Source organism: Leclercia sp. G3L, assembly GCF_021117075.1.
In the GTDB taxonomy this organism is placed as follows: Bacteria; Pseudomonadota; Gammaproteobacteria; order Enterobacterales; family Enterobacteriaceae; genus Enterobacter; species Enterobacter adecarboxylatus_C.
The window spans coordinates 3,900,705-4,125,870 of the sequence record NZ_CP088265.1; the positions used below are offsets into that span (position 1 = coordinate 3,900,705).

Annotated in this window: 231 protein-coding genes, 2 tRNA genes, 1 other RNA gene, 5 pseudogenes and 1 other annotated feature (2 of these 240 only partly in view); of the genes and pseudogenes, 110 read left to right on the forward strand and 129 right to left on the reverse strand. The window is 57.0% G+C overall.

Going from position 1 to position 225,166, the window contains the following annotated elements:
• Positions 1-551, reverse strand: partial view of a class I fumarate hydratase FumA gene (fumA, locus tag LRS40_RS20150; protein WP_156263658.1) — the start only. Its footprint begins 1,096 nt before the window's first position; 551 of the gene's 1,647 nt are visible here — the first part of the coding sequence; the start codon lies at positions 549-551; its stop codon lies beyond the left edge, outside the window.
• A 199-nt stretch (positions 552-750) separates the two neighbouring features.
• Here fumA and manA point away from each other — a divergent pair, with 199 nt between their 5' ends.
• The gene (gene manA, locus LRS40_RS20155; protein ID WP_231312493.1) at positions 751-1,926 is read left to right on the forward strand and encodes a mannose-6-phosphate isomerase; all 1,176 of its coding nucleotides are present in this window, start codon (positions 751-753) and stop codon (positions 1,924-1,926) included.
• A 98-nt stretch (positions 1,927-2,024) separates the two neighbouring features.
• Complete coding sequence (locus LRS40_RS20160; RefSeq protein WP_231312494.1) at positions 2,025-3,575, forward strand: YdgA family protein; 1,551 nt, start codon at positions 2,025-2,027, stop codon at positions 3,573-3,575.
• 39 nt (positions 3,576-3,614) lie between these two features.
• Here LRS40_RS20160 and LRS40_RS20165 read toward each other — a convergent pair whose 3' ends face one another.
• Both LRS40_RS20165 and LRS40_RS20170 read right to left on the reverse strand, forming a co-directional pair.
• A complete protein-coding gene (locus LRS40_RS20165) occupies positions 3,615-4,469 on the reverse strand; it encodes an alpha/beta fold hydrolase (RefSeq protein WP_231312495.1) in 855 nt (284 codons plus the stop codon).
• 15 nt (positions 4,470-4,484) lie between these two features.
• A complete protein-coding gene (locus tag LRS40_RS20170) occupies positions 4,485-5,465 on the reverse strand; it encodes an MBL fold metallo-hydrolase (protein ID WP_231312496.1) in 981 nt (326 codons plus the stop codon).
• Between the two features lie 108 nt (positions 5,466-5,573).
• Here LRS40_RS20170 and LRS40_RS20175 point away from each other — a divergent pair, with 108 nt between their 5' ends.
• On the forward strand, positions 5,574-6,470 hold the full coding sequence (locus tag LRS40_RS20175; protein ID WP_231312497.1) for a LysR family transcriptional regulator: 897 nt from the start codon (positions 5,574-5,576) through the stop codon (positions 6,468-6,470).
• A 2-nt stretch (positions 6,471-6,472) separates the two neighbouring features.
• Here the strand turns inward: LRS40_RS20175 and LRS40_RS20180 are convergent, their stop codons facing one another.
• A complete protein-coding gene (locus LRS40_RS20180; protein WP_231312498.1) occupies positions 6,473-7,501 on the reverse strand; it encodes a Mal regulon transcriptional regulator MalI in 1,029 nt (342 codons plus the stop codon).
• 178 nt (positions 7,502-7,679) lie between these two features.
• Here LRS40_RS20180 and malX point away from each other — a divergent pair, with 178 nt between their 5' ends.
• From malX to add, 3 genes are all read left to right on the forward strand, one after another.
• Positions 7,680-9,272, forward strand: a complete 1,593-nt coding sequence (gene malX, locus LRS40_RS20185; protein ID WP_142489261.1) for a maltose/glucose-specific PTS transporter subunit IIBC — start codon at positions 7,680-7,682, stop codon at positions 9,270-9,272.
• 49 nt (positions 9,273-9,321) lie between these two features.
• Complete coding sequence (locus tag LRS40_RS20190; RefSeq protein ID WP_231312499.1) at positions 9,322-10,494, forward strand: MalY/PatB family protein; 1,173 nt, start codon at positions 9,322-9,324, stop codon at positions 10,492-10,494.
• Between the two features lie 96 nt (positions 10,495-10,590).
• Positions 10,591-11,592, forward strand: coding sequence for an adenosine deaminase (add, locus tag LRS40_RS20195; protein ID WP_231312500.1), 1,002 nt, complete (start codon positions 10,591-10,593; stop codon positions 11,590-11,592).
• A gap of 32 nt (positions 11,593-11,624) precedes the next feature.
• Here add and LRS40_RS20200 read toward each other — a convergent pair whose 3' ends face one another.
• Positions 11,625-12,665 carry an oxidoreductase gene (locus LRS40_RS20200; protein ID WP_142489258.1) on the reverse strand — a complete coding sequence of 347 codons (1,041 nt, stop codon included), beginning with the start codon at positions 12,663-12,665 and terminating at the stop codon, positions 11,625-11,627.
• 245 nt (positions 12,666-12,910) lie between these two features.
• Between LRS40_RS20200 and blr the strand changes: the two genes are divergently transcribed.
• The 12 genes from blr to gstA all read left to right on the forward strand — a co-directional run bounded on the left by blr (position 12,911) and on the right by gstA (position 23,294).
• The gene (blr, locus tag LRS40_RS20205) at positions 12,911-13,069 is read left to right on the forward strand and encodes a division septum protein Blr (protein ID WP_185902423.1); all 159 of its coding nucleotides are present in this window, start codon (positions 12,911-12,913) and stop codon (positions 13,067-13,069) included.
• A gap of 200 nt (positions 13,070-13,269) precedes the next feature.
• Positions 13,270-13,485 carry a transcription modulator YdgT gene (ydgT, locus tag LRS40_RS20210; RefSeq protein ID WP_032617854.1) on the forward strand — a complete coding sequence of 72 codons (216 nt, stop codon included), beginning with the start codon at positions 13,270-13,272 and terminating at the stop codon, positions 13,483-13,485.
• Positions 13,486-13,569: 84 nt separating this feature from the next.
• The gene (locus LRS40_RS20215; RefSeq protein WP_142489256.1) at positions 13,570-14,010 is read left to right on the forward strand and encodes a DUF2569 domain-containing protein; all 441 of its coding nucleotides are present in this window, start codon (positions 13,570-13,572) and stop codon (positions 14,008-14,010) included.
• 75 nt (positions 14,011-14,085) lie between these two features.
• Positions 14,086-14,667, forward strand: coding sequence for an electron transport complex subunit RsxA (gene rsxA, locus LRS40_RS20220; RefSeq protein ID WP_142489255.1), 582 nt, complete (start codon positions 14,086-14,088; stop codon positions 14,665-14,667).
• Positions 14,667-15,245, forward strand: a complete 579-nt coding sequence (gene rsxB / locus LRS40_RS20225; RefSeq protein WP_142489254.1) for an electron transport complex subunit RsxB — start codon at positions 14,667-14,669, stop codon at positions 15,243-15,245. The genes rsxA and rsxB overlap by 1 nt, the downstream gene beginning before the upstream one ends.
• A complete protein-coding gene (gene rsxC, locus LRS40_RS20230) occupies positions 15,238-17,451 on the forward strand; it encodes an electron transport complex subunit RsxC (RefSeq protein WP_231312501.1) in 2,214 nt (737 codons plus the stop codon). The genes rsxB and rsxC overlap by 8 nt, the downstream gene beginning before the upstream one ends.
• Positions 17,452-18,504: an electron transport complex subunit RsxD gene (gene rsxD / locus LRS40_RS20235; RefSeq protein ID WP_231312502.1), complete on the forward strand. Its 1,053-nt coding sequence runs from the start codon at positions 17,452-17,454 to the stop codon at positions 18,502-18,504.
• 10 nt (positions 18,505-18,514) lie between these two features.
• Positions 18,515-19,135, forward strand: coding sequence for an electron transport complex subunit RsxG (rsxG, locus tag LRS40_RS20240; protein ID WP_156263645.1), 621 nt, complete (start codon positions 18,515-18,517; stop codon positions 19,133-19,135).
• Positions 19,136-19,137: 2 nt separating this feature from the next.
• Positions 19,138-19,824 carry an electron transport complex subunit E gene (locus tag LRS40_RS20245; protein ID WP_142489250.1) on the forward strand — a complete coding sequence of 229 codons (687 nt, stop codon included), beginning with the start codon at positions 19,138-19,140 and terminating at the stop codon, positions 19,822-19,824.
• On the forward strand, positions 19,821-20,456 hold the full coding sequence (gene nth / locus LRS40_RS20250) for an endonuclease III (RefSeq protein WP_142489249.1): 636 nt from the start codon (positions 19,821-19,823) through the stop codon (positions 20,454-20,456). The genes LRS40_RS20245 and nth overlap by 4 nt, the downstream gene beginning before the upstream one ends.
• A 615-nt stretch (positions 20,457-21,071) precedes the next feature.
• Complete coding sequence (gene dtpA, locus LRS40_RS20255; RefSeq protein ID WP_142489248.1) at positions 21,072-22,580, forward strand: dipeptide/tripeptide permease DtpA; 1,509 nt, start codon at positions 21,072-21,074, stop codon at positions 22,578-22,580.
• Between the two features lie 108 nt (positions 22,581-22,688).
• On the forward strand, positions 22,689-23,294 hold the full coding sequence (gstA, locus tag LRS40_RS20260; RefSeq protein WP_231312503.1) for a glutathione transferase GstA: 606 nt from the start codon (positions 22,689-22,691) through the stop codon (positions 23,292-23,294).
• 85 nt (positions 23,295-23,379) lie between these two features.
• Here gstA and pdxY read toward each other — a convergent pair whose 3' ends face one another.
• From pdxY to anmK, 5 genes are all read right to left on the reverse strand, one after another.
• Positions 23,380-24,240: a pyridoxal kinase PdxY gene (pdxY, locus tag LRS40_RS20265; RefSeq protein ID WP_142489246.1), complete on the reverse strand. Its 861-nt coding sequence runs from the start codon at positions 24,238-24,240 to the stop codon at positions 23,380-23,382.
• A 63-nt stretch (positions 24,241-24,303) separates the two neighbouring features.
• Positions 24,304-25,578 (reverse strand): tyrosine--tRNA ligase, encoded by a 1,275-nt coding sequence (gene tyrS / locus LRS40_RS20270; protein ID WP_142489245.1) that lies wholly within the window; start codon positions 25,576-25,578, stop codon positions 24,304-24,306.
• A 126-nt stretch (positions 25,579-25,704) separates the two neighbouring features.
• Entirely contained in the window at positions 25,705-26,361 is a 657-nt protein-coding gene (gene pdxH / locus LRS40_RS20275) for a pyridoxamine 5'-phosphate oxidase (protein ID WP_231312504.1), read from the reverse strand.
• 57 nt (positions 26,362-26,418) lie between these two features.
• On the reverse strand, positions 26,419-26,742 hold the full coding sequence (gene mliC, locus LRS40_RS20280) for a C-type lysozyme inhibitor (RefSeq protein WP_142489243.1): 324 nt from the start codon (positions 26,740-26,742) through the stop codon (positions 26,419-26,421).
• 96 nt (positions 26,743-26,838) lie between these two features.
• Positions 26,839-27,963 carry an anhydro-N-acetylmuramic acid kinase gene (gene anmK / locus LRS40_RS20285; protein WP_156263642.1) on the reverse strand — a complete coding sequence of 375 codons (1,125 nt, stop codon included), beginning with the start codon at positions 27,961-27,963 and terminating at the stop codon, positions 26,839-26,841.
• A gap of 285 nt (positions 27,964-28,248) precedes the next feature.
• Between anmK and slyB the strand changes: the two genes are divergently transcribed.
• The gene (gene slyB, locus LRS40_RS20290) at positions 28,249-28,716 is read left to right on the forward strand and encodes an outer membrane lipoprotein SlyB (RefSeq protein ID WP_156263641.1); all 468 of its coding nucleotides are present in this window, start codon (positions 28,249-28,251) and stop codon (positions 28,714-28,716) included.
• Between the two features lie 194 nt (positions 28,717-28,910).
• On the forward strand, positions 28,911-30,272 hold the full coding sequence (locus tag LRS40_RS20295) for a GGDEF domain-containing protein (protein WP_231312505.1): 1,362 nt from the start codon (positions 28,911-28,913) through the stop codon (positions 30,270-30,272).
• Between the two features lie 36 nt (positions 30,273-30,308).
• Here the strand turns inward: LRS40_RS20295 and slyA are convergent, their stop codons facing one another.
• Positions 30,309-30,749 (reverse strand): transcriptional regulator SlyA, encoded by a 441-nt coding sequence (slyA, locus tag LRS40_RS20300; protein WP_156263639.1) that lies wholly within the window; start codon positions 30,747-30,749, stop codon positions 30,309-30,311.
• 187 nt (positions 30,750-30,936) lie between these two features.
• On the opposite strand from slyA, the gene LRS40_RS20305 reads away from it, so the two are divergent.
• Genes LRS40_RS20305 through LRS40_RS20315 form a run of 3 tightly spaced genes read left to right on the forward strand, consistent with a single transcriptional unit; the run spans position 30,937 to position 34,054 of the window.
• Positions 30,937-31,173 (forward strand): DUF1656 domain-containing protein, encoded by a 237-nt coding sequence (locus LRS40_RS20305; RefSeq protein ID WP_231312506.1) that lies wholly within the window; start codon positions 30,937-30,939, stop codon positions 31,171-31,173.
• Between the two features lie 2 nt (positions 31,174-31,175).
• Entirely contained in the window at positions 31,176-32,039 is an 864-nt protein-coding gene (locus tag LRS40_RS20310; RefSeq protein ID WP_221888539.1) for an HlyD family secretion protein, read from the forward strand.
• Complete coding sequence (locus tag LRS40_RS20315) at positions 32,036-34,054, forward strand: FUSC family protein (protein WP_231312507.1); 2,019 nt, start codon at positions 32,036-32,038, stop codon at positions 34,052-34,054. Before LRS40_RS20310 ends, LRS40_RS20315 begins: the two co-directional genes overlap by 4 nt.
• On the opposite strand, the gene sodC is transcribed toward LRS40_RS20315, so the two are convergent.
• The 3 genes from sodC to LRS40_RS20330 all read right to left on the reverse strand — a co-directional run bounded on the left by sodC (position 34,033) and on the right by LRS40_RS20330 (position 35,817).
• A complete protein-coding gene (sodC, locus tag LRS40_RS20320; protein ID WP_231312508.1) occupies positions 34,033-34,551 on the reverse strand; it encodes a superoxide dismutase [Cu-Zn] SodC in 519 nt (172 codons plus the stop codon). The two genes, LRS40_RS20315 and sodC, sit on opposite strands and share 22 nt — an antisense overlap.
• An 81-nt stretch (positions 34,552-34,632) precedes the next feature.
• Positions 34,633-35,529 (reverse strand): aldo/keto reductase family oxidoreductase, encoded by an 897-nt coding sequence (locus LRS40_RS20325; RefSeq protein WP_142489234.1) that lies wholly within the window; start codon positions 35,527-35,529, stop codon positions 34,633-34,635.
• A 48-nt stretch (positions 35,530-35,577) separates the two neighbouring features.
• Positions 35,578-35,817, reverse strand: coding sequence for a DUF1289 domain-containing protein (locus LRS40_RS20330; RefSeq protein WP_142489233.1), 240 nt, complete (start codon positions 35,815-35,817; stop codon positions 35,578-35,580).
• Between the two features lie 146 nt (positions 35,818-35,963).
• Between LRS40_RS20330 and eptA the strand changes: the two genes are divergently transcribed.
• From eptA to rnt, 5 genes are all read left to right on the forward strand, one after another.
• Positions 35,964-37,592, forward strand: a complete 1,629-nt coding sequence (eptA, locus tag LRS40_RS20335; protein ID WP_231313925.1) for a phosphoethanolamine transferase EptA — start codon at positions 35,964-35,966, stop codon at positions 37,590-37,592.
• Positions 37,593-37,630: 38 nt separating this feature from the next.
• Positions 37,631-38,230 (forward strand): TetR/AcrR family transcriptional regulator, encoded by a 600-nt coding sequence (locus tag LRS40_RS20340; protein ID WP_231312509.1) that lies wholly within the window; start codon positions 37,631-37,633, stop codon positions 38,228-38,230.
• Between the two features lie 53 nt (positions 38,231-38,283).
• Positions 38,284-39,381: an alkene reductase gene (locus LRS40_RS20345; RefSeq protein ID WP_142489231.1), complete on the forward strand. Its 1,098-nt coding sequence runs from the start codon at positions 38,284-38,286 to the stop codon at positions 39,379-39,381.
• Positions 39,382-39,464: 83 nt separating this feature from the next.
• Positions 39,465-39,872 (forward strand): lactoylglutathione lyase, encoded by a 408-nt coding sequence (gloA, locus tag LRS40_RS20350; protein ID WP_142489230.1) that lies wholly within the window; start codon positions 39,465-39,467, stop codon positions 39,870-39,872.
• 96 nt (positions 39,873-39,968) lie between these two features.
• On the forward strand, positions 39,969-40,619 hold the full coding sequence (gene rnt, locus LRS40_RS20355; RefSeq protein ID WP_142489229.1) for a ribonuclease T: 651 nt from the start codon (positions 39,969-39,971) through the stop codon (positions 40,617-40,619).
• A gap of 46 nt (positions 40,620-40,665) precedes the next feature.
• Here rnt and grxD read toward each other — a convergent pair whose 3' ends face one another.
• On the reverse strand, positions 40,666-41,013 hold the full coding sequence (gene grxD, locus LRS40_RS20360; RefSeq protein WP_032617810.1) for a monothiol glutaredoxin 4: 348 nt from the start codon (positions 41,011-41,013) through the stop codon (positions 40,666-40,668).
• Between the two features lie 335 nt (positions 41,014-41,348).
• Between grxD and LRS40_RS20365 the strand changes: the two genes are divergently transcribed.
• Together LRS40_RS20365 and sodB are read left to right on the forward strand one after the other, a co-directional pair.
• Positions 41,349-42,152, forward strand: coding sequence for a C40 family peptidase (locus tag LRS40_RS20365; protein ID WP_142489228.1), 804 nt, complete (start codon positions 41,349-41,351; stop codon positions 42,150-42,152).
• A gap of 122 nt (positions 42,153-42,274) precedes the next feature.
• On the forward strand, positions 42,275-42,856 hold the full coding sequence (sodB, locus tag LRS40_RS20370; RefSeq protein ID WP_231312510.1) for a superoxide dismutase [Fe]: 582 nt from the start codon (positions 42,275-42,277) through the stop codon (positions 42,854-42,856).
• 35 nt (positions 42,857-42,891) lie between these two features.
• On the opposite strand, the gene LRS40_RS20375 is transcribed toward sodB, so the two are convergent.
• Positions 42,892-44,058, reverse strand: a complete 1,167-nt coding sequence (locus LRS40_RS20375) for an MFS transporter (protein ID WP_142489226.1) — start codon at positions 44,056-44,058, stop codon at positions 42,892-42,894.
• Positions 44,059-44,222: 164 nt separating this feature from the next.
• Positions 44,223-44,312 carry a YnhF family membrane protein gene (locus tag LRS40_RS20380; RefSeq protein ID WP_106993692.1) on the reverse strand — a complete coding sequence of 30 codons (90 nt, stop codon included), beginning with the start codon at positions 44,310-44,312 and terminating at the stop codon, positions 44,223-44,225.
• A gap of 295 nt (positions 44,313-44,607) precedes the next feature.
• On the opposite strand from LRS40_RS20380, the gene purR reads away from it, so the two are divergent.
• The gene (gene purR / locus LRS40_RS20385) at positions 44,608-45,633 is read left to right on the forward strand and encodes an HTH-type transcriptional repressor PurR (protein WP_142489225.1); all 1,026 of its coding nucleotides are present in this window, start codon (positions 44,608-44,610) and stop codon (positions 45,631-45,633) included.
• On the opposite strand, the gene punR is transcribed toward purR, so the two are convergent.
• Entirely contained in the window at positions 45,630-46,562 is a 933-nt protein-coding gene (punR, locus tag LRS40_RS20390) for a DNA-binding transcriptional activator PunR (protein WP_156263633.1), read from the reverse strand. The genes purR and punR overlap by 4 nt on opposite strands.
• Positions 46,563-46,677: 115 nt before the next feature.
• Here punR and punC point away from each other — a divergent pair, with 115 nt between their 5' ends.
• Positions 46,678-47,874 carry a purine nucleoside transporter PunC gene (gene punC, locus LRS40_RS20395; RefSeq protein ID WP_231312511.1) on the forward strand — a complete coding sequence of 399 codons (1,197 nt, stop codon included), beginning with the start codon at positions 46,678-46,680 and terminating at the stop codon, positions 47,872-47,874.
• 280 nt (positions 47,875-48,154) lie between these two features.
• Positions 48,155-49,303 carry a cyclopropane fatty acyl phospholipid synthase gene (cfa, locus tag LRS40_RS20400; protein ID WP_142489222.1) on the forward strand — a complete coding sequence of 383 codons (1,149 nt, stop codon included), beginning with the start codon at positions 48,155-48,157 and terminating at the stop codon, positions 49,301-49,303.
• Positions 49,304-49,337: 34 nt separating this feature from the next.
• Here cfa and LRS40_RS20405 read toward each other — a convergent pair whose 3' ends face one another.
• A complete protein-coding gene (locus tag LRS40_RS20405) occupies positions 49,338-49,982 on the reverse strand; it encodes a riboflavin synthase subunit alpha (protein WP_142489221.1) in 645 nt (214 codons plus the stop codon).
• 223 nt (positions 49,983-50,205) lie between these two features.
• On the opposite strand from LRS40_RS20405, the gene mdtK reads away from it, so the two are divergent.
• From mdtK to LRS40_RS20420, 3 genes are all read left to right on the forward strand, one after another.
• Positions 50,206-51,579 (forward strand): MdtK family multidrug efflux MATE transporter, encoded by a 1,374-nt coding sequence (gene mdtK, locus LRS40_RS20410; RefSeq protein ID WP_142489220.1) that lies wholly within the window; start codon positions 50,206-50,208, stop codon positions 51,577-51,579.
• A 151-nt stretch (positions 51,580-51,730) separates the two neighbouring features.
• Positions 51,731-51,807: transfer RNA gene (locus tag LRS40_RS20415), tRNA-Val, on the forward strand.
• 11 nt (positions 51,808-51,818) lie between these two features.
• Positions 51,819-51,895: transfer RNA gene (locus LRS40_RS20420), tRNA-Val, on the forward strand.
• Between the two features lie 65 nt (positions 51,896-51,960).
• Here the strand turns inward: LRS40_RS20420 and LRS40_RS20425 are convergent.
• The 4 genes and pseudogenes from LRS40_RS20425 to LRS40_RS20440 all read right to left on the reverse strand — a co-directional run bounded on the left by LRS40_RS20425 (position 51,961) and on the right by LRS40_RS20440 (position 56,676).
• Complete coding sequence (locus tag LRS40_RS20425) at positions 51,961-52,836, reverse strand: 4Fe-4S binding protein (protein ID WP_142489219.1); 876 nt, start codon at positions 52,834-52,836, stop codon at positions 51,961-51,963.
• Positions 52,836-53,669: a DmsC/YnfH family molybdoenzyme membrane anchor subunit gene (locus LRS40_RS20430; protein WP_156263630.1), complete on the reverse strand. Its 834-nt coding sequence runs from the start codon at positions 53,667-53,669 to the stop codon at positions 52,836-52,838. The genes LRS40_RS20425 and LRS40_RS20430 overlap by 1 nt, the downstream gene beginning before the upstream one ends.
• Positions 53,662-54,294 carry a DMSO/selenate family reductase complex B subunit gene (locus LRS40_RS20435; protein WP_142489217.1) on the reverse strand — a complete coding sequence of 211 codons (633 nt, stop codon included), beginning with the start codon at positions 54,292-54,294 and terminating at the stop codon, positions 53,662-53,664. The genes LRS40_RS20430 and LRS40_RS20435 overlap by 8 nt, the downstream gene beginning before the upstream one ends.
• Positions 54,278-56,676, reverse strand: a pseudogene (locus LRS40_RS20440) (DMSO/selenate family reductase complex A subunit). Before LRS40_RS20440 ends, LRS40_RS20435 begins: the two are co-directional and overlap by 17 nt.
• Before the next feature lie 297 nt (positions 56,677-56,973).
• Between LRS40_RS20440 and LRS40_RS20445 the strand changes: the two are divergent.
• Positions 56,974-58,584 (forward strand): FAD-NAD(P)-binding protein, encoded by a 1,611-nt coding sequence (locus LRS40_RS20445; protein WP_231312512.1) that lies wholly within the window; start codon positions 56,974-56,976, stop codon positions 58,582-58,584.
• On the opposite strand, the gene LRS40_RS20450 is transcribed toward LRS40_RS20445, so the two are convergent.
• From LRS40_RS20450 to LRS40_RS20470, 5 genes are all read right to left on the reverse strand, one after another.
• Positions 58,571-59,884 (reverse strand): amidase family protein, encoded by a 1,314-nt coding sequence (locus LRS40_RS20450; RefSeq protein WP_231312513.1) that lies wholly within the window; start codon positions 59,882-59,884, stop codon positions 58,571-58,573. The two genes, LRS40_RS20445 and LRS40_RS20450, sit on opposite strands and share 14 nt — an antisense overlap.
• 52 nt (positions 59,885-59,936) lie before the next feature.
• Positions 59,937-61,247: a histidinol dehydrogenase gene (hisD, locus tag LRS40_RS20455; RefSeq protein ID WP_231312514.1), complete on the reverse strand. Its 1,311-nt coding sequence runs from the start codon at positions 61,245-61,247 to the stop codon at positions 59,937-59,939.
• Entirely contained in the window at positions 61,247-62,386 is a 1,140-nt protein-coding gene (locus tag LRS40_RS20460) for an ester cyclase (protein ID WP_231312515.1), read from the reverse strand. Before LRS40_RS20460 ends, hisD (LRS40_RS20455) begins: the two co-directional genes overlap by 1 nt.
• 117 nt (positions 62,387-62,503) lie before the next feature.
• Positions 62,504-63,475 carry a nuclear transport factor 2 family protein gene (locus LRS40_RS20465; RefSeq protein ID WP_231312516.1) on the reverse strand — a complete coding sequence of 324 codons (972 nt, stop codon included), beginning with the start codon at positions 63,473-63,475 and terminating at the stop codon, positions 62,504-62,506.
• The gene (locus LRS40_RS20470) at positions 63,472-64,542 is read right to left on the reverse strand and encodes a LacI family DNA-binding transcriptional regulator (RefSeq protein WP_231312517.1); all 1,071 of its coding nucleotides are present in this window, start codon (positions 64,540-64,542) and stop codon (positions 63,472-63,474) included. Before LRS40_RS20470 ends, LRS40_RS20465 begins: the two co-directional genes overlap by 4 nt.
• A 351-nt stretch (positions 64,543-64,893) precedes the next feature.
• Here LRS40_RS20470 and LRS40_RS20475 point away from each other — a divergent pair, with 351 nt between their 5' ends.
• From LRS40_RS20475 to LRS40_RS20500, 6 genes are all read left to right on the forward strand, one after another.
• Positions 64,894-66,132, forward strand: a complete 1,239-nt coding sequence (locus LRS40_RS20475) for an MFS transporter (protein ID WP_231312518.1) — start codon at positions 64,894-64,896, stop codon at positions 66,130-66,132.
• A gap of 72 nt (positions 66,133-66,204) precedes the next feature.
• The gene (hisD, locus tag LRS40_RS20480) at positions 66,205-67,527 is read left to right on the forward strand and encodes a histidinol dehydrogenase (protein ID WP_231312519.1); all 1,323 of its coding nucleotides are present in this window, start codon (positions 66,205-66,207) and stop codon (positions 67,525-67,527) included.
• A 3-nt stretch (positions 67,528-67,530) separates the two neighbouring features.
• A complete protein-coding gene (locus tag LRS40_RS20485) occupies positions 67,531-68,295 on the forward strand; it encodes an SDR family NAD(P)-dependent oxidoreductase (RefSeq protein WP_231312520.1) in 765 nt (254 codons plus the stop codon).
• 11 nt (positions 68,296-68,306) lie between these two features.
• A complete protein-coding gene (locus LRS40_RS20490; RefSeq protein ID WP_231312521.1) occupies positions 68,307-69,029 on the forward strand; it encodes an alpha/beta fold hydrolase in 723 nt (240 codons plus the stop codon).
• Entirely contained in the window at positions 69,016-69,804 is a 789-nt protein-coding gene (locus LRS40_RS20495; RefSeq protein WP_231312522.1) for an HpcH/HpaI aldolase/citrate lyase family protein, read from the forward strand. Before LRS40_RS20490 ends, LRS40_RS20495 begins: the two co-directional genes overlap by 14 nt.
• Before the next feature lie 11 nt (positions 69,805-69,815).
• Entirely contained in the window at positions 69,816-70,982 is a 1,167-nt protein-coding gene (locus LRS40_RS20500; protein ID WP_231312523.1) for a cupin, read from the forward strand.
• 40 nt (positions 70,983-71,022) lie between these two features.
• Here the strand turns inward: LRS40_RS20500 and LRS40_RS20505 are convergent, their stop codons facing one another.
• Together LRS40_RS20505 and LRS40_RS20510 are read right to left on the reverse strand one after the other, a co-directional pair.
• Positions 71,023-71,658, reverse strand: coding sequence for a carbonic anhydrase (locus tag LRS40_RS20505; protein WP_231312524.1), 636 nt, complete (start codon positions 71,656-71,658; stop codon positions 71,023-71,025).
• 43 nt (positions 71,659-71,701) lie between these two features.
• Entirely contained in the window at positions 71,702-72,520 is an 819-nt protein-coding gene (locus tag LRS40_RS20510) for an MBL fold metallo-hydrolase (RefSeq protein ID WP_231312525.1), read from the reverse strand.
• A gap of 127 nt (positions 72,521-72,647) precedes the next feature.
• Between LRS40_RS20510 and LRS40_RS20515 the strand changes: the two genes are divergently transcribed.
• Positions 72,648-72,788 carry a hypothetical protein gene (locus tag LRS40_RS20515; protein ID WP_032617828.1) on the forward strand — a complete coding sequence of 47 codons (141 nt, stop codon included), beginning with the start codon at positions 72,648-72,650 and terminating at the stop codon, positions 72,786-72,788.
• 65 nt (positions 72,789-72,853) lie between these two features.
• On the opposite strand, the gene LRS40_RS20520 is transcribed toward LRS40_RS20515, so the two are convergent.
• The 4 genes from LRS40_RS20520 to LRS40_RS20535 all read right to left on the reverse strand — a co-directional run bounded on the left by LRS40_RS20520 (position 72,854) and on the right by LRS40_RS20535 (position 75,680).
• The gene (locus LRS40_RS20520) at positions 72,854-73,336 is read right to left on the reverse strand and encodes a heme-binding protein (RefSeq protein WP_231312526.1); all 483 of its coding nucleotides are present in this window, start codon (positions 73,334-73,336) and stop codon (positions 72,854-72,856) included.
• 77 nt (positions 73,337-73,413) lie between these two features.
• A complete protein-coding gene (locus LRS40_RS20525) occupies positions 73,414-74,037 on the reverse strand; it encodes a response regulator transcription factor (RefSeq protein WP_156263625.1) in 624 nt (207 codons plus the stop codon).
• Positions 74,030-75,358: a sensor histidine kinase gene (locus LRS40_RS20530; RefSeq protein WP_231312527.1), complete on the reverse strand. Its 1,329-nt coding sequence runs from the start codon at positions 75,356-75,358 to the stop codon at positions 74,030-74,032. The genes LRS40_RS20525 and LRS40_RS20530 overlap by 8 nt, the downstream gene beginning before the upstream one ends.
• 160 nt (positions 75,359-75,518) lie before the next feature.
• On the reverse strand, positions 75,519-75,680 hold the full coding sequence (locus LRS40_RS20535; protein WP_181247256.1) for a hypothetical protein: 162 nt from the start codon (positions 75,678-75,680) through the stop codon (positions 75,519-75,521).
• Between the two features lie 242 nt (positions 75,681-75,922).
• Here LRS40_RS20535 and LRS40_RS20540 point away from each other — a divergent pair, with 242 nt between their 5' ends.
• From LRS40_RS20540 to LRS40_RS20555, 4 genes are read left to right on the forward strand one after another with little or no spacing between them, the layout of a single operon-like run.
• Positions 75,923-76,741, forward strand: coding sequence for an ABC transporter substrate-binding protein (locus LRS40_RS20540; RefSeq protein WP_231312528.1), 819 nt, complete (start codon positions 75,923-75,925; stop codon positions 76,739-76,741).
• A 1-nt stretch (position 76,742) separates the two neighbouring features.
• Entirely contained in the window at positions 76,743-77,558 is an 816-nt protein-coding gene (locus tag LRS40_RS20545) for an amino acid ABC transporter ATP-binding protein (RefSeq protein ID WP_231312529.1), read from the forward strand.
• Positions 77,558-78,325, forward strand: coding sequence for an amino acid ABC transporter permease (locus LRS40_RS20550; RefSeq protein ID WP_231312530.1), 768 nt, complete (start codon positions 77,558-77,560; stop codon positions 78,323-78,325). The genes LRS40_RS20545 and LRS40_RS20550 overlap by 1 nt, the downstream gene beginning before the upstream one ends.
• Positions 78,319-79,005 (forward strand): ABC transporter permease subunit, encoded by a 687-nt coding sequence (locus LRS40_RS20555; RefSeq protein WP_231312532.1) that lies wholly within the window; start codon positions 78,319-78,321, stop codon positions 79,003-79,005. The genes LRS40_RS20550 and LRS40_RS20555 overlap by 7 nt, the downstream gene beginning before the upstream one ends.
• Here the strand turns inward: LRS40_RS20555 and fumD are convergent.
• Positions 78,986-79,195, reverse strand: a complete 210-nt coding sequence (gene fumD, locus LRS40_RS20560) for a fumarate hydratase FumD (protein WP_130588972.1) — start codon at positions 79,193-79,195, stop codon at positions 78,986-78,988. The genes LRS40_RS20555 and fumD overlap by 20 nt on opposite strands.
• Positions 79,196-79,349: 154 nt before the next feature.
• Here fumD and LRS40_RS20565 point away from each other — a divergent pair.
• A pseudogene (locus LRS40_RS20565) lies at positions 79,350-80,312 on the forward strand (RNA-guided endonuclease TnpB family protein); the annotation flags it as partial.
• Positions 80,313-80,348: 36 nt separating this feature from the next.
• On the opposite strand, the gene LRS40_RS20570 reads toward LRS40_RS20565, so the two are convergent.
• The 3 genes from LRS40_RS20570 to LRS40_RS20580 are packed head-to-tail and all read right to left on the reverse strand — an operon-like array spanning position 80,349 to position 82,873.
• On the reverse strand, positions 80,349-81,161 hold the full coding sequence (locus tag LRS40_RS20570; RefSeq protein ID WP_142489206.1) for a MetQ/NlpA family ABC transporter substrate-binding protein: 813 nt from the start codon (positions 81,159-81,161) through the stop codon (positions 80,349-80,351).
• A 28-nt stretch (positions 81,162-81,189) separates the two neighbouring features.
• Complete coding sequence (locus LRS40_RS20575) at positions 81,190-81,858, reverse strand: methionine ABC transporter permease (RefSeq protein ID WP_103179330.1); 669 nt, start codon at positions 81,856-81,858, stop codon at positions 81,190-81,192.
• Entirely contained in the window at positions 81,851-82,873 is a 1,023-nt protein-coding gene (locus tag LRS40_RS20580) for a methionine ABC transporter ATP-binding protein (protein ID WP_156263619.1), read from the reverse strand. The genes LRS40_RS20575 and LRS40_RS20580 overlap by 8 nt, the downstream gene beginning before the upstream one ends.
• Before the next feature lie 585 nt (positions 82,874-83,458).
• Here LRS40_RS20580 and pykF point away from each other — a divergent pair.
• Together pykF and lpp are read left to right on the forward strand one after the other, a co-directional pair.
• Positions 83,459-84,880 (forward strand): pyruvate kinase PykF, encoded by a 1,422-nt coding sequence (gene pykF, locus LRS40_RS20585; RefSeq protein ID WP_231312533.1) that lies wholly within the window; start codon positions 83,459-83,461, stop codon positions 84,878-84,880.
• A gap of 310 nt (positions 84,881-85,190) precedes the next feature.
• Positions 85,191-85,427: a murein lipoprotein Lpp gene (gene lpp, locus LRS40_RS20590; protein ID WP_001082307.1), complete on the forward strand. Its 237-nt coding sequence runs from the start codon at positions 85,191-85,193 to the stop codon at positions 85,425-85,427.
• A 62-nt stretch (positions 85,428-85,489) separates the two neighbouring features.
• On the opposite strand, the gene LRS40_RS20595 is transcribed toward lpp, so the two are convergent.
• From LRS40_RS20595 to LRS40_RS20635, 9 genes are all read right to left on the reverse strand, one after another.
• Complete coding sequence (locus LRS40_RS20595; protein WP_231312534.1) at positions 85,490-86,503, reverse strand: L,D-transpeptidase family protein; 1,014 nt, start codon at positions 86,501-86,503, stop codon at positions 85,490-85,492.
• 97 nt (positions 86,504-86,600) lie between these two features.
• Complete coding sequence (gene sufE / locus LRS40_RS20600) at positions 86,601-87,017, reverse strand: cysteine desulfuration protein SufE (RefSeq protein WP_142489201.1); 417 nt, start codon at positions 87,015-87,017, stop codon at positions 86,601-86,603.
• A 13-nt stretch (positions 87,018-87,030) separates the two neighbouring features.
• Positions 87,031-88,251, reverse strand: coding sequence for a cysteine desulfurase SufS (gene sufS, locus LRS40_RS20605; protein ID WP_156263617.1), 1,221 nt, complete (start codon positions 88,249-88,251; stop codon positions 87,031-87,033).
• The gene (sufD, locus tag LRS40_RS20610; RefSeq protein ID WP_231312535.1) at positions 88,248-89,519 is read right to left on the reverse strand and encodes a Fe-S cluster assembly protein SufD; all 1,272 of its coding nucleotides are present in this window, start codon (positions 89,517-89,519) and stop codon (positions 88,248-88,250) included. The genes sufS and sufD overlap by 4 nt, the downstream gene beginning before the upstream one ends.
• Positions 89,494-90,240 carry a Fe-S cluster assembly ATPase SufC gene (sufC, locus tag LRS40_RS20615; protein WP_142489198.1) on the reverse strand — a complete coding sequence of 249 codons (747 nt, stop codon included), beginning with the start codon at positions 90,238-90,240 and terminating at the stop codon, positions 89,494-89,496. Before sufC ends, sufD begins: the two co-directional genes overlap by 26 nt.
• Before the next feature lie 16 nt (positions 90,241-90,256).
• Positions 90,257-91,744, reverse strand: coding sequence for a Fe-S cluster assembly protein SufB (gene sufB, locus LRS40_RS20620; RefSeq protein WP_231312536.1), 1,488 nt, complete (start codon positions 91,742-91,744; stop codon positions 90,257-90,259).
• A gap of 8 nt (positions 91,745-91,752) precedes the next feature.
• Positions 91,753-92,121 carry a Fe-S cluster assembly scaffold SufA gene (sufA, locus tag LRS40_RS20625; RefSeq protein WP_106993654.1) on the reverse strand — a complete coding sequence of 123 codons (369 nt, stop codon included), beginning with the start codon at positions 92,119-92,121 and terminating at the stop codon, positions 91,753-91,755.
• A 726-nt stretch (positions 92,122-92,847) separates the two neighbouring features.
• Positions 92,848-93,258, reverse strand: a complete 411-nt coding sequence (gene menI / locus LRS40_RS20630; protein WP_231312538.1) for a 1,4-dihydroxy-2-naphthoyl-CoA hydrolase — start codon at positions 93,256-93,258, stop codon at positions 92,848-92,850.
• A complete protein-coding gene (locus LRS40_RS20635) occupies positions 93,255-96,311 on the reverse strand; it encodes an FAD-binding and (Fe-S)-binding domain-containing protein (protein WP_231312539.1) in 3,057 nt (1,018 codons plus the stop codon). The genes menI and LRS40_RS20635 overlap by 4 nt, the downstream gene beginning before the upstream one ends.
• Before the next feature lie 207 nt (positions 96,312-96,518).
• Here LRS40_RS20635 and ydiK point away from each other — a divergent pair, with 207 nt between their 5' ends.
• Complete coding sequence (gene ydiK, locus LRS40_RS20640) at positions 96,519-97,631, forward strand: AI-2E family transporter YdiK (RefSeq protein ID WP_142489195.1); 1,113 nt, start codon at positions 96,519-96,521, stop codon at positions 97,629-97,631.
• A 186-nt stretch (positions 97,632-97,817) separates the two neighbouring features.
• An RNA gene (gene rprA, locus LRS40_RS20645) (antisense sRNA RprA) lies at positions 97,818-97,928 on the forward strand.
• A gap of 110 nt (positions 97,929-98,038) precedes the next feature.
• On the opposite strand, the gene ppsA is transcribed toward rprA, so the two are convergent.
• A complete protein-coding gene (gene ppsA, locus LRS40_RS20650) occupies positions 98,039-100,417 on the reverse strand; it encodes a phosphoenolpyruvate synthase (protein WP_231312540.1) in 2,379 nt (792 codons plus the stop codon).
• A gap of 338 nt (positions 100,418-100,755) precedes the next feature.
• On the opposite strand from ppsA, the gene LRS40_RS20655 reads away from it, so the two are divergent.
• The 8 genes from LRS40_RS20655 (at position 100,756) to LRS40_RS20690 (ending at position 108,900) form a co-directional block, all read left to right on the forward strand.
• Positions 100,756-101,589 (forward strand): pyruvate, water dikinase regulatory protein, encoded by an 834-nt coding sequence (locus tag LRS40_RS20655; RefSeq protein WP_142489193.1) that lies wholly within the window; start codon positions 100,756-100,758, stop codon positions 101,587-101,589.
• A 154-nt stretch (positions 101,590-101,743) separates the two neighbouring features.
• Positions 101,744-102,790: a 3-deoxy-7-phosphoheptulonate synthase AroH gene (gene aroH, locus LRS40_RS20660; RefSeq protein ID WP_142489192.1), complete on the forward strand. Its 1,047-nt coding sequence runs from the start codon at positions 101,744-101,746 to the stop codon at positions 102,788-102,790.
• A gap of 159 nt (positions 102,791-102,949) precedes the next feature.
• Positions 102,950-103,186: a hemin uptake protein HemP gene (hemP, locus tag LRS40_RS20665; RefSeq protein WP_185902350.1), complete on the forward strand. Its 237-nt coding sequence runs from the start codon at positions 102,950-102,952 to the stop codon at positions 103,184-103,186.
• A gap of 69 nt (positions 103,187-103,255) precedes the next feature.
• Positions 103,256-105,241 carry a TonB-dependent hemoglobin/transferrin/lactoferrin family receptor gene (locus LRS40_RS20670; protein ID WP_231312542.1) on the forward strand — a complete coding sequence of 662 codons (1,986 nt, stop codon included), beginning with the start codon at positions 103,256-103,258 and terminating at the stop codon, positions 105,239-105,241.
• 48 nt (positions 105,242-105,289) lie between these two features.
• Complete coding sequence (gene chuS, locus LRS40_RS20675; RefSeq protein WP_231312543.1) at positions 105,290-106,318, forward strand: hemin-degrading factor; 1,029 nt, start codon at positions 105,290-105,292, stop codon at positions 106,316-106,318.
• Positions 106,315-107,136, forward strand: a complete 822-nt coding sequence (locus LRS40_RS20680) for a hemin ABC transporter substrate-binding protein (RefSeq protein ID WP_231312544.1) — start codon at positions 106,315-106,317, stop codon at positions 107,134-107,136. The genes chuS and LRS40_RS20680 overlap by 4 nt, the downstream gene beginning before the upstream one ends.
• Positions 107,136-108,128, forward strand: a complete 993-nt coding sequence (locus tag LRS40_RS20685) for an iron ABC transporter permease (protein ID WP_231312545.1) — start codon at positions 107,136-107,138, stop codon at positions 108,126-108,128. Before LRS40_RS20680 ends, LRS40_RS20685 begins: the two co-directional genes overlap by 1 nt.
• Positions 108,121-108,900: a heme ABC transporter ATP-binding protein gene (locus tag LRS40_RS20690; protein WP_142489187.1), complete on the forward strand. Its 780-nt coding sequence runs from the start codon at positions 108,121-108,123 to the stop codon at positions 108,898-108,900. The genes LRS40_RS20685 and LRS40_RS20690 overlap by 8 nt, the downstream gene beginning before the upstream one ends.
• On the opposite strand, the gene selO is transcribed toward LRS40_RS20690, so the two are convergent.
• The 15 genes from selO to thrS all read right to left on the reverse strand — a co-directional run bounded on the left by selO (position 108,897) and on the right by thrS (position 121,961).
• The gene (selO, locus tag LRS40_RS20695; RefSeq protein WP_231312546.1) at positions 108,897-110,339 is read right to left on the reverse strand and encodes a protein adenylyltransferase SelO; all 1,443 of its coding nucleotides are present in this window, start codon (positions 110,337-110,339) and stop codon (positions 108,897-108,899) included. The two genes, LRS40_RS20690 and selO, sit on opposite strands and share 4 nt — an antisense overlap.
• Before the next feature lie 61 nt (positions 110,340-110,400).
• Complete coding sequence (locus LRS40_RS20700) at positions 110,401-110,739, reverse strand: EAL domain-containing protein (RefSeq protein WP_231312548.1); 339 nt, start codon at positions 110,737-110,739, stop codon at positions 110,401-110,403.
• Between the two features lie 36 nt (positions 110,740-110,775).
• A protein-coding gene (locus LRS40_RS20705; RefSeq protein ID WP_103215986.1) for an IS1-like element IS1A family transposase occupies positions 110,776-111,473 on the reverse strand; the annotation gives its coding sequence in 2 pieces (ribosomal slippage) (positions 110,776-111,224 and positions 111,224-111,473; 699 coding nt in all).
• Positions 111,474-111,852: 379 nt separating this feature from the next.
• The gene (locus LRS40_RS20710; protein ID WP_142489184.1) at positions 111,853-112,317 is read right to left on the reverse strand and encodes an NlpC/P60 family protein; all 465 of its coding nucleotides are present in this window, start codon (positions 112,315-112,317) and stop codon (positions 111,853-111,855) included.
• 71 nt (positions 112,318-112,388) lie between these two features.
• A complete protein-coding gene (gene btuD, locus LRS40_RS20715; protein WP_231312549.1) occupies positions 112,389-113,144 on the reverse strand; it encodes a vitamin B12 ABC transporter ATP-binding protein BtuD in 756 nt (251 codons plus the stop codon).
• On the reverse strand, positions 113,144-113,695 hold the full coding sequence (locus LRS40_RS20720; protein WP_142489182.1) for a glutathione peroxidase: 552 nt from the start codon (positions 113,693-113,695) through the stop codon (positions 113,144-113,146). The genes btuD and LRS40_RS20720 overlap by 1 nt, the downstream gene beginning before the upstream one ends.
• Before the next feature lie 36 nt (positions 113,696-113,731).
• Positions 113,732-114,712: a vitamin B12 ABC transporter permease BtuC gene (gene btuC, locus LRS40_RS20725; RefSeq protein WP_231312550.1), complete on the reverse strand. Its 981-nt coding sequence runs from the start codon at positions 114,710-114,712 to the stop codon at positions 113,732-113,734.
• A 101-nt stretch (positions 114,713-114,813) separates the two neighbouring features.
• Complete coding sequence (ihfA, locus tag LRS40_RS20730; protein ID WP_006820203.1) at positions 114,814-115,113, reverse strand: integration host factor subunit alpha; 300 nt, start codon at positions 115,111-115,113, stop codon at positions 114,814-114,816.
• 4 nt (positions 115,114-115,117) lie between these two features.
• Positions 115,118-117,505 carry a phenylalanine--tRNA ligase subunit beta gene (gene pheT / locus LRS40_RS20735; protein WP_231312551.1) on the reverse strand — a complete coding sequence of 796 codons (2,388 nt, stop codon included), beginning with the start codon at positions 117,503-117,505 and terminating at the stop codon, positions 115,118-115,120.
• Between the two features lie 15 nt (positions 117,506-117,520).
• Positions 117,521-118,504, reverse strand: coding sequence for a phenylalanine--tRNA ligase subunit alpha (gene pheS / locus LRS40_RS20740; RefSeq protein WP_106993635.1), 984 nt, complete (start codon positions 118,502-118,504; stop codon positions 117,521-117,523).
• 40 nt (positions 118,505-118,544) lie between these two features.
• Positions 118,545-118,668 (reverse strand) — a sequence feature (Phe leader region).
• Positions 118,619-118,663 (reverse strand): pheST operon leader peptide PheM, encoded by a 45-nt coding sequence (gene pheM, locus LRS40_RS20745; RefSeq protein ID WP_001386830.1) that lies wholly within the window; start codon positions 118,661-118,663, stop codon positions 118,619-118,621. (Overlaps the previous feature by 45 nt.)
• Before the next feature lie 117 nt (positions 118,669-118,785).
• Complete coding sequence (gene rplT, locus LRS40_RS20750; RefSeq protein WP_032617738.1) at positions 118,786-119,142, reverse strand: 50S ribosomal protein L20; 357 nt, start codon at positions 119,140-119,142, stop codon at positions 118,786-118,788.
• 50 nt (positions 119,143-119,192) lie between these two features.
• Complete coding sequence (gene rpmI / locus LRS40_RS20755; RefSeq protein ID WP_003030583.1) at positions 119,193-119,390, reverse strand: 50S ribosomal protein L35; 198 nt, start codon at positions 119,388-119,390, stop codon at positions 119,193-119,195.
• A gap of 96 nt (positions 119,391-119,486) precedes the next feature.
• Positions 119,487-120,029, reverse strand: coding sequence for a translation initiation factor IF-3 (infC, locus tag LRS40_RS20760; RefSeq protein WP_023616141.1), 543 nt, complete (start codon positions 120,027-120,029; stop codon positions 119,487-119,489).
• 3 nt (positions 120,030-120,032) lie between these two features.
• Complete coding sequence (thrS, locus tag LRS40_RS20765) at positions 120,033-121,961, reverse strand: threonine--tRNA ligase (protein ID WP_142489179.1); 1,929 nt, start codon at positions 121,959-121,961, stop codon at positions 120,033-120,035.
• A gap of 327 nt (positions 121,962-122,288) precedes the next feature.
• Here thrS and yncL (LRS40_RS20770) point away from each other — a divergent pair, with 327 nt between their 5' ends.
• Positions 122,289-122,381 (forward strand): stress response membrane protein YncL, encoded by a 93-nt coding sequence (gene yncL / locus LRS40_RS20770; protein ID WP_072036629.1) that lies wholly within the window; start codon positions 122,289-122,291, stop codon positions 122,379-122,381.
• Positions 122,382-122,490: 109 nt separating this feature from the next.
• Positions 122,491-122,598, forward strand: a complete 108-nt coding sequence (gene yniD / locus LRS40_RS20775) for a small membrane protein YniD (RefSeq protein ID WP_231312552.1) — start codon at positions 122,491-122,493, stop codon at positions 122,596-122,598.
• Positions 122,599-122,783: 185 nt separating this feature from the next.
• Here the strand turns inward: yniD and LRS40_RS20780 are convergent, their stop codons facing one another.
• Complete coding sequence (locus LRS40_RS20780; RefSeq protein WP_156263583.1) at positions 122,784-123,017, reverse strand: hypothetical protein; 234 nt, start codon at positions 123,015-123,017, stop codon at positions 122,784-122,786.
• A 252-nt stretch (positions 123,018-123,269) separates the two neighbouring features.
• Between LRS40_RS20780 and LRS40_RS20785 the strand changes: the two genes are divergently transcribed.
• Positions 123,270-123,967 (forward strand): IS1 family transposase gene (locus LRS40_RS20785; RefSeq protein ID WP_223216367.1). Its coding sequence is split into 2 segments (ribosomal slippage): positions 123,270-123,519 and positions 123,519-123,967, totalling 699 coding nucleotides; the frame shifts between segments, so codons are not numbered across the junction.
• Between the two features lie 62 nt (positions 123,968-124,029).
• Here LRS40_RS20785 and LRS40_RS20790 read toward each other — a convergent pair.
• Positions 124,030-124,788, reverse strand: coding sequence for a YdiY family protein (locus LRS40_RS20790; RefSeq protein ID WP_231312553.1), 759 nt, complete (start codon positions 124,786-124,788; stop codon positions 124,030-124,032).
• 293 nt (positions 124,789-125,081) lie between these two features.
• Between LRS40_RS20790 and pfkB the strand changes: the two genes are divergently transcribed.
• The 3 genes from pfkB to LRS40_RS20805 all read left to right on the forward strand — a co-directional run bounded on the left by pfkB (position 125,082) and on the right by LRS40_RS20805 (position 127,359).
• Positions 125,082-126,014, forward strand: coding sequence for a 6-phosphofructokinase II (pfkB, locus tag LRS40_RS20795; RefSeq protein ID WP_142489177.1), 933 nt, complete (start codon positions 125,082-125,084; stop codon positions 126,012-126,014).
• A gap of 88 nt (positions 126,015-126,102) precedes the next feature.
• Positions 126,103-126,393, forward strand: coding sequence for a type V toxin-antitoxin system endoribonuclease antitoxin GhoS (ghoS, locus tag LRS40_RS20800; protein ID WP_156263581.1), 291 nt, complete (start codon positions 126,103-126,105; stop codon positions 126,391-126,393).
• A 105-nt stretch (positions 126,394-126,498) separates the two neighbouring features.
• On the forward strand, positions 126,499-127,359 hold the full coding sequence (locus tag LRS40_RS20805) for a fructosamine kinase family protein (RefSeq protein ID WP_231312554.1): 861 nt from the start codon (positions 126,499-126,501) through the stop codon (positions 127,357-127,359).
• A gap of 39 nt (positions 127,360-127,398) precedes the next feature.
• Here the strand turns inward: LRS40_RS20805 and LRS40_RS20810 are convergent, their stop codons facing one another.
• Positions 127,399-127,935, reverse strand: coding sequence for a YniB family protein (locus LRS40_RS20810; RefSeq protein ID WP_231312555.1), 537 nt, complete (start codon positions 127,933-127,935; stop codon positions 127,399-127,401).
• A 145-nt stretch (positions 127,936-128,080) separates the two neighbouring features.
• Here LRS40_RS20810 and hxpB point away from each other — a divergent pair, with 145 nt between their 5' ends.
• The 4 genes from hxpB to LRS40_RS20830 all read left to right on the forward strand — a co-directional run bounded on the left by hxpB (position 128,081) and on the right by LRS40_RS20830 (position 131,861).
• Positions 128,081-128,749 (forward strand): hexitol phosphatase HxpB, encoded by a 669-nt coding sequence (gene hxpB, locus LRS40_RS20815; protein ID WP_142489173.1) that lies wholly within the window; start codon positions 128,081-128,083, stop codon positions 128,747-128,749.
• Between the two features lie 146 nt (positions 128,750-128,895).
• Positions 128,896-129,657 carry a 2-dehydro-3-deoxy-D-gluconate 5-dehydrogenase KduD gene (gene kduD / locus LRS40_RS20820; RefSeq protein WP_142489172.1) on the forward strand — a complete coding sequence of 254 codons (762 nt, stop codon included), beginning with the start codon at positions 128,896-128,898 and terminating at the stop codon, positions 129,655-129,657.
• A gap of 92 nt (positions 129,658-129,749) precedes the next feature.
• A complete protein-coding gene (locus LRS40_RS20825) occupies positions 129,750-130,340 on the forward strand; it encodes a metal-dependent hydrolase (protein ID WP_032617729.1) in 591 nt (196 codons plus the stop codon).
• 129 nt (positions 130,341-130,469) lie between these two features.
• On the forward strand, positions 130,470-131,861 hold the full coding sequence (locus tag LRS40_RS20830; RefSeq protein WP_231312556.1) for an L-cystine transporter: 1,392 nt from the start codon (positions 130,470-130,472) through the stop codon (positions 131,859-131,861).
• Between the two features lie 59 nt (positions 131,862-131,920).
• Here the strand turns inward: LRS40_RS20830 and cedA are convergent, their stop codons facing one another.
• Entirely contained in the window at positions 131,921-132,175 is a 255-nt protein-coding gene (gene cedA, locus LRS40_RS20835; RefSeq protein ID WP_255474661.1) for a cell division activator CedA, read from the reverse strand.
• A 198-nt stretch (positions 132,176-132,373) separates the two neighbouring features.
• On the opposite strand from cedA, the gene katE reads away from it, so the two are divergent.
• Positions 132,374-134,632: a catalase HPII gene (gene katE, locus LRS40_RS20840; protein WP_231312558.1), complete on the forward strand. Its 2,259-nt coding sequence runs from the start codon at positions 132,374-132,376 to the stop codon at positions 134,630-134,632.
• A gap of 129 nt (positions 134,633-134,761) precedes the next feature.
• On the opposite strand, the gene chbG is transcribed toward katE, so the two are convergent.
• The 8 genes and pseudogenes from chbG to osmE form a co-directional block, all read right to left on the reverse strand.
• Positions 134,762-135,526, reverse strand: coding sequence for a chitin disaccharide deacetylase (chbG, locus tag LRS40_RS20845; protein ID WP_370649969.1), 765 nt, complete (start codon positions 135,524-135,526; stop codon positions 134,762-134,764).
• 5 nt (positions 135,527-135,531) lie between these two features.
• A complete protein-coding gene (locus LRS40_RS20850) occupies positions 135,532-136,887 on the reverse strand; it encodes a 6-phospho-beta-glucosidase (protein WP_142489168.1) in 1,356 nt (451 codons plus the stop codon).
• A 104-nt stretch (positions 136,888-136,991) separates the two neighbouring features.
• A complete protein-coding gene (gene chbR, locus LRS40_RS20855; RefSeq protein WP_156263574.1) occupies positions 136,992-137,810 on the reverse strand; it encodes a transcriptional regulator ChbR in 819 nt (272 codons plus the stop codon).
• Between the two features lie 28 nt (positions 137,811-137,838).
• Positions 137,839-138,192, reverse strand: coding sequence for a PTS N,N'-diacetylchitobiose transporter subunit IIA (chbA, locus tag LRS40_RS20860; RefSeq protein WP_142489167.1), 354 nt, complete (start codon positions 138,190-138,192; stop codon positions 137,839-137,841).
• Positions 138,193-138,238: 46 nt separating this feature from the next.
• Positions 138,239-139,210, reverse strand: a pseudogene (locus LRS40_RS20865) (PTS transporter subunit EIIC); the annotation flags it as partial.
• 15 nt (positions 139,211-139,225) lie between these two features.
• Positions 139,226-139,923, reverse strand: a protein-coding gene (locus LRS40_RS20870) for an IS1 family transposase (RefSeq protein WP_223216367.1) whose coding sequence is annotated in 2 segments (ribosomal slippage) — positions 139,226-139,674 and positions 139,674-139,923 — 699 coding nt in all. Because the reading frame shifts where the segments join, the coding sequence is not laid out codon by codon here.
• A gap of 102 nt (positions 139,924-140,025) precedes the next feature.
• A complete protein-coding gene (gene chbB / locus LRS40_RS20875; protein WP_142489165.1) occupies positions 140,026-140,343 on the reverse strand; it encodes a PTS N,N'-diacetylchitobiose transporter subunit IIB in 318 nt (105 codons plus the stop codon).
• Positions 140,344-140,616: 273 nt separating this feature from the next.
• Positions 140,617-140,958 carry an osmotically-inducible lipoprotein OsmE gene (gene osmE / locus LRS40_RS20880; protein ID WP_106993615.1) on the reverse strand — a complete coding sequence of 114 codons (342 nt, stop codon included), beginning with the start codon at positions 140,956-140,958 and terminating at the stop codon, positions 140,617-140,619.
• A 231-nt stretch (positions 140,959-141,189) separates the two neighbouring features.
• Here osmE and nadE point away from each other — a divergent pair, with 231 nt between their 5' ends.
• Both nadE and cho read left to right on the forward strand, forming a co-directional pair.
• A complete protein-coding gene (gene nadE / locus LRS40_RS20885; protein WP_142489164.1) occupies positions 141,190-142,017 on the forward strand; it encodes an ammonia-dependent NAD(+) synthetase in 828 nt (275 codons plus the stop codon).
• 85 nt (positions 142,018-142,102) lie between these two features.
• On the forward strand, positions 142,103-142,990 hold the full coding sequence (cho, locus tag LRS40_RS20890) for an excinuclease Cho (RefSeq protein ID WP_231312559.1): 888 nt from the start codon (positions 142,103-142,105) through the stop codon (positions 142,988-142,990).
• Here cho and ves read toward each other — a convergent pair.
• The 7 genes from ves to LRS40_RS20925 form a co-directional block, all read right to left on the reverse strand.
• The gene (gene ves / locus LRS40_RS20895) at positions 142,959-143,516 is read right to left on the reverse strand and encodes an environmental stress-induced protein Ves (protein WP_231312560.1); all 558 of its coding nucleotides are present in this window, start codon (positions 143,514-143,516) and stop codon (positions 142,959-142,961) included. The two genes, cho and ves, sit on opposite strands and share 32 nt — an antisense overlap.
• Positions 143,517-143,812: 296 nt before the next feature.
• Positions 143,813-144,301 carry an ATP-independent periplasmic protein-refolding chaperone Spy gene (spy, locus tag LRS40_RS20900; RefSeq protein WP_142489161.1) on the reverse strand — a complete coding sequence of 163 codons (489 nt, stop codon included), beginning with the start codon at positions 144,299-144,301 and terminating at the stop codon, positions 143,813-143,815.
• Between the two features lie 337 nt (positions 144,302-144,638).
• Positions 144,639-145,604 (reverse strand): succinylglutamate desuccinylase, encoded by a 966-nt coding sequence (gene astE, locus LRS40_RS20905; protein ID WP_231312562.1) that lies wholly within the window; start codon positions 145,602-145,604, stop codon positions 144,639-144,641.
• 10 nt (positions 145,605-145,614) lie between these two features.
• Positions 145,615-146,940 carry an N-succinylarginine dihydrolase gene (astB, locus tag LRS40_RS20910; protein WP_231312563.1) on the reverse strand — a complete coding sequence of 442 codons (1,326 nt, stop codon included), beginning with the start codon at positions 146,938-146,940 and terminating at the stop codon, positions 145,615-145,617.
• The gene (gene astD, locus LRS40_RS20915) at positions 146,927-148,414 is read right to left on the reverse strand and encodes a succinylglutamate-semialdehyde dehydrogenase (RefSeq protein ID WP_231312564.1); all 1,488 of its coding nucleotides are present in this window, start codon (positions 148,412-148,414) and stop codon (positions 146,927-146,929) included. The genes astB and astD overlap by 14 nt, the downstream gene beginning before the upstream one ends.
• Positions 148,411-149,445: an arginine N-succinyltransferase gene (gene astA / locus LRS40_RS20920; RefSeq protein WP_142489157.1), complete on the reverse strand. Its 1,035-nt coding sequence runs from the start codon at positions 149,443-149,445 to the stop codon at positions 148,411-148,413. Before astA ends, astD begins: the two co-directional genes overlap by 4 nt.
• The gene (locus LRS40_RS20925) at positions 149,442-150,662 is read right to left on the reverse strand and encodes an aspartate aminotransferase family protein (RefSeq protein WP_231312566.1); all 1,221 of its coding nucleotides are present in this window, start codon (positions 150,660-150,662) and stop codon (positions 149,442-149,444) included. Before LRS40_RS20925 ends, astA begins: the two co-directional genes overlap by 4 nt.
• A 145-nt stretch (positions 150,663-150,807) precedes the next feature.
• Here LRS40_RS20925 and LRS40_RS20930 point away from each other — a divergent pair, with 145 nt between their 5' ends.
• The 7 genes from LRS40_RS20930 (at position 150,808) to LRS40_RS20960 (ending at position 157,322) form a co-directional block, all read left to right on the forward strand.
• Complete coding sequence (locus LRS40_RS20930; protein WP_142489155.1) at positions 150,808-151,059, forward strand: hypothetical protein; 252 nt, start codon at positions 150,808-150,810, stop codon at positions 151,057-151,059.
• 47 nt (positions 151,060-151,106) lie between these two features.
• A complete protein-coding gene (gene xthA, locus LRS40_RS20935) occupies positions 151,107-151,916 on the forward strand; it encodes an exodeoxyribonuclease III (protein WP_142489154.1) in 810 nt (269 codons plus the stop codon).
• A complete protein-coding gene (locus tag LRS40_RS20940) occupies positions 151,917-152,603 on the forward strand; it encodes a TVP38/TMEM64 family protein (protein WP_231312567.1) in 687 nt (228 codons plus the stop codon).
• A gap of 11 nt (positions 152,604-152,614) precedes the next feature.
• Positions 152,615-153,787 carry an ABC transporter substrate-binding protein gene (locus LRS40_RS20945; RefSeq protein ID WP_370649926.1) on the forward strand — a complete coding sequence of 391 codons (1,173 nt, stop codon included), beginning with the start codon at positions 152,615-152,617 and terminating at the stop codon, positions 153,785-153,787.
• Positions 153,760-155,295, forward strand: a complete 1,536-nt coding sequence (locus LRS40_RS20950) for an ABC transporter permease subunit (protein WP_231312568.1) — start codon at positions 153,760-153,762, stop codon at positions 155,293-155,295. Before LRS40_RS20945 ends, LRS40_RS20950 begins: the two co-directional genes overlap by 28 nt.
• On the forward strand, positions 155,295-155,927 hold the full coding sequence (locus LRS40_RS20955) for an ATP-binding cassette domain-containing protein (protein WP_231312569.1): 633 nt from the start codon (positions 155,295-155,297) through the stop codon (positions 155,925-155,927). The genes LRS40_RS20950 and LRS40_RS20955 overlap by 1 nt, the downstream gene beginning before the upstream one ends.
• Before the next feature lie 87 nt (positions 155,928-156,014).
• Positions 156,015-157,322, forward strand: coding sequence for a sulfurtransferase (locus LRS40_RS20960; RefSeq protein ID WP_231312570.1), 1,308 nt, complete (start codon positions 156,015-156,017; stop codon positions 157,320-157,322).
• Here the strand turns inward: LRS40_RS20960 and LRS40_RS20965 are convergent.
• Together LRS40_RS20965 and LRS40_RS20970 are read right to left on the reverse strand one after the other, a co-directional pair.
• Entirely contained in the window at positions 157,314-157,946 is a 633-nt protein-coding gene (locus LRS40_RS20965; RefSeq protein ID WP_142489148.1) for a CDP-alcohol phosphatidyltransferase family protein, read from the reverse strand. The genes LRS40_RS20960 and LRS40_RS20965 overlap by 9 nt on opposite strands.
• On the reverse strand, positions 157,939-158,511 hold the full coding sequence (locus tag LRS40_RS20970; RefSeq protein WP_185902348.1) for a carboxymuconolactone decarboxylase family protein: 573 nt from the start codon (positions 158,509-158,511) through the stop codon (positions 157,939-157,941). The genes LRS40_RS20965 and LRS40_RS20970 overlap by 8 nt, the downstream gene beginning before the upstream one ends.
• Before the next feature lie 69 nt (positions 158,512-158,580).
• Here LRS40_RS20970 and LRS40_RS20975 point away from each other — a divergent pair, with 69 nt between their 5' ends.
• Positions 158,581-158,997 (forward strand): pyrimidine (deoxy)nucleoside triphosphate diphosphatase, encoded by a 417-nt coding sequence (locus LRS40_RS20975; RefSeq protein WP_231312571.1) that lies wholly within the window; start codon positions 158,581-158,583, stop codon positions 158,995-158,997.
• Here LRS40_RS20975 and LRS40_RS20980 read toward each other — a convergent pair.
• Entirely contained in the window at positions 158,957-159,232 is a 276-nt protein-coding gene (locus LRS40_RS20980) for a YnjH family protein (RefSeq protein ID WP_231312573.1), read from the reverse strand. The genes LRS40_RS20975 and LRS40_RS20980 overlap by 41 nt on opposite strands.
• Before the next feature lie 236 nt (positions 159,233-159,468).
• Here LRS40_RS20980 and gdhA point away from each other — a divergent pair, with 236 nt between their 5' ends.
• On the forward strand, positions 159,469-160,812 hold the full coding sequence (gdhA, locus tag LRS40_RS20985; protein ID WP_231312574.1) for an NADP-specific glutamate dehydrogenase: 1,344 nt from the start codon (positions 159,469-159,471) through the stop codon (positions 160,810-160,812).
• A 93-nt stretch (positions 160,813-160,905) separates the two neighbouring features.
• Here the strand turns inward: gdhA and LRS40_RS20990 are convergent, their stop codons facing one another.
• The 3 genes from LRS40_RS20990 to LRS40_RS21000 all read right to left on the reverse strand — a co-directional run bounded on the left by LRS40_RS20990 (position 160,906) and on the right by LRS40_RS21000 (position 164,527).
• Positions 160,906-162,810 carry a DNA topoisomerase III gene (locus LRS40_RS20990; protein ID WP_231312575.1) on the reverse strand — a complete coding sequence of 635 codons (1,905 nt, stop codon included), beginning with the start codon at positions 162,808-162,810 and terminating at the stop codon, positions 160,906-160,908.
• Between the two features lie 4 nt (positions 162,811-162,814).
• Complete coding sequence (selD, locus tag LRS40_RS20995) at positions 162,815-163,858, reverse strand: selenide, water dikinase SelD (protein WP_231312576.1); 1,044 nt, start codon at positions 163,856-163,858, stop codon at positions 162,815-162,817.
• Between the two features lie 117 nt (positions 163,859-163,975).
• Positions 163,976-164,527 (reverse strand): NAD(P)H nitroreductase, encoded by a 552-nt coding sequence (locus tag LRS40_RS21000; RefSeq protein ID WP_231312577.1) that lies wholly within the window; start codon positions 164,525-164,527, stop codon positions 163,976-163,978.
• A 164-nt stretch (positions 164,528-164,691) separates the two neighbouring features.
• Between LRS40_RS21000 and sppA the strand changes: the two genes are divergently transcribed.
• The 4 genes from sppA (at position 164,692) to LRS40_RS21020 (ending at position 169,793) form a co-directional block, all read left to right on the forward strand.
• A complete protein-coding gene (sppA, locus tag LRS40_RS21005) occupies positions 164,692-166,548 on the forward strand; it encodes a signal peptide peptidase SppA (protein WP_231312578.1) in 1,857 nt (618 codons plus the stop codon).
• A 59-nt stretch (positions 166,549-166,607) separates the two neighbouring features.
• Complete coding sequence (ansA, locus tag LRS40_RS21010) at positions 166,608-167,624, forward strand: asparaginase (protein ID WP_142489140.1); 1,017 nt, start codon at positions 166,608-166,610, stop codon at positions 167,622-167,624.
• Between the two features lie 9 nt (positions 167,625-167,633).
• The gene (gene pncA, locus LRS40_RS21015) at positions 167,634-168,275 is read left to right on the forward strand and encodes a bifunctional nicotinamidase/pyrazinamidase (RefSeq protein ID WP_142489139.1); all 642 of its coding nucleotides are present in this window, start codon (positions 167,634-167,636) and stop codon (positions 168,273-168,275) included.
• 267 nt (positions 168,276-168,542) lie between these two features.
• A complete protein-coding gene (locus LRS40_RS21020; RefSeq protein ID WP_156263554.1) occupies positions 168,543-169,793 on the forward strand; it encodes a glycoside hydrolase family 18 protein in 1,251 nt (416 codons plus the stop codon).
• A 43-nt stretch (positions 169,794-169,836) separates the two neighbouring features.
• Here the strand turns inward: LRS40_RS21020 and LRS40_RS21025 are convergent, their stop codons facing one another.
• Together LRS40_RS21025 and msrB are read right to left on the reverse strand one after the other, a co-directional pair.
• Complete coding sequence (locus LRS40_RS21025; protein WP_142489137.1) at positions 169,837-170,115, reverse strand: YeaC family protein; 279 nt, start codon at positions 170,113-170,115, stop codon at positions 169,837-169,839.
• A gap of 42 nt (positions 170,116-170,157) precedes the next feature.
• Complete coding sequence (gene msrB / locus LRS40_RS21030; RefSeq protein WP_231312579.1) at positions 170,158-170,571, reverse strand: peptide-methionine (R)-S-oxide reductase MsrB; 414 nt, start codon at positions 170,569-170,571, stop codon at positions 170,158-170,160.
• 341 nt (positions 170,572-170,912) lie between these two features.
• Here msrB and gapA point away from each other — a divergent pair, with 341 nt between their 5' ends.
• A complete protein-coding gene (gapA, locus tag LRS40_RS21035; RefSeq protein WP_032617687.1) occupies positions 170,913-171,908 on the forward strand; it encodes a glyceraldehyde-3-phosphate dehydrogenase in 996 nt (331 codons plus the stop codon).
• A 76-nt stretch (positions 171,909-171,984) separates the two neighbouring features.
• Positions 171,985-172,869, forward strand: a complete 885-nt coding sequence (locus LRS40_RS21040) for a D-hexose-6-phosphate mutarotase (protein ID WP_231312580.1) — start codon at positions 171,985-171,987, stop codon at positions 172,867-172,869.
• Between the two features lie 46 nt (positions 172,870-172,915).
• Here LRS40_RS21040 and LRS40_RS21045 read toward each other — a convergent pair whose 3' ends face one another.
• The 24 genes and pseudogenes from LRS40_RS21045 to LRS40_RS21160 form a co-directional block, all read right to left on the reverse strand.
• A complete protein-coding gene (locus tag LRS40_RS21045; protein ID WP_231312581.1) occupies positions 172,916-173,770 on the reverse strand; it encodes an aldo/keto reductase in 855 nt (284 codons plus the stop codon).
• 1,871 nt (positions 173,771-175,641) lie between these two features.
• Positions 175,642-176,013, reverse strand: a complete 372-nt coding sequence (locus tag LRS40_RS21050; protein WP_231312582.1) for a hypothetical protein — start codon at positions 176,011-176,013, stop codon at positions 175,642-175,644.
• Positions 176,014-176,041: 28 nt separating this feature from the next.
• Complete coding sequence (locus tag LRS40_RS21055) at positions 176,042-176,359, reverse strand: HGGxSTG domain-containing protein (RefSeq protein ID WP_231312583.1); 318 nt, start codon at positions 176,357-176,359, stop codon at positions 176,042-176,044.
• A gap of 84 nt (positions 176,360-176,443) precedes the next feature.
• Positions 176,444-179,122, reverse strand: a complete 2,679-nt coding sequence (locus LRS40_RS21060; protein ID WP_231312584.1) for a tape measure protein — start codon at positions 179,120-179,122, stop codon at positions 176,444-176,446.
• A 7-nt stretch (positions 179,123-179,129) separates the two neighbouring features.
• On the reverse strand, positions 179,130-179,465 hold the full coding sequence (locus LRS40_RS21065; protein WP_063160361.1) for a hypothetical protein: 336 nt from the start codon (positions 179,463-179,465) through the stop codon (positions 179,130-179,132).
• The gene (locus LRS40_RS21070) at positions 179,465-179,635 is read right to left on the reverse strand and encodes a hypothetical protein (RefSeq protein ID WP_032616703.1); all 171 of its coding nucleotides are present in this window, start codon (positions 179,633-179,635) and stop codon (positions 179,465-179,467) included. Before LRS40_RS21070 ends, LRS40_RS21065 begins: the two co-directional genes overlap by 1 nt.
• A gap of 131 nt (positions 179,636-179,766) precedes the next feature.
• Entirely contained in the window at positions 179,767-180,093 is a 327-nt protein-coding gene (locus tag LRS40_RS21075) for a superinfection immunity protein (RefSeq protein ID WP_231312585.1), read from the reverse strand.
• 111 nt (positions 180,094-180,204) lie between these two features.
• Positions 180,205-180,507, reverse strand: coding sequence for a PerC family transcriptional regulator (locus LRS40_RS21080; protein ID WP_032616702.1), 303 nt, complete (start codon positions 180,505-180,507; stop codon positions 180,205-180,207).
• A complete protein-coding gene (locus tag LRS40_RS21085) occupies positions 180,500-181,489 on the reverse strand; it encodes a helix-turn-helix domain-containing protein (RefSeq protein ID WP_231312586.1) in 990 nt (329 codons plus the stop codon). Before LRS40_RS21085 ends, LRS40_RS21080 begins: the two co-directional genes overlap by 8 nt.
• A complete protein-coding gene (locus LRS40_RS21090) occupies positions 181,473-181,949 on the reverse strand; it encodes a ProQ/FINO family protein (RefSeq protein WP_231312587.1) in 477 nt (158 codons plus the stop codon). The genes LRS40_RS21085 and LRS40_RS21090 overlap by 17 nt, the downstream gene beginning before the upstream one ends.
• Positions 181,950-181,960: 11 nt before the next feature.
• Positions 181,961-182,410, reverse strand: coding sequence for a single-stranded DNA-binding protein (locus LRS40_RS21095; protein ID WP_231312588.1), 450 nt, complete (start codon positions 182,408-182,410; stop codon positions 181,961-181,963).
• Positions 182,411-182,589: 179 nt separating this feature from the next.
• Positions 182,590-185,343 (reverse strand): TOPRIM and DUF927 domain-containing protein, encoded by a 2,754-nt coding sequence (locus LRS40_RS21100; RefSeq protein ID WP_231312589.1) that lies wholly within the window; start codon positions 185,341-185,343, stop codon positions 182,590-182,592.
• On the reverse strand, positions 185,336-185,680 hold the full coding sequence (locus tag LRS40_RS21105) for a hypothetical protein (RefSeq protein ID WP_063160233.1): 345 nt from the start codon (positions 185,678-185,680) through the stop codon (positions 185,336-185,338). Before LRS40_RS21105 ends, LRS40_RS21100 begins: the two co-directional genes overlap by 8 nt.
• 10 nt (positions 185,681-185,690) lie before the next feature.
• Complete coding sequence (locus tag LRS40_RS21110) at positions 185,691-186,212, reverse strand: hypothetical protein (RefSeq protein ID WP_063160242.1); 522 nt, start codon at positions 186,210-186,212, stop codon at positions 185,691-185,693.
• 89 nt (positions 186,213-186,301) lie between these two features.
• Complete coding sequence (locus LRS40_RS21115; RefSeq protein ID WP_063160234.1) at positions 186,302-186,523, reverse strand: hypothetical protein; 222 nt, start codon at positions 186,521-186,523, stop codon at positions 186,302-186,304.
• Complete coding sequence (locus LRS40_RS21120; protein WP_231312590.1) at positions 186,520-186,783, reverse strand: nicotinic acetylcholine receptor subunit beta; 264 nt, start codon at positions 186,781-186,783, stop codon at positions 186,520-186,522. Before LRS40_RS21120 ends, LRS40_RS21115 begins: the two co-directional genes overlap by 4 nt.
• A 183-nt stretch (positions 186,784-186,966) precedes the next feature.
• Complete coding sequence (locus LRS40_RS21125; protein WP_139153433.1) at positions 186,967-187,164, reverse strand: host cell division inhibitor Icd-like protein; 198 nt, start codon at positions 187,162-187,164, stop codon at positions 186,967-186,969.
• A gap of 38 nt (positions 187,165-187,202) precedes the next feature.
• Positions 187,203-187,532, reverse strand: a pseudogene (locus tag LRS40_RS21130) (ash family protein); the annotation flags it as partial.
• The gene (locus LRS40_RS21135; protein ID WP_231312591.1) at positions 187,525-188,241 is read right to left on the reverse strand and encodes a hypothetical protein; all 717 of its coding nucleotides are present in this window, start codon (positions 188,239-188,241) and stop codon (positions 187,525-187,527) included. The gene LRS40_RS21135 and the pseudogene LRS40_RS21130, both read right to left, overlap by 8 nt.
• Positions 188,242-188,252: 11 nt before the next feature.
• Positions 188,253-188,741, reverse strand: a complete 489-nt coding sequence (locus tag LRS40_RS21140; RefSeq protein WP_231312592.1) for a hypothetical protein — start codon at positions 188,739-188,741, stop codon at positions 188,253-188,255.
• Complete coding sequence (locus tag LRS40_RS21145; protein ID WP_231312593.1) at positions 188,741-188,959, reverse strand: AlpA family transcriptional regulator; 219 nt, start codon at positions 188,957-188,959, stop codon at positions 188,741-188,743. Before LRS40_RS21145 ends, LRS40_RS21140 begins: the two co-directional genes overlap by 1 nt.
• Positions 188,960-189,050: 91 nt before the next feature.
• Positions 189,051-189,989 (reverse strand): hypothetical protein, encoded by a 939-nt coding sequence (locus LRS40_RS21150; RefSeq protein WP_231312594.1) that lies wholly within the window; start codon positions 189,987-189,989, stop codon positions 189,051-189,053.
• Between the two features lie 10 nt (positions 189,990-189,999).
• Complete coding sequence (locus tag LRS40_RS21155) at positions 190,000-191,253, reverse strand: site-specific integrase (RefSeq protein WP_231312595.1); 1,254 nt, start codon at positions 191,251-191,253, stop codon at positions 190,000-190,002.
• A 219-nt stretch (positions 191,254-191,472) separates the two neighbouring features.
• Complete coding sequence (locus LRS40_RS21160) at positions 191,473-192,219, reverse strand: MipA/OmpV family protein (RefSeq protein ID WP_142489133.1); 747 nt, start codon at positions 192,217-192,219, stop codon at positions 191,473-191,475.
• A gap of 433 nt (positions 192,220-192,652) precedes the next feature.
• Between LRS40_RS21160 and yeaG the strand changes: the two genes are divergently transcribed.
• Both yeaG and LRS40_RS21170 read left to right on the forward strand, forming a co-directional pair.
• Positions 192,653-194,587, forward strand: a complete 1,935-nt coding sequence (gene yeaG / locus LRS40_RS21165) for a protein kinase YeaG (RefSeq protein WP_142489132.1) — start codon at positions 192,653-192,655, stop codon at positions 194,585-194,587.
• Between the two features lie 126 nt (positions 194,588-194,713).
• Positions 194,714-196,000, forward strand: a complete 1,287-nt coding sequence (locus LRS40_RS21170; RefSeq protein WP_142489131.1) for a YeaH/YhbH family protein — start codon at positions 194,714-194,716, stop codon at positions 195,998-196,000.
• A 144-nt stretch (positions 196,001-196,144) separates the two neighbouring features.
• Here LRS40_RS21170 and LRS40_RS21175 read toward each other — a convergent pair whose 3' ends face one another.
• Together LRS40_RS21175 and LRS40_RS21180 are read right to left on the reverse strand one after the other, a co-directional pair.
• Positions 196,145-196,714 carry a diguanylate cyclase domain-containing protein gene (locus LRS40_RS21175; protein WP_231312596.1) on the reverse strand — a complete coding sequence of 190 codons (570 nt, stop codon included), beginning with the start codon at positions 196,712-196,714 and terminating at the stop codon, positions 196,145-196,147.
• Between the two features lie 6 nt (positions 196,715-196,720).
• Positions 196,721-197,074: a CZB domain-containing protein gene (locus LRS40_RS21180; protein WP_231312597.1), complete on the reverse strand. Its 354-nt coding sequence runs from the start codon at positions 197,072-197,074 to the stop codon at positions 196,721-196,723.
• 277 nt (positions 197,075-197,351) lie between these two features.
• Here LRS40_RS21180 and LRS40_RS21185 point away from each other — a divergent pair, with 277 nt between their 5' ends.
• Complete coding sequence (locus LRS40_RS21185; protein ID WP_142489129.1) at positions 197,352-197,798, forward strand: DUF441 domain-containing protein; 447 nt, start codon at positions 197,352-197,354, stop codon at positions 197,796-197,798.
• On the opposite strand, the gene LRS40_RS21190 is transcribed toward LRS40_RS21185, so the two are convergent.
• On the reverse strand, positions 197,782-198,570 hold the full coding sequence (locus LRS40_RS21190; RefSeq protein ID WP_231312598.1) for a helix-turn-helix transcriptional regulator: 789 nt from the start codon (positions 198,568-198,570) through the stop codon (positions 197,782-197,784). The genes LRS40_RS21185 and LRS40_RS21190 overlap by 17 nt on opposite strands.
• A gap of 99 nt (positions 198,571-198,669) precedes the next feature.
• Between LRS40_RS21190 and LRS40_RS21195 the strand changes: the two genes are divergently transcribed.
• Positions 198,670-199,857 (forward strand): CynX/NimT family MFS transporter, encoded by a 1,188-nt coding sequence (locus LRS40_RS21195; protein ID WP_231312599.1) that lies wholly within the window; start codon positions 198,670-198,672, stop codon positions 199,855-199,857.
• 8 nt (positions 199,858-199,865) lie between these two features.
• Here LRS40_RS21195 and LRS40_RS21200 read toward each other — a convergent pair whose 3' ends face one another.
• Positions 199,866-200,576, reverse strand: coding sequence for a CTP synthase (locus LRS40_RS21200; RefSeq protein ID WP_231312600.1), 711 nt, complete (start codon positions 200,574-200,576; stop codon positions 199,866-199,868).
• 147 nt (positions 200,577-200,723) lie between these two features.
• Here LRS40_RS21200 and LRS40_RS21205 point away from each other — a divergent pair, with 147 nt between their 5' ends.
• Positions 200,724-201,068: a DUF488 domain-containing protein gene (locus LRS40_RS21205; RefSeq protein ID WP_231312601.1), complete on the forward strand. Its 345-nt coding sequence runs from the start codon at positions 200,724-200,726 to the stop codon at positions 201,066-201,068.
• A gap of 1 nt (position 201,069) precedes the next feature.
• On the opposite strand, the gene LRS40_RS21210 is transcribed toward LRS40_RS21205, so the two are convergent.
• On the reverse strand, positions 201,070-201,375 hold the full coding sequence (locus tag LRS40_RS21210; protein WP_142489124.1) for a hypothetical protein: 306 nt from the start codon (positions 201,373-201,375) through the stop codon (positions 201,070-201,072).
• Between the two features lie 353 nt (positions 201,376-201,728).
• Between LRS40_RS21210 and LRS40_RS21215 the strand changes: the two genes are divergently transcribed.
• Together LRS40_RS21215 and LRS40_RS21220 are read left to right on the forward strand one after the other, a co-directional pair.
• Complete coding sequence (locus LRS40_RS21215) at positions 201,729-202,757, forward strand: sensor domain-containing diguanylate cyclase (RefSeq protein ID WP_156263519.1); 1,029 nt, start codon at positions 201,729-201,731, stop codon at positions 202,755-202,757.
• Positions 202,758-202,801: 44 nt separating this feature from the next.
• On the forward strand, positions 202,802-202,900 hold the full coding sequence (locus tag LRS40_RS21220) for a YoaK family small membrane protein (RefSeq protein WP_032617670.1): 99 nt from the start codon (positions 202,802-202,804) through the stop codon (positions 202,898-202,900).
• A gap of 127 nt (positions 202,901-203,027) precedes the next feature.
• Here the strand turns inward: LRS40_RS21220 and LRS40_RS21225 are convergent, their stop codons facing one another.
• Positions 203,028-203,276 (reverse strand): GlsB/YeaQ/YmgE family stress response membrane protein, encoded by a 249-nt coding sequence (locus tag LRS40_RS21225; RefSeq protein WP_106993575.1) that lies wholly within the window; start codon positions 203,274-203,276, stop codon positions 203,028-203,030.
• 363 nt (positions 203,277-203,639) lie between these two features.
• On the opposite strand from LRS40_RS21225, the gene yncL (LRS40_RS21230) reads away from it, so the two are divergent.
• Complete coding sequence (yncL, locus tag LRS40_RS21230; protein ID WP_142489122.1) at positions 203,640-203,732, forward strand: stress response membrane protein YncL; 93 nt, start codon at positions 203,640-203,642, stop codon at positions 203,730-203,732.
• A gap of 35 nt (positions 203,733-203,767) precedes the next feature.
• Here the strand turns inward: yncL (LRS40_RS21230) and LRS40_RS21235 are convergent, their stop codons facing one another.
• Positions 203,768-204,031: a hypothetical protein gene (locus tag LRS40_RS21235; protein WP_142489121.1), complete on the reverse strand. Its 264-nt coding sequence runs from the start codon at positions 204,029-204,031 to the stop codon at positions 203,768-203,770.
• 151 nt (positions 204,032-204,182) lie between these two features.
• On the opposite strand from LRS40_RS21235, the gene LRS40_RS21240 reads away from it, so the two are divergent.
• A complete protein-coding gene (locus LRS40_RS21240; protein WP_255673273.1) occupies positions 204,183-206,162 on the forward strand; it encodes an acyltransferase family protein in 1,980 nt (659 codons plus the stop codon).
• A 45-nt stretch (positions 206,163-206,207) separates the two neighbouring features.
• Here the strand turns inward: LRS40_RS21240 and icd are convergent, their stop codons facing one another.
• Entirely contained in the window at positions 206,208-207,458 is a 1,251-nt protein-coding gene (icd, locus tag LRS40_RS21245; protein WP_142489119.1) for an NADP-dependent isocitrate dehydrogenase, read from the reverse strand.
• Between the two features lie 117 nt (positions 207,459-207,575).
• Here icd and rluE point away from each other — a divergent pair, with 117 nt between their 5' ends.
• The 8 genes from rluE (at position 207,576) to LRS40_RS21285 (ending at position 215,381) form a co-directional block, all read left to right on the forward strand.
• Entirely contained in the window at positions 207,576-208,247 is a 672-nt protein-coding gene (gene rluE / locus LRS40_RS21250) for a 23S rRNA pseudouridine(2457) synthase RluE (protein ID WP_231312603.1), read from the forward strand.
• Positions 208,240-208,713: an NUDIX domain-containing protein gene (locus LRS40_RS21255; protein WP_231312604.1), complete on the forward strand. Its 474-nt coding sequence runs from the start codon at positions 208,240-208,242 to the stop codon at positions 208,711-208,713. Before rluE ends, LRS40_RS21255 begins: the two co-directional genes overlap by 8 nt.
• 41 nt (positions 208,714-208,754) lie before the next feature.
• A complete protein-coding gene (mnmA, locus tag LRS40_RS21260) occupies positions 208,755-209,864 on the forward strand; it encodes a tRNA 2-thiouridine(34) synthase MnmA (protein WP_142489116.1) in 1,110 nt (369 codons plus the stop codon).
• Between the two features lie 27 nt (positions 209,865-209,891).
• Positions 209,892-210,521 carry a high frequency lysogenization protein HflD gene (hflD, locus tag LRS40_RS21265; protein WP_142489115.1) on the forward strand — a complete coding sequence of 210 codons (630 nt, stop codon included), beginning with the start codon at positions 209,892-209,894 and terminating at the stop codon, positions 210,519-210,521.
• 19 nt (positions 210,522-210,540) lie between these two features.
• Positions 210,541-211,911, forward strand: a complete 1,371-nt coding sequence (gene purB / locus LRS40_RS21270) for an adenylosuccinate lyase (RefSeq protein ID WP_231312605.1) — start codon at positions 210,541-210,543, stop codon at positions 211,909-211,911.
• Between the two features lie 123 nt (positions 211,912-212,034).
• Entirely contained in the window at positions 212,035-212,706 is a 672-nt protein-coding gene (gene phoP / locus LRS40_RS21275; RefSeq protein WP_032617646.1) for a two-component system response regulator PhoP, read from the forward strand.
• Positions 212,707-214,170, forward strand: a complete 1,464-nt coding sequence (gene phoQ / locus LRS40_RS21280; protein WP_231312606.1) for a two-component system sensor histidine kinase PhoQ — start codon at positions 212,707-212,709, stop codon at positions 214,168-214,170.
• 89 nt (positions 214,171-214,259) lie between these two features.
• Entirely contained in the window at positions 214,260-215,381 is a 1,122-nt protein-coding gene (locus LRS40_RS21285) for a cupin domain-containing protein (RefSeq protein ID WP_156263483.1), read from the forward strand.
• A gap of 93 nt (positions 215,382-215,474) precedes the next feature.
• Here the strand turns inward: LRS40_RS21285 and LRS40_RS21290 are convergent.
• Positions 215,475-215,964 (reverse strand): annotated as a pseudogene (locus tag LRS40_RS21290) (transposase).
• Between the two features lie 79 nt (positions 215,965-216,043).
• The gene (gene pepT / locus LRS40_RS21295) at positions 216,044-217,270 is read right to left on the reverse strand and encodes a peptidase T (protein WP_231312607.1); all 1,227 of its coding nucleotides are present in this window, start codon (positions 217,268-217,270) and stop codon (positions 216,044-216,046) included.
• Positions 217,271-217,519: 249 nt separating this feature from the next.
• On the opposite strand from pepT, the gene potA reads away from it, so the two are divergent.
• Genes potA through potD form a run of 4 tightly spaced genes read left to right on the forward strand, consistent with a single transcriptional unit; the run spans position 217,520 to position 221,316 of the window.
• The gene (gene potA / locus LRS40_RS21300) at positions 217,520-218,656 is read left to right on the forward strand and encodes a spermidine/putrescine ABC transporter ATP-binding protein PotA (RefSeq protein WP_142489109.1); all 1,137 of its coding nucleotides are present in this window, start codon (positions 217,520-217,522) and stop codon (positions 218,654-218,656) included.
• Positions 218,640-219,497 (forward strand): spermidine/putrescine ABC transporter permease PotB, encoded by an 858-nt coding sequence (gene potB / locus LRS40_RS21305; protein ID WP_231312608.1) that lies wholly within the window; start codon positions 218,640-218,642, stop codon positions 219,495-219,497. The genes potA and potB overlap by 17 nt, the downstream gene beginning before the upstream one ends.
• On the forward strand, positions 219,494-220,285 hold the full coding sequence (gene potC / locus LRS40_RS21310) for a spermidine/putrescine ABC transporter permease PotC (protein ID WP_231312609.1): 792 nt from the start codon (positions 219,494-219,496) through the stop codon (positions 220,283-220,285). The genes potB and potC overlap by 4 nt, the downstream gene beginning before the upstream one ends.
• The gene (gene potD / locus LRS40_RS21315) at positions 220,282-221,316 is read left to right on the forward strand and encodes a spermidine/putrescine ABC transporter substrate-binding protein PotD (protein WP_231312610.1); all 1,035 of its coding nucleotides are present in this window, start codon (positions 220,282-220,284) and stop codon (positions 221,314-221,316) included. Before potC ends, potD begins: the two co-directional genes overlap by 4 nt.
• Before the next feature lie 93 nt (positions 221,317-221,409).
• Here potD and cobB read toward each other — a convergent pair whose 3' ends face one another.
• The 5 genes in view from cobB to lolC are tightly spaced (at most 54 nt apart) and all read right to left on the reverse strand, a layout consistent with a single transcriptional unit that may run on beyond the window.
• Complete coding sequence (gene cobB, locus LRS40_RS21320) at positions 221,410-222,231, reverse strand: Sir2 family NAD+-dependent deacetylase (protein ID WP_231312611.1); 822 nt, start codon at positions 222,229-222,231, stop codon at positions 221,410-221,412.
• A gap of 15 nt (positions 222,232-222,246) precedes the next feature.
• Positions 222,247-223,158, reverse strand: a complete 912-nt coding sequence (gene nagK / locus LRS40_RS21325) for an N-acetylglucosamine kinase (RefSeq protein ID WP_142489104.1) — start codon at positions 223,156-223,158, stop codon at positions 222,247-222,249.
• A gap of 54 nt (positions 223,159-223,212) precedes the next feature.
• Positions 223,213-224,457, reverse strand: a complete 1,245-nt coding sequence (gene lolE / locus LRS40_RS21330; protein WP_156263475.1) for a lipoprotein-releasing ABC transporter permease subunit LolE — start codon at positions 224,455-224,457, stop codon at positions 223,213-223,215.
• Positions 224,457-225,158, reverse strand: coding sequence for a lipoprotein-releasing ABC transporter ATP-binding protein LolD (gene lolD, locus LRS40_RS21335; protein ID WP_142489102.1), 702 nt, complete (start codon positions 225,156-225,158; stop codon positions 224,457-224,459). The genes lolE and lolD overlap by 1 nt, the downstream gene beginning before the upstream one ends.
• On the reverse strand, positions 225,151-225,166 hold the 3' end of the coding sequence (gene lolC, locus LRS40_RS21340) for a lipoprotein-releasing ABC transporter permease subunit LolC (RefSeq protein WP_142489101.1). It continues 1,184 nt past the right edge of the window; the window shows 16 of its 1,200 coding nt (coding positions 1,185-1,200); the start codon falls outside the window, past its right edge — the gene reads right to left on this strand; the stop codon is at positions 225,151-225,153. Before lolC ends, lolD begins: the two co-directional genes overlap by 8 nt.

Genomic DNA, 225,166 nt, shown 5'->3' on the forward strand with positions numbered 1-225,166 from the left:
GCGATGCAGAGGAATTTGTATTCGTCGCCATCGACGCTGTAGAGGTCGATCTGCGCCGGCAGATTGGTACCGGTGTTCACCTCTTTGTACATATCCAGCGCGGCGTTTTGCGAGTAGCGCAGGTTATCTTCGATATAGGTGTTGTACACGCCGTGGGCCAGGGCCGCTTCGTCGCCACCGCCGGTCCAGACGCGCTGGCCTTTTTTGCCGGTGATGATGGCGGTGCCGGTGTCCTGACAGGTCGGCAGAATGCCTTTCGCCGCGATATCGGAGTTACGCAGGAACTGTAGCGCCACGTACTTGTCGTTTTCACTGGCCTGCGGGTCGCTGAGGATATCGGCTACCTGCTGCTGGTGCGCCGGGCGCAGCATGAAGGAGGCATCGTGGAAGGCGTGTTGCGCCAGTAAGGTCAGCGCCTGCGGGTCGACTTTGAGGATCTCCTGACCTTCAAACTCAGAGACAGAAACGTGATCGCGGGTTAACAGATAATATTCGGTCTGATCCTTGGCCAGCGGGAAAGGATCCTGATAATGGAAGGGTTTATTCGACATTGATCTCTCACTTACTGCTTGGGTCTGATTATGTAGAGCAGATGTTCCGCTGCTCGGCTTAAAAGCGAGTTAGCCTATCCTACACAATTTTTTAACAAAAACTGAGACTAGTACGACTTTTTCCGAGCGCAGGTTACTTCCGCCCGGTTTATTGCTTTAATACGGGCAGTTAATTCCACATTTGAAACAGGGCTTGATAATGCAAAAACTCATTAACTCAGTGCAGAACTACGCCTGGGGAAGTAAAACTGCGTTAACGGATCTCTACGGTATCGCCAACCCCGACAACCTGCCGATGGCAGAGCTGTGGATGGGTGCGCATCCGAAGAGCAGCTCAAAAATTACCGACGTTAACGGGGTACGTTCCCTGCGTGAGGTCATCGACGCGGATAAAGCCACGCTGCTGGGTGCAAAGGTTGCCGATCGTTTTGGCGAGCTGCCGTTCCTCTTTAAGGTGCTGTGCGCCGATCAGCCGCTCTCCATTCAGGTTCACCCGAACAAGCAGGCCTCTGAAGCGGGCTTTGCCAAAGAGAACGCGGCAGGTATTCCGCTGGATGCCGCCGAGCGTAACTATAAAGATCCCAACCACAAACCCGAGCTGGTGTTCGCCCTGACGCCGTTCCTGGCGATGAACGCCTTCCGCGAATTCTCTGAAATCGTCTCCCTGCTGCAGCCGGTGGCCGGGGCGCACAGCGCCATTGCCCACTTCCTCGAAAAACCGGATGCCGATCGCCTGAGCCACCTCTTCGCCAGCCTGCTCAATATGCAGGGCGACGAAAAATCCCGTGCCCTGGCGGTGCTAAAAGCGGCGCTCAACAGCCAGCAGGGTGAGCCGTGGCAGACCATTCGCGTGATTTCGGAATTTTACCCGGACGACAGCGGCCTGTTCTCCCCGCTGCTGCTGAACGTGGTGAAACTGGAGCCGGGTGAAGCGATGTTCCTGTTCGCTGAAACCCCGCACGCCTATCTCAAGGGCGTGGCGCTGGAGGTGATGGCCAACTCCGATAACGTGCTGCGTGCGGGCCTGACGCCGAAGTACATTGATATTCCTGAACTGGTGGCTAACGTTAAATTCGTCGCCAAACCGGCCGCTGAGCTGCTAACCCAGCCGGTGAAAAATGGCGCGGAGCTCGACTTCCCGATCCCGGTGGATGATTTTGCCTTCTCGCTGCACGACCTCAGCAGCGCCGACACGCAGATTGCCCAACAGAGCGCGGCGATCCTGTTCTGCGTAGAGGGCGAAGCGGTGCTGAGCAAGGGCCAGGAGCGTCTGGTGCTGAAGCCGGGCGAGTCGGCGTTTGTTGCCGCCAGCGACTCGCCGGTCAGCGTCAGCGGCGTTGGCCGCCTGGCCCGGGTTTTCAACAAGCTCCAGTGACCGGCTGAATTTTTTAACAATTATTGCTAAGCTATTGGTAATCTTATGACCTCACCGGGCGGTTTTCACCGCTCGGTTTCATTTTAGGGATAATCACGATGAAGAAATCGGTTATAGCTGCAGGCGTTATTGTTGCATTAGGGGTGGTCTGGACGGGTGCGGCCTGGTTTACCGGGAAACAGCTGGAGGGCCATCTGGCAGAGATGGTGGCGCAGGCGAATAGCGAGCTTAAGCGTACCGCACCGGAAGCCGAGCTGGAGCTGAGCTATCAGGATTACCAGCGTGGCCTGTTCAAAAGCCATCTGCAGCTGGTGCTTAAACCGGTGGCGGGCACGCAAAATCCATGGCTACAGCCAGGACAAAGCCTGGTGCTGAACGAAGTGGTTGACCACGGCCCCTTCCCGCTGGCCCAGCTGAAAACCTTCAACCTGATCCCATCCATGGCCTCGGTAAAATCGACGCTGGTGAACAACGAAGCCTCTAAGCCGCTGTTCGATCTGGCGAAGAATGCGTCTCCGTTTGAGGCCAATACCCGCATTAGCTATGCCGGTGATACCCGCACCGATCTCGCGCTGAAAGCGCTGAATTACGAGAATGGCGACGAGAAAGTGGCCTTCAGCGGCGGCAATTTCCAGCTCGATGCTGATCGCGACGGCAACAGCTTCTCGCTGAAAGGTGAAGCGGCAAGCGGTCTGGTGAATGCGGTGAACGAGTACGGCCAGAAAGTGCAGCTCACCTTCAATAACCTGAAAACCGATGGCAACAGCCGTCTGACCGACTTTGACGAGCGTATCGGCGATCAGAAAGTGACCCTTGATAAGCTGGCTATCGCCATCGAAGGCAAAGAGATGGCGGTTCTGGAAGGCACGGACCTGAGCGGTAAGGCCGAGCTGTCGAAAGACGGCAAGAGCGTCAACAGCCAGGTGGATTACAGCCTGAAGAGCCTGAAAATACAGAATCAGGATATGGGTACCGGCAAGCTGACGCTGAAAATCGGCAATATCGACGGCCAGGCCTGGCATCAGTTCAGCCAGCAGTATCGCGCTCAGAGCCAGGCCCTGCTGGCAGATAAAGCGCTGATGGAAAATCCGGCACTCTATCAACAGAAAGCGACAGAGGCTTTCTTCAGCAACCTGCCGATCCTGCTGAAAGGCGAACCGGTGGTGACCCTCGCGCCGCTGAGCTGGAAAAACAGCAAAGGCGAGACCAACTTCAACCTGTCGCTGTTCCTGAAGGATCCGGCCACCGCCACGGGTGAAGCACAGACCCTGGCTCAGGAAGTGGATCGCAGCGTGAAATCGCTGGAGAGCAAGCTGACCATCCCGATGGACATGGCGACCGAGTTCATGACCCAGATTGCGAAGCTGGAAGGCTATAACGAGGATGATGCCGGCAAGCTGGCCAGCCAGCAGGTGAAAGGCCTGGCGGCGATGGGTCAGATGTTCCGCATCACCACCGTGGAAGATAACGTCATCAGCACCAGCCTGCAGTACAGCAACGGTCAGGTGACGCTGAACGGGCAGAAAATGCCGCTGGAAGAGTTCGTCGGCATGTTTGGCGTTCCGGCGCTGAATCTCGCCGTACCGGACGAGCCTGCCGCGCCAGCGGTTCCGGCTCCTGCGCCGGTGCCTGCGGTTCCACAGCAGTAAACCGCAAAACCCCTCTTCGGAGGGGTTTTTTATTGCCGGTCATCCTTTCCAGCCGGCCAGAAAGTCCATCAGCAGGGCATTCACTTTCTCAGGCTGTTCCTCCTGCGGCAGATGGCCGCACTCTTCGATGGCATAAGCCCTGAGATCGTCCGCCATCTCCGCCCAGACGCTCTGCATATCGAAGAGTTTACCGACGGCGTGAAAATCATTGCCCCACAGCGACATCACCGGGCAGGCAATTTTAACCTCCGCGTCGGCCAGATCCTGCTCTACATCTTCGGCGTTGGCGCGATAGTCCGCCATCGCCCCGCGCACGGCACCAGGGGCCTGATAAGCCCGGACATAGGTATCAAACGCCTCACCGCTGATGGTCGAGGGATCGAAGGTCCAGTCCGAGAAGAAATGGCGTAGCCAGATATGCTCCCGACCGGCTATCAGGGCTTCAGGCAGATCGGGCACCAGATGAAACAGGAAGAACCAGTAGGCGCGGGCGATGGAGGCGTTGAGATCCCGCGCCACGATGCGCGTAGGTACGTTATCCATTACCACCAGGCGCTCCACCAGCTCAGGATAGTCTTTCGCAAAGCGGGTCGCGACGCGCGCCCCGCGGTCGTGCCCCACCAGCACCACTTTGTTCAGGCCCAGCGCGCGCATCAGCTCCCGGATATCCCGGGCCATGTTGCGTTTATCGTAGCCGGAGGCCGGTTTATCGGTCTCCCCGTAGCCGCGCAAATCCGGGGCAATCACCCGGTAGTGCTTTGACAGAACGGGAATTTGATACCGCCAGGCGTAGTTGGTTTCCGGGAAACCGTGCAGGAGGATCACCGGTGCGCCTTCCCCCGCTTCAATGACGAACTGACGAATACCATTAGCCGTTACGGTGTAACTTTTCATTATCATCTCCTCGTCTTACTTCAGCAGTGGCACATCGGCCGCACGTTGATAGGGACCGTAGATTGCCGGGTTCCAGCTGTAGCCCTGAGCGTCGGTCGTGATGTGCCCAATACCGGGGAAGGCCAGATGCGCTGCCGCCATCCACTCGCCGTCTTTAGCCAGGGCGTTAAATTCCTGCCCGCGGGATGCGGTGGCCTTTTTCGCATCCACGTCAAAGCGAATCGACACTTCCGGGTGCGGGAACTGCACGGCAGGCGCGTGGATCAAATCCCCAATAAAGTTGATAGCCTTCCCTTCCGAGGCAAAACGATAAACCGTGCTGCCAGGCGTATGGCCGACCGCATAGGCCGTCTGGACTTCAGGGATCGGCGAGGCTGGCGGAACGAAGGTTTTCAGGTGTCCGGTCGCTTTATAGGCCCCCAGGGCATGCCGGGCGATAGCAAAATACTCTTTCGCATTGGCCGGCGCGCTGGCCTCTTTCGCCGGATCCAGCCAGTAATCCGCTTCGCCCTGCGGCACCCAGACGGTGGCATTGGGGAACAGCGCTTTCCCGGAGGCATCGCTCAGGCCACAGACGTGGTCAAGGTGGAGGTGGGTCAGGAAGATAGTATCCACCTGCTCAGGGCGATAGCCAGAGGCCTCCATATTAGGAATCAGTTGCCCGGCGGTTTGCGGCACGCAGTGGCCCGCCCCGCTGTCAATCATCACCAGATGCTGACCGGTATTGACCAGAAAAGCGTTAAACGAGGTAGGCATGCGCTCGGCATCGATCTTTTGCTCCGCCAGCAGGCCGCGAATTTTGTCGGCTGAGAGCCCTTTCAACAGCGAAGGCGAGAGATCGTTATAGCCATCGAAAAGCGCCGTCACCTCATTTTGCCCCACCGCCAGGCGGTAATAACCCGGCACCTGCTGGCGGATCTGCGCGGGGGCGTCTGCCCAAACGGCATTCGCTAAAAACAGGCTGCTGAGCGCTAAAGCCATTGTCATCTTTTTCATCGTCACTCCAAATTTACTGTTTATCAGGATGTGGAGTGACTATGGCGCTATAACGATAATTAGTGTAGATGTGTAATTTGATACGCCAGCATAACGAGAAACGAGATAATGAGACTGGACGACGTGGAAGTGTTCGTTGAAGCGATAAAAGCGGGTAGCCTGGCGGGTGCTGCACGTCGGCTTTCGATGAGCGCCATGGCGGCGTCGCGCTGCCTTAATAATCTGGAAGCCGAGCTGGGGGTTCGGCTGGTGCACCGCACCACGCGCTCCCTGTCGCCGACCAGCGATGGCGAGGTCTTTTTGCCGCATGCTCAGGCGCTGCTGGAAGATAAAACCAATGCCCTTGCCGATCTGTTTCCTGAGGGAGCACATCTGTCCGGGCGGCTGCGCATTACCGCCTCGGCGGCCTTTGGTCGCAGGATCATCGCCCCGATGCTGCCCGACTTTATGCGCCAGCATCCGGCCCTGCAGGTCGATCTCCTCGCCACCGACGAGCAGGTTGATATTGTCGGGAAAGGCATCGACGTGGCGTTACGTATCGCTCCGCTGCGGGACAACCGGCTGGTTGCGCATCGCCTGTGTGATAATCCCCGCGACCTGTGCGCCAGTGCCGATTATCTGGCGGCGAACGGCTATCCGACCAGTCTCAGCGATCTGGCAGGCCACAGCTGCTTAACCACCTCTGACACCACCCACTGGTCATTTGAGCAGGACGGACAGCGGAGCAGACAAAAGGTATCGGGGCGATTTTCGGCGAATTCGATTGAGGCGATCTTTGAGGCCTGCCTGGGGGGAATGGGCATCGCCAACCTGTCCCGCTGGTACGTTGGGCCCGCCCTGGCGCAAGGCAGGCTTAAGCGGATAGTCCTGGAAGACGCCGAGCCGGAAGCCCTGGCCGTCTGGGCCGTTTACCCGACCTCGCGGCTGATCCCGGCAAAAGTGCGTAAGTTTGTCGAGGTACTTGAGGCGCGGCTGGCGCAAAATCCACTCACGCCACAACCCTGATGCTACTTCACCGTCACTAACCGGGCCGAAACGATCTGGTGCCCGGCCTGCACGTCGGATTTCTCAATCCGCTGCATAATGCGGTCTGCCAGGGTGTAGCCCATCTCCCGCGCCGGGGTAGTCGCCCAGACGATGGGCAGATCGTCCAGTGCGTTTTCTGACACATCCGCAAAGGCGCCGAGCGCCACCTGATGTCCAAAGAAGGTTTCAACCCCGCCTTCCCCGCTCTGGCGTCCGGCCCGGATCAAGCCAAACCAGGCGCCCATGGCAATCACGTCGTTGTAGCAGATCACGGCGCTAATGGTGGGGCTGGCGCGCAGTAACGTACTTATCGCCTCCGCCGCCTGCTTCTGGCTGGATCCACACTCCACCACCCATTCACTGTGGAACGGCAGGCCGTATTTGATCAGCGTCGAGCAGTAGCCGCCCACCCGTTCGGCGCGGGTCAGCGATGAGCTCTGGCCGCCGAGCCAGGCAATCCGCTGATGGCCGCGACGAATAAGATGTTCGGTCAGCATTTGTGCCGCCTGCATGTTGTCCGGGCGCAGGGTATCGGCTTCGTCCAGATAGCTGGCGCGGGAGGCAAACACCAGCGGCACGCCTTTCTCCGCCGCTCGTTCGCACAGTTCATTGCTTACCCCGGATGCGCCGGCAACGATCACCCCATCCACCCCCTGCGTCAGCAGCATGTCGAGCCGCTGGAGCAGCTGATCGGCTTCTCGGCCGCCGTGCAGTAAAAAGACCATTCGGCCCTGCGCCTCCAGCGCTTCCGTCAGCCCCGCCGTCAGTTCTGCATAGAACGGCGAGGTGAGGTCGCGAACGATCAGGCCAATGACCCCGCTCTGCCCTCCGCGCAGCGCCGAAGCCTGGCGGTTGCGAACAAATCCCAGCTGTTCAACCGCATCGTTGACACGCTGACCCGTCGCGGAGGAGATCCGCCCTTTCCCGCTCAGCACCAGTGAAACTGTGCTGACGGAAACGCCCGCCGCCAGGGCGACATCATTGATGGTGATCTTTTTCGCTACAGCCATGTGTTGACGTGACTCCCTGATAATGAGATCGGTAAAACGTTTTATCAATACCTTGTCTTTATACTCTCTGCCAAAGCCTGAGAATGTGATTCAGCGCGCACTAAACTTTGATAAAACGTTTTATCTTCTCGCAGCACTGAGGCAGGTAAACTTATTTTAACAATAAAGGAGTCGTTTTATGACGGCGAAAGCAGCACAAAAAATCTCGCTATGGGAATTTTTCCAGCAACTGGGTAAGACCTTTATGCTGCCCGTGGCTCTGCTCTCCTTCTGCGGGATCATGCTGGGCATCGGCAGCTCGCTCAGCAGTCACGATGTCGTTACCCTGATCCCGGTTCTGGGAAATCCTGTGCTGCAGGCGATCTTTATCTGGATGAGCAAGGTTGGCTCCTTTGCCTTTAGCTTCCTGCCGGTGATGTTCTGTATCGCCATCCCGCTGGGGCTGGCCCGCGAAAACAAAGGCGTAGCGGCGTTTGCCGGTTTCGTTGGCTACGCGGTGATGAACCTGGCGGTTAACTTCTGGCTGACCGCCAAAGGCATCCTGCCGACCACCGACGCGGCAATCCTGAAGGCTAACAACATTCAGAGCGTGATTGGTATTCAGTCTATTGATACCGGGATCCTCGGGGCCGTGATCGCGGGCGTGATCATCTGGATGCTTCATGAACGTTTTCACAATATCCGCCTGCCGGACGCGCTGGCCTTCTTCGGGGGTACCCGCTTTGTGCCCATCATCACCCTCGTGGTGATGGGGCTGTTTGGTCTGATCATTCCGCTGATATGGCCGGTCTTTGCCATGGGCATTACCGGTATTGGCCGGATCATTAACAGCGCCGGTGATTTTGGCCCAATGATCTTCGGTACCGGCGAACGTCTGCTGTTACCCTTTGGGCTTCAGCATATTCTTGTGGCCCTGATCCGCTTCACTGAAGCGGGCGGCACGATGGACGTGTGCGGCCACGACGTCAGCGGCGCGCTGACCATCTTCCAGGCGCAGCTGAGCTGCCCGACCACCCACGGCTTCTCGGAGAGCGCCACCCGCTTCCTCTCCCAGGGTAAAATGCCGGCCTTCCTCGGCGGTCTGCCGGGTGCCGCGCTGGCGATGTACCACTGCGCCCGTCCGGAAAACCGTCATAAGATTAAAGGTCTGCTGATCTCCGGCGTCATTGCCTGCGTGGTGGGCGGAACCACCGAACCGATCGAGTTCCTGTTCCTGTTCGTGGCGCCGGTGCTGTACCTCATTCACGCCGTGCTGACCGGTCTGGGCTTTACCACCATGGCGGTGCTGGGTGTGACCATCGGTAATACCGACGGCAACGTGATTGACTTCGTGGTGTTCGGGATCCTGCACGGCCTGTCGACCAAGTGGTATCTGGTGCCGGTGGTGGCGGCTATCTGGTTCGCGGTGTACTACGGGATCTTCCGCTTCGCCATCACCCGCTTTAACCTGAAAACACCGGGTCGCGATACCGACGCGGCCACCAGCGTTGAGCAGGCCGTTGCGGGTAAGATTGGGAAATCCGGCTATAACACCCCTGCCATTCTGGCGGCGCTGGGCGGTGCGGATAACATTACCTCGCTGGATAACTGCATTACCCGCCTGCGCCTGTCGGTGGCGGATATGTCGAAAGTGGATACCAACGCCCTGAAGGCCAACCGTGCTATCGGTGTGGTACAGTTAAATCAGCATAATTTGCAGGTGGTCATCGGCCCGCAGGTGCAGTCCGTGAAAGACGAGCTGGCAACCCTGATGCGAACAGTAGAAGCCTGATGCCTCAACCCCCTCGCCATGAGGGGGTTTTATTTAAAGGACCAACGTCATGTTTGATTTCTCTACCGTCGTGGATCGCCACGGCACCTGGTGTACCCAGTGGGACTATATTGCCGACCGCTTCGGCGCCGCCGATCTGCTGCCCTTTACCATATCGGATATGGATTTTGCCACCGCCCCCTGCATCATCGACGCCCTGCAAGCGCGCATCGGTCACGGGGTGTTTGGCTATAGCCGCTGGAAAAACGACGAGTTCCTGGCCGCCGTGGCCCATTGGTTCCGTCAGCGCTTTAACAGCGAAATTGATACCAGCGCCATCGTCTATGGGCCGTCGGTGATCTATATGGTGTCTGAGTTGATTCGCCAGTGGTCGAACCCGGGCGATGGCGTGGTGATCCACACTCCGGCCTACGACGCCTTTTACAATGCCATTGCGGGTAATAACCGTCAGGTGGTTGCCGTCGGTCTGCACAAAGCTGCACAGGGCTGGCAGTGCGATATGGCCGAGCTGGAGTCAGTGCTGGCCCGGCCGCAGAACAAAATCCTGCTGCTCTGTAGCCCGCACAACCCCACCGGCAAGGTCTGGACCCGTGACGAGCTGACCACCATGGCTGAACTCTGTGCGCGGCACGACGTGGCGGTGATTAGCGACGAGATTCATATGGATATGGTGTGGGGCAACCATCAACATACTCCCTGGTGCGAGGTGGCGCAGAGCAAATGGGCACTGCTGACCTCCGGCTCCAAAAGCTTCAACATTCCCGCCCTCACCGGGGCTTACGGCCTGCTTGGCGATGAGGCCAGCCGCACGTCGTATTTGCAGGCGCTGAAGGGGCGCGACGGGCTCTCTTCGCCGTCGGTGCTGGCGCTGGTGGCGCATATCGCCGCCTACCAGCAGGGCGAGCCCTGGCTGGATGCCCTGCGCGGCTATCTGGAGGCGAATTTGCAATACGTGGCCGACAGCCTGAATGCCGCTTTCCCGGCCCTGAACTGGCAGCCGCCGGAGGCGACCTATCTGGCCTGGATCGATCTTCGCCCGCTCAATATCGATGACAAAGCGCTGCAGAAGGTGCTGATTGAGCAGCAAAAAGTGGCGATCATGCCGGGATATACCTACGGCGTGGAGGGGAACGGCTTTATCCGCCTTAACGCCGGGTGCCCGCGCAGCAAGCTTGCACAGGGGGTTGAGCGCCTGATTGCCGGGATCCGCGCTTTACTTTAATTATGTTGCGCAACGGAATTATCCATTGCGCAAATAGCTTTTTGACGTGTTTTGTTTTTATAATAGCTCGCACTTCTACTAATAAAGAGTGCGACCATGATTGATACCACCCTCCCGTTAACTGACGTTCATCGCCACCTTGATGGCAACATCCGTGCCCAGACCATCCTTGACCTGGGTCGTCAGTATAATTTAACCCTGCCCGCACAGACCCTTGAGACACTGATCCCACACGTGCAGGTGACGGAAAACGAGCCGGATCTGGTCAGCTTCCTGAGCAAGCTCGACTGGGGGGTAAAAGTCCTGGCCTCGCTGGATGCCTGCCGTCGGGTCGCCTTCGAAAATATTGAGGATGCCGCACGCAACGGCCTGCACTACGTCGAACTCCGCTTCTCGCCGGGCTATATGGCGATGTCCCATCAGCTGCCGGTCGCGGGTGTGGTGGAAGCCGTCATTGCCGGCGTGCGCGAAGGCTGCAAGACCTTTAACGTGGAAGCGCGCCTGATTGGCATCATGAGCCGTACCTTCGGGGAGGACGCCTGCCTGCAGGAGCTCGAAGCTCTGCTGGCGCACCGGGACCATATCACCGCCGTGGATCTGGCGGGCGACGAGCTGGGCTTCCCGGGCAGTCTGTTCCTCTCCCACTTTAATCGCGCCCGGGATGCAGGCTGGCACATTACCGTCCATGCCGGTGAAGCGGCGGGTCCGGAGAGCATCTGGCAGGCCATCCGCGAGCTGGGTGCCGAACGTATCGGTCATGGAGTAAAAGCGGTCGAAGATCGTGCCCTGATGGACTTCCTGGCGGAACAGCGCATCGGGATCGAATCCTGTCTGACCTCCAACATTCAGACCAGCACAGTGGCGACCCTGGCGCAGCATCCCCTGAAAACTTTCCTTGAGCATGGGGTGATGGCCTCGCTGAACACCGACGATCCGGCGGTTCAGGGGGTGGATATTATTCACGAGTATACGGTTGCCGCTTCGCTGGCCGGGCTCAGCCGGGAGCAGATCCGTCAGGCGCAGATTAACGGCCTGGAGATGGCCTTCTTAACCCCTGCCGAGAAGCAGGCGTTACGCGACAAGGTCGCACGCGGATAAGAAAAAGCCCGGCGATGCCGGGCTTTATTTTTTTAAGCAAGACACAAAGTCGCGCGATGTTTCGCAGACTCAATCCCCAGCTCAATTAGCTCCATAATCTGGATCGCCTGACTTGCCGGGACCGGGTTTTCTCCGTCACCGTTCAGCGCATCGCGGATACCGGCATAATAGGCCGGATAGTTCCCCGGCAGCGTCAGCCAGGTCTCTTCCACCCGCTCTTCCCCTTCGACGCGAGTCAGCACGCCGTCACGCATATCGTAGCCCCAGTCCTCCTGCGGCAGGCGCTCGCCGTTTTTCAGACGATCTTCCTGCGGGTCGAGACCAAACTTCACGTAGCTGCCGCGGGTGCCGTGCACGATATAACGCGCAGATTCCGCTGCCGCCATCATGGTACCATGCAGTACCACGCGACGCTGCGGATAGCTCAGGACAGCGTGGAAGTAGTCCGTTGCCTGCGCGCCGGGGCGCAGCTGGGCCAGATCGACGTTCAGGCTCACCGGGAGACCGAACAGGTTAACGGCCTGATCGAGAAGATGCGGAGCCAGATCGTACCAGATGCCGCTGCCCGGGCCCGCCTGCTCACGCCAGCGGTTACGCACCTGCGGCCGGAAGCGGTCAAAATGGGATTCGAAAAAGGCTACTTCGCCGAGGGAACCGTCAGCGATCAGCGCCTTCACGGTCAGGAAATCGCTGTCCCAACGGCGGTTATGGAACACCGAGAGCAGTTTACCGAGGCTTTTCGCCAGCGCGTCCAGCTCCCGGGCCTGTGACAGTGTCACGGTAAAAGGTTTGTCCACCACCACATGCTTTCCGGCTTCCAGGGCCGCTTTCGCCAGTGGGAAATGCGTGTCGTTCGGGGTGGGGATAACGATCAAATCAATATTAGGGTCGTTAAACAGATGCTTCGGCTCGGAAACCACCGGGACCGTCGGCCAGTCTGCATGCACTTTCGTCGCATCGCTGCTGGAAATTGCCGCCAGCTCCATCCCCGGAGTGCCATCAATCAGCGGGGCATGAAACGTTTTACTCGCATAACCATAACCTATTAATCCAACACGGATTTTATCGCTCATGAAGTCGCCTCTCATCTTTTGACACGCCTATTTCACACCATCTCTTCATCGGTCACAATAGATTAATCCGGGGTATCGCGCCTTAAGGCGATACATGCAATCAGTAATTTCTGATTAACAATTATAACTCGCTGAATACAATCGCAAAACATCACTGCAAAGCGCTTGCCGAAGGGCATTCTGCGCTGTAAAATTCTTAATCTGTATTTATGGATAAAACAAAATAACGAATCATGACGACAATTATTAATCGAATTATCGAGTTAGCGGGGTGGATTGTGCTGGGCGTGTCGGTGATATTGCTGGGGATCGCCAGCCATATCGATAACTACCAGCCGCCGGAGCCGGTCAATAGCGTCAATCAAGCCAAGCCGCATGCACTGATCAAAAATAGTGACATATGATGTCAGTTGCATATTGCCAGCCGTCATGAACAGCGTTAACCTTCATCGCCAGGCGTCGGCCGACGCCTGATTTCACCAGTAAAGAAAATTCTTATTTTTGCCGATACGCTTCGGCAAATGTTTACGTCTTTCTTGTTCCGTTTATTCTTCGACCGAATTACTCCTTTGGTAGCACGCCTTTTATATGGAAAATTATTAATATGACCGTTCAGGACTATTTATTAAAGTTTCGCAAGATTAATTCCCTCGAAAGTCTGGAAAAGTTGTTTGATCATCTGAACTACAGCCTGAGCGATAACCAGGAGATTATCAGCATGTACCGCGCCGCGGATCATCGCCGCGCAGAGCTGGTCTCTGGCGGGCGTTTGTTCAACATTGGCGAAGTCCCTAAGTCGGTGTGGCGTTACGTGCTCTAAGAGGGTAGCCATTCCCCGGAAATGTTATATACTCTCGCCCCTGCTAATTTGCAGTTCGCGCTGTTACTGACTTCGGGAGAGAACATGACCACAAAGGCTGGAGAAAGAATTGGCGGCTGGTTACTGGCTCCGCTTGCCTGGCTGCTGCTGGCATTATTAAGCACGTCGCTGGCGTTGGTACTTTACTCCACGGCATTAATTACGCCGCACGCGTTAAAAGCGCTGGGCGCGCAAAATACCGTTAATATCGTCATGTGGTTTTTATCTTTCGCCTTTGCGATTGCCATGTGGTACTACACGCTCTGGCTGACCATTGCTTTTTTTAAGCGTCGTCGGAATGTGCCTAAACACTATATTATCTGGCTGCTTGTCTCCGTATTACTGGCCGTAAAAGCCTTCGCGTTTTCGCCCGTCTCCGATGCGCTGGCGGTGCGTCAGTTACTCTTCCCTCTGTTGATGACCGCGCTGTTTGTGCCCTACTTTAAGCGTTCGGCACGCGTGAAGAACACCTTTGTGAACCCGTAAAACCTTACAGTTAACCTGTTGTCGCCTGCCGCGGTTTATCCGATAATAGGCGGCTTTTTTATTTCAGGCTGAATAATGACCGATTACTTACTGCTCTTTGTCGGCACGGTGCTGGTAAACAACTTCGTCCTCGTGAAGTTCCTTGGCCTGTGCCCGTTTATGGGCGTATCCAAAAAGCTGGAAACAGCGATGGGGATGGGGCTAGCCACCACCTTCGTGATGACCCTTGCCTCGATCTGCGCCTGGTGGATTGACACCTGGATCCTGATCCCCCTCGGCCTGACCTATCTGCGTACGCTGGCCTTTATTCTGGTTATCGCGGTGGTGGTGCAGTTCACCGAAATGGTGGTGCGTAAAACCAGCCCGGCGTTATACCGTCTGCTCGGCATCTTCCTGCCGCTGATCACCACTAACTGTGCGGTGCTCGGCGTGGCGCTGCTCAACATTAACCTTGGGCACAATTTTCTACAGTCGGCGCTGTACGGCTTTTCGGCTGCGGTCGGCTTCTCGCTGGTGATGGTGCTGTTTGCGGCGATCCGCGAACGTCTGGTCGCCGCCGATATCCCGGCACCGTTTCGCGGTAACGCCATCGCGCTGGTTACCGCCGGTCTTATGTCTCTGGCCTTTATGGGCTTTAGTGGTCTGGTGAAGTTGTAATGAATGCAATCTGGATCGCCGTCGCAGCCATTAGCGTTCTGGGGCTGCTTTTTGGCATCATACTCGGTTACGCCTCGCGCCGCTTCGCGGTGGAGGACGATCCGATCGTTGAAAAAATTGATGAGCTGCTGCCGCAAAGCCAGTGCGGGCAGTGCGGCTTTCCTGGCTGTCGCCCCTACGCAGAGGCGGTGGGCAATGGCGGGGAGAAAATTAACCGCTGTGCGCCCGGTGGCGAAGCGGTGATGCTGAAGATCGCCGCGCTGCTGAACGTTGACCCGCAGCCGGTCGACGGCGACGAAAGCGCGCAGGAGCCGGTTCGCATGCTGGCGGTGATTGATGAACCCAACTGCATCGGCTGTACCAAATGTATTCAGGCCTGCCCGGTGGATGCCATCGTCGGCGCCACGCGCGCCATGCACACCGTGATTGAGGATCTGTGTACCGGCTGTAATCTCTGCGTCGCCCCCTGCCCGACCCAGTGCATTGAGTTACGCCCGGTAGCGACAACGACCGACAGCTGGAAATGGGATCTTCAAACCATTCCGGTGCGCAATATTCCTGTGGAACAACATGTTTAAGTTATTTTCTGCCTTCAGAAAAGAGAAGATTTGGGATTTCGACGGCGGTATTCATCCGCCGGAGATGAAAACCCAGTCCAGCGGTACGCCGCTGCGCCAGATCCCGCTGGCTAACCGTTTTGTTATCCCGCTCAAACAGCACATCGGTGCTGAGGGCGAGCTGTGCGTTAAGGTCGGTGACCGCGTGTTGCGCGGCCAGCCGCTGACCTTTGGACGCGGACGTATGCTCCCGGTTCATGCCCCAACCTCCGGCACCGTGGCGGCGATTGCCCCGCACACCGTGGCCCACCCTTCCGCCCTCTCCGAGCTGTGCGTGGTGATTGACGCCGATGGCGAAGATCGCTGGATCGAACGTGAGGGCTGGAGCGACTACCGCAGCCACAGCCGTGAAGATCTTATTTCCCGAATCCACCAGTCTGGCGTCGCCGGTCTGGGCGGCGCGGGCTTCCCGACCGGGAACAAATTGCAGGGCGGAGGCGATAAGATCCAGACGCTGATTATCAACGCCGCCGAATGTGAGCCGTACATCACCGCGGACGATCGCCTGATGCAGGACTGCGCCGCTCAGATCGTCGAGGGTATCCGCATCCTCGCCCATGTTCTGCAGCCGAAAGAGGTGCTGATCGGCATTGAAGACAACAAGCCGCAGGCCATCTCCATGCTGCGCGCGGTGCTGGCGGGCAGCCACGATATCAGCCTGCGGGTTATCCCGACCAAATACCCGTCCGGCGGCGCGAAGCAGCTGACCCAGATTTTAACCGGCAAGCAGGTTCCGCACGGCGGTCGCTCATCAGATATCGGCGTGCTGATGCAGAACGTCGGCACCGCCTATGCGGTAAAACGCGCCGTTGTTGACGGCGAGCCGCTGACCGAGCGCGTCGTCACCCTGACCGGTGAAGCCGTCAGCCGACCCGGCAACGTCTGGGCGCGACTGGGCACCCCGGTGCGTCATCTGCTGGACCAGGCCGGGTTCTGCCCGAGCGCGGAGCAGATGGTGATCATGGGCGGGCCGCTGATGGGCTTTACCCTGCCGTGGCTGGATGTTCCGGTGGTAAAAATCACCAACTGCCTGCTGGCGCCGTCCGTCAGCGAGATGGGCGAAGAGCAGGAAGAGAAAGGCTGCATTCGCTGCAGCGCCTGCGCCGACGCCTGTCCGGCCGATCTGCTGCCCCAGCAGCTCTACTGGTTCAGCAAAGGCCAGATCCACGACAAAGCCAAATCCCATAACCTGGCCGACTGCATTGAGTGCGGAGCCTGCGCCTGGGTCTGCCCGAGCAATATTCCGCTGGTGCAATACTTCCGCGTCGAGAAGGCCGAAATTTACGCCATCGCCCAGGAAGAGAAACGCGCCGCCGACGCGAAAGCGCGCTTTGAAGCCCGCCAGCAGCGTCTTGAGCGCGAAAAAGCCGCCCGCGAGGAGCGCCATAAAAAGGCTGCGGTACAACCAGCGACGAAAGATCAGGACGCCATTAATGCGGCCCTGGCGCGCGTGCGCGAGAAGAAAGCTACCGCCGCGCAGGATGTGGTGATCCCGGCAGGAGAACGCCCGGATAACAGCGAAGCCATTGCCGCGCGCGAAGCACGTAAAGCAGAGGCCCGCGCCCGTCAGGCGGAAAAAGCACAGACCAGCGCCGCACAACCAGAAGCCGATCCGCGTAAAGCCGCGGTCGAGGCCGCTATCGCCCGCGCCAAAGCGCGTAAAGGCGCACCGTCGGAAGAGACGCAGGCCGAGCCTGCCCCGGTCGATCCGCGTAAAGCGGCGGTCGAAGCCGCCATCGCACGCGCGAAAGCCCGTAAAGCCGCACCGCAGGAAGAGGCGCAGGCCGAGGCTGCCCCGGTCGATCCGCGTAAAGCCGCAGTCGAAGCCGCCATTGCCCGCGCGAAAGCCCGTAAAGCGGCGCAGCCGGACGATATTCAGATCGAGCAGACCCCAGTCGATCCGCGTAAAGCCGCGGTCGAAGCCGCCATTGCCCGGGCGAAAGCCCGCAAAGCGGCGCAGCCGGACACTACACCGGCAGAACCCGCTCCGGTCGATCCGCGTAAAGCGGCGGTCGAAGCCGCCATTGCCCGTGCGAAAGCACGCAAAGCGGCGCAACAGGAAGAAGAACCGGCAGCCAATGATGATCCACGCAAAGCGGCCGTTGCCGCCGCCATTGCGCGCGTTCAGGCGAAGAAAGCCGCACAGCAGGCAGTTAACGAGGATTAAATGGTTTTCAGAATCGCAAGCTCCCCTTATACCCACAACCAGCGCCAGACATCGCGCATTATGATGCTGGTCTGTCTGGCCGCCATGCCGGGCATCGTCGTTCAGGTCTGGTTTTTCGGCTGGGGTACGCTGCTGCAGATCGTTCTCGGCTGTGTGAGCGCCCTGGTGGCGGAAGCTCTGGTCCTCAAACTGCGTAAAATCGCGGTGAGCAAAATCCTGGCGGATAACTCCGCCCTGCTCACCGGCCTGCTGCTGGCCATCAGTATTCCCCCCTTCGCCCCCTGGTGGATGGTGGTGCTCGGCACCGTATTCGCGGTGATTATCGCCAAGCAGCTGTACGGCGGCCTCGGGCATAACCCGTTTAACCCGGCGATGATTGGCTACGTGGTGCTGCTGATCTCCTTCCCGGTGCAGATGACCAGCTGGCTGCCGCCGCATGAGATTGCCGCGACCGTGCCAGGCTTTATGGATGCCCTGCAGGTGATCTTCTCCGGCCATACCGCCAGCGGCGCGGACATGAACACCCTGCGAATGGGCGTAGACGGCATCAGCCAGGCCACCCCGCTCGATACCTTTAAAACTTCCCTGCACGCCGGTCACAGCGTGGAGCAGATCCTGCAGTACCCGATCTACAGCGGCGTGCTCGCCGGTGCGGGCTGGCAGTGGGTTAACCTGGCGTATCTGGCCGGGGGAGTGTTCCTGCTGTGGCAGAAAACGATCCGCTGGCATATCCCGGTGAGCTTCCTGGTCACTCTCGCGATCTGTTCCGGCCTGGGCTGGGCATTCTCCCCTGAGTCTCTGGCTTCCCCGCAGATCCATCTGCTGTCCGGCGCGACCATGCTGGGGGCGTTCTTTATTCTGACCGATCCGGTGACGGCCTCGACCACCAACCGGGGACGCCTGATTTTCGGCGCGCTGGCCGGTCTGCTGGTGTGGCTGATCCGCAGCTTTGGCGGCTATCCGGACGGCGTGGCCTTTGCGGTTCTGCTGGCCAACATTACCGTACCGTTAATTGACTACTACACGCGTCCGCGCGTGTACGGCCACCGCTAAGGGACTCGCCATGTTAAAAACGATGCAAAAACACGGCGTGACGCTGGCGGTCTTTGCCGCGGTGCTGACCGGCCTGACGGCACTGGTCAACGGCCTGACAAAATCCACCATCGACGAACAGGCGGCCCGTCAGCAAAAGGCGCTGTTCGACCAGGTGATCCCGGCGGAGCTTTACGATAACGATCTGCAGAAAAGTTGTTATCTTGCTGAGGCTGCGCCATTAGGCAAAGGTACCCACCGCATCTTTATCGCCCGTAAAGGGGATGCTCCGGTGGGCGTCGTGATGGAAGCTACCGCGCCAGACGGCTATTCCGGCGCTATCCAGCTGCTGGTCGGCACTGATTTCTCCGGCACCGTGCTGGGAACGCGCGTCACCGAGCATCACGAAACGCCAGGGCTCGGGGATAAAATCGAAACCCGCTTAAGCGACTGGATTTTGCACTTTGCCGGCAAAACCATCCACGGCAGTGACGATCCGGCGTTCGCGGTGAAGAAAGATGGCGGTGAATTCGATCAGTTTACCGGGGCGACCATCACCCCCCGCGCGGTGGTGAACGCCGTTAGACGTGCGGGTGTGTATGCCCAAACGCTGCCTGCGCAACTTAACAATCTGCCCGCCTGTGAGGAGTGATCATGAGCCAGGTTAAAGAGGTTATTGTCCAGGGTCTGTGGAAAAACAACTCCGCCCTGGTACAGCTGTTGGGGATGTGTCCGCTGCTGGCCGTCACCTCGACTGCCACCAACGCGCTCGGTCTGGGTCTTGCCACTACGCTGGTGCTGACCCTGACCAACCTGTCGATCTCTGCCCTGCGTCGCTGGACGCCGTCAGAAATTCGTATTCCGATCTACGTGATGATCATCGCCTCGGTGGTGAGCGTCGTGCAGATGCTGATTAACGCCTACGCCTTTGGCCTCTATCAGTCGCTGGGGATCTTTATCCCGCTGATCGTCACCAACTGTATCGTGGTAGGTCGCGCCGAAGCCTTTGCGGTGAAGAACGATCCGCTGATTTCGGCCCTCGATGGCTTTGCCATCGGCATGGGGGCAACCGGGGCGATGTTCGTGCTGGGCTCGATGCGTGAAATCCTCGGCAACGGTACCCTGTTCGACGGCGCAGACGCGCTGCTGGGCGGGTGGGCAAAGGCCCTGCGCATTGAGGTGTTCCACACCGATACGCCATTCCTGCTGGCGATGCTGCCACCGGGCGCGTTTATTGGCCTCGGCATGATGCTGGCGGTAAAATACCTGATCGATGAGAAACGTAAGCGCCGCGCTGCTGCCCGCAGCGTAGAGGAAGGGATCCCTGAGAAGGCCTCATGAACAAAGAGAAGCGTTTAACCATTTTGCAGCGCCTGCGGGATAACAACCCGCACCCGACCACCGAGCTGAATTTTACCTCGCCGTTTGAACTGCTGATTGCGGTCCTGCTCTCCGCGCAGGCCACCGACGTCAGCGTGAATAAAGCCACCGCGAAGCTCTATCCCGTTGCCAACACGCCGCAGGCGATGCTGGAGCTGGGCGTGGAGGGGGTCAAGTCGTACATCAAGACCATCGGCCTGTTTAACAGCAAAGCCGAGAACGTGATTAAGACCTGCCGCATGCTGCTTGAGCTGCACGGTGGCGAGGTCCCGGAAGATCGCGCCGCGCTGGAAGCCCTGCCCGGCGTCGGGCGTAAAACCGCTAACGTGGTGCTGAATACGGCGTTTGGCTGGCCGACTATCGCGGTCGATACACATATTTTCCGCGTGAGTAATCGGACAAACTTCGCCCCCGGCAAAAACGTGGAGCAGGTGGAAGAGAAGCTGCTGAAGGTGGTTCCGGCTGAGTTTAAGGTCGACTGCCATCACTGGCTGATCCTTCACGGGCGCTACACCTGCATCGCGCGTAAACCGCGCTGCGGCTCCTGTATTATTGAAGATCTCTGTGAATATAAAGAGAAAACCGACCTCTGAAACCGTCAACCGACGGTTTTTTTATAATGTAAACTGCTTACAGAAAGCATAACTCCCTGCTGATAGTACCTTTCATAGTTTTTCAACCTAAGCCAAACTTCGTCTTTCGCGCATTGTGCGGCTATATAACAATCAAACAGGTTAATTGTTTTTTCGTCAGCGAAATTTTCTATATAAATGTGATCAGGATCACTCTGTTCACATGGTGTTAATTTTATGTATAGCAAATCCCGATAAAGCCTTATTGCATCAAGAAACTGCCCCTGATAACCCGAAGATATGACCGGATATATTTCAGAACTTAGCCCATATCACTGCAAAATCCCTTTTACAGCAGAACATATCGCCACCTGCCCATTTTTTCCACTAACTGATAGTGGAAAAAACCAGTTTAGACGCAACGGTAAAATTTAACGCTAAATAACATTTAGGTTTCTGGCGCATTATAGCGCGAGAGTTATATGTAACAGGTTATTACAAACACCTTGCCAGATGGGTCAGGATAGTGAACATTACCCGCCGTTTCCCCTCCCACTATAACTATAAAGCGGACGGACTACGGTCATCACGCTATGAACACCCCCGTTAATATGGGATGTAAAAAAAGAGGTATATGTGTCTACTGCAAACAATAAACCAGCTGAAGAAAGCGTAAGTCTTAACGCTTTCAAACAACCGAAATCGTTCTATCTCATTTTCTCCATTGAGCTTTGGGAACGTTTTGGTTACTACGGCCTGCAAGGGATCATGGCGGTTTACCTGGTTAAACAACTGGGTATGTCCGAAGCTGATTCCATCACGCTGTTCTCTTCTTTCAGTGCTCTGGTGTACGGTCTGGTCGCGATTGGCGGCTGGCTGGGCGATAAAGTGCTGGGCACCAAACGTGTTATTCTGCTGGGCGCCATCGTTCTGGCGATCGGCTACGGTCTGGTTGCCTGGTCTGGTCATGATGCCGGTGTGGTGTACATGGGTATGGCGACTATCGCTGTCGGTAACGGCCTGTTCAAGGCGAACCCATCTTCCCTGCTCTCGACCTGCTATAACAAAGACGATCCGCGTCTTGATGGCGCATTCACCATGTACTACATGGCCATCAACATCGGTTCCTTCTTCTCTATGCTGGCAACCCCGTGGCTGGCAGCGAAATTCGGCTGGAGCGTGGCGTTTGCACTGAGCTTCGTCGGAATGCTGATCACCGTGGTGAACTTCCTGTTCTGCCGCAGCTGGGTTAAGGACTACGGTTCAAAACCTGACTTCGCGCCGGTACAGATGGGCAAACTGCTGGCGACCATCGTCGGCGTGGTGATTCTGGTTGCCGTTGCCACCTGGCTGCTGCACAACCAGGGTATCGCGCGTGCGGTTCTGGGCGTGGTTGCGCTGGGTATCGTCTGCATCTTCGCTAAAGAAGCCTTTGCCATGCAGGGCGCAGCACGTCGTAAGATGATTGTTGCCTTCATCCTGATGGTTGAAGCGATTGTCTTCTTCGTCCTGTACAGCCAGATGCCAACGTCCCTGAACTTCTTCGCTATCCGTAACGTTGAACACTCTATCCTCGGCATCGCGTTCGAACCTGAGCAGTTCCAGGCCCTGAACCCGTTCTGGATCATGGTGGGTAGCCCGATTCTGGCCGCTATCTACAACAAGATGGGTGACCGTCTGCCAATGCCGCACAAGTTCGCGGTAGGTATGGTGCTGTGCTCTGGCGCCTTCCTGGTGCTGCCGCTGGGTGCGAAATTCGCCAGCGACGCGGGTATCGTTTCCGTAAACTGGCTGATCCTGAGCTACGCCCTGCAGTCCATCGGTGAGCTGATGATCTCCGGTCTGGGTCTGGCGATGGTTGCGCAGCTGGTGCCGCAGCGCCTGATGGGCTTCATCATGGGTAGCTGGTTCCTGACGACTGCCGGTGCTGCAATCATCGCCGGTAAGATCGCAAACCTGATGGCCGTGCCATCTGACGTGACCGATCCGCTGCTGTCTCTGCACGTGTACGGTGACGTATTCCTGCAGATTGGTATCGCCACCGCGGTTATCGCCGTGCTGATGATGCTGACCGCACCAAAACTGAATCGAATGACTCAGGACGACGACATCAACGCCAAAGCGAGCAAAACCGCGACCGCGTAATGTCATCGGGAAACGACTGAATTGAAGCCGCTAACTGTGCGTTAGCGGCTTTTTTTTTATTCCGTGCCGCACTACCATAGGGTAAACCTACGTAAACAGGAGTGACCGATGAAACTGTTCTATAAACCAGGCGCCTGCTCTCTTGCCTCCCATATTACGCTGCGCGAGAGCGGTAAAGACTTCACCCTCAACGGTGTTGATCTGATGAAAAAGCTTCTGGAAAACGGCGATGATTTTTTCGCGGTGAATCCTAAAGGCCAGGTCCCGGCGCTGCTGCTGGAAGACGGCACCCTGCTGACTGAAGGGGTGGCCATCATGCAATACCTGGCGGATGGCGTTGCCGATCGCCAGCTGCTGGCCCCGACCGGCAGTATCGCCCGCTATAAGACCCTCGAATGGATGAACTACATTGCCACCGAGCTGCACAAAGGCTTCACCCCGCTGTTCCGCCCGGATACGCCGGAAGAGTACAAGCCGACCGTACGCGCGCTGCTGGAGAAAAAGCTCCAGTATGTGAACGAGTCGCTGAAAGATGAGCAGTGGATTTGCGGTCAGCGCTTTACCATTGCCGACGCGTATCTGTTTACCGTTCTGCGCTGGGCGCGGGCCGTGAAGCTGAATATGGAAGGGTTAAGCCATATTGACGCGTATATGCAGCGTATGGCGGAGCGTCCTGCCGTGGCGGCAGCGCTGGAAGCGGAAGGGTTGAAGTAAGTTTTTTGCCGGGTGGCGCTGGCGCTTACACGGCCTACAAAAACTGTAGGCCCGTGCAAGCGCAGCGCCGCCGGGCATTATGATGCTAGAGCTGGGTCGCGCTAAAGAGGTGCTCCGGCTTCGCAATCTGATCCTGAGCGGCCACCACCTGCAGTTCATACTCCTGCATATTCTTCGTGGCGATCATAATTTCATACACCGCCGCCGTGACGTGCTCAAGCGCATCACGCACCGTTGCCCCCTGCAGCAGTTTCACCAGCAGCAGGCCGCTGGTCACATCGCCTACGCCCACCGGCTGACGGCTGCCGAAATCCACCAGCGGACGGCTGATGTGCCAGGCTTCGTCTTTGGTCACCAGCAGCATCTCAAAGCGGTCCGGGCTAATGCCGGCGCGCGCCAGATGCTTCACCAGCACGATCTCCGGGCCCATGGCAATCAGCTCCCGGGATGCGGCAATAGCCTCTTCCACGCTGTTTACCGGATGTTCGCAGAGGATCTCCAGTTCGATAAGGTTCGGGGCGATAATATCGCTGGCCGGTAAGGCATGACGGACATGGAACTCCGCGACGCCAGGCGCCACGATGCAGCCCTTTTCCGGGTGACCCATCACCGGATCGCAGAAGTATTTTGCCGCCGGGTTGGCCGCCTTCACCTGACGGACAATCCCGAGAATATGCTCGCCCTGCTCGGCTGAACCCAGATAGCCGCTCAGCACGGCGTCACAGGTCTTGAGTTTGTCGATCTCCGCGATGCCCTGAACAATCTCTGTCAGATGGGCAGGCGGCATCACGCAACCGGTCCACTTGCCGTATTGCGTATGATTGGAAAACTGAACGGTATTTAATGGCCAGACGTTGGCCCCGAGACGACGCATCGGAAATTCAGCGGCGCTGTTGCCAGCATGCCCAAACACAACGTGGGACTGGATGGCGAGGATATTCTTCATTTTCTTACCACAACCCTGAAAAAATAAAGGGGCATGGTTTCCCATGCCCCTGTGCTTTTACGATTACTTCCAGCAGATCAGACAGTAATTCTTTTTGCCGCGACGCAGCAAGGTGTAGCGGCCAAACAGGCGATCGCTGTCCACGAAGGTATACTCCTCGTTGGACTGTTTTTCACCGTTAATGGTGATGGCGTTCGAGGCGATGGTTTTACGCGCCTGGCCACGGGACGGCTGCAGCTCAGAGTCCACCAGCGCCTGCATCAGGTCTGCCCCTTTCTCCATCTCAACCATCGGCACGCCATCCTGCGCCAGCTGTTCGAAGTCAGCTTCGCTCAGATCGCTCAGGGTACCGTTGAACAGGCTGGCGGTAATACGCTTCGCGGCCGCCAGGCCCTCTTCGCCGTGAACCAGTTTGGTGACCTGCTCCGCCAGCACGTACTGGGCGCGCGGGGCTTTGCCGCTGTTCTTGTCTTCTTCTTCCAGGGCGTTGATCTCTTCCAGATCCATAAAGGTGAAGAACTTCAGGAAGCGATAGACATCAGCATCCGCGGTGTTGATCCAGAACTGGTAGAACTTGTACGGGCTGGTTTTTTTCGGATCGAGCCATACCGCGCCACCTTCGGTTTTACCGAACTTGGTACCGTCGGCTTTGGTGATCAGCGGAACGGTCAGACCAAAGACCTGGTTCTGGTGCAGACGACGGGTCAGATCGATACCGGAGGTGATGTTACCCCACTGATCGGAGCCTCCAATCTGCAGCGCCACGCCGTGCAGGTTGTTCAGGCAGGCGAAGTCATAACCCTGCAGCAGGTTATAAGAGAACTCGGTGAACGAGATGCCCTGGTCGTCACGGTTCAGACGCTGCTTCACCGCTTCTTTGTTGATCATTTGATTAACGGAGAAGTGCTTGCCGATATCACGCAGGAAGGTCAGCACGTTCATGCCGCCAAACCAGTCATAGTTGTTAGCGGCGATCGCTGAGTTTTCACCACAGTCGAAATCGAGGAACGGGGCGACCTGTTTGCGGATCTTATCCACCCACTCCTGCACGGTGTCTGCCGTATTCAGTTTACGCTCAGCGGCTTTAAAGCTCGGGTCGCCAATCAGACCCGTTGCGCCGCCGACCAGCGCCACAGGCTTATGGCCTGCCAGCTGGAAGCGTTTCAGGCATAACAATGGAACCAGATGCCCCAAATGCAAGCTGTCGGCGGTAGGATCGAAGCCGCAATAGAGCGCGATCGGGCCTTGCGCCAGTCGCTCTGCTAACGCTTCCTCGTCCGTCACCTGGGCTACCAGCCCCCGCTCTTGCAATTGTTTAATCAAGTTACTGCTTGCCATCAAATTCTCCATGTATAAAACGACTGCACCTCTGCCGGTACACGACTTTTCGCCAGACGCGAAAGGTACATAGAATAAAGCGCTGACACCCGTTGTACCAGCGCTTAAGAGAACAAATTTCGGGGATTAAGGTGCGAGACGATCGATTTTCCAGGCGTCATTATCGCGCTGGTATAAAAAGCGGTCGTGCAGACGATGTTCACCGCCCTGCCAGAACTCCATCTGGTGGACACAGACGCGGAAACCGCCCCAGAAGCTCGGCAGGGGCACTTCGCCCTGCTGGAACTTCTGTTTCAGCTCAAGGAATTTACTTTCCAGTACGCCGCGGGCGGAGATGCGGCTCGACTGTTTAGAGACCCAGGCGCCAATCTGGCTGTCGCGCGGGCGGCTGTGAAAGTACTTCACCACTTCCAGGGTAGAGAGACGCTCGACGGTGCCGGTGACCATCACCTGACGCTCCAGCATATGCCAGGGGAAGAGCAGGCTGATGCGCGGGTTGTTTTCGAGGTGGTGTGCTTTGCGGCTGCCGAGGTTGGTGTAGAACACCAGCCCTTTCTCATCATAATGCTTGAGCAGCACAATGCGCTGGTAGGGTTGACCCAGTTCGTCGACCGTCGCCACCACCATCGCGGTGGGATCGGCCAGACGGGCATCACAGGCCTGTTTCAGCCAGTGCTCAAACAGCACCAGCGGCTCGGCGGGGAGATCCTGGCGACGCAGGCCGCCTTTGGTGTATTCGCGCCTGAGGTGCGCGATGTTCTGCAATTCGTCGTTATCTGACATGGCGTTAGCTGACATTGACAATGGGTGACGCTATTGTGCGCCGCCCCCTGCAAAATCTCAACGCTTCGGGTTTTCGATCTGACAATTGTTCAGCACGACGCGATCGCGCTTGTAGACCGTCGCGCTGTCGCCCTTCGACCAGAAGACATAGACCCCGTCGCTGTAACGGGTACCGGAGGCCGACATCCCCTGCTTCAGCGTCAGCAGCTTGTTGTCATAGACAAAACTGACTTCCTGGCGAGGATTATTAAGCTTCACGGTGAGCGGTTTCTCTTCGCACTGATAAGCCAGGGTGTCGGTTTGCATACGCTCAACAAACTGGTTGTAGACGCTACAGCTCGCCAGCAGGAAGGGGGTAAAAGCAAGAAGCAGTTTTTTCATGGGTGAGTTCCGAAGACTTTCCTGGTCCCGGAGGGCGCGAACGCCCTCCCGTTTTTTCGTGTCATTCTACCCATCGTGCCTTTAAGCGAAATTCGGTTAACTCTGATTTTGCCGCGGATTGGCTGGAAAAACAGCACCTAACACGCTGGCTTCACGCGCGCCGGTCACGGAAGGCAGATTTCCGGGCAGGCCCGCCACCGTTCGCCACGCCAGCCAGGCAAAGGCCAGCGCTTCCATATCATCGCCGCTGATCCCGGCGCGATCGGTGGTGGTCACTTCCGTACCCGGCAGCAGACCGGCCAGCCGCGCCATCAGCAGCGGGTTACGGCTACCGCCGCCGCACACCAGCAGACGATCGCAGCCGCCGCTCAACAACACCTGTTCCGACACGGAGACGGCGGTGAGCTCAGCCAGCGTGGCCTGCACGTCATGCGGCGCCAGGCCCGGGAAGTTCGCCAGCTGGCGTTCCAGCCAGCCGTAGTTGAAATACTCGCGGCCGGTGCTTTTCGGTGCCGGGGCGGCGAAATAGGGATCGCACAGCATGCTTTGTAGTAAAGGAATGATGACCTTGCCGCTGCAGGCCCACTGGGCGTCTTTATCGTAAGCTTTGCCCGCCTGACGCCAGATCCAGGCGTCCATCAGCATGTTCCCCGGCCCGGTGTCGAAACCGCGTACCGGCTGCCCGGGGATCAATAAGGAAAGGTTGGCGATGCCGCCAATGTTAAGCACCATGCGGCGCTCCGTCGGGTGGGCAAGCAGCGCGTGGTGAAAAGCCGGAACCAGCGGCGCGCCCTGCCCCCCGAGCGCCATATCCCGACGGCGGAAATCACCGACCACCGTTACCCCGGTTTTGGCCACAATCTGGTTGTTATCACCAATCTGCAGGGTATGAGGCGCATCGCCGCCCGGCTCATGCCAGACCGTCTGGCCGTGACAGCCAATCGCCACTACATCCTGAGGGCGGAGATCTTCCTGGTTCATCAGCGCCAGCACGGCATCGCCGAATAGACGTCCGAGCTGTGTATCCAGCTGCCCCAGCTGCGACAGCGTCAGCTGCTGGCCCTGACAGATATTCAGGATCGCTTGTTTGGTTTCCGGGGGGATGGGCCAGCTAAGGCTCGCCTGCTGTGCCACCATATTCTCATCGATTGCCGCGAGAACGACATCCACGCCATCCAGACTGGTTCCTGACATTACGCCAATATAGCGACCCGATTTCATCCGTTTTCCTTACTCCACAGGGTTGATGGCCCACTCCACCATAAACCCGTCATCAATGCCATGACGCGATAATACTTTTTAACAATAGCTGGACGTTACGGCCATTCCAGGAATTATCCTTACCGGATGCGGGGTGAAGTCAGAGCCTGTTTATATCTGGTTAAGCCAGAATCAAGTACTATTCTCTGAATGTTTAGGCGAAAATAGGATCTGTGGCACCTGATGCCATATAATTTAGCCATAACGGATGCTCATAGAGCATTTTTTGGTGAACAGGAGATTCAAATGATTTTACGTGTACTGGCCGTTTCGCTGGTTGGATTCACTCTGGCTGGCTGTGTTAATGATAGCTCCCTCTCCGGGGATGTTTACAGTGCGTCTGAGGCGAAACAGGTACAACAAGTCACCTACGGCACCATTGTGAACGCACGCCCGGTGCAGATTCAGGGTGGTGACGAGAACAACGTGATCGGTGCTCTTGGCGGTGCGGTACTGGGTGGCTTCCTCGGTAACACCGTAGGTGGCGGCTCGGGTCGTTCCCTGGCGACTGCGGCAGGTGCCGTAGCCGGTGGCGTTGCCGGTCAGGGTGTTCAGGGTTCGATGAACAAATCCCAGGGCGTTGAGTTAGAGATTCGCAAAGATGACGGCAGCACCATTATGGTGGTCCAGAAACAGGGCAACACTAAGTTTGCCGCTGGCCAACGTGTCGTGCTGGCAAGCAACGGCAGCCAGGTGACCGTCTCCCCGCGTTAATGACATTATGGGCGTGGTCTTACGATCACGTCCATTTACCCTACACAACACTCACGTGAATATATTAACAATATACATTCACCCAGCATATAGTTAATATCCGCTTATCTTGTTCCTGCGCAAAGTATTCCCCCGGCCTTCATGAGATTATTCGCAAACCCCTTTTATCTCTTTGTTAATTTAATACAATGCCTATGGTTGCGATGAGACGTTATATAAAGAATAATTATGTTCGGTTCTTTCTGGGATGCTTTATTGTCATCGGGATTTTACACTCTCTGTTTATAGGTCTTGAAGAAAAGGTTTCGTCTTTTTCGCCGCTTTTATTTCCGATGCTGACCATATTTTTACTGGTGTTTCACCTCTTTATTGCCTGTTTTATGGTAATGAAGTACTGGTGCGACAGACAGCGCTTATATCTGCTCGCCTTTGCCTTTGCCTATGTCGGCTCCGCTATACTGATGGTGGGGACGCTTTCCAGCTACCCGGCATGGCTAGACCAGCACCAGTTCAACGTCGCCAACTATAACGATGCGATGATCTTCTTTACCTTCCGTCATCTGTTGATGTCGGTGCTGTTTATCGCTTCGGGCCTGCTTTACTTTATCCGTAACAGACCGCTGACACGGACGTTTCATCTCTCTGTCATTGTCGGCGCCACTCTTTTTACTGGCATGGTCGTGACCCTGGCCTGGGTTTATTCCAGCTATTCACCTTTGTTATCAATAGATTTGGTTGATAATGAAACCCGGCAATATATGCTGCTGTGGAAACAGGAGATAAACATTGTCTTAATCCTCTTTTGGGTTGTTTCATTAGCAACGCTGATGAGTATTACCCGCGTGCGCAATATGTTTTGGGTCGGCGGGAATTTTTTATGTGTCTGCTATCTCGCAACTCTTGGAATGTTGTATTTGGGCGGTCACGCGGAAGATATCTCCTGGTATCGTGCCCGGTTATTTGAAACCGTCGCAACGCTGCTGATTATTTTCGTCCTCCTGTATGACGTATTTAATCTGTATCGTAACTCGCATCTGAAGTATCAACAGTCATACCAGAACTCAATACGCGATCCCCTGACCCGTCTCTACAATCGAAGCTATTTTTACGACGCGTTGAACCAGTCGCTGCGCACGGCAACAGAGGCCCACCCGATCTCGGTTATTGTGAGCGATCTCGATCGTTTTAAACGTATTAATGACAACTACGGGCACCTGCAGGGAGATAAGGTGCTGCAGTTTGTCTCCCGGCTGTTGATGGATTCGGTACGGCCACAGGACATCGCGGCGCGAATCGGTGGGGAGGAGTTTGTCCTGATGTTAACACATACCTCTTCCGACGCAGCCCGTCAGGTTGCGGAGCGGATACGGTTAAAACTGAGCAGCTTCGACAAAGCCAGCTCGGAGGGCCAGCTTCCCCAGCCCATCACCATCAGTATGGGGGTGTTTACCACCACGTCGTCGAAAACCAGTGCGGAAGAGTGCGTCGAACGGGCAGATAAGGCGATGTACGAGGCGAAAGAGACCGGGCGTAACCGGGTTGTCGTGTTCCGTTAAAGAAAAAGCCTTGCGTTCGCAAGGCTTTTTTAAAGGTCAGTCACGGGATTGTAGCTCGTGGATATTGCTTTCCAGCCGGGCGACCAGCGAGATCAGCAGTTCCAGTTCAGCGGGGCTGATCCCGGAGAGGATCTCACCGCGCGTTTTGCTGATCACGGCTTCCATCTCTGTGATGATCGGTGTGGCTTTTTCGGTAAGCTTAATTCGCTTGGCACGACGATCGCTGGCGCAGGTCTGACGCGAGATCAGTCCTTTATCTTCCAGTTGATCGAGCGTTCGTACCAGGGATGGCTGCTCGATGCCAATCGCTTTTGCCAGTTGGATCTGTGACTGGTCGGGCGGCAGCTGATGGATATTATGCAGCGTGACCCAATGCGTCTGTGTCAACTCCAGAGGTTTCAGGCGATGGTCAATCAGAGCACGCCAGATGCGTACTAACCTTGCCAGATCAGAACCTAGTGGCGATTCCAATTTCATCTCCTTATAATTAGCTTGCTAAGTTATTATACTGATTTTAGAATAGTGTGCAGCATTTATATTGCCAAAACAAATGCAATACGGGTCTAAAACTTGATGGTCGTCTGTTTTACACTGAGTTCAGGCGCCCCCGGGCGTTATGCGACTGCTATTTTGGTCACTTCCCCCTTTGCAAAGGAACCGGCTCGTGAATTTCACGTTTAACGCCACGGGGTTACCGCTTCAGGATTTGATTGTCGGCGCCTCAGTTTACTTCCCTCCCCTGTTCAAGGCGGTGATGCTGGGTTTTATTATCTGGCTCGTCACCCACCGCTTACTGCGCGACTGGATGTATTCCGGTGAAATCTGGCATCCCATGCTGATGGATCTTTCGCTGTTTGTGCTGGCAGTATGCCTGGGTCTGGCTATGCTGATTGTGTGGTGACTATACATATGAAAACAATCAAATATTTTTCATCATTACTTGTTCTGGTCCTGGCGCTAATCGCGGGCTGGTGGTTATGGAATTATTATATGCAGTCGCCCTGGACCCGTGACGGCAAAGTGCGCGCCGAGCAGGTCAGCGTGACGCCGCAGGTGTCCGGCACTATCACCAGGCTGCTGGTTAAAGATAACCAGTTTGTTCATGCGGGTGAGGTACTGTTTTCTGTCGATGAGACCCCTTATCACATCGCGGTCCTCAACGCCGAGGCGCAGCTGGCGAAATCCCAGTCCGATCTGGCGAAAGCCAATAACGAAGCCAACCGCCGCCGCCATCTGTCACGGAACTATATCTCCGCCGAAGATCTGGATACCGCCAATATTAACGTCAAAGCGATGCAGGCCAGCGTCGCGGTGGCTGAAGCGACCCTCAAGCAGGCCCAGTGGCAGCTGACCCAGACGGTGGTTAAAGCCCCGGTTGACGGCTGGGTCACCAATCTTTCCACCCGTCCGGGCGATTACGCCACCACCGGCCAGCCGGTCTTTGCGCTGGTCGACAGCCATTCGTTTTACGTGGTGGGCTATTTTGAAGAGACCAAACTCCGACATATCCGCGAGGGTGCTCCGGCGCAGATCGTCCTCTACAGCGGCTCGAGAACCTTACAGGGGCATGTATCCAGTATCGGACGCGCCATCTACGATCAAAGCGTCGAGACCGATTCAGGCCTGGTGCCTGACGTTAAACCCAATATTCCCTGGGTGCGGCTGGCACAACGTATCCCGGTGCGTATCGCCTTTGACCAGCTGCCGAGGGATCTGACCCTGGTCTCCGGCACGACCTGCACCGTCTCCATCGGAACCGCCCGGTGAACTGGCGCAACCTTCCGTGGCTCAGGGCAACCCCGGCGCAGTGGCGCTATGCCCTGCGCAACGGGATTGCGATGTGTCTGGCCCTCACCGTCGCCTATTGTCTCAATCTGGATGAACCCTACTGGGCGATGACCTCGGCGGCGGTGGTTAGCTTCCCGACCGTCGGGGGGGTGATCAGCAAAAGCCTGGGCCGGGTGGCGGGCAGCCTACTAGGGGCCACCGCGGCGCTGATCATTGCCGGACATACCCTCAACGACCCATGGCTGTTTCTGTTCAGCATGGCGGCGTGGTTGGCTATTTGCACCTGGGCCTGCGCCCACTTCAGCAATAACGTCGCCTACGCCTTCCAGTTGGCGGGTTACACCGCGGCGATCATCGCCTTCCCGGTGATCAATATTCTCGACATCACCCAGCTGTGGGATATTGCCCAGGCCCGGGTGTGCGAAGTCATTATCGGCATCCTGAGCGGCGGCGTGATGATGATGATCCTGCCCAGCACCTCCGACGGCACCGCCCTTATCAGCGCCCTGAAAGCGATGCACGCCCGGCTGCTGGAGCACGCCAGCCTGCTGTGGCAACCCGACAGTAACGACGCTATTCGTCTGGCCCATGAAAAGGTCATCGCTCAGATCCTGACCATGAACCTGCTGCGCATTCAGGCCTTCTGGAGCCACTACCGCTTTCGTCGGCAAAATGCCCTGCTCAACTATCTGCTCCATCAGCAGCTGCGGATGACCAGCGCTATCTCCAGCCTGCGCCGCATGCTGTTGAACTGGCCCAACCCGCCTGCCCATACCCGGGAAGTCATCGATCGGCTGCTCGCCGCCCTCGCCCGTCCCGATGCCGATTTTTATACCGTTGCCCGCATTATTGCCCCGCTCAGACCGGGCGACGACGGCGACTACCGGCATCGCGCCGTCTGGCAGCGGCTGCGCTATTTTTGCCGCCTGTATCTGCGCAGCAGCCGCTGGATAGCCGCGGTGGAAGCGGCCACGCCGGTGACCGAGTTTGCCGTCCCGCGCAGCCCGGCGCTGGCAAGGCATACCGATAACCTCGAGGCCCTGTGGAGCGGCTTTCGCACCTTTTGCGCCCTCAGCCTGGTGGGCGCCTGGACCATTACCGCCCAGTGGGATGCCGGGGGGGCAGCCCTGACGCTGGCGGCGATCAGCAGCGTGCTCTACTCGGTGGCGGCCTCGCCCTTTAATTCACTCACGCTGCTGCTGCGGACGCTGATCCTGCTCTCGCTGTTCAGCTTTGTGGTCAAATTTGGCCTGATGGTGCAAATCTCCGATCTGTGGCTGTTCCTGCTGTTTCTGTTTCCGCTGCTGACCACCATGCAGCTGCTTAAACAGCAGATGCCCGCCCTTGCCGGGCTGTGGGGGCAGCTGATCGTCTTTATGGGGTCGTTTATTTCAGTGACCAACCCGCCGGTGTATGACTTTGCCGATTTTCTCAACGACGACCTGGCGAAAATTCTTGGCGTGGGGCTGACGTGGCTGGCCTTTGCGATACTCAGGCCGGGCTCGGATGCGCGGAAAAGCCGCCGTCATATCCGGGAGCTGCGACGGGGGTTTGTCGATCAGCTCAGCCGCAGGCCGCAGCTGAGTGAAAATGGTTACGAATCGCTGGTGTATCACCATGTGAACCAGCTCAACAGCAGTAAGGATGCGCTCTCGCGCCGCTGGCTGCTGCGCTGGGGGGTAGTGCTGCTCAACTGCAGCCATGTGGTCTGGCAGCTGCGAGGCTGGGAGACCCGCTCGGATCCGCTGGCGCAGGTGCGGGATGTCGCCGTGTCACTCCTGCGCGATATCATGAGCGAGCGCGGGGTACAGCAGCGGCCGCTGGCCGCCACCCTTGATGAGCTTCAGCGTATCTGCGTCACCCTGGGGCATCATCCGCAACCGGCCGGGCAGGAGCTGGCGGCCCTGATCTGGCGACTACACTGTTCGCTATCCCAGCTGGAACAGGCGCCCGCTCCGGGCACCCTGACCGATCAGATCACACCGCAGGCGTAGCGTTCACCGCCACCGCCGAGCGGTTTGGGCTGATCCGACATATTATCCCCGCCGACGTGGATCATCAGCGCCTTACCTTTGACCTCATCCAGCTTGTTCAGACGCGGCGCGACCACCGGGTCGGTAGCTTTACCGTCATTGTTCACCACCAGCGCAGGGAGATCGCCGAGGTGGCCCATCCCTTCCGGCCCTTCATGCTTGCCGGTGTTCTGGGGATCGAGGTGTCCGCCCGCGGCCTCAGCGGCGGCCGGTTTGCCCTCTTTCATGGCCGGTTCGCAGGAGCCTTTGGCATGGACGTGATAACCGTGTTCGCCCGGTGGGAGGGCTTTAAGATCGGGGGAGAACTCCAGTCCTTTATCCGTTTCGGTAATTTTCACCGTCCCGATGGACTGACCTATCCCCTGTGAGGTGACGAGGTTCATTTTTACTTCTTCACTGGCAGCCTGCGCACCTGCACAGACCACCAGCGTCAACGCTGCCAGAGTAAAACGCTTCATATGACCTCCTTCGGTTATTTTTTGCCCCTTAAGTTTATACCAGGGGCAATGATTTCACCGGGAAATCAGACAAATACGGAATTACGGCACGTCGTAACCCAGCGCGGCTTTACGGATGCGGAACCACTGCTGGCGCGTCATCTGCAGCTGCTCTGCGTCGAGGGCTGAACGCACGCGCTCGATTTTACCGGAACCGATAATCGGCAGCGGCTGGGATGGCAGACGTAAAATCCAGGCGTACACCACCTGCTCGATGGTTTCGGCATTCAGCTCCTGCGCCACCTGAGCGAGTTCATCGCGCAGCGGCTGGAAAGCGTCGTCATTAAACAGACGACCGCCGCCGAGGCAGGACCAGGCCATCGGACGGATCCGCAGCTGCTGAAGCTGGTCGAGGGTGCCATCCAGCAGCAGCGGCTGGTAAACCGGCGAAATCTCGACCTGGTTGGTCGCAAGGGTGAACGGCAGGCGCGATTGCAGCAGGGTAAACTGCGCCGGGGTAAAGTTGGAGACGCCGAAATGACGCACCTTGCCGCTCTGATGCAGGGCGAGGAAGGCCTCAGCGACTTCATCAGCATCCATCAATGGATCGGGGCGGTGAATCAGCAGCAGGTCAAGATAATCGGTCGCCAGATTGGTGAGGGACTGCTCTGCACTGCGGATAATATGGTCGCGGTCGGTAATGTAGTGGCCGATCGCATGCTCCGCTTTGGCCGTGGTGGCGATGCCACATTTGGTGACGATCTCCATCCGCTGACGCAGCGCGGGAGAGAGCTTCATCGCCTCGCCGAAGGCGGCTTCACACTGATAACCACCGTAGATATCGGCATGGTCGACGGTAGTGATCCCCAGCTCAAGATGTTCTTCAATAAAGCTGACCAGCTGTTGGGCGGACATATTCCAGTCCATCAGACGCCAGTAACCCATCACAAAACGGGAAAACTCCGGGCCCTGCGGGGCAAGGGTAATACGCTGAACCATAGCAATTTCCTCAAAAAAAGTCTGGGGAGAGTATACGCATTTACGGCGCTAAAAAAGTGAGGGTTGCTGCGGTTCTTCGGTTTCGGGGGCTTTGTTTGCGCGCAATTTACGCAAAAGACGCTGACGGCACAGGCGCAGGACCTCCTGCTTCTGGGCATCGCTGAAGGCTTGCCAGTTAAAACGCTCCTCCCGAGTGCGCATGCAGCCGCGACAAAAACCTCGCTCGTCAGACTGGCAGATACCCCTGCACGGGCTCTGGACGGGAAAGAACTCCAGTTGTTCAGCCACACGACCCTCCCAAAACCCAAGATTGAGTAAAGTGAAGACCTTAAGTCCGGGTAACGCAAGAGGTCAACCACAGAATTGTGGCATTAAGGTTTCACTAATCTTCGCTCCCTATACTCGCCTCATCACTACGATCTGGTTTAACGATGATGCTGACCCTTAAAAAGTTACAGTGTAACGATACAAAATTTACGCTGGGCTGTGCGCTCTTATTTACCCTGTTGAATGCCCTGTTTATTCATCGCAGCTGGCAGGTGATCTCTCCCGCCCGGCTGCATGACGTGCTTTTCGCCCTCACGGTGCCGCTGGTGCTGTTCTGCGGCTGGGTTATTGTATTCAGCATCCTGAATATTCCCCTGATCCGTAAACCGCTGCTGGTGCTGCTGACCCTCGGCTGCGCGGCGGCAACCTGGTTTATGTTCACCTACGGGGCGGTGATTGACCAGAACATGATGGTCAACGTCTTTGAGACCAACTCTCAGGAGGCCACGGCGCTGCTCACCCCGCAGCTGGTGCTGTGGCTGGTTGTCGCCGGCCTGGTGCCTTCCGTCGTGCTGGCGTTGATCCGCATCCGCCCCGGTAAATGGTGGCAGACGCTGTTAATGCGTCTCGCGGCTATTCTCGCAAGTCTGGTGGTCATCGTTCTGGTGGCAGCGGTCTTTTATAAGGACTATGCCTCGCTGTTTCGCAATAACAAAGGCATCGTCAAGATGGTGACCCCGGCCAACTATGTCAGCGCCATCGCCAAATACAGCAAGGCGCGCTGGTTTGCCGGTGACCAGACCTTGATCCGTCTCGGTGAAGATGCGCGTAAAGGCCCGGTGCTGCTGGCGCAGCAGAAAAAGACCGTGCTGGTGCTGGTGGTCGGGGAAGCCTCCCGGGCGGAAAACTACTCCCTGAACGGTTATAACCGTGATACCAACCCTGAGCTGAAAAAAGAGAATGTGATTAACTTCCCGCAGGCCTCCTCCTGCGGCACCGAAACCGCCGTCTCCGTGCCCTGCATGTTCTCCGGGATGCCGCGCAAAAAATACGATGCCGACCTGGCGCATCATCAGGAAGGTTTGATGGATGTGCTGAATCACGCCGGGATCAACCTGCTGTGGCGGGATAACGACGGCGGGTGTAAAGGCGCCTGCGATCGCATTCCGCACACCGACATGACCCAGTGGAAGCTGGACCAGTTCTGTAAGAACAAATCCTGTATTGACGACGCGGATCTGTATCGCCTGGATGACACCCTGGATGGCCTGAAACAGGATACAGTGCTGGTGATCCACCTGATGGGCAGCCACGGCCCGGCCTACTATCAGCGTTACCCGGAGCAGTACCGTCGCTTTACCCCGACCTGCGATACCAATGAGATCCAGGACTGCGATCATCAGGCGCTGATGAACACCTACGACAATACTATTCTCTATACCGACAGCGTGGTGAGTCGAACCATCGATGCCCTGAAAGCGCGTCAGGCAACGATGAACACGGCGCTGGTCTATCTCTCCGATCACGGTGAATCGCTGGGGGAAAACGGTCTCTATCTGCACGGCACGCCGTATATGCTGGCCCCGGAGCAGCAGACGCACATTCCGTTTATGTTCTGGCTCTCAAACGACTACAAACAGAACTTCGGCGTTGACGAGCAGTGCCTGCGCGACCAGGCGGCGAAAGAGGCGGTATCGCAGGACAATCTGTTCTCCACGGTGTTGGGGATGATGAACATCCGGACGTCGGTCTATCAGCCGCAAATGGATCTGCTCGCCCACTGCCGTCGAACATAAGGCTTGCATTAGACCGATTGGTCTACTACATTGACGACATGAATAAGCATACTGAACACGATACACGCGAACACCTTCTGGCCACCGGCGAGCGGCTGTGCATGCACCGCGGGTTTACCGGAATGGGGTTGAGCGAACTGCTGAAAACCGCCGATGTGCCGAAGGGGTCGTTCTATCACTACTTCCGCTCCAAAGAGGCGTTTGGCGTTGCTTTGCTGGAGCGCCACTATGCGGGCTACCATCAGCGTCTGGCTACGCACTTCGCCAGCGGCGAGGGGAACTGTCGCGATCGTGTTCTGGCTTATTACCAGGAGACGCTGGCTCAGTTCTGTGCTCAGGGCATTATCAGCGGCTGTCTGACGGTTAAACTCTCAGCCGAAGTGTGCGATCTTTCCGAAGATATGCGCACGGCGATGGATAAAGGCGCCACGGGCGTGATCGCCCTGCTGGCGCAGGCGCTGGCGAAAGGGCGTGATGAAAAGTCACTGACCTTCGTCGGCGAACCGCTCACCCAGGCCCAGGTGCTCTACTCCCTGTGGCTGGGCGCTAACCTGCAGGCCAAAATATCCCGCAGCGCGCTGCCGCTGGAGAGCGCGCTGGACCATGTTAAGAACATCCTTGCAACGCCTGGCGTATAACAGGCGTTTTTATTTAGCTAATTACTAGACGACCGGTCTACTCAGGAGCCACTATGTCAGCCGAAAAATTATTCACCCCGCTTAAAGTGGGCGCGATCGTTGCACCCAACCGTGTCTTTATGGCACCCCTTACCCGTCTGCGCAGCATCGAGCCGGGCGATATTCCAACGCCGCTGATGGGTGAATACTATCGCCAGCGCGTCAGCTCGGGCCTGATCATCTCTGAAGCCACCCAGATCTCCGCACAGGCCAAAGGCTATGCGGGTGCCCCTGGCCTGCACAGCCCGGAACAGATCGCGGCGTGGAAGAAGATCACCGACGGCGTGCATGCCGAAGAGGGTCGCATCGCGGTCCAGCTGTGGCACACCGGTCGTATCTCTCACAGCAGCATCCAGCCTGGCGGCGAGGCTCCGGTTTCTGCTTCTGCCCTCAATGCGGGCACCCGCACCTCCCTGCGTGATGAAAACGGCCATGCGATCCGCGTCGACACTACCACGCCGCGCGCGCTGGAGCTGGACGAGATCCCGGGCATCGTTAACGATTTCCGTCAGGCGGTCGCCAATGCTCGTGAAGCCGGTTTCGACCTGGTCGAACTGCACGGTGCCCACGGCTATCTGCTGCACCAGTTCCTGTCACCGTCTTCTAACCAGCGTACCGACCAGTACGGCGGCAGCGTAGAGAACCGCGCCCGTCTGGTGCTGGAGGTGATTGATGCCGTATCACAAGAGTGGAGCGCCGATCGCATCGGGATCCGCGTTTCGCCAATCGGATCCTTCCAGAACGTCGACAACGGCCCGAACGAAGAAGCCGACGCGCTCTACCTGATTGAAGAGCTGGCAAAACGCGGCATCGCCTATCTGCACATGTCTGAGCCAGACTGGGCCGGCGGCGAGCCTTACACCGACGCCTTCCGCCAGAAAGTGCGCGACGTTTTCCCGGGCGTGATCATCGGTGCCGGTGCCTATACGCCAGAGAAAGCAGAAGATCTGATCAACAAAGGGCTGATTGACGCCGTAGCCTTTGGCCGCGCCTACATCGCCAACCCGGATCTGGTGGCGCGCCTCGAGCGCAAGGCCGAGCTGAACCCGCAGCGTCCGGAGAGCTTCTACGGCGGCGGCGCGGAAGGTTATACCGATTATCCTTCTTTATAATCCCTTCATTGATAGCGGCGACAATTCGCCGCTATACTAAAACATCGTTTCTGTTCAAGATGATAAAAAGCTAAGAGGATAATATGCGCCTACTTCACACCATGCTGCGCGTTGGCGATCTGCAACGTTCCATCGAGTTCTACACCAATGTGCTGGGCATGACCCTGCTGCGCACCAGCGAAAACCCGGAATACAAATACTCCCTCGCCTTTGTCGGTTACGGCGAAGAGAGCGAAGAAGCGGTGATTGAGCTGACTTACAACTGGGGTGTTGATAGCTACGAGCTGGGTACCGCCTACGGCCATATCGCGCTGGAAGTGGATAACGCCGCGGAAGCCTGCGAGCGTATCCGTAGCAACGGCGGCAACGTCACCCGTGAAGCGGGTCCGGTTAAAGGCGGCACTACGGTGATTGCGTTTGTCGAAGATCCAGACGGTTACAAAATCGAACTGATCGAAGCCAAAGACGCCGGTCGCGGTCTGGGCAACTGATCCTGACGGGCGCGCCATGCGCCCGTTGTTTTACTGCATCCCATTGCAAAATTTGCCATAATGCCCACTGCTTTTTTCCCCTTGTAAGAGATCCAGATGTCCGATAACGCTCAACTTACCGGTCTGTGCGACCGTTTTCGTGGTTTTTATCCTGTCGTCATTGATGTCGAAACCGCTGGATTTAATGCCAAAACCGATGCGCTGCTGGAAATTGCCGCCATCACGTTGAAAATGGATGAGCAAGGCGATCTTCTGCCGGACTCCACGCTGCATTTCCACGTCGAACCTTTCGAAGGGGCGAACCTGCAGCCGGAGGCGCTGGCGTTTAACGGCATTGATCCGCATAACCCACTGCGCGGGGCGGTCAGTGAATATGAGGCGCTGCATGCCATTTTCAAAATGGTCCGCAAGGGCATGAAAGACCAGAACTGTAATCGCGCGATTATGGTGGCGCATAACGCGACCTTCGATCACAGCTTTATGATGGCCGCCGCCGAGCGCGCCTCCCTGAAGCGTAATCCGTTCCACCCGTTTGTGACCTTCGATACCGCCGCATTAAGCGGGCTGGCGCTGGGGCAAACCGTGCTGTCGAAGGCCTGCATTACCGCCGGTATTGAGTTTGATGGCACCCAGGCGCACTCTGCCCTGTACGATACCGAGCGCACCACGGAGCTGTTTTGTGAAATTGTGAACCGCTGGAAACGCCTTGGCGGCTGGCCGCTGCCGGAAGCCGACAGCAACGCATAAAAAAAGCGACCTTGTGGTCGCTTTTTTATTTACCGGGCCCGGTAAATCACTCGGCGCCTGGCTCTTCAGATTTGTATTTCGCAGCCGTCTCTTTGATCAGCTGTTGCAGTTCACCGCGCTGATACATTTCAATCAGGATGTCGCAACCGCCAACCAGCTCACCGTCAACCCACAGCTGTGGGAAGGTCGGCCAGTTTGCGTATTTTGGCAGCTCAGCGCGGATATCCGGGTTCTGCAGAATATCAACGTAAGCAAAACGTTCGCCACAGGCAGACAGCGCCTGGACCGCCTGAGCGGAGAAACCACAGCTTGGCAGTTTCGGAGAACCTTTCATGTACAGCAGGATCGGGTTTTCAGCAATCTGCTGCTGAATTTTTTCAATAGTAGTGCTCATGTTTTGCTTCCTTTAACTTCTGTTACGGCAATCGTCTGACATTGTAGCGTTTCAGACCGACAACGGAAAATAACATTTTTGTCACTTATATGATTTTACCGCGCGTCCCTTAAAGATGCATTTAGAACCTAACTTATCGCGAGATTACCTGCGGTTTTGTTCACCTAATGCACAAAACGCCGCTGCGAAATTGTGATTTTTTGCGCTCGCTAACGAAACACAGTTTTAGATGCAAAAAGTTTATTAACGTTGGGCCTTTTTATAGATTAGAATCGACGAGTTTTGTAAATCATAAGTAGGTTTATTTATAACCTGCAATTACCAGGGGATTGCCAGTGGCGCGAATAAATAAATTCTCGATCACGCTCTGTGCTTTGCTGTTTACTTCTCTCACATTCACGCCGGTGGCTAACGCCTCAGAGCAGGCGCGGCCTTCTGCCGCGCATAAAACGCATCTGGCGAAAGCGACCGAACCTAAGAAAAAAAGCAGTACCAGCAAAACCACAAAAAAAGAGAGCACCAGTAAAAAGAGCAGCACCAAAAAAAGCCTCGCTAAAACACAGTCAACGCATTCCAGCAAAAAAAGCCGCACCACCTCCCGCAACGCCAGCAGAACCACGCAAACCGCCTCCCGCGTTGTGACAGAAAAATGCACCACCCGTAAAGGGCGTAAAGCGCAGTGCGTAAAAACCAGCAAGACCACGACTCTTGCCGAAGCGCATAAAGTCCGGGTGCAGAAAGCGCAGAAAACGGCAATGAATAAGCTGATGGGCCAGATCGGCAAACCTTATCGCTGGGGCGGTTCCTCTCCGCGTACCGGCTTCGACTGCAGCGGTCTGGTTTATTATGCCTATAAAGATCTGGTTAAATTCCGCATTCCGCGCACCGCTAATGAAATGTACCACCTCCGTGACGCCTCTCCGGTCGATCGCGGTGAGCTGGAGAGCGGCGATCTGGTGTTCTTCCGCACCCAGGGCCGTGGTACCGCCGATCACGTTGGCGTGTACGTGGGTAACGGCAAATTCATTCAGTCCCCGCGTACCGGCCAGGACATTCAGATCACCTCCCTCAGCGAAGACTACTGGCAGCGTCATTACGTCGGCGCACGTCGCGTGATGAAGGCCAACACCCTCCGTTAATCCCCTGCCCCGCCGGTACGCCTGCGGGGTAAGTTCCTCTTTTGCATAATCTTTCAATTTGCTACTCTATCCCTTCATTCAGTAGGGCTATTGAATGGATCACTATAATAAGGAGAGAAGCAATGTCGTTTGAATTACCTGCATTACCGTATGCAAAAGACGCCCTGGCCCCGCACATCTCTGCGGAGACCCTGGAGTACCACTACGGCAAACACCACCAGACCTATGTCACCAACCTGAACAACCTGATCGGCGGTACCGCCTTTGAAGGGAAAACCCTGGAAGAGATCGTACGCACGTCAGAAGGCGGCGTGTTTAATAACGCCGCTCAGGTGTGGAACCATACCTTCTACTGGCACTGCCTGGCGCCCAATGCCGGCGGCGAACCGACGGGTGAACTGGCGGCAGCCATTACTGCTGCGTTCGGCAGCTTTGCGGAATTTAAAGCGAAGTTTACCGATGCGGCGGTGAAGAACTTTGGCGCAGGCTGGACCTGGCTGGTAAAAGAGGCCGACGGCAAACTGGCGATCGTCTCTACGTCTAATGCGGGAACGCCGTTAACCACCCGCGCTATTCCGCTACTGACCGTCGACGTCTGGGAACATGCGTATTACATCGATTACCGTAATGCGCGCCCGAATTACCTCGAGCATTTCTGGGCGCTGGTAAACTGGGAATTTGTGGCGAAGAACTTCGCGGCATAATAAAAACGCCGAAGGGAACTCCTTCGGCGTTATTTTTATTCGGTAGCGCAAACCGGCTCGGGTTGTTTTCGTTCCGAGGCAAAGACCAGAATAAGCCCCAGGCCTGCAATAATGGCCCCCATCACCGGAACAAAGCTGTAGCCCATCCCGCTGGAAATGACCGCCCCACCGGCCGCCGCCCCCAGCGCATTCCCGAGGTTAAAGGCACCAATATTCACCGACGACGATAACCCCGGCGCATCGCTGGCCACGCGCATGACGCGCATCTGCAAAGGCGGTACCACCGCAAAGGTCGCCATGCCCCACACCACCATCGCCACGGCCGCGCCCACTTCATTACGCGCCAGCCACGGAATAGCCAGCATGATGACGATCAGCAGGAGTAAAAAGCCTTTCAGGGTGCCGCTCACGGATTTGTCCGCCAGCTTGCCGCCCAGGTAGTTGCCAATGGAAAAACCGACGCCAATCAGCACCAGCATGGCGGTGATAAAGGCCGGAGTCGCCTGGTTGATGTCATGCAGCACCGGGGCAATGTAGGTATAGAGGGTGAACATCGCCCCGGCTCCGAGGACGGTAGTCAGCAAGGCAGACAGCACCTGCGGACGCAGCAGCACCGCCAGCTCTTTGCGCACCTCCGGTTTTTCGCCCGCCCCGCCAGCCGGCAGGGAGAAGAACAACGCAATCATCGAAACCACGCCCAGCAGCGCGGTCGCCAGGAAGGACATCCGCCAGCCAATCGCTTCGCCCATCCAGGTTGCGGCCGGCACCCCACCGATATTGGCGATGGTGAGGCCCATAAACATGGTGGCGACAGCGCTGGCCTGCTTATGCTTCGGCACCACGCTGGCGGCGACTACCGACCCGAGGCCAAAGAAGGCGCCGTGGTTCAGGCTGGTCAGAATACGCGACAGCATCAGGGTGGTGTAATCCGGCGAGAGCGCCGACAGGACGTTACCGACGGTAAAGATCGCCATCAGGAAGATCAGCGCATTGCGACGCCCGCGATGGGACAGCAACAGGGTCATCAGCGGCGCACCCACCATCACGCCGATGGCGTAGGCGCTGATCAGCATGCCCGCAGCGGGAATAGAGACATCTACCCCCCGGGCAATAACCGGTAGCAGGCCCATCGGGGAAAATTCGGTTGTGCCGATACCAAAGGCGCCAATGGCCAGGGCCAGCAGCGGAAAATTGATTCTCATACTTCAACTCCAGACACCGTGTCGTCAGGCGACACAGAACAATGAAGGCGAAAGCATGACACCAATCACAAAAAATGAGAAGTTAACAATTTGGCAAAAGATTTTTGCAGGGCGCGTAACAATCAGCGGAAGGAACGAGGGAGAGCTGACCTCTCCCGCATCAATCAGTGCAGTGCCGCCGTCAGACCGCTGGCAACAATCAGACTCAGAACAATAATGGTGGTAATCAGCGAAAACTTAAGATCGGTACTCATCAATTTTTCTCCTTTTAATCACCCTATTAAGAGTGAGCCTGCTCATTTTTACACAGTTCAGGGTAAAAATCTTGCTGGATTTAGATTGATATCGGTTTTTGCTCTTCCCCTTTTGGCCAAGATAAGACAAAATTCCACGCTAAATTTATTAGCGTACCGGCCATTGACCCCCTCCTGACGTCCTGTGTCGTTTTCCCGGCGTACCGCAATTCAAATTGCGCAATTAGGGCGAGTGAAGGCAAACGTTTACCTATTGGTTTTTCAGGAGCTTAGATATGGTCTGGAGTGACATCTGATGGCAACAATTAAAGACGTGGCGAAACGCGCAAACGTTTCCACTACAACCGTATCACATGTTATTAACAAAACCCGCTTTGTTGCGGAAGAGACCCGCAACAACGTCTGGGCGGCCATTAAAGAGCTGCACTACTCTCCCAGCGCCGTGGCCCGCAGTCTGAAGGTGAATCACACCAAATCGATCGGCCTGCTGGCGACCAGCAGCGAAGCGCCCTATTTCGCAGAAATTATTGAAGCAGTAGAGAAGAACTGCTTCCAGAAAGGCTACACCCTGATCCTCGGCAACGCCTGGAACAGCCTCGAAAAACAGCGGGCCTATCTGTCGATGATGGCGCAGAAGCGCGTCGACGGTCTGCTGGTGATGTGTTCCGAATACCCGGAATCCCTGCTCACCATGCTGGAAGAGTACCGCAATATTCCAATGGTAGTGATGGACTGGGGCGAAGCGAAGGCCGACTTTACCGACTCGGTAATCGATAACGCCTTCGAAGGCGGCTACATGGCCGGTCGTTATCTGATTGAACGCGGCCACCGTGAAATCGGCGTGATCCCCGGAGCGCTGGAGCGCAACACCGGGGCCGGGCGTCTGGCGGGCTTTATGAAAGCGATGGAAGAGGCGTTAATCACGGTGCCGGAAAACTGGATCGTGCAGGGCGACTTTGAGCCGGAGTCCGGCTACCGCGCCATGCAGCAGATCCTCTCCCAGAGCCCGCGTCCGACCGCCATCTTCTGCGGCGGGGATATTATGGCAATGGGTGCACTCTGTGCCGCCGATGAGATGGGCCTGCGCGTCCCGCAGGACGTTTCGCTGATCGGGTATGATAACGTGCGCAACGCCCGCTTCTTTACCCCGGCGCTGACCACCATTCACCAGCCGAAAGATTCGCTGGGTGAGACCGCCTTCAACATGCTGCTGGACCGCATCGTCAACAAGCGTGAAGAGTCCCAGTCCATTGAGGTGCATCCGCGCCTGATTGAACGCCGTTCCGTCGCGGACGGACCGTTCCGCGACTACCGCCGTTAATCCTCTCCGGGAGTCAGTACCTCTGGCTCCCGCAGCCACTCCCGGTTCATCGTTTCACTGTCTCCCAGATAATCCAGCAGCCAGGCCAGGGCCGGTGACATATCGTTTTGTTGCCAGGTCAGGCAGCACGCCGCATCCGGGAAGGGATTTTCCAGCGACAGCGCCACCCATTTGCCGCTGTCGATCCACGGACGGGCAAAGTGCACCGGCACCATCCCCACGCACAGCCCGGCCGAGAGGCAGGTGGCTGACGATTCCCAGTCCGGGGTGACGATCCGCCGCTGGTTATCCAGCAGCCAGGTGATGCGTTTCGGCAGCGAGCGGGAAGTGTCTTCGCGCACCAGCGAGGGCCAGTTGCGCAGGGTATCATCGCTGAGCGGCCCTTCCATGGCGGCCAGCGGATGATGGCTGGCGACCACGCAGATCCAGCTCAGCGTACCCATATCGCGAAACGCATAGCGCCCCCCGACCGGGATCGCCTGGGTGGCGCCGATCGCCATTTCCACCCTGCCGTCCGCCAGCGCGTCCCAGACGCCGTTAAAGACCTCCTGGGACACCCGCAGCTCGACGTCCGAAAAGTGGCGGTAAAAATCGACAATCATCTGTCGGGTACGCTCGGGGCGGACGATATTGTCCACCGCAATGGAGATATGTCCGCGCCAGCCGTTGGCAATCTGCTGGCACTGTTCGCGGGTGATCTGCATTTTTTTGATAACAGACCGTCCCTCTTTCAGAAACCACATCCCGGCAGGGGTAAGCTCCACGTCACGGTGACGCCGCTCAAACAGCGGCACCGCCAGCCACTCTTCCAGTTGACGCACGGTGTAGCTGATGGCGGACGGAACGCGATGCAACTCCTGCGCGGCTCCGCTGAAGCTGCCGTTACGGGCGACGGCATCCACCACTTCAAGAGAATATTCTGACCACATTTTCTGCCTGCAAAATTTTTGAATGCAACCGCCAAATATTAGCGTTTCACAAGCGGGTTTGCACTCCCTACACTCAGCGGCTACCCAAACCTGCGCCCAAACGGAGAATAGAACAATGACACCCGGGAAAGGATTTTTAGTCTGGCTCGGCGGCTTAAGCGTGCTGGGCTTCCTCGCCACCGATATGTACCTGCCTGCCTTCTCGATCATGCAGGAGGATCTGCAAACCCCGGCGGCGGCCATCAGCGCCAGCCTGAGCCTGTTCCTGGCGGGCTTTGCCTTTGCCCAGCTGCTGTGGGGACCGATGTCCGACCGCTTCGGCCGTAAGCCGGTACTGCTGGCAGGGTTAGCCATTTTCGCCCTCGGCTGCCTCGGTATGCTGTGGGTCCGGGATGCCACCTGGCTGCTGGTGCTGCGCTTTATCCAGGCGGTGGGGGTTTGTGCCGCAGCGGTCACGTGGCAGGCGCTGGTAACCGACTACTATCCGGCTTCGCGCACTAACCGTATTTTTGCCACCATCATGCCGCTGGTCGGACTCTCTCCGGCGCTGGCGCCGCTGCTCGGCAGTTGGATCCTTGCCCACTTCAGCTGGCAGGCGATTTTTGCAGTGCTGTTTGTTATCACCCTGGTGCTGATGATCCCGGCTTTCAGCCTGAAGCCAGCGGCAGTGAAAAATGAACAACCTAAACAACGCGTCACCTTTTTATCGCTGTTACGTTCGCGCACCTACCGCGGCAATGTGCTGATTTACGCCGCCTGCTCTGCGAGCTTCTTCGCCTGGCTGACCGGCTCGCCGTTTATCCTCAGCGATATGGGTTACAGCCCGGCGGCGATCGGCCTGAGCTACGTGCCGCAGACCATCGCCTTCCTGATTGGTGGCTATGGCTGCCGTGCCGCGCTGCAGAAATGGCAGGGTCACCAGATGCTGCCGTGGCTGCTGGGCCTGTTTGCCCTCAGCGTGATCGCCACCTGGGCCGTTGGGTTTATCCCTGGCGTGGGCCTGGTTGAGCTGCTGATCCCCTTCTGCCTGATGGCGGTGGCAAACGGCGCGATCTACCCGATTGTGGTGGCGCAGGCCCTGCGTCCCTTCCCGCAGGCGACCGGCAGCGCTGCCGCCCTGCAGAACACCCTTCAACTGGGCCTTTGCTTCCTGGCGAGCCTGATGGTGTCGTGGCTGATTGCCACCCCGCTGCTGACCACCACCAGCGTGATGGTAGCAACCGTGGTGCTGGCGGCGCTTGGCTATCGGATGCAGTACGTGCGCGCAGAACAGCAGGATGACAGGCTGCAGGCCGGGTCTTCACAGGCATAACGGGCGAGTTGATTAGCATGCTAACAATATCCTGTTGAATCACTACCCTATCAGTCCTATACTGACTGAAGCGTTCTGATAAATACTAAAAATATTAAGTGTTAACGGGAGCCGGAGTGCTCCCGTTTTACCATGGATGGCCTTTCGGCAAGGGTCCTCTCCCTTCCTCTGTTCTACGTCGGATATTAGCCTCACGGGTCACGCCGTGAAATTTCTCACTCTCCATAAAGAGCGTCTACGCTATTTATGGATTCTGATCACATCAGGTGATGGAGAAGCTATGAGTTCATCGTGTATAGAAGAAGTCAGCATCCGGAATGATGACTGGTTCCGGATAGTCAATGAATTGCTGAGCCGCGCGGGTATCACCATCAACGGCCCGGCATCCTCCGATCTACAAATTAAACACCCCGATTTTTTTAAACGCGTCCTGAAGCAGGGCTCGCTGGGTCTTGGCGAGAGCTATATGGACGGCTGGTGGGAGTGTGAGCGGCTGGATATCTTTTTCAATAACGTCCTGCGGGCGGGCCTGGAAACACAGCTGCCCAGCCACCTCAAGGATACGCTGCGGATCGCCACTGCCCGCCTCTTCAACCTGCAGAGTAAAAAGCGTGCCTGGATCGTTGGTAAAGAGCATTACGATCTCGGCAATGACCTGTTCAGCCGCATGCTCGACCCCACCATGCAATACTCCTGCGGTTACTGGAAAGAGGCGACCACCCTCGAACAGGCCCAGCAGGATAAATTACGTCTTATCTGCGAAAAACTGCAGCTGAAACCCGGCATGCGGGTGCTCGACATTGGCTGTGGCTGGGGCGGGCTGGCGCATTTTATGGCGCATCACTATGGCGTCAGCGTGGTGGGTGTGACCATCTCTGCTGAACAGCAAAAAATGGCTCAGGCGCGCTGCGAGGGGCTTGATGTCACCATCCTGTTGCAGGATTACCGCGACCTGCGCGATCAGTTCGATCGCATCGTCTCCGTGGGGATGTTCGAACATGTCGGGCCGAAGAACTACCGCACCTATTTTGAGGTGGTGGATCGTAACCTGAAGCCGGATGGTCTGTTTCTGCTGCACACCATAGGTTCACAAAAAACCGACCATCGCGTCGACCCGTGGATCGATAAATACATCTTTCCGAATGGCTGTTTACCTTCAGTTCGCCAGATTGCAAATGCCAGCGAACCCCATTTTGTAATGGAAGACTGGCATAATTTCGGCGCTGATTACGATACCACCCTGATGGCATGGCATGAACGTTTTCTCGCCGCCTGGCCGGAGATCGCAGACAACTATTCCGAACGATTTAAACGGATGTTCAGCTATTACCTGAATGCCTGTGCCGGAGCGTTTCGCGCCCGCGATATTCACCTGTGGCAGGTGGTGTTCAGCCGCGGCGTGGAGCACGGCCTGCGGGTGGCGCGCTAAAAAAAACACCCCGGCATGCCGGGGTGTTTTTTTATCACGCGTCGTTAAGCGTCTGTTGGATGGCTGCTGCCTCTTTGGCTGCCAGCACGCGCTCTACGGTATCGACCACCGCCTGGGTTTGCGGATCGATTTCAATATTGACCCGATGGCCCAGCTTTTTATTGCCGAGTGTCGTGCGCTGCAGCGTCTCCGGTATCAGGTGAACGCAGAAACGGGTTGGCGTCACTTCACCCACCGTCAGGCTGATGCCGTCCACGCCAATAAATCCTTTATAGAGGATGTATTTCATTAACGACGGATCCTGAACTTTAAACCAGATCTGGCGGTTATTTTCTGAGGTCAGGATTTTAGAAATTTCAGCCGTGGTCATAATATGGCCCGACATTAAATGCCCGCCGATTTCGTCGCTGAATTTTGCCGCGCGTTCCACGTTAACAATATCACCCTCGGCCAGGTCGCCAAGGTTGGTGATACGCAGCGTTTCCTTCATTAAATCGAAACTGATCAGGTTACCGTTAATTTCGGTGACCGTCAGACAACAACCGTTGTGCGCAACCGATGCCCCGGTCTCCAGCCCATCGAGCATCTCATCCGGCAGGGCGACAACATGGGTTCGGAAGTTGGGTTTTTCATCAATGGACACCAGTTTCGCGGTGCCCTGCACAATACCAGTAAACATGCTTACGACTCCTGTTTGTTCCTTCGGTGATGACACCGTTTTATCGCACCACAATAACAGTTGAAAATAGAGGTTGCCAGTACCCCACCTTTTCTGGCGATTTTTTCACTAGATAATTAGCCTATCCCCGCTACAATAGCTGGAATTCCCCGCATCTTCTTCTTGCTGTTTTTTCGCAGCGGCTTTTTCTCTTTCAAATAACAACAATATCAAAGGTGTTCACGTGCAGAAGTACTTGATTGAAGCGCGTCAGTTATTAGCTCTGGCGATCCCGGTAATACTGGCGCAAATTGCCCAAACCTCGATGGGATTCGTCGATACCGTGATGGCGGGTGGCTACAGCGCCACCGACATGGCTGCGGTAGCCATCGGTACCTCTATCTGGCTGCCGGCGATTTTATTTGGACATGGCCTGCTGCTGGCGCTAACCCCTACTATTGCCCAGCTGAACGGCTCCGGGCGCCGGGAGCGTATTGCCCATCAGATCCGCCAGGGGTTCTGGCTGGCCGGTTTTGTCTCGGTGCTGATCATGATCGTCCTGTGGAACGCGGGCTATATTATTCACGCCATGCGCAATATTGATCCGGCCCTGGCGGATAAAGCCGTTGGGTATTTACGCGCCCTGCTCTGGGGGACGCCAGGTTATTTATTCTTCCAGGTAGCGCGTAACCAGTGCGAAGGTCTGGCGAAGACCAAACCGGGCATGGTGATGGGGTTCATCGGGCTGTTAGTGAATATTCCGGTGAACTACGTCTTTATTTACGGTCATTTCGGCATGCCGGAACTGGGCGGCGTCGGCTGCGGCGTGGCAACGGCAGCGGTGTACTGGGTGATGTTCTTCGGCATGCTGTCTTATGTAAAGCGCGCCCGTTCCATGCGCGATATTCGCTACGAAGCCGGTTTCAGCAAGCCGGACATGGCGGTAGTGAAACGTCTGGTACAGCTGGGTCTGCCTATCGCTCTGGCGCTGTTCTTCGAAGTGACGCTGTTTGCGGTAGTGGCGCTGCTGGTCTCCCCGCTGGGGATTGTCGACGTGGCCGGTCACCAGATAGCCCTTAACTTCAGCTCCCTGATGTTCGTACTGCCGCTGTCGCTGGCCGCCTCCGTGACCATTCGCGTCGGGTATCGCCTCGGCCAGGGCTCAACCCTGGATGCGCAAACCGCCGCCCGCACCGGGATTGGCGTCGGGGTGTGCATGGCGGTGTGCACCGCACTGTTCACCGTCACGCTGCGGGAGCAGATCGCCCTGCTCTATAACGATAATCCGGAAGTGGTGATCCTTGCCTCTCAGCTGATGCTGCTGGCGGCGATATATCAGATCTCCGACTCCATTCAGGTGATCGGCAGCGGCGTGCTGCGTGGCTATAAAGATACCCGCTCGATCTTCTTTATCACTTTTATCGCCTATTGGGTGCTGGGGCTGCCGAGCGGTTATATTCTGGCCCTCACCGACCTGGTGGTGGATCGGATGGGGCCTGCCGGCTTCTGGATGGGCTTTATTATCGGCTTAACCTCTGCCGCAATCATGATGATGCTGCGCATGCGCTTCCTGCAGCGCCAGCCATCCAGCGTGATTTTGCAACGCGCTGCACGCTAATTGCGCAGTAGCCGCCCGCGGGCGGCTACTTTCTCCGCATTTTGCGCGGGAATACAGCAATCGCGTGAATTCGTGAAGAAATTTGCAGTTTTCCTCTTGCCTGATGCCCGCGCTGCCGCTAATATTCGTCCCCGTTGTCACACACAACAATGCGTTCATAGCTCAGTTGGTTAGAGCACCACCTTGACATGGTGGGGGTCGTTGGTTCGAGTCCAATTGAACGCACCATTCTCTACAGTGCGTCCGTAGCTCAGTTGGTTAGAGCACCACCTTGACATGGTGGGGGTCGGTGGTTCGAGTCCACTCGGACGCACCATTTCAGTTAGTCCTCAGTTATTCTTTTTTATCTCTCTTATAAATCACCCTGTTGTCACACGTTTTTTATGCTTCCCGCATTCCGTACTTATGCCGCTGACACACCGCACAGCGTTCTGTTTCCGGATCAAAGGTATAAAAAGCCCGCTGACAGCATCGGCAGGTTTTTTGAATCCACGGAAAGTGCAACACCCTGTTTTCACCCACCTGTCTGTGGATGCGAATCGCGTCCACGGGGCAGACCACGGCGCAGCTGTTGCAGCCGGTACAGGATGACGACGAGAACGTCAGCGCCCCCTCGCCCCGGCTCAGCGCCTTCTCCATACAGACCCTGGCGCAGGCCCCACAGACCGTGCATTGCGCTCGATCCAGCGACAGCTGATATTCGCTGAGTGCTGAAAAAGTCTGACGACGGGCCCGAACCCCGACGCTCACGGTGGATGACTGGACGTCCACTTCGCGAACCTTAATAAAGTGTCGCCTCCCGGTGTTGATCGCTTTTCGCTGCGGCGCAACGATCTGCCAGACAGGGGCATTCAGTTCCCGAAGCCGGATATTCAGGGCTGCGACGGCGCGCACCCAGCCGGGAAACGCATCCATCTCCATTTCCACCGCCCGGATCCCGTGCTGCTGATGCCACATCAGCAATTCCTCTACGGACGGCTCCAGCGTGGAAAAAGGCGCAACCAGCGTCGATGCCGTAAAGTGGCGGGTTTCAGGCCGAATGTTTTGCAGCGCATCCGCCGGACAGACGAACAGGCAGCGGCCGCATTGCAGGCATTCAGCCTCGTTAATCACCGGCGTGGTGGCAGGGGCGGTAATGGCCTGCACCGGGCACGCCACCATACACGCCTGACAGTCGTGGCGGGGAAGCTGTTTGCGCAAGCAGGACTCCCCCACGCCGGGCGGCGCGGGGATCTGCGTCAGGCGAAAGCGCGCCATCAGTTAATGCAGAAGAACATAAAGCGGAACAACACTTCAGACAGCACCAGCAGCAGGCTACCGACCATCAACCCGAACTTGCCCTGACGCCATGCGCTTACCGCAAACAGCAGCGCCCCGACCGCGGATAAAGTCCAGCTCAGCAGCCGCAGACCGCTTAGCCGGGTGAAGATCTCCATCGGCTGGTGCGGCAGGGTGATAACGCCGCTCAGGCTGGCACTTGCCAGATGAGCCATATAGTCCGGCTGTGCCAGCAGACGTATGGCGACAATCGCCACCACCATCGCCGCCGCGAAGCGCATCACTGACTGTCGCTCCCGGGCCACGGAGCGTGCTTTGAGCATCGGCAGCCATGCCAGCGCCACCGCGCCCAGCACGCCAACGGCACCGTAGAACATCAGCCAGGTGTTGAAATGGCTCCAGGTAATGACGGAGGTATGAGCATAGATCGCACTCATGCACCAGACGTCAATCAGCCCCAGCACGGCGGCCAAGGGCAGTAACAGCGGGATCAGCTGCTTTCTGACCAGCATCACCAGCGTGCAAAGCCCAAGTGCAGCCAGATAGAGGCTGGCAAAGACGATCTCACGGCTCAGCCATGAGCTGGCGACGTGGCGCAGGGCATTAAACGCGTTGAGCGGATAGCCGAGGTGCAGGGTGGAAACCATCAGCCCCAGGCCGCCGGCAATACAGGCTATCAGCATGCCCGGCAGCAGCTGGGGTTTGACCTCCGGCACGCGCGATCCCGCCCGGGCAGATAGCGTCAGGAAGAGGGTCATGCCAACCGAGCCTTGTACCAGCAGGGTAAAAATCAGAAGCGGTAACTCATGCATGCGGCTGTTCCTCTTTTTCTGCACCCTGATGCGGTTTAATCACCAGATTGGGCTGAGTAATGGACGACGCCGGCAGGCCCTGCACGTCGCAGAGATTGCCATACTTCGCGCGCAACTCCTCGATCGGCCCGAACTGGATCGCCCCCAACGGGCAGGTGGCGACGCAGATCGGCTGTTCGCCTTTGGCCTGCAAATCCACGCAGAAATCGCATTTTGACATCTGCCCGGCCTCCTCATTCATCTGCGGCGCGCCGTAAGGGCACGACCAGGCGCAGTAGCCGCAGCCGACGCATTTGTTGGTATCGACGCGGACAATGCCATCCCCCGGGCGCTTATGCATCGCCGTGGTCGGGCAGTTTTTGGTGCAAATCGGATCCGCGCAGTGGTTGCAGGAGATCGACAGGGTGAAGGCATAGACGTTATTGGCATAGCCCCCCTGTCCGGTCGGGATAAAGCCGCCGCCCTTCACCTCATAGACGCGACGGAAACGTCGCCCCACCTCGAGGTTATGCTTGTCTTTACAGGCCACCTGGCAGGCTTTGCACCCGGAGCAACGTGATGAGTCAATGAAAAAGCCAAGCTGCTTATCGCTGACCGGTGGGTATTCCTTATACTGCTGGCTCATACTTTGCGACCTCCACAAGCATGGTTTGATGAGAATTGCCTTTCGCAAGCGGAGTAATACGTGCGGAGCTCAGAACGTTGGCACACCCGCCGTGATCGACGCCGTCGGCATCCGGCTGCCACCAGCCCCGGCCTGCATGGCGACCACCCCAGGCATAATGCGCTGGGTCACCTCCGCCGGCACCTGGCAGACCCCGCGCTGGTTGTGAATGCGCACGCTGTCCCCCTGGCGGATCCCCCGCTGCTGGGCATCCATCGGGTTGATCCACAGTTTCTGGACCTGCACTTCCTGCAGCCAGGGGTTGGCATACTGCGTGGAGTTGGCGCGGTTCTTTCCTTTCCAGGTGATCAGCTGGAGCGGGAACTGTTTCGCGAGCGCATCTTCCGGGCCTTCGTGTGCCGGAACGTAATGCGACAGCGCCGGGATTTCCGGGTTGTTCATGTCGTACAGACGCTTCGAGAAGATCTCAATTTTCCCGGACGGCGTCGGGAAGGGGTGATTCTGCGGATCGCGGATGTTGTCTTCAAAGGCCACATACGGCTTGCTTTTGAAGAGGTGCTGACGTTTTTCCCGCAGCTCAGCGAACGTCGGCAACTGCTCATCCGGCATGGAGAGGCGGGTCTGCTCCCAGATATGTTCAATCCACTCCTGCTCGGTGCGGCCTTCGCTGAACTGCGGCTCAATCCCCAGCTTAGCGGCCACTTCACGCTGCCAGTCATAGTCAGAGCGGCGTTCAAACTCCGGCTCGATCAGCTTTTCCGACAGGATCAGGTAGCTTGCCGTCCCCCAGGTTTCCCCGATGTTCCAGCGCTCCATAAAGCTGGTTTCCGGCAGCAGCAGATCCGCATAGCGGGCGCTCGGGGTCATGTAGAGATCGCTGGCGACGATAAACTCGATCTTCGACTCATCCTCCAGCACCTTCACCGCCTGATGCAGATCCGGGTTCTGGTTCGCCAGGTAGTTGCCCGCCAGCGAGAAGAGGATACGGATATTGCTGTTGAGTTTATCCGCCCCTTTGAGCCCCGCTTCCGCCGTCACTTTGCTGGCATCATCGGCGGCCTGCACCCAGTTCATGATCGAGATGCTCTCTTTGACCGGGTTGTCCGGCATCTCCGGGCCCGCCGCGAATTTACGATTGCCGCAGCCGCCGTATCCCGCCGCCCAGCCGCCTTTGATGCCGACATTGCCGGTAAGAGTCGCCAGCAGCGTCGAACCGCGGGCGGTACGCTCGCCACAGTTGTGTCGTTGAGGCCCCCAGCCCTGAATCAACGCCGCCGGTTTGGTGTTAGCGTAATCCCGCGCCAGCTGGCGAATCGTTTGTGCCGGAACACGGGTGATCTTTTCCGCCCACTCCGGGGTTTTGACCTGACCGTCTTTATCCCCCATCAGGTAAGCCACCAGCGACTCGTTGGCGGGCACGCCTTCCGGCATGGAGGCCTCGTCGAAGCCCTGGGTATAGCGTTCGATAAAGGCTTTATCGTGCAGGTTTTCGCTGACGATAACGTACATCATCGCGTCCATCAGCGCGTTGTCGGTGGCTGGCAGCAGCGGGATCCACTCATCGGCCAGCGACGCCACGGTATCGGAATAACGCGGATCGACGACGATAAAGCGAGTGCCGTTCTGTTTCATCTGCTGAAAATAGTGGTTGGTGTGGCCGAAGATCGTTTCGGTCGGGTTGTGTCCCCAGAGGATAACCAGCTTCGTGTCGGCCAGGGTATCCAGCGAGTTACCGCTGGCGGCCGTGCCGTAGGTATAGGGCGTCGCGGCGGCAGTGTTGCCCATGCTCACCGAGTGGTAATACTCCAGATAGCCTCCGGTGAGATTGAGCAGACGACGCATCATTTTATCGCCGGAGAAGGTGCCCCCGCTGGTGGCGGTATTGTTGTGCACAAAGCGGCACGCCGGGCCATATTTGGCGGTGATGCGTTGCAGGTTGTCGGCGATAAGCGTGGTGGCTTCTTCCCAGGAGATGCGTTCAAACTTCCCCTCCCCCCGTTTACCGACGCGCTTCATCGGATATTTCAAACGATCCGGGTGATAGACAAACTTGCGATAGCTCCGGCCGCGCACGCAGGCGCGCATCACCGGCATCTGCGGATCGAGCGCGTTATCCGGGCGAGTGGTGATCTGTGTCACCACGCCGTCCGCGACGTGGGCGCGAATATCGCATTTACCGCCACAGTCGAAGGTGCTGCAGGTCTGGACGACGCGTTCTGCGCTCTCCGCGGACGCCTGCGCCGTACCGGCAGCGGTTTTCGCGGCCATTGCTTTACCGGACATGACAAAGGGCAGCGTCACCAGGGCTGAGCCCGCCTTGAGCAGGCCTCTGCGCGTGATTTCGGGAAAAAGCGCCTCCCTTTTTTCTTTGCGTTCTGACATGTTGTACCCTCTCAAAAAAGAGGTGCATTCTTCCCTATAACCCCAGGGAGGTAATTGATATGAATCAATTGAGAAAATGAGCCCTGTGCCAGGCGCGTTATTTTTGATTTATTCAGGTAAAACAATTGAGTATGTGAATGCTATATTTAATACGCATTCACAAAACTAATGATTTAGGGGTATCCCAGAGCTGCCGATTTGCTCATTTTGCGTTTTCATCCACACTTATTTTTCATGGATTAATAACGCGCGTGCCTGAGACGACGTTACAGGCAGGCAAAAAAAGGGTCAGCATTGATGAAAAGGATCGCAATTATCGGCGCAGGGCCGACCGGCATTTATACGTTTTTTTCGCTACTTACCCATCGGACGCCGCTTTGCATCACGGTCTTCGAGCAGGCCGAAAAAGCCGGCGTCGGCATGCCCTACAGCGACGAAGAGAACTCTAAAATGATGCTGGCTAACATCGCCAGTATCGAAATCCCCCCCCTGGTTTCAACCTACATCGACTGGCTGCGTAGTCTGGACGATGCGCATCTGGCGCGCTACGGCGTGGAGCAATCAACCCTGCACGTCCGGCAGTTTCTGCCGCGCATTCTGCTGGGGGAGTATTTCCGCGATCAATTTGTGCAGCTGGTCGATCGGGCCAAAAAAGCGGGTTTTGAAATCGAGGTGCGCGAGTCCTGCCAGGTCACCGACGTGGAGGCAACCCCTGACGGGGTCAATATTTTGACTGAAGAGGAATCTGCGCCAAAGCTGTTCGATCTGGTCGTTATCGCCACCGGTCACGTCTGGCCTGATGAAGATAATGCCTCCCGCTCCTTTTTCCCCAGCCCTTGGTCCGGGCTGATGGAGGCAAAAATTCGCGCCTGCAACGTGGGCATTATGGGCACCTCGCTGAGTGGGCTGGACGCGGCGATGGCCGTCGCCGTTCAGCATGGCAAATTCATTGAAGCCGATAATGAACAGATCCAGTTCCGGCTGGACGAGGGCAGCGAAGCGCTGAAGATCGTGCTGATGTCCCGCTCGGGCATCCTGCCGGAAGCCGACTTTTACTGCCCCATCCCCTACGAGCCGCTCACCCTCGCCACGGAACCGGCAATAGACGCCGCAATTGAACAGGGCTCTGAGGGCTTACTCGACCGCATTTTTGATCTTATCGTTGCCGAGCTGCAGCACGCCGACCCGCAGTGGAGCGACGCGGTGGCGTTAGAGACCCTGACGGCCGACAGCATTCGCGACGCCTGGTTTGCCGACAGGGAAAAACATGGCCCGTTCCGCTGGGCGGTGTCTAACCTCGATGAAGTGGAACGCAACAAGCGCGACAAACGCACGGTGCCCTGGCGCTACACCATCCTGCGGCTACACGAGGCCGTTGAGAAGATTGTGCCCCACCTGACAAAACAGGACAAAGAGCGCTTTAAGGTCGGCCTGGCGCGTATTTTCATCGATAACTATGCGGCAATTCCGTCCCAGTCTATCTGCAGACTGCTGGCCCTGCGCGAGGCGGGCGTTATCAGCATTCTGACCCTGGGTGACGATTATGAAATGGCGTTAAAAGAGGATCGGACGGTGATCCATGCCCGGGATGAAGCCTGGTATTTCGATGTGTTTATCGATGCGCGCGGGCAGCAACCGCTCAAAACCAAGGATCTGCCGTTTCCGGTCCTGCGCCACCAGCTGGAATCCGCCGGGGAGGATATCCCCGACGTTGGGGACGATTACACCCTTCTGGCCCCCGACTACCTGCGCGGCAAAATCGCTTTCGGTGCCCTGCCGTACCTGATGCACGATCGTCCCTTTGTGCAGGGGCTGGTGGTGTGCGCCGAAATCGGCGAGGCGATGGCAAAAGCCGCGGTACAGCCCGCCTCGCGCGTGCGTCGTCGGCTGCCGTTTACGACAGAGTAAACGTAGTTTCGCAGGCGGCGGCCAGCGTCAGCAGAGCGGACTCCTCTCCGGCGGGAGAGAGAATTTCGAGCCCCACGGGAAAGCCGGCTCGCGTGACGCCGCAGGGGATCGTGATGGCGGCAAACCCGCTGATGGCTGCCAGCTCGGGTGCACAGCCGGGCGGCATTTTCTCCAGGCTGTCCGGGATCCGGCCCACCGTCGGATAAAGAAAACCGTCGAGCCGCCCCTGCTCAGCCATCAGACCAAGAGTCTGACGCAGGCGACGCCGCAGCTGCCGTCCGGCCAGCCACTGGGGCGTTCTTAACGTCTGGCTGACCAGCATCTGGTTCAGCAGGGGCATAAACTCCGGCAAAAACTGCCCGGAGGCGACAATCGTCTGGAGCCCGTCAGGCGCGCCAGGGTGCTGGCGTAACCAGGCGTCAAACGCCACACGAAACTCATACAGGCTCAGGCAGGTGGCTATCGCCACCTCGGGCAGGATCGGCAGATCAATGTCGACGAGTGTGGGCCCTTGCCGCCTCAGGGCTGCGAGGGCGTCATCCCAGACGGCCCGTTGTTCAGGAGCGTCCCCTTCCAGAGCGCGGATCACCCCCAACCGCACGCCTTTCAGCGACAGGGGTTCAAGGGTGGACGGCATCTGCCCGTGAATAATCGCATGCAGCAGGGCTGCGTCCTGCACGCTGTGCACCATCGGCCCCACCGTGTCTTTGCTCAGGGAAAGCGGCGCAATGCCCTGCATCTGTGCCCTGCGCACCCGCGGCCTTAAGCCCACCAGACCGGTATAGCTGCACGGAATACGGATCGAGCCGCCGGTATCGGTCCCCAGTGCCCCCTCCGCCATCCCGGCCGCCACCGCCGCCGCGCTACCCCCGCTGGAGCCGCCTGCGGTAATGACCGGGAATTGTGGGTGATGCACGTCCCCGCCCAGCGAGCTGCGGGAGCGGACGTCAAAGGCAAACTCGGACATATTTGCCCGGGCCAGAATAATCGCCCCGGCCTGCCGCAGCCGGCGCACCACAAGGGCATCCGCTGTCGCCCGCAGCTGAGCCAGCGCGGCGCAGCCTAACGTCAGGGGCAGCCCGGCGCAGGCGATGTTATCTTTTACGATCAGCGGCACGCCGTGCAAAGGCCCGGCAAGCTGGCCGCGACGGCGCAGTTGTTGATACTGCGCCGCCTCGGCAAGAGCATCCGGGTTGACCCCGAGAAGGGCATTCAGCTGCGGGTTCGCATCGATAGTAGTCAGCCGCCGGGTTATCTCCGCAACACAGTCCGTAGGGGGAATCAGCCGTTGTTTTTTCATCGCATCCCTTATCATGCCGGAGGCCAGGCCCGCGCCCGGCCTCCCCTCGCCTTTAGTCGCGCAGCCCGGAGGTGATGGCGTCCAGTGCCTCCGGATGCAGACGGATCTCCGCGGCACGGCGGTGCCCCTGCATACCTTCGGTACGGCTCTGGCGGATCGCCGGCTCCGCAATCGCGGCAATGCCCTGCTCGTCGATCCACTGATGGGTACAGATTTTCACGTAGGCTCCTACCCACAGCCCGCCGGTATAGCGCGCCGCCGCCATGGTCGGCAAGGTATGGTTGGTGCCGCAGCATTTATCCGAGAACACCACGCTGGCATTCTGGCCGATAAACAGCGATCCGTAATTGCGGATTTTCGCCGCCGTGCCGTGCGGATCCCGGGTATGCACCTGCAGATGCTCTGTCGCCATGTAGTCTGCGAAGGCGATCAATTGCTCTTCACCGTCGCAGACCACAATTTCCCCCTGGCGACGCCAGGCCTCGCCCGCGGTAACGGCGGTAGGCAGAGACTGCAGCTGGCGCTCGATTTCCGCCAGAGTTCCTTCGGCAATCGCCCGGCTGGTGGTTGCCAGCCCCACGCGGGTATGGACGTCATGTTCGGCCTGAGCCAGCAGGTCGGCGGCAATAATACGCGCATCGGCGCTGTCGTCGGCGATGGTGAAGATCTCGCTCGGCCCGGCCAGGGCATCGATCCCCACCTTGCCGAACACCTGACGCTTGGCCTCGTTGACAAAGGCGTTGCCCGGCCCGACGATTTTATCCACCGCCGGCACGCTTTCGGTCCCCCATGCCATGGCGGCGATAGCCTGCGCGCCGCCAATTTTAAAGATCCGATGCGCCCCTGCCAGGTGGCAGACCGCAATCATTGCCGGGTGCGCCCCGGGCGGCAGACAGGCAATAATCTGCTCACAGCCAGCCACCGTCGCGGGCACGATGGACATCACCGGCGCGGAAAGGATCGGGTAGCGGCCACCAGGCACATAGCAGCCCACCGTCTGGACGGGGATAATGCGGTGCCCCAGATGGACGCCGGGCAGGGTTTCTACCTCCAGCGGCTGCATGGTGGCGAGCTGGGCCTCGGCAAAGCGGCGCACCTGCTGGATAGCAAACTCGCTGTCCCGGCGGGTCTGGGGATCCATCTCCCTGAGGGCGGTGTCGATCTCTTCGGCGCTGACTTCAAACTGCGCCGGCACCACCTTATCAAACTGCTGCGAGAAGGCCTTCAGGGCGTCGTCGCCGTCAGCTTTCACCCGCTCAATAATGGCGCTGACCGTGTCGGTTAACGACCTGTCGGCCTGCGCATCCTGCCCCTGGGGACGTTTGATCCAGCTCACCTGGTCAACAATTGACTGTACAGACATTACGCTTCCTCCATTTGACCCAGTTTGATTTGCGCCAGCAGCGCCAGGTGATCGTAAATCACCCACTCGTCGACGATTTTGCCGTTAATAATGTGGTAGTGAGACATGCCCATCACGAACAGGCGTTCGCCGGTCGGTTTACCCAGCTCGCCGTAGCCCAGATGGTGGCCCTCAATGATCCAGCGAACCGCCACCTTGGTGCCGCCCTCCTCGCACGGATTGGAGCAGATATGCTGCGGCAGCCAGGCGCCGTCCGGGATCATGCCGATCAGGGCCAGGGTCTGGTGCGTCACCGACGCCGTGCCGTACAGCTCTTTCATCAGCGGGCCGTGCCACTGGACGTTCGGGGCGTAAACCTCCTTGATCTTGCCCAGCATCCGGCGGTTGTAGATTTCGTGCAGCCAGCGCAGGCACTGTTCTTCAGTATCGGTATGGGCAATGGAGACGTCGCAAACCATTTCCGGCGGATACTGCCCCAGCATGCGACCGTTTTCGCCGATGTCAGTGACGCGGAAGCCCTTGTCAAACTGCTCTTTCGCCATGTTAAAGGCGATCTCGTCGGTGTTGAGCCCCAACTGTTTCATCAGGGACATGTTGTCGCTCACCACCCACTCCCGGTAGATTTTGTTTTCGTGGATCATGCAGTCGGCCACGGTGCGAGTGACGAAGGTGCGGTTGGTCGGCTTGCCGAGGTGGCTGAACTGGGTGTGGCGACCGCTGCCGGTGACCAGGTGCGAGGTATAGAAGCCGTCCACATCGTTACCGTTCCAGATCACCTGGGTGGCCATGCCACGGCGTTCCGGGAAGGCCACCAGACGCTGGAGCGTATCCTGTACCACCTGCTCGCGGGTATAGAGGGTGCCCAGCGCGTTATATAAGACGCAGTTGTGGGTATAATGGGTGTAAATTAATCCCACGTCGCGTTCATCCCATATTTTATGGGTGCAGCGAACAATGTAATCGACAATATCGGTATAGCACTCATCGAATCCGCGTAATGATTGCGCCCGGGGGCGTTTCTCCGGCACTAAATCAATAAAGTCCCGGCGCTCAACCTGTAATACCGGTTCGTCACGGGTGAGTTTACTGTTTTTTTCGGGTACGGCTGGCGCTTTATTTGTTGCTTCGGTTGAAGACATATAAACTCCTGCATCTATTTTCAGACAATACGATCCCGCACCCGGAATGGATGGAGAAGAGAGCCGCAATAGTTATTGCGGCAGAAATAAAAATGTTTTCAGATAAAGATATTTCGTTTAATTAACGATTTGTGACCAGATAGCTAATTCATCAATCCCCAGATATTCGCGAATAATTAACCCGTCGCGTAATTCCAGCTGGCTGATACCGGTAATGGAGACCGGTTTACGGGTCGGCACGCCAAATTTACCGTAGCCGTCGTGCCAGGTCAGAAGCGACCAGCGCAGGGAGATGCGCACCGGCTCGTTGGGATCCCGACGCACGATCAGGTGGTGCAATTGCACTTCGCTGTCAGCGAAGGATGCCCGGTAGCCCGACAGCAGCGCGGCGATCTCCTGCTCGCCGGTGCCGATGCAGTGCCCCGGGGCATAGAGCGTGGCGGCAGGATGGTACAGACCCGGCACGGTGCCGCTGTTGCCCCCCGCCCACATGGTCAGATAACGCTCCACCACCCCGGCAATCGGTCCTTCGACGTCATCACCCTCAGGCCCGCCAGCCCAGCGGGCGTCGAGGGTTTCGGCGCTTTCCCGGGCGATCCCCAGCTGGTTCTGCATCACGTCGAGATTGCGCGCAAACTCCTGCACGTTGAGCCCCAGTTGGGCCACAATCGCCGCCCGATCCTGCAGGAGCCACTCCTGACGCACGGCCCCCTCGGCGCAAATCCTGTCCGCCCAGGTGCGTACCCAGACGGTTTTCCCGGTCGGCGGGCCGAAGAAGCCTTCTCCCTGATGGCGGATACAGGCGATGGTGCGCTGGGCGGCGTAATGCTCATCCCCGGGGTTCTGCGTCGTCAGAATATCTTCCGTTAGCACCGTACGCTGGGGGAAGCTGTGCATCGCCTCCAGAGTCAGGCGCATAAACTGCGAGAGATCGTTAAGCTGCTTCTCCGGGGTGATAAAGACCACCGGGGAGGCGTAAAAGTCAGCCAGCTGGCCAATGTCCTTCTGCTCCCAGACCACGTGGGTCAGGGTGCGAATAAACTGTTGAATGGAGTCGAACTGGGGACTGAATCCCGGCAATCTGCTCATTTGTCCTCCTGGGTCTGGAACACGTAATTACCCTCTGCGTCGAGGGTGCCCGTATGCGGGCGGCGCGCAGAGTGACGAACCACCAGCCTGCCCGGGACGATCACCTGCTCGGGTTCGATAGTGCCGCTGTCGATCTGCTTCATCAGTAGCTCCACTGTGGCGGCGACCATTGCCTCCACCGGCTGCGAGGCGGAGGTTAGCGCGTACGATGCCCAGCCGGACGGGCCGATATCGTCATAGCCAATGATGGAGACGTCCTCCGGGATCCTCAGGCCAAACTCGTAGCGCGCTACGTCCATGACGATGACGGCCATATGGTCGTTGGCGACGAAAATGGCGTCCGGCGCGGGCGAAGCAGAAAAGAGTGCGTAAGCCGCGCGGGCGGTCTGCTGCGCATCATAGTTGCCGTTGACCACCCGGACGTCGTCCATCCCCTGCTCCTGCAGCGCGCCCAGATACCCGCGCTGGCGGGCAATATTGACGGACGAGTCCGCCACGCCGCCCATGTAAGCAAAACGCTGGTGACCTGCCGCCAGGAAAAACTCGGCAATCTGGCGGGCTGCCGCCTCGTTATTGCTGTTGACGCTGGAGGCCATCCCGCTCTCTTCGCTGCGGTTAAACAGCACCACCGGGATCCCGGCAGCCAGGCACTCCTCGGAGAGATCCAGCGACAGCGTGACCGAGGCCAGCACAATGCCGTCTACGCGGTACTGCATGATCTGGTCGAAAATCCGGTCCACGTTCCCCTCGCGATCGCCGACAAACAGCAGCAGGTGATAGTTGAGGGTGTCCAGCTTTTGCGCCAGCGCCTCCAGCACTTGGGGGTAAAACTGATTATCAAAATAGGAGAGCACCACCCCAATGATGCGCGAACGGGCGGTGTTGAGCGAACGCGCAATGGCGTTCGGCCGATAGCCCAGCTCCCGTGCCGCCTTGAGCACTTTTTCACGGGTGGCCGGCGAGATGCTGGCCCCCGGCGTGAAGGTGCGGGACACCGCCGACTGTGATACCCCCGCCAGCTGAGCCACCTGCTGAGAGGTCACCGCTGTAAAAGTCTTACGTTTCATTACGTGTGTTCCTTATCCCTTTCGCTTCCCCATTCTGGCACAGATTCAAGACGTTATGCTCAAAACCCGCCATAAACCCCGCAAATCTGCGCCTCAGGAAGCGGGTGCTTTTTAGTCTTACACCATCTTTGCATGCGTATGCAACAGCCAGAATTATTTTTTTCACAATGGTGACAAACAGCCTTTACAAATTTGAAACCTTTTCGTAACTTCAATTTTTGAATACGTATGCAGAGCAGTTTTCACACCGTCAATGGTACCGGGCAAATTGGGCTGTTACCCAATGGAGTCAGCCGGTAAAAGTTGTACTTGACTGGTTTTAACCCATTACGTTTTAAGAGGTTCACAACCATGTTTCGAGCACTGTTACGCCGACCGGAAGCCCGGCTGTTTTTTATCATCAGCGTGTTGTTTTTTATCTGTATTCACAGCATTGATGCGTTTCTGGCCCCGATGATGATCAATCAGGGGATGGAGCCGCAGGTGATGGGGATTATCATGGGGGCCAGCGGCCTGGCGACCCTGCTGATCCGCTTCCCGCTGGGGATTGTCTCCGACGTGGTGAAGAGTCGGAAAATCTTTATCCAGTTTGCGCTGGTGCTGCCAATCATCGCCTGGCCGCTGGCCTGGCTTGAGCCGAACGCCATCACTCTGTATCTGGCGAAAGCGGCAGACGGCGTCACCGCTGCCACCTGGGTTCTCTACAACATCCTGTTTATTCGCTATTTTGACCAGAAAGAAGCACCTGCCGCCGTGGCGCTGCTGGCGCTGGCCGGGCCGGTGGGGGTGTTCCTGGGTAACTGCATCGGGGGAGTGTTAATTCACTATTTCGACAACAACATCGCCTTCTTCGTCTCCTGCGTCTCGGCGCTGGTGGCCCTGTTCCTCACCACCCGCATCCGCGACGTCCACGATCCGGTAAAAGCCCCGACGCTGAAAGCCTGTGTCGCCGGTGCCCGTCTGCAGCTGGCCGATCGCTCGGTGTGGCTGATCGGTATTCTGGCGACCCTTGTCATCCTGGTGCCCTTTGCCACCCGCGACACGCTGACGCCGATCTACGCTGAACAATTGGGCGGCCGTGCGGGGATCTTAACCCTGCTGAGCAACATCCATCTGATCTTCTATGCCCTGGCGATTGCCCTGTGCAGCAGCGTGTTTTACCAGCGTCTGGGTCTGATGAAGACGGCGGTACTGGGCATTCTGCTGCAGGTGAGCTCGACCTTTGGTATCCCCTTCACCAGCAATCTGTATCTGATTTATCTCCTGCAGGCGCTGGCCGGGTTCTCCTTCGGGATGGCGTTCGCGGCCTTTATGTCCCTGAGCGTGGTTAACACCACCTCCGATGAACAGTCGACGCGAATGGGGCTGTTCCAGACCATCTATTCCTGCGGCATGTTTGCCGGGCCGGTGATCATGGGCGTGATGATGCAGCACATCAACCTGTCGTCCGGTTATCTGTTTATTGCTGCCCTGTCGATCGTGGCGGCGATTGCCACCCCGCTCTCGGTGCGCTGGGTCTATTCCCGTAAAACACCGGCGACGGTTGAATTAGCGCTTAATAGGTCCCTCGCGCCCGCACGCGACCAGTAATTTTATTGCCGATTTAATAATCCCGGCCCGCCGGGAGGGTACCCCTCATCATAAATAGAGAAGGAAGAGAGTGTGGCTTATCAACTTAAAAGCAGTAAACCGGTTCAGGAGCGTCAGGATGCGCAGCGACAAATAAGGGAAACGGTGGAGCTTATTCTTGCGGATATTGAAAAGCGCGGGAATAAAGCCATTCGCGAATTATCCATTAAATTCGATCGCTATGACCGCCAGGATTATCGCCTGACCGATGCAGAAATTAATGCCTGTCTCAAAAAATTAACCCGTCAGGATATTCACGATATTGAGTTCGCGCAGGAGCAGGTCTTTAATTTTGCCCGCGCGCAAAAAGCGTGCCTGCTTGATCTGGAAATAGAGACCCGCCCCGGGGTGATCCTCGGGCATAAAAATATTCCCATTAACGCGGTGGGTTGTTATGTCCCGGGCGGGAAATATCCGTTGCTGGCCTCGGCGCATATGTCGATTATTACCGCCAACGTGGCGGGCTGCTCACGCATCGTCAGCTGCGCCCCGCCGTTCGGCGGCGAACCTGCCCCGGCCATCGTGGCGGCGCAGAAAATGGCCGGGGCCACCGAGATCTACGCCCTCGGCGGCATTCAGGCGATTGGCGCGATGGCGCTGGGCACCGATTCACTGGCCCCGGTGGATATGCTGGTCGGCCCCGGCAACGCCTTTGTGGCGGAGGCCAAGCGCCAGCTGTTTGGCCGGGTCGGGATTGACCTCTTCGCTGGCCCCACCGAAACCCTGGTGATTGCCGACGACACCGTCGACGCCGAGATCTGCGCCACCGACCTGCTGGGACAGGCCGAGCACGGGGTTACCACTCCGGCGATCTTGCTGACCAACTCAATGGCGCTTGCCAAAGAGACGCTGCGGGAGATCGACCGCCTGCTGGAAAAACTGCCTACCGCAGACATTGCCCGCCAGGCCTGGCACGACTACGGGGAGATCATCGTCTGCAACAGCTACGATGAAATGCTCTCCGAAGCGGATCGCATTGCCTCGGAACACGTGCAGGTGATGACCGACCGCGACGACTGGTTCCTCGCTAATCTGACCAACTTTGGCGCCCTGTTCCTCGGCCCGCGCACCAACGTCGCCTACGGCGACAAAGTCATCGGCACCAACCATACCCTGCCGACCCAGAAGGCGGCGCGTTACACCGGCGGCCTGTGGGTCGGCAAGTTTATGAAAACCTGCACCTGGCAGAAGGTCCTCAGCGATGAAGCTACGGCGGAGATCGGCAGCTACTGCTCGCGCCTGTCGCTGCTGGAGGGCTTTGCCGGACACGCCGAGCAGGCCAACGTTCGTGTGCGCCGCTACGGCCAGGTGGAGGTGCCTTACGCCACCCCGGCTCCGGTGAGAAAGAAGGTGTAACCCATGACCTTTCCTGAGATGCCCTCCTTTGGCCTGCACGGCAAGCGCGCGCTGGTGACGGGCGGCTCCAGAGGGCTGGGGTTTGCCTGCGCCGTCGCCCTGGCCTCCGCCGGGGCACAGGTGTGGATCGCCGCCCGGGACCGCCAGGGGCTGGACGACGCCGTAACGCTGGCTTCTCAGCACGAGTTGGTGCTGCACCCGGTGGCGCTGGATATCACCGACGTGGCGCAGGTCGAGTCGGTGCTCGTCGGCCTGCCCGCATTTGACGTTCTGGTGAACAGCGCCGGGCTGGCGCGCCACGAAGCATTTCTGGCCGTCAGTGAAGAGAATTTCGATGCAGTGATGGCGATTAACCTGCGGGCCACCTTCTTTATCAGCCAGCGGGTGGCGGCGCGGATGCGCGAGGAGCGGATCGCCGGATCCATTATCCATCTCTCTTCGCAGATGGGGCACGTCGGCGGCCCCCGCCGCAGCGTCTACTGCGCGTCGAAATTTGCCCTGGAAGGGTTAACCAAAGCCATGGCCCTGGAGCTGGGCGAGGACAGGATCCGGGTCAACACGCTGTGCCCGACTTTTATTGAGACCGCGCTCTCTGCCCCGTCGCTGGCCGAACCCGAGTTTCGCCGCTACGTGCTGGACAACATCAAGCTGCGTCGGCTGGGCAACGTCGAAGACATCATGGGGCCGGTAGTGTTCCTGGCCTCCGATGCCGCCGGGATGATCACCGGCAGCGCGCTGATGGTCGACGGCGGCTGGACCGCAACCTGAGGAGTGAGACTGTGGATAATCACGCCCTGCCGCTGGTCCTGCTTGGCGGCACGCTCTGTAACGCCCGGCTCTGGCAGCCGGTGCTGGCCCGGCTCAACCTGTCTGCCGTGATCTGCCCCAGGCTGACGGCAGACGTCTCGGCGGAGCAGGCTTCGCAGCGGCTGCTGGACCATCTGCCGCCGCGCTTCCTGCTGGCCGGGTTTTCACTGGGAGCGATAGTGGCGCTGCAGATGGTCGCCGACGCCCCCAGGCGCATTGCCGGGCTGGCGCTGCTGTCGGTGAACCCGCTTGCCGTTCCGCCGGAAAATGCCCCGGTGCGGCGCGAGGCGGTGAGCGCCGCCCGGCAGCAGGGGCTCACCCACTGGCTGTCATCCAGCCTGTGGCCGAAGTATGTGGCACCGTCGCGTCTGGATGACCAGGCCTTACAGGAGTTTATCTGCCGGATGGCAGAGGAGAGTGGCCTCGATGCTTTAGTCACTCAGACCGAGATCGCTATTAGCCGGCAGGACAATCGCGGGGCGCTGGCCTCGCTCGCCTGCCCCATCATCATTATCAACGGCGTGCACGACCCTATCTGCACGCCCTATCACCACCAGCTGGTTGCCCAGAGCGCCCCGCAGGCGAGGTGTATCACCCTCGCCGCTGCCGGGCACTTCACTTTGCTTGAAGCGCCCGATGAGGTCGCCCCCCCGCTACGCCAGTGGATTAAGGAGTGTTCAGATGCGCAAGAATAAACTCAGGGCGATGCAAGAAAACGCCGCCATTATCAACGGCTGGCTGGCGATCCCCTCCAGCTACAGCGCCGAGATCCTCGGCCATCAGGGCTATGACGCGGTGACCGTCGATCTCCAGCACGGGATGATAGACTTTGCCAGCGCCCTCGCCATGCTGCAGGCGCTCTCCGCCACCCCGGCGGTGCCGCTGGTACGGGTGGCCGATAACGATCCGGCGCAGATCATGCGCATGCTGGATGCGGGCGCCTACGGCATTATCTGTCCGATGATCTCCACCCCGGAGGAGGCCCGGCGCTTCGTCGCCGCCTGCCGCTATCCGCCGCTGGGCAATCGCTCTTTTGGTCCGGCCCGCGGTTTGCTGTACGGCGGGGCCGATTACCCTCAGCATGCCAATGACGAAATTCTGACCCTGGCGATGATCGAAACCCGCGAAGGGCTGGCCAATCTCGATGCGATCCTGGCCACCGAGGGGCTGGACGGGGTCTTTATCGGCCCAAACGATCTGTCGCTCACGCTAACCGGCAGCGCCAGCGCCGAATCCCGTCATCCGGAGATGCTGGCTGCCGTTGAGTTAGTGGTCAGCCGCTGTCGTCAGCAGCAGAAAATCGCCGGGATCTTTTGTACCTCCGGCGAGGCCGCCGCCCGCCGCATCAGCGAAGGCTTCCGGTTTGTCACCCCCGCCAACGATGTCATGCAGCTTGGCCGCGCCTCCCGTGAAGCCGTCGCCCAGGCGCGCGGCAACGCGATCCCTACTACCGGCGCATCAGGCTATTAACAGGAGAGAAGATGAAAGCACGTCACATTACCCCGGAACAGGCCAGAAGACGTCTGGTTGCTCCCGAAGATATGGTCTCCTGCAATCTGGCGTTTATTGATTGCAAACTTCCCGGCTCGCACCTGAAGCAGAACTACTCCTTTATCGGCCCGGGCGTAACCCAGTCCTCGGCCCAGGTGGTGAACATCCCGGAGCCGCACGGCTTTAACATCGGCGCGGCGGCGATGCCGAAAGGGGTGACCAATAACCTGCACCTGCACTTCACCGCCGAAGTGTTTTTAATTCATGAGGGGACCTGGCGATTCCGCTGGGGAGCCAACGGCGAAAACGAAGCCGAGTTCAGCGCCCCGGCCATTCTGTCGATTCCGACCTGGATCTTCCGCGGCTTTACCAACGTCAGTAAAGAAGAGACCTGCGGCATGGTCTACACGGTGCTGGGCGGCAACCACACCGGGGGGATCATCTGGCATCCGTCGATTCTGGATGCCGCCAGTGAGTACGGCCTGTATCTGAGCAAAGAGAATATGCTCATCGACGTTAACGCGGGCGATACCCTGCCGGAACTGGCGGGGCTGTTGACCCCGCTTGCGCCGGAAGAGATTGCCGCCCTGCGCCACTACTCCGTGGAGGAGATGCGTCAGCGGGCGGTGACCGGAGAGGATCGTCGCTGGTCTGCGGCGGGGTTACTCGATTCGGTGCTGCCGGGCCACGGGGGAGAGATCGCGCCGGTGATTGGCTTCGGTATCAGCCAGGATAAACACGCGGCTCCCGCCATCGTTAATCCGCACGGCTTCTCGGTCGAGTGGCTGCGCCTGGAGTCAGATCACGTGGTCGGCCGCCACCTGTGCCCGGATGTGCAGGTGATCATGGTCTTTAAGGGGACGCTGGAGGTGACCTGGAATGTGAAGGGCGAAGAGGTGAGCATCATCGCGCCTGAACGCTCGGTGATTTCGGTGCCGGAGAACAGCTGGCGGTCTTACCGTGCGCTCGACGGCGACATGGAGTGCATTCTCACCACCCAGGGCGATCAGCGTAAGCGCGTCTACTGGGATGAGGCGATCCTGGAGCAGGCCAGAGCGGCAAACCGCTGCCTCGATCCGGACGGCTATGTGACGGCGGTGGATCTACTGCCTGAAACGGCGAAGCGGGCGGGACGCAGACTGGAAGCGCTGCCTTAAGAGGATTCAGGGCGGGAGAGCCCGCCCTGAATATCGACATTTACTCGAAGTAAACGCCAGGGTTTTCGGACAGAGAGACGAAGGTTTTTGAATCTTTATCGAGAGCGAGAATTGCCCCGCTTTCGATATCGTAAACCCAGCCGTGCAGACGGATCGCGTTGTTACGCAGGCCGACCGCCACAGAAGGGTGAGTTTTGATGTTGCTCAACTGGGCGAAGACGTTTTCCTGCACCATGGCGTTAACTTTGTCGGTCGGGTTGTCCCAGGTCTTATTCTCCACCACCGCTTTGGCGGCATCGGAGTAACGCAGCCAGTGTGATACCGCAGGCATGGGCTCGAGATTGGCGTTGTCGGCAATTGCCTTCATCGCGCCGCAGTTCGAGTGGCCGCAGATCACGATGTCGGTGATACCCAGCGCCACTACCGCGTATTCGATGGTGGCGGAGACGCCGCCCGGCTCCGGGCCGAAAGGCGGCACGATGTTGCCAGCATTACGAATGACAAAGAGCTGTCCCGGATCCTGTTGGGTGACTAATTCCGGCACCAGGCGGCTGTCAGAACAGGAGATAAACAGCGCTTTGGGATTCTGGCTGGAGGCCAGACTGCGGAAGAGGTCTTTACGTTGCGGAAAAACTTCTTTTTGAAAGCTGAGAAAACCTTCAATGATATGTTGCATAGCAATGTCTCATTTTATTGTGATTGTACAGGCATGATCGAGATCACGGTTTTTCGAGTTTACCCACCGGGCCCGAGTTCAGACAAGCAATATATTTCTGGACCGACCGCATAACAATCTCCCGCGCGCTGGCGGAAATGTTCTGCCCTTCAAAGGCGCCGTAGAGCCGTTCGAAACGCACATCGTCCAGACGGGCGGCGATTTCACTCACCTCGCTGGCCGGCAGCGGCAGCATATTCGGATAGCTCCACATAAAGGAAACCGCGTCTTTTCCGGGGGTCACCTGCAGGATATCCCCGGCCAGCAGCACGCCCCCGTCGAGATTCCAGTGCAGCACCGTGCCGCCGGCAAAATGACCGCCCAGCCTCAGCAGCGTGACGTCAGGGGCGAGCTCAAGGGAATCCCCCTCCCAGAAGCGCAGGGCGGGACTGCTGCGCATCACCCACTGCCGGTCGCTGGCATGCAGATACACAGGGGCATTAAAGGCCGCGGCCCAGTCCTGCATGGTGCTGTAGTAGTGCGGGTGGGAGATGGCAATAGCGTCGATCCCGCCCAGCGCCGTCACCAGCGCGTGGGTGGCGGGGTCAAGGTTGGCGATGCAGTCCCACAGCACGTTACCCTGCGGGGTGCGCAGCAGGATCGCCCGCTGGCTGATGGCAAACGCGGGAACGGTTTTGATGCTAAAAAGGCTGGCTTCGAGCTGTTGCCACTTGTTGGTGTGGGTGGCGGTCAGGGTGCTGAAATTGATCCATTCCTGCCCCGTCGCGGGCACGTACTGGCGTTCATCTTCGCATATGGCGCACTGTTGCGGTTCGCTGGTCACGTCGTACGACGTGCCGCAGGTTTTACAGAGGACGATCATGACATCTCCTTAGCCGGATAATTCATGAGTATGGCAAGGATTAACCTTATGTGCGCTGGGGTGCCTCAGCCCACTGTTTTGCTCTATAATACGACCTGGAACAAAAACCGAACAAAGCAGGTAAATGATGGAAATTGATCTCAACAATCTGGTGTTTGACGGGCTGGATGAAGCGGAAGAACGTAACGCAGAACGCCTTGAAGATGCGGATAAAAAAGCCCAGGCGATTGTAGCGGACGATGACTGCGGCGACGCCTGCAAGATCTGATGTAAAAAGCCGGGTGGCGCTACGCTTACCCGGCCTACAACACCATCCCGTACGCCGGGCAATAATTACGATTTATTCATACTGTCAATTGCTTGCTGGGCGCAGGCTTCATCCAGATGCCCACCCGGTGCGCCGCCAATCCCGATGGCCCCGATCACTTCATCCCCTTCCTTAACCGGCAATCCACCCGCCAGCAGCAGCAGGCCCGGAATATCACGCAGGTTCTGCGCTCCGGCGTTGCTTTGCGCGGACTCCATCACTTTGCCCGAGGCATTTTTGGTGCTGAGCGCGGTAAAGGCTTTCATCTCGCTGGCTTTCAGGGTGTGCGGACCGCCGTTGTCCGTGCGCTGTACCGCTTTAACGACCCCGGCACGATCCACCACCGTGACGCTGACCTGATAATTTTTCGCAGTGCAGGCCTGAATGGCCGCGCTGGCCAGGGCGTTCGCCTGGGGCAGGGAGAGATTTTTTTGCGCCACGGACTGGGCGTGCGCCGATACGCTGACCATCCCTGCTACACAAACTGCTGCCATCATTAACTTTTTCATCGCACATCCTCGGGTAAGTGGAAACAGATGCAGCGTACCCAAGCGGACGAGAGAATGTTATTCGGTCGATTACGCAGTTATCCTGGTAGTTCTACGGATTGCAATTTGTCGTATTCCCGGATGGCCTGCACCAGGCTGGAGACGCCCAGCTTGAGAAATACCGCCGCACGGTGCGCTTCCACCGTTCGCGGCGAGAGGTTTAGCCGGGCGGCGACCTCTTTATTACTGCTCCCCTCCATCAGGGCCAGCAGCACTTCGTGTTCCCGGGCGGTGAGCTGCTCAAACAGCGCCCTGACCCGTCGGGCCTCCTGCCAGCGCACTATCCGTTGCTGGCTCTCCGCCAGCGCGGCGGTAATGGATTCGATCAGCTTGTCGGCATCCAGCGGCTTGGTGAAAAATTCAAATACACCGTTATGAAACGCCCGTCGACAGGCATCAATGGTGCCGTGGCCGGTCATCAGGATCACCGGCAGCAGCGGCCAGGGCCATGCTCCCTCCTCCAGCCAGGCCAGCCCGCCTTTGCCCGGCATGCGCATATCCAGCAGCAGGCAACCGGTCAGGGCTTGTTCTTCACCGTGGGCGGCCGTAAAGGCGGCAATACTCTCATAGGGTTCAACGCGCCAGTGCATCCCGGAGAGCAGAAAAACCAGCGACTCCCTGACAGACGCATCATCGTCAATTAACCAAATGACGTTATCCATTTTCCTGACTCCCCTGATAAGCAAACTGCAACCGGACCCTGGCGCCCCCTCCCGGGGCATTATCCAGGGCCAGGTTGCCATTCATTCTGGTGACTAACGACTCCGTTAAGGTCATGCCCAGGCCGATGCCGCCCTGCCGCCCGCTGTAAAAGGGCATAAAGGCGTTATGTAAGGCATCCGGGGTAAAACCCGGCCCGCCGTCGGTGATCTCTATCCGGATAAACTCGCCGCTGCGCTGGCTGCGGATATGCACCCACCCCGCCGCACGCTCCTGCTGCGCCTGGATGGCGTTGCTGAGGATGTTGTGCAGCACCTGCTCCAGCCAGAGCCGGTCGGCGCAGAGGGTACGGGCGTCGGCGGCAAAATCATGGGTCAGGCGGATAGGTCTGGCGGTGCGCTCGTGCTCCAGCAGGTTGCCGACCTGATGCCAGCAGCTGGCCAGATCCACCTCACCCAGATCCACCCTCTCCTGGGTAACATGTTCGCGAAAGCGGGTCAGGAGCTCACCGATCCGCTGGGTCTGCACCAGCGCCGCCCCGAGGGCCTGAGACACCGCCTCGGGATTATCCTGCCGCAGCTGGCGCTGCGCGCCCTGGATCCAGGTCTGGGCCGCGGTCAGGGGCTGGTTGATCTCATGCACGATACCCGCAGTGATCTCCCCCAAAGTATTGAGCCTGGCGTGCTGATAATACCTGGCGCGCTGGTCGGCGTTTTGCCGCTGCTTACGCTGCCAGAGGATCACCCCGCCCGCCGCAATCACCCCGGCCCATCCCAGCCAGAGCAGCAAAAACGGCACCAGAGCAACGTTCAGCCACGCCGGTCGGGCATCGGCCTGCAGGATAAAGGGTTGGGTGTGCTGAGAGAACTGCCGCTGCCAGTGCCAGAAGGTGTCCGCCGGGGGTGGCGATGCGTCACCGCGGAGATCCAGGCTGAGATGGGAAAAAATTGGCCTGACGCCGATCACCGATTGGGTGTCGATCAGCACCCGGATTTGCCGCCAGGGGTTGTAGAGCCAGTATTGCGCGTCGCCCACGGGTTCTACCCGCGCGGCGTCGAGGGCGCGGCCCTGAGTCTTTTGCAGATCGAGGATTTGCGGGAATTTTTTACGCAGCGCCGCTAAATCTTCATTGCCATTTAACAGCGGCAGCACCGACTCATTCTGCGTGAGGACCGCCCCTGCCTCAGCAAAGGCCGCGGCAAACGCCCGGTCCAGATCCCAGAACTGACGGCGGATCTGTTCGGCATACAGCAGCACGCTGCTCAGCAGGCAGAGCAGGAGCCAGATCAGAAGCCCACGTTGTAAAAATTTTTGGCTGTTCATTCATTTAACTGGCGCTGGAAAAGGACGCCAGAGACCTTAGCAGGAAGCTAAGCCGGGGACAAAACTTGCGGTGATTTTTGGATGTTAACGTCCAGAATGGCGGGGCGTGCGCGGAAGAACGCACACCTCGTTCCAGTAGGTTTCCCGCACATGGCGGTGTTCAGCGTTGCGTTTGCTCATGGAACCACTCCGGGTCAATGTTGGCGATATCCACGCCATACAGGCTGGCAACCGGCAATATGGATTCAATAATACGCTGCGCGCTGTTCTCTTCCGATTTTGCGGCAAAAAACCGCCGTAACGTACTCATCAGTTTGCCCATTGCCCTGTTCCTCATTTTTTCAGCCTGAGTGCAGTAAACCAGCAATCTGGCGCGGCGAGAAATGCCGATTCCGGCAGAGGATTTGCGCCAATCGCAAAAGCCTCTTTCTTTTCACCTCTGTGTAACCGGCTGTTCACTAATCATTTTTTTCACATAGCAAAGACGATATTGGCATTTGGCGGCCGGGGGCGGTTATGGGAGCGTAACAGGACAAAACAAAAACAGACTCAGAGGATATTCTTATGGCAATACACACAAAACTCGCGCTGGCACTTGGTTTGCTGACCGCAGGCGGTCTTCTTGCAACTCAGGCGCAGGCAGACCAGCTGGCCGATATCAAGGCGGCAGGGGTAATAAAAGTCGCCACCTTCGATGCCAACCCGCCGTTTGGCTCGGTGGATGCCAAAAGCCACGAGATCGTCGGTTACGACGTGGATTTTGCCAAAGCATTAGCCAAAACCCTCGGGGTGAAGCTGGAGCTGGTCGCCACTAACCCGGCTAACCGCATCCCGCTGCTGCAGTCGGGCAAAGCGGATCTGATTGTGGCGGATATCACCATCACCCCGGAGCGCGCGCAGGTGATCGATTTTTCCACCCCCTACTTCGTGACCGGGCAGCAGTTCCTCGTTCCGGCGAAAGGGGCTGATAAACTGGATGCCTACAGCAAAGCACGTATCGGGGCGGTAAAGGGCACCACCGGGGAGCAGGCGCTGCATCAGCGTTTCCCGCAATCCCGCGTGCTCTCCTATGACGATATTCCGCTGGCGCTGACGGCGTTGCGCAACGGCAACGTACAGGCCATCACCCAGGACAGCACCATTCAGGCCGGTCTGCTGGCGCATGCACCGGACAAAGCCGAGTTTAAAATTCTCCCTGACCTGCTGAGTAAGGAGGAGATTGGCGTCGGGGTGAAGAAAGGCGAAACCGCGCTGCTGAAAGTGGTGAACGACGAGCTGGTGAAGCTGGAGAGCAGCGGCGACGCGGCGAAGATCTACGATGCCTGGTTCGGGCCACAGACCCCCTCCCCGCAGCCTCGCGCCTTTAAAATAGAAGCCCAGTAAGATGCGGTCAGGTCTATTCTCACGCTCCGCGGCATCTGCCGCGGATTTTTCACATCTGGAGCAGGCCAGCGTCACCTTCTCTGAGGTGGCGAAACGCTACGGCGATCGCCCGGTGCTGAAAGGCATCAACCTCAGCGTCACGCCGGGTGAAGTCGTCGCCATTCTCGGCCCGTCGGGCTCCGGTAAATCGACGCTGATCCGCCTCATTAATCAGCTGGAAACCCTGACCTCCGGCGACATTCTGATCGACGGGAAATCGACCCGTCAGCTCTCCCGCCAGGCGTTGCGCCAGCTGCGCAGCCGGGTCGGGTTTGTATTTCAACAGTTCAACCTTTACAGCCATCTGACGGCGCGACAGAACATCGCCCTGGCGCTGAAGCATGTTCACGGCTGGCGGTCCGCCGAGGCCGAAACCCGCGCCGAGGCGCTGCTGGCGCAGGTGGGCATGGCGGAGAAAGCCGACCACTATCCGGAGGCGTTATCCGGCGGGCAGCAGCAGCGGGTGGCGATCGCCCGCGCTCTGGCCTCCTCGCCGCAGATCATCCTGTTTGATGAGCCCACCTCGGCCCTCGACCCGGAGATGATTGGCGAAGTGCTGATGGTAATGAAGGCCCTCGCCCACAGCGGGATCACCATGATTGTCGTCACCCATGAGATGCAGTTTGCCCGGGAGATTGCCGACCGGGTGGTGTTCATCGATGGCGGCCACATTCTGGAGGAGGCTCCACCGGAGCAGTTCTTTCAGCATCCGTCTCATCCGCGCACCCGGCGTTTTCTGCAGAAGGTACTTAACCCGCTGCATCCGGGAGCGGTGTGATGCCGGCCCTCGACTGGCAGGGGGTGCTGACCGGCCAGCCCCTGCAGTGGATCCTCTCCGGTTTTCTCACCACGCTGTGGGTGACCCTGGCGGGGATAGTGGTCGCCAGCCTTATCACCCTCGCCTGCCTCGGGCTGCGTCTCGCCGGGGGCCGTATGGGGGCGAAGATCGTTGCCGTATGGGTCTCGCTGTTTCGCAATACGCCCCTGCTGGTGCAGCTTCTGTTCTGGTATTTCTCCGCCTGGAACGGGCTGCCGCAGGGTTTTCGCACCTTTGTGATGGACGATCATCCCTGGTCGGTGCTGCCGGGCCAGATCTGGTGGTTCACGCCCGAGTTTCTTTGCTCCGCCTGGGGGCTGGGGGTCTTTACCTCGGCCTTTTTGACCGAGGAGATTTCCGCCGGGCTGCGCGCCGTCTCTGCCGGACAGCGGGAAGCCGCCCTGGCGCAGGGCTTCTCCGCCTGGCCGATGCTGCGCTATATCCTGCTGCCGCAGGGGCTGGCGAACGCCTGGCAGCCGGTGGTGGGTCAGTATCTCAACCTGATGAAACTCTCGTCGTTGGCAAGCGGGATTGGCTTTGCAGAACTCACCTACCAGGTGCGGCAGATAGAGAGCTATAACGCCCACGCGCTGGAGGCGTTCAGCGTCGGCACGGTGCTGTATCTGCTCACCGGCGTGGCGATGGGCGTGCTGCTGACGAAACTCGGCCCCTCAACCGAACGGCAGCGAAAAACTGCCCTCATCCCCCGGAGTGAAGAGAAATGCTAGCCGGACTCACTGTGATCACCGATAACCTGGATTATCTGCTCTGGGGGCGGGCTGCGGCCGGGCAGCCCGGCGGCGTGTTGTTGACGCTGCTGATGGCCTTCGGCGCCGCGGCGCTGGCGTTACCGGCCGGGATTGCGCTGGCGGGGCTGGCGTGGCGTTTTCCGGGGGCAATACGCAACACCCTGTACCTGTGGGCCGAGATTATCCGCGGGATCCCGCTGATATTTGTCATTTTCTGGCTGTGGTATTTGCTGCCGCTCATTACAGGCGGCGATCTGCCGGGTGCGCTCACCGTGACCCTGGCGCTGGCATGGTTTACCACCGCCGCGGTGATGCACTCGGTGCTGGCCGGGCTGCGGGCGCTGCCTGTCGGGCAGTATGAAGCGGCACAGGCGCAGGGATTTGGCGTGCTGCAAACCCTGGGATGGGTGCTGCTCCCGCAGACGTTGCGCAACACCTTACCTTCGCTGCTGGGGATTTTTATCAGCCTGCTGAAAGACACCTCGCTGGCCTTTATCGTCAACGTGCCGGAGCTGACCACCGTCGCAGGCCAGGTGAACAACCGGGTGCAGATCTACCCGGCGGCTATTTTTGTCTTTACTGGGGTGGTCTATTACCTGCTGTGCTGTGGGATTGAACAGCTGGCTAAACGCTGGCAGTTTAGCCAGCCAGCGCTTTAACCACGGTTTCCATTGCCTGGGTCGTTAATTCACTGCGTTGCACTCGCTGGTTCGCCAGCGAGGTGCGCAGCACCCCGGCGATGACAATATGCTTTGGCTCCTGCCCGAGATCGCGCATCTCAAGAACGACTTTGCCTACCACTCGACACATCTCCTGATACAGCGCTTCGTCTTTGGTTACATTGCCCATATCCTTCACTCCATTGCCTGAAAACGCCAGCTTAAAGCATTCATTAGCCTTATACAAAAAAGAAGCCCGGCGAGAGACTCACCGGGCTTTTTAAAAGCAGAATCAGGGGATTAGCAAATGCCCCGTAAACCCTCGCCCAGTCGGGCGGGAATGCTGGCTCAAAAAATATGACTCGCTGGCGCTCCAGCAGGCGGTGATCAATCTGGACAAGGCTTTTGCCAACTTCTTTAACAAGGAACTCAAAGCCAGCTTCCCCGTTTTCAAAAGCAAGCACGGCAGGCAATCCAGCTACCATCCCAACGGGAAGGTATTAACTGACGCTATCCAGTTGCCGAAAATCCCCGCTATCCGGGCGAACATTCACCGTGAGATTGTCGGCAAGGTTTCCAGCATCACGATCACCCGCAACGCAGCGGGCAAATACTTTGCCTCAATACTTGCAGACGATGGACAGGAAGCGGCAGCGAAGCCGACCTGTATCACCACCGTAGCAGGCTATGATTTGGGGCTATCGCACTACCTGATCGGCAATGATGGCGACAAAGTGGCGAATCCTCGCCACCTGGTCATCGCATACCGCCGCTTACGCCGTGACAGCAAGGCGCTATTCCGTAAGAAGCCGGGCAGCGCAAACCGCCGTAAGGCTCGCTTACGCCTTGCAGCACAACACGAACGGGTAGCCAATGCCCGGGCTGATTTCCAGCACAAACTTTCCAGGCGAATTATCGACGAAAATCAAGCGGTGATTGTGGAAACGCTGAAATCGGCAAACATGATGAAAAACCGTCGCCTTGCCCGTCATATCGGGGATGCGGCATGGTCTGGACTTGTGGCAAAACTCGCCTACAAAGCGGAGTCGGCAGGGGTTCACCTGGTCAAACTGGATCAGTGGTTCGCCAGCTCGAAAACGTGCCATTGTTGCGGCCACAAAATGCCGGAAATGCCGCTCAGGGTGTGGGCATGGAAATGCCCCGGCTGTAGTGCCGATCATGACCGCGATATCAATGCGGCGATCAACATACAGCACAAGGGCATAACAGAATTAATGGCGGCGGGTCACGTCGTCAAAGCCCATCGAGGCTTGCGTAAGTCTGGCTCCATGCCAGTCGCAGCCTGAGAAGTGGGAAGCCTCGCCGTTTACGGCGAGGAGCAGTCACTTGTTAACCGGGATCACTGCGCCTTTGTATTTGGTGCGGATCCAGTCCTGAATCTCTTTAGAGTGCAGCACGTCCACCAGCGCCACGATATCCTTCTTCTTCTCATCGCCACGGTGCACGGTGATGATGTTGGCGTACGGGTTGTTTTCACCGCTCTCAACCGCGATTGGATCGTGAACCGGATCCAGACCGGCATCGATGGCGTAGTTGGCGTTGATTACTACGGCAGCGCCTTCGTCGTTGTTGTACATCTGCGGCAGCAGAGAGGCTTCAACGTTCGGGGTGAACTGCAGCTTTTTCGGGTTCTCAACGATGTCGCTGATGCGCGCGGTCACTTTGTCGATGCCTGGCTTCAGCTTGATCACGCCCTCTTTCTCGAAGATAGAGAGGATACGACCCTCTTCAGACACCGCATCACGCATGATTATTTTTCCGCCTTCCGGCAGATCTTTCAGCGACTTGTATTTTTTGGAGTAGATACCGATCGGCTCGATGTGGATCGCCCCGGCGCTGACGAAATCATACTCTTTATCCCCGGCGTGATCTTTCAGCACGCTGTTCAGGTACGGAATGTGCTGGAAGTAGTTGGCGTCGATGTCACGGCCGGCCAGAGCGGTGTTCGGCAGGATGTAATCCTGGAACGGTTTGATCTCCAGATCGATACCCTGCTTCGCCAGAATCGGCTTCGCCTGCTCCAGAATTTCCGCATGCGGGGTGTTGGACGCGCCCACGGTCAGGGTGTCAGCCCAGGAGGCAAAGCTCAGGGCGCTCAGGGTTGCTGCGGCGATCAACGTCAGTGTCTTTTTCATGATGATGGTTCCTGTGTGTTATTAGTGTTTATCTTTTATCAAGAATGGAAGTAATGATGTCGCCGCAGAACTGGATAATGAAAACGATGATCAAAATGGTCACCGTGGCCACCAGCGTGACGTCACCATGGTTGCGCTGGAATCCTTCCAGATAAGCCAGATTTCCCAGACCACCGGCACCAATCACCCCCGCCATTGCGCTGTAGCTGACCAGCGCAATCAGCGTCACCGTGATCCCTGAGACCAGAGCGGGTGATGATTCCGGCAGTAAAACCCGAAAAATTAAGGTGCTCAGTCGGGCACCCATTGAGCGCGTCGCCTCGATCACCCCTTTGTCCACTTCACGCAGGGCAATCTCCACCAGACGGGCGTAGAACGGCGCGGCGCCAACAATCAGCGCAGGCAGCGCGGCATTCGCCCCGAGGATGGTTCCCACCACGGTTTTGGTGAAGGGGATCAGCAACACAATCAGGATGATGAACGGGATCGAACGGAACACGTTCACCACAATCGAAATCACGCTGTAGACCGTGCGGTTGTGGAACATGCCACCCCGGGCGGTTAAAAACAGCGCCAGGCCGAGGACAAGCCCGAGCACAAAGGTCGCGACGCCGGAAAGCGCCGTCATGTACAGCGTTTCCAGGGTGGCAGCCCAGAGCTGGTCCCATTTCAGGTGCGGGAAGAGATTCTCAGCCATGCTTAATTACCTCGCCTTCAATATCACTGTGCTGCAAATCGGCGAGGATATTGTTCAGTTGTTCTTCGGTTGCCACCACGTGCAGCCAGAGCTGGCCGAATACGCCGTGGGCAGTTTGCGTCATTTTGCCGTGCAGGATGTTAAACGGCAGGCCGTAGCGCAGGGTCAGTTCCCCGACAATCGGCTTGTGGGTGCTGTGTCCGGTGAAGGTCAGCTTGATGACGGTACCTTCCAGCTCGTTCGCCAGCTCGGTGTTAAAGGTCTCTTCTTCGGCGTACTGGCTGACCTGACGCACAAACTGTTGCGTAATCGACTGCTGCGGGTGGGTAAAGACCTGCAGCACCTCACCCTCTTCCACCACTTTGCCGTTTTCCATCACCGCCACGCGGTCACAGATCTTGCGCACCACGTGCATTTCATGGGTGATAAGCACGATGGTCAGCTTAAAGCGACGGTTAATGTCGAGGAGCAGATCGAGGATCTGATCGGTAGTCTGGGGGTCCAGCGCCGAGGTGGCCTCGTCGCAGAGCAGGACGTCAGGGTTGTTCGCCAGCGCGCGGGCAATACCGACGCGCTGCTTCTGCCCACCGCTGAGCTGAGACGGATAAGCCTGTTCGCGGCCTTTCAGCCCCACCAGCTCCACCAGTTCCGCCACGCGGGCTTTGATTCTGGCTTTTGGCACCCCGGCAATCTGCATGGAGAAGGCGATGTTCTCGCTCACCGTGCGGGACCACAGCAGGTTGAAGTGCTGAAACACCATACTGATCTTCAGCCGCGCCTGGCGCAGGGCTTCGCCTTTCGCGGCGGAAATATCCTGGCCGTTAATGGTCACGCTGCCGGTGGTCGGTTTTTCCAGGCCGTTGAGCAGGCGGATTAAGGTGCTTTTACCGGCGCCGCTGTAGCCAATAATTCCATAAATCTGTCCCTGCTCTATCGTCAGGTTCACGTTATCAACGGCCGTCAGCGCCACTTTTCCGTTGTCAAAAATCTTCGAAATATTCCTGAGTACTATCATTCTTAGAGTAATCCGTTCGCCCGTGGCGGTTTAGCAGTATGGATGTCCAAATGATAGTAAACAGCCGTTATTAGCTTTTAAATGAATGAAAAGGAATATCTTATAACTTTCAGCGATATGCCGCATGCAGGCTGGCAAAACTCGTAAAGCTCATTTTTAGCAATCAATAGGTATGGGATGGATATGTGGACACGCCCAAACAATTTGCGGCGTTTGACGTAAGGATTTCCGCTCCTGCAACATCCTTACAGTGAACCTTAACGCCTTGATAACAATCCTTTGTGAAACGGCATATAAAATTTTTGAAACGCTGTTTTCATTTTCCTTTTGCGCATTTATCAGCGTATAATGCGCACCTAATCCCTGATGAATGGTTTCAGCGCTTGGACTACAAAAAACAACGCATACAACTTTCCCTCTCTCCCTGGGCTGAAACACAGGCACACATTCTTCTGCACGCTCATTTGATGTCACCTATCCTTACTGCGTGTCACAAAAAATTTCGCAACACAGGTTTGACTCTGAGGCCATGCGCCCCCGGAGCGAGATTTCCATATCCTTCTCAACTTAAAGACTAAGACTGTCATGAAAAAGACGAAAATTGTTTGCACCATCGGCCCGAAAACCGAATCTGAAGAGATGCTGACCAAAATGCTGGAAGCCGGCATGAACGTTATGCGTCTGAACTTCTCTCACGGTGACTATGCTGAACACGGTCAGCGCATTCAGAACCTGCGCAACGTGATGAGCAAGACCGGTAAAAAAGCAGCAATCCTGCTGGATACTAAAGGTCCAGAAATTCGTACCATTAAACTGGAAGGCGGTAATGACGTTTCGCTGAAAGCGGGACAGACCTTCACCTTCACCACTGACAAGTCCGTTGTCGGCAACAGCGAAATCGTTGCTGTGACTTATGAAGGCTTCACCAGCGACCTGTCCGTTGGCAACACCGTACTGGTGGACGACGGCCTGATCGGTATGGAAGTCACCGCTATCGAAGGCAAAAACGTTGTTTGTAAAGTGCTGAACAACGGCGACCTGGGTGAAAACAAAGGCGTTAACCTGCCAGGCGTTTCCATCGCCCTGCCTGCTCTGGCAGAGAAAGACAAACAGGATCTGATCTTCGGCTGCGAGCAAGGCGTTGACTTTGTTGCCGCCTCCTTTATCCGTAAGCGTTCCGACGTGGTTGAAATCCGTGATCACCTGAAAGCGCACGGCGGCGAGCACATCCAGATCATCTCCAAAATCGAAAACCAGGAAGGCCTGAACAACTTCGACGAGATCCTCGAAGCGTCTGACGGCATCATGGTTGCGCGTGGTGACCTGGGCGTTGAGATCCCGGTTGAAGAAGTGATCTTCGCGCAGAAGATGATGATCGAGAAGTGTGTTCGCGCACGTAAAGTGGTGATCACCGCCACCCAGATGCTGGACTCCATGATCAAAAACCCACGTCCAACCCGCGCAGAAGCCGGTGACGTGGCGAACGCCATCCTCGACGGTACCGATGCAGTCATGCTGTCCGGTGAATCCGCGAAGGGTAAATACCCGCTGGAAGCCGTCTCCATCATGGCGACCATCTGCGAGCGTACTGACCGCGTGATGCCAAGCCGTCTTGATAACAACAACGACAGCCGTAAACTGCGCATCACCGAAGCCGTTTGCCGTGGCGCGGTAGAAACTGCTGAGAAACTGGAAGCACCGCTGATCGTGGTTGCCACCCAGGGCGGTAAATCTGCTAAAGCCGTTCGTAAATACTTCCCGAACGCGACTATCCTGGCCCTGACCACTAACGAGATCACTGCTCGTCAGCTGGTACTGAGCAAAGGCGTTGTGCCGCACCTGGTGAAAGAGATCGCTTCTACTGATGATTTCTACCGTCTGGGTAAAGAAGTGGCCCTGCAGCTGGTTGAGCGTGGTCTGGCGCAGAAAGGCGACGTTGTGGTGATGGTTTCCGGTGCGCTGGTACCAAGCGGCACGACTAATACCGCATCTGTTCACGTCCTGTAATAATTTCGAACGAATTAATTTGTATAAAAAGCGTCCTTCGGGGCGCTTTTTTTATTTCCGCTATCAACCAAACTTATTAAAAAAGCAAATCGGGTTTTTCTATTTAACGGGTACGTTTTCTAAGATGAATCCGATGAAAATTGTCTGTTTTTGCACAATATTTTTCACGAAATAGTCAAAACAGGTGCTTCTTTGAGCGAACGATCAAAAATAGGCATATTCCCATCAAAAAAATATTCTCAACCTAAAAAACTTTGTGTAATACTTGTAACGCTACATGGAGATTAACTCAATCTAGAGGGTATTAATAATGAATCGTACTAAACTGGTACTGGGCGCGGTAATCCTGGGTTCTACTCTGCTGGCAGGTTGCTCCAGCAATGCTAAAATCGATCAGCTGTCTTCTGACGTTCAGACTCTGAACGCTAAAGTTGACCAGCTGAGCAACGACGTGAACGCAATGCGTTCCGACGTTCAGGCTGCTAAAGATGACGCAGCTCGCGCTAACCAGCGTCTGGACAACCAGGCTACTAAATACCGTAAGTAATAGTACCTGTGTTAATAAAATGGCGCACATTGTGCGCCATTTTTTTTGCCCCGCATTTCGCTTTACTGAATCGCCACTTCATGCCCACCCTGAGGCGCTGCCGCCGGAAGCTGCGTATTACGCGCTGACAACCCCGTACTGTCGACCTGCGGCCCGGCCCCTGTCGATACCACCACCGGGATCCCTGCCCGACGTGACAACGCTTTATTCACCAACGTCTTATCGCTACCGCCCTGCGCCATAAAGGACGCAAAGGCCCCGGACTGCGCGATCGCCAGGGTTTGCGGGTTTTCCCCCTCTACCGACGCCAGCGGACGATGCACTTCAACGTAGCGCTTACCGTCCGGCTCAACCGAGAACTTCACCGGTTCATTGATGATCTGCACCCGCGTGCCGACCGATGTCTGGGCAAAGAGCGCTTTGATATCCGGCGCATTCATGCGCATACAGCCGGAGCTGACGCGCAACCCAACGCTATCCGGTGCGCTGGTACCGTGGATGAGATATTCGCCGTTACCCACGCCCAGACGCAGCGCAAAGCGCCCCAGTGGGTTATTGGGGCCTGCGGGGACGACCGGGGGCAGCTTGATGCCCTGCTCCAGCGAGCGCGCTCTGATGCCCGCTGTGGGGGTCCAGGTTGGATTGGGGATCTTCTGGCTGATGCGGGTCACGGTGACCGGCGTTTCCAGCCCCAGTTGACCAATGCCCAACGGGTAAACCTGAACGATGTTTTCTCCCGGCGGATAGTAGTAGAGCCGCAGCTCCGCCAGGTTCACCACGATCCCCTCCCGGGGGGTATCCGGCAGCAGCATTTGCGACGGGATAGTGATCTCCGTTCCCGGCGCCGGATAGACCGGGGCGATGGTATTATTGGTTTCAAGTATTAAGTGCGCAGCGGTATTAAATCGCCGCGCGATGGCCTGCAACTTATTATCGCCTTCCTGAATGATATACGTCTGGTTTTGCCCGATAAGCCGACTGCCCGCCGGCGGCAAGGGATAATCCACCGCCAGGGCGCTATTAAGCGCGCTGAGCGAACCAAAGAGAATAAGAGTAACAAGGGACGCGCGCTTCATACTGAGATTCCTTATTCACTGACCGATCGTCAGAAAGCTGAAAAATCCACGAGGCGGGAACCACCTCGTGAAACAGAATGATAGCTGTCCTGTTAGTTTAGCTAATGTTGGCGGCTTTGGAGCGGATTGCGCGGATCATCGCCTCAAGACCCTGAGAGCGCGAAGGCGTTAAATGCTGGGTAAGCGCCATTTTTTCAAACCACGGGCGCACGTCAAAAGCGACAATATCCTGCGGGGACATCTGCTGATATAAAATAAACACCACGGCTATTAGGCCTTTTACTATTGCCGCATCACTGTCGCCCGCTAATTCAATCATTCCGGACTCGTTCTGGTGCATTATTATCCACACCTGGCTCTGACAGCCCTGAATACTATTTTCCGGAACGTGCGCGCTTTCGCTGAGGGCAGGCAGACGCTGCCCCAGCTCAATGATGTAGAGATATTTCTCTTCCCAGTTTGCGCAACGCGTAAAGTTACGCAGCAATTTGTCTCTGTCTGGCAATGCAGCCATCTCTTGCCCTCTTTTAGCCCAGCAGGTGGTGGATACGCTTCAGCCCTGCCACTAGCCTGTCGACCTCTTCCAGTGTGTTGTACATTACCAGCGATGCGCGACACATTGCCGGTACCTGATAGAATGCCATCAGCGGCATGGCGCAGTGATGCCCGGTGCGCACCGCCACCCCGTAGTTATCGAGGAAACTGCCGACGTCATAGGCGTGGTGTTTCCCGAGATTAAAGGCGATCACTCCCTGACGATCTGCCGGGCCGTACAGGGTCAGATCCGGCACGCTGGCAAGCTCTGCCAGGGCGTAGTGCATCAGCATCTGCTCGTACTCGGCGATGGCATCGAGGCCAACGGACGAGACATACTCCATCGCCGCCCCGAGACCGATAATGCCCCCGGTGTTAGGCGTCCCGGCTTCAAAACGCCACGGCGCGCGGGCATAGGTGGTGCCTTCGCTCAGGCTGACGGTGGCGATCATTGACCCGCCCCCTTCCCACGGCGGCATCTTCTGCAGGATATCGTCTTTGACGTACAGCACGCCGATCCCGGTCGGGCCGTAGAGCTTATGCCCGGAGAAGACGTAAAAATCGCAGTCCAGCGCCTGCACGTCCACGGTGTGATGCATCACCGCCTGCGCCCCGTCCACCAGCACTTTCGCGCCGACAAGATGGGCTTTAGCGATAATGTCCGCCACCGGGTTTTCGGTGCCCAGCACGTTGGAGATTTGGGTGATAGCCACCAGCCGGGTGCGTTCATCCAGCAGCGTATCCAGCTGTTCAAGCTGGAGCGTGCCGTCCTGATTCAGCGGGATCACCCGCAGCTCGGCCCCGACCCGCTCGCACAGCATCTGCCAGGGCACAATATTGGCGTGATGCTCCATCTGGCTGATGATGATGTTATCGCCCGTATGGACCTCAGCACTGCCCCAGCTATTCGCCACCAGATTGATCCCTTCGGTGGTGCCGCGCACAAACACCAGCTCTTCCGGCGAGCGGGCATTTAAAAATGCCGCCGCCCGGGTACGGACGTTCTCCATCCGCTGCGTCGCTTCGGCGCTGAGGGTGTGGATCCCCCGATGCACCGCCGCGTAACCGTGCCGGTAAAACTCCGCCTCGGCCTCGATCACCTGCGCGGGCTTTTGCGCGCTGGCGGCGCTGTCGAGATAGGCAAGCGGCAGACCGTTCACTTCACGGGTCAGGACGGGAAAATCCGCCCGCACTTTCTCTACAGGAAAACTCATGCCACACCTCCGGGCAGACGCTGACCGATTCGCGCCAGCACCTGCTGTCTTAAGGTTTCATCTCCGAGCGCTTCGGTCAGCTCAGCGGCGAAGGCGTAAATGATCATCTTCTCTGCCGCCTGCTTATCGATCCCGCGGGAGCGCAGATAGAACATCTGCTCATCATCAATACGACCCACCGTTGCCCCGTGGCTGCATTTCACGTCATCGGCATAGATTTCCAGCTGCGGTTTGGTGTCCACCTCCGCCAGCCGGCCCATCAGCAGATTATTGTTGGTCATCTGCCCGTCGGTTTTGATGGCGTGCTGCGCCACGTTAATCAGCCCATTAAAGACCGCCCGGCCCTTATCGCTGACGATAGTTTTGTGCAGCTGCCGACTGCTGCAGTAGCCCTTGTTGTGCTCAAGCCAGGTCCGGGTGTCGCACACTTCGGTTTTCACCGGCATTGCCAGGCTGTTAATGCGCAGCGTGGTGTTTTCGCCGTTGAGCTGGGTGCTGGTGTTATGGCGCAGTACCGCCCCGCCCAGCAGGAAGCTGTGGCTGTATGCTGCCGCATCGGCGGCAAGCTGGAGGTCGTTATGGGCGAAGTGATGACTCGCCGCATTCTCAAACGCCAGCTTGATATGGTGCAGCTGAGCGTTGGCCGCCACGCTCATGGTCAGACGCGAGCCGGTGAAATGGCGCGCCGGGGTCAGACTGGCATAGTGTTCAATAACCGTCGCCTCGGCCCCTTCGCCCAGCTCCAGATGGTGGCGATAGTGGGCGGTGTTGATCTCCTCCCCCTCAAGCCCCTGGGTGATGTGCATCAGCAACAGCGGCTTCGCAGGACGCGCGTTACGCTTCACGCGGATATGGGTCACGCTCTGCGCCAGACTCTCGGTAAGATGCAGGAACAGCTCCGGCTGCACCGGTGCCGCCAGGCTCTGGCGCTCGTCGTTAATAACGACCTCAAAGCCGCTGTCGTCGGCGCTGTCGCTCAGCGCCGGGCTAAAGCGCCCGTCCACAAACACCAGCCGGGTGGCGTCGAGGGTGAGCGCCAGCGCATCACGATCGGTCGGTTGCACGCTGGCAGGCCGGGTGACAAACTCGCCGTTGAGCAGCCCTTCCAGCGGGGTGTATTTCCAGTTCTCGTGCTTACGCGTCGGCAGGCCGAGGCGCAGCATCTGCTGCAGGTGCTGCTGGGCCTGCTCCGAGCGCGTTCCGCCCTGGGCCTCAAACAGACGGTGCCACTGCTGCAGCGCGTTACTGCTGTTCGCTAAGCCAGCCATAGCCCTGCTCCTCCAGCTGTTTCACCAGCGTGAAATCACCGGATTTCACAATCCGCCCCTGATAGAGCACATGCACGTAGTCCGGCTTGATGTAGTCGAGAATACGCTGGTAGTGAGTCACGATGATGAACGACCGCTTACCGTCGCGCAGGGCGTTAACGCCGTCGGCGACAATTTTCAGGGCGTCAATGTCCAGCCCGGAGTCGGTTTCATCGAGAATGCACAGCTCCGGCTCCAGCACCGCCATCTGCAGGATGTCGTTACGCTTCTTCTCCCCGCCGGAAAAACCGACGTTGACCGAACGGGTAAGCAGATCTTCCGGCATCTTCAACAGCTGGATCTTCTCTTCCATCAGATCCTGAAAATCGAAGCGATCCAGCTCCTCTTCGCTGCGGTATTTACGCACCGCATTCAGCGCGGTCTGCAGGAAGAACTGGTTGCTGACCCCGGGGATCTCCACCGGATACTGGAAGGCCATAAAAATGCCTTCGCCGGCGCGATCTTCCGGCGACAGCTCGAGCAGATCTTTGCCCTTAAAGTCGACCGAACCGCCGACCACTTCGTAATCTTCGCGCCCGGCCAGGGTGGCAGAGAGCGTGCTTTTCCCCGAGCCGTTTGGCCCCATAATGGCGTGCACTTCGCCCGGACGCACGTCCAGGCTCAGGCCGCGCAGGATCGCTTTATCTTCCACACTGACCTGTAAATCTTTAATGCTTAACATGTGCTTTCCTTAATCCTTAACCGACGCTGTGTTCAAGGCTAATCGCCAGTAATTTCTGCGCTTCAACGGCAAACTCCAGCGGCAGTTCAGAGAACACATCCTTACAGAAGCCGTTCACGATCATTGAAATGGCATCCTCTTCGCTGATGCCGCGCTGCAGACAGTAGAAGAGCTGATCTTCACCAATCCGCGAGGTGGTAGCTTCGTGCTCCAGCTGGGCGCTGTTGTTACGGCACTCGACGTACGGGAAAGTATGCGCCCCGCAGTCCGGGCCAATCAGCATCGAGTCACACTGGGTAAAGTTGCGCGCGTTGGTGGCCGTCGGCATGATTTTGACCAGCCCGCGGTAGCTGTTCTGGCTTTTACCCGCCGAGATCCCCTTCGAGATGATGGTCGATTTGGTGTTCTTGCCGATGTGGATCATCTTGGTGCCGGTATCGGCCTGCTGATGCCCGCTGGTGAGCGCCACCGAGTAGAACTCGCCGATAGAGTTATCCCCGCGCAGGATGCAGCTCGGGTACTTCCAGGTGATGGCGGAGCCGGTTTCGGACTGGGTCCAGGACATCTTGCTGTTTTCGCCTTCGCACAATGCGCGCTTGGTGACGAAGTTCAGAATGCCGCCGGTGTTGTTATCCCCCGGGAACCAGTTCTGCACCGTGGAGTATTTCACTTCGGCGTCTTTATGGATGATCACCTCCACCACCGCGGCGTGCAGCTGATAGCTGTCGCGAACCGGGGCGGAACAGCCCTCGATATAGCTGACGTAGCTACCCTCGTCGGCCACCAGAATGGTGCGTTCAAACTGGCCGGTTTTCTCAGCGTTGATGCGGAAATAGGTCGACAGCTCCATCGGGCAGCGCACGCCCTTCGGCACATAGATAAAGGTGCCGTCAGAGGCTACCGCCGCGTTCAGCGCCGCAAAGAAGTTGTCGTTGCCCGGCACCACCGTGCCGAGGTACTTCTTCACCAGCTCGGGATGATCGTGGATGGCTTCGCCAAAGGAGCAGAAGATGATCCCCTGCTCACCCAGCTTTTCACGATAGGTAGTGGCGACCGAGACGGAGTCGAAGATGGCGTCCACCGCCACCTCGCGTCCTTCCCGCACCGGCACGCCAAGCTGCTCGAAGGCCTCTTCCACCTCTTTGCTTAAAAAGGCGTTAGCCCCGGTCTGCTGTACCGCGCCGGGCTCAGAGGCGCAGGTGTCGTCGCAATTGCCGCACGACGGCGCAGAGTAGTAGCTGTAATCCTGATAGTTCAGCTTATCGTAGTGCGCCTTCAGCCAGTGCGGCTCTTCCATCTCCAGCCAGGCTTTGAACGCATTCAGGCGGAACTCCAGCATCCAGTCTGGCTCGTTGCGCTTGGCGGAAATGGCGCGGATCACCTCTTCATTGATCCCTTTTGCCAGCTCATCGGTCTGCAATTGGGTGAAGAAGCCCTCTTTGTAATTGATATGGCCGCCGGACCAGGTGTTGACGTCGTCAGTTGCTTCAGTATGTCGAGACATAATACCGCCTATACCCCAAAACTTTCGCCGCAGCCGCATTCGTTCTGGGCTTTCGGGTTATTGAATTTGAATAACTGGTTTAAGCCTTCGCGCACGTAATCCACTTCCGTGCCGTCAATAAACGGCATCGCCTGCAAGGGAACATACAGTCTGGCGCCATCCTGCTCGAAAAGTAGATCGTCTTTGGCCGGTTCGCTGACGGTATCGAGCACATAACCAAAGCCGGCGCAGCCGGTAGTCTTAACGCCTAACCGCACGCCCAGCATGCCCGCCTGCTTGCTTACCAGCTCGCGTATATGCGCCGCTGCGGCAGGTGTAAGCGACAATCCACGCCACGCAAATTCCGTCGGATCAAATGTTTCTGAATGCTGTTGCATAAATCCACCTCTTGTATTGCGCCCCCAGGGCATAACACCATGTTAGTGATAATGATTATCACTTCAACCCCTCAGTTGCAGGGGCATTCGGCTTAACCGCCCTTTTTGGCTACTTTCATTAAGCATAGACCCTGCTATGGAGGTTAACAGGGATGATCACATTAACTTAACATGTTGATCGGAGGAGGGATTTCCCATTAATTCGCGGCTGAACGGGATAAATACAAAATATGTATAGAAAATGCCTATTTTTGGGATAGGAAGTGTGCCGATGCGGCTGATCTTACCTGTAAGCGTATTCTGAAAGAGCCCCAGGGTGGGCTATAGCCAGGCTGTGGGTACGCTATCCTTGATGTAAAGGGGCCAGCATCAGGAGGGGATATGCTTACTGCACTGTTGATAACCGCCATCCTTGCCGTGGTCATTACCGGCCTGGTCATTCTGTCGGCCATGCAGGATCTTAGAGACGATTATTGAAGGTAAACAAAGGGCCGCAGATGGGCCGCGCAAAAAAGAAAACCCTTAAGACTACTGGAATAGTCTTAAGGGTTTCTTGCTCCATCCGGCGCTTATCTCCGGCACTCATCATGGCTTAGCTCTTGAAGGAGCATAAGAATAATCTCATGATTCATGCTGTGGGATTTAACATAAATTGCGACCTGTCAGAAATCAATGCTGTTTCAATGAGATGGAAATGTAAAAAGGCCGCTTTCGCGGCCTTCACTTTTATACGACTGCGGTCGTCAACCGCGACGAGCAGCACAACCGCTGCTGTTCATCGAAGATATCAATCTGCCACACCTGGTGTCGCCCGCCGGTATGCAGAGCGCGACAGACGCCGCGCACTCGCCCGCTGCGCACGGAACGTATGTGGTTGGCATTGACCTCCAGCCCCACCACCTTCTGCTCCCCTTCGGTGCAGAGATAGCCCGCTACCGAGCCCAGGGTTTCGGCCAGCACCACCGACGCACCGCCGTGCAGCAGGCCAAACGGCTGATGAGTGCGGCTGTCCACCGGCATGGTCGCTTCCAGTTCATCTTCGCCGATGCGGGTAAACTCGATGTCCAGCAACCCCACCATGTTTCCGTCGCTCATGGCGTTTAACGCCTGCAGGGTGACAGCACGTTTCCAGATCATCCCATAATCTCCAGTAAAGCCTGCAATGGATGGCGTACGCCGCTACCCTCGACGCGCTTCACCTGGCTGCGGCAGGAGTAGCCGGTCGCCAGACAGCGATTACGCGGCAAACGCTGCATCGCCTGATGCCAGGAGAGCTCATAGATCCCCAGCGAGTTCTTGTGGTTCACCACCTCATGGCCGTAGGTCCCGGCCATGCCGCAGCAGCCGACGCTGACGCTCTCAAGCTTCGCACCAAAGCGGGCAAAGATCGTAGCCCACTGGGCAGGCGCGCCCGGCAGCGCGGTGACTTCGGTACAGTGGCCGAACAGGTACCAGGATTCGCCGCTGGTCTCCCGGGCGGCTTGCCCGTCGACAATCGCCGGGAGCCACTCATGTACCAGCATCACGTGGAAGTCGCCTCGCTTGTCACCGAGGGTCTGCTTGTACTCATCGCGATAGCAAAGCACCAGCGCCGGATCGACGCCGACCATCGGCATCCCCAGCAGCGCCACCCGGCTAAGGAAGTCAGAGGTCTTTTGCGCCGTTTTGGCGAAACGATTGAGGAAACCTTTAATGTGCTGGGCTTTCCCGTTCGGCGAGAACGGCAGCAGTACCGGCTGATAGCCCAGTCGCTCTACCAGACGAATAAAGTCGGCCACTACCTGCGCGTCGTAATAGCTGGTGAACGGGTCCTGCACCACCAGCACGGTTTTCGCTTTCTGCTCCGGGCTCAGGGCCTCCAGCTGCTCAAGGGTCAGGTTGGCGGAGCGGTGGCCCACCAGCTGGCGCTGCAGCGACGGCGTGGAGAGCAGCGGCAGGTCAATCATGCCGATATGCTTCTCGGACAGTTTACGCACCAGCGGCTGGTTGATAAAGAAGTTGAAGGTGCGCGGCGCGCGGGCCATCAGCGGGGCATAGCTCTCAACCGTCGCCACCAGATGATCGCGCATCGGGCGCAGGTAACGGCTGTGGTAGAGCTGCAGGAAGCGCGAACGGAACTCCGGCACGTCGATCTTAATCGGGCACTGGGTAGAGCAGGCTTTACAGGCCAGGCAGCCGGACATCGCCTCTTTCACCTCGTGGGAGAAATCGTACTCCCCTTTGCGCGCGTGCCAGCTGTTACGGGTGCGCTCAACGAGAGTGCGCAGACTGGCGCGTTTTTCCGGCAGCTCTTTCTCCAGCGCCAGCGGATCCACGCCGCGGTCGGCCAGTAGACGCAGCCACTCGCGCACCAGGGTGGCGCGCCCTTTCGGGGAGTGGATGCGGTTGCTGGTGATCTTCATCGACGGGCACATCGGGCTTTTGGCATCGAAGTTAAAGCACAGGCCGTTGCCGTTACACTCCATCGCGCCGCGCCAGGAGGCGCGCACCGCAATCGGGATCTGGCGATCGAAGGTGCCGCGTTTCACCGCGTCTACCTGCATCATTGGGGCATCCACGCCCTCAGGCGGACAGATTTTACCTGGGTTGAGCCGGTTGTCCGGGTCGAAGGCCGCTTTGATTTTGCGCAGCTCGCCAAACAGCGCTTCGCCGAAGAAGGCCGGGCTGTACTCCGCGCGGAACCCTTTCCCGTGCTCGCCCCACAGCAGACCGCCGTATTTTGCGGTGAGGGCTACCACGTCATCGGAGATCTGCTTCATCAGCATCTCCTGCTGCGGATCGCACATGTCCAGCGCAGGGCGAACGTGCAGTACCCCGGCATCGACGTGGCCGAACATGCCGTAGCTCAGGCCGTGGCTGTCGAGCAGGGCGCGGAATTCGACAATATAGTCGGCGAGGTGTTCCGGCGGGACGCAGGTATCTTCGGCAAAGGGGATCGGCTTGGCCGCCCCTTTGGCGTTACCCAACAGGCCGACCGCTTTTTTACGCATCGCATAGATACGCTCAATACCGGCAAGCTCGTTGCACAGCTGCCAGCCAATTACCCCGCCCTCGCCCCGGGCGATCAGCTCGTCGAGCCGCTGGCACAGAGCCGCGACCTGACTTTCGATGAGTTCGGCGTCATCACCGGCAAACTCAACGATGTTCAGGCCCAGCATCTCTTTGTCGGGCACGTCGGCGATCAGCTCGCTGACCGAGTGCCAGACAATATCTTCCCGCGCCAGGTTGAGCACTTTGGAGTCGACGGTTTCCACCGACAATGCGCGGGCATCCACCATAAAGGGGGCATTACGCAGCGCAGAGTCAAATGAGTTGTACTTGACGTTCACCAGCCGGCGCACTTTTGGCAGCGGGGTGATGTCGAGACGCGCCTCGGTGATAAAGGCCAGCGTGCCTTCTGAACCGGTCAGGATGCGGGTCAAATCGAACTGGCTCAGGTCGTCATTGAAGACATGACGCAGATCGTAGCCGGTCAGGAAGCGGTTCAGTTTCGGGAATTTATCGATAATCAGCTGGCGGTTGTCGCGACAGCTGTCCAGCACGGTGCGGTAGATGCGCCCGGCGGTGGTGTTGTCCGTCCCGAGCGTCTCGGCCAGTTCGACCGGCACGGGCTGGGTATCGAGAATATCGCCGCCAAGCAGCACCGCCCGCACCCCGAGGACGTGATCGGAGGTTTTGCCGTACACCAGCGAGCCCTGACCCGAGGCGTCGGTGTTGATCATCCCGCCGAGGGTGGCACGGTTACTGGTCGACAGCTCCGGGGCAAAAAAGTAGCCGTAGGGCTTCAGGTACTGGTTAAGCTGATCCTTGATCACCCCGGCTTCAACCCGCACCCACCCCTCTTCCGGGTTGATCTCAATGATGCGGTTCATATAGCGGGACATGTCGACAACGATCCCGGTATTCAGCGCCTGGCCGTTGGTGCCGGTGCCGCCGCCGCGGGGGGTAAAGATCAGCGAAGCGAAACGCTCCTGGGATGCTACACGGGCCAGCAGGGCCACATCAGCGGTAGAACGGGGAAAAACGACTGCATCGGGAAGTAGCTGGTAGACACTGTTGTCGGTCGCCATGGTCAGCCTGTCGGCATAACGTGTGGCGGTATCGCCGGTAAAACCCTGTTGCTCCAAAGCCTGCAAAAAATTGAGCACCAGCTGAACGACGCCGGGTGCCTGAGAAATTTGTGGGATCATTACTGTCGACCCTGCCCCATCTGAATTGTTGTAGATAATCGTTTGCGTTGTATCTCACATTTTGTATCACATTTTATTCATATGCGCCCGACAGAATTACAGGCAGAATCAGCCTGTTAAAAATCGCTGAAATCACTAATGATTAGAGTGATGCAGTTTCCTGTTCTCACCGGTCTTTCCGGTGTCCTTCAAAGGTAAATTTCAACTATGGTCAATCGACACCAGCCCAGGGACGTTGCACAAGTTTTGCTGTCGGTGCTGTTTCTGGCAATCATGATTATTGCGTGTCTGTGGATTGTTCAACCCTTCATTCTTGGCTTTGCCTGGGCGGGGACGGTAGTCATCGCCACCTGGCCGCTGTTTCTCCGTTTAGAGCGCTTGCTGTTTGGTCGCCGCGCGCTAGCGGTGCTGGTGATGACGCTGCTGCTGGTACTGCTGTTTGTCATCCCCGTTGCCCTACTGGTGAATAGCCTGGTGGACGGCAGCGGCCCGCTCATCACCAGCATCACCAGCGGGGATATGACCTTACCGACGCTGGACTGGCTGAACGATATCCCGCTGATTGGCGATAAGCTCTATGCCGGCTGGCATAACCTGCTGGATATGGGCGGCAGCGCCATCATGGCGAAGGTGCGGCCTTATGTTGGCGCGACCACCACCTGGTTTGTCGGTACCGCCGCGCACCTGGGCCGCTTTGTTGTCCACTGCGTGTTGATGCTGCTGTTCAGCGCCCTGCTCTACTGGCGCGGCGAGCAGGTAGCGCTCGGGGTTCGTCATTTTGCGACCCGTCTGGCCTCCGCCCGCGGCGATGCGGCGATGCTGCTGGCGGCGCAGGCCGTGCGTGCGGTTGCGTTGGGCGTGGTGGTGACGGCGCTGGTGCAGTCGGTGCTGGGCGGAATTGGTCTGGCGATTTCCGGCGTGCCTTATGCCACTCTCTTTACCGTGCTGATGCTGTTAACCTGTCTGATGCAGCTGGGGCCTCTGCTGGTGCTGGTCCCGGCAATTGTCTGGCTCTACTGGAGCGGTGATACCACCTGGGGCACGGTGCTGCTGGTGTGGAGCTGCGTGGTGGGCACGATGGATAACGTTATTCGTCCGATACTGATTCGCATGGGCGCTGACCTGCCGTTAATCCTGATCCTCTCTGGCGTTATCGGCGGGTTGATTGCCTTCGGGATGATCGGTCTGTTTATCGGGCCGGTGCTGCTGGCGGTCTCCTGGCGACTGTTCTCCGCGTGGGTACACGAAGTCCCGCTGCCGCCGACCGATCCCGACGCGCTGCTTGAAGCGCTGAACGAGACGGAAGAGCTGAAGAAGTAAATTCCGGTTCTGGTGGGTTCGCCCACCAGAATGTTAAGCGTCACTTATCATTTCAATTTCCCTTAAGCGCAGCTAAACCCGTTTTTATCCGCAATTGCCTCATTACTCTCATAAAATCTTCACTTTCTTTAAACTATTGAGACGAATCTGATCGACGCAAAAATTCCCCATGCCTACTATTAGGTCACGGTTATGAATCAACAACACCTTGATTTATAAGCATGGAAATCCCCTGAGTGAAACAACGAATTGCTGTGTGTAGTCTTTGCCCATCTCCCACGATGGGCTTTTTTTTATCCAGAATTCGGCAACCATAAAGAAAAACCTGCCATTACAGCAGGTTAGTTGCTCTAAATAAAAAGGCGAGGACCAAAGTCCTCGCCTTTTTTCATTACAGAAGCGCAGCGTTACTTATTCAGTTCCGCCAGGCTCAGCCAGGTTTGCACCACGGTGTCCGGGTTCAGGGACAGGCTGTCGATCCCCTCTTCCATCAGCCAGGCAGCAAAGTCTTCATGGTCGGAAGGCCCCTGACCGCAGATGCCGACATATTTGCCCTGTTTCTTCGCGGCGCGGATGGCCATCGACAGCAGCGCTTTCACCGCCTCGTTACGCTCATCAAAGAGCGCAGAGACCACGCCGGAGTCGCGATCCAGACCCAGCGCCAGCTGCGTCATATCGTTGGAGCCGATAGAGAAGCCGTCGAAGTGTTCCAGGAACTGCTCTGCCAGCAGGGCGTTGGACGGGATCTCACACATCATGATGATTTTGAGTCCGTTCTCGCCGCGTTTCAGCCCCTGACGGGCCAGCTCGTCGACGACGGCTTTCGCCTGATCGACGGTACGCACGAACGGCACCATGATCTCGACGTTGGTCAGCCCCATGTCGTTGCGCACGCGTTTTACCGCCTCGCACTCCAGCGCAAAGCAGTCGCGGAAGCTGTCAGAGACGTAACGACCGGCGCCGCGGAAGCCCAGCATCGGGTTCTCTTCTTCCGGCTCGTAACGCTCGCCGCCCACCAGGTTGGCGTATTCGTTAGATTTGAAGTCAGAGAGACGCACAATGACGCGTTTCGGGAAGAACGCCGCGCCCAGAGTGGCGATCCCTTCGGTCAGACGGCCGACGTAGAACTCCTTCGGCGAGTCGTAACCCTTCATCATCTCGCGGATCTCTTTCTGCAGCTTCGGATCCTGGTCGTCAAATTCCAGCAGCGCGCGCGGGTGAACCCCGATCATGCGGTTGATGATGAACTCCAGACGCGCCAGGCCAACGCCTTCGTTTGGCAGACAGGCGAAGTCAAAGGCGCGGTCCGGGTTGCCGACGTTCATCATGATCTTCAGCGGCAGATCCGGCATGGTGTCGACGCTGGAGCTCTTCACGCTGAAGTCGAGGATCTCGGTGTAGACGTAGCCAGTATCGCCTTCTGCGCAGGAGACGGTAACGTTCTGGTCGTCCTTCATGCGCTCGGTGGCGTCACCGCAGCCGACCACGGCCGGGATGCCCAGCTCGCGGGCGATGATCGCCGCGTGACAGGTACGGCCGCCACGGTTGGTGACAATCGCCGCCGCCTTTTTCATGATCGGTTCCCAGTCCGGGTCGGTCATGTCGGTCACCAGCACGTCGCCCGGCTGGATGCGGTTCATTTCGCTGATGTCGTGAATGACTTTCACCGGGCCCGCGCCGATGCGGTGGCCGATGGCACGGCCTTCCGCGATGATATTGCCCTGGGCATGCAGCGTGTAACGCTCCATCACCTGACCGCGGGAACGCACGGTTTCCGGACGCGCCTGGACAATGAACAGTTTGCCGGTGTTGCCATCTTTGGCCCACTCGATATCCATCGGACGGCCGTAGTGTTTCTCGATCTGCACCGCCTGCTTCGCCAGCTCCTGCACTTCGGCATCGGTCAGGGAGAAGCGGTCGCACTGCTCCTGCGGCACATCTTCAATCCGCACCTGCTTGCCATGCTCCTGGGTCGGAGCGTAGATCATGCGGATTTTTTTCGAACCCATGGTGCGGCGCACGATCGCCGGGCGATCTGCGGCCAGGGTCGGTTTATGAACGTAGAACTCGTCCGGGTTAACGGCACCCTGCACCACCATCTCGCCCAGCCCCCAGGCGGAGGTGATAAAGACCACCTGATCGAAACCCGATTCGGTATCAATAGAGAACATCACGCCTGACGAGGCCAGATCCGAACGCACCATGCGCTGCACGCCCGCCGACAGCGCAACGCCGCGGTGGTCATAACCCTGATGCACGCGATAGGAGATGGCGCGGTCGTTAAACAGGGAGGCAAACACATGTTTTACCGCCACCAGCACGGCATCGTAGCCCTGCACGTTGAGGAAGGTCTCCTGCTGCCCGGCGAACGAGGCATCCGGCATATCTTCTGCGGTAGCAGAGGAGCGCACGGCAAAGGAAGCCTGAGCATCATCAGCAGAGAGCTGGTTGTAGGCGTCGTGAATGGCTTTTTCCAGTTCAGGCTGGAAAGGTGTATCGATGATCCACTGGCGGATCTGGGTCCCGGCTTTGGCAAGCTCAGAGACATCATCAATGTCCGTGTTATCCAGTAGTTCGTAAATGCGCTGGTTTACGCCGCTTTGGTCCAGAAAATAGTTAAACGCATCGGCGGTAGTCGCAAATCCATTCGGTACGGAGACACCCATACTGGACAGATTCGTAATCATTTCACCCAGGGAGGCATTTTTGCCTCCAACTCTGTCTACATCATTCATGCCGAGTTGGTTATACCAAAGCACCAGCGGTGACGAGCCATTGTTGGACATCGAAACAATCCTTTTGTGATATATGAACGGGTTTTAAGAAACTCCTTACTGCGTATTTATACTGTCATATTTATTCGCGCTAAAAAAACGGTGAATCGTGTAAGCACTTTTATTTTTTAGCTTTTCAGACTGTTCCCGCTTAAATGCTAACCCAATGATTCGTATGGATTCCCACAAAAAAACTCAGACTTTAGGGTGATTTTGAAAAATGAAACACCCCTTTCATTAAAAATAAAAATAGCGTTTCATTTTTAATTTCCCTCCCGCGTTGACTGTTGTATTTTACTTTTTTAATTTATGCTTTCAGTCAATTACATCTGATATACAGAGTGTGCAAAATGGATAATGCTGTCGATCGCCACGTTTTTTATATTTCCGATGGTACGGCGATCACCGCCGAAGTGTTGGGCCATGCGGTGATGTCGCAATTCCCGGTTTCCATCAATAGCATCACGTTGCCGTTCGTGGAAAACGAAAGCCGTGCCCGAGCGGTAAAAGATCAAATCGACGCCATTTTCCAGCAGACCGGTGAGCGGCCTCTGGTGTTCTACTCGATTGTGATCCCGGAAATTCGCAATATCATTCTGCAAAGTGAAGGCTTCTGTCAGGACATTGTGCAGGCGCTGGTGGCCCCGCTGCAGCAGGAGTTAAAGCTGGATCCGACCCCGGTGGCGCACCGTACCCACGGCCTGAACCCGGCGAATATCATCAAGTATGATGCCCGTATCGCCGCCATTGACTACACCCTCGCCCATGATGACGGCATCTCGATGCGTAACCTCGATCAGGCCCAGGTCATTCTGCTCGGCGTCTCGCGCTGCGGGAAAACCCCCACCAGCCTCTATCTGGCGTTACAGTTCGGGATCCGCGCGGCAAACTACCCCTTTATTGCCGACGATATGGATAACCTCGTCCTCCCGGCAGCGCTCAAACCCCTGCAGCATAAGCTCTTTGGTCTGACCATTAACCCGGAACGGCTGGCGGCGATCCGTGAAGAGCGTCGGGAGAACAGCCGCTACGCCTCGATGCGCCAGTGCCGGCTGGAGGTAGCCGAAGTTGAAGCCCTGTATCGTAAAAACAACATTCCGTGGCTGAACAGTACCAACTATTCGGTAGAAGAAATCGCCACCAAAATCCTCGACATTATGGGCCTCAATCGCCGCATGTACTAATAGACTAGTTCATTAGTCCATATTCCTTTATACTCCCACCCCACAACAGGGCACCGCTTGTGCCCTGCACTTGAATTCAGCGGGGATTGGTTTAAGGTGATGCCCATCACTTCCCGGTAAGTTACCGTTGAAGCACTACATTCTGAGAAATACCATGAATAAAACCGATGAACTCCGCACAGCGCGTATCGATAGCCTGGTGACGCCAGCTGAACTGGCCCAGCGGTACCCTGTTTCTGCGGCAGTGGCAGAAAACGTGACAACGTCACGTAAACGTATTGAAAAAATTCTAAACGGTGAAGATCGCCGGCTGCTGGTGATTGTTGGCCCCTGTTCTATTCACGACCTTGATGCCGCGATGGACTATGCCCAGCGCCTGAAGGGACTGCGGGATAAACACCATGCCCGCCTGGAAATCGTGATGCGCACCTACTTCGAGAAACCACGCACCGTGGTGGGCTGGAAAGGGCTGATCTCCGATCCCGATTTGAACGGCAGCTACCGGGTGAACCACGGCATTCAGCTGGCGCGCAAGCTGCTGTTGCAGGTCAACGAGCTGGGCGTTCCCACCGCCACCGAATTCCTCGATATGGTGACCGGACAATTTATCGCCGATCTGATTAGCTGGGGGGCTATCGGCGCCCGCACCACCGAAAGCCAGATCCACCGTGAAATGGCTTCGGCGCTCTCCTGCCCGGTGGGCTTTAAAAACGGTACTGACGGTAATACCCGCATCGCGGTAGACGCTATCCGCGCCGCCCGCGCCAGCCATATGTTCCTGTCGCCGGACAAGAACGGTCAGATGACCATCTATCAGACCAGCGGCAACCCATATGGCCACATCATCATGCGCGGCGGCAAACAGCCGAATTATCACCCCCAGGATATTGCGGAAGCCTGCGATACCCTGCGTGAATTCGACCTGCCCGAGCAGCTGGTGGTGGATTTCAGCCACGGCAACTGCCAGAAACAGCACCGCCGTCAGCTGGACGTTTGCGATGAGATTTGCCAGCAGATCCGCAACGGCTCCACCGCCATCGCCGGGATCATGGCCGAAAGCTTCCTGCGCGAAGGTACGCAGAAAGTAGTGGTCGGTCAGCCCATCACGTATGGCCAGTCGATCACCGACCCTTGCCTGAGCTGGGAAGATACCGAGCTCCTGCTGGATAAACTTGCCTCAGCAGTTAACAGTCGTTTTTAAAATCCCTGCCCGGTGGCGGCTTCGCCTTACCGGGCCTGGAAAAGCGATACGTAGGCCGGGTAAGGCGCAGCCGCCACCCGGCTTTTTTTGCATCCCCCTCTTTCACGCACCTCACTGTTTTTTCATAAAACGCTTGCCGTCAAAATCGATTTGTTGATAATGATTATCATTGTTACATTGATTGCTATTTTGAAAAACATTATGTCACGTATGGATAACACTGCTGCAACGCTCACTCGTCCTGAAGACAAAACACAGCCTGCCCCAGGCGCAACCGATCGCCGAATCGACAGTAAACACCTGTTGGGCGAAGAGGGCCGCGTCATAATTGAGCATGACGGCCAGCACTACCTGCTGCGTCAGACACATGCCGGAAAATTAATCCTCACAAAATAAGTCCCCCGCCAGCCACCCAGGTTCCCCCCAGGCAGCCAGCGCTTTTCACTTTTAAATGGAGAGTGGCTCATGCCATACCTGAATACCGCGTCTTTACGCCCGTCGCTGCTGGCACTGGCGATCGTCAGCGCCCTGCCGGGAGCGGCTGTTGCCGCCACCGACAACATGACCGTTACCGCCACCGGTAATGCCCGCAGCGCCTTTGAAGCACCGATGATGGTGAGCGTCATTGACGCCACCGCCCCGGAAAATCAAACCGCCAGTTCCGCCGCCGATCTGCTGCGCCACGTGCCCGGCCTGACCCTCGACGGCGCCGGGCGCACCAACGGCCAGGACGTTAATCTGCGCGGGTACGATCGCCGCGGCGTGCTGGTGCTGGTTGATGGCGTGCGTCAGGGCACCGATACCGGTCACCTGAACAGCACCTTCCTCGATCCGGCCCTGATTAAGCGTATCGAGATCGTGCGCGGGCCGTCCGCCCTGCTGTACGGCAGCGGCGCGATGGGCGGGGTGATCGCCTATGACACCGCCGATGCAAAAGATCTGCTCCAGGCCGGACAAACCAGCGGCTACCGCGTGTTTGGCACCGCCGCCACCGGCGATCACAGCCTCGGCATGGGTGCCAGCGCCTTTGGCCGTACCGACACCCTCGACGGCCTGGTGGCCTGGTCGAGCCGGGATCGCGGCGATATTCGCCAGGGCGGCGGCGGTACCGCGCCGAATGACGAATCGATCAACAACATGCTGGCGAAAGGCAGCTGGCAGCTGGATCGGGCCCAGTCCCTGAGCGGCTCGCTGCGCTATTACAATAATGCGGTGCAGGAGCCGAAAAACCCGCAGACCATCGATGCGGACGACAGCAGCAACCCGATGACCGACCGCTCCACCATTCAGCGGGATGTTCAGCTGGGGTATCACATTGCCCCGGAAGGCAACGACTGGCTGAACGCCGATGCCCGCCTTTACTGGTCCGAGGCACGTATCAATGCTCAGAACATCGATGGCACCGGCGAATTCCGCCAGCAGACTACCAAAGGCGGCAAAGTAGAGAACCGCACCCGCCTGTTCGCCGACTCCTTCGCCTCGCATCTGTTGACCTACGGCGGGGAGTACTACCGTCAGGAGCAGGAGCCGTCCGGGGCCACCACCGGGTTCCCTGATGCGAGCATCGACTTTAGCTCCGGCTGGATCCAGGATGAGATCACCCTGCGCGACCTGCCGATCACCCTGCTGGGCGGTACCCGCTACGATAACTACAGCGGCAGCAGCGACGGCTATGAGGATGTGGATGCCGATAAATGGTCCTCCCGCGCCGGGATCACCCTGTCCCCCGCGGACTGGCTGATGCTGTTCGGCTCTTATGCCCAGGCCTTCCGCGCCCCGACGATGGGGGAAATGTATAACGACGCGAAACACTTCTCCATTGGCCGGTTCTACACCAACTACTGGGTGCCGAACCCGAACCTGCGCCCGGAAACCAACGAAACCCAGGAGTACGGGTTTGGTCTGCGCTTTGACGATCTTTGGCTTTCTGACGATGCGCTGGAGTTCAAAGCCAGCTACTTTGATACCCATGCCAAAGATTACATCTCCACCACCGTCGATTTTGCCGCCGCGACAACCATGTCGTACAACGTGCCGAACGCCAAAATCTGGGGCTGGGACGTGATGGCGAAATACTCCGCCAGCCTGTTCAACCTCGATGTTGCCTACAACCGCACCCGGGGCAAAGACACCGACACCGGCGAGTATATCTCCAGCATCAGCCCGGACACCGTCTCCAGCAAGCTGGATGTCCCCCTGGCGCAGAGCGGCTTTAGCGTCGGCTGGATCGGCACCTTCGCCGATCGCTCCACCCATGTGAGCAGCAGCTACAGCCACCAGCCGGGCTACGCGGTGAATGATTTCTACGTCAGCTATCAGGGCCAGCAGTCGCTGAAAGGCGTCACCACCACCCTGGTGCTCGGCAACGCCTTCGACAAAGAGTACTGGTCTCCGCAGGGCATCCCGCAGGATGGCCGCAACGGCAAGATTTTCGTGAGTTATCAGTGGTAATTACCCTGCCCCGGCGCTGCCGGGGTATTTATCCGGAAGGAAGAGACAATGAATCACTACACACGCTGGCTTGAACTCAAACAAGAAAACCCGGGAAAATATGCGCGGGACATCGCTGCCCTGATGAACATCAGCGAAGCCGAACTGACCTGGGCCCGGGTAGGACATGACGCGTGGCGTCTGCACGGTGAAATTCGCGAGATCCTCAGCGCCCTGGAAGCGGCAGGCGAAACCAAATGCATCTGCCGCAACGAGTATGCGGTTCATGAGCAGGTGGGCACCTTCACTAACCAACACCTGAACGGCCATGCCGGACTGGTGCTCAACCCGCGCGCGCTGGATCTGCGCCTGTTCCTCCACCAGTGGGCCAGCGCGTTTCATATCACCGAAACCACTCCCCGCGGCGAACGCCAGAGCATTCAGTTTTTCGACCATCAGGGCGATGCGCTGCTGAAGGTCTATGCCACCGACAACACGGACATGGCTGCCTGGGGCGACCTGCTGTCCCGCTTTATCTTCGCCGATAACCCGCCGCTGGCGCTGAAAGCCGCCGACCCGGCAGTTAACGTGGCAAATGCCGACGCTGCGATGGTGGACAGCGAGTGGCGCGCCATGACCGACGTCCACCAGTTCTTCGGCCTGCTGAAGCGCCACAGTCTGACCCGGCAACAGGCGTTCCGTCTGGTGGGGGACGACCTCGCCTGTCAGGTGGATAACAGCGCCCTGGTGCAGCTGCTGAATAGCGCCCGTCAGGACGGCAACGAGATCATGATTTTCGTTGGCAACCGCGGCTGCGTGCAGATCTTCACCGGCGCGGTGGAAAAAGTGGTTCCGATGAAGGGCTGGCTGAACATCTTCAACCCGGCCTTTACCCTGCATCTGCTGGAAGAGACCATCGCTGAAAGCTGGGTGACCCGCAAACCGACCGCCGACGGGCATGTCACCAGCCTCGAACTCTTTGCCGCCGACGGGACGCAGATCGCCCAGCTGTACGGTCAGCGCACGGAAGGCGAGCCCGAGCAGAGCCAGTGGCGTTCACAGATCGACGCCCTGACGGTAAAAGGGCTGGCCGCATGAGAAAACTGCTCGCCCTGCTTGTCGCCCTACCGCTGGCCGCCATCGGCGCGGTACAGGAGAGGATCGTCGCCCTCGGCGGCGACGTGACGGAGATTATCTACGCTCTGGGGGCCGAAGGCTCGCTGGTGGCGCGCGACAGCACCAGCCAGTGGCCGGAGCAGGCCACCTCGCTGCCGGACGTGGGCTACCTGCGCCAGCTCAATGCCGAGGGGATCCTGGCGATGCGCCCGACGCTGGTGTTAGCCAGCGCCCAGGCGCAGCCTTCGCTGGCGCTGAAACAGGTCGGGCAGAGTAACGTCAGCGTGGTGACGGTCCCGGGCAGTAATGCCCTCAGCGTCATCGACGAGAAAGTGCGGGTGGTGGCCCTGGCGACGCACCGCATTGTCGAAGGGGAAACCCTGCGTAAGCGCCTGCGGCAGGAGCTGGCTGCGCTGCCCGCCTCGCCGATCGATAAGCGGGTGCTGTTTATCCTCAACCACGGCGGGATGACTGCCATGGCCGCCGGGCAGGAGACCGGGGCCGATGCGGCGATCCGCGCGGCCGGTCTGCATAACGCTATGCAGGGGTTCTCCCGCTATCAGCCACTCTCTCAGGAAGGTGTGATCGCCAGCCGGCCCGATCTGGTGGTGATTTCGCAGGAGGGCGTAAAAGCGATGGGTGGAGAAGCCAATCTGTGGAAGCTGCCAGGTCTGGCGCAAACCCCGGCGGGACGTCATAAACAGGTATTGCAGATTGATGATATGGCACTGCTCGGGTTTAGCGTGCGTACCCCGCAGGCCATCGGACAGCTGCGCAGCAAAGCCGAGCAACTTCCCTGATGCCTCGCCGGATCGGTTATTCCCTGTGGGGGCTGGCAATGGCGCTGGCGGTGATGACGCTGCTGGCCACCGGTTTTGGCGCGTTGCGCCTGCCGGTGTCCCTGCTGTGGAGCGGCAGTGACGAAGCTCTGCGTCAGATCTGGCTCACTATTCGCCTGCCGCGGGTGCTGCTGGCGCTGGTAATTGGCGGCTCGCTGGCGCTGGCGGGCTGCGTGATGCAGGGGCTGTTTCGCAACCCCCTCGCCGATCCGGGTTTGCTCGGGATCAGCAGCGGTGCCGCCTGCGCCGTCGCCCTGTGGGTGGTGTTGCCCATCTCCCTCCCCGCTCTGCTGATGCTCTACGCCCCGATGCTGGCGGCCTTTCTCGGCGCGCTGGCGGCGACCGTAGTGATTTTTCTCCTCAGCCAGCAGCGGGAGAACTCGCTTTCGCGTCTGCTGCTGGTGGGGATCGCCATCAACGCCCTGTGCGGGGCGGCGGTGGGCGTCCTCTCCTGGGTCAGTAACGATGCCCAGCTGCGCCAGCTCTCACTGTGGGGGATGGGCAGTCTCGGCCAGGCGCAGTGGTCCACCCTGCTGGCGGTGACCTCGCTGATGATCCCCACCGTGCTGGTGATCTGGCGGCTGGCTGCAGCCCTGAACCTGCTGCAGCTGGGTGAAGAGGAGGCGCACTATCTGGGCGTCGACGTGCGGCTCGTTCAGCGGGTTTTACTCCTGTGCAGCGCCCTGCTGGTGGCCGCCGCGGTGGCGGTGAGCGGAGTGATCGGTTTTATCGGTCTGGTGGTGCCGCACCTGATGCGCATGTGGCTGGGATCGGATCACCGGGCGGTGATCCCCGGCTCGGTGCTGGCGGGGGCCTTTCTGCTGCTGATTGCCGATACCGCCGCACGCACGCTGGTCGCCCCGGCGGAGATGCCGGTGGGGTTGCTGACCAGCATTCTCGGCGCGCCCTGGTTCCTGTGGCTCATTTTCCGGCGTGGAGGTCAGCATGGCTGAACCCTTACTGGCTGAAGGCCTGTCTTATAGCGTGGCAGGCCGGGCGGTGGTACGCGATGTCTCGCTGTCGCTCGCACAGGGCGAACTGGTGGCGCTGATCGGCCCCAACGGCGCGGGGAAATCAACCCTGCTGCGTCTGTTAACCGGTTTTCTCCGGCCGGATACCGGACGCTGTCTGCTGGACGGAAAAGCCCTGGCGGCGTGGGGTACCCAGGCGTTATCGCGTCAGCGGGCGGTGATGCGCCAGCAAACCCAGCTGGGCTTTGACTGGCCGGTGGAGGCGGTGATCGGGATGGGGCGTTCGCCCTGGACGCCGCAGCCTGAAGCACAGATCGTCAGCGAGGTGATGCAGCTCACCGGCTGCCAGCCGCTGGCGGGTCGTCAGTATGCGGCCCTGTCGGGCGGGGAGCAGCAGCGGGTACAACTGGCCCGGGCACTGGCGCAGCTGTGGTGCGACGCCGCGCCGCGCGGCTGGCTGTTCCTCGATGAGCCCACCTCGGCGCTGGATCTTTACCACCAGCAGCATCTGCTGCGGCTGTTGAAAACGCTGACTGCGGACGGGAATTTGCACGTCTGCGTAGTGCTGCACGATCTCAATCTGGCCGCCTTATGGGCCGACCGGATCGTGCTCCTGCACGAGGGGAGGATTGTCTCCCAGGGAACGCCCCCGTCGGTGCTAAAGGCCGATGACCTTGCGCGCTGGTATGGCGCGCAGGTACATGTGGGCCTGCATCCGTTGAACGCTACTCCCCAGGTTTTTCTCGTCTCTTAGCTTGAGCAACTCACTTCCAGCCGCTTACCCCAGTCGGGCGGGCGGCTGATGTAGTCATCGTTGCGGTCGGCAAACGGCGTACGCAGCGCCTCGTGCAACCGGTGCAGTTCGGCGTAATCGCCTTTCTCCGCCTGCTCGATCGCCCGCTGCGCCAGCCAGTTGCGCAGCACCATCGCCGGGTTAACGGCATTCATCTGTGTCTGACGCTCGTCATCCGCGATATTCTCCCGCTGGAGACGTTCGCGGTAGGTCGCGAACCAGTCATCGAAGGCCTGCCGGTCGATAAATTCGTCGCGAAGCGGCGAGGCGGCGCTGTGCTGCTCGGTTTGGCCCAGCATGCGGAAGGTGCGGGTGTAGTCGCTGCCTTCCCGCGCCATCAGCGCAAACAGGTTATTCAGGATGTCGTTGTCGCCCCGCTCCTGGGTCATCAGCCCCAGCTTACGGCGCATCAGCTTGCCATACTGCTGCAGGAGCACCTCCTGATAGCCATCCAGCGCGTCGTTGAGGGCGTCAACATCGATAAACGGCGACAGGGACTGTGCCAGCCGCTGCAGGTTCCACAGCCCCACCGCCGGCTGGTTATCAAAGCTGTAGCGCCCCTGATAGTCGGAGTGGTTACAGATATAGCCCGGCTGATAGTCGTCGAGGAAGCCGTACGGGCCGTAGTCGATGGTCAGACCGAGGATCGACATGTTATCGGTGTTCATCACCCCGTGGGCAAAGCCCACCGTCTGCCAGCTGGCGATCAGCGCGGCAGTCCGCGTCACCACATCGCGGAACCAGAGGATGTATTTATCGGCATCGTCCTGCAACTGCGGCCAGTGATGCTTGATGACAAAATCCGCCAGCTGGCGAACTTTCTCCGGCTCGCGGCGATAGTAGAAGTGTTCGAAATGACCGAAGCGGGCGTGACTTTGAGCCACGCGGATCAGCATTGCCCCCTGCTCCATGGTCTCACGTGCCACAGGCGTGTCGCTGGTGATGATCGACAGCGCGCGAGTGGTGGGGATCCCGAGGGCGTGCATCGCTTCCGAGGCCAGGCTTTCACGGATGGTCGAACGCAGCACGGCGCGCCCGTCGCCCATACGTGAATAAGGGGTGAGCCCGGCGCCTTTCAGGTGCCAGTCCATCGTTTGCCCGTTGGCGAGTTGCTGTTCGCCGAGCAGGATCCCCCGCCCGTCCCCCAGCTGCCCGGCCCAGACGCCGAACTGATGGCCGCTGTAAACCTGGGCCAGCGGCTGCATGCCCGGCAGCAGGGTTTCGCCGCCAAACACGCCAGCGCCCTGTTCGGGGCTAAACAGCGACTCCGGGATCGCCAGCTCGGTGGCCAGCGCCGTGTTATGCCAGATCAGGCGGGCATTATTGAGTGGAGTGGGTTTCAGAGCCGTATAAAAGCCGGGTAATTCATCATGCCAGTGCGCGGTAAAAGACAGGGTCATAGGTCCTCCTGCTTTTAGTGTAGTGGGTTTATCAGAGGTTAAACACCGGGTAAGGTAAGGGTTATCCCTGCACCAGGGTGGTAATGCGCTCAAGGGGAACGGCAGGCCACAAGCCGCCCTGCATGGCGCTGAAGCCAAATGCCGACAGCCGCTGCAGGGTAAGATCGTCGTCCACGCCCGCCACCATCAATGACTGACAGTAGGGCGAGACCTGAGTCATGATCGCCTTTAATAACAGTTCGAATGTATTATCTGTTAAATGCTGTTGAATGAAGTTTTTATCCAGCGCCACGCGTTTAAACATGCCATCAAAAATGGCTTTGGTGGAGGCATCTCCGGCGCCGAAATTGCCGAGCACCAGCGGAAAACGCAGGGCAAAGTCCATCAGGGCCGTATTCATATTGCCTTTATTCAGATCGGGGGTAATGACTCCAACTTATTGATAGTGTTTTATGTTCAGATAATGCCCGATGACTTTGTCATGCAGCTCCACCGATTTTGAGAACGACAGCGACTTCCGTCCCAGCCGTGCCAGGTGCTGCCTCAGATTCAGGTTATGCCGCTCAATTCGCTGCGTATATCGCTTGCTGATTACGTGCAGCTTTCCCTTCAGGCGGGATTCATACAGCGGCCAGCCATCCGTCATCCATATCACCACGTCAAAGGGTGACAGCAGGCTCATAAGACGCCCCAGCGTCGCCATAGTGCGTTCACCGAATACGTGCGCAACAACCGTCTTCCGGAGCCTGTCATACGCGTAAAACAGCCAGCGCTGGCGCGATTTAGCCCCGACGTATCCCCACTGTTCGTCCATTTCCGCGCAGACGATGACGTCACTGCCCGGCTGTATGCGCGAGGTTACCGACTGCGGCCTGAGTTTTTTAAGTGACGTAAAATCGTGTTGAGGCCAACGCCCATAATGCGGGCGGTTGCCCGGCATCCAACGCCATTCATGGCCATATCAATGATTTTCTGGTGCGTACCGGGTTGAGAAGCGGTGTAAGTGAACTGCAGTTGCCATGTTTTACGGCAGTGAGAGCAGAGATAGCGCTGATGTCCGGCAGTGCTTTTGCCGTTACGCACCACCCCGTCAGTAGCTGAACAGGAGGGACAGCTGATAGAAACAGAAGCCACTGGAGCACCTCAAAAACACCATCATACACTAAATCAGTAAGTTGGCAGCATCACCTTCAGACTGATAAGCAATATCCAGCATCACAATCATGGCGTCTGACCCGGTTTAAAAACGATACAAGACATCCTGAAACATATGCTGAAGCAATTCAACTTTATGGATTTTAATAAGATTAATTTCATTCGTTCCATTAAATATTCGGATTTTCCTTAGTCCTGAAATAATCTTATCCTGGATAGTGCTTAATAGCCAGTTGTCGCTAACTAACAGAATTGCTTCAAATTAATTCAGCAGCTAAGCAATTCTCCACAATTAAAGCTCACTAACGAATAACATTTACGGATGAAAGAGAATGTCGCGCCGCGCGGCGCGACAGGGTTAAATACGTCGCGCTTGCCAGAAATTTTTACGCCAGTAGACGTTATTGAGGGAAGAGCGCATCACACCACGACTGGTAGAGGCATGAATAAATTGATTGTCGGTGTCATATATCCCGACGTGTAGCCCGCTTTCGCCGGAGCCGGTTTTGAAAAACACCAGATCGCCCGGAAGCAGCTCATCTTTGTCAATTTCGGTGCCAATGGTGGCCTGCTGGCGCGTTTCACGCGGCAGCTGTAGCGCAAACTGGTCGCGGAAGGTCAGGAGCACAAATCCTGAACAATCAATCCCGCCACGCGTCATGCCGCCATAGCGATAAGGGGTGCCGCTCCAGTGATGCAGCTGATCGTTCAGACCGGCAATCACGGCAATAGAATCGGACAGCCGCGCGTTCGGAGGCGGTGCGCGATGGCTGCTGCATCCTGCAAGAAATAGCGCGGCCACAAGAAGAAAACAGAATCGCATTCCAGACGAATCCTCTGATTTTTGTGCTTTCCGTAATTTAGCCTGTGAATATGTCGCTGTGCAACAAGCGGTTATTCCTGGGACGTCGAAATGATCATTCTGTGACCTTCGATGTCCAGACGGCGAAATGACATGTCGTAGGCTTTAGCCAGATTCGGCGGCGTCAGCACGCTGTCCCGCGCGCCGCTGGCGATAAGCAACCCCCGCTTCAACAGCCAGACGCGATGGGCGTGGCGCAGCGTATGGTTCAAATCGTGGCTGCTCATAACCACCGCAATCCCCTGCCGTGACAGGGCGCTTAACAGCCGGTCGAGGGCCACCTGCTGGGCGACGTCGAGACTGTTCATCGGCTCGTCCAGCAACAATAGCTGGCCGTGCGGATTGCCGACAGGGTGGATTTGCAGGATCACGGCAGCCAGCCGCACGCGCTGCCACTCCCCGCCGGAGAGCTGGCTGACGTGGCGAGACAGCTTATCCTCGATACCCAGCGCCCCCGCCACGTCACTTAACAACGTTTTTTGCTGTTTGTCGTACTGATGCAACGTCAGATAGTGCCAGACCGGCATGGCGAACGGCGCGCTTTGCTGCTGGGCCAGATAAGCCCTGCGGCAGGCCAGCGACGCAGGGGACCACCGGGGGAGCGGCTCGCCCCGCAACAGGATTTCGCCCGGCCCGGCGCTCAGCCCGGCCATACGCGCAAGCAATGTGCTTTTACCTGCCCCGTTCGGGCCGACCAGGTGCAGGATCTCCCCCGCATTAACCTGGGCGGAAATCGCTTGCAGACGCCCGGTTTCCGTCACGCCATTGAGCTGCATCAGCATCGACATTACTTCGCGAGTGCCAGCTTGATCGCTTCCATCAGGATCGGATCCTCAGGGGTCATATCCGGCGCAAAACGCTGGACCACTTCCCCATCGCGGCCAATCAGGAATTTTTCGAAATTCCATAAAATGTCATCAGGATAGAGCGGCGCACGGCCTTTGCTTGCCAGACGCTCATAAAAACCGCTGCTTTCAGGAGCGACAGCCACCGGGGCGGCGGCAATCAATTTTTGGTACAGCGGGTGACGGGCTTCGCCATTGACATCGATTTTGCTGAACATCGGGAAGGTAATGCCATAGGTAGTGCTACAGAAGGTTTTGATCTCCTCTTCGCTACCGGGCTCCTGGCCGAGGAACTGGTTGCACGGGAAACCGAGCACGGTAAACCCGTCCTTTTCCCATGCTTTGTGGATATTTTCGAGCTGCTCATACTGCGGCGTCAGACCGCATTTCGATGCCACGTTCACCACCAGCAGCACCTTGCCTTTATAGTCCGCAAGGGTGGTGGTTTTGCCATCAATGGTCGTCACTTCGGTGTTCAGAATATCGTTCGGCATAGCATTCTCTCAGGTTGTGTTTCAGATGGGCTGTACTTAACGTCCGGCTTTTAAGAGTAGCCAGATAAACACGGGTGCGCCCAGTGTCGCAGTCACCACCCCAATGGGCAGCTCCGCGGCATTGAGCGCCAGGCGCGCGATGATATCCGCGAAAAGCAGCGTTGCGCCGCCCGTCACTGCCGCAGCGGGCAATAACAGCCGGTGATCGGTAATACCGCACAAACGCAGCATATGGGGAATGACAAGACCGATAAAGCCGATAGCTCCGGCCAGGGCTACGCTCACGCCCACCATCCAGCCGATGGCGACCACCAGCGTGTTGCGCCAGAAGGTGAGCGGCAGGCCGAGCTGACGGGCCGAAATCTCCCCCAGCGCCAGAATGTTCAGCGGCGGTGCCTGAAAGCAGGACCAGACGATGGCGGGTGCCAGCAGCAGCATCAGCCAGCCCTGCCCCCAGTCCACGCCGCCGAAACCGCCCATCATCCAGTACATCAGCTGGCGCAGGTCGAAGGCGGTGGAAAAATAGACTGCCCAGGTCATCAGGGCGCTACAGATGATACCCAGCGCCACCCCGGCCAGCAGCAGGCGGCTCACGGAGAGGTGACGGCGGGCGAAACGCAGCAAGATGAGGGTGATGATCAGCGCCCCGGCGATGGCGCAGAGGCTTAAGCTCCAGCCCGATAACACCCCGCCGCCGAGCATCACGGCGGCAATCAGCCCTACCCCGGCCCCGTTCGATACGCCCAATAATCCAGGCTCCGCCAGCGGGTTGTCGAACAGCGCCTGCATGATCGTTCCGCTGAGCGCCAGCGCTGCCCCCACCAGCACCACGGCCAGCGTACGCGGCAGGCGGATTTGCCAGATAAACAGCTCCCCACGGGGAGTGAACCACGCTTCAGGTCCAATCCACCGATCGCCGGCGCACAGGCTCAATCCCAGCGCGATAACCAGCGCCAGTAACAGAAAGAGCAATTTACGCAGATCGGAGCGGTACTGCTGACGGGCAAGTTCGGGCATCAGAGTCATTATGCGGGTGAATGATGTAACTGATTTTACGGTGGGTTTACAGCAGCGCAAAGAAAAAAGGCCGCATCAGCGGCCTTTTTGGTTAGATCATATCACTCTGCTTTGGGTGAAGCGTTTTCGACACGGCTTTTTAACTTCTGGCCGGGTCTGAAGGTCACCACGCGGCGAGCTGTAATGGGAATATCCTCACCCGTCTTCGGGTTACGGCCCGGACGTTGATTTTTGTCGCGCAAATCAAAGTTACCAAAGCCGGAGAGTTTTACCTGCTCACCATTTTCCAGAGCGCGACGGATCTCTTCGAAAAACAGCTCAACCAGCTCTTTGGCATCCCGTTTGCTAAGCCCAAGCTTATCAAACAGATATTCGGACATTTCAGCTTTTGTAAGCGCCATAGGTTCAATCCCTCAATGATGCCTGGAATCGCTCTTTTAATGCCTCTACACATTTGGCGACGGTAGCGGCAATCTCCTCTTCTTCGAGTGTACGGCTGGTATCCTGAAGGATCAGGCTGATAGCCAGGCTCTTAAAGCCCTCTGCTACGCCCTTACCGCGGTACACGTCAAATAAGTTTACGCCAACTACCTGATTTACGCCAACTTTCTTACATTCGGCCAAAATATCTGCGGCAGGCACATTTTCGGCCACCACAACTGCAATATCACGACGGTTTGCAGGGAAGCGGGAAACGTCCTGAGCCTGAGGAATGACGCGGTCTGCGACCTTGTTCCACTCCAGTTCAAACGCCAGCGTGCGGCCATTGAGATCCAGCTTGCGTTCCAGCTCCGGGTGCACAACACCAATGAAACCAACGCGTTCACCTTTCAGATAAATCGCGGCGCTCTGGCCCGGATGCAGGGCTGGAATGGCTTCAGCACGGAACTCAATTTCAGACAATTTACCGGTCAGATCCAGCACCGATTCCAGATCGCCCTTCAGGTCGTAAAAATCAACGCTGTTTTTACTCAGATCCCAGTGCTCTTCATAGCGGTTGCCGCAGATAGCGCCCGCCAGCATCAGATCCTGACGGATGCCGAGGTTAGCCTGGGTATCCGGCACAAAGCGCAGACCGGTTTCGAAGATGCGCACACGGCTCTGCTGACGGTTCTGGTTGTAAACGATGGTGCTTAGCAGGCCAGTCAGCAGCGACAGACGCATGGCGGACATTTCGCTGGAGATTGGGCTTGGCAGAATCAATGCTTCCTGGCCCGGGTGGATCAGCTGCTGCACTTTCGGGTCAACGAAACTGTAGGTGATCACTTCCTGGTAACCTTTGTCGTTCAGCATGGTTTTCACACGCTTCAGAGAGAGGTCGGCTTCGCGATGGGAGCCCATCACCAGGCCAGCCTGCACCGGCTCATCAGGAATGTTGTTGTAGCCGTAAACACGGGCCACTTCTTCCACCAGATCTTCTTCGATCTCCATATCGAAACGCCAGCTCGGCGCTACGGCAGTCCACTCGTCCTGACCTTCGGCCACTTCACAGCCCAGACGGCGCAGAATGTCGCTCACCTGGGCATCGGCAATGTGATGACCAATCAGGCGATCCAGCTTGCCGCGACGCAGGGTGATGGTCGCAGGCTTCGGCAGATACGCGTCGCTGGTGACATCAATTACCGGACCGGCTTCGCCGCCGCAGATGTCGATCAGCAGGCGGGTTGCGCGCTCCATCGCTTTGTACTGCAGGGCCGGATCCACGCCGCGCTCATAGCGGTGAGACGCATCGGTATGCAGACCATGACGACGGGCACGACCGGTAATGGACAGCGGGCTGAAGAAAGCACACTCCAGCAGCACGTTTTGCGTTTCGTCATTCACGCCTGAGTGTTCGCCGCCAAAGATGCCGCCCATCGCCAGCGCTTTGCCGTGGTCGGCAATCACCAGAGTGTCGGCGTTCAGTTTGGCTTCGCTGCCGTCCAGCAGGACCAGGGTTTCGCCCTCTTTCGCCATGCGCACGACGATCCCGCCTTCGATACGATCTTTATCGAACGCGTGCATCGGCTGACCCAGTTCCAGCAGGACATAGTTGGTCACGTCAACCACCGCATCGATAGAGCGGATGCCGCAGCGACGCAGCTTCTCTTTCATCCACAGCGGGGTCGGCGCCTTGACGTTGATCCCCTTCACCACACGGCCCAGGTAGCGCGGACAGGCGTCTGCGGCTTCAACCTGAATCTGCAGCGTGTCGCTGATAGTCGCGGCAACTGGCGCGATTTCTGGCGCGTTCAGTTCAGTCTGGTTCAGTACCGCCACGTCGCGGGCCACGCCGATGATACCTAAACAGTCGGCACGGTTCGGGGTGACGCTGATCTCGATAGTGTTGTCATCGAGCTTCAGGTAGTCGCGCAGGTCGGTGCCAATCGGCGCATCCGCTGGCAGCTCAATAATGCCAGAGTGATCGTCGGAAATACCCAGCTCGGAGAACGAGCACAGCATCCCTTCAGAAGGCTCGCCGCGCAGTTTTGCCGCTTTGATTTTGAAATCACCCGGCAGCACCGCGCCAACGGTCGCCACGGCCACTTTCAGGCCCTGACGGCAGTTCGCCGCGCCGCAGACGATATCCAGCAGACGTTCGCCGCCCACGTTAACTTTGGTGACACGCAGTTTGTCTGCGTTCGGGTGCTGGCCGCACTCCACGACTTCACCGATAACCACGCCGTTAAAGGCACCAGCAACCGGCTCAACGCCGTCCACTTCCAGGCCGGCCATGGTGATCTGGTTAGAGAGCGCCTCGCTGTCGAGCTCGGTGTTCACCCATTCGCGTAACCACAGTTCACTGAATTTCATTGTTCTGTCCTGCCCTTATTTAAACTGTTTGAGGAAACGCAGATCGTTTTCGAAGAAAGCGCGCAAGTCGGTCACGCCATAACGCAGCATGGTCAGACGCTCCATCCCCATACCGAACGCAAAGCCGGAGTAAACTTCCGGGTCAATGCCGACGTTACGCAGCACGTTCGGGTGCACCATGCCGCAGCCCAGCACTTCCAGCCATTTGCCGTTTTTACCCATCACATCAACTTCTGCGGACGGTTCGGTGAACGGGAAGTAGGACGGACGGAAACGAACCTGCAGATCTTCCTCAAAGAAGTTGTTCAGGAAATCGTGCAGCGTGCCCTTCAGGTTGGTGAAGCTGATATTTTTATCAACGATCAGACCTTCCATCTGGTGGAACATTGGAGTGTGGGTCTGATCGTAGTCGTTACGATAGACGCGACCCGGGGCGATGATGCGGATCGGCGGTTCCTGCTCCTTCATGGTACGGATCTGCACGCCAGAGGTCTGGGTGCGCAGCAGACGCGTGGCATCGAACCAGAAAGTGTCGTGGTCAGCACGTGCCGGGTGGTGGCCTGGGATATTCAGGGCATCGAAGTTATGGTAATCGTCTTCGATTTCCGGGCCGGTCGCCACGGTAAAGCCGAGCTCACCGAAGAAACTTTCAATGCGGTCGATGGTGCGGGTGACCGGATGCAGACCACCGTTCTCAATACGGCGACCCGGCAGGGAGACATCGATGGTTTCGGCGGCCAGGCGGGCATTCAGCGCGGCGCTTTCCAGCGCGTTTTTACGCTCGTTCAGCACCTGCTGAACCTGCTCTTTGGCTTCGTTAATCACCGCACCTGCAGCCGGACGCTCTTCTGGCGGCAACTCACGCAGGGTAGTCATTTGAAGGGTCAGGTGCCCTTTCTTGCCCAGATATTCGACGCGGACGTTGTCTAACGCGGCAACATCTGAGGCCTGGTTAATGGCGGCCGTTGCACTGGCAACCAGCTCTGCGAGATGTGACATGGTTTTCCTCGTTATGTAGCGATATTTACAAGCGGCAGATACAAAAAAAGCCTCCATCAGGAGGCTTTCTGGCGCTGTTTTCCGTTTCGTCTTTCACGCGCTAGCCTCCTGATGTCAGGTGCTAAAGTAAAAGAAGAAGCGGAAAATAGCAGCATTCATGCTTGCATTACCTTGTGTGGTAAGAGACCTAACGCCTTATTGAAAAGGGTCGGCGGAAAATTGTCAACGTTTTGATGCTGTTGAAACGAAAAGAGGGAGCAGAGCTCCCTCTTTCAACTGGCTTATGCCAGAGCTGCTTTCGCTTTTTCGACCAGAGCGGTGAACGCTACTTTGTCGAATACTGCGATGTCAGCCAGGATCTTACGGTCGATTTCAACAGAGGCTTTTTTCAGGCCGTTGATGAATTTGCTGTAAGAAATACCGTTCTGACGTGCTGCTGCGTTGATACGCGCAATCCACAGTTGACGGAACTGACGTTTACGTTGACGACGGTCACGGTAAGCGTACTGACCTGCTTTGATAACTGCCTGGAAGGCAACGCGGTATACGCGTGAACGCGCACCGTAGTAGCCTTTGGCTTGTTTCAAAATTTTCTTGTGACGTGCGCGGGCAACTACACCACGTTTTACGCGAGCCATATGTGCTCTCCTGTATCTATATTCTTAGTAAAAAATTAAACGTTAACGGCTTATGCGTACGGCAGGCACGCGATAACCAGACCCAGATCGCCTTTAGACACAAGGCCTTTTGGACGCAGGTGACGTTTACGCTTAGTAGATTTTTTGGTCAGAATATGACGCAGGTTTGCGTGCTTACGCTTAAATCCACCACCACCGGTTTTTTTGAAGCGCTTAGCAGCACCGCGTACGGTCTTAATTTTTGGCATCTTAATAACTTCCACTTCGCATTGTTAAATAAACGAAACCCAGGCGAACAAAACCTGCGAAGCCTGTTGGCTCCACAGGTTTTGCTACTTGAAGGCCTACTGTTTCTTCTTAGGAGCGAGCACCATGATCATCTGGCGGCCTTCGATCTTCGTAGGGAAGGATTCGACTACTGCCAGTTCACTCAGATCGTCACGGACGCGGTTAAGCACTTCCATACCGATCTGTTGGTGGGCCATCTCACGACCGCGGAAACGCAGCGTGATCTTGGCCTTATCGCCATCTTCCAGAAAGCGTATCAGGCTGCGGAGTTTTACCTGATAATCGCCATCGTCGGTACCAGGACGGAATTTAATTTCCTTAACCTGGATAACTTTTTGCTTCTTCTTCTGTTCCTTAGAAGACTTGCTCTTTTCATAAAGGAACTTGCCGTAGTCCATGATACGACAAACTGGCGGTTCGGCGTTAGGGCTGATTTCAACTAAATCTACTCCAGCTTCTTCAGCCTTTTCGATCGCTTCTCTCAGACTCACAATCCCCAGCTGCTCGCCTTCCAGACCTGTTAAGCGAACTTCCTGGGCGCGAATCTCGCCATTGATACGATTCGGACGTGCCGTTTGAACTCGTTTTCCGCCTTTAATACCTTATTCCTCCAGTTGTTGAAGACTGCGGCTGCGAATCTCTTGTTGCAGCTTCTCAATCACTTCATTTACGTCCAGGCTGCCCAGGTCTTTACCACGGCGGGTGCGAACGGCAACTTTGCCTGCTTCCACCTCTTTATCACCACAGACCAACATATACGGGACACGACGTAAAGTGTGCTCGCGGATTTTAAAGCCAATCTTCTCATTTCTCAAGTCTGCTTTTACGCGAATGCCCGCATTTTGTAGTTTCTGCGTCAATTCTTTAACGTAATCAGCCTGAGAATCAGTAATGTTCATCACGACTACCTGCACTGGCGCAAGCCAGGTTGGGAAGAAGCCCGCGAACTCTTCGGTCAGGATGCCGATGAAGCGCTCCAGTGAACCGAGGATAGCACGGTGAATCATTACCGGCACCTGACGCTCGTTATCTTCGCCAACGTAAGAGGCGCTTAAACGCTGCGGCAGGGAGAAGTCCAGCTGTACAGTACCGCACTGCCATGCACGATCGAGACAGTCATACAGGGTAAATTCAATTTTCGGACCGTAGAATGCGCCCTCGCCCAGCTGGTATTCGAACGGGATACCGTTCTCTTCCAGCGCCACGGCGAGATCCGCCTCAGCACGATCCCAGGTCTCATCGCTACCGATACGTTTTTCCGGACGCGTTGAGAGTTTGACGACGATCTTCTCGAAGCCAAAGGTGCTGTACATATCGTAGACCATACGAATACAGGCGTTAACTTCATCACGTACCTGATCTTCAGTACAGAAGATATGCGCATCATCCTGCGTAAAGCCACGAACGCGCATCAGACCGTGCAGCGCACCTGATGGCTCGTTACGGTGGCAACTACCGAACTCCGCCATACGCAGCGGCAGATCGCGGTAAGATTTCAGACCCTGGTTAAAGATCTGAACGTGGCCCGGGCAGTTCATTGGCTTGATGCAGTATTCACGGTTCTCAGAAGAGGTGGTGAACATCGCATCTTTGTAGTTGTCCCAGTGGCCGGTTTTTTCCCACAGCACACGGTCCATCATGAACGGGCCTTTTACTTCCTGATACTGGTACGCTTTCAGTTTGGAACGCACGAAAGTTTCCAGCTCACGGAAGATAGTCCAGCCGTCGTTGTGCCAGAAGACCATACCCGGCGCCTCTTCCTGCATATGATACAGGTCGAGCTGTTTACCGATTTTACGGTGGTCGCGCTTCGCCGCTTCTTCCAGACGCTGCAGATACGCGTTCAGGGCTTTTTTGTCAGCCCAGGCGGTACCGTAGATGCGCTGCAACATCTTATTGTTGCTGTCGCCACGCCAGTAAGCGCCCGCGGTTTTCATCAGTTTGAAGTGATGGCAGAAGCGCATGTTCGGCACGTGCGGTCCACGGCACATGTCGATGTATTCTTCGTGATGATACAAGCCAGGCTTGTCATCATGAGCAATGTTCTCGTCAAGAATAGTGACTTTGTAGTTTTCACCACGCTTCACGAAGGTTTCACGCGCTTCGTGCCAGCTCACGGTCTTCTTGATGACGTCGTAGTTGCTCTCAGCCAGCTCGTGCATACGCTTTTCGAGGGCTTCGATATCTTCCTGGGTCAGCGTGTGGTCAAGATCGACGTCATAGTAGAAACCGTTGTCGATAACCGGGCCGATAGCCATTTTGGTATTAGGCCACAGCTGCTTGATCGCATGACCGAGCAGGTGAGCGCACGAGTGACGAATGATCTCCAGACCTTCTTCGTCTTTCGCGGTGATGATCGACAGCTTCGCATCGTTTTCAATTAAATCGGAAGCATCAACCAGCGTACCGTTTACGCGGCCAGCAATAGTGGCTTTCGCCAGACCCGGGCCGATATCCAGCGCAACATCCATTGGGCTGACGGCGCGGTCAAAATGGCGTTGGCTGCCATCAGGAAGAGTAATTACAGGCATTTTATGTCCTTATTTGCAGTGATGCCCCACACATAAGAGCATATGCAAAGAAAATAATCTTTAATTTACAGTGAATTGCAAAACCATCTGACCAACAATCGTCAAATTGGCCCGCAATCATGCACAGGATCGAAATCAGAAAAATGGCAATTTACGATCAGCCTGTTGATGGTAACACTAACGCCAGGGTGAAAACACCCTTACGGGCAGATTGAACGCGTTAGCACTTTCGCATGAGTTTAACGTGGAATTTCAAACAGCTTCTCGCAATACCGGGTGGCTGAGCTATTCTTGAACAGGTCCTTACAACACACTTTGGGGCATAGTATGAACGTATCCAGCAGAACAGTCGTTATCCTGAACATTCTTTCTGCCACCGCGTTACTCGTGATTCTGGCGGATAAGTTTCACTGGTTTTAAAGCTCGCTGTTGCCAGCGCCTGACGCTATAACTTCCCGGTGAAGCGCAATTATTTTTGCTCTTTGGTAGACTTAGCAGTCGACCACGACCAAAGAACAAGGATGATGTGATGCCGACGAAACGCTTTTCAAAAAAATACTGGAAGATGGTGATTGTGTTAATCACCCTTTGTGCTGCCCTGCTGTTATTACGCTGGGCGGCGATGCTTTGGGGTTAATCGTATCTTCCCTGTACTTTCGCGTAGTTGTATTCGCTTTTGTTTGCAAAACCCAACGAATATAAACTTACGTTTTAAATATCTTTACACAAACGGCAGAAATAAAAAAACCGGTACATCAGAATCCGGTTTTTTTTAGCGGTAATAACTACCAGCAAATGAATTTATCGCGTTTGACGAATCAATCAGGACCATTCACCGGCAACCAGTTTATGCACGTCGAACGCGTCATCCATGGATTGCCCGGTAGATTGTGAGCCCGGGGCAATGTTCGAACCGGCTTCTACATCAGAGGCTTTGGTGATGCCAATTTGTGTAGAGCTGTCACTGGCAGAGTTATATACAGAATCAGCGGCAAATGCGCCGAATGATAGTGCAGAAAGCACTATTGCTGCAGATGCAGTTGTGATTTTATTCATAATATTTTTCTCTTACTGAATTAATGCAGAACACCTTAAGGAAATATCTAGCCTGTCCTGTTAGTTTAGATCTGGATCACACTTTTGCATAGTCAAAATATTTATCAATTCGTGTCAAATAAACTGAATGTTAACAAAACGAGGAATTATGGAGAGAATATGGAGATATCGGCTGCCGCTATTTTTAAAACGCTGTTGGTAATGGTGCCAACTTACTGATTTAGTGTACGATGGTGTTTTTGAGGTGCTCCCGTGGCTTCCATCTCCATCAGTTGTCCCTCCTGCTCAGCTACTGAAGGCGTGGTGCGTAACGGTAAAAGTACTGCCGGACATCAGCGCTATCTCTGCTCTCACTGCCGTAAAACATGGCAGCTACAGTTCACTTACACCGCCTCTCAGCCCGGTACACACCAGAAAATCATTGATATGGCCATGAATGGTGTTGGATGCCGGGCAACCGCCCGCATTATGGGCGTTGGCCTCAACACGATTTTACGTCACTTAAAAAACTCAGGCCGCAGTCGGTAACCTCGCGCATACAGCCGGGCAGTGATGTGATTGTCTGCGCTGAAATGGACGAACAGTGGGGCTACGTCGGTGCTAAATCACGTCAGCGCTGGCTGTTTTACGCGTATGACAGGATACGGAGGACGGTTGTGGCGCACGTCTTCGGTGAACGCACTCTGGCCACACTGGAGCGTCTTCTGAGCCTGCTGTCGGCCTTTGAGGTCGTGGTATGGATGACGGATGGCTGGCCGCTGTATGAATCCCGCCTGAAGGGAAAGCTGCACGTAATCAGCAAGCGTTACACTCAGCGAATTGAGCGGCATAACCTGAATCTGAGACAACATCTGGCAAGGCTGGGACGGAAGTCACTGTCGTTCTCAAAATCGGTGGAGCTGCATGACAAGGTCATCGGGCATTATCTGAACATAAAACACTATCAGTAAGTTGGAGTCATTACCCAGCACAAAAATTAAAAACGGGCCAATATATTATTGGCCCGTCGCCATTACATTTTGTAGCCCAGAGAGACGATGGTTCTGCGATCGGTATGTTCCGGTGCAGAAGCTGGCGGCTCAGAGTTCCAGGTTACGTTGTATGCAACTTTCAGCCCGAAATGGGCGTTAATTGCCACGTTCAGCGCGGTCTCGGAGTTGACGGTTGTGTCGTCAGCGCCAAAGACGGAGACGCCCTGGCTAAATTTGGCATTATCGGTCATCTGCCAGGCGTAAGTACCGGACGCATAGCCCAGTGGCTGGGTTTCAGTGTTACCATCGGTGTATTCGTCGTAACGCACGCCTGGACCAAATTCAAAGCGGAAGCTGTGTACCGGACCATTCAGGAACTGGCGACCATAACCGGCCGTTGCCACATCACGCTCACGGTAGCCGTTGTAGCGGTCGGTCAACCAGCTTGCCTGGCCGAACAGATAGTCGAAGTCGGTCATGTTGTAACGGCTACGCCCACCCACCGCATATTTCTCGGAAGAGCGTTCATCGTTTGAAGAGGTGTTGCTGGCGTTACCCCACAGCGACCAGGCGGTGGTATTACCGTACCAGGTCATGGTGGTGTCGGCGGTCAGGGAGGAGCTTTTTGTATTGCCCGATTGCGCCAGATAACCTGCGTTCAGGTTGCCTTCGAAAGGTTTCTGTGCAGTGGAAGGATCATCCATGACAGTAAAAACGGAATCATCGGCTGTTGCATGCATTGACGCAAACAGGCCTCCCGCTACCATCATTGCAGCGGGTACTGTCTTTAAGAGCTTCATTTATAAAGAGTCCGTACAACAAAAAAAGAGACCATTACGGTCCCGGAAACTTTCTTGCGGATCAATGCCATGGGATCCCGCGAAAGGTAACAAATTATAAAAAGGCTCAAATAACATAGCAATGATTTCTTGTTTCATTTTTGGAATAAGAACGATCTTAAACCAGCTGGATATTTATAAATAAAAGTCACGGTACGTAAAGATATTCATTTTTAAAATCATATTGTTATTTACTTTCCCTTCCGCTGGTTCGGTGCCAGGCTTAGGGCTATCCTCATTCAAAGGAGATCAGCATGGATCGTATCTTTACGTTGACGCTCTCCCCCTCTCTGGACAGCGCAACCCTGACGGCTCAACTCTATCCTGAAGGTAAACTTCGCTGCAGCGCGCCGGTTTTCGAACCCGGCGGCGGTGGGATTAACGTGGCGCGCGCCATTGTTCACCTCGGCGGAAAAGCTACCGCCATCTTTCCTGCGGGCGGCGCGACGGGTGAACACCTCGTCTCGCTTCTGGCTGATGAGCAGGTCGCCGTGGATACGGTCGATGCCCATGACTGGACCCGGCAAAACCTGCACGTGCATGTTGAATCCACCCACGAGCAGTATCGCTTTGTGATGCCCGGCGCGACGCTGAGCGAAGATGAATTTCGCCAGCTGGAAGAGAAAGTGCTGGCCATCGAGAGCGGCGCGCTGCTGGTCATCAGCGGCAGCCTCCCACCCGGGGTCAAAACCGAGCGCCTGACCCAGCTTATCCGCGCTGCGCAACAGAACGGCATCCGCTGCATCGTTGACAGCTCCGGAGAGGCCCTCAGCGCCGCACTGACCCTTGGCAACATCGAGCTGGTAAAACCCAATCAGAAAGAGTTAAGCGCGCTGGTCAATCGCGATCTCAGCCAGCCGGATGATGTGCGTAACGCCGCAGAAGAACTGGTGAAAAGCGGTAAAGCCCGGCGGGTAGTGGTGTCCCTGGGCCCGCAGGGTGCGCTGGGCGTGGATGAAACCGGATCGGTGCATGTCGTGCCGCCGCCGATGAAAAGCCAGAGTACCGTCGGCGCGGGGGACAGCATGGTGGGTGCCATGACACTGAAGCTGGCACAAGGGGCGTCTTTACGGGAGATGACTCAATACGGCGTGGCGGCAGGCAGCGCGGCAACCATTAATCACGGAACCCGGCTGTGCTCCCTTGATGACACGCAGAAAATCTTCACATACCTGACAAATGCGTAACCCTTGCCCTCCCGGTGACCCGGCGAGGGCGACAAATGGCATGAATCGTCTATGCTAAAAAAATTTCGTGATAACAACGAGGTGAATTATGAGCAGTGGAGAGATCGCTCGCTACGTGGTAACCGTAAAAGTTCATGAAGACTCGCTGACAGAACTCAATGAAATCAACAACCATCTTACCCGCGGCGGTTTTTTGCTAACCATGACCGACGGCGACGGCAATTTGCATGAGCTGGGTACCCATACCTACGGTCTGGTCAGTACCCTGAGTGAAGACGAAGTGAAGGCGCTGGCCACGGGTCTGGTGGAGAGCGCCACCGGGAAAGAGCCGCAGGTTGAAGTCACGAGCTGGGAAAACTGGCAAAAACAGCAACAATAAGTGCCACAGGGTCAACCAAACGGTATAGATGTGCGTTAGTTCGTGTTTTTTGACCATAGTTTCACGCTAACTTTATGATCTGGCAGACAACATGGGAGAGCGATCATGTGGCAGGCTATCAGTCATCTTTTAAGTGAACAACTGGGCGAAGGTGAAATTGAACTGCGTAACGAGCTGCCAGGGGGCGAGATCCACGCCGCATGGCATCTGCGCTATGCAGGACGCGACCTCTTCGTGAAATGTGATGAACGCGAGCTGTTACCCATCTTTACCGCGGAAGCTGACCAGCTGGAACTGCTCTCCCGCAGCAAAACCGTCTCCGTACCCCAGGTCTGGGCCGTCGGCAGCGATCGTGACTACAGCTTTCTGGTGATGGAGTACCTCCCTGCCCGTCCGCTCGATGCGCATAACGCCTTTATCCTGGGGCAACAGATTGCCCGCCTCCATCTGTGGAGTGAGCAGCCGCAGTTCGGTCTCGATTTCGACAACGACCTCTCAACCACCCCGCAACCCAACGCCTGGCAACGCCGCTGGTCGACCTTCTTTGCCGAACAACGGATCGGCTGGCAGCTGGAACTGGCGGCGGAAAAAGGGCTGGAGTTCGGCAACATTGACGCCATTGTCGATCATATTCAACAGCGCCTGGCCTCGCATCAGCCGCAGCCTTCGCTGCTGCACGGCGATCTGTGGTCGGGCAACTGTGCGCTGGGTCCGAACGGCCCCTATATCTTCGATCCTGCCTGCTACTGGGGAGACAGGGAGTGCGACCTCGCGATGCTGCCGCTGCACCCTGAACAGCCGCCGCAGATCTACGACGGCTATCAGTCAGTCTCGCCGTTGCCGGCCGGTTTTCTGCAAAGGCAGCCGGTCTATCAGCTCTATACCCTGATGAACCGCGCCATTCTGTTTGGCGGCGAGCATCTGGTGATTGCGCAGAAGGCGATGGAGCGGGTGCTGGCAGCGTAGCGGACAGACTGCCGGGCAGCACTGCCCGGCAGCGAACGCTTATAACAGGCCGAGCAGGGAGAACAGGAAGTACCCGGCAACGATCATCAGTACCGGAAGTACATAGAGGGTAAAAATTTGCAGGAAAATGGTGTGATTCGGCACCACAATGCGCGCTTCGATCTGTTCGCGCGTTAATCCCTCTTCTCCTTTTGCCTTCTCCAGAATCAGCTGGGCTTCCAGCCCTTCGCGAATGAGGCGGGTCTGCCGGCGCATCCGCGCTCCGGAAGCCTGTAGTGCCAGAGCAATAAAGATCAGAGCAAAGATAATCCAGAACGCGATGTTCATTCCCTGCCGGAAATCTGGCGTCGGGGAGTTGTACCAGAAGAAATTCAGAAACGGCGTGTTAAAGCGCATCATCTCGATCATGACATGGGCAAAATCCAGCATCACGGCATTGATCCCGGCCTGCTTTTCGCTGTGGTCATAAATAAATTTCAGGACGGAAATAATTGTCGAGATCACCGCCGAGATAAAAATTACCCATCCGGCGATTATCTTCAGTATCGCTACACGTCCAGCTTGTTGATATGTCATCGGTTCCTCGTTTTTAAAATACATCCTTTGAGGCTAAGTCTACCTGCTGGTTGTCATTTTCGCCCGTTCTTTGCAGGCGATATGGTAAATTGCCAGGGTTAGGTAGCCTTTACCCCTGATAAATACCCACGAAAGGAGAAGTTGCATGTCGACTCCGCGTCAAATTCTTGCAGCCATTTTTGATATGGATGGATTACTGATTGATTCCGAGCCGCTCTGGGATCGTGCTGAACTGGATGTGATGGCCAGCCTGGGCGTGGATATCAGCCGCCGTCACGAACTGCCGGATACCCTCGGTCTGCGCATCGATATGGTGGTTGAACTCTGGTATGCCCACCAGCCGTGGGTGGGGCCGGGCCGGGATGAGGTCACCGACCGCATTATCAACCGGGCCATTACGCTGGTGGAAGAGAACCGCCCGCTGCTGAAAGGGGCCCGTGAGGCTGTCGCCCTGTGCAGAGCGCAGGGGTTGAAGGTTGGCCTCGCCTCCGCCTCGCCGCTGCATATGCTGGAAAAAGTGCTAATCATGTTTGATCTGCGCGACAGCTTTGATGCGCTGGCCTCGGCAGAAAAACTGCCTTACAGCAAGCCGCACCCGCAGGTCTATATGGACTGCGCCGCGAAGCTGGGCGTCGACCCGACCACCTGCGTGGCGCTGGAAGACTCCGTTAACGGCATGATCGCCAGCAAAGCGGCACGGATGCGCTCGATTGTCGTCCCCGCAGAAGAGAATCAGCATGACGCCCGCTACGCCCTGGCGGACGTTAAACTGACCTCGCTGCAGGACCTCACCGTGGCACATCTGCGCGGCTGATTAACGACGGCGGGCAACGTCCTGTTGCCCGCAAATATGATCCACATAAAATTTTTAAAACATCATTTCATTTTAATTTGATATTCCCTATCCCTGCTTCTATGCTTATCTCAGAACAACTATACCCCCTACTTTCTGAGGTCTGTATGATACTGGATGCCTTTAATCTTTCAGGAAAAGTTGCCATCGTTACCGGCTGTGATACCGGACTCGGCCAGGGCATGGCGCTGGGTCTGGCGCAGGCAGGCTGTGACATCGTGAGCGTCAATCGCCGGATCCCGGAAGAGACCGCTGCAGGCGTGAAGGCGCTGGGTCGCCGGTTTCTGGCTATTCAGGCCGATCTCAGCAAGCAGGATGCTATTAACGATATCGTCGAGCAGACGGTGGCGGGCATGGGGCGCGTTGATATTCTGGTAAATAATGCCGGCACCATTCGCCGGGAAGATGCTCTGACCTTCAGCGAAAAGGACTGGGATGATGTGATGAATCTCAACCTGAAATCGGTCTTTTTCCTGTCGCAGGCCGTGGCCCGTCAGTTCATCGCTCAGGGGCAAGGCGGCAAAATTATTAACATTGCCTCCATGCTGTCGTTCCAGGGCGGGATCCGCGTTCCCTCTTATACCGCGTCGAAAAGCGGCGTGCTCGGGATCACCCGCCTGCTGGCCAACGAGTGGGCACACCATGGTATAAACGTTAACGCCATCGCGCCGGGCTATATGGCAACCAACAATACCCAGCAACTCCGCGACGACGAACAGCGCAGCAAAGAGATCCTCGACCGTATTCCGGCGGGTCGTTGGGGTAAGCCGGAAGATCTCCAGGGCCCGGCGGTATTTCTGGCCTCGTCGGCCTCGGACTACGTCAACGGCTATACCCTCGCCGTCGATGGGGGCTGGCTCGCACGTTAACAGCTTTGTGACAAAGAGTTACACCGTCACTACTTCCGTATACTGTATAAAATCCCTATACTGGATGCATTGACAGTTTAGTGGGTTTTATCATGACGGCGGAAGGTCATCTGCTCTTTTCTCTCGCCTGCGCAGTGTTTGCCAAAAACGCTGAGCTTACACCAGTGCTGGCGCAGGGTGACTGGTGGCACATCGTGCCATCGGCAGTTTTGACCTGCCTGTTACCTGACATCGATCATCCCAAGTCGCTGCTCGGGCAGCGGCTAAAGTGGATCTCAAAACCCATAGCCCGCGCCTGCGGCCATCGCGGCTTTACACATAGCCTGCTGGCGGTATTTGCCGCGCTTACCCTCTTCTATTTAAAAGTGCCGGACAGCTGGCTGATCCCGGCGGATGCCATCCAGGGGATGGTGTTGGGCTATCTGAGCCATATTCTGGCCGACATGCTTACCCCGGCGGGCGTTCCTCTGCTGTGGCCCTGCCGCTGGCGTTTTCGTCTGCCGATCCTCAGGCCGCAAAAAGGCAACCAGCTGGAGCGCGCCCTGTGCATGGCCCTGTTCGCCTGGGCGGTGTGGATGCCGCAGACGCTGCCGGAAAACGGAGCCGTGCGCTGGTCCTCGCACATGATTAATTCCCTGCAGTTTCAGTTCAACCGCTTTATTCACCATCAAAGTGAGCAGTAACTGGACGAATTCAGCCGTTTTGGCATAACCCATTCCATTTGGATATAAGCGACCAGATCACACTTCTGATAATCTTGCGCCAACAAGGTCGGACCTAATACCGATCTGCTATTCAATCAGGAGAACGGGATGAATTTTCCATTAATCGCGAACATCGTGGTGTTCGTCGGCTTACTGCTGTTGCTGGCGCAGTCGCGTCACAAACAGTGGAGCCTGGCCAAAAAAGTACTGGTCGGTCTGGTGATGGGCGTGGTCTTTGGACTGGCGCTGCAGGCCATTTACGGTGCCAGCAACCCGGTACTGAAAGACTCTATCCAGTGGTTCAACGTTGTCGGTAACGGCTACGTCCAGCTGCTGCAGATGATTGTTATGCCGCTGGTGTTTGCCTCTATTCTGAGCGCGGTTGCCCGTCTGCATAATGCCTCTCAGCTGGGTAAAATCAGCGTCCTGACCATAGGTACGCTGCTCTTTACCACCCTGATCTCGGCTCTGGTGGGCGTGCTGGTCACCAACCTGTTTGGCCTGACCGCAGAAGGCCTGGTGCAGGGTACCGCAGAAACCGCGCGCCTGACCGCCATCGAGACTAACTATGCGGGTAAAGTAGCGGATCTCACCGTACCGCAGATGCTGCTCTCCTTTATCCCGAAAAACCCGTTTGCCGATCTCACCGGGGCCAGCCCAACGTCGATCATCAGCGTGGTGATTTTCGCTGCCTTCCTCAGCGTAGCCGCGCTGAAGCTGCTGAAAGATGACGCCCCGAAAGGCCAGCGCGTTCTGACCGCCATCGACACCTTGCAGAGCTGGGTGATGAAGCTGGTGCGTCTGGTGATGCAACTGACCCCGTACGGTGTACTGGCGCTGATGACCAAAGTGGTGGCAGGCTCAAACCTGCAGGACATCATCAAGCTGGGTAGCTTCGTGGTCGCCTCTTATCTCGGTCTGGGCATCATGTTTGTGGTCCACGGCATTCTGCTCGGCGTGAACGGCGTCAGCCCGCTGAAATACTTCCGTAAGGTGTGGCCGGTGCTGACCTTCGCCTTTACCAGCCGCTCCAGCGCCGCCTCCATTCCACTGAACGTGGAAGCGCAGACCCGTCGTCTGGGCGTGCCGGAATCGATCGCCAGCTTCTCCGCCTCCTTTGGCGCGACCATTGGTCAGAACGGTTGTGCAGGTCTCTATCCGGCAATGCTGGCAGTAATGGTGGCACCGACGGTGGGTATTAACCCGCTGGATCCGGTCTGGATTGCGACCCTGGTCGGGATTGTGACCGTGAGCTCTGCCGGTGTGGCCGGTGTGGGCGGCGGCGCGACCTTTGCCGCGCTGATCGTACTGCCTGCGCTGGGTCTGCCGGTGACGCTGGTGGCACTGCTGATCTCGGTAGAACCGCTGATCGACATGGGCCGTACCGCGCTGAACGTCAGCGGCTCCATGACCGCCGGTACGCTCACCAGCCAGTGGCTGAAGCAGACCGATAAAGCGGTACTGGACAGTGATGAACATGCGGAACTGGCGCACCGTTAAGCGCCACCCTCGCTAAAAAAAACCGCCTTCAGCAATGAAGGCGGTTTTTTTATTATCTGTTAATCCTCAACCTCTTCTTCCTGGCGGACCTGTGCCGCCCAGCGCTGAGCAGATTCCGGAACGTTAAACGCCGGTGAACGGCGAAAACGCTCGCCAATCAGCACAAAGGCCACATATTTGCCGCGTAATAGCCAGACGTCACGAAAGCCATCCATTTTGTTGGCATGTTCTGGCGGCGCGGGTTCAACGCGGGGCTGATAACTGATAACTGGACGATTTTGTTGGCGAAGAGGTTTCATAAGCAGCGGGTTCACTAAAGCAAACTCAAAAATCAGTAAATTCCTATGATAGCTGATTGCCCTTCCTGCGTCGCGCCCCACGTGCCACATCAAGCGTAAGTGGTAGCCAGAAATCGGGTTTTCACCCGGCTCACCGTCGGCATTGTTCTATAGTTAATGAGTTTTGACGCAAAGACGACCGCGTTTCAGCAATGAAAACAGGAGACGAGTGCAATGTCGCAAAATGATAAGACCCACCACCCGCAGCAATCCCCGGTACATGATGAAAATGAAGCGAAACCCGGCCTGGACTCCCTGGCCCCGGACGATGGTTCCCACCGCGCCAGTCCGTTCCCTACTCCGCCGGGACAGGAACCCACCGCGCCCGGCAGCCTGAAGGCACCGGACACCGGCAATGAAAAACTGAACGCGCTGGATGCGGTGCGTAAAGGCGGCGAAAACTTCCCGCTCACCACCAACCAGGGTGTACGCATCGCTGACGATCAGAACTCGCTGCGTGCCGGGACGCGCGGCCCGACCCTGCTGGAAGATTTCATCCTGCGGGAGAAGATCACCCATTTCGACCATGAGCGTATCCCGGAGCGTATTGTCCACGCCCGCGGCTCGGCCGCGCACGGCTATTTCCAGCCTTATAAGAACCTGAGCGACATCACCAAAGCCGCCTTCCTCTCTGACCCGGATAAAATCACCCCGGTGTTTGTCCGCTTCTCCACGGTGCAGGGTGGCGCAGGCTCCGCCGACACGGTGCGGGACATTCGCGGCTTCGCCACTAAGTTTTATACCGAAGAGGGCATTTTTGACCTGGTGGGCAACAACACGCCGATCTTCTTTATTCAGGACGCCCACAAGTTCCCCGATTTTGTCCACGCGGTGAAGCCGGAGCCTCACTGGGCGATCCCGCAGGGCCAGAGCGCGCACGACACCTTCTGGGACTACGTTTCATTGCAGCCTGAAACCCTGCATAACGTGATGTGGGCGATGTCCGACCGCGGCATCCCCCGCAGCTACCGCACCATGGAGGGGTTTGGCATCCACACCTTCCGGCTGATCAATGCCGAAGGCAAAGCCACCTTTGTGCGCTTCCACTGGAAGCCGGTGGCCGGCAAAGCCTCGCTGGTGTGGGATGAGGCGCAGAAGCTCACCGGGCGCGATCCGGACTTCCATCGCCGCGATCTCTGGGAAGCCATCGAAGCGGGCGACTTCCCGGAATATGAGCTCGGCTTCCAGCTGATCCCGGAAGAGGATGAGTTTAAATTTGATTTTGACCTTCTCGACCCAACCAAGCTGATCCCCGAGGAGCTGGTGCCGGTTCAGCTGGTGGGCAAAATGGTGCTCAACCGCAACCCGGACAACTTTTTTGCCGAGAACGAACAGGCCGCCTTCCACCCCGGGCACATCGTTCCCGGGCTGGACTTTACCAACGACCCGCTGTTGCAGGGCCGTCTGTTCTCCTACACCGATACGCAAATCAGCCGTCTGGGTGGGCCGAACTTCCACGAGATCCCCATCAACAAGCCAACCTGTCCGTACCATAACTTCCAGCGTGACGGCATGCACCGGATGGAGATCGACACCAACCCGGCCAACTACGAACCGAACTCGATCAACGATAACTGGCCGCGCGAGACCCCGCCTGGGCCAAAACGCGGTGGGTTTGAGTCTTATCAGGAGCGTGTGGAAGGCAGTAAAATCCGCGAGCGCAGCCCCTCTTTCGCGGAGTATTACGCCCATCCGCGCCTGTTCTGGCAGAGCCAGACACCTGTCGAGCAGGAGCATATCATCGGTGCCTTCAGCTTTGAGCTGAGCAAAGTGGTGCGGACCTATATCCGCGAGCGGGTGGTCGATCAGCTGGCGCGCATTGATATCACCCTGGCCCAGGGTGTGGCTGAGAATCTGGGGCTTACCCTTACCGAGGAGCAACGTAATCTGGCTCCACCGCAGGATGTCAGCGGCCTGAAAAAGGATCCATCCCTCAGCCTGTATGCCGTTCCCGGTGGCGATATCAAAGGCCGCGTGGTGGCGATACTGCTCAACGATACCCCGCGAGCCAACGACGTACTGGCGGTACTGCGGGCGCTGAAGGCCAAAGGCGTTCACGCGAAGCTGCTCTACTCGCGAATGGGTGAAGTAACCGCTGATGACGGCTCGGTGCTACCGGTGGCGGCGACCTTTGCCGGATCCCCGTCGCTGACCGTTGATGCGGTGGTGGTTCCCTGCGGCGATATCCAGAGCCTGCTCAATAACGGGGATGCCGCCTATTATCTGCTGGAAGCCTACAAGCACCTCAAGCCGATTGCGCTTGCGGGCGATGCGCGGCAGTTCAAACCGCTGCTGAAGGTGGCGGATCAGGGCGAAGAAGGGATTATCGAAGGCGATACCGCGGCAGGCGCGTTTATGGATGAGCTGGTGTTGCAGATGGCGGCGCACCGGGTCTGGTCGCGTCGCAGTAAAATCGCCAGCATACCGGCGTAAAAAAAGCCGGGTGGCGCTTGCGCTTACCCGGCCTACGGTTCCGTGTAATTTGCTAACCGGATAAAACCCGGCGCAAGGTTCCATTGAATTTGTAGGCCGGGTCAGGCGAAGCCGCCACCCGGCATTTCCTCACAGATCCCTGAACGTCCCCAGACGATACCCGCGCTCGGCAATTGCGTATTTCAGCGACGTCGAGGTCAGCACATCCAGCTCCGTCAGGCGCGGCCAGCAATAGGCGCTTTTACGAATGGTGTTATCAATAAAGGCCGGGTGCGCCATCACCTCCAGCGAGCGTTCGCCCTGCTGTACGGAATGATCCAGCACGCTTAAGAACAGCGCCTCACTGATTTCATCGCCATAAAATGCGCTACTGAAACCGTCGGTGGTCGGCGGTAGTTCGGCACTCAGCTCCCCAAGCCCTTCAACCTGACGATCCACACGCAGCGCCACTCCTTTGCGGCGGGCAAACTCGGCCACCAGTGGGAAGATGGCCGGGATCATATGCACATGGTGATGGCTGTCGATATGGGTCGGCTCGCGGCCGAAGAGATCAACAAAGCGATTGAACTGACAGTCCAGCTCGCGGGCAATCTCCTCCAGCGGCAACGTCCCCTGCTCTGCCATCTCCCAGATCCATTTCCCCAGTTGCCTCTCGCGGGTCAGCCCTGGCATCGGCGTCAGCGGCATGCCGAGAGTCAGAACAAAGTGCATCCCGACTCCCAGTTCCGGCAGCGCCCGGCTGAGTTCAGCGGCGTGCTCAATCGCATCGCCGTTGACCATCGCGGTGGTTGAGGTCACCACGCCGTGCCGACAGGCTTCCACGATGCCATAGTTTTGTCCTTTTGAGAGGCCAAAATCATCGGCATTGACGATCAGCAGATATTCCGTAGCGATCCCTCTTAGTGCTGCTCGCTTTTCAGTTTATCAATAGCGCCGGCAAAGTTCGGCAGCCATTTTTCATGGGCCAGAATCAGGTCGCGCGCCAGCTTCTCGGCATCGCGATCGGACTGGACCAGCGGGCTCAGGTTCAGAGCCAGCAGCACATCATTCAGCTCGCCGCTGATCGCCGCCTGGCTTGCTGCGACTTCAAAGCCCTTGATGGTATGGATCAGCCCCATCACCTTGTCATCGAAATGGGTCAGACGCGGATGCGGTTTCGCGCCATCGCGGCCGAGGATGCAGGTCATCTCCACCGCCCAGTCTGCCGGGATGTTATCAATGTGGCCGTGGTGCGGCACGTTGACGTAGTGCTCCGCCTGCTTGTCGTTGTAGATGGCGTTGATCACTTCGCAGGCCGCGTCGGAGTAGTAAGCCCCACCGCGCTGCTCCAGCTCTTTTGGCTTCACGTTCAGATCCGGATCCTTGTACAGGTCGAAGAGCTGTTTTTCTACCTTCTGCACCACCTGCGCCCGGGCGCCGCCTTTGTAGTATTCGCCCATTTCAATGGCCAGCATCTCTTTCAGCTTGAAGTAGTAGAGCAGATAGGAGCACGGCAGCAGATTGAGCGAGCGAATCAGCCCTTCGCTGAACGGCAGATCGAAGATATTTTTCACCGAGCTGGCTTTCAGGGTGCCAGATGCCACGCCGTCCAGCAGTTCGGCAAAGCGTGACTCGCCGTTGACCAGCACATCTTTAATAAAGACCATGTGGTTCAGGCCGAACAGGTCGATGGAGAGTTCGTCGCTGTCGGTCAACGCCAGCACATCGCGGATGAACATCTTCATGCCGATAGGGATATTACAGACCCCAATGAAGCGTTTGAAATCGGTGTGGCGGTAGACCGCTTCGGTTACCATCCCGGCCGGGTTGGTAAAGTTGATCACCCACGCCTGCGGGCAGATCTCCTGCACGTCTTTAATGATGTCGAAAACCACCGGAATGGTACGCAGCCCTTTGAACAGACCGCCGGCACCGTTGGTTTCCTGACCCAGATAGCCGTAGCTCAGCGGGATACGCTCATCCAGCTCGCGCGCCTTCAGCTGGCCGACGCGCAGCTGGGTGGTGACGAAATCAGCGTCTTTCAGCGCCTGGCGACGGTCGAGGGTTTTATGCACGGTCATCGGTACGCCCGCTTTTTTCACCATGCGCTGGCACAGGTCAAAAATAATATCGAGCTTCTCCTGGCCTTCAGCCACGTCCACCAGCCACAGTTCGCTGACCGGCAGTTCATGATAACGCTTGAGGAACCCTTCCAGTAATTCCGGGGTGTAGCTGCTTCCGCCGCCGATGGTCACTACTTTCAGTTTCTTTTGCATAATATTTCTCCCAGGGAGATGCGCCATTTAAATATAGCGATCCCGTCCCATCTATTTTGGGCAAGCATGTCAGTCAATATTCCCGGCGGCGATCGCGCCGGACGTTAATTAATAATGGTGAGGTTTTTCCGGTAGCTGTTAGGTGTAAATGAGGTCAATTTCTTAAAGGTCTTAATAAACAGACTCGGACTGCTGTAACCGGATTCGTAAGCAATATCCGTCACCGAATAATTGGTGATCTCCAGCTGTTTTCTGGCGAAATTGATCCGTATTTCATTAATAATTTGCACCGGGGTTTTCTGATAATAACGCTGGGTCGCCCGGGTCAGATATTCTTGTGATTTACCTGACAGCGCCACCATATTCTCCAGCGCATTTTCACCAAAGCGCAGTTTATCGTGCATCATTTCTACGGTGGTGCGCAGCCATTGTGGGATATCGTCCGTCGCCTGCTGCTCTTCGCGATAGTGGCGTAAGCGGTTGACGACATAGAAGGTCACCGTTTCAATGAATTCATCGAACTCATTGTCACGAAAGTTAAGCGAGGCAATAACGGTGTCGATCCAGTTCAGGAATTCACTTTTTACATGATAAACCTGCGAAGCGACAAAGCAGAACGGCAGCAGCGGCGAATAGTGAGTTTCGAAGAAGCGTTTACTGATGCCGACGTTAAGAATACGCGTGGCGCCAAAGTCGTAAAAGCTCTGATGGTGGGACCCCATCGGGATAAAGACGAAGTCCCCACGCTCCAGCAGCACCCGCTTGCCGTTGATCTCCTGGAAATAGCGGCCGGTCAGCACAATGGTGAATTCATAGTAGTCATGCTGATGCAGACCGCTGATGCTCTCCACCTTGTTGTAGATAAACACATGAAAATTTTTACCATTGAACAGCTGCTGTTCCCGGGCGGTAGTGATTTCCATTGCGCTGACCTCCTGCTATCAGTCTGACTTACTGCATTTTCTCGTGAAGTTCGATGAGTTCCGCCACCAGCTCACGTGCCAGCATGGAGGTCATCAGATGGTCCTGGGCATGTACCAGCACCAGGCTGACCTTCATCTTACCTTCACCCTGATCGCTTTCGATCAGTTTTGTTTGCACCAGGTGCGCTTCATTCAGCGCGGTGCGGGACTGGGCCATCATCTCTTTGGCGGTATCGAAATCGCCCTGCTTGGCTTTTTTCAGTGCGCCGTACGCCAGGCTACGCGCCTGACCAGAGTTGATGATAAGCCCCATCACCACTTCTTCAAGGTCGTTCTCTGCTACTTCTTCTGCTTCTGCAACAACATTTTCTAAATCAAACATCTCGGGTTCTCCTGTACTGACGCGGGTTGCCCCGCGTCATACGACATCAGAATTTCAGTGCGAGGGCGATCTCTTCTTCGCTCTCTTCTTCATCAATGGTGGTCTGAGCCTTATTGGCGATGGCGACGAACGGCATGTAGAGCAGGGTTGCCACACCAAGGTTAAATATCGCCAGCAGGAAGGCCGCTACGCTGCCGTTGGTGTTAAAGAAGGCACCCAGGCCCGCTGGCATAGTCCATGGCGCAATGTTGGTTACCGGCGGGATTATCCCCAGGTAGTAGGCAGTCAGAGTTATGGCGGCCAGCAGCGGTTGTACCAGGATGAACGGAATGAACATCACCGGGTTCATAATAATCGGCAGACCGAAGAGGATAGGCTCGTTAATCTGGAAGATGCCTGATGGCAGTGCCAGCTTCGCCACCTGACGGTGATCCGCACGACGGGAGGTGATAAAGACCGCGATGATCAGGCCCAGCGCCGCATCAACGGAGCCGTACTGCTGATAAAGCGCCACGTTTTCCAGCGCCCATGGGGTCATGATGCCGCTGTCCAGCGCAGCCAGCGCCAGAGAGCCGTGAACACCGAAGAACCACAGCAGGGAGGTGAAAATCACGTAAGCCCAGCCCACGACACCACCCATAGAGGCCAGCGGTGTGGAGATGGTATCCATAATGATCTGGTGGAAGTTGGTGCCCCAGTGAGAGAGCGCCCAGGCGATGGTCCCCATGATGGAGAGAATAATAAAGCCTGGGATCAGCGCCGAGAAGGAGCGGGACACCGACGCCGGCACGCTGTCAGGTAAACGAATCACCCAGTTGCGACGAATAATAAAGGTAAACATTTCCGCCGCGACCAGGCCGATCACGATACCGGAAATGATGTTTGCCCCGCCCAGCCAGTTGGCCCCTACCGCGTACGCTTCACCGACGCTGTATGGGGTCACGGTCATAAAGGCAGCGACGGATAATAAACCGGCGGCCAGCGAGTCGACTTTACGCTCTTCTGCCAACGCCATCCCGGTAATGACTCCAACTTACTGATAGTGTTTTATGTTCAGATAATGCCCGATGACCTTGTCATGCAGCTCCACCGATTTTGAGAACGACAGTGACTTCCGTCCCAGCCTTGCCAGATGTTGTCTCAGATTCAGGTTATGCCGCTCAATTCGCTGAGTGTAACGCTTGCTGATTACGTGCAGCTTTCCCTTCAGGCGGGATTCATACAGCGGCCAGCCATCCGTCATCCATACCACGACCTCAAAGGCCGACAGCAGGCTCAGAAGACGCTCCAGTGTGGCCAGAGTGCGTTCACCGAAGACGTGCGCCACAACCGTCCTCCGTATCCTGTCATACGCGTAAAACAGCCAGCGCTGACGTGATTTAGCACCGACGTAGCCCCACTGTTCGTCCATTTCAGCGCAGACAATCACATCACTGCCCGGCTGTATGCGCGAGGTTACCGACTGCGGCCTGAGTTTTTTAAGTGACGTAAAATCGTGTTGAGGCCAACGCCCATAATGCGGGCGGTTGCCCGGCATCCAACACCATTCATGGCCATATCAATGATTTTCTGGTGTGTACCGGGCTGAGAGGCGGTGTAAGTGAACTGTAGCTGCCATGTTTTACGGCAGTGAGAGCAGAGATAGCGCTGATGTCCGGCAGTACTTTTACCGTTACGCACCACGCCTTCAGTAGCTGAGCAGGAGGGACAACTGATGGAGATGGAAGCCACGGGAGCACCTCAAAAACACCATCGTACACTAAATCAGTAAGTTGGCACCATTACCTAAGTGTGTGTGAAATTGCTCTTTGACGGGAAAAATAAAAAATTAAATTAATTAGCAGCTTTTTTAATCGCTGCTACAGCAGCTTTAAGAACACCCAAACCATCCACTTTGCCGTACAGCGCAGAGTCGATCACTTCAACCGGTTTATTCGGTAACAGACGTTGAATCTCCGGCAACATATAGGCAATTTGCGGCCCTAACAGCACCACATCCGCTTGGGTCCCTTTCTCGCCTGCCAGCGTTTCCGGGAAGGCTTCAATCACAACCGGTACTTCGTACTTCTCTGCCTGCGCGCGCATCTTTGACACCAGCAGTGACGTTGACATGCCCGCCGAGCAAAACAGATAGATATGTTTCTTTTCCATAGCAATTTCCCTCTTATATGCTCACCGCTTTCGCCGCGATATCCCCGCCTTGACCGACCGGATTCCCTCGCTGGCGTATCTGATGGATGGAGTATACGGCAACTGATTTCCCAGGGATAATTCGAAAGAGACTACAATTGTCTCTCCTTGACCTGTCGTTATGACCACCTTCACATTTTGGGCAAATAATTCGCGGTGAGAATTAAGATGTGTAGAGACGTAAAAAAACCGGCCATGCGGCCGGTTTGTCTCTTTGCTCAGGAAAAGGCGTTATCAGGCCTTAGGCGCCTGCGGATCGGTATCGTATTCCGCACAGGTCTGGTAGCCGGAGTTAATCACGTGGCCAGTATCGTCGAGGGCCACAAAGTAAGTTTCTGTTTTACCATCACGTTGACCCAGGATGTAGGTCTGGCAGGTACCACGCGCGTGGATCATCGTCACCTCTGATGACGGCTTACCGGCAAGCTGCTGTACCTGTGCACGGCTCATCCCTTTTTTAACGTCTTTTACGACGGGCTCTTTAAACTGGTCCGTCGTACGGTCATACGCGGTACACCCTGCCAGCAAAGTCATTACAGCCGCTGCGCCTAACATTCCTGCTAAATTCTTGTTCATATTCCGTCCTCTTGTTTATCAGCGTGTTATGTAAGCCTGGAATAGAAAATCACATTTTTCAACCTTAAGCGTGACGGCAAAGTTTTTTCGGAAAATTCCTGTAAAGCACACATAAGCTGCTAAATCGGCCTGGTTCGCCCAATTCAAATGTGTGATCCTTGTCGTTTTCCGCATGACGAGTTAGCTTTAACAGAACATTCATCAGGCAAATTTGTGTAACGGAGGGGCTAAATGGCTCTGCAACAAGAAATTATCCAGGCGCTGGGTGCCAAACCCACCATCAATGCGGAAGAAGAGATCCGCCGTAGCGTCGATTTTTTGAAATCCTATTTAACCCGCTTCCCGTTTCTGAAGACGCTGGTGCTGGGCATCAGCGGCGGTCAGGACTCCACCCTCGCCGGGAAGCTCGCCCAGATGGCGATCAGCGAACTGCGCGCCGAAACGGGTAATGAATCCCTGCAGTTTATCGCGGTGCGCCTGCCCTTCGGCGTGCAGTTTGACGAGCAGGATTGCCAGGATGCCCTCGAATTCATTCAGGCGGATCGCGTCCTGACCGTAAACATTAAAGAAGCGGTGCTGGCCAGCGAAAAGGCATTGCGCGACGCGGGTATTGAGCTGAGCGACTTCGTGCGCGGCAATGAAAAGGCCCGCGAGCGCATGAAAGCCCAGTACAGCATCGCCGGGATGACCAGCGGCGTGGTGGTGGGCACTGACCATGCGGCCGAAGCGCTGACCGGTTTCTTCACCAAATATGGCGACGGCGGCACCGACATTAACCCGCTGTTCCGTCTCAACAAGCGCCAGGGCAAACAGCTGCTGGCCGCGCTGGGCTGCCCGGAGCATCTTTACAAAAAAGCCCCTACCGCGGATCTGGAAGACGATCGCCCTTCCCTGCCGGATGAAGCCGCGCTGGGCGTGACCTATGAAAACATTGACGATTATCTCGAAGGCAAGACGCTGGATGAAGGCACCGCCCGTATTATTGAAGGCTGGTATCTGAAGACCGAACACAAACGTCGCCCGCCGATCACGGTATTCGACGACTTCTGGAAACAATAATTATGACGGGGCGGCATCTGCCGCCTCTTTTTTAACCACACCACAGCTGCTACACTGTATGCCTGAACAGTATCAGGAGTAAGTTGTGAGCAGGCGTCAATCGGCACCGCGGCTTGAATTCGAAGCGGCAGCTATCTATGAATATCCCGAACATCTGCGCCCGTGGCTTGAGGCACTGCCCAAGCAGCCTGGCGTCTACTTCTTCCATGGCGACAGCGACGCCATGCCCCTTTATATCGGTAAAAGCGTCAATATTCGCAGCCGGGTGCTGTCACATCTGCGTACCCCGGACGAGGCCGCCATGCTGCGCCAGTCCCGGCGTATCACCTGGATCCAGACCGCCGGTGAACTGGGCGCTCTGCTGCTTGAGGCGCGCTTGATTAAGGAGCAGCAACCGCTGTTCAATAAACGACTGCGCCGCAATCGCCAGCTCTGCTCCCTGCAAATCACCGAGGGTAAACCGCAGATCGTGTACGCCCGCGAGGTCGATTTTTCACACACGCCGAATCTGTTTGGCCTCTTCGCCAACCGCCGTGCGGCGCTGCAAACCCTGCAGACGCTGGCCGATGAGCGCCAGCTCTGTTACGGCCTGCTGGGGCTGGAGTCGCTAAGCCGCGGGCGGGCCTGCTTCCGTTCCGCTCTGAAGCGCTGCGCGGGCGCGTGCTGCGGGAAAGAGAGCGTTGAGGATCATCAGCAGCGTTTAGTCGAGGGATTGCAGGCGATAGGCGTCACCTGCTGGCCGTGGGACAGCGCCGTGGCGCTGAAAGAGTCGCGCCCGGACATGACCCACTACCATATCATCCATAACTGGCTCTGGCTGGGAGCGGTCGACAATCTGGACGAGGCGGCGGACCTGCTGCGCACGCCCGCCGGCTTCGATCAGGATGGGTATAAAATTCTCTGCAAGCCCTTGCTGACCGGAAACTACGAGATCATTCCGCTCAGTGTCCCGGAAGCCAGAAAATCTCGCTGAACAGCAGGGATCCCTCTTCCTTCAGCAGCCGCAGCGTATGGTCGCCCTCATGCCACCATGCGCCCTGATCGGCGGTGAGCAGCTTCTCCCCCAGCTGCCAGGCGCCGCTCAGCACAAACACCACCCCGCCGCGTGAGGCAAAGGTGGTGAAGGTGCGGTCCGCCACGCGCACCTTTGCCCGACAGCGATCCCGGCGGGTCATGATGTTGAAATCCATCGACATCTGTCCTTCCAGCAGCTGCGCCTTTACCGGCAGGTCGCCGGCAAAGCTGAAGGGCTGATGACGCTGCAGCGTGTGAGTAAACGCCTTTCCGCCATCCAGATGGACCTCCCCCCCCTCCAGCAGGGTGATCACCCGATCGACGCCGGGTGAGACGGAAAAGTCACCGTTACTGGCCAGGGAGGCAATACTGGCACGCCAGTTAAATTCCCGGGTTGCGGGGGGAAAACAACATATTTCGCGCGTCTCGCCGGCCCCGTTGCGCCAGAGGCTGATCGGCATTTTGCGGATATCAAAGAATTCCATCACCACTCCGAATGGCGCAATACGCACCAGAGCAACCCGCGCAGGGCGGTCGCATTTTGATTGTTATCGTTAGGTCATCACTGGGTAGTATCGGCAGATGTGCACAACGGCCTTAGCATGACGACGTAAAAATCCGTAACGTCAGAAATTTCAAACACATTCTGCAAAGCGATAACAGGAGAATACCGGGATGGCGGCGGCTGGCAAGAGGGGAGAAAAGAAAAAACCGCCGGACCTGTCCACAGCGTATTCGCTTGGGTGAACAGGACTCCGGCGGTCTTGAATGGCTGAACCGATTATTCGGCTGGTGGGGTCATTTTACCTTCCGGCGCGGAACGTTCTGTCAGACGCTTCTCAAAATTCGCATCGAACTGTTTTTTCTGTTCCGGGGTCAGGATGTTGTAAATCTTGTTCTGGGTTTCCATATGCGCCAGCATGCGGGCTTTGTTCTGCTCGGCCATCTTATCGACCTGCGCCTGGGCTTTCGCTTTATCGAAGCTGTCGCTGGCAATGATGTCATGCATTGCGCGGCGCTCTTCTACCGGCGGACGTTTCATCTGGTCACGCTGGCTTTTCATGATGTCGCGGATCTGCGTTTTCTGCGCATCCGTCAGGTTCAGGTCTTTAAACATCATGTCGTGATGCATACCCGGCTTACCTTTGTGATGCATCATTTTGCTTTCGGTCGGTGCTGCCGTCGTGGTGGCGGTATCTGCGGCGAACGCCGCGCTGGTAGCGCCCAGAGCCAGGGTAGAGGCAACAAACAGTGCAGTTAATTTACGCATAATTTTGTCCTTCCTTTCAGTTATTCTTCGGCGCTATGCCGTGTTGACGAGATTCACTTTACGGGGTTTATCGTCAATTAATCAGAGCAAGGGTAAAACAATGAAAGTGTAAAAAACAAATTATCGCCAAATATGGAGGAAATAAGGATAAAGCGTGGAGAGTTGAAACAAAAATATTCATCTGACTGATTTTAAAGAGATTGTGAAGGAGTATACCGGGTGAAAGATTAATAATAAAGCAAACAGCCAGGAATAATCTGTAATAAAACGGCAGCTAAATGAAATGGCTGGGAAAATAAACAACCCCACCGCGTTATGCTGATGGGGCCAGAGGGTTTCAGGTTATTTTTTCCAGCATCAGCCCGGCTCGTAAACCGAAGGCCACGGCAGGATTCGGGAACAGAACATACTCCGTCGGGTGGTGTACTTCATAGCGTTCCTCGCCATCCTCTGCCAGCAAACTGCCCTGGCGGAACGGGGTAAAGTTCAGGGTATGCGCCGCCATGTGCAGCACAAAAGCTTCGCTGCGGCGGGTGATCTGCTGCACCACCCGGTACTGCTGGACAGGATCAGCATGCTGCCCTGGCGCCTCGCCGCTCAGCAAGGCATACAGCGCCTGATGGGTAGTGGCAAAGCGAGTCAGATCGTTATGGCCGAACGGCAGCGCCTTGCCCAGCTCCAGGGTACAGGCCAGGGCACCAAAACGTTCGCAGCTGAAATGGGTGAAGGTGCCGCCCGGCGCCTGATGAAAGACCAGCGCCTCCAGCCCGGCATCTCCGAGCCACTGAATAAAGGCTTCATCCCAGAGTTGACTGCGCTGGGGCAGCACGCCAAAACGCTCATGATAAGAGGCGCGGATGGCAGTATGCAGATCCAGATGCCAGCGATCGTCCCCCGCCTGCTGGTAAAATCCTGTCACCAGATCCTCCAGCAGGGTCGCCCGCGCGGTCTCGTCGCAGGCCGGAAACTGCGCCCCGCGCCCGCTGAACAGGCGGTTGATATCGCAGGTGAGATAGCGCTTGCCGGCCCTCAGCGCCGGAGGGTTACCGTAGATGACCAGCAGGCGGCAGCGCAGCGTCAGTTCGCCGCGAAACAGCGCCCGCACCAGCAGGTCGACAATTTCCACCGGTGCGGTTTCATTGCCGTGGATCCCGGCCGAGAGCACCAGGGAGCGCGTGCTTGCGACCTCCGGCGTCAGCTCCAGCACCCCGCGTGCCAGCCAACGCCAGTGAAACGACGCCCCTCTGCCTTCGCGGTGGGGAGGCATTTCATCGGCCATCGTCAGCGTCAGAAAGTTGTCCATCACGCCTCCTTTATTGCTGGAACGGGTAGACAGACCCGAGCTGCAAAATTTGGGTCAGAGCATCCAGCGCCTCGCGCCCTTCGCGCAGCAGCTGCGGATCCACCAGGTCAGCCTGGGTCAGGCGATCGCGGTAGTAGCGGTCCACCCAGTCATTGAGGGTATTGAACAGGGTCTCGTTCATCATTACCGCCGGGTTGACCGCCCGCTGCTCCTCGGGAGTCAGCACCACGCGCAGGCGCAGACAGGCCGGGCCACCGCCGTTAGCCATGCTCTCGCGCAGATCGAATACCCGCAGCTCGCTGATAGGGTTATCCTCCGCCACCAGACCACTCAGATAACGCCAGACGCCCGGGTGATCCTGCGACTCCTGCGGCAGGACCAGCATCATGCTGCCGTCGTCCCGGCTCAACAGCTGGCTGTTAAACAGATAGGTCGCGACCGCGTCCTGCACCGAGACCGCCTCAGTCGGCACTTCGATGGGCATAAAGCCGGGCACCCGCTCGCGCAGGGCCTCCAGCAGCGCGGCCTGATGCACAAACGCCTGCTCATGGCAGAACAGCACCTGGCGGTTCGATACGGCAATCACGTCGTTATGGAACACCCCCTGGTCAATCACCTGCGGGTTTTGCTGGGCAAACATCAGCTGCCCGGGGTTGACCTGGTTTAGCCGGGCAACCGCCTGGCTTGCGGCCAGGGTCTGGCGTGCCGGGTAGCGGGCCGGCGCCTCATTGCCCCCCTCTTCCCGACCGTAAACAAACAGCTGCAGGCCTGGCTCACCATAGTCACCGCCGAGGCGGTTATGGTTGGCCGCCCCTTCGTCACCGAACATCGCCACCTGCGGCAGCGCCGTATGAACGCTGAAACGGGATTCATCGCGAAAAAGAGCGCGCAGCACCTTTTCGGTGATGCCGGCTTCGCTGGCGCGGTGGAATTTGTTGTTGAGGTTAGCCACCGTCAGATGCACTTTGCCGTCGAGAGTGTCCGCCGACGGCGCCACGGTCGCGGCATTGGCTACCCACATCGAGGAGGCCGAACTGGCAGCGGAGAGCAGCTGTGGCATCTGAGTGCCTGCCTTCTCTACCACCTGTTCATCGGTGCCGGTAAAACCGAGCTGGCGCAGTACGCCGACGTTAGGCCGCTCCTGAGGCGGGATCACCGCCTGGGGAAAGCCCGCATCCGCCAGCGCCTTCATCTTTAACAGCCCCTGCTTTGCCGCCAGTTGCGGGTTGGAGATCTGAAAACGGTGTTTCGTGGAGGCCTCATTGCCGAACGACAGCCCGGCATAGTGGTGGGTCAGGCCTACCAGCCCGTCAAAGTTAACTTCACGCGCTTTCATGGCGCTTCTCCCGAGTAAAATCGAGGCCCGGGCTCAGCTGCTCCGGCAGGACAATGGCCGGAGTTTCGAGGCTCGCCATCGGCCAGGCACAGTAATCCGCCGCATACCAGGCGCTGGCGCGGTGGTTGCCGGAGGCCCCTACGCCGCCAAAGGGCGCAGTACTGGCCGCGCCGGTGAGCGGTTTGTTCCAGTTAACGATCCCGGCGCGCGCCTCCAGCAGCAGCTGGTCGAACTTCTCGCGATCCGGGGAGATCAGCCCGCACGACAGGCCGTAGCGCGTGGTGTTAGCCATCGCGATGGCCTGGTCGAAATCGTCATAGCGCCAGACGCAGAGCAGCGGACCGAAGACCTCTTCGTCCGGTACATCGCGCACCCCGGTCATCTCAACAATGCCCGGCGTCAATAAAGAGGTGCCCGCCTTCACCAGACGCGGATCCAACAGCGACTGGCCGCCACGGGCGACATGCTCCCGCCAGACGTGATAGACGTTTTTCGCCGCCTGTTCGGAGATCAGCCCGCCGATAAACGGCTGGTCGCTGGCATCCCACTCGCCCGGCAGCAGAAGTGCACTCACCTCCACCAGACGGGCGAGGAAGGCGTCACCCTCGGCACCGCTTTTTACCAGCAGACGACGGGCGCAGGTGCAGCGCTGCCCGGCGGTGATAAAGGCCGACTGGATGGTCAAATGAACCGCGGCGTTGATATCCGCCGGATCGTCGACGATCAGAGCATTGTTGCCGCCCATCTCGAGGGCCAGAATTTTTTCCGGCTGTCCGGCCAGCTGGCGGTGCAGCTGGTAGCCGGTGCCGGCGCTGCCGGTAAACAGCAGCCCGTCAATGTCGCCCAGCGCACTCAGGGCCTGGCCGGTTTCGCGCCCGCCCTGTACCAGATTGAGCACGCCCGGCGGCAGCACGGCCTGCTCCCACAGTTTGACGACCGCCTCCCCGCTCCACGGCGTCAGCTCGCTCGGCTTGAAGATCACCGTGTTACCCGCCAGCAGCGCGGGCACGATATGGCCGTTCGGCAGATGGCCGGGGAAGTTATAGGGGCCGAACACCGCCAGCACGCCGTGCGGGCGGTGGCGCAGGGTGGCGGCGCCGTCGGCCATCTCGGTACGCTGCTCGCCGGTGCGGGTGTGGTAGGCCTTCACCGAAATGGCGATTTTGTTGATCATCGCGGTGATTTCGGTCGCCGCTTCCCAGCGTGGTTTGCCGGTTTCGCTGGCAATGATGCGGGTCAGCTCCTGTTTGTTGGCCTCCAGCAGGGTAGCAAATTTCTCAACGATGGCCTGACGGGCGCTGAACGGCAGCTTCGCCCAGCCCGGGAAGGCGGCGCGCGCCGCACGGCACGCCTGCTCAACCTGCGCGGCGCTGGCGTCCGCCCCCTGCCATAACACCTCCTGACCTACCGGATTGTGTTTGGTGCGTGGTTCACCTTCGCCGGTCACCCAGTCGCCGTTAATCCATAAGTTCATGCTGTTTTCTCCTCGGGGCACAGGCGCACCATGCGAATACGATCGCCGGCGCGGCATTTCAGGGCATCCAGCTGGGCTGGGGTCAGCACCAGACGTTCACAGTCAGGATCCACGCGGATCAGCGTGGCGCGGAACTGGTCATATTGTTCATTGGCCACCAGGCAGGCGGGCCACTCGCCCGGCGCAGGCTGGCCTTCGGCTACCTCTACCAGACGGCTTTTACGGATCGCCCGCACCCGGTCGATGTCGCACTCCAGCGTCGGGCCGCCGTCAAAGATGTCGACATAGTTACGGTAGCGGAACCCTTCTTTCTCCAGTACCGCGCGCGCCGGGGCGGTTTGCGGATGCACCTGGCCAATCACGGCCTGCGCTTCGGGGCTGAGGAAATAGGTATAGATAGGATGTTTTGGCATCAGCTCGGCAATAAAGGCTTTCTGCCCGGTACCGCACAGATAGTCGGCCTTGCTGAACTCCATCGAGAAGAAGCGTTCCCCCAGGCTTTGCCAGAACGGCGAGAAGCCGGTTTCGTCGATCACGCCGCGCATCTCGGCCACTACTTTTTCATTAAAGCGGTCGCGGAAGGCGGCCATAAAGAGAAAGCGCGATTTGGAGAGCAGATAACCGTTGCCCTCCTTGCGCCATTCCGGATCGAGAAACAGCGTGCACAGCTCGCTGCTGCCGGTGTGATCGTTGCTGAGGAACAGCGTCGGCAGCGCATTGTAGACGTTCAGCTCTTTCGAAGCGTGCACCAGGGTGCCGACACGGTAGTTGTACCAGGGATCGTTCAGACCCACCGCCACCTCAATGGCGCAGATCCCGGCCACGGTGCCGCTGTCGGTATCCTCCAGCACAAACACGTAGCCCTGTTCGCCTTTCGGCAGCGTCCCTTGCCAGGTCTCCAGCGAGCGCTCAATGCGCGCCGAGAGGGTATTTTCATCAACGGGAAGCGAGGTCAACCCGCCTCCTGTTTTACCGGCAAGCTGCATGAGGGCGGATAAATCACCGCGCTCAATGGGACGGATGACCATCATGATGACACCCCGGACTTCACACGTTCACAGGCCAGCGCGAAGCGATCTAACCCGGTCTGCACTTCTTCCTCGCTGACGATCAGCGCAGGCGCGAAGCGCACCACGTTAGCCCCGGCGATCAACACCATCACGCCCGCTTTTGCCGCTTCCTGTGAGATAAGTTTAGCTTTTCCGGCGAACTCCTCCGTGAGCACGCAGCCAATCAGCAGCCCCAGACCGCGAATTTCTTTGAACAGGCCGGTTTTGGCGTTAATGGCCTGCAGGCGCTCGACAAACCACTCATGACGCTGCCTGACGCCGGTCAGCACTTCCGGGGTGTTGATGATATCCAGCACCTGACCGGCCACCGCCGACGCCAGCGGGTTACCGCCGTAGGTGGTGCCGTGGGTGCCGACGGTCATCACCCGGGCGAATTTGTCGGTGGTGAGCATTGCCCCCACCGGGAAGCCGCCGCCGAGGGCCTTGGCGGTGGAGAGCACGTCCGGGGTGACGCCGTAATGCATATAGGCATACAGCTCGCCGGTGCGGCCGACGCCGGTCTGAACTTCATCAAAAATCAGCACCGCGTTGTGGCGATCGCACAGCTCGCGCAGCCCCTGGAGGAAGGCTTTATCCCCAGGCAGCACGCCGCCCTCGCCCTGCATCGGCTCGACGATCACCGCGCAGGTGGTGTCGTCGATCAGCTCGCTGGCGGATTGCAGATCGTTATAGATCGCGTGACGGATATCCGGCGGCAGCGGCGCAAAGTCCTGGGAATAAGAAGGCTGACCGCCCGCGCTGACGGTAAAAAGGGTGCGGCCGTGGAAGGCATTTTTGAAAGCAACGATGCCGCTTTTCTGGCTACCAAAGTTGTCGTGGGCATATTTACGCGCCAGCTTCAGCGCCGCTTCGTTAGCTTCGGCCCCGGAGTTACAGAAGAACACTTTTTCGGCGAAGGTGGCGTCGATCAGTTTTTTCGCCAGGCGCAGCGCCGGTTCGTTGGTGTACCCGTTCCCGGTATGCCAGAACTTCGCCGCCTGGTCATTCAGCGCCTGTCGCAGCGCCGGATGGGCGTGGCCCAGGGCGTTAACCGCAATGCCGCCGGCGAAGTCGATATACTCTTTGCCCTGCTGATCCCACAGGCGTGAGCCCTCTCCCCGTACCGGAATAAAAGCCGCCGGGGCGTAAACCGGCATCATCCATTCATCAAAGTTTTCACGCGTAATTGACAGAGACATAGCGACCTCATCCGGTAAATAAAAGGTTGATTAAATGTTAAATATTTTAGTGTTTGCGCTGTAAATGTAGATTGCAGCGATCGTGCCAGCCAGCGATAAAAATGCATAAACGGGATGGGGGAACGTAGTATCAACAGGTTACGATATGGAGTTATTCACTGTTATTGCATATAAAGTGAATATTTTTACAACAAGCGCGGCTTTGCCGGATGAAAAACAGCTGTTTTATGCAGAAGCCAAATATAATTCTGGAATTGTGATCGCTCGCGAAATTTGTGGTCCATTTACGCGCCATCGCAGGGCATCACGCGCCAGATCGGTGCAAAAATTGCACTGTCAGTACGATCTATCGCAGAAATGGCTGGAACATACGCAGCGGCGGCAGTCAGCCCAATGAAATTCTGCTACCATCCTTGCACTATTCACCTTGCACTGGCAGCGACTATGAAATTTGTCTCTTTTAATATCAACGGCCTGCGCGCCCGTCCTCATCAACTGCAAGCCATCGTTGAGCAGCATCAGCCTGACGTTATCGGCCTGCAGGAGACAAAAGTCCACGACGATATGTTCCCTCTGGAAGAGGTGGCAAAGCTGGGTTACAACGTCTTTTATCACGGCCAGAAAGGCCATTACGGTGTGGCCCTGCTGACCAAAGAGACGCCCGTCTCGGTGCGTCGCGGCTTCCCGGGGGACGGTGAAGATTCCCAGCGTCGCATCATCATGGCGGAAATTCCCTCGCCGCTTGGCAACATCACCGTGATCAATGGCTACTTTCCGCAGGGCGAGAGCCGCGACCATCCGCTGAAATTCCCGGCTAAAGAGAAGTTCTACCAGGATCTGCAGTCCTTCCTCGAAACCGAGCTGAACAAAGAGAATCCGGTGCTGATCATGGGTGACATGAACATCAGCCATACCGATCTGGATATCGGCATCGGCGAAGACAGCCGCAAACGCTGGCTCCGCGCCGGGAAGTGCTCCTTCCTGCCGGAAGAGCGCGAGTGGATGGCGCGTCTGATGGACTGGGGTCTGGTGGATACCTTCCGCCACGCCAACCCGGAGACCCAGGATCGCTTCTCGTGGTTTGATTACCGCTCCAGAGGCTTTGACGATAACCGCGGCCTGCGCATCGACCTGCTGCTGGCAAGCGCGCCGCTGGCAGAGCGCTGCATTGAAACCGGGATCGATTACGAGATCCGCAGCATGGAAAAACCGTCCGACCACGCCCCGGTATGGGCGACATTCGACGTAAAATGAATGGCGGCAAACGTCCGTAAAATCACACTTCTGTGCGCCCTTCTGGGCGCATTTGTTGTTATTTATACGCAACTGCCTCCCGGCGTCCTGACGCTGGAAAATCTTCAGGCCCGGCATCAGGCGCTGCTGCTTTACTGCCAACAGGCACCGTTCCAGAGCGCCGCGCTCTTTTTCATTCTCTATGTGCTGGTCACCACCCTGTCGCTGCCGGGGGCTGCGCTGCTGACCCTGCTCGGCGGGGCGCTGTTTGGTCTGTGGCCGGGGATTTTGCTGGTCTCCTTCGCCGCCACGCTAGGCGCAACCCTGGCGATGCTGGTCAGCCGCTATCTGCTGCGCGACTGGGTGCAGCGCCGCTTTGCCGGGCCGATGCGCACCGTGAATGACGGAGTTGCCCGCGACGGGGTTTTTTATCTGTTTGCCCTGCGCCTGATGCCGCTGTTTCCTTTCTTTATGGTCAACCTGCTGGCCGGGGTGACGACCCTCGGGGTACGGCGCTACTGGTGGGTCAGCCAGCTCGGGATGCTGCCCGGTGCGGTGGTTTTTCTCAATGCCGGCCACCAGTTAGGGCAGATCGCCTCGCTGCGTGATATCCTCTCGCCGGGCGTGGTTTTCGCCTTTACGCTACTGGGACTGCTGCCGCTGATTACCCGCTGGCTGTTTGCCCGCTTTTCCCGCACTTCTCCATAACAGGGGGCATTATGCGCCGTGCGCGTTTTTGCATGTTGTTAACCGGCCTGCTGATGGCAGGGCCGGCGCTGGCCAATGACGGCTGGCAGAAAACTAAAGAGGATGCCCGGGGCCAGACCGTCTGGTTTAACGCCTGGGGCGGCGATGAGGCGGTAAACCGCTATCTGGACTGGGTGAGCGGCGAGATGAAAACCCACTACGCCATTACCCTGAAGATTGTCCGTCTGGCGGATGCCGCCGACGCGGTAAAACGCATCCAGACCGAGGCCAGCGCCGGGCGTAAAACCAACGGCTCGGTCGATCTGCTGTGGGTCAACGGCGAGAACTTCCGCACCCTGAAAACCGCCGGGCTGCTGCAGACCGGATGGGCACAAAGCCTGCCCAACTGGCGCTATGTGGATACGACTAAACCGGTGACGGAAGATTTCGCCATCCCGACCGAGGGGGCTGAGTCGCCATGGGGCAGCGCCCAGCTCACCTTTATCGCCAGCCGCAAGACCCTGCCGCAACCGCTGTCGGACCCGCAGGCGCTGCTGGCGTACGCCACCCAACATCCCGGTACCGTCACCTATCCGCGACCGCCCGACTTTACCGGCACCGCGTTTCTGGAACAGCTCCTGCTGACGCAAACCACCCTGCCGGAGGCGCTGAAGCAGCTGCCGGACAACGCCAGTTTCGCTGCGGTCACCGCCCCGCTGTGGGCGTATCTGGATAAGCTGCATCCCCATCTGTGGCGCGAGGGTAAAGATTTCCCGCCGTCACCGGCGCGGATGGATGCCCTGCTGGCAAGTGGCAATTTAGGGCTATCGATCACCTTTAACCCGGCCCACGCGCGGCAAAAAGTGAACAGCAACGAGCTGCCCGCTGACAGCTACAGCTTTGGTTTTCAACAGGGGATGATCGGCAACGTGCACTTTGTGACGATCCCGGCCAATGCCTCTGCCAGCGCGGGCGCGAAGGTCGTGGCTAACTTTTTACTCTCGCCGCAGGCGCAGATCCGCAAGGCGGACCCCGCCAACTGGGGCGATCCGAGCGTGCTGGATCCACAGACCTTGCCTGCCGCTGAGGCCGCAGCGTTGCGTCAGTTTATCCCGGCAGGACTCCCGGCCACGCTCGCGGAACCGCACGCCGCCTGGGTTAACGCGCTGGAGCAGGAATGGCTGCGTCGCTACGGCACCCACTAAGCGGGCTCGCCTGGCTGCTGATGGCGGCGGTGTATCTGCCGCTGCTGCCTGCCGTTGCCCTGCTGTTACCGCCGATCTTCTCCCTGGAGAACTGGCGGGCGCTGGCAGCGGATCCTCAGCTGCCGCAGGCGCTGATCGCCACCCTGGTGTCTACCCTGATTGCCGCCGTCGGGGCGCTACTGCTGGCGCTGGCGGTGGTGGCCGCGCTGTGGCCCGGTAGCCGCTGGCGACGGCTGTGCAACCACCTGCCCTGGCTGCTGGCGATCCCCCACGTGGCGTTTGCGGTCAGCGTGCTGCTGATTTTTGCCGAAGGCGGCGAGCTCTACCGCCTCTGTTCGTTCTGCTCCCCGGTGCTGGATCGCTACGGAATTGGCCTTGGCCTGACCCTCGCTATCAAGGAGAGCGCGTTTGTTCTCTGGGCGATTTACGCCTCGCTGCCGGAAAAAGATCTGGCGCAAAAAGTGACCGTGCTGCGTTCGCTGGGCTATGGCCGCTGGCAGGCGCTGCGCTGGCTGATTCTGCCCGCCATTGCCCCCGCGCTGGGGGCGGTGATGCTGGCGACGATCGCCTGGACGCTGTCAGTGGTGGACGTGGCTCTGATCCTCGGACCGGGAAACCCTCCTACCCTCGCCGTGCTGGCCTGGCAGTGGCTTTCACAGGGGAATACACAACAGCAGGCCAAAGGGATGCTGGTCTGTGCGATCCTGCTGATCATCCTGGAGCCGATCGCCGTCGCGCTGTTTCTCTGCTGGCGACGCTGGAAACGCACTATCCCGGACGTCTCCGGGGAGCGCCCGACGCCGCGCCCGCTGCGGGTGGGACGCGCCTGCGCCCTGCTGCTGCCCCTGGCGGGCCTCGTCAGCGTGGCGATCCTGGTGCTGGTGGCGGGCGATGCTCGCGTCTCCCGCGACACGGCGGCGGTGAGCCTGTCGCTGGGTCTCTGTTCGGCGGCGCTTGCGCTGGGAATGATCCTGCTCTGGCTGGAGTGGGGCCCGCAGCGCGGGGGCTTCTGGGTCTGGCTACCGCTGGCGCTCCCCGCCCTGCCGCTGGTGGCCGGACAGTATCAGCTGGCGCTGCTGATGCAGCTCGACGGAGAGTGGATTGCCGTGCTGTGGGGTCATTTACTGTGGGTGCTGCCGTGGATGCTGCTGGTGATGCAGCCGGCCTGGCGCCGACTCGATCCGCGCCTGATCCTGATCGCCCGCACCCTCGGCTGGGGATCGCTTAAAATATTCTGGCTGGTCAAATGCCCGCAGATGATCCGTCCGGCGCTCACCGCTTTTGCGGTCGGATTTTCCGTCAGTATGGCGCAGTATCTGCCCACCCTGTGGCTGGGCAGCGGCCGGTACGCCACGCTGACCACCGACGCCGTGGCGCTCAGCAGCGGCGGCAGTAGCGCCGTGCTGGCGGCCCAGGCGCTGTGGCAGCTGCTGCTACTGATGCTGGTCTTTGCCGCCTGCATCCTGCTTTCCCGGCTGGTGGGCCGCTTTCGACAGGGGTTACGTTAATGCTGATGGTTAAGGATGTTTCGCTCTCGCTGCGCCAGATGACGCTGCTGCACAACGTCAGTTTCGAGGTGCCGCCTGGCGAAATACTCACCCTGATGGGCCCTTCCGGCAGCGGGAAATCGTCGCTGTTTGCCTGGATGGTGGGGGCTCTGCCCGGCGATTTTCGCGCTGCCGGAGAGCTGTGGATCAATTCCCGGCGCTGCGACGCCCTGCCCACCGAGCTGCGGGGGCTCGGGCTGCTGTTTCAGGATGCGTTGCTCTTCGATCACTTCAGCGTCGGGCAGAATCTGCTGCTGGCGCTCCCGGCGGCGGTCAAAGGCGAGGCGCGCATACAGCAGGTTAACGACGCGCTGGACGCCGCGGAATTGAGCGGCTTCTTTCGTCGCGATCCCGCCACGCTCTCCGGCGGCCAGCGCGCCCGGGTGAGCCTGCTCCGCGCCCTGCTGGCTCAACCCCAGGCGCTGCTGCTCGACGAGCCTTTTAGCCGTCTGGATAAAAATCTGCGCGACCAGTTTCGCCGCTGGGTGTTTGCCGAAGTGCGTGCCCGGCGGATCCCGGTAGTACTGGTGACGCACGATGACGACGATATTCCCGCGAATGGGCAGATGCTGCCGATGGCAGGCTGGCAGTGAATCCCGTGACATCCTGCGCAAACGCAACGTTTTTTGTCCGGCAGATTGCCACAATCACGTCTCATTTTTTTACGATCGGGCATTTCGATGAAACGTGTTTCTCACCTGACCGCGCTGACCGCCGCTTTAGGTCTCGCCTCTTTTTCAACCCTGGCCGCTGACATGGCGCACTCCCTGACGCTGACGAAGCTTCAGCAGCAGCAAGGTTCAATTATTGATACCCGCGCCAGCGCCTTTTACAACGGCTGGCCGCAGACCCTGAACGGCCCTTCCGGCCACGAGCCTGCCGCCCTTAATCTTTCCGCCAGCTGGCTGGGGGCGATGAACGAGACCCAGCAGAAAGCCTGGGCGTCGCAGCATCAGCTGACCCCGACCACTCCGCTTGCCTTATACGGCAGCGACAGCGATAACCAGGCCGTCCAGGCCCGGCTGAATCAGGCGGGTTTCAGCCAGGTCACGTTGCTGAGCGATGCCCTGAAAAACCCGGCGCGTCTCCAGCGCCTCGCCCACTTCGAACAGCTGGTCTACCCGCAGTGGCTGAACCAGCTCCAGCAAGGTAAGACAGTGACCGCCGCCCCTGCCGGGGAGTGGAAAGTGATTGAAGCCGCCTGGGGCGCACCTAAATTTTATCTGCTGAGCCATATTCCCGGCGCAGGCTATATCGACACCAACGAGGTGGAAAGCGAGCCGCTGTGGAACAAAGTTTCCGATGCCGATCTGAAGGCAATGCTGGCAAAACATGGGATTCGCCATGACACCACGGTGATCCTCTACGGCCGCGACGTCTATGCCGCCGCGCGCGTGGCGCAGATCATGCTGTACGCCGGGGTGAAAGATGTGCGCCTGCTGGATGGCGGCTGGAAGGCCTGGAGTGAAGCAAACCTGCCGGTCGAACGCGGGACGCCAGGCAAAGTGACGCCAGCGGCCGATTTTGGCGCACCGATCCCCGGTCAGCCGCAGCTGATGCTGAATATCGAACAGGCCCGCGGCCTGCTGCATCGTAAGGATGCCTCTCTGGTGAGCATCCGCTCATGGCCGGAGTTTACCGGCGTGACCAGCGGCTACAGCTATATCAAGCCAAAAGGTGAGATCGCGGGCGCACGCTGGGGTCATGCCGGGAGCGACTCGACCCATATGGAAGATTTCCATAATCCGGATGGCACCATGCGCAGCGCTGAGGATATCGCCGCCATGTGGAAGCAGTGGAACATTCTGCCGGACCAGCAGGTGGCCTTTTACTGCGGCACCGGCTGGCGGGCATCAGAGACCTTCATGTATGCCCGGGCGATGGGCTGGAAAAATGTCGGCGTTTACGACGGCGGCTGGTACGAATGGAGCAGTAACCCGCAGAACCCGGTGGCGACCGGTGAACGCGGGCCAGAGAGCTCACTCTGATCCCGGCTGGCGCTGAACATCCTTCAGCGTCATATAGCCACTCCAGATGCGCGTTGCGGTGGTGAGCCAGCACAACGCGCCAAACACCCAGGCCAGCCACGCAAAGTGCGCCGGGAACAGGCAGCAAAGCACAAACAGCAGAATAGTTTCTGTTCCTTCCGTCAGCCCGCCCAGATAGTAAAACGACTTGTGGGCGTAGCCCGGATTGTCGATGTTGTGCTTCGCCGCCAGCGCCGCAAACGCCAGAAAGCTGCTGCCGGTGCCGATGAAGGCGAACAGCAGCCAGGCGGCTGGCAGCGCATTCACCACAGGATCCGCCAGGGCAAAGCCAAAGGGCACCAGAGCATAAAAGAGAAAATCGAGGGCGATATCGAGAAAGCCCCCGGCATCGGTTAACCCGCGCCGCCGCGCCAGCGCCCCGTCCAGCCCGTCCAGCAACCGGTTCAGCACAATCGCCACCAGCGCCGCCAGATACCAGCCCAGCGCCAGAAACGGCAGGGCCAGCACCCCGATAGCAAAGCCGATCAGCGTAATGCCGTCCGGAGCAATCCCCGGTTTATCCAGCGTCATCACCAGCCGGTTAAGCAGCGGTTTCAGGCGCGGATGGAGGTGACGGTCAAGCATCGTGTTTTTCTCCGGGCATGGCGCACAACCCTTGCGAAGGGATATCCAGCGCGGCATTGAAGCGCGCAGAGAGGTTCTGAAACGCGAGCAGTGCGGTCATCTCCGTGATCGCCTCATCGCTGAAGTGGCGGCGCAACGCCGCTTTGAGGGCATCGTCCACCACCGGCGGGGTGGCAGTAACCGCCTCGGCATAGGCCAGCGCGGCACGCTCTTCATCGCTGAATATGGGACTGTCGCGCCATGTCGCGACGGCCTGCACCTTCTCCAGACCACCGCAGCGTTCCGCCAGACGCAGCGCATTGGCATCGATGCAGAACGCGCAGTGGCACACCTGCGAGACGCGGGTCATCAGCAGCGAACGCAGCACCGGGTTGAGAGGCGATTTTTTGCGCTCCAGAAAGCCGACAAACAGCGCCACCAGCCAGAACAGCCGGGGCATTCTCCCCCACCAGCGCAGCGGATTGAGCACCGCGCCATAATGTTTTTTCTGCATCCTGGCGATTGGCGTTAGACTGGCGGGGATGGATTCGATGGGTTTAACCCAGGCTGGTGGTAACTCTTTCACAGGATGCTCCCTGGTCGCTAATAAGTACGTAGATCCTAACGCTTTCTCTCTTAACCATTATTGACGACCATGCTAAAAACACTCGATGTTGTTTGCGCTATTCTCGAACGGGATGGCAAGATTTTACTGGCGCAGCGCCCGCTGCATGCGGATCAGCCCGGTCTGTGGGAGTTTGCCGGGGGCAAAGTGGAGGCCGGGGAAACGCAGCCCGAGGCCCTGGCGCGCGAGCTGCGCGAGGAGCTGGGTATCGAGGCCCGGCCCGCGCGGTATATCGCCAGCCACCAGCGGGAAGTATCCCGGCGGCTGATTAACCTGCACGCCTGGCACGTCCCGACGTTTACCGGCACGCCCGAAACGCACTACCACAGCCAGCTGGTGTGGTGCTCCCCGCGCGAGGCGCTGGGCTACGATCTCGCCCCAGCGGATATTCCTCTACTGGAAGCCTTTATTCTCTTACACGACGCCAGACCAGCGGATTGGTGCTGATCGCCTGCGGATCCCGCTGGCACTGCAATAATACGCCCTCGGCTTTTACCACCGATCCTTCTGAATAGTTCTGATCCTGATAGATGCAGCACTGGTTGCACGGCGGTGGACGCTGACCGCTGGAGCTGAAGATCTCCGGCGGAATATTCACATCCACGCCGGTGCTAAACCGCTGGTCGGCCTGACTGCCGGCCGCGAAAACCCCAAGCAAAACAGCCATTACAATACGCTTCATAGACGTCTCTTCCTGTTGTGTCCTGACAATGACTATAACGGTAAACCTGCCGACAAACTTTAATCCCGCCGATCATCGTTTTTTATTATGACCCGGCACGTTTAATGAATTTAACTTGAGGGCGAAATTTAGCTTGCGTCACAAAGCCCATCGGGTGGTATAGTCGAAAAACACAACATCATGCATATATTTGTTACAAATAAAATAATCCCAATATATTAGAGGAACTTATAGTTATGGACCAGGCTTGCTCCCTTGAATCCTTTCTAAACCGTGTTCAACAGCGCGATCCGAATCAGAGCGAATTCGCTCAGGCCGTGCGTGAAGTGATGACCACCCTCTGGCCATTTCTGGAACAAAACCCCCGCTATCGTCAGATGTCCCTGCTTGAGCGCCTGGTTGAACCAGAACGCGTGATCCAGTTCCGCGTGGTATGGGTGGACGACCGCAATCAGGTGCAGGTCAACCGCGCCTGGCGTGTCCAGTTCAGCTCCGCGATCGGCCCGTTCAAAGGCGGGATGCGTTTCCACCCGTCGGTTAACCTGTCGATCCTGAAGTTCCTCGGCTTTGAACAAACCTTTAAAAATGCCCTGACCACCCTGCCTATGGGCGGCGGCAAAGGCGGCAGCGATTTTGATCCGAAAGGCAAGAGCGAAGGCGAAGTGATGCGCTTCTGCCAGACGCTGATGACCGAACTGTATCGTCACCTAGGCGCGGATACCGACGTACCGGCCGGGGATATCGGCGTGGGCGGGCGCGAAGTGGGCTTTATGGCCGGGATGATGAAAAAACTCTCCAACAACAGCGCCTGCGTCTTCACCGGGAAAGGTCTCTCCTTCGGCGGCAGCCTGATCCGCCCGGAAGCCACCGGTTACGGTCTGGTCTACTTTACTGAAGCGATGCTGAAGCGTCACGGTATGAGCTTCGACGGGATGCGCGTCGCGGTATCCGGCTCCGGCAACGTGGCCCAGTACGCTATCGAGAAAGCAATGGAGTTGGGCGCCCGGGTGATCACCGCCTCCGACTCCAGCGGCACCGTGGTTGATGAAGCAGGCTTCACCACAGAAAAACTGGCGCGCCTGTGCGAAATCAAAGCCAGCCGTGACGGTCGCGTGGCCGATTATGCCCGCGAATTCGGTCTGACCTACCTTGAAGGCAAACAGCCGTGGGCCGTACCGGTTGATATCGCCCTGCCATGCGCCACCCAGAACGAACTGGATATTGATGCAGCGCACCAGCTGATCGCCAACGGCGTAAAAGCGGTTGCGGAAGGGGCTAACATGCCAACTACCATCGAAGCCACCGACCTGTTCCTGCAGGCTGGCGTGCTGTTCGCACCGGGTAAAGCGGCAAACGCCGGCGGTGTGGCAACCTCAGGTCTGGAGATGGCGCAGAACGCCGCGCGTATGGGCTGGAAAGCCGAGAAAGTGGATGCGCGTCTGCATCACATCATGCTGGATATTCACCACGCCTGCGTCGAGTACGGCGGAGAAGAGAAGCAGACCAACTATGTCCGCGGTGCGAACATTGCCGGGTTTGTGAAGGTCGCGGATGCGATGATGGGTCAGGGTGTGATCTGATTCTGTGGCTGTGCCGGGTGGCGCTGCGCTTACCCGGCCTACGGTTCGTGCTTTTGCAGGCCGGGTAAGGCGTAGCCGCCACCCGGCAACTCCTCAGGCCGCACTCTTCTTCTTAAACTTTTTCTTCTTGTCGCCACCCGGCGCAACCATGCCGCGAAAATCTCTGACCGAGGTATTCCGCGCCTGGTTGATCAGATCGAATAACGTGCCCACCAGCGGCTGCATAAAATCCTGATAACGACACTGTTTTTCGCTGATCTGGGTCAGCACCGACTCCCAGTGCGCGGTCATGTCCGGGCGGGCGGCCATCTCCGGCAGGGAGTGGATCAACGCCTTTCCGGCATCCGTCGCGTGGATATAACGCCCTTTCTTGTGCAGAAAACGGCGTTTAAACAGCAGCTCGATGATCCCCGCGCGAGTCGCTTCCGTCCCCAGCCCGTCGGTGGCACGCAGGATTTTCTTCAGATCTTTATCCTGCACAAACCGGGCAATACCGGTCATTGCTGAGAGGATCGTGGCGTCGGTGAAGTGTCGCGGCGGCTGGGTCTGTCGCTCCACCACTTCGCCCTTCTCGCACAATAGTTCGTCGTCTTTTTTCACCACCGGCAGCGGCGTGCCGTCGTTCTCCTCGTCACGCTCTTTATTGCCCAGCAGCGTGCGCCAGCCCGCTTCGGCAAGGAAACGCGCCTTGGCGATAAACTTGCCTTTGGCGATCTCCAGCTCAATAACGCACTTGCGGAACAGCGCATCCGGGCAGAACTGCATCAGGTACTGACGGGCGACGAGGTTATAGACCTTCGATTCGTTCTCGGTCAGATTGACCTTGCTGCTGCGCGCCGTCGGGATGATGGCGTGGTGGGCATCCACCTTCTTATCGTCCCAGCAGCGGTTGCGGGTATCCGGATTGACCACCGGCTGCGGCAGTAAATCGGGCGCGTGGGCGGCAATGGCGTTCAGCACCGCGTGGCGTCCGGCGAAATGCTCCTCCGGCAGATAGCGGCTGTCGGAACGCGGATAGGTGATCAGCTTGTGCGTTTCATACAGCTTCTGGCAGATATCGAGCACGTTTTGCGCGCTCAGGCCATAGCGTTTTGCCGCCTCGATCTGCAGGGCAGAAAGGGAAAACGGCAGCGGAGCAGGTTCTGATTCCCGTTTATCGTTATAGCTGGTGACGACGGCGGGCTGGCCCTCAATACGGGTCACCACGTGGTCGGCCAGCGGACGATGCAGCAGGCGCCCCTCTTCATCCTGATAAGGTTCGCAGGCCTCGCTCGGCTGCCAGATGGCGGTAAAACGTTCGTCCTTCGGGGTAACGATGTGGGCTTTCACTTCGAAGAAATCTTTGGCGACAAAGTTCTCGATATCTTCATCGCGGCGCACCACCAGCCCCAGCACCGGAGTCTGCACGCGACCCACCGAGAGCACCCCCTGATAACCGGCGTTACGCCCGAGAATGGTGTAGGCGCGGGTCATGTTGATGCCGTACAGCCAGTCGGCGCGGGCGCGAGCCAGCGCGGAGACGCACAGCGGCACAAACTCGCTGTTGGATCGCAGACGCGAGATGGCACGCTCCACCGCCTGCGGGTTGAGATCGTTGATCAGACAGCGCTGCACCTGGCGGCGTTTCTCTGGCGAGAGGTTCAGGTAATCCAGCACCTCGTCCACCAGCAGTTGCCCCTCCCTGTCCGGGTCACCGGCGTGGATCACTTCTGCGGCGTCATTCAGCAGGCGCTTAATGACGTTGAGCTGTTTGGTGACCGTCGGGCGCGGCTGCAGCTGCCACTTTTCCGGCACGATGGGCAGATCGTTGAGATTCCAGCGCGCGTAGCGGCTGTCGTAAGCGTCCGGCTGGGCCTGCTCCAGCAGGTGACCGATACACCAGGTGACCACCTGCCCGTTTCCGCACTCGATATAGCCATCGCCCTTGCGATGCGGCTTGGGTAATACATCCGCGATCGCCCGGGCGAGGCTGGGTTTTTCGGCAATAAATAACCGCATTGAATTAACGGATCTCAATCATCGGACGGCCGCCGCGGGCGGTCACCAGCTCGCCGATGGCGGTCAGGGTGATACCGAACTCAGCGGCGGTCGCCTGGACTTCGGCTTCTGCCTCCGGCGTGACCGCCAGCAACAGGCCGCCGGACGTCTGGGGATCGCACAGCAGATCGCGCCACTCGGCAGGCATCTCGCCCATCAGGTGGCCGTAGCTGGCGAAGTTACGCTGCGTGCCGCCCGGCACGGCACCCTGGACAATATAGTCTTCCACGCCCGGCAGCTTCGGCACGTCCTGATACCAGACCTGGGCCTGCACGCCTGCCCCCTGGCACACTTCGCTCAGATGGCCCAGCAGGCCAAAGCCGGTGACGTCAGTCATTGCCTTCACGCCCTCAATGTTCGCAAAGGCGGCGCCGGCGAGGTTCATCTGGCACATCACCTCCGTTGCCAGCCCTTTGTGCTCCGGCTGCAGCAGGGATTTTTTCTCGGCAGTGGTGAGCACGCCAATGCCCAGCGGCTTGGTGAGGAACAGCTTGCAGCCCGCTTCGGCGGTGCTGTTGCGTTTAACGCGCTCCGTCGGCACCACGCCGGTGACCGCCAGGCCGAAAATGGGCTCCGGGGCATCAATGGAGTGGCCACCCGCCAGGGCGATCCCCGCCTGCTGGCAGGCAAAACGCCCGCCCTCGATCACCTCGCGGGCGATCTCCGGGGCCAGGGTATTGATTGGCCAGCCGAGGATCGCAATCGCCATGATCGGCTTTCCGCCCATGGCGAAGATGTCGCTGATAGCGTTGGTGGCGGCAATGCGCCCAAAGTCGTACGGGTTATCGACGATCGGCATAAAGAAATCGGTGGTGCTGATAACGCTGGTGCCGTTACCTAAATCGTAGACCGCGGCATCGTCGCGGGTTTCGTTACCCACAAGCAGGTTCGGGTCGACAAACTTCGCCTGCTCGCTATGCAGAATGGTTTCCAGCACTTTGGGGGAAATTTTACAACCGCAACCGGCTCCATGGCTGTATTGCGTTAAACGAATGGCTTGCTCGCTCATGACAATCTCCTTTCATTACAATTGCACTATGTTAGCGCTCATTCCATTAAGTGATAAGTATGACTGTCTGAATTCTGCGGCAGTTGTTCAGGATCCAGACAGTTTTTGCACCGGGGATCAGAAATGAGTGACAAACGGCCCGGTGTCGGGCACGGAGACGGTGGTCGAGGCTTTCAACTGCGGGGTACCCAGATAGAGGAAACCGACGATTTTGTCGTGTGCGCCGCAGTCCAGGCCTTCGCGGACCACCGGGCTGTCGGTTAATGCGCCGCTGCGCCAGATACCGTTGTAACCCTGGGCGACGGCAGCCATCTGCATAGCCATTACCGCACAGCCGGCAGACATCTCCTGCTCCCACACCGGCACTTTGTGCTGCGGCTGGCATTTGGCGACCACGGCGATAATCATCGGCGCGCGGAACGGCGCGTTGCGGGCTTTCTCAATCGCCTTTTCATCCTGTCCGGCGGCCACGGCCCCTTTCTCCAGCAGGGTACTGAAGCGCTCGCGTCCTTCACCCTCTATGATAAAGAAGTGCCACGGCTGTAAGGTGCCGTGATCCGGGGCGCGCATCCCGGCGCGAAGAATGTTGTCCAGCTGTTCGCCTGCCGGGGCGGGCTCGGTCAGACGCGCCGCGCTTCGGCGGTTAACAAGCAGTTCGAGTGCATCCATGGGGTTACTCCTGTCTTGAAATTTACTCAAAATTAACACGACGGCAGATTTTGTTACAGCGTGGCAGGCGATTCCTGCTGACAAGTGGCGGTCGGGTCATTACGATAGCCCGACAACACCGTCCAGTGGCGACGGGAAGGTAATTATCTGGACAGGGAGAATACATGCGAACCCTCTGGCGACTGTTTGCCGGCTTTTTTAAATGGACGTGGCGACTGCTGAATTTCGTCCGAAATCTGGTGATGAACATTTTCTTCATCCTTATTCTGATGGTTTGCGTGGGCGTGTGGATGCACCTCAGCACCAACAACCAGGCTCAGAGCGCCGGGCGCGGCGCGCTGTTGCTGGATATCGCAGGGGTCGTGGTCGATAAACCCTCCACCAGCAACCGTCTTGGGGTACTGGGCCGCCAGCTGTTTGGCGCCAGCAGCGACCGTCTGCAGGAAAACTCGCTGTTCGATATCGTCGATGCTATTCGTCAGGCGAAGGATGACCGCAACATCACCGGCATCGTGCTGGATCTGAAGAACTTTGCCGGAGCGGATCAGCCTTCCATGCAGTACATCGGTAAAGCGCTGCGTGAGTTCCGCGACAGCGGCAAACCGGTGATTGCGGTGGGCGATAACTACAGCCAGGGGCAGTACTATCTGGCAAGCTTTGCCAATAAAGTGTGGCTCTCGCCGCAGGGCACCGTCGATCTGCACGGTTTCGCCACCAATGGCCTCTATTACAAATCGCTGCTCGATAAGCTGAAAGTCACGACCCATGTCTTCCGCGTCGGGACCTATAAATCTGCCGTAGAGCCGTTTATCCGCGACGATATGTCTCCTGCCGCCCGTGAAGCGGATAGCCGCTGGATTGGCGAGCTGTGGCAGCACTATCTCGCCACCGTCGCCGCCAACCGCCAGATCGCTCCGGAGCAGGTCTTCCCGGGTGCGCAGGGCGTGCTGGATGGGCTGCGTAAAGTCGATGGCGATACCGCGAAGTATGCGCTGAACAGCAAGCTGGTGGATGCCCTGGGCTCCAGCGCCGAAATTGAAAAGTCCCTGACTAAGCAGTTCGGCTGGAGCAAAGAGGACAAGAACTACAGCGCCATCAGCTTCTATGATTATCAGGCGAAAAAACCGGCCGATACCGGTGACAGCATTGCCGTGGTCTTCGCTAACGGGGCGATCATGGATGGCGAAGAGACGCCGGGCAACGTCGGGGGTGATACCACCGCCGCGCAGATCCGCGATGCGCGTCTCGATCCGAAAGTGAAAGCCATTGTCCTGCGGGTGAACAGCCCGGGCGGCAGCGTCAGCGCATCGGAAGTGATCCGCGCGGAACTGTCAGCGGCCCGCGCCGCCGGTAAACCGGTGGTGGTTTCCATGGGCGGCATGGCGGCATCCGGTGGTTACTGGATCTCGACCCCGGCGAACTACATCGTGGCGAACCCAAGCACCCTGACCGGCTCCATCGGCATCTTCGGTTTCATTAACACCGTAGAGAACAGCCTCGACTATCTGGGCGTGCATACCGACGGCGTGGCGACCTCGCCGCTGGCGGATATTGCCATCACCAAAGCACTGCCGCCGGAAGTGTCACAGATGATGCAGCTCAGCATTGAGAACGGCTATAAGCGCTTTATCAGCCTGGTGGCCGACTCCCGTAAGCAGACCCCGGCGCAGATCGACCAGATTGCCCAGGGCCACGTCTGGACCGGCCAGGATGCGAAATCCAACGGGCTGGTGGATAACCTGGGCGATTTCGATGACGCCGTGGCCAAGGCCGCCGAACTGGCGAAGCTGAAGCAGTGGCATATCGACTTCTATCAGGATGAGCCGACCTTCATCGATTTGGTGATGGACAGCTTCTCCGGCTCGGTCAAAGCCATGCTGCCGGACGCGCTGCAGGCATATCTGCCGGCGCCGGTCGCCTCGGCGGCGAAGGCAGTTAAAGCGGAGGGCGACAAGCTGGCCGCCTTTAACGATCCGCAAAACCGCTACGCGTTCTGCCTCACCTGCGCTAACGTACGTTAATCCCCATCCCCTCTTCTGCGAAGAGGGGATTTTTCTTTGAAGCCCAAGAACATTACATCATGCAAAAGAAATCAATCTATGTGGCCTATACCGGCGGTACCATCGGTATGCAGCGCTCGGAAAATGGCTATATCCCGGTTTCGGGTCATCTGCAGCGCCAGCTGGCGTTAATGCCTGAGTTCCACCGCCCGGAGATGCCGGACTTCACCATCCACGAGTACGATCCGCTGATGGACTCTTCCGACATGACCCCGGAAGACTGGCAACATATCGCCGACGACATCAAGGCGCACTACGATCAATATGATGGCTTCGTGATCCTGCACGGCACCGACACCATGGCGTTTACCGCCTCGGCCCTCTCCTTCATGCTGGAAAACCTCAGCAAACCGGTGATCGTCACCGGCTCGCAGATCCCGCTGGCGGAGCTGCGTTCCGACGGGCAGATCAACCTGCTTAACTCGCTGTACGTGGCGGCCAACTTCCCGATTAATGAAGTGAGCCTGTTCTTCAACAACCGCCTGTATCGCGGCAATCGCACCACCAAAGCGCATGCGGACGGCTTTGATGCTTTTGCCTCACCCAATCTCTCTCCGCTGCTGGAAGCCGGGATCCATATCCGCCGCCTCGGTACCCCTCCCGCGCCGCATACTTCCGGCGAGCTGGTGGTGCACCCGATTACGCCGCAGCCGATTGGCGTGGTGACCATTTATCCGGGTATCTCCGCCGATGTGGTGCGTAATTTCCTGCGTCAGCCGGTAAAAGCGCTGATCCTGCGCTCCTACGGTGTGGGCAACGCCCCGCAAAACGGCGAGTTTCTGAAGGAGCTTCAGGAAGCGAGCAGCCGCGGCATCGTGGTGGTAAACCTGACCCAGTGCATGTCCGGCAAGGTGAACATGGGCGGCTATGCCACCGGTAACGCCCTGGCGCAGGCGGGGGTCGTGAGCGGATTCGACATGACGGTAGAAGCCACCCTGACTAAACTTCACTACTTACTGAGTCAGGATCTGGACGTGCAGTCGATTCGTACGGCGATGATGCAAAACCTGCGTGGCGAACTGACGCCAGACGAATAAGGAGTGAGCATGAAACAACGTGCCCTGTTACTGGTGGATTTACAGAATGACTTTTGCGCCGGCGGCGCGCTGGCGGTGGCGGAAGGCGACAGCACGGTAGACGTTGCCAACGCCCTGATCGAGTGGTGTAAAGCCCGCGGCGAAGCGGTGGTGGCCAGCCAGGACTGGCATCCGGCAGATCACGGCAGCTTTGCCAGCCAGCACAGCGTCGAGCCCTTCACTCAGGGCGAACTGGATGGCCTGCCGCAAACCTTCTGGCCCGATCACTGTGTGCAGCACACCGAAGGCGCAGAGCTGCATCCCCTGCTCAACAGCAAAGCCATTGACGCCATTTTCCAGAAAGGGGAAAACCCGAACATCGACAGCTACAGCGCCTTCTTTGATAACGGCCACCGGCAGAAAACCGGGCTGGATCAGTGGCTGCGCCATCACGAAATCGTGGAGCTAATCGTGATGGGGTTGGCGACCGATTACTGCGTCAAATTTACCGTGCTGGATGCGTTACAGCTGGGCTACCGGGTGAACGTGATCACCGACGGCTGTCGTGGGGTCAACATTCAGCGCCAGGACAGCGCGCAGGCATTTATGGATATGGCGGCGGAAGGCGCCACGCTTTATACGCTGGCGGACTGGCAGGAGACGCAGGCCTGATAGCCTTGTGCCGGGTGGCGGCTACGCCTTACCCGGCCTACAAAACCCACAGGCCCGTGCAAGCGTCAGCGCCGCCGGGCAAAACCCCGCCCCCCGTAGGCCCGTGCAAGCGCAGCGCCGCCGGGCACAATTCTTATTAAGTCCCATAAGGTGAACTGCCTCGCACTCTCAGCGAGGCGGCAATGCTATTCTTTTTTGGCACTTTTTTCGCCACGCCATTACGTGGCGTGCTTGTTTTTTTACCGTCAAAATTGAAGAGGAATTGCTATGAAACGTTTGCCTTTGCTGGCAGCTTTACCCCTGCTCTGCGCGTCCGTTGCTTCCGCCAGCTCCCTGATGTCGGTGGGCTATTTTAACGGGGGTGGCGACGTCACCGCCGGACCGGGCGGAGATATCAACAAACTCGATGTGCGTCAGATCACCCACCTTAACTACTCGTTTGGCCTTATCTATAACGACGAGAAAGACGAAAGCAACCCGGCGCTAAAAGATCCGAACAAACTGCATCAAATCTGGCTCTCCCCAAAAGTCGCCGCCGATCTGGCTTTACTCCCAGTCCTGCGCAAACAAAACCCTGACCTCAAGGTGCTGCTCTCCGTGGGTGGCTGGGGGGCGCGTGGCTTCTCGGGGGCGGCATCGACCAAAGAGACTCGAGCCGTGTTCATCCGCTCAGCTCAGGAAATTGTCGATAAATACGGTCTCGACGGGATTGACCTCGACTGGGAGTTCCCGGTTAACGGCGCATGGGGACTGGTCGCCAGCAAGCCTGAGGACCGGGATAACTTTACCGCCCTGCTGAAAGAGTTGCGTGCTGCATTCGGGGATAAAAAACTGGTGACCATCGCCGTCGGTGCCAATGTGGAGAGCCCGAAAAGTTGGGTAGACGTTAAAGCGGTTGCGCCGTTACTTGATTACATCAACCTGATGACCTACGACATGGCGTACGGCACCCAGTACTTCAACGCCAACCTGTATGACTCCAGCGCCTGGCCCACCGTAGCCGCCGCGGATAAATACAGCGTGGATTTCGTGGTGAACAACTATCTGGCCGCCGGGCTGAAGCCGCAGCAGATGAACCTGGGTATCGGTTTCTATGGCCGGGTACCCAAGCGTGCCGTTGAGCCTGGCATCGACTGGAGCAAGCCGGATGCGCAAAAAAACCCCGCGACTCAGCCTTATTTCGGCGCACAGCAGATCGAGCTGTTCAAATCGCTGGGCTACGATCTGACCAAAGACACCTATGTGAAGTACAACGATATCGTGAAGACGTTATTAAACGATCCGCAAAAACGCTTTACCGAGCAGTGGGACGACCAGGCCAAAGTGCCGTGGCTGTCGGTTAAGGGTGATGATGGCAAGGCGCTGTTTGCCCTGTCGTACGAAAACCCGCGGTCGGTGACCATCAAAGCGGAGTACATCAAAGAGAAAGGTCTGGCCGGTGCGATGTTCTGGGAGTACGGCGCGGATGACAACAACCAGCTGGCGAAGCAGTTAGCCGAGTCGCTGGGGATTAAGTAAAAATTAGCCCTCTCCCTGCGGGAGAGGGCATTAGCCCGCATGGTTACTGCATTTTCAGCGTCGCGATCGATTTTGGCGCGATGCCAAAATCCTCTTTCAGCTGTTGCTTACTCTTCATCACCATCTGACCCTGGGTGTCGATAGTCATGTGCTGCGCATCGGTATTATTGCGCGCCTGCCACAGCATCACTAACTGCAGACAGTTCTCTTTCTGCTCGGCGGTCAACGCCACGCCATCGGCCCATTTCCCTAGCTCCACTGCCGTGACCAGACGCTGATACACTTCCGGCGTCATGCCCTTAATCATCTCTTCAATATTCATGTTAAATCCGGCTCCGAAGGAATAATTTGCTGAATCGATTTTTCAGCCTTTCGTCTGGTCGCCATTCTGGTCATCAGTGAAGCTTAATGAGGCGGAATTGACGCAAAAACGCTCGCCTGTCGGCTGTGGGCCGTCCGGGAAGACGTGACCGAGATGGGCGTCACAGTTTCCACAGCGAATCTCAATGCGCTCCATACCATGGCTGAAGTCCTTCAGATAGTGAATAGCCTCTTCACTTACCGGTTCATAAAAACTTGGCCAACCACAGCCAGAATCGTATTTGCTTTGGGAGTTAAACAGCGCAGCGTCACACACCAGGCAGTGGTAGACACCATCCCGTTTGTTATGCAGCAGACGCCCGGTAAACGGCGGTTCCGTACCATGGTTTTGCGTCACGTAGAACTGCATTTCTGTGAGTTTTTTTTTCAGTTCATCGGGGTTTTGTTGATTCGACATAGGCTTACATCTCGCAGTTGAAACAGACAACTTTTACCCTCGATTCTAACAAAACATTAACACTGAAGTATGAACTTTTGTTCTAAACTTACTCGTTGCGTAGAGGCACTCAGACAAATGTGATCTACTCCACGTTTTTATGTGGTCAGCCCTTTAAAATTCCGTGCGCAGGCCCCATATGGGTGCAAGCTCCAAGGGAATGTGAGGTGGGTCAATCGAGCAAAGGTAGTGCGAAGGATTGATTTGTCGCAATGATTGACACGATTCCGCTTGACGCTGCGTAAGGTTTTTGTAATTTTACACGCAACCTTTTATTCACTAACAAATAGCTGGTGGAATATATGACTATCAAAGTAGGTATCAACGGTTTTGGCCGTATCGGCCGTATTGTTTTCCGTGCTGCTCAGGAACGTTCTGACATCGAAATCGTTGGTATCAACGATCTGTTAGACGCTGAATACATGGCGTACATGCTGAAGTACGACTCAACTCACGGTCGTTTCAACGGCACCGTTGAAGTGAAAGACGGCCACCTGGTTGTCAACGGCAAAACCATCCGTGTTACTGCTGAAAAAGATCCAGCTAACCTGAAGTGGAACGAAATCGGTGTTGACGTTGTTGCTGAAGCAACCGGTATCTTCCTGACCGACGAAACTGCGCGTAAGCACATCACCGCTGGCGCGAAAAAAGTTGTTCTGACTGGTCCTTCTAAAGACAACACCCCAATGTTCGTTAAAGGCGCTAACTTCGAGAAGTATGCTGGCCAGGACATCGTTTCTAACGCATCCTGCACCACCAACTGCCTGGCGCCACTGGCTAAAGTTATCAACGACAACTTCGGTATCGTTGAAGGCCTGATGACCACCGTTCACGCTACCACCGCTACTCAGAAAACTGTTGATGGCCCGTCTCATAAAGACTGGCGCGGCGGCCGCGGCGCAGCTCAGAACATCATCCCTTCTTCTACCGGTGCTGCTAAAGCAGTTGGCGTAGTTCTGCCAGAGCTGAACGGCAAACTGACTGGTATGGCGTTCCGCGTTCCTACTCCTAACGTATCTGTTGTTGACCTGACCGTTCGTCTGGAAAAAGCAGCAAGCTACGAAGAAATCAAGAAAGCAATCAAAGCGGCTTCTGAAGGCGCAATGAAAGGCGTTCTGGGTTACACCGAAGACGACGTTGTTTCTACCGATTTCAACGGCGAAGTGTGCACTTCCGTGTTCGATGCTAAAGCAGGTATCGCACTGAACGACAACTTCGTGAAACTGGTTTCCTGGTACGACAACGAAACCGGTTACTCTAACAAAGTTCTGGACCTGATCGCTCACATCTCCAAATAAGTTGAGATGAGAAACTGATCCAAAAAGGCGACCTCGGTCGCCTTTTTTTATGGCATTAAAGACAGAGGATTGCGTAATGATTAAAACAATTTTTGCACTTCCGGTAGTCGAACAACTTACCCCTGTGCTCTCCCGCCGCCAGATCGATGACGTTGAAGTGATTGTGGTCGAACATCCGCAGGTTCAGGCTTCTGTTGCCCTGCAGGGCGCACACCTGCTCTCCTGGCAGCCCGAAGGCGAAGTGGAAGCGCTGTGGCTGAGCGACATCACCTCCTTTAAAAAAGGGGCGGCGATCCGCGGCGGCGTGCCAATCTGCTGGCCGTGGTTTGGCCCGGCTACCGAGCAGGGCCTGCCGTCACACGGTTTTGCCCGCAACCTGCCGTGGACGCTGAAAGCCCATAACGAAGATGAATCCGGCGTGGTGCTGACCTTTGAACTGCAAAGCGACGACGAGACCCGCAAACTGTGGCCGCACGACTTCACCCTGTACGCCCGCTTCAAGTTAGGTAAAACCTGCGAGATCGAGCTGGAAGCGCACGGTGAATTTGAGACCACCTCTGCCCTGCACACCTACTTCAACGTCGGCGATATCGCTGCCGTAACGGTGAACGGCCTCGGGGATAGCTTTATCGACAAAGTGGATAATGCGAAAGAGGGCAAACTCAACGACGGCTCACAGACATTCCCGGATCGTACTGACCGCGTCTACCTGAACCCGGAAGCCTGCAGCGTCATTGAAGATACCGTGCTGAATCGCGCGATTGAAGTTATCCATCATCATCACAGCAACGTGGTGGGCTGGAACCCGGGCCCGGCGCTGTCAGTGAGCATGGGCGACGTTCCGGACGACGGCTATAAGACCTTTGTTTGCGTGGAAACCGCCTGCGTCAGCGAACCGCAAACCGCGACGGAAGAGAAACCTTCCCGTCTGGGACAGACGATTCACATTGTGAAGCGTTAATCCCCTACCCTTGCCCTCTCCATGTTGAGAGGGCATTACGCTCACTTCACACCATGTCTAACGCCGTTTTCTGTTCAGGCGCCGGGAAGGCCGCATCCAGCTGCTTTAACGCCTCCGCAGAGAGCGAAATGCCCTGCGCGCCCGCATTCTCTTCCACATGCTTAATGGATGACGCTTTCGGGATAGCCACGACCCCGCGATGACTTATCACCCACGCCAGCAGAACCTGCGCCGCCGTGATCTGATACTCCTGCGCTATCGCATTCACTACCGGATGATTGAACAGCCCTGAGCGTAGCCGCCCGGCCTGCGCCAGCGGGCAATAGGCCATCACCGGCATCGACTGCTGCTGACACCATGGCAGCAGGTCATATTCGATACCGCGCGAGGCCAGATGGTACAGCACCTGATTGGCCGCGCAGACCTGTCCGCCTGGCACCTGCCAAAGCTCCTGCATATCCGCAAAGTCGAGGTTCGAGACGCCCCAGCGGCCAATTTTCCCCTGCTGTTGCAGCGTCTCCATCAGCCGGACGGTCTCATCCAGGGCGTAATTCCCGCGCCAGTGCAGCAGATAAAGGTCAATATACTCGGTGCCGAGACGGCGCAGGCTGGCTTCGCAGGCGGCTATCCCTTTGTGCCCTCCGGCATTCCACGGGTAGACTTTGGAGACCAGAAACACCTCGTCGCGCAGGCCTTTGATCGCCTCGCCGACCATCTTTTCCGCGCCGCCGTCGGCATACATCTCGGCGGTATCAATCAGCGTCAGCCCGCGCTCAATGCCAGCCCGCAGGGCGTCCACTTCCTGGCGGCGCTGGCTCGCTTTTTCGCCCATGTACCAGGTACCCTGGCCAATGGCCGGAAGGACGATGTTGTTGCCAAAGTTAACGGTTTTTTCGCTCATCACATTCTCCTGTTTATCTGCACCACCCTAAAACAAACGGGGCTCAAGAGCCCCGTTGTGATGCACAAATTGAATCATCAATAGCGTCCAAAAGCCGCATCAATAAAGGGATTCGCATTAATGAAAATATTTTGTGTACACTCATGGGTACACTTCAAGCGGCAGTGCTACCCCTTCGCTTAGATTTTTCGGTCCAAAGGACAGAGTAGTACATCAATCAATCTTCCTTTCCACGCTACCATTTTTACTCCATGTGTACTTAGAAAGCGTTAGTTCAGTTGGTTCAGTTGGTTCAATTTGTAAAGATGATTGTTTTTAAAAGGGTTATTTCAAAAAAGTGAACCAACACACCCCAATTTTGAACCAACAAAAAGAGGCCGTGAACCAACACGCCGCTCATAATCTGCTATTTAGTGGGAATCCCACCAGCACAGTACTTGTCTGGTGCTGGTTTGGTGCAGGTCACCTCGCACGACGCGGCGCTGGTTTGCTCCTGCGGTATGCAGGGCCGGTCATAATTTTCCGGTACAGCCAGGGCTCTCTGCCAGCTGGCGTTTCTGATCTCGCAGTTCTGCCGGGGTGGGCTGGTGGGGGTGGAAGCTAACCGCCAGTTGGTGATCTATCTTCGCGCGCACGCGTACTGGTCTCGAAATCCCATGCGTTCTGGGATACAGCGCTATCTTCGAATTTGTGCAGCCCCTGTAAAATCACAACCCATGCCAGCCAGTGAGGACTTCCTCTGGCTGGCGCTGTTATGCATGGAGCCTATGCGTGAACTCCGACGGCTATGCGTTAAGTTGCCGCTCTGAAATAGCGCTTTCGGTGGCAACCTGCCTGGCAACCTCGCGTTTGGCAACCGGCGTTTTGCCGGAAACCAGCATGGAAACCACTCCGGTGGAAACCTGGCGCTCTGGTTACCAGAAGTGGTTACTGGTGCTGGTTACCCTCTGCAGGTATCTGTCGCACACCTGCCGTTCTGGTGGATACCAGTGTGGATACCTCGCGTTTGCATACCGGGATGTACCTTTGCATTAGTTCAAAGCCAATCGTCCATCTGCCGCTGGTGGCGGGCCATCATAGCGAAACCCCTGCGCAAAAGTGTAAAGGGGAATAAAGGTAATACATCCCCGCAAAACCGGTAATGTTGATACGAGGAAATCTGTATGTTGGTGAGCGAATCAAAGGGCAGAATCCTGCCCTTTAAAGAGGATTTTTGTCCTGTTTAACATCGCCGTTTTGTCAGCCAATGCCGTTGGCTCTCAAACCGACATGACAACTTTTGACAGGTTCTAGACATGGGCAAAAGGGGGATTCCCCCACCTTTAGGTTAAGCCCTCCCCTTTCGCCGCATCGTTGGACAAGCTGACGGGCGTACTCAAAGACAGCGCCGGGAGTGACTCGCTGAAAGATAGCCTGTTACCCTGGCGTTTTTCGCGTGACTATCAGTCATTCTCAAACTCTCATAACCCGGGAGTTTCCAGAGGACATTTTTGTCCTTTGGCGGATCAGCAGGTTCGCACGTAAAAACAGGCCAAAACCGTGCGAACCAAAGTGCGAACCACCAGCCGCGAACCACTGAAGGGGCTTTCCCTGGCTGGTGGGCACACTGGATATTAATCAGGGCTGCCGCATATTAAGTTTTCTCAACCTCTCATGGGGTAAGGCAAAATGCGTGGTTTGCTGCGCAGTTAAGGAGGTTCTCGCTAGTGTAGTCATATGCGCGAATTCTTGACGGCTTATGATGCTGATTTGCTCTCTGCCCTGCGGTGGCGTGGCCTGCGGCTGTTTGTCACTGTCTAATCCGTCAAATACAGTCAAATAAATTTCCACTTTACCGGCCGCTCCGGGTTTCGCCAGATCGCAATTCGCCGTCACCGCCTCGAAAGTTCGCGGACAATAGCGTCCATCATCTGCGGCTTCGCATCCTCGATACCTTTCTGCAGAAACTCTTTCTTTGCAGTGGAGCGTCTGAACGTCTGCGGGATATTCGGATCCTGGACGTAAATAGCGTAGTTGGCTGAATAGCCGATTCTGCCGGTGATGCGGCTGCCACTGGTCACGACTTCGCGATACTGGGAATTTATCAGTGTGCTGGTGTCGATCGGAGTATAGAGAGCTGCGACTATCGAAACTTCCTGCAATGCCGATTGAATGGCACGAACAGCCCGCCGCCCGGCCACATCGTTTATCATATGGTGGATGTTGCGCCTGACCTTACTCATACCCCTGGCTTTGATGCCCATAATTCACCTCTCATTGGCGAGTACGCACTTAATAGGTGCTGTTTCGCTGCGTACCAATATGCGTACTGCCATTCTGCGTATCAGCGCCCGCCTGGCGCTTTTCCTCTAGCCAGCGACGGAATCCCTCTAACTGCCTCGCCTTTCCTTCTGGCGTCTTTGCGCCGGTGCTCTTACCGCCGTGTAATTTGCAGCGCCCAGAGGAGTAAAGCGCTGTCATTTTGCATGGGGTGCCTTTTCTGGTTATCGCGCCGCACGTCAGATCCCGGCAGGCATCCGGGAACGGTATCAGCCCATCTAAATCTTCAGCCCACGCCCGGTATAGCTTCCGCTTCTCATCGTCAGTCATAAAAGCGCCTCTCGATGTCAAGTTTTGTAACCCTCTCATGGGGTAGGCTGGTGGCTTGACCACCAGCTACTGGCAGAAAACTGATTACGTCAGACGCCGGCTGGTGTTGAAGCCGTTGGTCAGCGCGTTGGACAATTTACCTTTGCCGCTGGCGATGTCGCTGACGGCCATGGCATAGCCCTGCTGCGCACCGCGCTTAACTGCGGCCTCAAGCATAGCAAGCGTCTGCTCAGTTGGATCTCCGTTTACCTGAATGACTGGGCTGTAATTAAACCCGCCACCGCCACCGCCAATATCGCGGTTACTGATGACACGACCGTTATCGCCGGGGATCATGTACTGGCTGCCATTGCTGGCTTTGAAAATTTCAGGCTTGCCACCTTCGCCCACGCGGTACATGGAGTTTGCGTTAACAGGGCCGCCGTGTTCGCGGGCACCGGCAACGGCCATTATCTTCGTTCCTGCCATTGCCGTGGTATATCCAGCCATCCCAGCCGTTGCCGCACCACCAGATGTTGCGATGCTTGCCGCCATCGCTGCTGGTGACCACGCAGAGAGAAGCGTTGTAGCCGCCGCTGTGCCCGCCAGAGTGGACGCTGCCAGTGCTGCTGTAGCTGCCGCCTGGTTCGCCGCTATTGCGCCGGTCTGCGCCGCCTGCCCCATCATTGCCGACATAACCCACTGCGTACCCATCTGCACAAGGCTGCTGACGACACCGTTGATTACCGATGTGCCGAGGTTGGCGAACGCCTCGGAAACGCTCTGTGTGCCATTCAGCAGGCCAGTGAGCGCATTTGCTGCGCCGCTTTGCATTGACTCAAGGGACACGGCCAGCAACTCGTTAGCCATGGTCTGGTTGCGGAAAATTTCCCACTGCGCGGCAATGCGCTGCTGCTCGTACTGGGTATTTGCGGCGTTCGCCAGCTCAAGTCCGCGCTGGGTTATCTGTCCCTTTTGGGTTTCAAACTGCTGGATTAACGCGAGTTCCTGAGCGTGCTGGTTTGCCAGCTGTTGGACGGGATCGATCTCCCCTTTAGCCGCCTGTTGTGGAGACACCACCTGCTGGGCGCGGATTTTTGCCAGGTTAATCTGGTGCTGCTGCGCCAGTTGCTCAGATTGTTGATCATGAGTTTTCTGGTCAATCATCTGACCATCCAGCTGGCGCTTGAGCTGCTCTCTGGCGTCCGTATAGGATTTGTTTTCTTTCCGTACCGGGTCATTGCTGATTGCGTCGTTCAGGTCTTTCTGACGCTGCTGGGCATCAAATAGCGTGCCGGCCAACTCGCTGACCTTCGCCTTTTGCGCATCGGTAGCTTTCGTACCCAGTGCGGCCACCGCATTATATTGCGCAGCCTCACGCGTATTGTCGTCATACCGCATTGTCAGGACTTCAATCTGCCTTTGCAGTGAGTTGATACTTTCATCACCGCGGGCAAAGGCGTTTTTAGGCGCTTTATCCTGCTTTTGGCGGGCTTCGGCGATCTGCTTATCCAGTACCGCAGTTGCGTCTGCATACTTTTTATCATCCAGCAGGCCCTGGGCTTTGTACTGGCTCAGTTTCTCGCGTTGCTTTGTGAGCTTATCGACGAGTGTTTGCCCGGACTGGATGATCGCATTAGCGTTGTTCTCGGCAGTTTTCTTCTCGAGGTTGGTAATGTATGCGGGCTTTTCACCCTTCGATGGCGTGTAAACGCTCTGGGCGTCTTTACTGGCTTGCTGTGCCATAAGGATCATGGCGCGTTCCCTTTTCAGCCGGTCGACCGTTTGTTGTGTCTGCTTAATACCCCAACCTACCCCCGCCTTTCTAGCCAGAGCTAAGTCCGACTCTGCCACGGCCAGTTGCTCTGTATTTTGTGCTAACTTCTGGGTTAGCAATACAGCATCAGGGGCGTTTCCAACCGCGAGACTGACATTAAGTGCGGCACCGTCCAATAGTTTCGCCAGATAGCGCGACGCACCGATGGCATTGTCAATTTTCGATATCGCCACCCCAAACTGAGTTATCAGGGCATTGGTTGCCTGGGTTACGGTGCGGGGCATCGTTTCAAACTGCTGGTTAACCTCACCAGACTGCTTCTCAAGTGCCGCCAGAACTTCGCCAATGTCCAGTTTGCCAGCCAGCATCAGCTGCCGCAGTTGGTCGTAAGGGACACCCATACCAGCAGCAATCTGGCGTGCCAGCTCGGGCATTTGTTCCAGTACCGAGTTGAATTCTTCCGCCTGAATTCTTCCGGCAGCAACGGACTGCATAAACTGTCGGAGGGCGTTAGCCATTTCCTGGCTGGATGAGCCGCCAATCGTGCCAATCTTCTGCAGGGTCAGAACGAGCCGGTTAACGTCGCTGTTAGTAGCGCCCACGGTTTTCAGCGTTGCGGTGAGTTGCTGCCAGAGGTTCACTGTATCGCCGAGGCTGGCACCGGAAACGGAGGCTATATTCACCAGTTGCTGGAAACTTTTGGCCCCTACCTCAGCGCTGGATGACAGGCGCGTGACCCGGGCCTGGAGTAACGTAAACTCTTCGGATACCTGCTGAAGCTTCATCAGCGCCTGGATAGAGATGTATCCTTTAACGGCTACGGCGAGGCGCGAAAAACCGCCTCCCAATTGATTCAGGCTACTGTCTAATTTATTCGCCGACTTCTCCGTTTTTTTAACGGAGTTTTCAATTATCTTTAAGGCCTCATCCGCTTCGTGCGCTCCTGACAGGAGCTTTCTCACATCAGCATCAATATCGACATAGTAACTGCCAACCTTATCGTTCATAGCCACCTCAGTGTATGGTTTTATTTTTTGCGGCAATCTGTTTACGCAGGGAGATTTCCGTCATTTTATTTATTGCGCTGGTGCCATGTTCCGTAAGTTGATACTCAGGACCATCGAGGGAGATCAAGTCGGCCAGCAGCCAGTAGGCTTTCTTCTCATCGGTGCGACCGGTTTCTTTCTGCGAGGACAGAAGCGCATTGCCATACAGGCCCGCAGACAGAAGCCCCACCTCAATATTCCCCGTAAACCCATCAACAGTTAATTCATTGCTGCCCGTAGCTCTAATCAGGTCACGTACATACGTTTCGGCGATCACATCAGCCAGTCTTTGAAGTTGCTCCATCACTCACCCCGCTTAACAGACTCAAGCCCTTTGGCGACCAGCGCGCGGGCAATGGCGTTAATGGTTGGGGCCAATCCGACTGGAGAGCTCTTACGTTGCTGCTCCTGCATCTCACGAATCGCCTGCATTTGCTGCCGGTCTAAGGCCACGGTCATCTGTTCTCTGCTCATTGCGTTACCCCTGATGTTTATACAGTCATCTTTATTGTAATTTACGCAACACAAATGGCAACCATTGCAGAAAATGAAACGAACGGGCGTAAAAAAACCCCGCAATGCGGGGTCGTTGACGATGATGTTTATCAGGCGGGAATGTCTTTGCCACAATACCGGCACAAGATAGCTTCTTTTTTGACGTCTTCTGCGCAGTAGGGACATTTTTTTAAATCAGTACTCAATGAGTGACCTGCTTCTATTCCTTTAGTATCCATGGTTGTTGCCTGGTTACTGCCTGGGTTTGTGAAAGCCCAAACAAGCGCAGCAACCCACCCCAGCAAACTCCAGCCAAGAACGATATTAAGCACCCATATGGCCGTAGAGTTTTTATGCTCCCTTGAGCTGGCAATGATGCCCGGGAGTAGATAAAGCACAATAGCGATAATCAAGACAACGATATGCCAAATAGACATTTTTCACCCCAAAAGATCAGTAATAAGACAATCCTACCATTAACGTAATGCTTAGGGGTTGAGTAAATGCACGCCCTGCACATTACGTTATTTTCTCAGTGGAGACCGGAATTATGTCGGCTGGTCTCCGCGCTTACCCTTTAACCGGAACGCGCTTCCGTTGAGTTGCGCCAGCCCCATTCTGGTGTGTGTGGCACCAGCCGCCCGGCGTACATCCCCGAAGTCTTCGGCGCGTGCAGGAGGCAGCCTGGCACTGTCGATACAACGCCCCCGGCGCAGGGCCACCCACTCCCGGTCTTTCTCGTCAGCGCACTGCTCCAGTACGACCAGCCAGCGGGAAGCCGCCCTGCGGTACAGGCCTTTACCCTCCAGTTCTTCCGCCAGCACATCCCTCACCCGTTGAACTTCAGTCATGGTCTGTATGGCCTCCCACCAGGTTAAGCAGAATAGTGTCCATCTCATCCCTGCCCTCATGCCGCTCGCTCTGTAGCAGCCATTTCAGCACGTCCACCGCCTCGTGCTGGTGGCGTGGGCGCAGGGTTACCAGCTTGCCATCTAGCCAGTCCTCCCGGTCGCTAATTTCCTGTCTTTGATCTGCGCCGTATTGCCATCCCAGCTCCTTGCTGGCGGTGTGGCGCATCTTATACAGCCAGTCCCAGTATTCAAACTCGCGCACCACATCAGAAAGAGTGTGCGGATCTGGCAGGACATCGCAAAATCCGTCATGCGCTGCCTTACGGGCATCTTCGACTTCAAAGTAACGATCCGCGCCAGATATAGCGCCACTGGACGCCTCCTCTTCCGTCATGCCGAAGTCATCCCCCACCAGCAGCGCCGACTGTTCAATCAGCAGTTCTGCTGCCACCGGCTCCATCGCGGCATCATAGCTGCCGTAGTGCGCTCTTACCTGACGGGCACTGTCGATATTGCTTCTGGCCCGGTTGAGGAAGTGCTGCGGGTTATCCATAAACATCGTGCCGAACGCCACGTTGAGCAGGTCTGTGCCATTGAGCACCAGCCAGTCCCGGTACCGCTTCTCTGCGTCCTTCGGTTTGATGGTCAGCTTCTGCAGGGCTTCCTCGGCGGCGGCCAGGTGCGCCGGTTCGTTCAGTTTGATCACCTCCAGTACCCAGAGATAAGCGTCGGTTTGCTTATGCCCGGTCACCACTTCCTGCGGGGGCAGCGGCTTTACCGTCGCCAGTTCAGTGCTGTACTGCGGCTGCGGAATAGTGAACAGCGCTGCGTGGGCCGGGTTATCATCAAAGAGGCCGCTACGCTTACAGACGGCGCGCACCGTAGTGGTTTTGATTCCCAGTTCACCGGAAATGCGTCCATATCCCAGGCCCCGACGTTTCAGGCGGATGATCTCCGCTTTCTGTTCAGGCGTCAGGCGCATATCCACCCCTTGTTGTAATCTTGCTGTTCATGGCAGAGAGATTTTCTCTCGCCATCTGCTGCTGCTCCGGCGTCACCTCTCCGACCGGTTCCCCCGCGAGGTTATAACGCGCTCCGCCTGCGATCAGTGCTTTCAGATACGATGCGCGGCGGGTGTACATCGCAACGGCGGCCCGGATCTTGCCCGCTCCGGTAATGCCCCGGGCGCATATATCGGCCGCTATCAGTTCGGCGGTGCCAATCGCCAGCGGGCGCGGTGCGTCCAGGCTGAAAGCTGCAGGCCAGTGGGTGACCAGAAGCTCAAGCTTTTTGCGGTTGTGCCTACTGCTCTTTGTGCCTGTGGCTGCGCCAGCGCTTGCGTGAGCCGTTTTCTCTACTGTTGCCGTGCTAGCGGATGGTTTTGCCGCTGCGCCTGTTGTGGCGCGTTTCAGGCTTAATACGGGCCGTTTATGTTCTGTCATTTCCTGCATCCTCAGAATGGTGCGTGATCGTCATAAGGCGGGGTCTGGTCGTAATCTTCGTAGCCCTGCGCTGGTGGACGCTGCTCCTGCGCTCGGCGTAGCGCGTCGGTTGCCTGCCCCTGCTGGCCTTTCTTCCCGCCCGGGCGCGCCGTTCTGGCGCTGATCACGCTGTCGGCAATCACCTGATACCCGGTCTGGGTGCCACCGTCGTTACCTGTCCACTGGTTCACCTGCATATTGCCCGCCACGCTTACCATGTCGCCCTTCTGATGCTTCGCCAGCGCCTCGGCCTGTTTGCCGAACGCAGTAATCGCCAGCCAGAAAGTGGCCTCTCCGTTCTCTGCTTTCTGGCATGGCAGCGTCACCGCCATGCGGGTAAATGCCATCGGGTTGCCGTTGCTGGTCGTGCGGCTCTGCACATCCGCCACCAGCCGACCGTATGCTGAAATTTGTGCTGTCATCGTCTTTTACCTGTCTGTGATGCTGAAATCCGGGGTTTGTGTTGGTTCAAAAAGGGCATTTGTTGGTTCAGTGTTGGTTCAATTTTTGAGCATGAATCCTTAAATAACAGACACATAAAAACACTGAACCAACTGAACCAACTGAACCAACACCTAAACTACGCACATGAGAGAGTTACTTACTCTGGCTGGCTCCCCTCCGGCTGATACTGGATCACGTAAACATTGATCTGTCGGCCATCAATGCGCGGAGACTTGCGCTGATACCCTCGCCCGGTATTTGGCGGGGTCAGCATTCCGGCATTTTTCAGCACCTCAGCAAACATCTTCGCGTTGAACCCCTGAGCAATCTCTTTTTCAAAAGCTGCCGGGAAGGTGTAGAACACCACCGGGTCAGTATCATGCCCTCCCTTCTGGCGATATCCTGCCAGGTTTGCAATTGGCAGGCTGCCCGGGTCATACGGGAATGGCGCAAACCGGCTAAGCCCGTGGGCATTGAGGAATGCTTCGGTCTGCTCGATGATTTGCTGATGCTCTTTGTTGCCGGTACCGAACTCCCGGATCCAGGCGTTGAAGCTGTACTGAATCGCATCACGGCAGGTCTGCTCATCCCACCCGGTGATCACCCGTCCGGCCATGAGAGCAGCCTCCAGAATGGCGAAACGCGCGCCCACTCGATGTACCTGCTCCCCGTAGTCAGCCGGGATAATCCCGCGCCAGCGCGCCTCCGCTTCACGCACCGCGTTAACAGCTTCCTGCTGATGGTCAGCCAGCCACTGAACCCATGCGCGCCCAGCAGCGCCGTGGTGGCTCTGATACGCATCTTTCAGCGCATCGGCATGGTGCTTACCGCTTTCATGGCCGTGGAAGCGAATAGCCTTACTCAGCGGAATATTGAGCAGACGCACCAGTTGCCCGGCCTTTGCCTTACGCCCGGCACCGGCAATGAAAGTCTCCAGATCCACCTCTCCGGTGCTGATGGCAACAGTGCGCCAGCGTTTCAGCTCGCGGTTACCGCCCTCTTTGGCTCCCTGCAGTTTCCCGGTGCCGTTGAACAGCGCATAAGCCGACTTATAGACCTCCACCGGATCCGCCCCCTGTCCGATTTCATCCAGAGGCATGAGCGCGTCATTGTGTGCGGCCGCTTCGTTCGCCAGCCCCAGAGCTGTGCCGTACCATGTCAGACGCAGCACATCAGGATTGCCGTACAGACTGGCCGCGACATTAGCCGTGGTGGTTTTACCGGCGCTCGACTGTTCGTAGAAATGGATCCCGAACCCGTCAGCGCCAGCCAGCCCAATCAGCGGGGCCGCCAGCGCTGCCGCAACACCCGTCATCATGGAGTAATTGCCATTTGCCAGATGCGCCACACTGTCACGCCAGCCCTCAGCTGTGCCGCTGGTGGTGTAGCCTGATGCGGCAGAACTGCGGCCGTTGAAAAGAACCGGTATTTCAGGTGTGCCGATAATGTCGCCGTCAGGCATAAGGTATGCGCCACACTGCCAGCCTGTAGCCTGGGCAATACGCCAGATCTCCCCTCTGTGGGCCTGACTCTGCAGCCAGTCCGCCAGCGTCGCGCGCAGACCGCTTTTGGTGGTGACATACAGCCCCCCAGCTTTGAGTGTGCGCCATCCCTCCCTTTCGCCGATGTCGGCCAGGGGGATCGCATGCGTTGTTTCTTCCTTCGCGCCCAACGCCCGCCAGCGCAGTACCAGATACCGCGTCCTGTTGTCATCAATGCCCACACCAACCACTTCCAGCGCGGAACAAAGCAGGCTCTCTACTTCGGTGATCTCCCCGCTCTTTTCTTTAGGTTCAACCCAGTAAAGGCCATTGCGACGGCTGTCTACATAGGGCTTCTGTGCGTTACGTTTCTGGCTGGCATGAGAGCCGATCTCAATTACTTCTGCTGGCGCAGTCACTTCTTCTCCTTGCGGCAGGTACAGCGAATCGTTAAAAGCGGCGCTGGCGTTCTCCAGCCCGTGCTGCTGGTGGTAGTCGTTCCAGTCGGTTTTGTGGTCGCCAGGCGGCAGCGCCACGCTGCCATTAACGGCAATGGCGGCTTTCTCTGCGGACTCCCTGCCGATGTTGGTGGCTCCGGTTTCGGAGGCAGGATGGTCGTTGTCGGCAGCAATGACGATCTGCGCCTGCGGATACTGCTGGCGCATCACCTTGGCTACGGGCAGCAGGTTACCGGCGTCAATGGCGACCACCGCCAGCGCATCAGGGCGCATCAGATGAGCAGACAGGACGGTTGCTAGCCCTTCGGCAATAATCACCGTTTCCGGTGATTCACCGGAATTAACCACGCAGAAAGAGCCTTTCTTCGCCGAACCGGTAAGCAGACGCTTTTCACCATCTGCCGTTATGGTCTGCGCGGCCACCGTGTCGCCGGCCTCATTCACCAGCACCAGCAGCAGCGCCCCATCAGGCAGAACAGGAAACGTAAAGCCCGGCAGCCCCTTGCCCGCCAGATACGCCGGTTCACCCGGCTGTGCCTGCGCCGCCAGCGCAGTAAGCCTCGCAGTGAAGCGGGTAGCGCGCGCCGCCCTGTCTTCAGCTTGCTGCTGCGCCAGCGCCGCCCGGCGGTCGGCCTGTGACTGCTGCTGTTGGTCACCACCCTGGCTGGATGGGTTACGCATGCCATGCACATTCATGCCCAGCACGTCGGCCACCAGTTGCGCGGCCCGGGTGGCGTCGCAGTTGTTCACCTTCTTCACCAGCTCCAGCCCGTCACCAGCACCACAGGAGTTACAGAAGTGCGCGCCTCGACCGTCGTCGTCAAACCGGAAGCGATCTTTGCCGCCGCACGCAGGGCATGCGGTGTGCTTCCTGGGGGAATCAGGCACGTCAATATTCAGGCCAGCCAGGACAAAAGGCCACTGACCAGCCGCGGCGTGCGTCACCTCATGGATAAGGTCGATATTACGCATTACCCCTCCCGGCTACGGTCGCACCCATATCAGCAGTCATGCTTTGCCAAATCTCAATACCGGCAGGCGTCAGGCCACCAGCATTTACGCAGCGACCAAGCAGCTCAATGCCGATGCCCTCCCACCGTCCGTGCGGGTAATGCTCCTTTAGCGCCTCCAGCGCGTAGCCGTCGATTAAGTCCCGGACGCCTTTAACGCCACCCGTAATCTCAACACATATGGGCTGGCTGCCTGCGTCAATCATGAAGTGCCCGCCGCTGGTGGTGGTAATGTGCTGGTACAGTGCCGCTGCGTACTGGTTTGCCAGCGCATTCAGACGGAAATTTTTGGTGATCATATTGCCTCCCTTAGTGCGCTGTCGGTGCTGCAGGCATACCTTCGGTACGCAGCATTTCAATAAATCCATCGTGAAGCATTGTCAGCCCTTCACGCCCCATCTGAGAGAGACGCAGCGCCCCGCCATGGGGATCCACCTCGGTCATGCCCTGATACATCTTCACAGCCAGCGGCAGGCCTGTTTCAACGCCATACTTTTCAATTGCCAGCGACTCGATATGGCTCGCCAGTGAGAACCTCTCCGGCGCGGGATAGACGCAGATTTTCCCATGCTGACCGGCATAGATAACCGCCCGATCAGTCCCGCCATCCTCGTTAGCCACATCTACGGTGCCGTTGGCACGTTGCTGCTCACAGATAAACAGGCAGGCCACAATCCAGCGCCAGATAAGCGCCATTTGTTCGTCTGTCGGTCTGAACCAGCTACGGGTTTCACCAAGCTGGATCTCCGCTGCTACGCGCAGGCCGTCACTCAGCGAGGCATCAAAGCGCCCGGCATCAAGCTGACGGATCGCGGTTGCATAGCCCACCAGCCGGTTATCAAGCCGGATACCATCTGGCGTGGCTTCAACACTGGTAAAGCCTGAATTCCCCGGCTTTTCAGGAAATGACAGAACGTTGCTCATTCCTTGCCCTCCCGGTGTTCGCGCATAACGTAATCAGCTAGCTGGGACTCTGCCTCTTCCATTGCCTCCGGGACGCCATGCAACAGCGTGAGGACGGAACCGATAAGACGCGACAGATCGGGGTGGGAGTCTTTTGTGGTGCTTTCCAGCCACATGGATAAAACAGCCTGTGCCTGCTCTACCTGGCAGGTGGCATCAATCAGCTGTAGCTTGCTCATACTCTGCCCTCCGCATCCAGACGGCCTGCATCAACAATCGTCAGCACTTTGCTCAGCCAGCAATACATTTCGGCCCGCTGATCTTCTTCAAGCGCAGGGAGTAATTCCGTCATGACGTGGGAAAGCCCAAGGCGAGCACGATCCAGTCGTTCCGCTGTGCGTTCTGCCAGAGAAAATGAGTCCGGGTAAGCATGCTCACGGGAGAGCATCGCATCGACATCATTTTCTGCAGGATGGCGATAAAGGAGATTGATGTTCATGCCTCACCCTCCAGAATCGCCAGATCAGCGCGCGCTTCATTGACCAGCCCAGAACAGGCATCAATGGCGTCAGAAATATCGCAGGGCTCCATGTTTTCGGCAGCATGGCTGAGAGCGATCAATACGGCAGAAGCCTGTTCGATAGACTTCATGGCAGCCGCAATACGGGCTTTATGAGAAGGCTTAATCATGGCGCGCCCCCTGTAAAGAGATGCGGCCAGCGAAGAAACAAACGTGATCACGCACCAGAGCCCGACGAGCATCACGCTCAGTCGCAGCAGCAACATGGTGGAGAACAGGCTTGATTGTCGGACAATCGCGACGAACTGCGGCGATAATCCAGATGAATTGCGGATTTTGGGTAGGGGTAGTAGCCAACATTTGGCAGCCTCCTTTGACTGGGTGTAGAACCCATCACCGGAAACGCCAATTTCACTGGTGATGGACTGAACAGGGTTGGCGTAACCGGCGTCAAAGGTAACCGGCGCTTCCGAAGAAGCCCCCATCCAGCCCACCATAATTTTGTGAGCAGCACGGATTATAACCGCACAGCCGAAAAAAGGGTGTACTGAATTAACGACACAAAAAAAGACGCTCGGCGCGTCATGTGTCGCCTTTGACAATTCCGGGACGCCAATCCCGGCACCAGATTTTGCTGGTGCGCTATAACCATAAACCTGGTTAGGGATAAACGGCAAGCCCTTTTTGTGCAGAGGGTGCAAAACTTGATTTAAGGCATTTTTACGCATGGCTTACCCCCAGAGTGGCGTTGCCGCTCATAAGGCTGGCGAATGCCTCCATGCGCTTCGCCACCTCTCGCACCGCATCCGTCGGAGTCATGCCATTGTTAATCGCTTCCTGAAATGCGGCCTGCTCAATTTTCTGCATAACGATCAGTACACCCAGCTGCTGCGCATCAGCGGAGCCACGCTCGCCATCTGACAGGCCAGCAACGCGGTTTTCAGCGCGCGCCAGATTGATGTAGTGGTGACGCTGCGCGCCCAGCGCCTTCAGGCCGTCACGGCTTTCATGATAACCGGGCAGATATTCACGGCGTACCGGCTGGGTGGCACGACGATTCGTGAATGCCTTAGTGACATCCAGCTTGAACTGGTTAACACGCTCAGGATCACGCCCACGGATGATACGTAGCAGATAGTCGAGTTGAGGCTCATTCAGCAGATAGCTAATCTCAGGACGCCCGCGCTTGCGGCCTGATTTTCCCGATTTCAAATCGGGTAATTCTTTAAGGGACTGACGAGGCAGCGATCCCAGCTCACGCAATCTGCCCTGGTGCGATTTAATCGTCGCGGCCAGGCTTTCACGCTGTATTCCGGCGCGGTCTGAAATGACTCGAGAATCAATGCGCGGCTCGGATTTGTGATTAATTAAAATGTCATTCTGGCTGGCTTCAGGGTGAGCGAGGCCCTGACCGGCTAAGGTCATATTATTTTTCATCTGTGGTTTCCTTATTCGGCGGCGTTGTCCGGGAACTGGTTAACAAGGTATTGCGCTTCATCTTCTGAAATAGGTGAAGCACCGCGCTCAGTACGCCAGCGATTAATAAGCAACACGATGCGCAAAGCGGCCTTGCGATCTGGCAGGCGATAACGGGTGAAGTGAGCAGAGTAGCCATGCCGCGACTGATAACGTTCATTCACTCCGGCAATATCAACGCCGTGCTGATTGCGGAATTTCGATACGTCGCTATGCAGGCAAGTGGTGTAAAACTTAGCGCCAGAGCCAATCATGTCGAAGTCATCCACCGAGCGGGCATTGGTATCCAGCGCGTTAACGCCATGAGGTTTCTTTAACAGAACGGTGGCAAAAGCTTCGTTCTTACTCACTGGCTTTACAGCGCTCTGCTGGATATCATTAGTACCAGCAACTTCCAATTGCGCAGGTGTATGGTTAAGTTCGGTATGACGCTCGGTGGCACGAGCGTTTTTCATTTCCATTAGGCCACCTTCCCGCGGCGTTCTGCCAGCCAGTTGTTAATCTCCACAGCGTCGAATGCGGTAACGCTATCGCTGAGCTTAATCGGGCGCGGTAACGTGCCGTTCTTCACCCAGCGATCAATGGTAGGCATGGATACACCCAGCAGCTCCGGCATACGGAAGCGGCGGATGTATCCCGAGGTAGGTATGGCTGATGATGCCGATTGAGATGTAGGCATAGCCCCGTAACTCCTGTGATAGTTGGTGTTACGGGCATTAAAGTAAAAAACAGCAATGAAGTGAATGACACTAAAAATTAGTATCATGAAACTAATTTTTAGTATCAGATCCCTTCGGCTTTCCGGCTGTAGTGCGGTCCTGAGGCTTCCTGTCCATATCCGAAATTATTTTTTTAAGATAATCAGTTGATGGCTCATCATAGCCCCCACCTACAGAATGCCAATGGTCTCGCGTTGCGTTAGCCCAAGCGTCATTTGTCTCACTTCCATTGGGATTTCTACAATCATCCGGGTAGCATTTTTTTGTATAGATAAGAGCCATAAGGCAATTTTCTCTATTTTCACTATACCTAGCTTTATTACCATGCGGCTTGGTATGGGCAATGATTTTTTGCTCGGTGCGTCGCTCGAACTCCCCAGTAAGTGTTTCGAATATTTTTGGCAACGCCTTGCCATTATTAATGTGCTCAGCCACTTTCAATAACCATGCTCGTGAAATATATAAATCTTCTTTTGTAACCACGAGTTTGTCCTGAAGCTCATACTGCTTTCTAAGAATTTTTTCATCAACACAGTCAGAGGGAACGGTATAGCGGAACTCCGATTCCAAAACCAAGTAATCTGCCCGGCCGTCAATGTCGAATTTTACATCTTGGTAAGCAGAGGACAGGACGCGATCAAGCCCTGATTTACCATATCGTAAAATACTTGTTATAACATCTGCCAACACATGCCAAGGCCCGCTAGCAATCCCTGTATTGTAAACAAGATCGGTCCCTTCATGGTGATGTTCTGTTTCAGGGTAATAGATTGGATCATAAATGAAAAATTGTGACACCTTAATGTCACCACCAAAAATGGTGCCATCATCATTTTTAGTGCTCGAAAGGGTAGAGTGAAAACCATCCAAAAAAACACTTAAATAAATAGCGCCATCCGAAGCCATTAGTAATAAATCGATTTCTTCTATTTCTAATAACTCGCTAGCTCGCTTTAATGTAAAAAAATTGTTTGGTGGTAATTGTTTCATGTCATAACCTTTAATTAGTTCTTTGAAGCGAAACCACGTTGTAGTCCTGACCGGTTTCCAATGCCACCAGCAGATCCGCCCACGCAGTCAGCGCAGCCTTCCTTTCGTTAAAATACTGATGTCGGTTATAGACACCCTCGACCCCTGGTATTTTGTGGTTAAGACATCTCTCAGCGATTATCGGATCCACACCAAGGGCTGCCAGATGCGTCCTGGCTGTGCGCCGGAAGTCATGCACACTAAATGATTCAACATCCGGCATGGCTGCCAGTATGTGTGGAAAGGCGGTGTTAAGCACTGAACTACTAACGTGAGCTGTAAGGCGCAGTTTTCTGGCGGGCAATAACCACTTACTACCGCAGGATAAGGCTTTCAACTCCTTCAGCCAGCCAATTACCGGCTCGGCCAATGGGATATCTATTTCCTCCCCTGTTTTGGTTCTCTCGCCAGGAAGATGCCAGACTGCGTTATCGAGATCGAACTCATTCGCCAGTGCCGCGCAGAGCTCCATTTTCCTTACACAAAGAGCAAGCAGTAGCTTAACGGTCAATTCATTCTCTCTGGTAAATGCCTTAACGTGGTGCATGGCATCAAACAGGCGTGCCAGTTCAGTGCGAGTCAGGAATCGCTTTCTGCTCTCTTCTTTTCCACCGGCATCCTTTGCCGTGAACGGCATGGCCGGGTTCACTTCAATCAGGCCGCGAACAACTGCGAAGTCAAAAATCTTCTTCATCATGCGCAGCACGTCGTTCGCCACAGTCAAAGCGCCACGGCCACGCACCGATCGTAAAACATCATCAACATGCCGAGGTTTTACGTCCTCAACTTTCATGCTGCCAATCAAGGTGCCAATGTTGGAGTCAGCGACTTTTTTATAAATCTGGGGGTTCTTGAATGAGGGGAGGATATGGCGAGCATAGAAGTCATTAATTAGATCCTGGACACGGACAGCACTCTTATCTGCTTCAATCCTTGCGACAGCATCAGCCTTGCGCTGCTGCTTTTCCCCGGCGACATCAAAACCCAAAGCTACACGAGCCGAAAGCTCCTTAGCTGCTTCTCGTGCTTTAGCAAGACTCAGATCAGCATACGAACCGATAACCATCGCCCGGGCCTTTCCAGCAATCTTGTACCTGAACCGCCACACAGGAACTCGGTCAACTTCGCGGTAACGCAAATAAAGCCCATTCCCATCAGAGCGGCCCTCAAATCGTTCGCCTGCCCTCACCCATGCTTTGATCTGCATATCAGTTAGTTTTGCCATATCCACCCACCAGCGTGTACCCAATCATTGAAAGTGACCCAATGGCTTTTTTGGTTACACCTTTGGGTACACACTGATTATGCGCTCTCTTGATATCGGATGATAGCTGGTGACAATAAAAAACCCGCATATAGCGGGCTTTATGGGGGATGGTGACTTCTGGTGATTTTTCGTGACGCTTAACTCTACATTCACAAATTGCACAGTAAAAATGCACAATCAGAAGCTCCAGGTCAGACCCACCGACATCAGCCCCGTCCAGGACTTATCGACCATCGGACTGTCCTTCACTTCGTCGCTCAGGCGGTTATAACGACCCGTGGCGTAGACGTTCCAGTCAGGAGCAAATTTATAGCTGGCAGTCAGTTCCAGGTACGGGTTCCAGCCATCATCTGCGTCATAGCTGTTAAGGCCGCTGCGACGGGACTCTTTATGGGACACGCCATAATAGTAGTCGTTGTAGTTTTCGCTGTGGTATTCCAGACCGATGCCCGGAGTCAGCGTCAGCCCGCCGTTGGTGTAACGGTACAACCACGCCAGATCCCAGATATAGCCATTACTGTTATCAAGCGTATCGCCAGCCAGGGCGGTGCGCAGGAAACCGTATTCGGTGTTATGGACCCAGGAAACCCCCGCCATCATGGTGCTCTTACGTTTATCGAGCTGACGAAGCTGGTAGTTGTCGCTGTCGCCTGGCTTGAAGTGCGTTGGGTCGTAGTAGGCCATGACGGAGAGTTTGTCGGTCTGGTCGTTCCAAAGATAGTAGCCACCGCCCAGCCCGCGGAACCAGAAATTATCACCTTCATAAGTGACAACCGGAACCGGATAGAAATCACGGTCATATTGTTTATAAGGGCTATTAATTACGCCGACACCAGCACCAACTGACCACTGATTTTCCGCGTATGCTGTACTCACTGAGGTGGCAACGATAATCCCCAGTGCCAGAAGTTTGAGTTTGGTCACAATCCATTCTTTCCTGTAGTCAAATAATCAGCGGGTGAAGTGTAACCGTCATTCCCCCCATTTCTCAAAATTTTTTGTCAGCTAATCAATTTGATTAACCCCTTATTTTGTTTGCGGCAAATGACGGAACGCTGTCAGCCAGATTACCGTTCAGTGAAGGAAGTCTCTTTGTCTGACAGGATTTGGCTGAATTTCTGGATGAGTTATTGATATGTCATTGAAATTAGATTTTGCGTGCAGGCAAGTTTTGCAAATGCCATCTACGCTTAATTTTAAGAAGCTGAATACCGAATCACCCCGCGGTTTTAGCGCCCGACCTGGCACACGGGTTGCTGCTCTGGCAGTGAGGTGCAACGGATCCCGCTTCCGGGAGCCTCTACTATTCATATGAACGGCTCTTTTCCTGTGCTAAAAAACGAAAGGACGGCATGCCATGAATATATTCGATCACTATCGCCAGCGCTATGAAGCTGCCAAGGACGAAGAGTTCACACTGCAGGAGTTTCTTACCATTTGTCGGCAAGATCGCAGTGCCTATGCCAATGCGGCAGAACGACTATTGATGGCTATTGGTGAGCCGAATATGGTTGATACTGCCCAGGAGCCACGGCTTTCCCGTCTGTTTTCGAATCGGGTCGTCGCCCGATATCCTGCGTTTGAAGAATTTTACGGCATGGAAGATGCCATCGAGCAGATTGTTTCCTACCTGAAGCACGCTGCTCAGGGTCTTGAAGAGAAGAAACAGATCCTGTATCTGCTGGGTCCCGTCGGCGGTGGTAAATCCTCGCTGGCTGAACGGCTGAAAGCGTTGATGCAGCGTGTACCGATTTACGTGCTCAGCGCCAACGGCGAACGCAGCCCGGTCAACGACCATCCGCTGTGCCTGTTTAACCCGCAGGAAGATGCGCAGATTCTGGATAAAGAGTACGGCATTCCTCGTCGCTATCTCGGCACTATTATGTCGCCGTGGGCCGCGAAGCGCCTGCATGAATTTGGCGGCGACATTACCAAATTCCGCGTGGTGAAAGCCTGGCCTTCCATTCTGGAACAGATTGCGATTGCTAAAACCGAACCGGGTGACGAGAATAACCAGGATATCTCTGCGCTGGTAGGTAAAGTGGACATCCGTAAACTGGAAAACCACGCGCAAAACGATCCTGATGCTTACGGTTATTCCGGTGCGCTGTGCCGCGCCAACCAGGGGATTATGGAGTTCGTCGAGATGTTTAAAGCGCCGATTAAGGTGCTGCATCCGCTGCTGACCGCAACCCAGGAGGGTAACTACAACGGTACGGAAGGGATCTCCGCCCTGCCGTTTAACGGGATTATTCTGGCGCACTCCAACGAATCGGAATGGGTTACCTTCCGAAACAACAAAAACAACGAGGCCTTCCTTGACCGTGTTTATATCGTCAAAGTGCCTTACTGCCTGCGGATCTCCGAAGAGATCAAGATTTACGAAAAACTGCTGAACCACAGTGAGCTGGTTCACGCCCCATGCGCCCCGGGAACCCTGGAAACGCTGTCGCGTTTCTCAATTCTGTCGCGCCTGAAAGAGCCAGAAAACTCCAGCATCTACTCGAAAATGCGCGTCTATGACGGTGAAAGCCTCAAAGATACCGACCCGAAAGCGAAGTCCTACCAGGAGTATCGCGATTACGCCGGTGTGGATGAAGGGATGAACGGTCTCTCCACGCGCTTTGCGTTCAAAATCCTCTCCCGCGTGTTCAACTTTGACCATGCTGAAGTGGCCGCTAACCCGGTACATCTGTTCTACGTCCTGGAGCAGCAAATTGAGCGTGAACAGTTCCCGCAGGAGCAGGCTGAACGTTATCTGGAGTTCCTGAAAGGCTATTTGATCCCGAAATACGCCGAGTTCATTGGCAAAGAGATCCAGACCGCCTACCTAGAATCCTACTCCGAGTACGGGCAGAACATTTTTGACCGCTACGTTACCTATGCTGACTTCTGGATCCAGGATCAGGAGTATCGCGACCCGGATACCGGCCAGCTGTTTGACCGCGAGTCACTGAATGCGGAACTGGAAAAAATCGAGAAGCCTGCCGGGATCAGCAATCCGAAAGACTTCCGAAATGAGATCGTCAACTTTGTGCTGCGCGCCAGAGCGAACTTCAGCGGACGAAATCCGAACTGGACCAGCTACGAAAAACTGCGCACGGTTATTGAGAAGAAAATGTTCTCCAATACCGAGGAGCTGTTGCCGGTCATTTCCTTTAATGCCAAAACCTCAACCGACGAGCAGAAAAAGCACGACGATTTTGTCGACCGCATGATGGAGAAAGGTTACACCCGCAAACAGGTTCGCCTGCTCTGCGAATGGTACCTGCGCGTGCGTAAATCGTCTTAATAGCCCGAAAAGCCCGGCGGCGCGTTGCTTGCCGGGCCTACTACAATGTTCCGTAGGCCGGATAAGCGTCAGCGCCATCCGGCACTTACGGGCACTGAAAGTTGGCAAATGCAGTACGGGGGGCATATGACCTGGTTTATTGACCGGCGTCTTAACGGTAAAAACAAGAGCACGGTGAATCGCCAGCGCTTCTTGCGCCGTTATAAAGCGCAAATCAAACAGTCGATCTCCGAGGCCATTAATAAGCGTTCGGTGACCGACGTAGACAGTGGGGAGTCCGTTTCTATTCCGACGGACGACATTAGCGAACCGATGTTCCATCAGGGACGCGGCGGTTTGCGCCATCGCGTTCATCCCGGTAACGACCATTTCATCCAGAACGACCGCATCGAACGCCCGCAAGGCGGGGGCGGCGGCGGAGGCGGCAGTGGTCAGGGCCAGGCCAGCCCGGACGGGGAAGGTCAGGACGAGTTTGTCTTCCAGATCTCCAAGGATGAGTATCTGGATCTGCTGTTTGAGGATTTGGCCCTGCCGAATCTGAAGAAAAATCAGCACCGTCAGTTGAATGAGTATAAAACGCACCGGGCCGGTTTTACCGCCAACGGCGTGCCGGCCAACATTAGCGTGGTGCGTTCGTTACAGAACTCGCTGGCGCGCCGCACCGCCATGACGGCGGGAAAAAAACGTGAGCTTCGCGAGCTTGAAGCCAGCCTGGATAGCGTGACCAACAGCGAGCCCGCACAGCTGCTGGAAGAGGAGCGTTTGCGCAAAGAGATTGCCGAACTGCGCGCCAAAATTGAGCGCGTGCCCTTTATCGATACCTTTGACCTGCGTTACAAGAATTACGAGAAACGTGCGGAACCCTCCAGCCAGGCGGTGATGTTCTGCCTGATGGACGTCTCCGGCTCGATGGATCAGGCCACCAAAGATATGGCCAAGCGCTTTTATATTCTGCTCTATCTGTTCCTGAGCCGAACCTATAAAAACGTGGAAGTGGTCTATATCCGCCACCACACCCAGGCGAAAGAGGTGGATGAACATGAGTTCTTCTACTCGCAGGAGACGGGCGGCACCATTGTTTCCAGCGCCCTGAAGCTAATGGATGAGGTGGTTAAGGAGCGCTACGACCCGGCGCAGTGGAACATCTATGCGGCGCAGGCGTCGGATGGCGATAACTGGGCGGATGATTCGCCGCTATGCCATGAAATTCTGGCGAAAAAACTGCTTCCGGTAGTGCGTTACTACAGCTATATCGAGATCACCCGCCGCGCCCACCAGACGCTGTGGCGTGAATATGAACATCTGCAATCCATGTTTGATAACTTCGCGATGCAGCACATTCGCGACCAGGACGATATCTATCCGGTATTCAGAGAGCTGTTCCACAAGCAATCTGCCACCAGCAACAGCTAACCCCACCGCCGGTCACTGACCGGCGGTCAAAGAGAATGAGAGGAGCAGAAATGGGTTGGAAATTGTTATAATGCGAAATGGATGTGGATGAATGCCTGGCCCCAGAAATAAATACACCAGTTGAAAATAACTGGTGTATTTTAGTTAATCACAAAACTTCTGCGTTTCGAGATCCCGGTTAATCAGCTGGGTACAATTACGGCCGCTTTTTTTGCCGGTATATAACGCGATATCCGCCCGCTCCAGTACTTCCCGAAGCACCTCCCCTTGATGAATACGTGTTAATCCACCGGTAAAAGTAATACGAATAATGTGCTCACCGGCAATAGTTTCAAGCCGGGCAATGTCGCGGCGCAGGCGCTCGGCAATGATGACCGCTTCATCGTCGTGGGTGGCATGGAGTAAAACAATAAATTCTTCCCCTCCATAACGATACATCGACTCAGATCGCCGGATATTATTACTGATATTCAGGGCCAGTGAACGCAAAACAATATCCCCGTTCAGATGACCGTAATTATCATTCACTTTTTTAAAGTGATCGATATCCAGTAATAATAAATAGAGGCCACTGGCGCCCAGCTCTTTATTCATGCTGCCGAACGACTCATCGAGGATGCGGCGCAGCGGCAGGCCTGTCAGGGCGTCATAGCTGGTACGCAGCTGCAGCAGGTGTACTTTATAGAGGGTCAGGGCATCGGTGAACGCCAGCAACGATTGTTAGAAGAGATCAAAATCCTCATTACGCTGACGCTGCTGTTCAATAGCAGAAATTAAACGCCGGCAAGCCTGATGAACATGAATATGTTTTTTGTTAATATCCAGTAAAAAGTTTGTGTCTTCTCGCTCTTCCAGTAACCGGGTATTAAGCCATTGACCAAACTCGCAATGCAGATGAGCTTCCTCACTGGAAACTTCCGGTAAATCTACATTACGACTGTCGATAAAACGCAAAAGTTTTACTAACCATTTGAAATGTGCATCCGTTGACTGGTTCAGACCGCGTACGGTTTCGTCAATCTCTTTAAACTTTCTGTTTACAGAAACTCCAGAGTAACAGATTAATAACAACAAAAATCATAATTGATTAAATCTCAAAAAATGTCAGCGAATTAAAATATTATATAGACGCCTACTAATAAATCTACGGAATGATTGTTTCCAATTATCTTGAAAAAATGTCGGCGAAATAAAACCTGTTTATCGTGGAAAAAGCGGGGCCGCAGCGTCCCGTCATCCCCTTTCAGGCAATAGTCCAAATCAGAATATTTTTTGTTAAAAACGCTTTTTACCCACCTGCGAGCGGGTAAAGTAAGCAGGCTTACTTTTTTATTTTGGCAAGGAATACAACATGTTCGACCCTACTCTGCTCATTCTTCTGGGCCTGGCGGCGCTGGGCTTTGTCAGCCACAACACCACGGTAGCGATTTCAATTCTGGTGCTGATCATCGTCCGGGTGACGCCATTGAGCGGTTTTTTCCCGTGGATTGAAAAGCAAGGTCTGACCGTCGGGATTATTATCCTCACCATCGGCGTGATGGCGCCGATTGCCAGCGGCACTCTGCCAGCCTCAACGCTGATCCACGCCTTCATGAACTGGAAATCCTTGATTGCCATCGCCGTGGGCGTGTTTGTGTCGTGGCTGGGCGGGCGCGGCGTCACGCTGATGAGCTCCCAGCCCACGCTGGTGGCCGGACTGCTGGTGGGCACGGTGCTGGGGGTGGCGCTGTTCCGCGGCGTGCCGGTCGGCCCGCTGATTGCCGCCGGGCTGGTATCGCTGTTTATCGGTAAGTCGTAGCCAGGCTGGCGATATACCGCGCCGGAGTCTGCCCCAGCCCCTTTTTGAACATGGTGATAAATGCCGTGGTGGAGTCATAACCCAGAGCATGGGCCACCTGCTGCACCGACTGGCCGCGGATCAATCCCTGCAGGGCCACGATCAGCTGAAGCTGATGCCGCCAGCGGCGAAAGTTGAGCCCGGTTTCACTGACCACCAACCGGGCAAGGTTGCGCTCGCTCATTGCAAAATGGTGCGCCCACTGGTGTAGCGTCTGCCATTCCGCCGGGGAGGCGGCCATGGTGTCACTCATCTGGCGAATTTTAGGATGCGAGGAGACCGGGAGCTGCAGCTGCTCCTCGGGCTGGCGGGGCAGTTCATCAAACAGCACCTCAACCAGCCGTCGGGTGGCAGGATCCTGTTGTCCTGGGCTGCGCGCTGCCAGGGTCAGGATCAACTCCCGTACCAGCGGTGAAATTTTTAGCGTGCAGCAACGATCCGGCAGCGATACAGCCCCGGGCTCGATAAACAAAAAACAGAGCCGGGCGCTGGGTGTGGCCTTATTGCTGTGCGGCAGCTGTCCGGGGACCCAGACCGCATACTGAGGGGGCACCATCCACATGGCATTCTCCACTTCGCAGGTGATCGCGCCGTGCAGGGCGAGGATCAACTGCCCCTTGCGGTGTTGATGTTCCTCGATACGCTGCTCATCTGCCACCACCCGCACGTGAAATGCCACCGCTGGGTCATGCTGACTGTCGGGATCGTAACCTTCAAGACCGAGTCCAGGCATTATGTTGTCCGATTTTAGCGATAAACTGTCATTTTAGCTTGATTTCAACCTTCCTGAAAATGCGTATCCTTTAGCCTCAATTCGAGGTAAGAGATAATAATGACCATAGCCCTTTCGACTACCGGCAAACAGCGGGCGCTGCTGATCGCCGGCATCCTCATGATCGCCACCTCGCTGCGGGTGACCTTTACCGGCGCCGCGCCGCTGCTGGATGCCATCCGCACGGATTATGCCCTGACCACCGCCCAGACCGGTTTGCTCACTACCCTCCCGCTGCTGGCCTTTGCGCTCATCTCGCCCCTGGCGGCCGGTCTTGCCCGCCGCATTGGCATGGAGCGCAGCCTGTTTATCGCCCTGTTATTAATTATCGCCGGAATTGCCCTGCGCTCCCTGCCCTCCGCCATGCTGCTGTTTGGCGGCACGGCGGTGATTGGCTGCGGTATTGCGCTGGGTAACGTGCTGCTGCCGGGGCTGATCAAACGCGATTTCCCCGGCCAGGTGGCGAAACTGACCGGAGCGTACTCCCTGACGATGGGGGCGGCGGCGGCGCTGGGTTCTGCACTGGTGGTGCCCGTCGCCCTGAGCGGCGCAGGCTGGCACGGTGCGCTGTTGATGCTGATGGTATTCCCTCTGCTGGCGTTGCTTCTGTGGTTACCGCAGTGGCGCCAGCGCCCTGCCGGCTCCCTGAGCGGCGCGCGGGCGCTACATAGCCGGGGTATCTGGCGCTCGGCGTTGGCCTGGCAGGTGACGCTGTTTCTGGGGATTAACTCGCTTATCTACTATGTGATCATTGGCTGGCTGCCGGCGATCCTGCAGAGCCACGGTTATAGCGAAACCGAAGCCGGCTCCCTGCACGGGCTGTTACAGCTGGCAACCGCCGCGCCGGGCATTGCAGTGCCGCTGATCCTGCTGCGGCTGAAAGATCAGCGTGGGGTGGCCGGGCTGGCGGCAATGATGTGTGCGGTAAGCAGCGCAGGGCTATGGTTTATGCCCGATCTGGCTGTGATGTGGACGCTGATTTTTGGCTTTGGATCCGGGGCCACGATGATCCTCGGCCTGACGTTTATTGGCCTGCGCGCCAGCTCGGCACATCAGGCTGCGGCCCTTTCCGGGATGGCGCAGTCGGTGGGCTATCTTCTGGCCGCCTGTGGACCTCCGCTGATGGGCAAAATCCACGACGCCAACGGCGACTGGCGGATCCCGCTATTGGCCTGCGCGCTGGTATCGGTAGTGATGGCCGTCTGTGGGATGCTGGCCGGGCGTGACCGGGAGATCACGCCCGGCTAAGCCGGCACTCAGTAATTCAGTGCTGCGCGAAGCAGAGCCTGCACCAGCGGAGCCGGACGTCCTGCGAGGGCGGCGCGCTCATGCTGGAACAGCGTGGCGATAAAGAACGGGTGCGTCACCAGCTCTACGGCACGGATCTCACCCTGCGCGTCCCAGCCGGTGACGCGCATATCGCCCTTCTCCAGCTCCTGCGCAAACTCAGGCGAAACGCCGTAATTGCAGTGATAGCCCTCTTCGATCTCTTCCTGGCCATAGGCTCTGGCAATCAGGGTATTGGCGCGCAGTTCAATGGCGTCGCTTTGCTCGACCAGCGAGCAGGTCAGCGGGGCAATCACCATCCGGCCTTCGGTATCCGTCTCGGCGTGGGCCGCATCCTGCCAGCCCAGGACGTTACGGGCATATTCAATCAATGCATGCTGGAAGCCGCCGCAGGTGCCAAGAAACGGGACGCTGTTTTCGCGGGCGTAGCGTGCGGCAATAAACGCGGCGTCGGCATTTTTGTACGGGCTTGCCGGCACCAGCCAGATAGCGTCGTAGCCGACCAGGTCTTCCGGGCTGGTTAATTCAGTCGTCGCCAGCCAGTCGTAGTCGGCCGTAACCTCCAGCACCGCTGCGGCATCATCAATGGCCAGAGGGATCGCCTGGTGAGCCGGAACGTCAGGATTGTAGTCGCCGACCAGCGCAATTCGGAGGGTATTTTTTACCGCAGAGAGTTCCATAGAGTGATCCTTATGCCAGACAAATATCAGATAACATAAGGCGCCTCAGACTACCGATCTTTCGTTGATATCACAACACCTTAAAATACGTGGGCAGAATGTGGTAGCGTTGAAGCTACAGGGCGTGGCAGAGAAAAGGAGCAAAACATGATTCAGTGCAAACGACTGTATGACGAGGCCAGTAAAGAGGATGGCTACCGGATCCTGGTGGACCGACTCTGGCCGCGGGGGATGAAAAAGGAGGCGTTAGCCTGCGATGAGTGGTGTAAGACCCTGGCCCCATCCAGCGACTTGCGCAAGGCATTCCACAGCGAGACGATCGATTTCGCCAGCTTCAGCGAGGCCTATCGTCAGGAGCTGGCTCTGCATCAGGATGAGGGACTGCGGATTGCCCGCCTGGCAGACAAGCAGACCGTGACCCTGCTGTATGGCGCGAAAGACCGGCAGCAGAATCACGCTCGGGTGTTAGCCGACTGGCTGCGTCGGCTCTAAATCAATCCAGCATCAGGGCGTCGAGGGTTTCCGGCGACGCTTCAGGCGTGAGCGGCATCAGGTGTTCCGGGCGTACAAACGCAAAGCCGCTCTGGTTATCAAACGAAAACACATCGCCGGTCACCAGCCACAGGGCGCGCTCTGCGCCTGGCGGCAGCTCTGTCATCACCCCGTTAACCGGGTTCAGGAAACGCTGGCCCGGCTGACAGAGGCTGAATAACTCAACGGATTTGCCGATATTGCGACGCCCTGCTGGCGTACGGGCGCCGATGATCATCGCCAGGCTGCCCGGATTTAACTGAAACATACTTCCTCGTAATTGGCTGTGGAATACATAAGAATATTCTTAGTGCAAAGTGTATCTCAGCCAACAGAGCCTGTCACCAGGGGGAAGGGGTGATCCTTTCTCCATGATTTCTTCATTATGCCGACATGTTTCGTTGCTAGAGTGGCTCCGTTCTCACATTGACCAGAGAACATCATTCCGTAATCAAGATGTACTTTTCCCCGGCCCGCGCCGGGGATTTTTTTACCCGCCACATTTGCTGTTCCACGCCAGAATATATGAAATGTCGCCAATTCATGTTCTACTACCCGTAGTCGAATCTTTCAGCAAAACAGACAGGTACAGAGGTCTTCTTTAGGGAGTTGAGCAGCGCCATGTCGGATATTATTCTTGCCCGTGTTTCAGAAACGCTCAGCACTGAGCAATCGCTTGAGAGCCTGGTGCGTCAGCTGCTCGAAATGCTTGAAGTGGTCACCGACATGGAGTCGACCTACCTTACCAAAGTCGATATTAATGCCCGCCTGCAGCATATTCTGTATGCCCGAAACAGCAAACAGATGCAGATCCCGGAAGGGCTGAGCGTTCCCTGGGGCGAGACCCTGTGTAAGCGGGCGATCGATTCCGACTGCTTCTTCAGCAACAACGTGGCCGAGCACTGGGGTGACTGTGATGCGGCTAAAGCGCTGGGTATTACCACCTACATGAGCATACCGATTCATCTTGCAGATGGTTCCCTGTACGGCACCCTGTGCGCCGCCAGCTCCAGCAAGCACCAGCTAAGCGAGCGCGGCGAGCACGTCTTAAAGCTTTTCGCCGGGCTTATCGCCCAGAACATTGAGAAGGAGTCGCTGGTCAGACAGCTGCGCGAAGCCAACGCCGCGCTGATTGCTTACTCTTATACCGATGCCCTGACCGGCCTGCCGAACCGCCGCGCCATCTTTGAGAATCTCACCACCCTCTTCTCTCTGGCGCGCCATTTGAACCGCAACGCCATTATCGCCTATATCGATCTGGATGATTTCAAGCTAATCAACGATCGCTTTGGTCATGAGGCGGGCGACCAGTTTCTGATTGAGGTGGGCAAGCGCCTGAACGACGGACGGGACGATGATGATATCGTGGGCAGGCTTGGCGGGGACGAATTTCTGGTCGCCTGTCTTTGCCAGGATCGGGAGAGCGGCGAGCAGACCTCATTAAACGTGGTGAAAACGCAGCTGAGCGCGCAGATTGCCGGGGAATACTGGCTGGGAGATGTGCATCTCGTCTATCCAGGTGCCAGTCTCGGCGTAATTGAGGTGGATCCTGCCGAACTCGATGCTGACGGCGCGCTGCGGGCAGCCGATGCCGCCATGTACAACGATAAGAAAGGCAAACTCAAAACGCCCTTTCTCAATATTGATTAACCCCGTACACTCGACGGGTTTTGCATTTCAGGACAGGTGGTAACATGCGGCTTGGTATTCTGTTCCCGATCGTGATTTTCATCACGGCGGTCATCTTTTTAACGTGGTTTTTTGTCGGCGGTTACGCTGCGCCCGGGGGATAAGTGAGAAAAACGACCATTATTATGCTGATTGTCGCCATCGCGGCCGTTGCGGGTAGCCAGCTGGGCTGGTGGTGACCGATGCAAAAAGACCGCCACTGTCGGCGGTCTTTTTGTCTGAAGCGTCGGTTTAGCTTCTTACTTTACGGTAGATAAACAGCACAACCAGTGCGCCAACCACCGCGACCATAAAGCTGCCGAAGTTGAAGCCATCAACTCTGCCGAAACCGAAGAGGGTACTGATCCAGCCGCCGACCACGGCGCCGATGATACCCAGTATGACCGTAACGATGAATCCACCGCCATCTTTGCCCGGCATGATCCACTTAGCCAGAATACCCGCGATAAGCCCAAAGATAATCCAGGATATGATTCCCATAGCTGCTTTCCTCTCTGTATGGTTTTTGTCGTCAAATCAAATACACACAAAGCTTAGCACAGGATTCAGAATTGCAAGTTTGTGATAGCCATCACGAGAGAAATTTAAGAAAAAAGCGATTAACCGACGTTCCGCACAAAAATTGGGGTTGTAATCGTTAATGAGAAATATTATCTTTCTCAACACTGAATAGTTGAGCAAATCACTCAGGTATTCAGTACGACATTGCTCACATTGCTTCCAGTATTACTTGCCCACGTTACGTGGGCTTTTTTTTGCCCTGCCCGTCTGATTTGATCGTTCCGCTATTTGCTATTACGCTTATTAGCACAATTCATTCATAAGCAGAATGGTGTTGATAACATGAACGTTTCCAGTCGATTCGTGGTCTGTATTAACCTTGTTTGTGCCAGTTCCTTGTTACTGATCCTTTCTGACAAATTTAACTGGTTTTAATGTGAGCAGGCCCGGCACCCGCCGGGTTCTTCGCTTTAATCATCCCCTTCGATCAAAAACCCTGCGCGGCGTATCGCCTCTTTGCTGTCGGTAACCCCTGCGGCGTATCCGGCTTCGATATCGCACACCGGACTGGCGCTGGTCCAGGGGAGCTTCACTTCCCGGGCGAGAAGCTGTTTCAGCCGGGCGTTCTCCTGACGGAGGGAGAGCAGTTCGGTGGCAAGCTCTGCAAGGATTGAGGGCGTTACTTCGGAAATCTCACCTGCTACAACGCGACGAATATCAGTCTCATCGATCATGGTTTTTCCTCCTCTGAAGTAATTGAAATCTAGCATATTATCAGTATTAATGGGCTGCACGCATTGGTTGAGAAGTGAACGGTTGTAACCCCAAGAGGTTGATACGTATACTTCTTCACCTTTCCGCTTCGTTTGTTGGAACTGACGAGTTATGCCTACCAGTTATCATTCAGGGAAGGTCGCCTCTCCTTCTAAACAGTATCGCCATGACATTAACGGGCTCCGGGCATGGGCTGTGCTGGCCGTTATGTTTTATCATTTTGACGTTCCTGGTTTTGCGGGTGGCTTTGTCGGCGTCGACATGTTTTTTGTCATCTCCGGTTTTTTAATGACCGCCATCATTATCAACGGGCTTGAGCAAAACAGGTTCTCATTGTGGGAATTTTATCTCGCCCGGGCACGACGCATTCTTCCTGCGCTGATGATGTTGTTAGCCTGCCTGGTCATCCCCGGCTGGTTCTGGCTACCCACCGCCGATTATCATACGCTCGCCGCCCACGCCGCCGCTGCCCTGCTGTTTATCTCGAATCTCATCTTCTGGCGCCAAACCAGCTATTTTGAGGCTGACGCTCATGAGACCTGGCTGCTGCACACCTGGTCGCTGTCGGTGGAGTGGCAATTCTACATTTTGCTGCCGATTGGATGCATCGTACTGTGGCGCTGGTGGGGATATCGTGGGGCGCAGGTCTGCCTGCTGGCAATAGGTCTGGCATCATTACTGGTCTCGATATATGCCAGCAGCCGCTGGCCTGGAGCAGCGTTTTATCTGCTGCCCGCCCGTATCTGGGAAATGCTGGCGGGTGGAATGATCTGGTGGATAACCCGCACGCGCCCGATGATCCGTCCCTGGGCCAGGCTGGCGGAAGGGCTCGGTTTTATCCTGATTATCCTGGCGATTGTGATGTTTGACGCCACTCTTCGCTGGCCGGGTTACCTGGCGCTGGTACCCGTCGCGGGCACAATGCTGGTACTGGCTGCGCACCGTTCACATTCGTGGCTCACCGCTAATCCATTGACGCGCCATCTGGGCGCCAGCTCTTATTCCGTTTATCTCTGGCACTGGCCGCTGGTTGTCCTGCTGACTTACTCCGGCCAGCAGGATAATCCGCTGTGGATTGCCGCCGGGATAGTATTCAGCCTGCTATTGGGCGAGCTCTCCTTACGCTGGATCGAAATCCCGACCCGCAGAGAGCTGGGTAAGCTTACGTTCAACCGGCAGCAGTGCGTGCTTGGCTCAGCGCTGCTTCTTACCGGGTTGATGGCGGTCGGCGCCAGATTTCTGCACGTGGACGAGCGCATTGATCCCGCCATTGAAAGGATTGCCCGAGAGTCTGAGAATGTGAACCCCAGACAGGACGCCTGTTTTACCCTGTCCGGCATCGCCTCGACATCCTGCGTTTTCGGCGGCGAAACGATCAAAGCTATCGTCATTGGGGACAGCCATGCCGACGCGATGATCACCTCGGTACAACAAGCGCTGAAGCACCCCAATGAGGGCGTTCTGGACTGGAGCTACGTCAGCTGTCCGACCATTGACGATCTTCACCGAAACCCGGACAACAAAGATGCAGACTGCTATGGTTTTAACAAATGGGCTGCGCAGGAGATTGCTAAGTACGACAGGCACATTCCGCTCATCATCATTAACCGCACCTCAGCCTATGCATTCGGTGAGCACAATATAAAAGATAAAATGCATATCCCGCTGGCCTACTTCGATCAACCGCAACGGACAATCACCCCGGACTTTATCAAACACTACAGTGCACAGCTGGTCAAAACCGCCTGCACTTATGCTCAGGCGAGAACGGTGTATATCACCCGGCCTGTGCCAGAAATGATGAACAACGTGCCGAAAACCCTGTCACGCGCCATGATGTTTGGGCAACCGGTGCCACAAATATTCATCTCCCTGGAGGCGTATCATCAGCGTAATGCCGCGGTATGGGCAGCACAGGATCAGGCCGCTCGTCAGTGTGGGGTAAAAATCCTCGACCCGTTGCCCTATCTCTGCCATGACGGCCGCTGTTCGGGCAGCAAAGCGGGCCTACCGATTTACCGCGATGACGATCACCTGAGCGAATATGGCAATAAGTTACTGGTGCCGATGTTCCGCACGGTATTTCAATAAAAAAGGGAGCCGTGAGGCTCCCTTTTCTCTAATCCGCAAACCGGATTACATGTTTTCGATGATCGCGTCACCAAACTCTGAACATTTCAGCAGCTTAGCGCCTTCCATCAGACGTTCGAAATCGTAAGTTACGGTTTTGGCGTTAATCGCGCCTTCCATACCTTTCACGATCAGGTCTGCGGCTTCGAACCACTCCATATGACGCAGCATCATCTCTGCGGACAGGATGATAGAGCCTGGGTTCACTTTGTCCTGGCCTGCATACTTCGGTGCTGTACCGTGAGTCGCTTCGAACAGCGCGCACTCGTCACCGATGTTCGCGCCTGGTGCGATACCGATACCGCCAACCTGCGCCGCCAGGGCGTCGGAGATGTAGTCACCGTTCAGGTTCATACAGGCGATCACGTCGTATTCAGCCGGACGCAGCAGGATCTGCTGCAGGAACGCATCGGCGATCACATCTTTAATGATGATCTCTTTGCCGGTGTTCGGGTTCTTGATTTTCTGCCATGGGCCGCCATCGATCAGCTCACCACCAAACTCTTCCGTCGCCAACTGGTAGCCCCAGTCTTTGAAAGAACCTTCGGTGAACTTCATGATGTTGCCTTTGTGAACGATGGTCACAGAGTCACGGTCGTTGGTGATCGCGTACTCAATCGCTGCACGGACCAGGCGCTTGGTGCCTTCTTCGGAGCACGGCTTGATACCGATACCGCAATGTTCCGGGAAGCGAATTTTCTTCACGCCCATCTCTTCGCGCAGGAACTTGATTACTTTCTGTGCGTCAGCAGAGTCGGCTTTCCACTCAATACCCGCGTAGATATCTTCGGAGTTCTCACGGAAGATAACCATGTCGGTCAGTTCAGGGTGTTTAACCGGGCTTGGGGTGCCCTGGTAGTAACGTACCGGGCGCAGGCAGACGTAGAGGTCAAGTTCCTGACGCAGAGCAACGTTCAGGGAGCGAATACCGCCACCGACTGGGGTGGTCAGCGGGCCTTTGATGGCAACGCGGTAGTCACGGATCAGATCCAGCGTCTCCGCTGGCAGCCAGACGTCCTGGCCATAAACGTGGGTAGATTTTTCACCGGTGTAAATTTCCATCCAGGAAATTTTACGCTCGCCTTTATAGGCTTTCTCAACAGCGGCATCCACCACTTTCAGCATCGCTGGGGTTACGTCAACACCGATACCGTCACCTTCGATGAACGGGATAATCGGATTGTGTGGGACGTTCAGCTTACCGTCTTGCAGGGTGATCTTTTTACCTTCCGCCGGAACAACTACTTTGCTTTCCATTAACCTCTCCTTCGAGCGCTTCTGGTTGTTACTGATCTTATGTTAATAATTTGTAATGAGCCCATCGATAGTACCTGAATGTCTGGCGCCATGAAAGGCATTCGTTATTAGGCTATAATGCGGCAATTGATAACGTCTGAAAATACCATGCAGAAAACTTCTTTTAGAAATCACCGGGTTGAACGATTCAGCACGCGACAAGCGACCAGGCCGCGCAAGCAACGTGCGCCAACACGCGTCATTTTGTTCAATAAACCTTACGATGTCCTGCCGCAGTTCACCGACGAAGCCGGGCGCAGCACCTTGAAAGATTTTATCCCCGTTCAGGGGGTCTATGCTGCTGGCCGGCTCGATCGCGACAGCGAAGGGCTGATGGTGCTCACCAACGACGGCGAGTTGCAGGCAAAACTCACGCAGCCGGGAAAACGCACCGGTAAAATCTACTACGTGCAGGTTGAGGGCGTCCCGGATGACGAGGCGCTGGCGGCCTTGCGTCACGGCGTCACGCTGAACGACGGCCCGACCCTGCCCGCGGGCATTGAGCTGGTCAGCGAGCCTGAGTGGCTCTGGCCGCGCAATCCGCCGATCCGCGAGCGTAAATCGATACCCGTTTCGTGGATCAAAGTTACCCTTTATGAAGGCCGCAACCGCCAGGTGCGTCGCATGACTGCCCATGTCGGGCATCCGACATTACGTCTGATTCGCTACGCGATGGGCAGTTACACGCTGGATTCTCTCGCCAACGGTGAGTGGCGGGACGTTACCAATCAAGGAGAACCTCATGTTTAAGCCGCACGTTACGGTAGCCACCATTGTCCACGCTCAGGGCAAATTTTTAGTGGTGGAAGAGACCATCAACGGCAAAGCGTTATGGAACCAGCCGGCTGGCCATCTCGAAGCCGACGAGACGCTGGTGCAGGCCGCACGGCGCGAGCTGTGGGAAGAGACGGGTATCCATGCCGAACCGCAGCACTTTATCCGCTTACATCAGTGGATAGCCCCGGACAAAACGCCGTTTTTGCGTTTCCTGTTTGCCATTGAGCTTAGCGAAACGTGCGCCACTGAGCCGCACGACAGCGATATCGATCGCTGTCTGTGGGTGGATGCCGACACCATTCTGACCGCCACCAATCTGCGCTCGCCGCTGGTTGCGGAGAGCATTCGCAGCTACCTGACCGGCAATCGTCTGTCGCTGGAGACGATCGGCGAATTTAACTGGCCGTTTACAGAGGGTGTCAATGCCGGGGGCGCGTGATAGAATACGCCGCCTTGAAGTTCAATGTCGTGAGTATTCCAATGTCTGAAAGCCAAAAAAAAGTGATCGTCGGCATGTCCGGCGGCGTCGATTCTTCCGTCTCTGCCTGGCTGTTGCTGCAACAGGGCTATAAGGTTGAAGGCCTGTTCATGAAGAACTGGGAAGAGGACGATGGCGAGGAATACTGCACCGCTGCTGCGGATCTGGCTGATGCGCAGGCGGTTTGCGACAAGCTCGGCATTGAACTGCATACCGTCAATTTTGCCGCAGAGTACTGGGATAACGTGTTCGAGCATTTCCTGGAAGAATACAAAGCCGGCCGCACGCCGAACCCGGATATTCTGTGCAACAAAGAGATCAAATTTAAAGCCTTCCTCGAATTCGCCGCTGAAGATCTGGGTGCTGACTATATCGCGACCGGTCACTACGTGCGCCGCGCTGACGTTGACGGCAAAAGCCAGCTGCTGCGCGGTCTCGACGGCAACAAAGATCAGAGCTACTTCCTTTATACCCTCGGCCACGAACAGATTGCCCAGAGCCTGTTCCCGGTGGGCGAGCTGGAAAAACCGGAAGTACGTAAAATCGCTGAAGAGCTGGATCTGATCACCGCGAAGAAAAAAGACTCTACCGGCATCTGCTTTATCGGTGAGCGCAAATTCCGTGAATTCCTTGGTCGCTATCTGCCTGCCCAGCCGGGCAAAATCGTCACCGTTGACGGCGACGTGATTGGCGAGCACCAGGGGCTGATGTACCACACCTTAGGCCAGCGTAAAGGGCTGGGGATCGGCGGTACCAAAGAGGGTAGCGAAGATCCGTGGTATGTCGTCGATAAAGACGTTGAAAACAATATCCTGATTGTGGCCCAGGGCCATGACCATCCGCGTCTGATGTCCGTCGGCCTGATTGCCCAGCAGCTGCACTGGGTCGCCCGCGAGCCGCTGAAAGGCACGCTGCGCTGCACGGTGAAAACCCGTTATCGTCAGACCGATATCCCCTGCACCATTACCGCGCTGGACGACGAACGCATCGAAGTGCGTTTTGACGAGCCGGTGTCCGCCGTGACCCCGGGCCAGTCCGCTGTTTTTTACAGCGGTGAGATCTGCCTCGGCGGCGGTATTATCGAACAACGTCTGCCGCTGACTGCGGTTTAATGCGATTACACACAGAAAGGAGCCAGTGTGGCGAAGAACTTTTATGACATCACCCTGGCGCTGGCGGGAATTTGCCAGTCTGCCCGTCTGGTGCAACAGCTGGCACATCAGGGTCATTGTGACGCTGACGCGCTGCACGTTTCGCTCAACAGCGTCGTGGATCTGAACCCCAGTTCAACGCTCGGCGTCTTCGGTGGTAGCGAAGCGAATCTTCGCCTCGGTCTGGAAACCCTACTCGGTGTGTTAAATGCCAGCAGCCGTCAGGGGCTGAATGCGGAACTGACGCGCTATACCCTCAGCATGATGGTGCTGGAGCGCAAGCTGAACGCCGCCAAAGGAGCCATGGGTACCCTGGGCGATCGCATTTCGGGCCTGCAGCGTCAGCTTGATCATTTCGATTTACAGTCAGAGACCTTACTCAGCGCCATGGCCGGCATTTATGTGGATGTCATCAGTCCGCTGGGGCCGCGGATCCAGGTCACCGGCTCCCCTGCCGTCCTGCAAAGCCCGCAGGTACAGGCCAAAGTGCGCGCCTCGCTGCTGGCCGGTATTCGTGCCGCGGTGCTGTGGCATCAGGTCGGCGGTGGCCGCCTGCAGTTAATGTTTTATCGTAATCGCCTGACGACTCAGGCAAAACAAATTCTTGCTCATTGTTAACCTCCCGGAGTTGCGAATTATGGAATTATCCTCACTGACCGCCGTTTCCCCTGTCGATGGACGCTACGGCGATAAAGTCAGCGCGCTGCGCGGGATCTTCAGCGAATATGGTCTGCTGAAATTCCGTGTCCAGGTTGAAGTACGCTGGCTGCAAAAGCTGGCCGCACAGGCAGCGATCGCGGAAGTTCCTGCTTTTGACAGCCAGGCAAACGATTACCTTGATGCAATCGTCGCGCAGTTCAACGAAGAAGACGCCGCGCGTATTAAAACTATCGAGCGCACCACCAACCACGACGTGAAAGCGGTTGAGTATTTCCTGAAAGAGAAAGTGGCAAGCGTTCCTGCGCTGCACGCGGTATCTGAATTCATTCACTTCGCCTGCACGTCAGAAGATATTAACAACCTCTCCCACGCTCTGATGCTCTCTACCGCGCGTGAGGAAGTGGTGCTGCCGTACTGGCGCAAAATCATCGACGCGGTGAAAGCCCTGGCGGTGGAGTATCGCGATATCCCCCTGCTCTCCCGTACCCACGGTCAGCCAGCGACCCCGTCCACTATCGGTAAAGAGATGGCTAACGTCGCCTTCCGTATGGAGCGTCAGTACCGTCAGCTGGAGCAGGTGGAGATCCTCGGCAAAATCAACGGTGCCGTCGGTAACTACAACGCCCACATCGCCGCTTACCCGGAAGTGGACTGGCACCAGTTCAGCGAAGAATTTGTCACCTCTCTGGGCATTCAGTGGAACCCGTACACCACCCAGATTGAACCGCACGATTACATCGCCGAGCTGTTTGACTGCATCGCGCGCTTCAACACCATCCTGATCGACTTCGACCGTGATGTGTGGGGCTACATCGCCCTGAACCACTTCAAGCAGAAGACCATCGCCGGTGAAATCGGCTCGTCCACCATGCCGCACAAGGTGAACCCGATCGACTTCGAAAACTCCGAAGGCAACCTGGGTCTGGCGAACGCCATGCTGCAGCATATGGCCAGCAAACTGCCGGTATCCCGCTGGCAGCGCGACCTGACCGACTCCACCGTGCTGCGTAACCTCGGCGTAGGCATTGGCTACGCGCTGATTGCGTATCAGTCTACCCTGAAGGGCGTGAGCAAACTGGAAGTGAACCGCGAGCGTCTGCTTGACGAGCTGGATCACAACTGGGAAGTGCTTGCGGAGCCGATCCAGACCGTGATGCGCCGCTACGGCATTGAAAAACCGTACGAAAAACTGAAAGAGCTGACCCGCGGCAAGCGCGTGGACGCCGAAGGCATGAAGCAGTTTATCGACGGTCTGGAACTGCCAGAAGACGAGAAAACCCGCCTGAAAGCGATGACCCCGGCCAACTACATCGGCCGCGCCATTGCGATGGTTGATGAGCTGAAATAACGCTTTAAGCCCTCTTTCCGCCCGGAAAGAGGGTTCCTTCCCTCCGGTTTACGAAATGTTTATCCCTGGCGCAACATAATCAGCTTAAACTATTCAGACCATTCATATTAGGGAGAAGCGATGATGCGCGTACTGGTTGTTGAGGATAATGCGTTGCTACGTCATCACCTGAAGGTCCAGCTTCAGGAAATGGGGCATCAGGTGGACGATGCCGAAGATGCAAAAGAAGCTGACTACTATCTCAATGAACACCTGCCCGATATCGCCATCGTTGACCTGGGGCTGCCTGATGAAGATGGCCTGTCGCTGATCCGCCGCTGGCGCAGCCACGATGTCTCCTTGCCGGTTCTGGTCTTAACCGCCCGCGAAGGCTGGCAGGATAAGGTTGAAGTGCTGAGCGCCGGGGCGGATGACTACGTCACCAAACCCTTCCATATCGAAGAAGTTGCCGCCCGCATGCAGGCGTTGATGCGCCGCAACAGCGGCCTGGCCTCGCAGGTGATCTCCATTCCGCCGTTTCAGGTCGATCTCTCCCGCCGCGAACTCGCTATTCATGACGAGGTGATCAAGCTCACCGCCTTTGAATACACCATCATGGAGACGCTGATCCGCAACAGCGGCAAAGTGGTGAGCAAAGATTCCCTGATGCTCCAACTCTATCCCGACGCGGAGCTGCGCGAAAGCCACACTATCGATGTCCTTATGGGGCGCCTGCGCAAGAAAATTCAGGCGCAGTACCCAGAGGATGTTATTACCACCGTGCGCGGTCAGGGCTATCTTTTCGAATTACGCTAAATGAAAAAACTCTTTCGCCACTTTCTGCCTCTGTCGCTGCGGTTTCGTTTTCTGCTGGCCACGGCGGTAGTGGTGCTGGTCCTGTCGCTGGCCTACGGGATGGTGGCGCTGGTGGGCTACAGCGTCAGCTTCGACAAGACCACCTTCCGTCTGCTGCGCGGGGAGAGCAACCTGTTCTATACCCTTGCGAACTGGCAAGACAATAAAATTACCATCGATATGCCGGAGCATCTGGATCGCCAGAGCCCAACCATGTCGCTGATTTATGATGAAAAAGGCAAGCTGCTGTGGGCCCAGCGTGATGTGCCCTGGCTGATTAAAAGCATCCGTCCTGAGTGGTTAAAATCCAACGGCTTTCACGAGCTGGAAGCGGACGTGGATGCCACCAGCGTGCTGGTGGGTAACGACCACAACATGCAGAAAGAGCTGGCCGAGATCCGCGAAGACGACGACGACAGCGAGCTGACCCACTCGGTGGCGGTCAATATCTACCCCGACACCATGCAAATGCCGCAACTGACGATTGTGGTCATCGACACCATTCCGGTAGAGCTGAAACGCTCTTATACGGTGTGGAACTGGTTCGTGTACGTGCTGGCCGCCAACCTGCTGCTGGTGATCCCCCTTCTGTGGCTGGCCGCCTGGTGGAGCCTGCGGCCCATTCAGTCGCTGGCGAAGGAGGTGCGCGAGCTGGAAGAGCATCACCGGGAAAAGCTCAATCCTAACACCACGCGCGAACTTACCAGCCTGGTGCGGAACCTGAACCGGTTGCTGAAAAGCGAGCGTGAACGTTACGACAAATACCGCACCACCCTGACGGATCTGACCCACAGTCTGAAAACCCCGCTGGCGGTGATGCAAAGCACGATGCGCTCCTTACGCAGCGCAAAGCTGAGCGCCGATGAGGCGGAACCGGTGATGCTGGAGCAGATCAGCCGTATTTCCCAGCAGATCGGTTACTACCTGCACCGCGCCAGCATGCGAACCGGCAGCACCCTGCTGAGCCGGGAGCTGCACCCCGTTGCCCCGCTGTTGGACAGCCTGACTTCGGCCCTGAATAAGGTTTATCAGCGTAAAGGGGTGAACATCACCCTCGATATCTCGCCTGAAATCAGCTTCGTGGGTGAAAAGAACGACTTTATGGAAGTGATGGGCAATCTGCTCGATAACGCCTGTAAATACTGCCTGGAGTTCGTCGAAGTGTCGGCCCGCCAGGGTGAAAATGAGCTGCACATTATCGTCGAGGACGACGGCCCGGGGATCCCGCAGGGCAAACGCGATCGAGTCTTCGATCGCGGGCAGCGCGCCGACACCTTACGCCCCGGTCAGGGAGTGGGCCTCTCCGTTGCGCGCGACATTGTTGAGCAGTACGACGGCCGGATCGACACCGGCGATAGTCTGCTCGGTGGCGCGCGCATGGAGGCGATTTTTGCCCGTCAGCACCTTACAAGCGACGAGAGTTAAGCTTCCGGGTGAAAAAAGCGTGATTCTCGCACGCAGGCCGCTGAGCTTCCGTTATAATCCGAGTCAGTAAAAGCCTGCGGAATATAAATATGGATTATCAATTAGCCCTTAACTGGCCCGACTTTATCGAACGCTACTGGCAAAAACGCCCTGTCGTTCTGAAACGCGGCATCACCAATTTCGTCGATCCGATCTCTCCCGATGAGCTTGCCGGCCTGGCCATGGAGAGCGAAGTCGACAGCCGCCTCGTCAGCCACAACGAGGGGAAATGGCAGGTCAGCCACGGCCCGTTTGAAAGCTTCGATCACCTGGGCGAAAGCAACTGGTCCCTGCTGGTGCAGGCGGTTAACCACTGGCACCAGCCCGCCGCAGCCCTGATGCAGCCATTCCGTGCCCTGCCCGACTGGCGAATGGACGATCTGATGATCTCCTTCTCCGTGCCGGGAGGCGGCGTTGGTCCGCATCTGGACCAGTACGACGTGTTTATCATTCAGGGTACCGGCCGCCGCCGCTGGCGCGTGGGCGAGAAGGTGCCGATGAAGCAGCACTGCCCGCATCCCGACCTGCTGCAGGTGGATCCTTTTGTCGGCATCATCGACGAGGAGCTGGAGCCGGGCGATATTCTCTATATTCCGCCGGGCTTCCCGCACGAGGGCTACTCCCTTGAGAACTCGATGAACTATTCGGTGGGCTTCCGCGCGCCAAGCGGCCGCGAGATGATCAGTGGGTTTGCCGATTACGTTCTGCAGCGCGAGCTGGGCAGCCATCGCTTCAGCGACCCGGACGTGCCGGCCCGTGAGCACCCGGCCGATATCCTGCCTGAAGAGCTGGATAAGCTGCGCGGGATGATGCTGGATATGATCAACCAGCCGCAGCATTTCAACCAGTGGTTCGGGGAGTTTATCAGCCAGTCCCGTCATGAGCTTGATGTCTCCCTGCCGGAGCCGCCGTATCAGCCCGATGAGATTTACGATGCATTGCAGCAGGGTGACAAGCTGGTGCGTCTGGGTGGCCTGCGCGTGTTACGCATTGGCGAAGAGGTGTACGTTAATGGCGAGCAGCTGGATTCCCCGCACCGTCCGGCGCTGGAATCCCTGGCCAGCCATACGGTGCTGACGGCCGACAAGTTTGGCGATGCGCTGGAAGATCCGTCGTTCCTCGCCATGCTGGCGGCGCTGGTTAACAGTGGGTACTGGTTCTTCGAGGACTGAGTCGTTTGTACTTTGCCGGGTGGCGGCTGCGCCTTACCCGGCCTACGGTATGGTTTTGTAGGCCCGGTAAGCGAAGCGCCACCAGGCGTTGTTTTACCGCCGCTCCCCGGCGTTAAAATCCTCCACCTCCCCCGCCCAATCCTCCGGGTATATCCCTTCCCGCACGTCACGATGAAAGGTGGAATAGGGCCACTCTTTAACGCGCGTCACGTAGCCATGTTTCAACGGGTTGATATGGATGTAATCCGTATGCCGCCGGAGGTCGTTTTCATCCCGAATGGTATGTTCCCAGAAGCGCGGCTGCCAGATGCCTGACATACCCAGCGCTCGGGTGAAGGTTTTTTTGATATCCCGCCAGCGGCCGGAGTAATCGGTGTCGTTTTCAGGCAACGTCCAGATGCAGTGCATATGTTCCGGCAGGATCACCCAGGCGTTAATCAGAAAGGGTTTTGTGCGTTTAACGCATTGCGTTGCCGCACGAAGCGTATCGATATGGCGGGTCAGCAGATCGCTGCGCCGGTTTTGCAGGTTAACGGTGAAAAACCAGGTTCCACCCGGTAGATAGACGACGGTAGTTTGACATATGAGGTTCCCTCCCCATTTGTGGAAATGCCGGGTGGCGGCTGCGCCTTACCCGGCCTACGAGTGGGCCGGGCGATGCCCTACCGCTGCTTCGCGGTTAACTCGGCAATACGCACTATCACCTGCACCGCTTTCTCCATCCCCTCGAGAGTCACGAACTCGTGCTTGCCATGGTAGTTGTAGCCGCCGGTAAACAGATTCGGGCACGGCAATCCCATAAAGGAGAGCTGCGCGCCGTCGGTGCCGCCGCGGATCGGTTTTAGCTGCGGTTCGACGCCGCAGTCGCGCATCGCCTGCTGGGCAACCTCGAGAATGTACGGATGCTCGATCACCTTTTCATGCATATTGTAATAGCTGTCCTCGATGATCAGCTCAATATAGCAATCCGGATGCAGACCCTTGCCCACCTTTTTGGCGATATCCATCATCTTGCGTTTACGCGCTTCAAACCCGTCGCGGTTAAAATCGCGAATGATGTAATGCATGTCCGCGCGATCGACCGTCCCTTTGATGCTGGTGAGGTGGTAGAAGCCCTCATAGCCCTCGGTTTGCTCCGGGCTCTCATCTGCCGGGACTTCGGCATGAATGCGGGCCGCCAGCGACAGCGCGTTCACCATCACCCCTTTCGCCGTGCCCGGGTGGACGTTATTGCCGACGATGCGGATATTCACCGACGCCGCATTGAAATTCTCGAACTCAAGTTCACCCACGCCGCCGCCGTCAACGGTATAGGCCCAGCGGGCATCGAACGCCGCAACGTCGAAATGCTTCGCCCCTTTGCCCACCTCTTCATCCGGGGTGAAGGCGACGCGGATATCCCCGTGCGGCACCTTGTTGTGCTTCAGCACCGCCAGCACGGTCATGATCTCGGCCACCCCGGCTTTATCATCGGCCCCCAGCAGCGTTTTGCCGTCGGTAGTGATCAGCGTCTGCCCGAGCAGCTGGTGCAACACCGGGAACATCACCGGGGAGAGCACTTCGTCGCCAACCCCCAGCGCAATATCGCCGCCGCGATAGTTCTCAACAATCTGCGGATTCACGTTTTTACCGCTAAAATCCGGTGAGGTATCAACATGGGAAATAAAACCAATGGCCGGAATATCGCCGCTCACGCTGGCCGGGAGCGTCCCCATCACCGTCCCTTTCTCACTTAACGTGACGTTGACCAGACCCAACTCTTCCAGTTGCGTCTTTAACAGCTGTAACAGTTTCCATTGTCCTTCGGTGCTCGGCACCTGGCGGACACCCGGTTTAGATTGGGTATCCAGCGATACGTACTGTAAAAAACGCTCAAGTAATTTATCCATGCAGTCACCCTCACTTTTTGTGACAACATTATCAGTAAGCATCAAAACCCAAATATTGCGTCAGGTCACTTTTATCCCGTAAACGAGAATATTTCCGTTTTATCGCAGCTTTCGCTAATAAATGTAGCTTATCAATGGGTAACAAGGATTGGCGATTACAGCGTATTCCCGTAGAATGTCCGCCCTCATTACGTTTCACCAAGGTGGCTAACCACAAACCCCGCTGCGATAAGTCTCTGCAGCGTCGATATGGGACTGAATCAAAAATTGAATACACAACCAGCTTCACTGTCACCGTTGGTGCAACTGGCCGGAATTCGTAAAAGCTTTGACGGAAAAACCGTCATTTCCGACCTCGATTTGACCATCAACAACGGCGAATTTCTTACGCTGCTTGGCCCGTCGGGCTGCGGTAAAACGACAGTGCTTCGCCTTATCGCCGGGCTGGAAAACGTCGATCACGGCCATATTCATCTTGAAAATCAGGATATTACTCAGGTTCCTGCTGAACACCGCCACGTCAATACCGTCTTTCAAAGCTACGCCCTGTTCCCCCACATGACGGTTTTCGAAAACGTCGCCTTTGGCCTGCGGATGCAAAAAACCCCGGCCAGTGAAATTACGCCCCGGGTCACCGATGCCCTGCGCATGGTACAGCTGGAGACGTTCGCCCAGCGCAAGCCGCACCAGCTGTCGGGTGGGCAACAGCAGCGCGTCGCCATCGCCCGCGCGGTGGTCAATAAGCCGCGGCTACTGCTGCTGGATGAGTCGCTTTCCGCGCTGGATTACAAGCTGCGTAAGCAGATGCAGAACGAGTTAAAGGCGCTGCAGCGCAAGCTCGGGATCACCTTTGTCTTTGTCACCCACGATCAGGAAGAGGCGTTGACCATGTCCGATCGCATCGTGGTGATGCGCGACGGCAAAATCGAGCAGGACGGCACCCCCCGTGAGATTTACGAAGAGCCGAAAAACCTGTTTGTCGCCAGCTTTATTGGCGAAATCAATATCTTCAGTGCTACCGTTATTGAACGCCTCGACGACCAGCGGGTGCTGGCTAATGTCGAAGGCCGCGCCTGCAACATCTTCGTCAACTTTGCCGTGGAACCCGGGCAACAGCTTAACGTCCTGCTGCGCCCGGAAGATCTGCGCGTCGATGAGATCCATGACGAGACCGAAGCGGAAGGGTTGATCGGCTATATCCGCGAGCGCAACTACAAAGGGATGACCCTCGAGTCGGTGGTCGAACTGGAAAACGGCAAGATGGTGATGGTCAGCGAGTTCTTTAACGAGGACGACCCTGATTTCGACCACTCGCTCAATCAGAAAATGGTTATTAACTGGGTAGAAAGCTGGGAGGTTGTGCTGGCTGATGAAGAACACAAGTAAGTTCCAGAATGTGGTGATCGCCACTATCGTCGGTTGGCTTGTGTTATTTGTCTTTTTACCCAACCTGATGATTATTGCCACCAGCTTTTTGACCCGCGACGACGCCCATTTCGTCTCGCTGGTCTTTACGCTGGATAACTACGCGCGCCTGCTCGATCCGCTCTATTTCCAGGTGCTGCTCCATTCGCTCAATATGGCGCTGATCGCCACCCTGGCCTGCCTGGTCCTCGGCTATCCCTTCGCCTGGTTTCTGGCGAAGCTGCCGCAGAAGGTGCGTCCGCTGCTGCTGTTTCTGCTGATTGTGCCCTTCTGGACTAACTCCCTGATCCGCATTTATGGCCTGAAGATCTTCCTCAGCACCAAAGGCTACCTGAATGCGTTTCTGCTGTGGCTGGGGGTCATCGACACACCTGTCCGCATTATGTTTACCCCCGGCGCGGTGATCGTCGGGCTGGTCTATATTCTGCTGCCGTTTATGGTCATGCCGCTCTACTCCAGCATTGAGAAGCTGGATAAACCCTTGCTGGAAGCGGCAAGAGATCTGGGTGCCAGCAAGCTGCAAACCTTTATCCGTATCATCATCCCGCTGACGATGCCGGGGATCATTGCCGGCTGCCTGCTGGTGATGCTCCCGGCGATGGGGCTGTTCTACGTCTCCGACCTGATGGGCGGCGCAAAGAACCTGCTGATTGGCAACGTCATCAAGAGCCAGTTCCTGAATATTCGCGACTGGCCGTTCGGCTCGGCCACCAGTATCACCCTGACCCTGGTCATGGGCCTGATGCTGCTGGTCTACTGGCGCGCCTCGCGCTTGCTTAATAATAAGGGTGAACTCGGATGATCGGTCGACTGCTTCGCGGCGGTTTTATGACCGCCATTTACGCGTATCTCTACATTCCGATCATTATTTTGATCGTCAATTCGTTTAACAGCTCGCGCTTTGGCATCAACTGGCAGGGGTTTACCACCCAGTGGTACAGCCTGCTGATGAACAACGACAGCCTGCTACAGGCGGCGCAGCACTCGCTGACGATGGCCATCTTCTCGGCCACCTTCGCCACCCTGATTGGCTCCCTGACCGCCGTGGCGCTCTACCGCTACCGTTTTCGCGGCAAGCCCTTCGTTAGCGGCATGCTGTTTGTGGTGATGATGTCCCCGGACATCGTGATGGCCATTTCGCTGCTGGTGCTGTTTATGCTGCTGGGGGTACAACTGGGCTTCTGGTCGCTGCTGTTCTCGCACATCACCTTCTGTCTGCCGTTTGTGGTGGTGACGGTTTACTCCCGTCTGAAGGGCTTTGATGTACGAATGCTGGAAGCGGCGAAAGATCTGGGTGCCAGCGAAATGACCATCCTGCGCAAAATTATCCTGCCGCTGGCGATGCCCGCCGTGGCTGCGGGATGGCTGCTCAGCTTTACCCTGTCGATGGATGACGTGGTGGTCTCGTCGTTCGTCACCGGACCAAGCTATGAAATTCTGCCGTTGAAGATCTATTCAATGGTGAAAGTCGGCGTCTCACCAGAGGTGAACGCGCTGGCGACCATTCTGTTGATGTTATCGCTGGTTCTGGTGATCGCCAGCCAGCTGGTTGCTCGTGATAAAACAAAATCTCAGAGGACAGTTAAATGAAAAAAATGCTTGCCGCCGCGGCACTGGTGCTCGGAATGGGCGCTGCCCACGCGGACGACAGTAAAACGCTCTACTTCTACAACTGGACCGAGTATGTGCCGCCTGGCCTGCTGGAGCAGTTCACCAAAGAGACCGGCATCAAGGTGATCTATTCCACCTATGAGTCGAATGAAACCATGTATGCCAAGCTCAAAACCTATAAAGATGGCGCCTACGATCTGGTGGTTCCGTCGACCTATTTCGTCGACAAGATGCGTAAAGAGAGCATGATCCAGAAGATCGACAAATCGAAGCTAACCAATTTTTCAAACCTCGATCCGGAGATGCTCAACAAGCCGTTTGATCCCAATAACGACTACTCCATCCCGTATATCTGGGGCGCTACAGCAATTGGGATCAACAGCGAGGCGATGGATCCTAAAACGGTCACCCGCTGGGCCGACCTGTGGAAACCGGAGTACAAAGGCGGTTTACTCCTGACCGATGACGCGCGCGAAGTGTTCCAGGTGGCGCTGCGTAAGCTGGGCTACTCCGGCAACACCACCGACCCGAAAGAGATCGAAGCGGCGTATCACGAGCTGCAAAAACTGATGCCAAACGTTGCGGCCTTTAACTCCGATAACCCGGCTAACCCGTATATGGAGGGGGAAGTCAACGTGGGGATGGTGTGGAACGGTTCGGCGTACGTGGCGCGTCAGGCCGGTACGCCGCTGGAAGTGGTGTGGCCTGAGGAGGGCGGGATCTTCTGGATGGACAGCCTCGCTATTCCGGCCAACGCCAAAAACGTGGACGGCGCGCTGAAGCTGATTAACTTCCTGCTGCGTCCCGATGTGGCAAAACAGGTGGCAGAAACCATCGGTTACCCGACACCAAACCTTGCTGCCCGCAAGCTGCTGAGTCCTGAGGTGGCGAACGACAAGTCGCTTTACCCGGATGCGGCAACCGTCAGCAAAGGCGAGTGGCAGAATGATGTTGGCGATGCGAGCCGTCTGTATGAAGAGTATTACCAGAAGCTGAAGGCGGGTCGTTAAGTCCGGCAACAACGCCCGGTGGCGCTTCGCTTACCGGGCCTACAACGGCGTAAACCGTAGGCCGGGCAAACGCAGTGCCGCCCGGCGTTTTTTCTACAAACCTTTCAAAAGTTTATCCACAAACTCCGGCACCACTTCGCTCGCCAGCCCGTAGGTTTTTTCTTCAAACTCGCTGCCAACCTGGCTCGGCTCGAGGTTCAGCTCCACCGTGTGCGCCCCGTTCAGCTTCGCCTCGTGGACGAATCCCGCCGCCGGATAGACATTCCCGGAAGTGCCAATAGCGATAAACACATCCGCCATCGCCAGCGCGCTGTAGATTTCGTCCATCCCCAATGGCATTTCGCCGAACCAGACCACGTGCGGACGCAGCGGGGACGGGAACTGGCAGCAGTGGCATTTGTCATCGAGAGTGACGTCACCGGTCCAGTTGAACACCTGGCCGCTGCCGGAACAGCGCACCTTCAGCAGTTCGCCGTGCATATGGATCACATTCTGGTTGCCCGCACGCTCGTGCAGGTTATCGATGTTCTGCGTGACCAGCAGAAAACGATCCCCCAGCGCCTCTTCCAGCTTTGCCAGCGCCAGATGCGCCGCGTTAGGGGCAATCTCCGGCGACTGCAGCTGTCGACGGCGGGCATTATAAAATTCCTGCACCAGCTGCGGATTACGGGCGAAGCCTTCCGGCGTCGCCACATCCTCTACGCGATGCTCCTCCCACAACCCGTCGGTGGCGCGGAAGGTTCGAATGCCCGACTCGGCGGAGATCCCCGCCCCGGTCAGGACCAACACTCTTGGTTTTTCCATCAATTCTGGCAGCGCCCCATCCTGAAAGAAAATTCGCTGGCGTAAGCGTTCACGCAAGCGGCGTTTGTTTTTGCGAAAACGAGTGAGTCGATGTGACCGGCGCGACAGCATAATAACCTCGAATGACTAACGGGTGAGATGGAGGAACGCGGCACCGCGCATCCCCCCGGCATCGCCATGTCGTGCGCGCTCAATGCGCGGCACGCGGGCGACCGGCAGCAGATGACGCGGCAACCGACCGGATAACCGCTCGGCGATGGCCGTAAAGTTCGATAATCCCCCGCCGATCACCAGCAGGTCAGGATCGACAATGGTCAGGATGTTGCCCAGACACACGGCAAGCAGATCGAGATAGCGCTCCACATGCTCAATGGCCTGTTCATCACCCTGCTCCCACAGCGTAATGATTTCTGGCGCCTGTCGTTTTTGATGATAGAAGTGTTCATAAAGCCACGCAAATCCGCCGCCTGAGAGGTAGTTTTCGATGCAGCCGTGCTGGCCGCAGCCGCAGCGGACTAGCGGGAAATCGCGCCCGACCACCTCCAGCGCATCCACCGGCAGGCGAATATGGCCGAACTCGCCGGTGATATAGCTGCGTCCGGTGATCGGTTTGCCGTCAACAACGATCCCGCCACCAACGCCGGTGCCGAGGATCAACCCCATCACCAACGGATACTGCTGGAACTCGTCATCCCAGGCTTCGGAGAGGGCAAAACAGTTGGCGTCGTTGTCGAGACGCACGTCGCGCTCAAGGAGTCGCGACAGGTCGGCGCGCAGCGGCTTACCGCTGGCGGCAGGGACGTTGGCGGCATACAGCGTGCCGTCGTCGGTTTCCGGCATCCCCGGAATGCCAATGCCCACCGACCCTTTCACGCCGAAGCGCTCATCGGCCTGGGCTACCAGTGCGGCAATGGCGGTTAAGAATTCATCGTAGCTTTCGCGCGGGGTAGGAACCCGGGTTTCCCACTGCAATTTCAGGTTGGTATCAAATACGCCCAGCGCAATTTTGGTGCCGCCAATATCAAATCCATAATACATAGTGCATTCCTCTGTTTGATTCAGCGGCCAAAAAACCGCTAAACCATGACGTAATTACTGGCCACTTAATACCCTCGCCGGATCAATTCGGCTTGCGCGACGCGCCGGATACCAGCTTGCCAGCAGACTCAGTAAAAGTGCTGTAACCAGCACATAAAAAACGTCCAGCCAGTGCAGTTCAGACGGCAGGAAGTCAATAAAATAGATATCGCCCGACAGGAACTGATGGCCAATCAGGGCCTCAATGCCGTTGATAATTGGCGTCAGCTGCAGCGATACCACCACGCCGATGACCACGCCGCACAGGCTGCCAAACAGCCCCGCCAGCAGACCATACCAGACGAAAATGGCACGAATAAGACCGTCTTTTGCCCCCAGGGTACGCAGGACCGCGATGTCGCCACTCTTGTCTTTTACCGCCATCACCAGGGTAGAGACGATGTTGAAGCAGGCCACGCCGATCACCAGCACCATCGCCAGGTACATGATGGCGCGGATCATCTGGATATCACGATACATATAACCGTAAGTGCCAATCCAGCTCTTGATGTAGACATAGCTGTCGGTCACTTCCCCGGCGTCGCGCACCAGTTTGTTGGCGTTAAATACGTCGTTTACCTTGATGGCGATCCCGGTGACGCTGCTGCCCATGTCCAGATACTGCCGCGCATCTTCCAGCGGCACCATGGCAAAGCTGTGATCCAGCTGGCCGCTGAGCTGTAGAATGCCGGCCACGTGCAGACGTACGCGCTTCGGCTGCTGCAGCTTATGATCGGCGCTGGCATTCGGGATCATGATTGACACCCAGTCGCCCTGCTTCACTTTCAGCGCATCGGCCACGCCCTTACCGATAATGATCTGCTGATCGCCGGCTTTAAAGTTGGCCCAGGCATCCTTCTGGATAAACTGCGGCAGCGCGCTAAGTTTCTCTTCCTGACGCGGGTTGACCCCTTTCACCTGGATGGCGCGCAGGTTCGCCCCGCTCTCAACCAGCCCGGTAAAATTGATGTACGGCGCGGCGGCCGCAATACCCGGCACCTTTTCCACCTTGTTCAGCGCGTCATTCCAGTTATTCCACGGCTGGTTGACCGGCTCAATTTCACCGTGCGGCACCACCGCCAGAATACGGTTATTCAGCTCGCGCTCGAAGCCGTTCATGGCGCTGAGACCAACGATCAGCACCGCCACCCCCAGCGCAATGCCGATGGTGGAGATAACAGAGATCAGCGATACCATGCCGCCGCGACGACGGCCCCGGCTGAAACGCAGGCCGATGAGTAACGATAACGGGGAAGCCATCAATCCGCTCCCATCAGGGTCAGCTCGGTATTCAGGTGCCCATCACGCATCTCCAGCTGGCGGGACATGCGTTTTGCCAGCTGCAGGTCGTGGGTCACCACCAGAAACGCTGTACCCTGGGAGGCGTTCAGCTCCCCCAGCAGCTGGAAGATGCTGTCCGCGTTGCGAGCATCGAGGTTACCGGTCGGTTCATCCGCCAGCACCAGGCGCGGGTTGTTGACCAGCGCGCGGGCAATCGCCACACGCTGACGCTCGCCGCCGGAAAGTTCAGACGGACGATGATTACCGCGATGGCCGAGGCCGACCGCTTTCAGCATATCGCTGGCGCGGGCGTTAATTTCAGCCGGTTTCTTTTTGCCGATCAGCAGCGGCATCGCCACGTTTTCCAGCGCGGTAAAGTCCGGCAGCAGGTGGTGGAACTGGTAGATAAAGCCCAGAGAGCGGTTACGCAGATCGGCTTTGGCGCTCGATGACATCGTACTCAGCGGGGTGCCGGAAAAGACCACGTCGCCGGAAGTTGGTGTATCCAGCCCGCCGAGCAGGTGCAGTAAGGTACTTTTCCCGGAGCCGGAGGTGCCGACGATAGCCATCATCTCCCCTTCCCCGACGCTGAAGCTGACATTGTGCAGGACATCCGTCTGCACCGTGCCTTCCTGATAGCGTTTGCACAGGTTGTCGCATTGCAACAGGATCTTATTCATAACGTAAA

Excerpts from the sequence above, each read along its gene's own strand:
- ves (WP_231312560.1), bottom strand. The coding sequence starts at position 143,516 with ATGGAATTCTTTGATATCCGCAAAATGCCGATCAGCCTCTGGCGCAAC.
- astE (WP_231312562.1), bottom strand. The coding sequence starts at position 145,604 with ATGGACAACTTTCTGACGCTGACGATGGCCGATGAAATGCCTCCCCAC.
- eptA (WP_231313925.1), top strand. The coding sequence starts at position 35,964 with ATGCTGACCCTTAAAAAGTTACAGTGTAACGATACAAAATTTACGCTG.
- astB (WP_231312563.1), bottom strand. The coding sequence starts at position 146,940 with ATGAAAGCGCGTGAAGTTAACTTTGACGGGCTGGTAGGCCTGACCCAC.
- LRS40_RS20780 (WP_156263583.1), bottom strand. The coding sequence starts at position 123,017 with ATGAATAAAATCACAACTGCATCTGCAGCAATAGTGCTTTCTGCACTA.
- hemP (WP_185902350.1), top strand. The coding sequence starts at position 102,950 with ATGATTATCATTGTTACATTGATTGCTATTTTGAAAAACATTATGTCA.
- LRS40_RS20160 (WP_231312494.1), top strand. The coding sequence starts at position 2,025 with ATGAAGAAATCGGTTATAGCTGCAGGCGTTATTGTTGCATTAGGGGTG.
- pncA (WP_142489139.1), top strand. The coding sequence starts at position 167,634 with ATGAAACAACGTGCCCTGTTACTGGTGGATTTACAGAATGACTTTTGC.
- sufB (WP_231312536.1), bottom strand. The coding sequence starts at position 91,744 with ATGTCTCGACATACTGAAGCAACTGACGACGTCAACACCTGGTCCGGC.
- pepT (WP_231312607.1), bottom strand. The coding sequence starts at position 217,270 with ATGGATAAATTACTTGAGCGTTTTTTACAGTACGTATCGCTGGATACC.
- pdxY (WP_142489246.1), bottom strand. The coding sequence starts at position 24,240 with ATGAAGAATATCCTCGCCATCCAGTCCCACGTTGTGTTTGGGCATGCT.
- LRS40_RS20405 (WP_142489221.1), bottom strand. The coding sequence starts at position 49,982 with ATGTTTACTGGTATTGTGCAGGGCACCGCGAAACTGGTGTCCATTGAT.
- pfkB (WP_142489177.1), top strand. The coding sequence starts at position 125,082 with ATGGATCGTATCTTTACGTTGACGCTCTCCCCCTCTCTGGACAGCGCA.
- LRS40_RS20245 (WP_142489250.1), top strand. The coding sequence starts at position 19,138 with ATGAGCCAGGTTAAAGAGGTTATTGTCCAGGGTCTGTGGAAAAACAAC.
- LRS40_RS20655 (WP_142489193.1), top strand. The coding sequence starts at position 100,756 with ATGGATAATGCTGTCGATCGCCACGTTTTTTATATTTCCGATGGTACG.
- mnmA (WP_142489116.1), top strand. The coding sequence starts at position 208,755 with ATGTCTGAAAGCCAAAAAAAAGTGATCGTCGGCATGTCCGGCGGCGTC.
- LRS40_RS20530 (WP_231312527.1), bottom strand. The coding sequence starts at position 75,358 with ATGAACAGCCAAAAATTTTTACAACGTGGGCTTCTGATCTGGCTCCTG.
- potB (WP_231312608.1), top strand. The coding sequence starts at position 218,640 with ATGAAGAACACAAGTAAGTTCCAGAATGTGGTGATCGCCACTATCGTC.
- LRS40_RS21140 (WP_231312592.1), bottom strand. The coding sequence starts at position 188,741 with ATGGAAATGAAAAACGCTCGTGCCACCGAGCGTCATACCGAACTTAAC.
- LRS40_RS20495 (WP_231312522.1), top strand. The coding sequence starts at position 69,016 with ATGCGCAAGAATAAACTCAGGGCGATGCAAGAAAACGCCGCCATTATC.
- rsxD (WP_231312502.1), top strand. The coding sequence starts at position 17,452 with ATGGTTTTCAGAATCGCAAGCTCCCCTTATACCCACAACCAGCGCCAG.
- LRS40_RS20445 (WP_231312512.1), top strand. The coding sequence starts at position 56,974 with ATGAAAAGGATCGCAATTATCGGCGCAGGGCCGACCGGCATTTATACG.
- LRS40_RS20945 (WP_370649926.1), top strand. The coding sequence starts at position 152,615 with ATGCGCCGTGCGCGTTTTTGCATGTTGTTAACCGGCCTGCTGATGGCA.
- LRS40_RS20520 (WP_231312526.1), bottom strand. The coding sequence starts at position 73,336 with ATGAAAAAGTTAATGATGGCAGCAGTTTGTGTAGCAGGGATGGTCAGC.
- anmK (WP_156263642.1), bottom strand. The coding sequence starts at position 27,963 with ATGAAATCGGGTCGCTATATTGGCGTAATGTCAGGAACCAGTCTGGAT.
- LRS40_RS20810 (WP_231312555.1), bottom strand. The coding sequence starts at position 127,935 with ATGACATATCAACAAGCTGGACGTGTAGCGATACTGAAGATAATCGCC.
- LRS40_RS20190 (WP_231312499.1), top strand. The coding sequence starts at position 9,322 with ATGTTTGATTTCTCTACCGTCGTGGATCGCCACGGCACCTGGTGTACC.
- LRS40_RS21120 (WP_231312590.1), bottom strand. The coding sequence starts at position 186,783 with ATGAACATCAATCTCCTTTATCGCCATCCTGCAGAAAATGATGTCGAT.
- LRS40_RS20925 (WP_231312566.1), bottom strand. The coding sequence starts at position 150,662 with ATGTCTCTGTCAATTACGCGTGAAAACTTTGATGAATGGATGATGCCG.
- LRS40_RS21195 (WP_231312599.1), top strand. The coding sequence starts at position 198,670 with ATGACCATAGCCCTTTCGACTACCGGCAAACAGCGGGCGCTGCTGATC.
- LRS40_RS20700 (WP_231312548.1), bottom strand. The coding sequence starts at position 110,739 with ATGAATACGGCCCTGATGGACTTTGCCCTGCGTTTTCCGCTGGTGCTC.
- manA (WP_231312493.1), top strand. The coding sequence starts at position 751 with ATGCAAAAACTCATTAACTCAGTGCAGAACTACGCCTGGGGAAGTAAA.
- LRS40_RS20710 (WP_142489184.1), bottom strand. The coding sequence starts at position 112,317 with ATGCGATTCTGTTTTCTTCTTGTGGCCGCGCTATTTCTTGCAGGATGC.
- pdxH (WP_231312504.1), bottom strand. The coding sequence starts at position 26,361 with ATGTCAGATAACGACGAATTGCAGAACATCGCGCACCTCAGGCGCGAA.
- sufE (WP_142489201.1), bottom strand. The coding sequence starts at position 87,017 with ATGGCTGCATTGCCAGACAGAGACAAATTGCTGCGTAACTTTACGCGT.
- LRS40_RS21050 (WP_231312582.1), bottom strand. The coding sequence starts at position 176,013 with ATGGGCATCAAAGCCAGGGGTATGAGTAAGGTCAGGCGCAACATCCAC.
- LRS40_RS21085 (WP_231312586.1), bottom strand. The coding sequence starts at position 181,489 with ATGCGCCTGACGCCTGAACAGAAAGCGGAGATCATCCGCCTGAAACGT.
- ghoS (WP_156263581.1), top strand. The coding sequence starts at position 126,103 with ATGAGCAGTGGAGAGATCGCTCGCTACGTGGTAACCGTAAAAGTTCAT.
- LRS40_RS20325 (WP_142489234.1), bottom strand. The coding sequence starts at position 35,529 with ATGGTTCAGCGTATTACCCTTGCCCCGCAGGGCCCGGAGTTTTCCCGT.
- LRS40_RS20960 (WP_231312570.1), top strand. The coding sequence starts at position 156,015 with ATGAAACGTGTTTCTCACCTGACCGCGCTGACCGCCGCTTTAGGTCTC.
- slyA (WP_156263639.1), bottom strand. The coding sequence starts at position 30,749 with ATGAAATTGGAATCGCCACTAGGTTCTGATCTGGCAAGGTTAGTACGC.
- LRS40_RS20545 (WP_231312529.1), top strand. The coding sequence starts at position 76,743 with ATGCGGTCAGGTCTATTCTCACGCTCCGCGGCATCTGCCGCGGATTTT.
- msrB (WP_231312579.1), bottom strand. The coding sequence starts at position 170,571 with ATGTCGAATCAACAAAACCCCGATGAACTGAAAAAAAAACTCACAGAA.
- osmE (WP_106993615.1), bottom strand. The coding sequence starts at position 140,958 with ATGAACAAGAATTTAGCAGGAATGTTAGGCGCAGCGGCTGTAATGACT.
- LRS40_RS20930 (WP_142489155.1), top strand. The coding sequence starts at position 150,808 with ATGGAGTTATTCACTGTTATTGCATATAAAGTGAATATTTTTACAACA.
- LRS40_RS21255 (WP_231312604.1), top strand. The coding sequence starts at position 208,240 with ATGTTTAAGCCGCACGTTACGGTAGCCACCATTGTCCACGCTCAGGGC.
- punC (WP_231312511.1), top strand. The coding sequence starts at position 46,678 with ATGACACCCGGGAAAGGATTTTTAGTCTGGCTCGGCGGCTTAAGCGTG.
- cfa (WP_142489222.1), top strand. The coding sequence starts at position 48,155 with ATGAGTTCATCGTGTATAGAAGAAGTCAGCATCCGGAATGATGACTGG.
- LRS40_RS20830 (WP_231312556.1), top strand. The coding sequence starts at position 130,470 with ATGAATTTTCCATTAATCGCGAACATCGTGGTGTTCGTCGGCTTACTG.
- LRS40_RS20200 (WP_142489258.1), bottom strand. The coding sequence starts at position 12,665 with ATGAGCGATAAAATCCGTGTTGGATTAATAGGTTATGGTTATGCGAGT.
- LRS40_RS20950 (WP_231312568.1), top strand. The coding sequence starts at position 153,760 with ATGGCTGCGTCGCTACGGCACCCACTAAGCGGGCTCGCCTGGCTGCTG.
- potA (WP_142489109.1), top strand. The coding sequence starts at position 217,520 with ATGGGACTGAATCAAAAATTGAATACACAACCAGCTTCACTGTCACCG.
- LRS40_RS20670 (WP_231312542.1), top strand. The coding sequence starts at position 103,256 with ATGCCATACCTGAATACCGCGTCTTTACGCCCGTCGCTGCTGGCACTG.
- LRS40_RS21090 (WP_231312587.1), bottom strand. The coding sequence starts at position 181,949 with ATGACAGAACATAAACGGCCCGTATTAAGCCTGAAACGCGCCACAACA.
- ppsA (WP_231312540.1), bottom strand. The coding sequence starts at position 100,417 with ATGTCCAACAATGGCTCGTCACCGCTGGTGCTTTGGTATAACCAACTC.
- btuD (WP_231312549.1), bottom strand. The coding sequence starts at position 113,144 with ATGTCGATGCTGATGCAGCTCAATGGCGTGACGGAAACCGGGCGTCTG.
- selD (WP_231312576.1), bottom strand. The coding sequence starts at position 163,858 with ATGAGCGAGCAAGCCATTCGTTTAACGCAATACAGCCATGGAGCCGGT.
- sppA (WP_231312578.1), top strand. The coding sequence starts at position 164,692 with ATGCGAACCCTCTGGCGACTGTTTGCCGGCTTTTTTAAATGGACGTGG.
- LRS40_RS20690 (WP_142489187.1), top strand. The coding sequence starts at position 108,121 with ATGGCTGAACCCTTACTGGCTGAAGGCCTGTCTTATAGCGTGGCAGGC.
- LRS40_RS20510 (WP_231312525.1), bottom strand. The coding sequence starts at position 72,520 with ATGATCGTCCTCTGTAAAACCTGCGGCACGTCGTACGACGTGACCAGC.
- LRS40_RS21045 (WP_231312581.1), bottom strand. The coding sequence starts at position 173,770 with ATGAGCGAAAAAACCGTTAACTTTGGCAACAACATCGTCCTTCCGGCC.
- rnt (WP_142489229.1), top strand. The coding sequence starts at position 39,969 with ATGTCCGATAACGCTCAACTTACCGGTCTGTGCGACCGTTTTCGTGGT.
- astD (WP_231312564.1), bottom strand. The coding sequence starts at position 148,414 with ATGAACTTATGGATTAACGGCGACTGGGTGACCGGCGAAGGTGAACCA.
- phoQ (WP_231312606.1), top strand. The coding sequence starts at position 212,707 with ATGAAAAAACTCTTTCGCCACTTTCTGCCTCTGTCGCTGCGGTTTCGT.
- LRS40_RS20180 (WP_231312498.1), bottom strand. The coding sequence starts at position 7,501 with ATGGCTGTAGCGAAAAAGATCACCATCAATGATGTCGCCCTGGCGGCG.
- fumD (WP_130588972.1), bottom strand. The coding sequence starts at position 79,195 with ATGGGCAATGTAACCAAAGACGAAGCGCTGTATCAGGAGATGTGTCGA.
- LRS40_RS20680 (WP_231312544.1), top strand. The coding sequence starts at position 106,315 with ATGAGAAAACTGCTCGCCCTGCTTGTCGCCCTACCGCTGGCCGCCATC.
- ihfA (WP_006820203.1), bottom strand. The coding sequence starts at position 115,113 with ATGGCGCTTACAAAAGCTGAAATGTCCGAATATCTGTTTGATAAGCTT.
- LRS40_RS21240 (WP_255673273.1), top strand. The coding sequence starts at position 204,183 with ATGCCTACCAGTTATCATTCAGGGAAGGTCGCCTCTCCTTCTAAACAG.
- LRS40_RS21100 (WP_231312589.1), bottom strand. The coding sequence starts at position 185,343 with ATGCGTAATATCGACCTTATCCATGAGGTGACGCACGCCGCGGCTGGT.
- LRS40_RS20570 (WP_142489206.1), bottom strand. The coding sequence starts at position 81,161 with ATGAAAAAGACACTGACGTTGATCGCCGCAGCAACCCTGAGCGCCCTG.
- icd (WP_142489119.1), bottom strand. The coding sequence starts at position 207,458 with ATGGAAAGCAAAGTAGTTGTTCCGGCGGAAGGTAAAAAGATCACCCTG.
- LRS40_RS21215 (WP_156263519.1), top strand. The coding sequence starts at position 201,729 with ATGTCGGATATTATTCTTGCCCGTGTTTCAGAAACGCTCAGCACTGAG.
- LRS40_RS21000 (WP_231312577.1), bottom strand. The coding sequence starts at position 164,527 with ATGGATGCACTCGAACTGCTTGTTAACCGCCGAAGCGCGGCGCGTCTG.
- LRS40_RS21155 (WP_231312595.1), bottom strand. The coding sequence starts at position 191,253 with ATGGCAAAACTAACTGATATGCAGATCAAAGCATGGGTGAGGGCAGGC.
- LRS40_RS20375 (WP_142489226.1), bottom strand. The coding sequence starts at position 44,058 with ATGAGAATCAATTTTCCGCTGCTGGCCCTGGCCATTGGCGCCTTTGGT.
- sufD (WP_231312535.1), bottom strand. The coding sequence starts at position 89,519 with ATGGCTGGCTTAGCGAACAGCAGTAACGCGCTGCAGCAGTGGCACCGT.
- sodC (WP_231312508.1), bottom strand. The coding sequence starts at position 34,551 with ATGAAGCGTTTTACTCTGGCAGCGTTGACGCTGGTGGTCTGTGCAGGT.
- LRS40_RS20485 (WP_231312520.1), top strand. The coding sequence starts at position 67,531 with ATGACCTTTCCTGAGATGCCCTCCTTTGGCCTGCACGGCAAGCGCGCG.
- rplT (WP_032617738.1), bottom strand. The coding sequence starts at position 119,142 with ATGGCTCGCGTAAAACGTGGTGTAGTTGCCCGCGCACGTCACAAGAAA.
- LRS40_RS21135 (WP_231312591.1), bottom strand. The coding sequence starts at position 188,241 with ATGAAAAATAATATGACCTTAGCCGGTCAGGGCCTCGCTCACCCTGAA.
- LRS40_RS20555 (WP_231312532.1), top strand. The coding sequence starts at position 78,319 with ATGCTAGCCGGACTCACTGTGATCACCGATAACCTGGATTATCTGCTC.
- rsxG (WP_156263645.1), top strand. The coding sequence starts at position 18,515 with ATGTTAAAAACGATGCAAAAACACGGCGTGACGCTGGCGGTCTTTGCC.
- LRS40_RS21185 (WP_142489129.1), top strand. The coding sequence starts at position 197,352 with ATGTTCGACCCTACTCTGCTCATTCTTCTGGGCCTGGCGGCGCTGGGC.
- nth (WP_142489249.1), top strand. The coding sequence starts at position 19,821 with ATGAACAAAGAGAAGCGTTTAACCATTTTGCAGCGCCTGCGGGATAAC.
- LRS40_RS20975 (WP_231312571.1), top strand. The coding sequence starts at position 158,581 with ATGCTAAAAACACTCGATGTTGTTTGCGCTATTCTCGAACGGGATGGC.
- chbA (WP_142489167.1), bottom strand. The coding sequence starts at position 138,192 with ATGTTTGATTTAGAAAATGTTGTTGCAGAAGCAGAAGAAGTAGCAGAG.
- LRS40_RS21285 (WP_156263483.1), top strand. The coding sequence starts at position 214,260 with ATGGATTATCAATTAGCCCTTAACTGGCCCGACTTTATCGAACGCTAC.
- nagK (WP_142489104.1), bottom strand. The coding sequence starts at position 223,158 with ATGTATTATGGATTTGATATTGGCGGCACCAAAATTGCGCTGGGCGTA.
- chbR (WP_156263574.1), bottom strand. The coding sequence starts at position 137,810 with ATGGAAATCACTACCGCCCGGGAACAGCAGCTGTTCAATGGTAAAAAT.
- LRS40_RS20525 (WP_156263625.1), bottom strand. The coding sequence starts at position 74,037 with ATGGATAACGTCATTTGGTTAATTGACGATGATGCGTCTGTCAGGGAG.
- LRS40_RS20805 (WP_231312554.1), top strand. The coding sequence starts at position 126,499 with ATGTGGCAGGCTATCAGTCATCTTTTAAGTGAACAACTGGGCGAAGGT.
- LRS40_RS21200 (WP_231312600.1), bottom strand. The coding sequence starts at position 200,576 with ATGGAACTCTCTGCGGTAAAAAATACCCTCCGAATTGCGCTGGTCGGC.
- aroH (WP_142489192.1), top strand. The coding sequence starts at position 101,744 with ATGAATAAAACCGATGAACTCCGCACAGCGCGTATCGATAGCCTGGTG.
- chuS (WP_231312543.1), top strand. The coding sequence starts at position 105,290 with ATGAATCACTACACACGCTGGCTTGAACTCAAACAAGAAAACCCGGGA.
- rpmI (WP_003030583.1), bottom strand. The coding sequence starts at position 119,390 with ATGCCAAAAATTAAGACCGTACGCGGTGCTGCTAAGCGCTTCAAAAAA.
- gloA (WP_142489230.1), top strand. The coding sequence starts at position 39,465 with ATGCGCCTACTTCACACCATGCTGCGCGTTGGCGATCTGCAACGTTCC.
- LRS40_RS20380 (WP_106993692.1), bottom strand. The coding sequence starts at position 44,312 with ATGAGTACCGATCTTAAGTTTTCGCTGATTACCACCATTATTGTTCTG.
- LRS40_RS20500 (WP_231312523.1), top strand. The coding sequence starts at position 69,816 with ATGAAAGCACGTCACATTACCCCGGAACAGGCCAGAAGACGTCTGGTT.
- LRS40_RS20990 (WP_231312575.1), bottom strand. The coding sequence starts at position 162,810 with ATGCGGTTATTTATTGCCGAAAAACCCAGCCTCGCCCGGGCGATCGCG.
- LRS40_RS21060 (WP_231312584.1), bottom strand. The coding sequence starts at position 179,122 with ATGAACGATAAGGTTGGCAGTTACTATGTCGATATTGATGCTGATGTG.
- pheS (WP_106993635.1), bottom strand. The coding sequence starts at position 118,504 with ATGTCACATCTCGCAGAGCTGGTTGCCAGTGCAACGGCCGCCATTAAC.
- ydgT (WP_032617854.1), top strand. The coding sequence starts at position 13,270 with ATGACCGTTCAGGACTATTTATTAAAGTTTCGCAAGATTAATTCCCTC.
- slyB (WP_156263641.1), top strand. The coding sequence starts at position 28,249 with ATGATTTTACGTGTACTGGCCGTTTCGCTGGTTGGATTCACTCTGGCT.
- pheT (WP_231312551.1), bottom strand. The coding sequence starts at position 117,505 with ATGAAATTCAGTGAACTGTGGTTACGCGAATGGGTGAACACCGAGCTC.
- thrS (WP_142489179.1), bottom strand. The coding sequence starts at position 121,961 with ATGCCTGTAATTACTCTTCCTGATGGCAGCCAACGCCATTTTGACCGC.
- pykF (WP_231312533.1), top strand. The coding sequence starts at position 83,459 with ATGAAAAAGACGAAAATTGTTTGCACCATCGGCCCGAAAACCGAATCT.
- yeaG (WP_142489132.1), top strand. The coding sequence starts at position 192,653 with ATGAATATATTCGATCACTATCGCCAGCGCTATGAAGCTGCCAAGGAC.
- rsxC (WP_231312501.1), top strand. The coding sequence starts at position 15,238 with ATGTTTAAGTTATTTTCTGCCTTCAGAAAAGAGAAGATTTGGGATTTC.
- cobB (WP_231312611.1), bottom strand. The coding sequence starts at position 222,231 with ATGCTGTCGCGCCGGTCACATCGACTCACTCGTTTTCGCAAAAACAAA.
- LRS40_RS21150 (WP_231312594.1), bottom strand. The coding sequence starts at position 189,989 with ATGAAACAATTACCACCAAACAATTTTTTTACATTAAAGCGAGCTAGC.
- potC (WP_231312609.1), top strand. The coding sequence starts at position 219,494 with ATGATCGGTCGACTGCTTCGCGGCGGTTTTATGACCGCCATTTACGCG.
- LRS40_RS20295 (WP_231312505.1), top strand. The coding sequence starts at position 28,911 with ATGGTTGCGATGAGACGTTATATAAAGAATAATTATGTTCGGTTCTTT.
- LRS40_RS20850 (WP_142489168.1), bottom strand. The coding sequence starts at position 136,887 with ATGCAAAAGAAACTGAAAGTAGTGACCATCGGCGGCGGAAGCAGCTAC.
- LRS40_RS20540 (WP_231312528.1), top strand. The coding sequence starts at position 75,923 with ATGGCAATACACACAAAACTCGCGCTGGCACTTGGTTTGCTGACCGCA.
- LRS40_RS21075 (WP_231312585.1), bottom strand. The coding sequence starts at position 180,093 with ATGTCTATTTGGCATATCGTTGTCTTGATTATCGCTATTGTGCTTTAT.
- LRS40_RS21095 (WP_231312588.1), bottom strand. The coding sequence starts at position 182,410 with ATGACAGCACAAATTTCAGCATACGGTCGGCTGGTGGCGGATGTGCAG.
- btuC (WP_231312550.1), bottom strand. The coding sequence starts at position 114,712 with ATGCCCGAACTTGCCCGTCAGCAGTACCGCTCCGATCTGCGTAAATTG.
- lolE (WP_156263475.1), bottom strand. The coding sequence starts at position 224,457 with ATGGCTTCCCCGTTATCGTTACTCATCGGCCTGCGTTTCAGCCGGGGC.
- gdhA (WP_231312574.1), top strand. The coding sequence starts at position 159,469 with ATGGACCAGGCTTGCTCCCTTGAATCCTTTCTAAACCGTGTTCAACAG.
- LRS40_RS21070 (WP_032616703.1), bottom strand. The coding sequence starts at position 179,635 with ATGAGCAGAGAACAGATGACCGTGGCCTTAGACCGGCAGCAAATGCAG.
- LRS40_RS20580 (WP_156263619.1), bottom strand. The coding sequence starts at position 82,873 with ATGATAGTACTCAGGAATATTTCGAAGATTTTTGACAACGGAAAAGTG.
- sodB (WP_231312510.1), top strand. The coding sequence starts at position 42,275 with ATGTCGTTTGAATTACCTGCATTACCGTATGCAAAAGACGCCCTGGCC.
- sufS (WP_156263617.1), bottom strand. The coding sequence starts at position 88,251 with ATGAGTTTTCCTGTAGAGAAAGTGCGGGCGGATTTTCCCGTCCTGACC.
- LRS40_RS20635 (WP_231312539.1), bottom strand. The coding sequence starts at position 96,311 with ATGATCCCACAAATTTCTCAGGCACCCGGCGTCGTTCAGCTGGTGCTC.
- purB (WP_231312605.1), top strand. The coding sequence starts at position 210,541 with ATGGAATTATCCTCACTGACCGCCGTTTCCCCTGTCGATGGACGCTAC.
- LRS40_RS20825 (WP_032617729.1), top strand. The coding sequence starts at position 129,750 with ATGACGGCGGAAGGTCATCTGCTCTTTTCTCTCGCCTGCGCAGTGTTT.
- LRS40_RS20790 (WP_231312553.1), bottom strand. The coding sequence starts at position 124,788 with ATGAAGCTCTTAAAGACAGTACCCGCTGCAATGATGGTAGCGGGAGGC.
- LRS40_RS20575 (WP_103179330.1), bottom strand. The coding sequence starts at position 81,858 with ATGGCTGAGAATCTCTTCCCGCACCTGAAATGGGACCAGCTCTGGGCT.
- LRS40_RS20535 (WP_181247256.1), bottom strand. The coding sequence starts at position 75,680 with ATGGGCAAACTGATGAGTACGTTACGGCGGTTTTTTGCCGCAAAATCG.
- LRS40_RS21080 (WP_032616702.1), bottom strand. The coding sequence starts at position 180,507 with ATGACTGAAGTTCAACGGGTGAGGGATGTGCTGGCGGAAGAACTGGAG.
- LRS40_RS21220 (WP_032617670.1), top strand. The coding sequence starts at position 202,802 with ATGCGGCTTGGTATTCTGTTCCCGATCGTGATTTTCATCACGGCGGTC.
- LRS40_RS21225 (WP_106993575.1), bottom strand. The coding sequence starts at position 203,276 with ATGGGAATCATATCCTGGATTATCTTTGGGCTTATCGCGGGTATTCTG.
- potD (WP_231312610.1), top strand. The coding sequence starts at position 220,282 with ATGAAAAAAATGCTTGCCGCCGCGGCACTGGTGCTCGGAATGGGCGCT.
- LRS40_RS21190 (WP_231312598.1), bottom strand. The coding sequence starts at position 198,570 with ATGCCTGGACTCGGTCTTGAAGGTTACGATCCCGACAGTCAGCATGAC.
- LRS40_RS21125 (WP_139153433.1), bottom strand. The coding sequence starts at position 187,164 with ATGTTGGCTACTACCCCTACCCAAAATCCGCAATTCATCTGGATTATC.
- LRS40_RS20515 (WP_032617828.1), top strand. The coding sequence starts at position 72,648 with ATGGAAATTGATCTCAACAATCTGGTGTTTGACGGGCTGGATGAAGCG.
- add (WP_231312500.1), top strand. The coding sequence starts at position 10,591 with ATGATTGATACCACCCTCCCGTTAACTGACGTTCATCGCCACCTTGAT.
- rsxA (WP_142489255.1), top strand. The coding sequence starts at position 14,086 with ATGACCGATTACTTACTGCTCTTTGTCGGCACGGTGCTGGTAAACAAC.
- hisD (WP_231312514.1), bottom strand. The coding sequence starts at position 61,247 with ATGTCTGTACAGTCAATTGTTGACCAGGTGAGCTGGATCAAACGTCCC.
- LRS40_RS20345 (WP_142489231.1), top strand. The coding sequence starts at position 38,284 with ATGTCAGCCGAAAAATTATTCACCCCGCTTAAAGTGGGCGCGATCGTT.
- astA (WP_142489157.1), bottom strand. The coding sequence starts at position 149,445 with ATGATGGTCATCCGTCCCATTGAGCGCGGTGATTTATCCGCCCTCATG.
- LRS40_RS20965 (WP_142489148.1), bottom strand. The coding sequence starts at position 157,946 with ATGCTTGACCGTCACCTCCATCCGCGCCTGAAACCGCTGCTTAACCGG.
- tyrS (WP_142489245.1), bottom strand. The coding sequence starts at position 25,578 with ATGGCAAGCAGTAACTTGATTAAACAATTGCAAGAGCGGGGGCTGGTA.
- LRS40_RS21025 (WP_142489137.1), bottom strand. The coding sequence starts at position 170,115 with ATGAATATTGAAGAGATGATTAAGGGCATGACGCCGGAAGTGTATCAG.
- LRS40_RS21210 (WP_142489124.1), bottom strand. The coding sequence starts at position 201,375 with ATGTTTCAGTTAAATCCGGGCAGCCTGGCGATGATCATCGGCGCCCGT.
- gapA (WP_032617687.1), top strand. The coding sequence starts at position 170,913 with ATGACTATCAAAGTAGGTATCAACGGTTTTGGCCGTATCGGCCGTATT.
- LRS40_RS20170 (WP_231312496.1), bottom strand. The coding sequence starts at position 5,465 with ATGAAAAAGATGACAATGGCTTTAGCGCTCAGCAGCCTGTTTTTAGCG.
- lolD (WP_142489102.1), bottom strand. The coding sequence starts at position 225,158 with ATGAATAAGATCCTGTTGCAATGCGACAACCTGTGCAAACGCTATCAG.
- LRS40_RS20955 (WP_231312569.1), top strand. The coding sequence starts at position 155,295 with ATGCTGATGGTTAAGGATGTTTCGCTCTCGCTGCGCCAGATGACGCTG.
- LRS40_RS20165 (WP_231312495.1), bottom strand. The coding sequence starts at position 4,469 with ATGAAAAGTTACACCGTAACGGCTAATGGTATTCGTCAGTTCGTCATT.
- gstA (WP_231312503.1), top strand. The coding sequence starts at position 22,689 with ATGAAACTGTTCTATAAACCAGGCGCCTGCTCTCTTGCCTCCCATATT.
- rsxB (WP_142489254.1), top strand. The coding sequence starts at position 14,667 with ATGAATGCAATCTGGATCGCCGTCGCAGCCATTAGCGTTCTGGGGCTG.
- menI (WP_231312538.1), bottom strand. The coding sequence starts at position 93,258 with ATGATCTGGAAACGTGCTGTCACCCTGCAGGCGTTAAACGCCATGAGC.
- kduD (WP_142489172.1), top strand. The coding sequence starts at position 128,896 with ATGATACTGGATGCCTTTAATCTTTCAGGAAAAGTTGCCATCGTTACC.
- LRS40_RS21105 (WP_063160233.1), bottom strand. The coding sequence starts at position 185,680 with ATGATCACCAAAAATTTCCGTCTGAATGCGCTGGCAAACCAGTACGCA.
- yncL (WP_142489122.1), top strand. The coding sequence starts at position 203,640 with ATGAACGTTTCCAGTCGATTCGTGGTCTGTATTAACCTTGTTTGTGCC.
- LRS40_RS20465 (WP_231312516.1), bottom strand. The coding sequence starts at position 63,475 with ATGAGCAGATTGCCGGGATTCAGTCCCCAGTTCGACTCCATTCAACAG.
- punR (WP_156263633.1), bottom strand. The coding sequence starts at position 46,562 with ATGTGGTCAGAATATTCTCTTGAAGTGGTGGATGCCGTCGCCCGTAAC.
- spy (WP_142489161.1), bottom strand. The coding sequence starts at position 144,301 with ATGCGTAAATTAACTGCACTGTTTGTTGCCTCTACCCTGGCTCTGGGC.
- rluE (WP_231312603.1), top strand. The coding sequence starts at position 207,576 with ATGCGGCAATTGATAACGTCTGAAAATACCATGCAGAAAACTTCTTTT.
- grxD (WP_032617810.1), bottom strand. The coding sequence starts at position 41,013 with ATGAGCACTACTATTGAAAAAATTCAGCAGCAGATTGCTGAAAACCCG.
- LRS40_RS20595 (WP_231312534.1), bottom strand. The coding sequence starts at position 86,503 with ATGAAGCGCGCGTCCCTTGTTACTCTTATTCTCTTTGGTTCGCTCAGC.
- mliC (WP_142489243.1), bottom strand. The coding sequence starts at position 26,742 with ATGAAAAAACTGCTTCTTGCTTTTACCCCCTTCCTGCTGGCGAGCTGT.
- LRS40_RS20505 (WP_231312524.1), bottom strand. The coding sequence starts at position 71,658 with ATGCAACATATCATTGAAGGTTTTCTCAGCTTTCAAAAAGAAGTTTTT.
- LRS40_RS21065 (WP_063160361.1), bottom strand. The coding sequence starts at position 179,465 with ATGGAGCAACTTCAAAGACTGGCTGATGTGATCGCCGAAACGTATGTA.
- xthA (WP_142489154.1), top strand. The coding sequence starts at position 151,107 with ATGAAATTTGTCTCTTTTAATATCAACGGCCTGCGCGCCCGTCCTCAT.
- yncL (WP_072036629.1), top strand. The coding sequence starts at position 122,289 with ATGAACGTATCCAGCAGAACAGTCGTTATCCTGAACATTCTTTCTGCC.
- nadE (WP_142489164.1), top strand. The coding sequence starts at position 141,190 with ATGGCTCTGCAACAAGAAATTATCCAGGCGCTGGGTGCCAAACCCACC.
- LRS40_RS20215 (WP_142489256.1), top strand. The coding sequence starts at position 13,570 with ATGACCACAAAGGCTGGAGAAAGAATTGGCGGCTGGTTACTGGCTCCG.
- LRS40_RS20720 (WP_142489182.1), bottom strand. The coding sequence starts at position 113,695 with ATGCCGAACGATATTCTGAACACCGAAGTGACGACCATTGATGGCAAA.
- LRS40_RS21170 (WP_142489131.1), top strand. The coding sequence starts at position 194,714 with ATGACCTGGTTTATTGACCGGCGTCTTAACGGTAAAAACAAGAGCACG.
- phoP (WP_032617646.1), top strand. The coding sequence starts at position 212,035 with ATGCGCGTACTGGTTGTTGAGGATAATGCGTTGCTACGTCATCACCTG.
- LRS40_RS20460 (WP_231312515.1), bottom strand. The coding sequence starts at position 62,386 with ATGTCTTCAACCGAAGCAACAAATAAAGCGCCAGCCGTACCCGAAAAA.
- sufC (WP_142489198.1), bottom strand. The coding sequence starts at position 90,240 with ATGTTAAGCATTAAAGATTTACAGGTCAGTGTGGAAGATAAAGCGATC.
- chbB (WP_142489165.1), bottom strand. The coding sequence starts at position 140,343 with ATGGAAAAGAAACATATCTATCTGTTTTGCTCGGCGGGCATGTCAACG.
- LRS40_RS21020 (WP_156263554.1), top strand. The coding sequence starts at position 168,543 with ATGAAACGTTTGCCTTTGCTGGCAGCTTTACCCCTGCTCTGCGCGTCC.
- LRS40_RS20940 (WP_231312567.1), top strand. The coding sequence starts at position 151,917 with ATGGCGGCAAACGTCCGTAAAATCACACTTCTGTGCGCCCTTCTGGGC.
- hxpB (WP_142489173.1), top strand. The coding sequence starts at position 128,081 with ATGTCGACTCCGCGTCAAATTCTTGCAGCCATTTTTGATATGGATGGA.
- LRS40_RS21235 (WP_142489121.1), bottom strand. The coding sequence starts at position 204,031 with ATGATCGATGAGACTGATATTCGTCGCGTTGTAGCAGGTGAGATTTCC.
- LRS40_RS20340 (WP_231312509.1), top strand. The coding sequence starts at position 37,631 with ATGAATAAGCATACTGAACACGATACACGCGAACACCTTCTGGCCACC.
- LRS40_RS21115 (WP_063160234.1), bottom strand. The coding sequence starts at position 186,523 with ATGAGCAAGCTACAGCTGATTGATGCCACCTGCCAGGTAGAGCAGGCA.
- LRS40_RS20685 (WP_231312545.1), top strand. The coding sequence starts at position 107,136 with ATGCCTCGCCGGATCGGTTATTCCCTGTGGGGGCTGGCAATGGCGCTG.
- purR (WP_142489225.1), top strand. The coding sequence starts at position 44,608 with ATGGCAACAATTAAAGACGTGGCGAAACGCGCAAACGTTTCCACTACA.
- LRS40_RS21205 (WP_231312601.1), top strand. The coding sequence starts at position 200,724 with ATGATTCAGTGCAAACGACTGTATGACGAGGCCAGTAAAGAGGATGGC.
- malX (WP_142489261.1), top strand. The coding sequence starts at position 7,680 with ATGACGGCGAAAGCAGCACAAAAAATCTCGCTATGGGAATTTTTCCAG.
- LRS40_RS20435 (WP_142489217.1), bottom strand. The coding sequence starts at position 54,294 with ATGAGCCAGCAGTATAAGGAATACCCACCGGTCAGCGATAAGCAGCTT.
- lpp (WP_001082307.1), top strand. The coding sequence starts at position 85,191 with ATGAATCGTACTAAACTGGTACTGGGCGCGGTAATCCTGGGTTCTACT.
- LRS40_RS21040 (WP_231312580.1), top strand. The coding sequence starts at position 171,985 with ATGATTAAAACAATTTTTGCACTTCCGGTAGTCGAACAACTTACCCCT.
- ansA (WP_142489140.1), top strand. The coding sequence starts at position 166,608 with ATGCAAAAGAAATCAATCTATGTGGCCTATACCGGCGGTACCATCGGT.
- LRS40_RS20475 (WP_231312518.1), top strand. The coding sequence starts at position 64,894 with ATGTTTCGAGCACTGTTACGCCGACCGGAAGCCCGGCTGTTTTTTATC.
- LRS40_RS20175 (WP_231312497.1), top strand. The coding sequence starts at position 5,574 with ATGAGACTGGACGACGTGGAAGTGTTCGTTGAAGCGATAAAAGCGGGT.
- LRS40_RS20470 (WP_231312517.1), bottom strand. The coding sequence starts at position 64,542 with ATGAAACGTAAGACTTTTACAGCGGTGACCTCTCAGCAGGTGGCTCAG.
- yniD (WP_231312552.1), top strand. The coding sequence starts at position 122,491 with ATGCCGACGAAACGCTTTTCAAAAAAATACTGGAAGATGGTGATTGTG.
- sufA (WP_106993654.1), bottom strand. The coding sequence starts at position 92,121 with ATGCAACAGCATTCAGAAACATTTGATCCGACGGAATTTGCGTGGCGT.
- selO (WP_231312546.1), bottom strand. The coding sequence starts at position 110,339 with ATGACCCTGTCTTTTACCGCGCACTGGCATGATGAATTACCCGGCTTT.
- ydiK (WP_142489195.1), top strand. The coding sequence starts at position 96,519 with ATGGTCAATCGACACCAGCCCAGGGACGTTGCACAAGTTTTGCTGTCG.
- LRS40_RS21055 (WP_231312583.1), bottom strand. The coding sequence starts at position 176,359 with ATGACTGACGATGAGAAGCGGAAGCTATACCGGGCGTGGGCTGAAGAT.
- LRS40_RS20980 (WP_231312573.1), bottom strand. The coding sequence starts at position 159,232 with ATGAAGCGTATTGTAATGGCTGTTTTGCTTGGGGTTTTCGCGGCCGGC.
- katE (WP_231312558.1), top strand. The coding sequence starts at position 132,374 with ATGTCGCAAAATGATAAGACCCACCACCCGCAGCAATCCCCGGTACAT.
- LRS40_RS20450 (WP_231312513.1), bottom strand. The coding sequence starts at position 59,884 with ATGAAAAAACAACGGCTGATTCCCCCTACGGACTGTGTTGCGGAGATA.
- LRS40_RS20425 (WP_142489219.1), bottom strand. The coding sequence starts at position 52,836 with ATGGCGCGCTTTCGCCTGACGCAGATCCCCGCGCCGCCCGGCGTGGGG.
- LRS40_RS20430 (WP_156263630.1), bottom strand. The coding sequence starts at position 53,669 with ATGCATGAGTTACCGCTTCTGATTTTTACCCTGCTGGTACAAGGCTCG.
- LRS40_RS20550 (WP_231312530.1), top strand. The coding sequence starts at position 77,558 with ATGCCGGCCCTCGACTGGCAGGGGGTGCTGACCGGCCAGCCCCTGCAG.
- LRS40_RS21145 (WP_231312593.1), bottom strand. The coding sequence starts at position 188,959 with ATGCCTACATCTCAATCGGCATCATCAGCCATACCTACCTCGGGATAC.